Annotated in this window: 167 protein-coding genes and 4 tRNA genes; 85 read left to right on the top strand and 86 right to left on the bottom strand. The window is 64.8% G+C overall.

Going from position 1 to position 180,771, the window contains the following annotated elements; translation table 11 throughout:
* Nucleotides 1–136: 136 nt before the first annotated feature.
* The 5 genes from lnt to miaB all read right to left on the bottom strand — a co-directional run bounded on the left by lnt (nt 137) and on the right by miaB (nt 5,479).
* Entirely contained in the window at nt 137–1,660 is a 1,524-nt protein-coding gene (lnt, locus tag CAG31_RS19040; protein WP_085583997.1) for an apolipoprotein N-acyltransferase, read from the bottom strand.
* A 15-nt stretch (nt 1,661–1,675) separates the two neighbouring features.
* Nucleotides 1,676–2,515 (bottom strand): HlyC/CorC family transporter, encoded by an 840-nt coding sequence (locus tag CAG31_RS19045; protein WP_085583999.1) that lies wholly within the window; start codon nt 2,513–2,515, stop codon nt 1,676–1,678.
* Between the two features lie 5 nt (nt 2,516–2,520).
* A complete protein-coding gene (gene ybeY / locus CAG31_RS19050; protein ID WP_085584001.1) occupies nt 2,521–3,015 on the bottom strand; it encodes an rRNA maturation RNase YbeY in 495 nt (164 codons plus the stop codon).
* Complete coding sequence (locus CAG31_RS19055) at nt 3,008–4,006, bottom strand: PhoH family protein (protein ID WP_085584003.1); 999 nt, start codon at nt 4,004–4,006, stop codon at nt 3,008–3,010. The genes ybeY and CAG31_RS19055 overlap by 8 nt, the downstream gene beginning before the upstream one ends.
* 144 nt (nt 4,007–4,150) lie before the next feature.
* Entirely contained in the window at nt 4,151–5,479 is a 1,329-nt protein-coding gene (gene miaB / locus CAG31_RS19060; RefSeq protein WP_085584005.1) for a tRNA (N6-isopentenyl adenosine(37)-C2)-methylthiotransferase MiaB, read from the bottom strand.
* Between the two features lie 134 nt (nt 5,480–5,613).
* On the opposite strand from miaB, the gene CAG31_RS19065 reads away from it, so the two are divergent.
* A complete protein-coding gene (locus tag CAG31_RS19065) occupies nt 5,614–5,943 on the top strand; it encodes a DUF1820 family protein (protein ID WP_085584007.1) in 330 nt (109 codons plus the stop codon).
* Nucleotides 5,944–5,984: 41 nt separating this feature from the next.
* Here the strand turns inward: CAG31_RS19065 and CAG31_RS19070 are convergent, their stop codons facing one another.
* The 4 genes from CAG31_RS19070 to CAG31_RS19085 all read right to left on the bottom strand — a co-directional run bounded on the left by CAG31_RS19070 (nt 5,985) and on the right by CAG31_RS19085 (nt 9,548).
* Nucleotides 5,985–6,539 carry a tetratricopeptide repeat protein gene (locus tag CAG31_RS19070; RefSeq protein ID WP_085584009.1) on the bottom strand — a complete coding sequence of 185 codons (555 nt, stop codon included), beginning with the start codon at nt 6,537–6,539 and terminating at the stop codon, nt 5,985–5,987.
* Nucleotides 6,540–6,765: 226 nt separating this feature from the next.
* Complete coding sequence (hemL, locus tag CAG31_RS19075) at nt 6,766–8,049, bottom strand: glutamate-1-semialdehyde 2,1-aminomutase (protein ID WP_085584011.1); 1,284 nt, start codon at nt 8,047–8,049, stop codon at nt 6,766–6,768.
* 17 nt (nt 8,050–8,066) lie between these two features.
* The gene (gene thiE / locus CAG31_RS19080) at nt 8,067–8,690 is read right to left on the bottom strand and encodes a thiamine phosphate synthase (protein WP_085584013.1); all 624 of its coding nucleotides are present in this window, start codon (nt 8,688–8,690) and stop codon (nt 8,067–8,069) included.
* A gap of 60 nt (nt 8,691–8,750) precedes the next feature.
* The gene (locus CAG31_RS19085) at nt 8,751–9,548 is read right to left on the bottom strand and encodes a hydroxymethylpyrimidine/phosphomethylpyrimidine kinase (RefSeq protein WP_085584015.1); all 798 of its coding nucleotides are present in this window, start codon (nt 9,546–9,548) and stop codon (nt 8,751–8,753) included.
* 383 nt (nt 9,549–9,931) lie between these two features.
* Here CAG31_RS19085 and CAG31_RS19090 point away from each other — a divergent pair, with 383 nt between their 5' ends.
* The 4 genes from CAG31_RS19090 to CAG31_RS19105 all read left to right on the top strand — a co-directional run bounded on the left by CAG31_RS19090 (nt 9,932) and on the right by CAG31_RS19105 (nt 16,428).
* Nucleotides 9,932–12,286 (top strand): hybrid sensor histidine kinase/response regulator, encoded by a 2,355-nt coding sequence (locus tag CAG31_RS19090; RefSeq protein ID WP_085584017.1) that lies wholly within the window; start codon nt 9,932–9,934, stop codon nt 12,284–12,286.
* Nucleotides 12,287–12,382: 96 nt separating this feature from the next.
* Entirely contained in the window at nt 12,383–14,032 is a 1,650-nt protein-coding gene (locus CAG31_RS19095) for an acyl-CoA dehydrogenase family protein (RefSeq protein ID WP_085584019.1), read from the top strand.
* Between the two features lie 188 nt (nt 14,033–14,220).
* Nucleotides 14,221–15,720 (top strand): AMP nucleosidase, encoded by a 1,500-nt coding sequence (gene amn, locus CAG31_RS19100; protein WP_170930001.1) that lies wholly within the window; start codon nt 14,221–14,223, stop codon nt 15,718–15,720.
* A 72-nt stretch (nt 15,721–15,792) separates the two neighbouring features.
* Nucleotides 15,793–16,428 carry a pseudouridine synthase gene (locus CAG31_RS19105; protein ID WP_085584021.1) on the top strand — a complete coding sequence of 212 codons (636 nt, stop codon included), beginning with the start codon at nt 15,793–15,795 and terminating at the stop codon, nt 16,426–16,428.
* Here CAG31_RS19105 and CAG31_RS19110 read toward each other — a convergent pair.
* Both CAG31_RS19110 and CAG31_RS19115 read right to left on the bottom strand, forming a co-directional pair.
* Nucleotides 16,423–16,632 carry a DUF2788 domain-containing protein gene (locus tag CAG31_RS19110; protein WP_016773053.1) on the bottom strand — a complete coding sequence of 70 codons (210 nt, stop codon included), beginning with the start codon at nt 16,630–16,632 and terminating at the stop codon, nt 16,423–16,425. The genes CAG31_RS19105 and CAG31_RS19110 overlap by 6 nt on opposite strands.
* A 269-nt stretch (nt 16,633–16,901) precedes the next feature.
* Nucleotides 16,902–17,381 carry an Lrp/AsnC family transcriptional regulator gene (locus CAG31_RS19115; RefSeq protein ID WP_007909658.1) on the bottom strand — a complete coding sequence of 160 codons (480 nt, stop codon included), beginning with the start codon at nt 17,379–17,381 and terminating at the stop codon, nt 16,902–16,904.
* A gap of 452 nt (nt 17,382–17,833) precedes the next feature.
* Between CAG31_RS19115 and CAG31_RS19120 the strand changes: the two genes are divergently transcribed.
* Nucleotides 17,834–18,928 (top strand): DUF6515 family protein, encoded by a 1,095-nt coding sequence (locus CAG31_RS19120; RefSeq protein WP_085584024.1) that lies wholly within the window; start codon nt 17,834–17,836, stop codon nt 18,926–18,928.
* On the opposite strand, the gene CAG31_RS19125 is transcribed toward CAG31_RS19120, so the two are convergent.
* Together CAG31_RS19125 and CAG31_RS19130 are read right to left on the bottom strand one after the other, a co-directional pair.
* Nucleotides 18,918–19,829 carry a cation diffusion facilitator family transporter gene (locus CAG31_RS19125; protein ID WP_085584026.1) on the bottom strand — a complete coding sequence of 304 codons (912 nt, stop codon included), beginning with the start codon at nt 19,827–19,829 and terminating at the stop codon, nt 18,918–18,920. The genes CAG31_RS19120 and CAG31_RS19125 overlap by 11 nt on opposite strands.
* 19 nt (nt 19,830–19,848) lie before the next feature.
* On the bottom strand, nt 19,849–20,268 hold the full coding sequence (locus CAG31_RS19130) for a polyribonucleotide nucleotidyltransferase (RefSeq protein WP_085584028.1): 420 nt from the start codon (nt 20,266–20,268) through the stop codon (nt 19,849–19,851).
* Nucleotides 20,269–20,378: 110 nt separating this feature from the next.
* Between CAG31_RS19130 and hrpB the strand changes: the two genes are divergently transcribed.
* Nucleotides 20,379–22,898 (top strand): ATP-dependent helicase HrpB, encoded by a 2,520-nt coding sequence (hrpB, locus tag CAG31_RS19135; RefSeq protein WP_085584030.1) that lies wholly within the window; start codon nt 20,379–20,381, stop codon nt 22,896–22,898.
* Nucleotides 22,899–22,957: 59 nt separating this feature from the next.
* On the opposite strand, the gene CAG31_RS19140 is transcribed toward hrpB, so the two are convergent.
* Nucleotides 22,958–23,872 (bottom strand): LysR family transcriptional regulator, encoded by a 915-nt coding sequence (locus tag CAG31_RS19140; RefSeq protein WP_085584032.1) that lies wholly within the window; start codon nt 23,870–23,872, stop codon nt 22,958–22,960.
* Nucleotides 23,873–24,112: 240 nt separating this feature from the next.
* Between CAG31_RS19140 and CAG31_RS19145 the strand changes: the two genes are divergently transcribed.
* The 5 genes from CAG31_RS19145 to CAG31_RS19165 all read left to right on the top strand — a co-directional run bounded on the left by CAG31_RS19145 (nt 24,113) and on the right by CAG31_RS19165 (nt 30,005).
* Nucleotides 24,113–25,606, top strand: coding sequence for an aldehyde dehydrogenase (locus tag CAG31_RS19145; protein WP_085584034.1), 1,494 nt, complete (start codon nt 24,113–24,115; stop codon nt 25,604–25,606).
* A 31-nt stretch (nt 25,607–25,637) separates the two neighbouring features.
* Nucleotides 25,638–27,008: an aspartate aminotransferase family protein gene (locus CAG31_RS19150; RefSeq protein WP_085584036.1), complete on the top strand. Its 1,371-nt coding sequence runs from the start codon at nt 25,638–25,640 to the stop codon at nt 27,006–27,008.
* A gap of 372 nt (nt 27,009–27,380) precedes the next feature.
* The gene (locus tag CAG31_RS19155) at nt 27,381–28,367 is read left to right on the top strand and encodes an ABC transporter substrate-binding protein (protein WP_085584038.1); all 987 of its coding nucleotides are present in this window, start codon (nt 27,381–27,383) and stop codon (nt 28,365–28,367) included.
* A gap of 10 nt (nt 28,368–28,377) precedes the next feature.
* Nucleotides 28,378–29,181: an ABC transporter permease gene (locus CAG31_RS19160; protein ID WP_085584040.1), complete on the top strand. Its 804-nt coding sequence runs from the start codon at nt 28,378–28,380 to the stop codon at nt 29,179–29,181.
* Entirely contained in the window at nt 29,169–30,005 is an 837-nt protein-coding gene (locus CAG31_RS19165; RefSeq protein ID WP_085584042.1) for an ABC transporter ATP-binding protein, read from the top strand. Before CAG31_RS19160 ends, CAG31_RS19165 begins: the two co-directional genes overlap by 13 nt.
* A gap of 55 nt (nt 30,006–30,060) precedes the next feature.
* Here the strand turns inward: CAG31_RS19165 and CAG31_RS19170 are convergent, their stop codons facing one another.
* Nucleotides 30,061–31,152, bottom strand: coding sequence for an endonuclease/exonuclease/phosphatase family protein (locus CAG31_RS19170; RefSeq protein ID WP_085584044.1), 1,092 nt, complete (start codon nt 31,150–31,152; stop codon nt 30,061–30,063).
* A 75-nt stretch (nt 31,153–31,227) separates the two neighbouring features.
* Nucleotides 31,228–31,902, bottom strand: coding sequence for a YciC family protein (locus tag CAG31_RS19175; protein ID WP_085584046.1), 675 nt, complete (start codon nt 31,900–31,902; stop codon nt 31,228–31,230).
* 178 nt (nt 31,903–32,080) lie between these two features.
* Here CAG31_RS19175 and CAG31_RS19180 point away from each other — a divergent pair, with 178 nt between their 5' ends.
* The 3 genes from CAG31_RS19180 to CAG31_RS19190 all read left to right on the top strand — a co-directional run bounded on the left by CAG31_RS19180 (nt 32,081) and on the right by CAG31_RS19190 (nt 34,136).
* On the top strand, nt 32,081–32,824 hold the full coding sequence (locus tag CAG31_RS19180; protein ID WP_085584048.1) for a DUF2076 domain-containing protein: 744 nt from the start codon (nt 32,081–32,083) through the stop codon (nt 32,822–32,824).
* 205 nt (nt 32,825–33,029) lie between these two features.
* Nucleotides 33,030–33,509 carry an NYN domain-containing protein gene (locus tag CAG31_RS19185; RefSeq protein ID WP_085584050.1) on the top strand — a complete coding sequence of 160 codons (480 nt, stop codon included), beginning with the start codon at nt 33,030–33,032 and terminating at the stop codon, nt 33,507–33,509.
* Nucleotides 33,510–33,530: 21 nt separating this feature from the next.
* Nucleotides 33,531–34,136 (top strand): PolC-type DNA polymerase III, encoded by a 606-nt coding sequence (locus tag CAG31_RS19190; protein ID WP_085584052.1) that lies wholly within the window; start codon nt 33,531–33,533, stop codon nt 34,134–34,136.
* 83 nt (nt 34,137–34,219) lie between these two features.
* On the opposite strand, the gene CAG31_RS19195 is transcribed toward CAG31_RS19190, so the two are convergent.
* Both CAG31_RS19195 and CAG31_RS19200 read right to left on the bottom strand, forming a co-directional pair.
* Entirely contained in the window at nt 34,220–35,437 is a 1,218-nt protein-coding gene (locus CAG31_RS19195) for an HNH endonuclease (RefSeq protein ID WP_139831366.1), read from the bottom strand.
* 59 nt (nt 35,438–35,496) lie between these two features.
* Entirely contained in the window at nt 35,497–35,952 is a 456-nt protein-coding gene (locus CAG31_RS19200) for an Lrp/AsnC family transcriptional regulator (protein ID WP_085584056.1), read from the bottom strand.
* 164 nt (nt 35,953–36,116) lie between these two features.
* Between CAG31_RS19200 and yedA the strand changes: the two genes are divergently transcribed.
* A complete protein-coding gene (gene yedA / locus CAG31_RS19205; RefSeq protein WP_085584059.1) occupies nt 36,117–37,046 on the top strand; it encodes a drug/metabolite exporter YedA in 930 nt (309 codons plus the stop codon).
* 63 nt (nt 37,047–37,109) lie between these two features.
* Nucleotides 37,110–38,441, top strand: a complete 1,332-nt coding sequence (locus tag CAG31_RS19210) for a DEAD/DEAH box helicase (protein WP_085584061.1) — start codon at nt 37,110–37,112, stop codon at nt 38,439–38,441.
* Nucleotides 38,442–38,606: 165 nt separating this feature from the next.
* Here CAG31_RS19210 and CAG31_RS19215 read toward each other — a convergent pair whose 3' ends face one another.
* Both CAG31_RS19215 and CAG31_RS19220 read right to left on the bottom strand, forming a co-directional pair.
* A complete protein-coding gene (locus CAG31_RS19215) occupies nt 38,607–39,884 on the bottom strand; it encodes a TIGR03862 family flavoprotein (protein WP_371856115.1) in 1,278 nt (425 codons plus the stop codon).
* Nucleotides 39,885–40,154: 270 nt separating this feature from the next.
* Complete coding sequence (locus CAG31_RS19220) at nt 40,155–41,075, bottom strand: histone deacetylase (RefSeq protein WP_085584065.1); 921 nt, start codon at nt 41,073–41,075, stop codon at nt 40,155–40,157.
* Nucleotides 41,076–41,157: 82 nt separating this feature from the next.
* Here CAG31_RS19220 and CAG31_RS19225 point away from each other — a divergent pair, with 82 nt between their 5' ends.
* From CAG31_RS19225 to CAG31_RS19235, 3 genes are all read left to right on the top strand, one after another.
* Entirely contained in the window at nt 41,158–41,727 is a 570-nt protein-coding gene (locus tag CAG31_RS19225; RefSeq protein ID WP_085584067.1) for a GNAT family N-acetyltransferase, read from the top strand.
* A 109-nt stretch (nt 41,728–41,836) separates the two neighbouring features.
* Nucleotides 41,837–42,706, top strand: a complete 870-nt coding sequence (gene tesB / locus CAG31_RS19230) for an acyl-CoA thioesterase II (RefSeq protein WP_085584069.1) — start codon at nt 41,837–41,839, stop codon at nt 42,704–42,706.
* The gene (locus tag CAG31_RS19235) at nt 42,703–43,296 is read left to right on the top strand and encodes an HAD family hydrolase (protein ID WP_085584071.1); all 594 of its coding nucleotides are present in this window, start codon (nt 42,703–42,705) and stop codon (nt 43,294–43,296) included. The genes tesB and CAG31_RS19235 overlap by 4 nt, the downstream gene beginning before the upstream one ends.
* Before the next feature lie 10 nt (nt 43,297–43,306).
* Here CAG31_RS19235 and CAG31_RS19240 read toward each other — a convergent pair whose 3' ends face one another.
* Together CAG31_RS19240 and CAG31_RS19245 are read right to left on the bottom strand one after the other, a co-directional pair.
* Nucleotides 43,307–44,260, bottom strand: a complete 954-nt coding sequence (locus CAG31_RS19240; RefSeq protein ID WP_085584073.1) for a hypothetical protein — start codon at nt 44,258–44,260, stop codon at nt 43,307–43,309.
* A complete protein-coding gene (locus tag CAG31_RS19245) occupies nt 44,261–45,151 on the bottom strand; it encodes a neutral zinc metallopeptidase (protein ID WP_085584075.1) in 891 nt (296 codons plus the stop codon).
* A gap of 289 nt (nt 45,152–45,440) precedes the next feature.
* On the opposite strand from CAG31_RS19245, the gene CAG31_RS19250 reads away from it, so the two are divergent.
* Together CAG31_RS19250 and CAG31_RS19255 are read left to right on the top strand one after the other, a co-directional pair.
* Complete coding sequence (locus CAG31_RS19250) at nt 45,441–46,217, top strand: IclR family transcriptional regulator (RefSeq protein ID WP_085584077.1); 777 nt, start codon at nt 45,441–45,443, stop codon at nt 46,215–46,217.
* 186 nt (nt 46,218–46,403) lie between these two features.
* Nucleotides 46,404–47,282 carry a DMT family transporter gene (locus CAG31_RS19255; protein WP_085584079.1) on the top strand — a complete coding sequence of 293 codons (879 nt, stop codon included), beginning with the start codon at nt 46,404–46,406 and terminating at the stop codon, nt 47,280–47,282.
* A 55-nt stretch (nt 47,283–47,337) separates the two neighbouring features.
* On the opposite strand, the gene CAG31_RS19260 is transcribed toward CAG31_RS19255, so the two are convergent.
* Nucleotides 47,338–48,678 carry an MFS transporter gene (locus CAG31_RS19260; RefSeq protein WP_085584081.1) on the bottom strand — a complete coding sequence of 447 codons (1,341 nt, stop codon included), beginning with the start codon at nt 48,676–48,678 and terminating at the stop codon, nt 47,338–47,340.
* Nucleotides 48,679–48,949: 271 nt separating this feature from the next.
* On the opposite strand from CAG31_RS19260, the gene quiC reads away from it, so the two are divergent.
* Nucleotides 48,950–50,851, top strand: coding sequence for a 3-dehydroshikimate dehydratase QuiC (gene quiC, locus CAG31_RS19265; RefSeq protein ID WP_085584083.1), 1,902 nt, complete (start codon nt 48,950–48,952; stop codon nt 50,849–50,851).
* Between the two features lie 102 nt (nt 50,852–50,953).
* Nucleotides 50,954–51,628: a TetR/AcrR family transcriptional regulator gene (locus tag CAG31_RS19270; RefSeq protein WP_085584085.1), complete on the top strand. Its 675-nt coding sequence runs from the start codon at nt 50,954–50,956 to the stop codon at nt 51,626–51,628.
* Between the two features lie 30 nt (nt 51,629–51,658).
* On the opposite strand, the gene CAG31_RS19275 is transcribed toward CAG31_RS19270, so the two are convergent.
* The 5 genes from CAG31_RS19275 to CAG31_RS19295 form a co-directional block, all read right to left on the bottom strand.
* Nucleotides 51,659–52,513, bottom strand: a complete 855-nt coding sequence (locus CAG31_RS19275; protein WP_085584086.1) for a shikimate dehydrogenase — start codon at nt 52,511–52,513, stop codon at nt 51,659–51,661.
* The gene (gene aroQ, locus CAG31_RS19280; RefSeq protein ID WP_085584088.1) at nt 52,510–52,959 is read right to left on the bottom strand and encodes a type II 3-dehydroquinate dehydratase; all 450 of its coding nucleotides are present in this window, start codon (nt 52,957–52,959) and stop codon (nt 52,510–52,512) included. The genes CAG31_RS19275 and aroQ overlap by 4 nt, the downstream gene beginning before the upstream one ends.
* 138 nt (nt 52,960–53,097) lie before the next feature.
* Nucleotides 53,098–54,009 carry a LysR family transcriptional regulator gene (locus tag CAG31_RS19285; protein ID WP_085584090.1) on the bottom strand — a complete coding sequence of 304 codons (912 nt, stop codon included), beginning with the start codon at nt 54,007–54,009 and terminating at the stop codon, nt 53,098–53,100.
* A gap of 182 nt (nt 54,010–54,191) precedes the next feature.
* Nucleotides 54,192–55,271, bottom strand: coding sequence for a tRNA (uridine(54)-C5)-methyltransferase TrmA (gene trmA, locus CAG31_RS19290; RefSeq protein WP_085584092.1), 1,080 nt, complete (start codon nt 55,269–55,271; stop codon nt 54,192–54,194).
* Nucleotides 55,268–56,563, bottom strand: a complete 1,296-nt coding sequence (locus CAG31_RS19295; RefSeq protein WP_085584094.1) for an NCS2 family permease — start codon at nt 56,561–56,563, stop codon at nt 55,268–55,270. The genes trmA and CAG31_RS19295 overlap by 4 nt, the downstream gene beginning before the upstream one ends.
* 220 nt (nt 56,564–56,783) lie before the next feature.
* On the opposite strand from CAG31_RS19295, the gene CAG31_RS19300 reads away from it, so the two are divergent.
* Nucleotides 56,784–57,233, top strand: a complete 450-nt coding sequence (locus CAG31_RS19300) for a DUF4879 domain-containing protein (protein WP_085584096.1) — start codon at nt 56,784–56,786, stop codon at nt 57,231–57,233.
* A gap of 29 nt (nt 57,234–57,262) precedes the next feature.
* Here CAG31_RS19300 and CAG31_RS19305 read toward each other — a convergent pair whose 3' ends face one another.
* Nucleotides 57,263–58,501 (bottom strand): MFS transporter, encoded by a 1,239-nt coding sequence (locus tag CAG31_RS19305; protein ID WP_085584098.1) that lies wholly within the window; start codon nt 58,499–58,501, stop codon nt 57,263–57,265.
* Nucleotides 58,502–58,908: 407 nt separating this feature from the next.
* Between CAG31_RS19305 and CAG31_RS19310 the strand changes: the two genes are divergently transcribed.
* The 3 genes from CAG31_RS19310 to CAG31_RS19320 all read left to right on the top strand — a co-directional run bounded on the left by CAG31_RS19310 (nt 58,909) and on the right by CAG31_RS19320 (nt 61,596).
* Nucleotides 58,909–60,345, top strand: coding sequence for a cytochrome ubiquinol oxidase subunit I (locus CAG31_RS19310; RefSeq protein ID WP_085584100.1), 1,437 nt, complete (start codon nt 58,909–58,911; stop codon nt 60,343–60,345).
* Between the two features lie 3 nt (nt 60,346–60,348).
* Nucleotides 60,349–61,356 (top strand): cytochrome d ubiquinol oxidase subunit II, encoded by a 1,008-nt coding sequence (gene cydB, locus CAG31_RS19315; protein WP_085584102.1) that lies wholly within the window; start codon nt 60,349–60,351, stop codon nt 61,354–61,356.
* A gap of 72 nt (nt 61,357–61,428) precedes the next feature.
* On the top strand, nt 61,429–61,596 hold the full coding sequence (locus CAG31_RS19320) for a DUF2474 domain-containing protein (RefSeq protein WP_085584104.1): 168 nt from the start codon (nt 61,429–61,431) through the stop codon (nt 61,594–61,596).
* Nucleotides 61,597–61,665: 69 nt separating this feature from the next.
* Here CAG31_RS19320 and CAG31_RS19325 read toward each other — a convergent pair whose 3' ends face one another.
* On the bottom strand, nt 61,666–62,790 hold the full coding sequence (locus tag CAG31_RS19325; protein ID WP_085584107.1) for a class I SAM-dependent methyltransferase: 1,125 nt from the start codon (nt 62,788–62,790) through the stop codon (nt 61,666–61,668).
* A gap of 176 nt (nt 62,791–62,966) precedes the next feature.
* On the bottom strand, nt 62,967–63,680 hold the full coding sequence (locus CAG31_RS19330; protein WP_085584109.1) for an autoinducer binding domain-containing protein: 714 nt from the start codon (nt 63,678–63,680) through the stop codon (nt 62,967–62,969).
* 310 nt (nt 63,681–63,990) lie between these two features.
* Between CAG31_RS19330 and CAG31_RS19335 the strand changes: the two genes are divergently transcribed.
* Nucleotides 63,991–64,767: a ferredoxin--NADP reductase gene (locus CAG31_RS19335; RefSeq protein WP_085584111.1), complete on the top strand. Its 777-nt coding sequence runs from the start codon at nt 63,991–63,993 to the stop codon at nt 64,765–64,767.
* Nucleotides 64,768–64,815: 48 nt separating this feature from the next.
* Here CAG31_RS19335 and mscL read toward each other — a convergent pair whose 3' ends face one another.
* On the bottom strand, nt 64,816–65,229 hold the full coding sequence (gene mscL, locus CAG31_RS19340; RefSeq protein ID WP_085584113.1) for a large-conductance mechanosensitive channel protein MscL: 414 nt from the start codon (nt 65,227–65,229) through the stop codon (nt 64,816–64,818).
* Nucleotides 65,230–65,516: 287 nt separating this feature from the next.
* Between mscL and katB the strand changes: the two genes are divergently transcribed.
* Complete coding sequence (katB, locus tag CAG31_RS19345) at nt 65,517–67,058, top strand: catalase KatB (protein WP_085584115.1); 1,542 nt, start codon at nt 65,517–65,519, stop codon at nt 67,056–67,058.
* An 85-nt stretch (nt 67,059–67,143) separates the two neighbouring features.
* Nucleotides 67,144–68,511, top strand: coding sequence for a DNA repair protein RadA (gene radA, locus CAG31_RS19350; RefSeq protein ID WP_085584117.1), 1,368 nt, complete (start codon nt 67,144–67,146; stop codon nt 68,509–68,511).
* A gap of 116 nt (nt 68,512–68,627) precedes the next feature.
* Here radA and CAG31_RS19355 read toward each other — a convergent pair whose 3' ends face one another.
* Nucleotides 68,628–68,984 (bottom strand): PilZ domain-containing protein, encoded by a 357-nt coding sequence (locus CAG31_RS19355; RefSeq protein ID WP_085584119.1) that lies wholly within the window; start codon nt 68,982–68,984, stop codon nt 68,628–68,630.
* Nucleotides 68,985–69,142: 158 nt separating this feature from the next.
* On the opposite strand from CAG31_RS19355, the gene CAG31_RS19360 reads away from it, so the two are divergent.
* The 3 genes from CAG31_RS19360 (at nt 69,143) to yjiA (ending at nt 72,547) form a co-directional block, all read left to right on the top strand.
* Complete coding sequence (locus tag CAG31_RS19360; protein WP_085584121.1) at nt 69,143–71,209, top strand: carbon starvation CstA family protein; 2,067 nt, start codon at nt 69,143–69,145, stop codon at nt 71,207–71,209.
* A 15-nt stretch (nt 71,210–71,224) separates the two neighbouring features.
* Nucleotides 71,225–71,422 (top strand): YbdD/YjiX family protein, encoded by a 198-nt coding sequence (locus tag CAG31_RS19365; RefSeq protein ID WP_085584123.1) that lies wholly within the window; start codon nt 71,225–71,227, stop codon nt 71,420–71,422.
* A 156-nt stretch (nt 71,423–71,578) separates the two neighbouring features.
* Nucleotides 71,579–72,547: a GTPase gene (gene yjiA, locus CAG31_RS19370; protein WP_085584125.1), complete on the top strand. Its 969-nt coding sequence runs from the start codon at nt 71,579–71,581 to the stop codon at nt 72,545–72,547.
* Between the two features lie 82 nt (nt 72,548–72,629).
* On the opposite strand, the gene CAG31_RS19375 is transcribed toward yjiA, so the two are convergent.
* The 7 genes from CAG31_RS19375 to CAG31_RS19405 form a co-directional block, all read right to left on the bottom strand.
* Nucleotides 72,630–73,340, bottom strand: coding sequence for a GntR family transcriptional regulator (locus CAG31_RS19375; RefSeq protein WP_085584127.1), 711 nt, complete (start codon nt 73,338–73,340; stop codon nt 72,630–72,632).
* Nucleotides 73,341–73,364: 24 nt separating this feature from the next.
* Nucleotides 73,365–74,069 carry a FadR/GntR family transcriptional regulator gene (locus CAG31_RS19380; RefSeq protein WP_085584129.1) on the bottom strand — a complete coding sequence of 235 codons (705 nt, stop codon included), beginning with the start codon at nt 74,067–74,069 and terminating at the stop codon, nt 73,365–73,367.
* 49 nt (nt 74,070–74,118) lie between these two features.
* Nucleotides 74,119–75,432 carry a C4-dicarboxylate transporter DctA gene (locus CAG31_RS19385; protein WP_085584132.1) on the bottom strand — a complete coding sequence of 438 codons (1,314 nt, stop codon included), beginning with the start codon at nt 75,430–75,432 and terminating at the stop codon, nt 74,119–74,121.
* Nucleotides 75,433–75,706: 274 nt separating this feature from the next.
* Nucleotides 75,707–76,261, bottom strand: a complete 555-nt coding sequence (locus tag CAG31_RS19390; protein WP_139831367.1) for a hypothetical protein — start codon at nt 76,259–76,261, stop codon at nt 75,707–75,709.
* Between the two features lie 76 nt (nt 76,262–76,337).
* Nucleotides 76,338–76,910, bottom strand: a complete 573-nt coding sequence (locus tag CAG31_RS28250; protein ID WP_139831368.1) for a hypothetical protein — start codon at nt 76,908–76,910, stop codon at nt 76,338–76,340.
* A 289-nt stretch (nt 76,911–77,199) separates the two neighbouring features.
* Entirely contained in the window at nt 77,200–78,453 is a 1,254-nt protein-coding gene (gene glyA / locus CAG31_RS19400; RefSeq protein ID WP_007924771.1) for a serine hydroxymethyltransferase, read from the bottom strand.
* Between the two features lie 239 nt (nt 78,454–78,692).
* The gene (locus tag CAG31_RS19405; protein WP_085584138.1) at nt 78,693–82,541 is read right to left on the bottom strand and encodes a bifunctional diguanylate cyclase/phosphodiesterase; all 3,849 of its coding nucleotides are present in this window, start codon (nt 82,539–82,541) and stop codon (nt 78,693–78,695) included.
* 286 nt (nt 82,542–82,827) lie between these two features.
* On the opposite strand from CAG31_RS19405, the gene ettA reads away from it, so the two are divergent.
* Nucleotides 82,828–84,492: an energy-dependent translational throttle protein EttA gene (ettA, locus tag CAG31_RS19410; protein ID WP_085584140.1), complete on the top strand. Its 1,665-nt coding sequence runs from the start codon at nt 82,828–82,830 to the stop codon at nt 84,490–84,492.
* A 377-nt stretch (nt 84,493–84,869) separates the two neighbouring features.
* On the opposite strand, the gene CAG31_RS19415 is transcribed toward ettA, so the two are convergent.
* The 4 genes from CAG31_RS19415 to CAG31_RS19430 form a co-directional block, all read right to left on the bottom strand.
* The gene (locus CAG31_RS19415) at nt 84,870–85,364 is read right to left on the bottom strand and encodes a GreA/GreB family elongation factor (protein ID WP_085584142.1); all 495 of its coding nucleotides are present in this window, start codon (nt 85,362–85,364) and stop codon (nt 84,870–84,872) included.
* An 81-nt stretch (nt 85,365–85,445) separates the two neighbouring features.
* On the bottom strand, nt 85,446–85,802 hold the full coding sequence (locus tag CAG31_RS19420) for a hypothetical protein (RefSeq protein WP_085584144.1): 357 nt from the start codon (nt 85,800–85,802) through the stop codon (nt 85,446–85,448).
* Between the two features lie 212 nt (nt 85,803–86,014).
* The gene (locus CAG31_RS19425) at nt 86,015–87,868 is read right to left on the bottom strand and encodes a DUF4105 domain-containing protein (protein WP_085584146.1); all 1,854 of its coding nucleotides are present in this window, start codon (nt 87,866–87,868) and stop codon (nt 86,015–86,017) included.
* Between the two features lie 175 nt (nt 87,869–88,043).
* Complete coding sequence (locus CAG31_RS19430; protein WP_085584148.1) at nt 88,044–88,532, bottom strand: DUF3015 domain-containing protein; 489 nt, start codon at nt 88,530–88,532, stop codon at nt 88,044–88,046.
* Nucleotides 88,533–88,816: 284 nt separating this feature from the next.
* Here CAG31_RS19430 and CAG31_RS19435 point away from each other — a divergent pair, with 284 nt between their 5' ends.
* Both CAG31_RS19435 and CAG31_RS19440 read left to right on the top strand, forming a co-directional pair.
* Complete coding sequence (locus tag CAG31_RS19435) at nt 88,817–91,255, top strand: Lon protease family protein (protein ID WP_085584150.1); 2,439 nt, start codon at nt 88,817–88,819, stop codon at nt 91,253–91,255.
* A gap of 311 nt (nt 91,256–91,566) precedes the next feature.
* The gene (locus tag CAG31_RS19440) at nt 91,567–91,884 is read left to right on the top strand and encodes a hypothetical protein (RefSeq protein ID WP_085584152.1); all 318 of its coding nucleotides are present in this window, start codon (nt 91,567–91,569) and stop codon (nt 91,882–91,884) included.
* 18 nt (nt 91,885–91,902) lie between these two features.
* Here the strand turns inward: CAG31_RS19440 and CAG31_RS19445 are convergent, their stop codons facing one another.
* Nucleotides 91,903–93,723, bottom strand: coding sequence for a hypothetical protein (locus CAG31_RS19445; RefSeq protein WP_085584154.1), 1,821 nt, complete (start codon nt 93,721–93,723; stop codon nt 91,903–91,905).
* A 160-nt stretch (nt 93,724–93,883) separates the two neighbouring features.
* Between CAG31_RS19445 and CAG31_RS19450 the strand changes: the two genes are divergently transcribed.
* From CAG31_RS19450 to CAG31_RS19460, 3 genes are all read left to right on the top strand, one after another.
* A complete protein-coding gene (locus CAG31_RS19450) occupies nt 93,884–94,372 on the top strand; it encodes a TIGR00645 family protein (protein ID WP_085584156.1) in 489 nt (162 codons plus the stop codon).
* Between the two features lie 162 nt (nt 94,373–94,534).
* Nucleotides 94,535–94,840, top strand: a complete 306-nt coding sequence (locus tag CAG31_RS19455) for a DUF6482 family protein (RefSeq protein WP_085584158.1) — start codon at nt 94,535–94,537, stop codon at nt 94,838–94,840.
* Nucleotides 94,841–94,965: 125 nt separating this feature from the next.
* The gene (locus tag CAG31_RS19460; RefSeq protein WP_085584160.1) at nt 94,966–95,583 is read left to right on the top strand and encodes an FKBP-type peptidyl-prolyl cis-trans isomerase; all 618 of its coding nucleotides are present in this window, start codon (nt 94,966–94,968) and stop codon (nt 95,581–95,583) included.
* Nucleotides 95,584–95,711: 128 nt separating this feature from the next.
* On the opposite strand, the gene CAG31_RS19465 is transcribed toward CAG31_RS19460, so the two are convergent.
* The 3 genes from CAG31_RS19465 to CAG31_RS19475 all read right to left on the bottom strand — a co-directional run bounded on the left by CAG31_RS19465 (nt 95,712) and on the right by CAG31_RS19475 (nt 97,642).
* Nucleotides 95,712–95,969 (bottom strand): hypothetical protein, encoded by a 258-nt coding sequence (locus CAG31_RS19465; protein ID WP_085584162.1) that lies wholly within the window; start codon nt 95,967–95,969, stop codon nt 95,712–95,714.
* 202 nt (nt 95,970–96,171) lie between these two features.
* On the bottom strand, nt 96,172–96,513 hold the full coding sequence (locus CAG31_RS19470; protein WP_085584164.1) for a zinc ribbon domain-containing protein YjdM: 342 nt from the start codon (nt 96,511–96,513) through the stop codon (nt 96,172–96,174).
* 160 nt (nt 96,514–96,673) lie between these two features.
* Nucleotides 96,674–97,642 (bottom strand): polyprenyl synthetase family protein, encoded by a 969-nt coding sequence (locus tag CAG31_RS19475; RefSeq protein WP_085584166.1) that lies wholly within the window; start codon nt 97,640–97,642, stop codon nt 96,674–96,676.
* A 241-nt stretch (nt 97,643–97,883) separates the two neighbouring features.
* On the opposite strand from CAG31_RS19475, the gene rplU reads away from it, so the two are divergent.
* From rplU to CAG31_RS19500, 5 genes are all read left to right on the top strand, one after another.
* Nucleotides 97,884–98,195, top strand: a complete 312-nt coding sequence (gene rplU / locus CAG31_RS19480; protein WP_003228361.1) for a 50S ribosomal protein L21 — start codon at nt 97,884–97,886, stop codon at nt 98,193–98,195.
* Nucleotides 98,196–98,230: 35 nt separating this feature from the next.
* Nucleotides 98,231–98,488, top strand: coding sequence for a 50S ribosomal protein L27 (rpmA, locus tag CAG31_RS19485; RefSeq protein ID WP_085584170.1), 258 nt, complete (start codon nt 98,231–98,233; stop codon nt 98,486–98,488).
* Nucleotides 98,489–98,681: 193 nt separating this feature from the next.
* The gene (cgtA, locus tag CAG31_RS19490) at nt 98,682–99,905 is read left to right on the top strand and encodes an Obg family GTPase CgtA (RefSeq protein ID WP_085584172.1); all 1,224 of its coding nucleotides are present in this window, start codon (nt 98,682–98,684) and stop codon (nt 99,903–99,905) included.
* Between the two features lie 123 nt (nt 99,906–100,028).
* A complete protein-coding gene (proB, locus tag CAG31_RS19495) occupies nt 100,029–101,147 on the top strand; it encodes a glutamate 5-kinase (protein WP_085584174.1) in 1,119 nt (372 codons plus the stop codon).
* A gap of 11 nt (nt 101,148–101,158) precedes the next feature.
* Nucleotides 101,159–101,623, top strand: coding sequence for a CreA family protein (locus CAG31_RS19500; RefSeq protein WP_085584176.1), 465 nt, complete (start codon nt 101,159–101,161; stop codon nt 101,621–101,623).
* Nucleotides 101,624–101,788: 165 nt separating this feature from the next.
* Here CAG31_RS19500 and rpsT read toward each other — a convergent pair whose 3' ends face one another.
* Nucleotides 101,789–102,061 carry a 30S ribosomal protein S20 gene (gene rpsT / locus CAG31_RS19505; protein ID WP_085584179.1) on the bottom strand — a complete coding sequence of 91 codons (273 nt, stop codon included), beginning with the start codon at nt 102,059–102,061 and terminating at the stop codon, nt 101,789–101,791.
* 252 nt (nt 102,062–102,313) lie between these two features.
* Between rpsT and murJ the strand changes: the two genes are divergently transcribed.
* The 6 genes from murJ to ispH all read left to right on the top strand — a co-directional run bounded on the left by murJ (nt 102,314) and on the right by ispH (nt 109,794).
* Nucleotides 102,314–103,852 carry a murein biosynthesis integral membrane protein MurJ gene (gene murJ / locus CAG31_RS19510; protein ID WP_085584181.1) on the top strand — a complete coding sequence of 513 codons (1,539 nt, stop codon included), beginning with the start codon at nt 102,314–102,316 and terminating at the stop codon, nt 103,850–103,852.
* 129 nt (nt 103,853–103,981) lie between these two features.
* Nucleotides 103,982–104,920: a bifunctional riboflavin kinase/FAD synthetase gene (gene ribF / locus CAG31_RS19515; RefSeq protein ID WP_085584183.1), complete on the top strand. Its 939-nt coding sequence runs from the start codon at nt 103,982–103,984 to the stop codon at nt 104,918–104,920.
* A gap of 13 nt (nt 104,921–104,933) precedes the next feature.
* A complete protein-coding gene (gene ileS / locus CAG31_RS19520; RefSeq protein WP_085584185.1) occupies nt 104,934–107,765 on the top strand; it encodes an isoleucine--tRNA ligase in 2,832 nt (943 codons plus the stop codon).
* Entirely contained in the window at nt 107,758–108,270 is a 513-nt protein-coding gene (gene lspA / locus CAG31_RS19525; RefSeq protein WP_085584187.1) for a signal peptidase II, read from the top strand. Before ileS ends, lspA begins: the two co-directional genes overlap by 8 nt.
* Entirely contained in the window at nt 108,263–108,715 is a 453-nt protein-coding gene (fkpB, locus tag CAG31_RS19530; RefSeq protein WP_085584189.1) for an FKBP-type peptidyl-prolyl cis-trans isomerase, read from the top strand. The genes lspA and fkpB overlap by 8 nt, the downstream gene beginning before the upstream one ends.
* A gap of 134 nt (nt 108,716–108,849) precedes the next feature.
* Nucleotides 108,850–109,794, top strand: a complete 945-nt coding sequence (ispH, locus tag CAG31_RS19535; protein WP_085584191.1) for a 4-hydroxy-3-methylbut-2-enyl diphosphate reductase — start codon at nt 108,850–108,852, stop codon at nt 109,792–109,794.
* Here the strand turns inward: ispH and CAG31_RS19540 are convergent.
* The gene (locus CAG31_RS19540; protein ID WP_085584313.1) at nt 109,751–110,320 is read right to left on the bottom strand and encodes a GspH/FimT family pseudopilin; all 570 of its coding nucleotides are present in this window, start codon (nt 110,318–110,320) and stop codon (nt 109,751–109,753) included. The two genes, ispH and CAG31_RS19540, sit on opposite strands and share 44 nt — an antisense overlap.
* A gap of 140 nt (nt 110,321–110,460) precedes the next feature.
* Between CAG31_RS19540 and CAG31_RS19545 the strand changes: the two genes are divergently transcribed.
* From CAG31_RS19545 to thiO, 7 genes are read left to right on the top strand one after another with little or no spacing between them, the layout of a single operon-like run.
* The gene (locus tag CAG31_RS19545) at nt 110,461–110,934 is read left to right on the top strand and encodes a GspH/FimT family protein (protein WP_085584193.1); all 474 of its coding nucleotides are present in this window, start codon (nt 110,461–110,463) and stop codon (nt 110,932–110,934) included.
* The gene (pilV, locus tag CAG31_RS19550) at nt 110,931–111,380 is read left to right on the top strand and encodes a type IV pilus modification protein PilV (RefSeq protein WP_085584195.1); all 450 of its coding nucleotides are present in this window, start codon (nt 110,931–110,933) and stop codon (nt 111,378–111,380) included. The genes CAG31_RS19545 and pilV overlap by 4 nt, the downstream gene beginning before the upstream one ends.
* Complete coding sequence (locus tag CAG31_RS19555) at nt 111,377–112,090, top strand: PilW family protein (protein WP_085584197.1); 714 nt, start codon at nt 111,377–111,379, stop codon at nt 112,088–112,090. Before pilV ends, CAG31_RS19555 begins: the two co-directional genes overlap by 4 nt.
* Nucleotides 112,091–112,100: 10 nt before the next feature.
* A complete protein-coding gene (locus tag CAG31_RS19560) occupies nt 112,101–112,580 on the top strand; it encodes a PilX N-terminal domain-containing pilus assembly protein (protein ID WP_085584199.1) in 480 nt (159 codons plus the stop codon).
* Nucleotides 112,567–115,656 (top strand): pilus assembly protein, encoded by a 3,090-nt coding sequence (locus CAG31_RS19565; RefSeq protein WP_085584201.1) that lies wholly within the window; start codon nt 112,567–112,569, stop codon nt 115,654–115,656. The genes CAG31_RS19560 and CAG31_RS19565 overlap by 14 nt, the downstream gene beginning before the upstream one ends.
* Before the next feature lie 14 nt (nt 115,657–115,670).
* Nucleotides 115,671–116,072: a type IV pilin protein gene (locus tag CAG31_RS19570; RefSeq protein ID WP_085584202.1), complete on the top strand. Its 402-nt coding sequence runs from the start codon at nt 115,671–115,673 to the stop codon at nt 116,070–116,072.
* Nucleotides 116,073–116,128: 56 nt separating this feature from the next.
* A complete protein-coding gene (thiO, locus tag CAG31_RS19575) occupies nt 116,129–117,229 on the top strand; it encodes a glycine oxidase ThiO (protein ID WP_085584204.1) in 1,101 nt (366 codons plus the stop codon).
* A gap of 81 nt (nt 117,230–117,310) precedes the next feature.
* Here thiO and CAG31_RS19580 read toward each other — a convergent pair whose 3' ends face one another.
* From CAG31_RS19580 to CAG31_RS19595, 4 genes are all read right to left on the bottom strand, one after another.
* Nucleotides 117,311–118,654 (bottom strand): sigma-54 dependent transcriptional regulator, encoded by a 1,344-nt coding sequence (locus tag CAG31_RS19580; RefSeq protein ID WP_085584206.1) that lies wholly within the window; start codon nt 118,652–118,654, stop codon nt 117,311–117,313.
* The gene (locus CAG31_RS19585) at nt 118,651–120,240 is read right to left on the bottom strand and encodes a PAS domain-containing sensor histidine kinase (protein WP_085584208.1); all 1,590 of its coding nucleotides are present in this window, start codon (nt 120,238–120,240) and stop codon (nt 118,651–118,653) included. Before CAG31_RS19585 ends, CAG31_RS19580 begins: the two co-directional genes overlap by 4 nt.
* Nucleotides 120,230–120,463, bottom strand: coding sequence for a PP0621 family protein (locus CAG31_RS19590; RefSeq protein WP_085584210.1), 234 nt, complete (start codon nt 120,461–120,463; stop codon nt 120,230–120,232). The genes CAG31_RS19585 and CAG31_RS19590 overlap by 11 nt, the downstream gene beginning before the upstream one ends.
* A 128-nt stretch (nt 120,464–120,591) precedes the next feature.
* Nucleotides 120,592–121,608 carry an outer membrane protein assembly factor BamD gene (locus CAG31_RS19595; RefSeq protein ID WP_085584212.1) on the bottom strand — a complete coding sequence of 339 codons (1,017 nt, stop codon included), beginning with the start codon at nt 121,606–121,608 and terminating at the stop codon, nt 120,592–120,594.
* A 150-nt stretch (nt 121,609–121,758) separates the two neighbouring features.
* Here CAG31_RS19595 and rluD point away from each other — a divergent pair, with 150 nt between their 5' ends.
* The 8 genes from rluD to CAG31_RS19635 all read left to right on the top strand — a co-directional run bounded on the left by rluD (nt 121,759) and on the right by CAG31_RS19635 (nt 128,744).
* Entirely contained in the window at nt 121,759–122,721 is a 963-nt protein-coding gene (gene rluD, locus CAG31_RS19600; protein WP_085584315.1) for a 23S rRNA pseudouridine(1911/1915/1917) synthase RluD, read from the top strand.
* Nucleotides 122,718–123,455 carry a peptidoglycan editing factor PgeF gene (gene pgeF, locus CAG31_RS19605; RefSeq protein ID WP_085584214.1) on the top strand — a complete coding sequence of 246 codons (738 nt, stop codon included), beginning with the start codon at nt 122,718–122,720 and terminating at the stop codon, nt 123,453–123,455. The genes rluD and pgeF overlap by 4 nt, the downstream gene beginning before the upstream one ends.
* A gap of 220 nt (nt 123,456–123,675) precedes the next feature.
* Nucleotides 123,676–126,240, top strand: a complete 2,565-nt coding sequence (gene clpB, locus CAG31_RS19610) for an ATP-dependent chaperone ClpB (protein WP_085584216.1) — start codon at nt 123,676–123,678, stop codon at nt 126,238–126,240.
* A 296-nt stretch (nt 126,241–126,536) separates the two neighbouring features.
* Nucleotides 126,537–126,612: transfer RNA gene (locus CAG31_RS19615), tRNA-Asn, on the top strand.
* Between the two features lie 9 nt (nt 126,613–126,621).
* A tRNA-Pro gene (locus CAG31_RS19620) sits at nt 126,622–126,698 on the top strand.
* 5 nt (nt 126,699–126,703) lie between these two features.
* Nucleotides 126,704–126,779 (top strand) — tRNA-Lys (locus CAG31_RS19625).
* A gap of 93 nt (nt 126,780–126,872) precedes the next feature.
* Nucleotides 126,873–126,949, top strand: a tRNA-Pro gene (locus CAG31_RS19630).
* 169 nt (nt 126,950–127,118) lie between these two features.
* Nucleotides 127,119–128,744, top strand: a complete 1,626-nt coding sequence (locus tag CAG31_RS19635) for a methyl-accepting chemotaxis protein (protein WP_085584218.1) — start codon at nt 127,119–127,121, stop codon at nt 128,742–128,744.
* 72 nt (nt 128,745–128,816) lie between these two features.
* Here CAG31_RS19635 and CAG31_RS19640 read toward each other — a convergent pair whose 3' ends face one another.
* From CAG31_RS19640 to CAG31_RS19655, 4 genes are all read right to left on the bottom strand, one after another.
* Nucleotides 128,817–129,224 carry a hypothetical protein gene (locus CAG31_RS19640; RefSeq protein WP_085584220.1) on the bottom strand — a complete coding sequence of 136 codons (408 nt, stop codon included), beginning with the start codon at nt 129,222–129,224 and terminating at the stop codon, nt 128,817–128,819.
* A 389-nt stretch (nt 129,225–129,613) separates the two neighbouring features.
* The gene (locus CAG31_RS19645; RefSeq protein ID WP_085584222.1) at nt 129,614–130,912 is read right to left on the bottom strand and encodes an NAD(P)/FAD-dependent oxidoreductase; all 1,299 of its coding nucleotides are present in this window, start codon (nt 130,910–130,912) and stop codon (nt 129,614–129,616) included.
* 63 nt (nt 130,913–130,975) lie between these two features.
* A complete protein-coding gene (locus CAG31_RS19650) occupies nt 130,976–131,149 on the bottom strand; it encodes a DUF3094 family protein (protein WP_085584224.1) in 174 nt (57 codons plus the stop codon).
* Nucleotides 131,150–131,292: 143 nt separating this feature from the next.
* A complete protein-coding gene (locus CAG31_RS19655; RefSeq protein ID WP_007959580.1) occupies nt 131,293–131,919 on the bottom strand; it encodes a DUF1780 domain-containing protein in 627 nt (208 codons plus the stop codon).
* 224 nt (nt 131,920–132,143) lie between these two features.
* Here CAG31_RS19655 and CAG31_RS19660 point away from each other — a divergent pair, with 224 nt between their 5' ends.
* The gene (locus CAG31_RS19660; protein ID WP_085584226.1) at nt 132,144–132,833 is read left to right on the top strand and encodes an energy-coupling factor ABC transporter permease; all 690 of its coding nucleotides are present in this window, start codon (nt 132,144–132,146) and stop codon (nt 132,831–132,833) included.
* Nucleotides 132,834–132,898: 65 nt separating this feature from the next.
* Nucleotides 132,899–133,114, top strand: coding sequence for a hypothetical protein (locus CAG31_RS19665; protein WP_085584228.1), 216 nt, complete (start codon nt 132,899–132,901; stop codon nt 133,112–133,114).
* 7 nt (nt 133,115–133,121) lie between these two features.
* On the opposite strand, the gene yacG is transcribed toward CAG31_RS19665, so the two are convergent.
* Genes yacG through pilB form a run of 5 tightly spaced genes read right to left on the bottom strand, consistent with a single transcriptional unit; the run spans nt 133,122 to nt 137,733 of the window.
* Nucleotides 133,122–133,322 (bottom strand): DNA gyrase inhibitor YacG, encoded by a 201-nt coding sequence (gene yacG / locus CAG31_RS19670; RefSeq protein WP_085584230.1) that lies wholly within the window; start codon nt 133,320–133,322, stop codon nt 133,122–133,124.
* Nucleotides 133,319–133,942 (bottom strand): dephospho-CoA kinase, encoded by a 624-nt coding sequence (gene coaE / locus CAG31_RS19675; protein WP_085584232.1) that lies wholly within the window; start codon nt 133,940–133,942, stop codon nt 133,319–133,321. Before coaE ends, yacG begins: the two co-directional genes overlap by 4 nt.
* Complete coding sequence (locus tag CAG31_RS19680; RefSeq protein WP_085584234.1) at nt 133,939–134,811, bottom strand: A24 family peptidase; 873 nt, start codon at nt 134,809–134,811, stop codon at nt 133,939–133,941. The genes coaE and CAG31_RS19680 overlap by 4 nt, the downstream gene beginning before the upstream one ends.
* 1 nt (nt 134,812) lies before the next feature.
* Complete coding sequence (locus CAG31_RS19685; RefSeq protein ID WP_085584236.1) at nt 134,813–136,030, bottom strand: type II secretion system F family protein; 1,218 nt, start codon at nt 136,028–136,030, stop codon at nt 134,813–134,815.
* Nucleotides 136,031–136,032: 2 nt separating this feature from the next.
* Nucleotides 136,033–137,733, bottom strand: a complete 1,701-nt coding sequence (pilB, locus tag CAG31_RS19690) for a type IV-A pilus assembly ATPase PilB (protein WP_085584239.1) — start codon at nt 137,731–137,733, stop codon at nt 136,033–136,035.
* A gap of 226 nt (nt 137,734–137,959) precedes the next feature.
* Between pilB and CAG31_RS19695 the strand changes: the two genes are divergently transcribed.
* Both CAG31_RS19695 and CAG31_RS19700 read left to right on the top strand, forming a co-directional pair.
* The gene (locus CAG31_RS19695; RefSeq protein ID WP_085584241.1) at nt 137,960–138,379 is read left to right on the top strand and encodes a pilin; all 420 of its coding nucleotides are present in this window, start codon (nt 137,960–137,962) and stop codon (nt 138,377–138,379) included.
* 293 nt (nt 138,380–138,672) lie between these two features.
* Nucleotides 138,673–139,029 (top strand): BON domain-containing protein, encoded by a 357-nt coding sequence (locus CAG31_RS19700; RefSeq protein WP_085584243.1) that lies wholly within the window; start codon nt 138,673–138,675, stop codon nt 139,027–139,029.
* Between the two features lie 433 nt (nt 139,030–139,462).
* On the opposite strand, the gene CAG31_RS19705 is transcribed toward CAG31_RS19700, so the two are convergent.
* The 16 genes from CAG31_RS19705 to dksA all read right to left on the bottom strand — a co-directional run bounded on the left by CAG31_RS19705 (nt 139,463) and on the right by dksA (nt 160,359).
* Nucleotides 139,463–139,759: a DUF2845 domain-containing protein gene (locus CAG31_RS19705; RefSeq protein ID WP_085584245.1), complete on the bottom strand. Its 297-nt coding sequence runs from the start codon at nt 139,757–139,759 to the stop codon at nt 139,463–139,465.
* Nucleotides 139,759–142,710 carry a DUF748 domain-containing protein gene (locus CAG31_RS19710; RefSeq protein ID WP_085584247.1) on the bottom strand — a complete coding sequence of 984 codons (2,952 nt, stop codon included), beginning with the start codon at nt 142,708–142,710 and terminating at the stop codon, nt 139,759–139,761. Before CAG31_RS19710 ends, CAG31_RS19705 begins: the two co-directional genes overlap by 1 nt.
* Nucleotides 142,711–142,819: 109 nt before the next feature.
* Nucleotides 142,820–143,836, bottom strand: coding sequence for a class I SAM-dependent rRNA methyltransferase (locus tag CAG31_RS19715; protein ID WP_085584249.1), 1,017 nt, complete (start codon nt 143,834–143,836; stop codon nt 142,820–142,822).
* Nucleotides 143,837–143,902: 66 nt separating this feature from the next.
* On the bottom strand, nt 143,903–144,775 hold the full coding sequence (locus tag CAG31_RS19720; protein ID WP_085584251.1) for an oxygenase MpaB family protein: 873 nt from the start codon (nt 144,773–144,775) through the stop codon (nt 143,903–143,905).
* A 61-nt stretch (nt 144,776–144,836) separates the two neighbouring features.
* Entirely contained in the window at nt 144,837–146,774 is a 1,938-nt protein-coding gene (acs, locus tag CAG31_RS19725; protein ID WP_085584253.1) for an acetate--CoA ligase, read from the bottom strand.
* A 229-nt stretch (nt 146,775–147,003) separates the two neighbouring features.
* Nucleotides 147,004–148,668 carry a glucose-6-phosphate isomerase gene (gene pgi / locus CAG31_RS19730; RefSeq protein ID WP_085584255.1) on the bottom strand — a complete coding sequence of 555 codons (1,665 nt, stop codon included), beginning with the start codon at nt 148,666–148,668 and terminating at the stop codon, nt 147,004–147,006.
* 224 nt (nt 148,669–148,892) lie between these two features.
* On the bottom strand, nt 148,893–149,273 hold the full coding sequence (gene panD / locus CAG31_RS19735; RefSeq protein ID WP_047229851.1) for an aspartate 1-decarboxylase: 381 nt from the start codon (nt 149,271–149,273) through the stop codon (nt 148,893–148,895).
* 273 nt (nt 149,274–149,546) lie between these two features.
* Complete coding sequence (gene panC / locus CAG31_RS19740) at nt 149,547–150,407, bottom strand: pantoate--beta-alanine ligase (protein ID WP_085584257.1); 861 nt, start codon at nt 150,405–150,407, stop codon at nt 149,547–149,549.
* On the bottom strand, nt 150,404–151,204 hold the full coding sequence (gene panB, locus CAG31_RS19745; RefSeq protein WP_085584259.1) for a 3-methyl-2-oxobutanoate hydroxymethyltransferase: 801 nt from the start codon (nt 151,202–151,204) through the stop codon (nt 150,404–150,406). Before panB ends, panC begins: the two co-directional genes overlap by 4 nt.
* 383 nt (nt 151,205–151,587) lie before the next feature.
* A complete protein-coding gene (gene folK / locus CAG31_RS19750; RefSeq protein ID WP_085584261.1) occupies nt 151,588–152,064 on the bottom strand; it encodes a 2-amino-4-hydroxy-6-hydroxymethyldihydropteridine diphosphokinase in 477 nt (158 codons plus the stop codon).
* A gap of 3 nt (nt 152,065–152,067) precedes the next feature.
* The gene (locus tag CAG31_RS19755; protein ID WP_085584263.1) at nt 152,068–153,453 is read right to left on the bottom strand and encodes a polynucleotide adenylyltransferase PcnB; all 1,386 of its coding nucleotides are present in this window, start codon (nt 153,451–153,453) and stop codon (nt 152,068–152,070) included.
* A gap of 748 nt (nt 153,454–154,201) precedes the next feature.
* Entirely contained in the window at nt 154,202–155,638 is a 1,437-nt protein-coding gene (locus tag CAG31_RS19765; RefSeq protein WP_085584267.1) for a sigma-54 dependent transcriptional regulator, read from the bottom strand.
* A gap of 22 nt (nt 155,639–155,660) precedes the next feature.
* Nucleotides 155,661–158,615 carry a sensor histidine kinase gene (locus CAG31_RS19770; RefSeq protein ID WP_170930000.1) on the bottom strand — a complete coding sequence of 985 codons (2,955 nt, stop codon included), beginning with the start codon at nt 158,613–158,615 and terminating at the stop codon, nt 155,661–155,663.
* On the bottom strand, nt 158,599–158,775 hold the full coding sequence (locus CAG31_RS28260; RefSeq protein ID WP_003176118.1) for a hypothetical protein: 177 nt from the start codon (nt 158,773–158,775) through the stop codon (nt 158,599–158,601). Before CAG31_RS28260 ends, CAG31_RS19770 begins: the two co-directional genes overlap by 17 nt.
* A 77-nt stretch (nt 158,776–158,852) precedes the next feature.
* Nucleotides 158,853–159,740, bottom strand: coding sequence for a tRNA glutamyl-Q(34) synthetase GluQRS (gluQRS, locus tag CAG31_RS19775; RefSeq protein ID WP_170930284.1), 888 nt, complete (start codon nt 159,738–159,740; stop codon nt 158,853–158,855).
* 181 nt (nt 159,741–159,921) lie between these two features.
* Complete coding sequence (gene dksA, locus CAG31_RS19780; protein WP_085584273.1) at nt 159,922–160,359, bottom strand: RNA polymerase-binding protein DksA; 438 nt, start codon at nt 160,357–160,359, stop codon at nt 159,922–159,924.
* A 331-nt stretch (nt 160,360–160,690) separates the two neighbouring features.
* Between dksA and CAG31_RS19785 the strand changes: the two genes are divergently transcribed.
* Together CAG31_RS19785 and sfsA are read left to right on the top strand one after the other, a co-directional pair.
* Nucleotides 160,691–161,863 (top strand): pyridoxal phosphate-dependent aminotransferase, encoded by a 1,173-nt coding sequence (locus CAG31_RS19785; RefSeq protein ID WP_085584275.1) that lies wholly within the window; start codon nt 160,691–160,693, stop codon nt 161,861–161,863.
* Entirely contained in the window at nt 161,863–162,576 is a 714-nt protein-coding gene (gene sfsA, locus CAG31_RS19790; RefSeq protein ID WP_085584277.1) for a DNA/RNA nuclease SfsA, read from the top strand. The genes CAG31_RS19785 and sfsA overlap by 1 nt, the downstream gene beginning before the upstream one ends.
* Here the strand turns inward: sfsA and CAG31_RS19795 are convergent.
* On the bottom strand, nt 162,573–162,890 hold the full coding sequence (locus tag CAG31_RS19795) for a Rieske (2Fe-2S) protein (RefSeq protein WP_085584279.1): 318 nt from the start codon (nt 162,888–162,890) through the stop codon (nt 162,573–162,575). The two genes, sfsA and CAG31_RS19795, sit on opposite strands and share 4 nt — an antisense overlap.
* Nucleotides 162,891–163,054: 164 nt before the next feature.
* Between CAG31_RS19795 and CAG31_RS19800 the strand changes: the two genes are divergently transcribed.
* The 4 genes from CAG31_RS19800 to CAG31_RS19815 are packed head-to-tail and all read left to right on the top strand — an operon-like array spanning nt 163,055 to nt 166,598.
* Nucleotides 163,055–163,927, top strand: coding sequence for a hemin ABC transporter substrate-binding protein (locus CAG31_RS19800; RefSeq protein ID WP_085584281.1), 873 nt, complete (start codon nt 163,055–163,057; stop codon nt 163,925–163,927).
* 50 nt (nt 163,928–163,977) lie between these two features.
* Nucleotides 163,978–164,961 carry an iron ABC transporter permease gene (locus CAG31_RS19805; RefSeq protein WP_170930375.1) on the top strand — a complete coding sequence of 328 codons (984 nt, stop codon included), beginning with the start codon at nt 163,978–163,980 and terminating at the stop codon, nt 164,959–164,961.
* Entirely contained in the window at nt 164,961–165,728 is a 768-nt protein-coding gene (locus tag CAG31_RS19810; protein ID WP_085584285.1) for a heme ABC transporter ATP-binding protein, read from the top strand. The genes CAG31_RS19805 and CAG31_RS19810 overlap by 1 nt, the downstream gene beginning before the upstream one ends.
* Before the next feature lie 21 nt (nt 165,729–165,749).
* Nucleotides 165,750–166,598, top strand: a complete 849-nt coding sequence (locus tag CAG31_RS19815) for a ChaN family lipoprotein (protein ID WP_085584287.1) — start codon at nt 165,750–165,752, stop codon at nt 166,596–166,598.
* A gap of 226 nt (nt 166,599–166,824) precedes the next feature.
* Here the strand turns inward: CAG31_RS19815 and CAG31_RS19820 are convergent, their stop codons facing one another.
* The 4 genes from CAG31_RS19820 to CAG31_RS19835 form a co-directional block, all read right to left on the bottom strand.
* Entirely contained in the window at nt 166,825–167,616 is a 792-nt protein-coding gene (locus CAG31_RS19820; protein ID WP_085584289.1) for a Crp/Fnr family transcriptional regulator, read from the bottom strand.
* Nucleotides 167,617–167,632: 16 nt separating this feature from the next.
* Nucleotides 167,633–167,905, bottom strand: a complete 273-nt coding sequence (locus CAG31_RS19825; RefSeq protein ID WP_003228231.1) for a TfoX/Sxy family protein — start codon at nt 167,903–167,905, stop codon at nt 167,633–167,635.
* Nucleotides 167,906–168,106: 201 nt separating this feature from the next.
* Nucleotides 168,107–168,451 (bottom strand): pentapeptide repeat-containing protein, encoded by a 345-nt coding sequence (locus CAG31_RS19830; protein WP_085584291.1) that lies wholly within the window; start codon nt 168,449–168,451, stop codon nt 168,107–168,109.
* 91 nt (nt 168,452–168,542) lie between these two features.
* Entirely contained in the window at nt 168,543–170,099 is a 1,557-nt protein-coding gene (locus tag CAG31_RS19835) for a bifunctional aminoglycoside phosphotransferase/ATP-binding protein (protein ID WP_085584293.1), read from the bottom strand.
* Nucleotides 170,100–170,215: 116 nt separating this feature from the next.
* On the opposite strand from CAG31_RS19835, the gene mrcB reads away from it, so the two are divergent.
* Genes mrcB through CAG31_RS19850 form a run of 3 tightly spaced genes read left to right on the top strand, consistent with a single transcriptional unit; the run spans nt 170,216 to nt 173,641 of the window.
* The gene (gene mrcB / locus CAG31_RS19840) at nt 170,216–172,540 is read left to right on the top strand and encodes a penicillin-binding protein 1B (protein WP_085584295.1); all 2,325 of its coding nucleotides are present in this window, start codon (nt 170,216–170,218) and stop codon (nt 172,538–172,540) included.
* 16 nt (nt 172,541–172,556) lie between these two features.
* Entirely contained in the window at nt 172,557–173,306 is a 750-nt protein-coding gene (locus CAG31_RS19845) for a tetratricopeptide repeat protein (protein ID WP_085584297.1), read from the top strand.
* Complete coding sequence (locus tag CAG31_RS19850) at nt 173,306–173,641, top strand: YqcC family protein (RefSeq protein ID WP_085584299.1); 336 nt, start codon at nt 173,306–173,308, stop codon at nt 173,639–173,641. Before CAG31_RS19845 ends, CAG31_RS19850 begins: the two co-directional genes overlap by 1 nt.
* A gap of 18 nt (nt 173,642–173,659) precedes the next feature.
* On the opposite strand, the gene CAG31_RS19855 is transcribed toward CAG31_RS19850, so the two are convergent.
* Nucleotides 173,660–174,085, bottom strand: a complete 426-nt coding sequence (locus tag CAG31_RS19855; protein ID WP_085584301.1) for a DUF4124 domain-containing protein — start codon at nt 174,083–174,085, stop codon at nt 173,660–173,662.
* 401 nt (nt 174,086–174,486) lie between these two features.
* Here CAG31_RS19855 and CAG31_RS19860 point away from each other — a divergent pair, with 401 nt between their 5' ends.
* The 6 genes from CAG31_RS19860 to msrQ all read left to right on the top strand — a co-directional run bounded on the left by CAG31_RS19860 (nt 174,487) and on the right by msrQ (nt 180,469).
* Nucleotides 174,487–176,211 (top strand): acetolactate synthase 3 large subunit, encoded by a 1,725-nt coding sequence (locus CAG31_RS19860; protein ID WP_085584316.1) that lies wholly within the window; start codon nt 174,487–174,489, stop codon nt 176,209–176,211.
* A gap of 2 nt (nt 176,212–176,213) precedes the next feature.
* A complete protein-coding gene (gene ilvN / locus CAG31_RS19865; protein WP_040064172.1) occupies nt 176,214–176,705 on the top strand; it encodes an acetolactate synthase small subunit in 492 nt (163 codons plus the stop codon).
* A gap of 48 nt (nt 176,706–176,753) precedes the next feature.
* Complete coding sequence (ilvC, locus tag CAG31_RS19870) at nt 176,754–177,770, top strand: ketol-acid reductoisomerase (RefSeq protein WP_085584303.1); 1,017 nt, start codon at nt 176,754–176,756, stop codon at nt 177,768–177,770.
* 147 nt (nt 177,771–177,917) lie between these two features.
* Nucleotides 177,918–178,775 carry a CDP-diacylglycerol--serine O-phosphatidyltransferase gene (gene pssA, locus CAG31_RS19875; protein ID WP_085584305.1) on the top strand — a complete coding sequence of 286 codons (858 nt, stop codon included), beginning with the start codon at nt 177,918–177,920 and terminating at the stop codon, nt 178,773–178,775.
* Nucleotides 178,776–178,838: 63 nt separating this feature from the next.
* Complete coding sequence (msrP, locus tag CAG31_RS19880) at nt 178,839–179,852, top strand: protein-methionine-sulfoxide reductase catalytic subunit MsrP (RefSeq protein WP_085584307.1); 1,014 nt, start codon at nt 178,839–178,841, stop codon at nt 179,850–179,852.
* On the top strand, nt 179,852–180,469 hold the full coding sequence (gene msrQ, locus CAG31_RS19885; RefSeq protein ID WP_085584309.1) for a protein-methionine-sulfoxide reductase heme-binding subunit MsrQ: 618 nt from the start codon (nt 179,852–179,854) through the stop codon (nt 180,467–180,469). The genes msrP and msrQ overlap by 1 nt, the downstream gene beginning before the upstream one ends.
* Nucleotides 180,470–180,585: 116 nt before the next feature.
* On the opposite strand, the gene CAG31_RS28595 is transcribed toward msrQ, so the two are convergent.
* On the bottom strand, nt 180,586–180,771 hold a 186-nt coding region (locus CAG31_RS28595; RefSeq protein WP_218189827.1), incomplete at its 5' end, for a hypothetical protein.

Below are 180,771 nucleotides of genomic sequence, written 5' to 3' on the forward strand. Positions count from 1 at the left end.
GAGGAAGGGGCGAAATCTCCCACGGTCTGTACTGCGTCAACAGTCAGAATCCAGCCTAGTCCCTCCTCCTCCCTTCAAGTACCAGCATACAAGCCAGCCTGCTGGCGATGGCGCCGGTGAAGGCGCCGCGAAGCCTTCAGAGGGTCTTGGAGATCCGCCCGGCCATCAGCGCCCAGCCGAACAACAGCACGCACAGGATGATCAACGGCCACGAGCGCCATTGCAGGTACGGCGTCAGATCGTGCATCGGCACCACTTCGCCGTACAGCACGCCTTGCTCGAACTGCGGGATGCTTTCGGTGATGCGGCCGAACGGATCGATCAGGCCGGTGACGCCGTTGTTGGTGGCGCGGATCATCCAGCGTCCGGCCTCCAGGGCGCGCATCTGCGCCATCTGCAAATGCTGAAGCGGGCCGATGGAGGTGCCGAACCAGGTGTCGTTGCTGATGGTCAGCAGCAGGTCGCTGCGGGCGGACAGGCCGGCGGCGAACTCCGGGTATACCACTTCGTAGCAGATGAACGGGGCGATCTGGTAGCCCTTGGCCTGCAGCAACGCCTGGTCGGCCGGGCCGCGGGCGAAGTCGGACATTGGCAGGTCGAAGAACGCGATCAGCCCGCGCAGCAGATCCTGCAGCGGCACGTATTCGCCGAACGGCACCAGTTTCTGCTTCAGGTAGGTGCCGTCGCCTTCGCCGACCACGGTGATGCCGTTGAAGAAGCGCTTCTCGTGGCGCACGGTCTGGCGGATCGGCACCCCGGTGATCAGCGCCGATTTACGCTCGGCGGCGAAGGTGCCCATCATGTTCAGGTAGCCTTCGGCGGACTCCTTGAGCACCGGCACGGCGGTCTCCGGCCAGATCAGCAGATCCACCGGCTTGGACCGGAAGCTCAGGTCGCGGTACAGCGCCAACTGCGCGTTGAGCTGCGCCGGATCCCACTTCATGCTCTGCTCGACGTTGCCCTGGATCGCGGCGACGCTCAGCGGCGCGCCCGCCGGGCTGGTCCAGGCGTGGCCCTTGAGCGCGACGCCCGCCACCCACGGCCCGATCAGCAACAGCAGGCCGGCGGCCAAGAAACCCTTGCGGCCGCCGCTGAGCAGGCGCGGCATGTTGTGGAACAGTGCGGCGGTCAGCGCCAGGACGAACGACACCAACCACATGCCGCCCACTGGCGCCAGCCCGGCCAGCGGGCCGTCGAGCTGGCTGTAGCCGGAGTACAGCCAGGGGAAACCGGTGAGGAACCAACCCCGGAACGCCTCCTGGCCGACCCACAACGCCGCGAACGCCAGCGCATCGGCCAGCGGCGCTTCGTTGCGTCGCAGCCAGCGCGCCCAGAGCCAGGCGGGCAGGGCGAAGAACCAGGCGATCGCGGCGGTGAACAGCAGCATCAGGAAACCGGCCAGCAGCACCGAAGCGCCGCCGAAGTGGTGGATGCTGTAGTAGATCCAGCTGGTGCCGGCACCGAACAGGCCGAAGCCGAAGCACCAGCCCCGGCCGAGCGCCTGGCGCGGGCTCAGCTCGCGCAGGCCGGCATAGAACAGGCCCGCCGCCAGCAAGGCCAGCGGCCAGATGTCGAACGGCGCCAGAGAGAGGGTGGTGATTGCGCCGGCCGCCACGGCCAGCAGGTTACCGGGCCAGCCGGGGCGGGTTATCCAGCGCATTTCTATCCTTGGAGGTCAGCGGGCGATTGGGGTCAGTCGCAGCAAGTGGATCCGACGGCTGTCGGCGTTCAGGATGCGGAAGCGGTAAGCGCCGATCTCGGTGATCTCGTTGCGCTTGGGCAGGTGCCCGAACGCGCTCATCACCAGGCCGCCGACGGTGTCGAACTCGTCGTCGGAGAACTCGCTGTCGAAGAACTCGTTGAAGTTCTCGATCGGGGTCAGGGCCTTGATCAGGAAATCGCCGCTGGGCAGCGGCTTGATGTAGCTGTCCTCTTCGACGTCGTGCTCGTCCTCGATGTCGCCGACGATCTGTTCCAGCACGTCTTCGATGGTCACCAGGCCCGCCACGCCGCCGTATTCGTCGATGACGATGGCCATGTGGTTATGGTTGGCGCGGAATTCGCGCAGCAGCACGTTCAGGCGCTTGGACTCCGGCACGAAGGTGGCCGGGCGCAGCAGGTCCTTGATGTTGAAGCTCTCGCCGTTCTCCTTGAGGATCAGCGGCAGCAGATCCTTGGCCAGCAGCACGCCCATCACGTCGTCGTGGCTTTCGCCGATGACCGGATAGCGCGAGTGGGCCGAGTCGACCACGGCGGGGAGAAATTCGCGGGGCGTCTGGGTCGCCTTGATGCTGACCATCTGCGAACGCGGCACCATGATGTCGCGCACCTGCAGGTCGGCGACCTGGATGGCGCCTTCGACGATGGCCAGCGCTTCGCTGTCCAGCAGCTTGTTCTGATGGGCGTCGCGCAGCAGCTCCATCAGCTCCTGGCGGTTCTTCGGCTCGTGGGCAAAAGCCTGGGTGATCTTGCCCAGCCATGACTTCTGCCCGTTGCTCGATCGATCTTCGCTCATAGCGATTACTCTGAATCCTTTGTCGTAACGGTAGGGGATGTTTCGGTTTCGTCGTCCGCGTACGGATCGGGGTAGCCCAGTTCGGCAAGCAACTCGCGTTCCAGGGCTTCCATCTCTTCGGCTTCATCGTCATCGATGTGATCGTAGCCCAGCAGATGCAGGCAGCCGTGAATGACCAGATGGGCCCAGTGGGCGTCGAGCGCCTTGCCTTGCTCGGCAGCCTCGCGCTCGACCACGGCCACGCAGATCACCAGGTCGCCCAGCAGCGGGATGTCGAGAAACTCGTCGGGCACTTCGGCGGGGAACGAAAGGACGTTGGTCGCGTAGTCCTTCTGGCGCCAGGTGCGGTTCAGCTCGCGGCCTTCGGCCTCGTCCACCAGACGGATGGTCATTTCCGAGTCGGCGGTGCGCTGGCGCAGGGCCAGTTCGCACCAGCGGCGGAATTCGGCTTCGCTCGGCGCGGGCGCCTCGGTGGCGGTTTGCAGGTCTAGCTCAAGCATCGCGCGGGGGTTCCTTGGCCGCTTCGGCACGGGTCTCGAAGCGCTCGTAGGCTTCGACGATGCGCTGCACCAGCGGATGGCGCACCACGTCCTTGGGCTGGAAATGGGTGAAGCTGATGCCCGGCACGTCCTTCAGCACCTCGATCACATGGTGCAGCCCGGACTTGGTGCCGCGCGGCAGGTCGACCTGGGTGATGTCGCCGGTGATGACGGCGGTCGAGCCGAAGCCGATCCGGGTCAGGAACATTTTCATCTGTTCGACGGTGGTGTTCTGGCTTTCGTCGAGGATGATGAAGCTGTTGTTCAGCGTGCGGCCGCGCATGTAGGCCAGCGGCGCGACTTCGATCACCTGGCGTTCGATCAGCTTGGCCACGTATTCGAAGCCGAGCATTTCGTAGAGCGCGTCGTAGAGGGGGCGCAGGTACGGGTCGATCTTCTGGGCCAGGTCGCCGGGCAGGAAGCCGAGCTTTTCGCCCGCCTCGACCGCCGGGCGCACCAGCAGGATGCGCCGCACCTGTTCACGCTCCAGCGCGTCCACGGCACAGGCCACGGCCAGGTAGGTCTTGCCGGTGCCGGCCGGGCCGATGCCGAAGTTGATGTCGTTGCCGAGGATTTCCTTCACGTAGCGCAGCTGATTCAGGCCGCGCGGGCGAATCATGCCTTTCTTGGTGCGCAAGGCGACGGACGGTTCGGCGGGGGAGTGCTTGTCCAGTTCTTCGACGGCCGATTCCTGCAGGTACAGGTGCACCATGTCCGGCGACAGCTCCGTACCCTTGGTTTCCCGGTACAGGCGGCGCAGCAGGTTTTCCGCGGAAGTGGTGTGCTTGGGTTCGCCGATCAGTTCGAACTGGTTGCCGCGGTTGCGGATCTCGATGGCCAGGCGCTGTTCGATCAGGCGCAGGTGCTCGTCGAACTGCCCGCACAGATTGGCGAAGCGACGAGCCTCGAAGGGCTCAAGGATGAAGCGATGGGGTTCTATGGGTGCGTTCAAGGTCGTATTTAGCCGCCCTGGGGCAATAATGATGAAATCAAGGATAACGCCAGTGGCGTGGGTGCGAAAGCTCTTAAATCTTGCAAGGTGAATGGCCGACGTTGCGGGGGCGGGCAAGCCCGTTCCCGCCGTTGCTCTGTACCGTCAGCCGATCAGCGAGCCGCGAAGCGAGTGCGGCTGCGCCGAATCGATGTGCACGTCGGCGAACTGCCCGATCAGGGTCGGATTGTCGCAGCGGAAGTTGACGATACGGTTATTCTCGGTGCGCCCCTGCAGTTCGCCCGGATCCTTCTTCGAGTAGTCGGTGACCAGGATGCGCTGGGTGGTGCCGACCATTTGTCGGCTGATCTCGAAGCCCTGTTGGTTCAGGCGGTGCTGCAGCGCGTTCAGGCGTTCCTTTTTCAGCTCTTCCGGGGTGTCGTCTGCCAGGTCGGCCGCCGGGGTGCCCGGGCGCTGGCTGTAGACGAACGAGTAGGAGAAGTCGAAGCCGACGTCGGCGATCAGCTTCATGGTCTGTTCGAAGTCTTTCTCGGTCTCGCCGGGGAAGCCGACGATGAAGTCGGAGCTGATGCAGATGCCCGGCACGGCGGCGCGCAGTTTGCGCAGCTTGGACTTGTACTCCAGCGCCGTGTGGTTGCGCTTCATGGCCGCCAGGATCCGGTCGGAGCCCGACTGCACCGGCAGGTGCAGGTGCTTGACCAGCTCCGGCACGTCGGCGTGGGCCTGGATCAGGCTGTCGGAGAACTCCAGCGGGTGCGAGGTGGTGTAGCGGATGCGGTCGATGCCGTCGACGGCTGCGACCACCCGGATCAGCTCGGCCAGGTCCGCCAGGCGGCCGTCGTGGGTCAGGCCGCGGTAGCCATTGACGTTCTGCCCCAGCAGGGTGACTTCGCGCACGCCGTTTTCGGCCAGGTGGATGATCTCGGCGATCACGTCGTCGAACGGCCGGCTGACTTCCTCGCCGCGGGTGTAGGGCACCACGCAGAACGTGCAGTACTTGCTGCAGCCTTCCATCACCGACACGTAGGCGCTCGGGCCGTCGATGCGCGGCTCGGGCAGGTGGTCGAACTTCTCGATCTCCGGGAACGAGACGTCCACCTGCGGCAGCTTGCTGATGCGTGCGGCGTCGATCATTTCCGGCAGGCGGTGCAGGGTCTGCGGGCCGAACACCACATCGACGTAGGGCGCGCGGTCGCGGATCGCCGCGCCTTCCTGGCTGGCCACGCAGCCGCCGACGGCGATGACCATCTCCGGGTTGGCCAGTTTCAGTTCGCGCCAACGGCCGAGCTGGGAGTACACCCGGTCCTGGGCGCGTTCGCGGATCGAGCAGGTGTTGAGCAGAATCACGTCGGCGTCTTCGGCGCGGGCGGTGACTTCCAGGGCCTGGTGTTCACCCAGCAGATCGACCATGCGCGAGCTGTCGTACTCGTTCATCTGGCAGCCGTGGGTTTCGATGTAGAGCTTTTTGGCCATGGATTCAGGTCGTCACGTGATTCGAAGAACCGCGCATTATAGGGAACATGTCCAAAGGTTCCTACCGCTGCGCGACCGGTGCCTGTGCTATAGTTTGCGCCCTCATTTTTGCCCCGATGTGTTGTCCGCCCGCCATGACCAAACGCGAAGCTCCGATCTACAAGGTGATTTTCCTCAACCAGGGCCAGGTGTTCGAAATGTACGCCAAGCAGATCTACCAAAGCGATCTGTGGGGTTTTCTGGAAGTGGAAGAGTTCGTCTTCGGCGAGCGCACCCAGGTGGTCGTGGATCCGAGCGAAGAGAAGCTCAAGGCCCAGTTCGAAGGCGTGGTGCGCAGCTTCGTGCCGATGCATTCGATCGTGCGCATCGACGAGGTCGAGCGCCTCGGCACGCCGAAGATCAGCGAGGCCCGGGCCGGCACCGGCAACGTGATGCCGTTTCCGATGCCGATGCCTGAGAAGTAAGCCACGGCTCACTTGCCGCACTCACGGCAGACCAGCGGGTTTCAGGGCAGCGGCGAGAAAGGCGTGCGCCCGTCCGCGCTCTGCAGTTCCATCAGGTATTTACGGAAAATTTGCCCCAGCACCTGGGTGGCGGTCTCGAGGTCTTCTCGGGGCATCTTCTCGGCGACTTCGTCGGCGGTGTCCAACGCATCCTCGGCGCCGTTGACCGCCGCCATCTTCAGCACGATATAGGCCTGGATGTTGTTGGCCTGCACGCCTTCGCCGTGGAAGAACATGGTGCCGAGCTTGAACTGCGCCTGGGCGTGGCCCTGCAGCGAGGCCTTTTCGAAGTAGTTGAGGGCTTGGTTGAGGTCGCGCGGTGCGTTCTTGCCGTCGTAGTAGAATTCGCCCAACTCGTATTGCGCTTGCGCATCCCCTTCGTCCGCAGCCTTCTGGCAGGCGGCGAGGGCCTGCGTGACGTCTTGCGGCTGGGTGTTGAGGGTGCAACGCCCCATCGCCGGGATCAACAACGAGTTGCCGCCTGCCTGTGCATGTGCAAGCAGCGGCTGAAGGAGCAACAGGCAGCCCAAGGCAAGGGTGCGGCCGGTGCGGTTCATGGGAATCGACTTACCTCTGAAGGGCACGCGGACCCGTCGAGGGATCCAATAAGCGCGCATTATGAAATAAGCAGGCCCAACCTTACAAAGTCTTTACTCGATTTTCTGCTGCGCGGAGCGCTGGTCGCCCGGTTTGCAGGCGATTGTCGGCGGCGATGCAGGAAAAAACGCTCAGGTGTAGGCAAACGCTGACGCCGGCATTGGCCAACGTCAGCGTCAGGGCGGATTACTTCAGGGCGGCGAAGGCGCGTTCGGCGGCGTCCAGGGTCAGTTTCAGTTCCGCTTCGCCGTGGGCGATGGAGGTGAAACCGGCTTCGAAGGCGCTCGGCGCCAGGTACACGCCGCCTTCGAGCATCAGGTGGAAGAAGCGTCCGAACAGGGCGGCGTCGCTGGCCATCACATCGTCGAAGGTGACGATGTCGTCGGCGCCGCTGAAGTACAGGCCGAACATACCGCCGGCCTGGGTGGTCACGAACGGGATGCCGGCGGCGTCGGCGCGTTGCTGCAGACCGTCGAGCAGGCGGGTGGTGTAGTCGGTCAGCTCGGCGTGGAAGCCCGGACGGCTGATCAGGCGCAGGGTGGTGAGGCCGGCGGCCATGGCCAGCGGGTTGCCCGACAGCGTGCCGGCCTGGTAGACCGGGCCCAGCGGCGCGATGCGCTGCATGATCTCGCGCTTGCCGCCGAAGCAGCCGACCGGCATGCCGCCGCCGATGATCTTGCCGAAGGTGGTCAGATCCGGCGTCACGCCGTAGTGGGCCTGGGCACCGCCGAGGGCGACGCGGAAACCGGTCATCACTTCGTCGAAGATCAGTACGACGCCGTGGCGGTCGCACAGGCTGCGCAGGCCTTCGAGGAAGCCCGGCGCCGGCGGCACGCAGTTCATGTTGCCGGCCACCGGCTCGACGATGATGCAGGCGACGTCCTGGCCGACTTCGGCGAGCATCTTCTCGACGGCGCCGATGTCGTTGAACGGCAGGGTCAGGGTGTGCTTGGCGAATGCCGCCGGCACGCCGGCCGAGCTCGGCACGCCCTGGGTCAATGCGCCGGAGCCGGCCTTGACCAGCAGGCTGTCGGAGTGGCCGTGGTAGCAGCCTTCGAACTTGATGATGCTGTCGCGGCCGGTGAAGCCACGGGCCAGGCGGATGGCGCTCATGGTCGCTTCGGTGCCGGAGCTGACCATGCGCACCATGTCCATCGACGGCACCAGCGAGCAGACCAGGTCGGCCATCTCGGTTTCCATGGCGGTCGGGGCGCCGTAGGACAGGCCGTGCTCCAGTTGCTTGCGCACGGCGTCCAGCACGTCCGGATGGCTGTGGCCGAGGATCATCGGGCCCCACGAACCTACGTAATCCACATAGCGCTTGTCGTCTTCGTCGGTGACGTAGGCGCCTTCGGCATGCTTGAAGAACAGCGGGGTGCCGCCGACGCTCTTGAACGCGCGGACCGGCGAGTTGACGCCGCCGGGGATGTGTTTCTGGGCATTGGCAAACAGGGTTTCGGAACGGGACATGATCGGGCTCTCGAAGGTCAGGATTTGAACAATTCATTGAATGCGCGGGCGCGGCGCGTCACCTCGGCGGTGCTGTCGGCACCGAACAGGCCGTGGACGACCGCCAACAGGTCGGCGCCGTGGGCCACCAGCGGGGCGGCGTTGTCCAAGGTGATGCCGCCGATCGCGCAGATCGGCAGATGCAGCGTGCGGCGGGCCTCGTCGAGCAGGCCGAGGCTGCAGCTCGGGGCGCCGGGCTTGGTGCTGGAGTTGAAGAAGCGGCCGAAGGCGACGTAGCTGGCGCCTTCCTTCACCGCCTGTTCGGCCAGGTCGAGCTGCGCGTGGCAGGTCGAGCCGATGATCGCCTTCGGCCCCAGCAGGGCGCGGGTCGGCGACAGCGGGCCGTCGGTCTGGCCCAGGTGCACGCCGACGCCCAGGCGGGCGGCCAGCTCGGCGTCATCGTTGATGATCAGGCGGGTGCCGTGGCGCTCGCACAGCTCGCGCAAGGCTTCGGCCTCGCGCAGGCGGCGGGCGTCGTCGCCGCTCTTGTCGCGGTATTGCAGGAGTGTGACGCCGCCTTCCAGCGCCGCCTCCACGTAAGGCAGAAACTTGCCCGCCAGCAGCGTGCTGTCGGTGATGGCGTACAGGCCACGTAATTTCATCGCACAGGCCTCCCGGCGTCAGGCGCGGAACATCAGGTGCGCCGCGTCAGCGGCGCTGCATCAGGCGCAGAAGTCCAGCGGCAGGCGGCGCGGCACGAACTGGCCTTTGCCCAGCCGCTCGGCGTCGCGCAGGGTGCGCCAGGTGTAGTCCAGGGCGCTGCGCACGGCGCTGGCCAGGTCTTCGCCCAAGGCCAGCCGACCGGCCAGGGTGCTGGCCAGGGTGCAGCCGGAACCGTGGTAGCTGCCCGGCAGGCGCTGGCAGAGGAAGGTCTCGCGCAGGCCGTCGCGGCTGTACAGGCGGTTGTGGATTTGCGTCTCGTCGCCGTGGCCGCCGGTGATCAGCAGGTGTTTGACGAACGGCAGGAGCTTTTCTGCGCACTCGTCCGCGGTGCCTTCGGGCAGTTCGGCGAGGATCCGCGCCTCGGGCAGGTTCGGGGTGGCGATGGCGGACAGCGGCAGCAGGCGTTCGCGCATGGCGTAGCCGACCTCGTCCTTGCCCAGGCGTCCGCCGCCGCCGGCGCGCAGCACCGGGTCGCAGACCACCGGCAGGTGCGGGTGCGCCTGGAGCAGTTCGACGACTGTGTCGACCATTTCCAGGGAACCGAGCATGCCCAGCTTCACCGCTGCGACGTCGGAGTCGTTGAGCACGGCATTGGCCTGGGCCAACACCCACTCGCGGTCGAGGACGCGGAAATCGGTGACGTTGACCGTGTCCTGCACGGTCAGGGCGGTGACGGCCGGAGCCGCATGGCAACCCTGGGCGAGCAGGGCTTCGATATCTGCCTGCAGGCCGGCGCCGCCACTGGGGTCGTGGCCGGAGAGACAGAGGACAACGGGGCGGGAGCTATAGGTATTCATGGTGCGCGAGCTTACCACCAATCCCGGTGTGCGGGTTCAGCTGTGGTGAGGGAGCTTGCTGCCGCCGGGCCGCAAAGCGGCCTCGATGCGCCGTTCTGCCGACACATCCGGATCAATGGCATGGCGACGGATCGGGAGCACGCGCCGTCCCCGCAACGGACTGCACTGTCACAATCTGACCAAGCCAACAGCTCTAGCCCGGTGCTTTGCTCTGAAACGCCCGTTCTAGAGCCTCTGTGGGAAAAATTTCCATGGTGCTCAATGGCCATCAACGGCTATGCTAGAGTGGATCCAAACCAATAACAGGTAATACCGGTTTTACGTCTTCTCAAAGGGAATGGGGGGCTTCCTGACGCAACCGGACAAGCCACGCTGGGGCTTCAATGCGCTATTTGCTGATGTTGCTGTTCTGCTTGCCCCTCCTGGCGAGCGCCGTCGAGTTCGACGAATTCACCCAGAGCCTCCCCCTGGGCCGATCCCTGCAAGTGTTCGAAGACCCGAGCGGTCAGGCGACCTTCGCCGATGTCCGCGCGCAAGACGCTGCCGGCCGCTTCAAGCCGCATGACAAGGCCACGCTCAACGCCGGCTATTCGCGCTCGGCGTTCTGGCTGAAGATCGATCTGCTTTACCGCCCGAACAATCCGGCGGCGCAGCGCACCTGGCTGCTGGAGCTGGCCTACCCGCCGCTCGACCACCTGGACCTCTACCTGCCCGATGCGACGGGCGCCTACCGCCTGACGCGCCAGACCGGCGATGCCCTGCCGTTCGCCAGCCGCGAGATCCGCCAGAACAATTACCTGTTCGACCTGGCCTTCGAACCGGGCCAGGCGCAGACCGTTTACCTCAGGCTGGCCAGCGAAGGCTCGATCCAGGCCCCGGTGACGCTGTGGTCGAGCACCGCCTACCTGGAAGGCCAGCCGGTGCGCCTGTACGTGCTGGGCATCATTTATGGCGTGCTGCTGGGGATGCTGGTGTACAACCTGTTCATCTACCTCAGCGTGCGCGACACCAGTTACCTCTATTACATCTTCTACATCGCCTCGTTCGGCCTGTACCAACTGTCGGTCAACGGTGCGGCGGTGGAGTACTTCTGGCCTGACAACCCGTGGTGGGCCAACGCCGCCACGCCGTTCTTCATCGGCTGTGCGGGGCTGTTCGGCAGCCAGTTCGCCCGCAGCTTCCTGCAGACCAAAGACCACAGCCGCTGGCTCGACCGGCTGCTGATCGCCCTGATCGTGTTCGGCGCGCTGGTGGTGGGCCTGTCGCTGATGACCAGTTACGGGCTGGCGCTGCGCCTGGCGACGACCCTGGCGCTGACCTTCACCGTGGTGATCTTCGCCGCCGGGATCCTGGCCTGGTGGCGCGGCCTGCGGGTGGCGCGCTATTTCATCATTGCGTGGTCGGCGTTCCTGCTCGGCGGGGTGGTCAACACCCTGATGGTGCTGGGCGTGCTGCCGAACGTGTTCCTGACCATGTACGCCAGCCAGATCGGCTCGGCCATCGAAGTGGCGCTGCTGTCGCTGGCCCTGGCCGACCGCATCAACGCCATGCGCGAGCAGCAGGCCCAGACCCTGCTTGAGGCCGGGCAGAAACTGGAAGTGCTCAACCAGCAACTGGCCCACAGCAACAAGCTCAAGGACGAGTTCCTGGCGACCCTGACCCACGAGTTGCGCACGCCGATGAACGGCGTGATCGGCTCGCTGGAACTGATGCAGACCGTCGAACTGGATCCGGAACTGGAGCAATACCAGCAGACCGCCGCCGGCTCCGCCCGGGACATGATGCGCATGGTCAACGGCATTCTCACCCTCACCGAACTGCAGGCCGGCAAGCTCAAGGCGACGTCGGGCAGCTTCAGCCTGCGGGGGGTGATCGAGGCGTTGCGGGTGCAGTTCGACGGCAATGCGTCGAGCAAGGCCCTGGATTTCAAGGTCGATGTGCTGCCGACCTTGCCCGACCGCCTGCACGGCGACAGCGGCAAACTGGCGCAATGCCTGGAATGCCTGTTGGACAACGCGATCAAGTTCACCCGGGTCGGCGGGCTGGCCCTGCGGGTCACCGGCAAGCCGTCCCAAGGCAACCGGTTGGCGCTGTCGTTCGCGGTGATCGACACTGGCATCGGCTTCACCGACCTGGGCGAGGCGACGCTGTACCAGCGGTTCTTCCAGCTCGACGGCTCGATGACCCGGGAGTACGGCGGCCTGGGCGTCGGCCTGGCGATCTGCCGGCAACTGGTCGAATTGTTGGGCGGCAAGCTCACCCACCGTTCCGAGCCCGGGCGCGGCAGCCGGTTCCAGCTGGATGTCGAATTCGAACTGCCGGCGCTCGAACCTGCTCCCGTCTCGCTGCACAGCGCTGACGGCACGCGGGTGCCGCAGGATTGCACCGTTCTGTTGGTGGACGACAACAGCGTCAATCAACTGGTCATGCGCGGCATGCTGCTCAAGCTCGGCTTCCGGGTGCGCACGGCCGACCACGGCGAGGCGGCGCTCGAATGCCTGCAGCGCGAAACGTTCGACGCGGTGCTGATCGATTGCCAGTTGCCGCCGCTGGACGGCGCGTCGCTGTGCTGCCGGATCCACGATCTGCCCGGTTGCGCCCACCTGCCGGTGTTCGTCCTGGCGCTGGGGGCCGAGCGGGAGCGCTGTGCGGCGGACGCCGTGATCGACTACCTGGGCAAACCGGTGAAATTCGAAGAGTTGCAGGCGGCTCTGGAGCGCCGGGTGTTGTGTCGCTGATAGGGTGAAACCGCCGAGAGTTCGGCGCAAATGACACTTTGTCCGGCCACGGCGCGGTGCTTAACTGAACGCCTGGCAGACAGGAGGAGCCCCGTCATGAACCTGCATCAGTTCGCCGAAACCCACGAAGTCACCAACCAGCCGCCGTCGCTGGACGGCGCCAACCTGTACCGCATCGACCTGCCGCTGCAGGAGTGGTCGCGGCGCTTCGGCGCCGGTTGGGCCGAGTCGCGGATCGACGCCTACGGCGCCCTGGCCGGCGGGCCATTGATGGAGGCCGGGTTCCTCGCCAACCAGAACAAGCCGGTGTTCGCCAGCCATGACCGCTACGGCCACCGCATCGACCTGGTGGAGTTCCACCCCGCGTACCACGAGCTGATGCGCACGGCCATCGAGCACGGCCTGACCTCGCTGCCCTGGGCTCATCCGCAGGACGGCGCCCATGTGGCGCGGGCGTCCATGACCTACCTGCATAGCCAGGCCGAGGCCGGCAGCGGCTGCCCGCTGACCATGACTTTCGCCAGCGTGCCGGCGATGCGCCTGCAGCCGGACCTGGCCGAGCGCTGGCTGCCGAAGATCCTCGCCACCGAATACGACCCGCGCAACGTCGGCATGGTCCACAAGGCGGGCGTGACCATCGGCATGGCCATGACCGAGAAGCAGGGCGGCACCGACGTGCGCGCCAACACCACCAAGGCGTTCCCCGTGGGCGCCGGCGGCCCGGGCCAGGCCTATGAGCTGGTGGGGCACAAGTGGTTCTGTTCGGCGCCGATGTGCGATGCGTTCCTGACCCTGGCGCAGACCGACAAGGGCCTGAGCTGTTTCCTGCTGCCGCGCCACCGCCCGGACGACACGCGCAACCAGTTCTATATCCAGCGCCTGAAGAACAAGCTCGGCAACTGCTCCAACGCCTCCAGCGAAGTGGAGTTCCGCGGGGCGCTGGCGTGGATGGTCGGCGAGGAGGGGCGCGGGGTGCCGACGATCATCGAGATGGTCGCCATGACCCGGTTCGACTGCATGGTCGGCTCCAGTTCGCTGATGCGCCAGGCGCTGACCCAGGCCAGCCACCACTGTGCGCACCGCAAGGTGGGCGGCAAGCTGCTCAGCGAGCAGCCGCTGATGCAGAACGTGCTGGCCGACCTGGCGCTGGAAAGCGAAGCGGCGCTGGCCCTGAGCCTGCGCATGGGCCGGGCGCTGGACCGTCTGGACGACCGCCACGAAGCGCAGTTCGCGCGGTTGGTGACGGCGGTGGGCAAGTATTGGATCTGCAAGCGCGCCCCGGCCATGATCAACGAAGCCGCCGAGTGCATGGGCGGTGCCGGCTACGTCGAAGACAGCATCCTGCCGCGGCTGTACCGCGAGGCGCCGGTCAACTCGACCTGGGAAGGTTCCGGCAACGTGCAGTGCCTGGATGTGCTGCGCGCCCTGTCGAAAGAGCCGGGCGTGCTCGACGGGCTGTTCCATGAACTGGGCGACGGCCACGGCGACCCGCGCCTGGCCGCGCACATCCAGCGGTTGCAGGCGGCGTTCAAGGACACCGGCGACATCCAGTACCGCGCGCGGCAACTGACCGAAGACATCGCCCTCGGCCTGCAGGCGAAGCTGTTGCTGGAGGCCGGGAATGCGGCGGTCAGCGACGCCTTCATCGCCAGCCGCCTCGACGGCGCGGGCCGGGTCTATGGCGCATTGCCCCGTGGCGTGGACGTGGCGGCCATTGTCGCCCGCTCGACGCCGCAGGGTTTCTGATCCCGCCCCGATCCCACAAGGGGGGCGCCAGGCACAAAACACTGTGGGAGCCAGCCTGCTGGCGATGGCGTCAGCTCATGCGCCGCAGGGCAAAGCCGAGACGGTTGCTCCCACAGGTTTGCGCTTTGCCTCAAGGATTGCGGCAAAGCCAATCGCCACTGTTCCCGTGACGCCGCGTTGCAGGCAAGATGAAGGCCTGCAAGACAGAACACAGGAAGCTGACCGTGACCGAAGCGTTTATTGTCGTTCAAACCGCCGAACAGGCCGTGGACCTCTTGGCCGAGCTGCACGAGCGGGCCACCACGGCGCTGAGCACGGCGCTCAAGCGTTACCTCAAGGACCGCGCCGAACCGGACGCCGCACAGCGCGCCCTGTTCCGTTACCCCGAACTGCGCCTGACCTACCACTGCCAGGGCGAAGTCCCGCAGACCACCCGCGCCTACGCCAAGGTGCAGCTGCCGGGCACCTACAGCGTCACCGTCACCCATCCCAAGGCGTTTCGCAAATACCTGCTGGAGCAGCTGACGCCGCTGATGCACGACTTCACCGTCACCGTTGAAGTGGGCGTCAGCGAGCAGAACATCCCGTACCCGTACGTGGTCGAGCAGGGCGATGAGCTGGCCGGTTCAGGCGTCACCGCCGCGGTGTTGGCGCGGGTGTTCCCGAGCACCGACCTGTCCGCCGCCACCGACGGCATCGCCGACGGCCTCTACGACTGGGAAAACACCGACCCTCTGCCGCTGGCGCTGTTCGACGCCGCGCGGGTGGACTTCTCCCTGCGCCGGCTGGTGCACTACACCGGCAGCGACTGGCGCCACGTGCAGCCGTGGATCCTGCTGACCAACTACCACCGCTATGTTGACCAGTTCATCGTCCACGGCCTTGAGCAACTGCGCCGCGACCCGCGTTTCGTGCGCATGGTGCTGCCGGGCAACGTGATCATCGAGAAGGGCATGGATCACGGCGAGGCCTCGGCCATCGCCGCCGGCGTGGTGTGGCACCGTTACCAGATGCCGGCCTACCACCTGATCGCCAGCGACGGCCACGGCGTGACCCTGGTGAACATCGGCGTCGGCCCGTCCAACGCCAAGAACATCACCGACCACCTGGCGGTGCTGCGTCCGCACTGCTGGCTGATGATCGGCCACTGCGGCGGCCTGCGTCAGTCGCAGACCATCGGCGACTACGTGCTGGCCCACGCCTACATGCGTCGCGACGGGATCCTCGACCGGGTGGTGCCGCCGAACATTCCGATTCCGGCCCTGGCCGAGGTGCAACTGGCGTTGCAGCAAGCGGCGGCCAACGTCACCGGCGACAAGGGCGACGACCTGAAGAAGCGCCTGCGCACCGGCACCGTGCTGACCTACGACGACCGCAACTGGGAACTGCGCTGGGCCCAGGAGCGTCCGCTGATCAACCTGTCCCGCGCCGTGGCGGTGGACATGGAAAGCGGCACCATCGCCGCGCAAGGCTATCGCCTGCGGGTGCCGTACGGCACGCTGCTGTGCGTCTCCGACAAACCGCTGCACAGCGAGATCAAGCTGCCCGGTTCGGCCAACGCCTTCTATGAGCGTGCGGTCAGCCAGCACCTGAAGATCGGCATCGAGGCGGTGGACCTGCTGCGCACCGAACTCAACTCGCTGCACTCGCGCAAGCTGCGCAGCTTCGACGAACCGCCGTTCCGCTGACGGTTTGCCGTGGCCATTTGGCGGTCGGGGCACTAGCATGGTCGGCCCTGACCGTCAGATGTTGTTTTGCCCATGTCCCGTGCCCAACGCCCGCCTTCCCGCCGCCCCGGCGCGAAGCCATCCCCGACAGCCCCTCGCCGTGTCGCCAAGGCGCCGCCGGCCGAGCCGAAGCTGATCCTGTTCAACAAACCGTTCGATGTGCTGACGCAGTTCAGCGACGGCGAAGGGCGGGCGACGCTCAAGGACTACATCGACGTGCCCGGCATCTACCCGGCCGGCCGCCTGGACCGCGACAGCGAAGGCCTGTTGCTGCTGACCAACGACGGCCAGTTGCAGGCGCGCATCGCCGACCCCAAGCACAAGTTGGCCAAGACCTACTGGGTACAGGTGGAGGGCGAGCCGAGCGCGGAGCAGTTGCAGCGCCTGCGTGACGGCGTCGAGCTCAACGACGGCATGACTTTGCCCGCCGAAGCGCGGCAGTTGGACGAGCCTGAGCTGTGGCCGCGCAACCCGCCGGTGCGCTTTCGCAAGAGCGTGCCCACGAGCTGGCTGGAACTGGTGATCCGGGAGGGCCGCAACCGTCAGGTGCGGCGGATGACGGCGGCGGTGGGGCTGCCGACCTTGCGGCTGGTGCGGGTCAGGATCGGCGGGTGGACGCTCGACGGCCTCGATCAGGGCCAGTGGAAGGAAGTGCCGGCGCGCTTATAGGGCGCCGGACTCGATCAGGCCGATCACCACGCTTTTGATGATGAAGGCGGCCACGCCCAGACCCAGCACGAAGAACAGGATGAACGAGCCGAAGCGCCCGGCCTTGGATTTCTTCGCCAGGTCCCAGACGATGAAGCCCATGAAAATGATCAGGATGCTGACCAGGCCAGTCATCATCCACTCTTCGAACAGTGCTGGATCCATCGGACATCTCCGGCGCGTGCGGCTTGAAAGGGCGGCGGGGAGTATACGCCAAGGGCGGCGGCGCGGGGATCGGCCTGCGGCGGTGTGCCGCAGTCATCCGTCGCCGGCATCGGCGGTGTCCGGTGCACCGCCATCGCCAGCCGGCTGGCTCCCACAGGGGATCGCGTATGTCCGCAAAGCTGCTGTCACCCCAAACCCTGCAGGAGCTTGCCTGCAAGCGATGAGGCCGGCATTGCCGACATCCTGGTGACCGGCCTGTGAAGGGGCCTTCAGCTGCGCAGGTGGGTCAACGGAAGTTCGGTGCTGTTCAGGACCTGATTGAGCACGAAGCTGGAGCGCACGCTGGTCACCCCTTCGATCCGGGTCAGGTGGCCCAGCAGCAGTTTCTGGTAATGGTCCATGTCCGGCACCACCACCTTCAACTGATAGTCGGCATCCACCCCGGTCACCAGGCTGCATTCGAGCACCTGCGGCAGGGTGCGGATCGCCGCCTCGAAGTTTTCGAAACGCTCCGGCGTGTGCCGGTCCATGCCGATCAGCACATAGGCGGTCAGGCTCAGGCCGAGCATCTTGCGGTCGAGCAGGGCGACCTGGCGCGAGATGTAGCCGTCGTCCTCCAGTTGCTTGACCCGGCGCGAGCATGGCGAGGGCGACAGACCGATGCGTTCGGCCAGCTCCTGGTTGGAGATGCGGGCGTCGCGCTGCAGCTCCGCCAAAATGCTCAGGTCGTAACGGTCGAGTTTGCTCATCAATCTGTCCTTTGTGCTGTCTATTGCGGCGGATTATCTATCCAGGGTTAAAAATTGCGCAAGCGGTGTTTATTTGAGCAATCTTCGCAATCATCTGTCGCGGCGTCCGGCCTATCCTTATCACCAGAATCACTGCTCGGTAACACAGTCCACTGCGGCCGCCCAATCAGGCCTGCCGCGGCCGCCGCCCCCACCGGGGACGCGCCGGCCCCCGAGCTGCACACTGTCCAGAAGACGGGGTGAGGTGAGCCGGCGCCACAAGCGTCGAGCCAGGACGAAGTTCTCTGAAGGGGAGGCCGACGGGTCTCCCCTTTTTCTTGCCTGCGATTTGCCTGCCTTCGCGTGTGCGCGGCTCAATAAATAAATGCCGTGACTGATAACCTGTAGCAGAACCCGGTGTGTCGATTCCCGGTCTTAGCTACAAGCCCTAACCCCCCGCAGTGAGGAATTTCATGAAGTCGCGCATCTGGCGTCTGGCCGGTGTTGGTTTGCTGTGTGTGAGTGTCGGTGCGCAGGCGCTGGCCGATGAGCCGCAGAATCGCGGCCCGGACGGCGGCGGACGCGGGCCGGGGCATCAGGGCAACAATCAGGGGCGGGACGGCGAGCATCAGTCCCATGGGCAGAACGGCCCGCAGCAGAATCAGCCGCGCCCGCAGAACAACGAGATCATCCGCGGCGACAACAGCCGCCAGTTCGAGCACAACGGCCAGCAGCCTGGCAATGGCCAGTGGCAGAACAACGGCCAGCAGCACGGCAACGGCCAGTGGCAGGGCCACGACCAGAACCGCGAGCGCCCGGCCTACAACCCCAACCCGGTGCGCCAGCCGCCGCCACCGCCGCAACTGCCGGCCAACAGCCTGCCGATCCAGCCGCGGCCCGACACCGTGCGCCAGACTCAGGAGCCGCGCCCCGGCTACTACCGCGACGAGCGTCCGCAGAACGGCGGCTACCACCAGACCTGGCAGACCGGCAACCGGCCCGACGACCACCGCTGGCCCGGCCGCCCGGACGGTCGCGGCAACGGCTGGGGCCCCGGCCCGCAGTACCGGCCGGGCCATGTGATCGACCGCTTCCCGGACCGGGACTTCCGCGTGCCCTACCGCGGCCAGGACTATTTCTATTCCGGCGGCTACTGGTATCGCCCGCAGGGCCCACGCTACATCGTGGTTCAGCCGCCCCGCGGGATCCGCATCCAGTACCTGCCCGACTACGCCCGCGAAGTGTGGATCGGCGGCGCACTGTTGTTCCTCGCCGCCGGTTCCTATTACGCCTACCAGGAGGCGACGCAGGACTACATGGTGGTGGAGCCGCCGGTGCAGCCGTCGCAGCCGTCCGGAAACGGCTATGACGTGGAGGCCTATCCGGCCAACGGGCAGTCGCCGGAGCAGGTCCAGCGCGACGGTTACGAGTGCTATCAGTACGCGGTGCAGCAAAGCGGTTTCGACCCGCGCACCGCGACCTACCAGCCGGCGCCCGAAGTGGTGCAGGCCTACCGCCAGGCCCAGGGCAATTGCCTGAGCAGCCGCGGGTATCAGGTCAACTACTGATCCCGGTGCCGGCACGCGCGGCGTTCACCACTTCCTGCGGGTCGGCGTGCACCAGCACTTCGGCCCGCGGGTAGGCGGCGTGGATGGCATCCGCCGCCCGGTCGCTGATGCCGTGGGCCACGGTCAGGGTCAGGTCGCCCGGCAGTTCCAGGTGCAGTTGCACGAACCAGTGGTTGCCCGACACCCGCGTGCGCAGGTCATGGGCGCCCAGCACGCCGGGCACGGCGCAGGCCAGTTCGAGCATGTGCTGGCTGACGTCCGCCGGCAGTTCCTCGTCCATCAGCACCGCGAAGCTTTCCCGGGCGATCTGGATCGCGCTCCACAGAATGTAGGCGGCGATCCCCAGGCCGAACCAGGCATCCAATTGATTGAAACCCAGCCCCGCCAGCACCAGCGCAATGAGGATGCTGCCGTTGAGCAGCATGTCCGAACGGTAGTGCAGCGAGTCGGCGCGCACCGCGTTGGAGCCAGTCTGCTTGATCACCCGGTGCTGCAGCATCAGCAGCGCCGCCGTCAGCACCAGGGAAAACACGATCACGCCGATGCTCAGCCATGGCGCGCCGAGGGGCTCGGGGTGCTTGAGCCGTTCGAACGCCTGAAAGGCGATCAGCACCGCACTGCCGCCGATGAACAGCGCCTGGGCCATGCCGGCCAGGGACTCGGCCTTGCCGTGCCCGTAGCGGTGATCGTCGTCCGCCGGCCGCAGCGCGTAGTGCACCGCCAGCAGATTAAGCAGCGAGGTGACGCCGTCGAGGGCCGAGTCGGTGAGGCCGGCGAGCATGCTCACCGAACCGCTCAGCCACCAGGCGATCGCTTTGGCGATGACCAGCGTACAGGCCACCGCCACCGAGGCGCGGGTCGCCAGCCGCAGCAGGCGGGCGTGTTCGGGGCTGGAGGTCATGTCGGGAGCGGTTCCTTGTTCAAGCGGCCGGTTGCAGGCCGAACATCGCCAGTTGCTGGGCGCTGCCCTTGTGCCGGATCAGGCGCGGGTCGTCCAGCGGCAGGTGGCGGCCCAGTTCGCTTTCGAGGATAGCCTGCAATTTGAGGTTATCGACCTGACCGTCCGGGCCCACCGCTTGCTTGAGCTTGGCCGGATCGACCTGGGCCGTCTTGCCCGGCTCGAAGTAGATCGCGCCGGTGGTGAAGTCCACGGCGAACGCGATCAGGCCGGGGATGATGTAGAACAGCAGGCCCACGGCGTCGAGCACCGCGATGGCCGGGTCGATCTTGCCGTCGATCTGGCCGCGCCGGTCCGGGTAGAAGATCGACCCGCACGCGGTCACTTGGGTGAGCAGGGTGGCAACCAGTGCACCGCCGATCAGGCGAAAAGGTAAACGCATGGAAAAATCTCCTGAATCCTCTGATGACGAAGCGTCGTCGTGTGAAGTTAAGACCCTGACGAACACCTGGCAGTTCGCCGTTATACTCGCGACTCTGTTTGGGAGCCAGCATGATTTCTTTGCCGATCGACGATGTTCTACCCGCCCTGCGTGACGCGCTGGCGACACGCCACGAAGCCGTGCTCGAAGCCCCGCCCGGCGCCGGCAAGACCACCCGCGTGCCGCTGGCCTTGCTCGATGAGGCGTGGCTGGCCGGGCAGACCATCCTCATGCTCGAACCGCGCCGGCTGGCGGCGCGCGCGGCGGCCGAGCGGCTGGCCAGCGAGCTGGGCGAGAAGGTCGGCGAGACCGTCGGCTACCGCATCCGCCTCGACAGCAAGGTCGGCCCCGGCACCCGCATCGAGGTGGTCACCGAAGGTATCCTCACCCGGCGCCTGCAGGACGACCCGGCGCTGGAAGGCGTGGGTCTTTTGATCTTCGACGAATTCCACGAACGCAGCCTCGACGCCGACCTGGCGCTGGCGCTCAGTCTGAACGGTCGCGAGCTGTTCCGGGCTGAACAGCCGCTGAAGATTTTGCTGATGTCCGCGACCCTGGAGGGCGAACGCCTGGCCGGGCTGCTGGACGATGCGCCGATCCTGCGCAGCGAAGGGCGGATGTTCCCGGTGACCACACGCTGGGGCCGGCCGTACCAGCCCGGCGAATACATCGATCAGCGCGTCACCCAGACCGTGCTCGAAGCCCTGCATGACGAGCCCGGCAGCCTGCTGGTGTTCCTGCCGGGGCAAGCGGAGATCCGCCGAGTCCACCAGCAATTGGCCGACGCCCTCGGCGAGCGCAACGACGTGTTGTTGTGCCCGCTGCACGGCGAACTGGACCTGGCCGCCCAACGCGCGGCCATCGACCCGGCCCCGGCGGGCCAGCGCAAAGTGGTGCTGGCCACCAACATCGCCGAGACCAGCCTGACCATCAACGGCGTGCGCGTGGTGATCGACGCCGGGCTGGCGCGGGTGCCGCGCTTCGATCCCGGCAGCGGCATGACCCGCCTCGACACCCAGCGCATCTCCCGGGCCAGCGCCACCCAGCGCGCGGGCCGGGCGGGGCGTCTGGAGCCGGGCGTGTGCTACCGGCTCTGGTCGCAGGATCAACATGAACAACTGGCGGCCTACGGCAGCGCGGAAATCCTTTCGGCAGACCTGGCCGGGCTGGCGCTGCAGCTTGGCCGCTGGGGCGTGGCGCCCAAGGATCTGGTGTGGTTGGACGTGCCGCCCGCCGCCGCGTATGCGCAGGCGCAGGACTTGCTGCAGCGTCTCGGCGCGCTGGACGGCGACACCCTGACCCGCCACGGCCAGGCCATGGCCGAACTGCCGGCCCATCCGCGCATCGCCCATCTGCTGTTGCGCGGGCAGGCGCTGGGGCTGGCGGCGATGGCGTGCGATGTCGCAGCGCTGCTGGGCGAGCGTGACATCCTGCGCGGCGCCGGCGCCGATCTGCACAGTCGCCGGGTGTTGCTGTCCGGCGAAGCGCGGGCGGCCCGCGGTGCCCAGGGCGGTGTGCAGCGGGCCCGGCAACTGGCCAAGCAATATCGCGGCTACTTGCGCGGCAAAGCGAGCGAGCCGGTGGCCGACCCCGATCATCCGCGCTGGCTCGGCGCCTTGCTGGCGCTGGCCTATCCGGATCGTGTGGCCCAGCAGCGCAAGGCCGGCGGTGCCGAATACCGGTTGGCCAACGGGCGCGCGGCGCTGTTCGCCGAAGCCGACAGCCTGATGAAGGAGCCGTGGATCGTGATCGCCGACCTCGGCAGCCGCCAGGGCCAGCGCGAGGAGCGGATCTACCTGGCGGCGGATTTCGATCCGGCGCTGTTCGACTCGGTGCTGGCCGAACAGGTGCACAGCGTCGATCAACTGGACTGGGACGAACGCGAAGGCGTGCTGCGCGCCGAGCGCCAGCGCAAGGTCGGCGAGCTGATCTTGAGCCGCGAGCCGCTGACCGGTCTCGATGAAAACGCCCGCAGTCAGGCGCTGGTCAATCTGGTGCGGCGCAAGGGGCTGGAATTGCTGCCGTGGACACCGGAACTGCGCCAGTGGCAGGCGCGGGTCGGGCTGCTGCGCCAGCTCGACCTGGACACCCAGAGCGACAGCCAATGGCCGGACGTCAGCGACGCCACGTTGCTGAAAACCCTCGAAGACTGGCTGATGCCGTACCTGGGCAAGGTCTCGCGACTCAGCCACTTCGCCAACCTCGACCTGTCGAGCATCGTGCGCAATCTGCTGCCGTGGCCGTTGCCGCAGCGGCTCGACGAACTGGCGCCGCATCACCTGAGCGTGCCGTCGGGCTCGTCGATCCGCCTCGACTACAGCGAACATCCGCCGATCCTCGCGGTGCGTTTGCAGGAGCTGTTCGGCCTCGCCGACACACCGCGGATCGCCGGCGGCCGACAGGTGGTGAAACTGCACCTGCTGTCGCCCGCACGGCGGCCGGTGCAGGTCACGCAGGACTTGGCCAACTTCTGGCGCAGCACCTATGCCGAGGTGAAGAAGGATCTGAAGGGGCGCTACCCCAAGCATTACTGGCCGGACGATCCGTTGGTGGCGGAGGCGACGGCGCGGGCCAAGCCGCGGGGGACTTGAGCATCGGTGAGGGCGGGCGCTGTGCGCCCGAGCGGGAGCAAGCTCCCTCGCTACAGCTTTCAGGCACCCGCTTTGGCGGTCAGCTGTTCGCGGCAGTAATCGGCGAACAGCTGCGCCGGCTTGGTCAGTTGCCCGCGCTTGAGCCAGGCTGCCACCAAGCCTGAGCCGGTGACGTCTTCGACGATGTCCACGCACACCACTTTCTTGCCGTCGTAGGTGCATTCCGAGTGCGGGCGGGTGACCAGGATCGAGAAGCCGAAACCCTGGCCGACCATGCCGCGCACCATTTCGATGGACGGCGAGCTGAACTCGATCCGCGGGCTCAAGCCCAGCTCCTCGAACAGGCTGACGAAGTAGGTGCGGCTCGGCTGCACGTCCAGCAGGATCATCGGTTCCAGGCACAGGTCGCGCAGCGACACCTGCTTGAGCTGGGCGAAGCGGTGGTCCGCCGGCAGCAGCGCATACGGCCGCTGGGCCGGCATCAGGGGTTCGGTCTCGATGGTGGCGTCCAGGTCGTGCTTGTACAGGATCGCCAGGTCGAAGGTGCCGGAGGTCAGGCCCTGCACCAGCTCTTGCTGTTCGCCGTCGCGGATGCGGATCTTCACCCCCGGGTACAGCGCCGAGAACCCGGCCATCAGTTGCGGCAGGTACAGCGGCGCGACGGTCTCGAAACAGCCGATGTCGATCTGCCCGGCCACCACGTCGTTGTCGGCCAGGGCGTTCTGCTCGAACTCCTTGGCCATGCGCAGCAGTTCCTGGGCCTTGCGGAAGAACCGCGCGCCGCTGGGGGTCAGGGACACGCCCTGGGCGTGATGGCGGATCAGCAGCTGCACGCCGAAGCTGTCCTCCAGCCCCTTGATCGCCGTGGAGATCGCCGGCTGGGCGATGTACAGCTTGCGCGACGCTTCGGCGACGCTGCCGCACTCGACGGTGGTGATGAAGTACTTCAACTGACGCAGGTTGTAAGCGGCCACGGCAAACCTCAGGTCGAACGGATCTCGACATCCACGCAATTCATGTGCCGCCATCCTCCGTTCCGGCGACGGTGTTTTTTGTCCCTGAACAATAGCCTCATACGCGCGCGAGGGGGTTGTCCGCTGGTTAGCTTTTTCATTGCCTGCGAAGACATTTTTACTGGTTTTGCCGCTCGCGGGGGTGAGCGACTATCGACCGCACAAGAACAGGCATCACACCTCAACAGGGAGCATCCGACCGTGTTCGAACGTGCAGACTGGCAGCGCAAGGCCGCTGCGTTGAGCTTTCCCGACCTGGCCGTGATCGGCGGCAAACGGTGCGCCGCGCAGTCGGGGCAGACCTTTGCTGCGGTCAATCCGGCGACCGGCGCGCACCTGGCGGATGTCGCCGCGTGCGGCGAGGCCGACGTCGAGGCGGCGGTGCGCGATGCGCGTCAGGCGTTCGACAGCGGCGTCTGGTCCGGGCGCTCGCCCGTGGAGCGCAAGCAAGTGCTGCTGCGGCTGGCCGAGCTGATCCTGGCCCACCGCGAAGAGCTGGCGCTGCTCGACTCGCTGAACATGGGCAAACCGGTGATGGACGCCTTCAACATCGACGTGCCGGGCGCCGCCGGGGTGTTCCGTTGGTACGCCGAAAGCCTCGACAAGCTCTACGACCAAGTGGCGCCGAGCGCCGCGAACGTGCTCGCCACCATCACCCGCGAAGCGCTGGGCGTGGTCGCCGCCGTGGTGCCGTGGAACTTCCCGCTGGACATGGCCGCGTGGAAGCTCGCCCCGGCGCTGGCGGCCGGCAACTCGGTGATCCTCAAGCCCGCCGAGCAGTCGCCGTTCTCCGCGTTGCGCCTGGCCGAACTGGCGCAGGAGGCCGGGTTGCCGGCGGGCGTGCTGAACGTGCTGCCGGGGCTCGGCGAACAGGCCGGCAAAGCGTTAGGACTGCACCCCGACGTCGATTGCCTGGTGTTCACCGGCTCGACGCAAGTGGGCAAATACTTCATGCAGTACTCGGCGCAGTCGAACCTCAAGCAGGTGTGGCTGGAGTGCGGCGGCAAGAGCGCCAACCTGGTGTTCGCCGATTGCCGGGACCTGGAGCTGGCGGCGCAGAAAGCCGCGTTCGGCATCTTCTTCAACCAGGGCGAAGTCTGTTCGGCCAACTCGCGGCTGCTGGTGGAGCGTTCGATCCACGACGAGTTCGTCGAGCGCCTCAAGGCGCAGGCCGAGCGCTGGCAGCCGGGGGATCCGCTGGATCCGGCGAGCGCCGCCGGGGCCATGGTCGACGGCCGTCAGACCGCGACGGTGCTGCGCTTCATCCGCGAGGCCGAGCGCGAAGGCGCGACGCTGGTCTGCGGGGGCCGGCAGCTGAGCTTCAACGGCTCGGAGAACTTCATCCAGCCGACGATCCTCACCGGCGTGCAGCCGTCCATGGCACTGTTTCGCGAGGAGGTGTTCGGCCCGGTGCTGGCGGTGATCCCGTTCGACGACGAGGCCCACGCCTTGCGGTTGGCCAACGACAGCGTCTACGGTCTGGCGGCATCGCTGTGGACCGATGACCTGCACCGCGCCCACCGGGTGGCCCGGCAATTGCGGGCGGGGACGGTGTCGGTCAACAGCGTCGATGCGCTGGACGTCACCGTACCGTTCGGCGGCGGCAAGCAGTCCGGCTTCGGCCGCGACCTGTCGCTGCATTCGTTCGACAAATACACCCAGCTGAAAACCACCTGGTTTCAGCTGCGCTCATGACAGCCGCTCACAACAAGAAGGAGATCCGGCGATGACCACCTCACGTGAAACCCGCGACTACCAGGCCGCCGATGCAGCGCACCACATTCATGCGTTCGTCGACCAGAAGGCCCTCAACGACGAAGGTCCGCGGGTGATGGTGCGCGGCGAGCGCCTGCACCTGTGGGACAACGACGGGCGGCGCTACCTGGACGGCATGTCCGGCCTGTGGTGCACCAACCTGGGCTACGGGCGCCAGGACCTGAACGCCGCCGCCAGCCGGCAGCTGGAGCAGCTGCCGTACTACAACATGTTTTTCCACACCACTCACCCGCAGGTGATCGAGCTGTCCGAGCTGCTGTTCAGCCTGCTGCCGGGGCACTACAGCCACGCGATCTACACCAACTCCGGCTCCGAGGCCAACGAGGTGCTGATCCGCACGGTGCGCCGCTACTGGCAGGTGCTGGGCAAGCCCGAGAAGAAGATCATGATCGGCCGCTGGAACGGCTATCACGGTTCGACCCTGGCGGCGACGGCGCTGGGCGGGATGAAGTTCATGCACGAGATGGGCGGCATGCTGCCCGACATCGAGCACATCGACGAGCCGTACTTCTTCGCCCACGGCGGCGACCTGACCCCGGCGGAATTCGGCGTGCGGGCGGCGCGGCAACTGGAGGCGAAGATCCTCGAACTGGGCGCGGACAAGGTGGCGGGCTTCATCGCCGAACCGTTCCAGGGTGCGGGCGGCATGATCTTCCCGCCGGAAAGCTACTGGCCGGAGATCCAACGCATCTGCCGTCAGTACGACGTGCTGCTGTGCGCCGATGAAGTGATCGGCGGCTTCGGCCGCACCGGCGAATGGTTCGCCCACGAGCATTTCGGCTTCGAGCCGGACACCCTGTCCATCGCCAAGGGCCTGACCTCCGGCTACATCCCCATGGGCGGCCTGATCCTGTCGAAGAAGATGGCCGAAGTGCTGGTGGAGCAGGGCGGGGTGTTCGCCCACGGCCTGACCTATTCCGGGCACCCGGTGGCGGCGGCGGTGGCCATCGCCAACCTCAAGGCGTTGCGCGACGAGGGCGTGGTGACGCGGGTCAAGGACGACATCGGGCCGTACCTGCAGCAGTGCCTGCGCGAGGTGTTCGGCAACCATCCGCTGGTGGGCGACATCCAGGGCGCGGGCATGGTGGCGGCGCTGCAATTGGCCGAGGACAAGGCCACTCGCAAACGCTTCGCCAACGAGAACGACATCGCCTGGCGCTGCCGCACGATCGGCTTCGAGGAAGGCGTGATCATCCGCTCGACCCTGGGCCGGATGATCATGGCGCCGGCGCTGATCGCCAGCCGCGGGGAGATCGATGAGCTGGTGGGCAAGACCCTCAAGGCGCTGGACCGTACGGCGCAGGAGTATGGCCGGCTCTGAGGCAATCGTTCGGCTCAAGGGCCTCATCGCGGGCAAGCCCGCTCCCACACTGGATCTGTGCCCGGCACGAATCCCCTGTGGGAGCGGGCTTGCCCGCGATGGCGGCCGCCCATTCAACGCATTCCCAACGTTCTGCACCCCTCCCGGGCACCCCCGCCCGCTGTGCCCTTTCGCGGTGCCGCCTACCCAGTTTTTTCATCGTTCGCGTCTAACTATTTCCTCGTTTTCCTGACGCTGGGCCTGGGTCAACATCGATCTCGCCAGCGCAACGCGTTGCCCGCCAGAGTCCGCAGAGACCGCAGCGGACAACCGCCCGACCGCCGCCGGCCGTACTGCCCATGACAACTAAATCAACAGCGTTGGGAGTGCTCCATGATCCAGTCCTTGTTCACCCGTCTTGCTTGTCCCCTGGCGGTTACCGCCATCGCCGCCTCGGTCGCCACCGGCGCCCAGGCCGGCACCTTGTCGATCGGCCACACCACGTGGGTCGGCTACGGCACCCTGTACCTGGCCCAGGACCTGGGCTACTTCAAGGAAAACGGCCTGACCGTCGAACTGCCGGTGGTCGAGGAGGCCTCGATGTACATGGCCGCCCAGGCATCGGGCCAACTGTCCGGTTCGGCCTCGACCATCGATGAAGTGCTCAAGTACCGCCCGCAGTTCTGCTTCAAGGCCGTGGCCGCGCTGGACGACAGCCATGGCGGCGACGGTGTGCTGGTGGGCAAGCACGTCAAGAGCCTGCAAGAGCTCAAGGGCCAGGCCGTGGCCGTCAACGAAGGTTCGACCTCGCAGTTCTGGCTGTCGTACCTGCTGAAGAAAAACGGCATGAGCATGAGCGACATCACCGTGCAGAACATGACCGCCGACGATGCCGCCACCGCGTTCATCGCCGGGCGCGTGCCGGCCGCCGTGACTTGGGAGCCGCACCTGTCGATGGTGCGCGACAAGCAGCAGGGCAAGGTGCTGATCGACAGCAGCAGCACGCCGGGCGTGATCGTCGATGTGGTGGCGCTCAACTGCTCGGTGATCGAGAAGCAGCCGGAGGATGTGAAGGCGCTGGTCGCCGGCCTGTACAAGGCCGTGCAGTACACCAAGGACCATCCGCAGAAAGCCTACGAAATCATGGCCAAGGGCGTGGGCGGTTACCTGTCCGATCCCAAGGAACTGGCCGCCGCCGCCCAGGGCGTGCGCTTCTACGACCAAGCCATGAGCGAGAAGCTGCTGGGCAAGCCGGGCGCACCGGGCGACAGCGAGCCGCTGATCAAGCTGGCCAACGAGACCGCCAGCGAACTGCAGGGCAAACCGTTCAACGTCAGCAACGACGATCTGGTGGACAACCGTTTCGTCAGCCCGCTCTAGGAGGCCGGTCATGTTCAAGCGCAATTCGTGGCTGAGCCGCTGCATCACGCCCAAGACCGGTTTGCCGGTGCCGGTGGTGTGGAGCGCCAGCGGGCTGGCCTGGGTGTTGTTGGTGGGCCTGTGGGCCGGGCTGTCGTACGGCGGCGTCGTGCCGGGCATGTTCCTGCCGACTCCCGGGGCGGTGGTCGAGGCGGCCCTGCGCCTGAGCCGCGACGGCACCCTCGGCCAGCACGTCTGGGCCAGTGTCGAAGTGGTGATGGTGGGGTTCATCGTGTCGTCGCTGGTGGCGGTGCCGCTGGGGCTGCTGATGGGCAGTTTCCGCATCGTCCAGGCGTTCCTCGAGCCGATGGTCAACTTCATCCGCTACTTGCCGGTGACCTCGTTCGTGCCGCTGTTCATCCTGTGGATCGGCATCGGCCTGGAGCAACGGGTGTCGGTGATCATCTTCGGCGTGTTCTTCCAGCAACTGGTGATGGTGGCGGACGTGTCCAAGGGCATCTCCAAGGACCTGATCAACGCCTCCTACACCCTGGGCTCCAACCGCCGCGACGCGGTGCTCCACGTGATCGCCCCGGCTTCGCTGCCCGGCGTGCTCGACACCTTGCGGGTGACCATGGGCTGGGCCTGGACCTACCTGGTGGTGGCCGAGCTGGTCGCCGCCTCCAGCGGCCTGGGCTACCTGAGCCTCAAGGCCATGCGCGGCTTTCAGGTGGATGTGATCTTTCTCGCCATCGCGATCATCGGCCTCTTGGGCCTGGTCACCGATCAACTGTTCCGCTTTCTGCGTTTGAGGATTGCCGCATGGGCTCAGTAACCGCCGCCAACCATCGTTTCGTCGAACCGGTCGCCGCGCCGGCCCACGCCGCCCCGCGGCTGCAGGTGGACAAGGTCAGCCTGCGCTACAGCAAGCCCGGTGGCGGTACGTTCACCGCGCTGGAAGAGGTGTCGTTCGAGGTGCCGGACCAGCAGTTCGCGGTGCTGGTGGGGCCGTCGGGCTGCGGCAAGTCGAGCCTTTTGTACCTCACCGCCGGGCTGGCCGAGCCCACCGGCGGCCAGATCTACGTCGGCGGTCAGCAGGTGCAGGGCCCCGGCGCGGACCGCGGCATGGTGTTCCAGAGCTACACGCTGTTCCCGTGGCTGACGGTGCGCCAGAACGTCGAGTTCGGCCTCAAGCGTCGGGGCCTGCCGGCGGCGCGGCGCAAGGAGATCGTCGACCACTACGTGCATGAGGTGGGCCTGTCCGGGTTCGCCGACAACTACGCCAAGCAGCTGTCCGGCGGCATGATGCAGCGGGTGGCGATTGCCCGGGCGCTGGCCAACGATCCGCAGATCCTGCTGATGGACGAGCCCTTCGGTGCCCTCGACAGCCAGACCCGCCTGCAGATGCAGCAACTGCTGCTGCGGGTGTGGGGCAACAGCAAGAAGACCGTGCTGTTCGTGACCCACGACATCGACGAGGCCATCCTGCTCGGCGACCGGGTCTATGTGATGGGCGCGCGGCCCGGGCGGATCAAGCAGATCCTCGACGTGCCCATCGAACGCCCGCGTTCGCTGGACATGGTCATGGAGCGCTCGTTCATCGACATGAAGCGGCAGATCTTCGGGCTGCTGCACGACGATCTGGACGAGGCCCACTGACAGGCCCGCACACCATAAAACTCTGTGGGAGCGAACCTGCTCGCGATGACGGCGGTCAGGGAGTAGGAGGCAACAGGAACCGCGCGACCACCGGCAAATGGTCGGAGATGCGCAAGGTGTCGTCCTGGCGCACACGGGCCTCGACCCGCTTGACCTTCGGGCTGTGGAACAGGAAATCCACCGTGCGGTCCGGGCCGTTCAGGGCCGGGTCGTTGGGGTAGTGGGTCAGCCATCGGGCGCGGTCGATGCCGCCGGCCTCGTTGTTGGTCGGGATCATCGGATATTTGTCCCACAGCAGGTGCAGCGCACTGTCGGCGGCGTAGGGCGTGCGCTGCTCCGCCGGCAGGCGCCGGTACTGGCCCAGGGGCAACAGGTTGAAGTCGCCGCCGATCAGCCACGCGATGCCGTGGCTTTCGTGCTTGTCGAGCACCTTGGCCACCGCCGCCACCTGCGCCCGGGCGGTGTCGGCGGAAGCCTCTGTGGAGGGCCGGGCGCGTTCCAGCAGGGTGTTGAGCACCACCAGTTGGCCGCCGTCGCTCAGGGGCAGCGCCGTGCTGAGCAAGGCGTTTTTCGGCTGGAACTGGCGGCTGATGACGTTGGCCGGCGCCACCGGCAGTTGCAGGCGTTCGGCGTGTTCGATGCGGTAGCGGGAGAGGGTGGCGAGCTGCCGGCCGACGCTGCCGAAAATGTGCGGGTCGGGAACGAAATCGGCCTTCCAGTCGAAAGCATGGGCGCTGCACGGGTAGAGGTCGGTGAGGCGTTCCTGCAACAGCTTCAGCTGGTTCTGGTAGCCGCTGGCCTTGGCGCCGTCGTCCAGTTCCTGCAACAGCACGATGTCGGGCTGTTCGTCGCGGATCACCCGCGCCACCTCGTCGAGGCTGAAGGCCATGTCGTCGGCGGTCGGGGCTTCATCCTCGCCGTGGGCCAGGTCGTTCCAGAACACGTAACGCTTGCCGGCCAGGTACTGGACATTCCAGGTCATCACCTTGAGCGCCTGGCCGGGCACCAGCATCGGCGGTTGCCCGGTGCAGCTGACCGGCAGGGTTTCCCGGGCGTCGGGGCGCCAGGTCAGGCTGTAGAGCGCCGTGCCGGCGAGGGCGACGACGAACAGCACGGGCAACAGGATGTAGCGCAGCAGTCGGGTCATGGCTCAACGCATCGCGTTCTGCAAAGTGGCCCCGAGCATACCCGAGACCCGTCGCCGAGCCCAAGGCCAGAGCGGTCAGACCGTTCCGCTTCGCTTGTCGGGCAGTTCGCTGATGAGCATGAACAGGCGGAACAGCACCACGCTGGTGAACAGTTGCAGGAAGCTCTGGGCGCTGTCGATCAGCACCGCGACCAGCGGGTTTTGCGGCTCGGGGTAGACCTGCAGGGTCATGCCCTTGAGCAGCCACAACGGCCCCATCACGCACAGGATGCAGCCCAGGATCCGCAGGAAGTGCCCCCGGGTCAGGCGCAGGCTTTCCTTCATCGCCTGCAGCGGGCCGAAGCCGCGCAGCACCAGCAGGTATTCGCCGAACGCGAGGGTGACCATCAGCCACAGCCCCGGCAGGAAATACAGCGACAGGCCGAGCAGGATCAGCAGGGTGTTGAGGGCGGTCAGCACCGCGAAGCGCGGCCACAGGCGCGCGGACATGGCCAACAGGTCGCGGATCAGCGGGGTCTCGCCGCGGGTGCGGGCATCGAGGAACAGGATCAGGGCGGCGGTGTACAGCGGGTACACCAACAGGCCGACGATCACGCTGATGGCCGAGACATTGTCCGGGTCGCCGGCGCGGTCGACCATCTGCTGCAGGAACGCCTCGAAGATCACCAGCGGCAGGCACAGCTGGACGATCCGCCCCAGATGGCGTTTGAAGAAGTACAGGGAGTCGCGCAGCACATCGAAGGCATTCATCAGTCGGTATCGCAGGTCAAAAACAGTGGCTCACTTTAACCGATGACGCCTTCGGCTGCGCAAACGTAAACGTTCGGTAAAGACCATTGAAACATTCTGCCGCTGCCTCCATTACGGAGGGGCGCCCCGACCGATGTGGACGGGGGCGACGTTATCCCCGGCAATCTGTGAGGTCGCCATGAACACCGAAGAACAAACCCTGATCGATGGACTGTTTTCCCGCCTGCAGCAGGCCGAGACGGAGGCAGCCCCGCGCGACGCCCAGGCCGAGGCGCGGATCAAGGAACACCTGACGCGCCAGCCGGCCGCAGGTTATTTCATGACCCAGGCGATTCTGGTGCAGGAGGCCGCCCTCAAGAGCCTCGACGAACAGAACAAGCAACTGACCCAGCAGGTCCAGCGCCTGCAGGCCGAACTGCAATCGGCCAAGGCCCAGACCGCGGCGCCGGCCCCGAGTGGCGGCGGGTTCCTGTCCAGCATTTTCGGCGGCAGCCCGCGCCCGGCGGCCGCACCGGCCCAGAGCGCCGCGCCGGCCACCGGCGGCTGGCGCGAACCGGCCCCGTCGAACTACGGCGCACCGCCGCCGCAGCAGAACTTCGGCGCCCCGCCATCCAGCTACGCCCCGCAGCAGGCCGCCCCTTCGGCGGGCAGCAGCTTCCTCGGCGGCGCCCTGAAGACCGCCGCCGGCGTGGCGGGCGGGGTAATGCTGGCGCAAGGCATCAGCAGCCTGTTCAGCCACAACCAGCAGCCGCAGGAAATCGTCGAAGTGATCAAGGAAGTGCCGGAGCCGGCCAGCGACCAGGGCAACAACGGCTGGGGCGACGAGCAGCGCTATGCGGGCAATGACCAGGGCGGCTTCACCGACACCGACTACAGCGACGACAACTCGTCGTTCTTCGATGACGACGATTCCTACGTCTGACCAACGGTAAAGCCTGCACCTTGTGGCGAGGGCGCTGGCTCCCGCCGGACTGCGCAGCAGGCCTGTCTCTTGAAAGACGCGGCTGCTTCGAAGCCCGGCGGGAGCCAGCGCCCTCGCCACATTGCCGTTTACTGGCATACTGAGCGCCTTTTTCGGGCCTGGCGCCTGATCCGGCTCATGCGCGTTGGCGCCCAGAGGTATTCCGGTGAAAAAAATCGCAGTGTTCGCCGACGTGCAGAACCTCTACTACACCGTGCGTCAGGCCTACGGTTGCCACTTCAACTACGCGGCGCTGTGGGCGGACGTCAGCCGCCAAGGCCAGATCGTCGAGGCCTACGCCTACGCCATCGACCGCGGCGACAGCAAGCAGCAGCAGTTCCAGCAGATCCTGCGCAACCTGGGCTTCACCGTGAAGCTCAAGCCCTACATCCAGCGCAGCGACGGTTCGGCCAAGGGCGACTGGGACGTGGGCATCACCCTCGACATCATGGACGCCGCCGACCACGTCGACGAAATCGTCCTGGCCTCCGGCGACGGCGATTTCGACATGCTGCTGGAGCGCGTCGCCCACAAGCACGGCGTGCAGACGGTGGCCTACGGCGTGCCGGGCCTGACCGCCAACTCACTGATCCGCGCCGCCGGCCGCTACGTGCCGATCGACGGCGCGCTGTTGCTCAAGCATTGATTTGAACGGAGCCCACCCGGTTTGGAACGCATTGCAGTCATCGACTTCGAAACCACCGGCATCTCGCCCAGCAGCAGTTGCCGCGCCACGGAAATCGCCGTGGTCATGCTGGAGAACGGTCGCATCGTCGAGCGTTACCAAAGCCTGATGAACGCCGGCGTGCGCGTCCCGGCTTTCATCGAACAACTGACCGGCATCAGCAACGCCATGCTGCGCACCGCGCCCTCGGCCGAGCAGGTGATGAACGAAGTCAACGAATTCGTCGGCACCACGCCGCTGCTGGCGCACAACGCCGCGTTCGACCAGAAGTTCTGGGACTTCGAACTGGGTCGGATCAAACGCACCCGCCTGCAGAACTTCGCCTGCTCGCTGCTGCTGGCCCGACGCCTGATGCCGGCGGCGCCGAACCACAAACTCGGCACGCTCACCGCTTTCGCCAACCTGCCGCACACCGGCCAGGCCCACCGGGCGATGGCCGACGCCGAAATGGCGGCCAACCTGCTGGCCCACATGGCGGACGACCTGCGCAACCGGCACGGGGTGCGGGAGATCTCCCATGATTGGCTGTGCCGGTTGCAGAAGGTGCCGGCGGCGAAGGTGGGGGAGCATTTGCGGCGCTATTGCTAGGTCACGGGAAATAGCGCGTCGGAGAGTGAAGCGATGCCTTGGCCCTGTTTCCTAAAAGAGCAGGATCGTTTCCATCGGTTTTCTCAAGTGTCTCTCCGATGTCCATCGGGTTGGGAATCCTCCGAAAAAGAGTGCGCATTTTTTGCATTCTCTTCTCTTTGTGCGTACCGGTCGGCGATGGAGTCAAACATTTTTTGCAGGTCATCAACAATTCCATCTAGCAGGATTTCCGCATTTTCACGCGTGTTTTCAAGAGAGTTTGCGGCAGCAAGGCGTTTGTCGACGAGTCTCTTCATCTCCCGCTCCTGACTTCTTTGCTCGGTCATGGCTATCAAGCATTCAAGGCGTTCTGTATGTCGCTGTACGATGGAGGGGTGATCAGGGTGAGTCTCTGCGCTCCAGTCACTCTCGATTACGGCCTCCCAGTTGACGTCGGGCTCGGTTTCAGTTCCCGTGACAATGTTTATGCCGTAGGCCTGCTTGATCGCGGTGTCTCCAGAGTAGGGCACACAGACGGTTCCGCAATAGATTCCGAATAGCTCAACGTTTATCAACGCCTTCTGTTTTTGGGGACTTGCCACCAAAAAAATCGTATGGGTATCTGGCGAATGGTCAACGACTTCAAAGTCAGGTAGCCAGTAGAACGTATCAGGCGGGAGCGGAATATCGTTGGTGGCTTCTTTTGTGTCGTAGTCCGGAAGTTTGGATACATATTCGCGAAGAAGCGGATGTGCGCCGACATTGTGATGTTCTGAAAAGAGAGAGGCCATGACAAAAATGGCAGGGAAAATGTTGTGATGGCTGAGGTTAAGCTCATATCCCATCGGATGGGTTGGGTATGATTCGGTAAACGTGGCGTTCGATATGGCGGTTGAGATGTCCATATCATGGTCAGGGTGTAGTTTTTGTATGCGCTGTAGATGGTTTTTGTAGTCGTTTAGGTCTCTGGAGTGAAATGTATAAAGGACTCCATCAGACTTTTCTGTTCTTTTGAATGTTGGCTTTGTCGCTCTGAAGGGCGTTCCAAAGTTTGTGTAGTATTTGTCACCCCGGGTGTCTGTCATCACTGTATTTGGCGGTGCGGATCCGTCCTCTCTTACACCGCCCAAAGAGGACATTACCGGGTTGAACAGTTTGATGATTCTCAGATCGACCCGTTTATTGAGTATGTCATTGGCGGTTCTGCTGATGAGGCCTTTGGGCTTCAGTGTTCCTCCAAGTGCGAGAGGAATGATGTGTGCGAACGAGTCGGCTTCCACTGTAAGGGGTTGCTGAGTGATGAGGCATTCTTTGGCATCCATTGCGCTATTCCATTGATTTCAACATGAGGGGTATGCGAGCGGGCAAGTATTTATGAGCGCTAAACTTTTGTCACTGCCTCTAATTGCCCCAGCGGCACCCGCTTCTCTATCGCGCTCGACAGCACGATGGACGTCTTGCTGAACCCGAATTTCGCCACCCGGTCGATCAGTTGCTCCAGCTCCGGCATCGAGCCCACCGCCGCCTGCATGATCACGCACGGGTCGCCGGTGACGCGGTGGCATTCGGTGAGCTGCGGAATTTTGATCAGGTCGTCGTAGGCCTTCTGGTTGCCGTGCTGGTTCAGGCGCAGTTCGATGACGCAGCGGATCGGCAGGCCGAGCTTGGCCATGTCGACTTTCGCCTGGTAGCCGGTGATCACGCCGCTGGCCTCCAGCTTGGCCACGCGCTCGGCCACGGCGGGGGCGGAGAGGTTCACTTTGCGGGCGAGGTCGGCGTAGGACGCGCGACCGTTTTCCAGCAGGGCGCCGAGCAGCATGCGGTCGTACTTGTCCATGGGCGGACTCCTGAAAAGGCCAGACTTTCGAAAGGATGGCTGATCGACGCGATCTCCGTGATTTCAAAAGTGTACCGGTGCGATAAACAGGTTTTGTAACTTATTTTCGCCGCCCGGCCTTTCTAGAATAGTCGGTCTCCCTGCCTTGATGTCGAGCTGCTCCCATGTCTGCCGTGCGCCGTTTTTCCCTGCCGTTGATTGCCGCGTTCTTTGCGCTGTACGTGATTTGGGGATCGACCTACCTGGTGATCCGTCTCGGCGTCGAACACTGGCCGCCGCTGATGCTCGGCGGCGTGCGCTTCGTGATCGCCGGCAGCCTGATGTACGGATTCCTGCGCTGGCGCGGGGTGCCGGCGCCGACCTGGGCGCAGTGGAAGGCGGCGGGGCTGATCGGGATTCTGCTGCTGAGCTTCGGCAACGGCGCGGTGACGGTGGCCGAACACACGGGCGTGGCCTCCGGCGTGGCGGCGCTGGCTGTGGCGACAGTGCCGCTGTTCACCTTGCTCTTCGGCTACTTCTGGGGCGCGCGCAACACCCGTCTGGAATGGGCCGGGGTGGCGATGGGGATCCTCGGCATCGCGATGCTCAACATGGGCTCCAACCTGCAATCCAGTCCGCTGGGGGCGGCGCTGCTGATCTTCGCGGCGGCGGCCTGGGCCTTCGGTTCGGTGTGGAGCAAGCACTTGCCGCTGCCCCAGGGCGCCATGGCCAGCGCGGCGGAAATGCTTGTCGGCGGCGTGGTGCTGCTGATCGGCAGCGCGGTCAGCGGCGAGCGCCTGGAGGCCATGCCGCCGCTGGACGGCTGGCTGGCGCTGGCGTACCTGATCTTCTTCGGCTCGATCATCGCGTTCAACGCCTACATGTACCTGCTCAAGCACGTGCGCCCGGCGGCGGCCACCAGTTATGCCTACGTCAACCCGGCGGTGGCGGTGCTGCTGGGGATCGTGTTCGTGGGCGAGACCATCGGCCTTGAGGAAGCGTTGGCGATGCTGGTGATCATCAGCGCGGTGGTGCTGATCGGCCTGCCGCAATGGCGGCGGGGGGCGGAGCGTCCGGCGGTCGTGGCGGCGCCGACAGAAACCCGGGCGAATTAGGGTAAACTGCGCGCCATTGCACACTCGTTGCACCTTTGCGCTGAATTTTCCTACGGTACTCCCATGACTTTCGCCACCCTTGGCCTGATTGAACCTCTGCTGCGCGCCCTTGAAGCGCTCGGCTACCAGACCCCGACGCCGGTGCAGGCCCAGGCCGTTCCGGCAGTGCTGGCCGGCCGCGACCTGATGGCGGCGGCCCAGACCGGCACCGGCAAGACCGCCGGTTTCGCCTTGCCGCTGCTGCAACTGTTGACGATGGAAGGGCCGAAGGTCGCCGCCAACTCGGTGCGCGCGCTGATCCTGGTGCCGACTCGCGAGCTGGCCGAGCAGGTCCACGAGGCCGTGCGCCAGTACGCCGAGCACCTGCCGCTGCGCACCTACGCGGTGTACGGCGGCGTCAGCATCAACCCGCAGATGATGAAGCTGCGCGGCGGCGTCGACCTGCTGGTGGCGACCCCGGGCCGTCTGCTCGACCTGTTCCGCCAGAACGCGCTGAAGTTCAACCAGTTGCAGACCCTGGTGCTGGACGAAGCCGACCGCATGCTCGACCTGGGCTTTTCCGAAGAGCTGGCGAACATTTACCGCGCCCTGCCGAAGAAACGTCAGACGCTGCTGTTCTCCGCGACCTTCTCCGACGACATCCGCCTGCTGGCCGGGCAGATGCTCAACGATCCGCTGAGCATCGAGGTCAGCCCGCGCAACGTCGCCGCCAACACCGTCAAGCAATGGGTGGTGACGGTGGACAAGAAGCGCAAGTCCGAACTGTTCGTGCACCTGATGCGCAAGAACAAGTGGAAGCAGGTGCTGGTGTTCGCCAAGACCCGCAACGGCGTGGATGCGCTGGTGGAGAAACTTCAGGGCCTGGGCGTGAACGCCGACGGTATCCACGGCGACAAGCCCCAGGCGACCCGGCAGCGTGCGCTGGACCGCTTCAAGCTCGGCGAGGTGCAGATCCTGGTGGCCACCGACGTGGCGGCCCGGGGCCTGGACATCGAGGACCTGCCGCTGGTGGTCAACTTCGATCTGCCGATCGTGGCCGAAGATTACATCCACCGCATCGGCCGCACCGGCCGGGCGGGCTCCACCGGACAGGCGATTTCGTTGGTGTGCGCCGATGAGGTGAACCTGCTGTCGGCCATCGAGATGCTGACGCGCCAGACGCTCAAGCGCGAGAACGAGCCGGACTTCGAGCCCGACCACCGGGTGCCGGACACCGACGCCAGCGGCCAGGTGATCAAGAAGCCGAAGAAACCGAAAAAGCCGAAAGTGACCGGCGGCAAGCGCAACCTGGGCAAGTGGGTGGACAGCGGCGACACGGCGGTGTCGGAACCTGCGATCAAGCCTGTGCGAAAAGTGCCGGCATTCAACACCGGGCCGCGTAAGCGCAAGCCTTGATCCCATCGCGCTGATCAGACTGTAATCGCCAGCCTGCTGGCGATTGCGGTGGGTCAGCCAGCACTGTTGTCGGCTGTGCCGGCCTCATCGCTGGCAAGCCAGCTCCCACAGGATTTTTGGTGTGCAGGGGCTCAGTGTGGGAGCCAGCCTGCTGGCGATTGGATTTCAGCCTTTGCGCTGCAGCCACTCGATCATCCCCAAACCCGCCGTCCGCCCGCTGGCGAAACACGCCGTCAGCAGATAGCCCCCGGTCGGGGCTTCCCAGTCGAGCATCTCGCCGGCGCAGAACACCCCTGGCAACGCCTTGAGCATCAGCCGTTCATCCATGGCCTCGAACGTCACGCCGCCGGCGCTGCTGATCGCTTCGTCCAGCGGGCGCGCCTTCACCAGCGTCAGGGGCAAGGCCTTGATCGCCCCGGCCAGTCGCGCCGGGTCGGCGAAGGTCTGGGCGTCGGTCAGTTCCCGCAGCAGCGCCGCCTTCACCCCGTCGATCCCGAGCTGGCCGTGCAGGTGCTTGGCCATCGTGCGCGAGCCGCGGGGTTTGCTCAAGGCGGCCTGGATCTTATCCACAGGCCGGCCGGGCAGCAGGTCGATGTGCACAACGGCCGAACCGTTGCGGTTGATCGCCTCGCGGATCGGCGCCGACAGCGCGTAGACCAGGCTGCCTTCGATGCCGGTGGCGGTGATGACGCATTCGCCCAGGCGCGGCTTGTCGTCGTTCAGGCCGATGCCGATGTTCTTCAGCGGTGCGCCGGCGAATTTGCTGACCATCAGATCGCTCCACGCCGACACCTCGAAGCCGCAATTGCTCGGCTGCAACGGCGCCAGTCCTACGCCGCGTTGCTCCAACGCCAGCATCCAGGCACCGTCCGAACCCAGGCGCGACCAGCTGCCGCCGCCGAGGGCGAGCAGGGTGGCGTCGGGGGTGAGGGTCTTTTCGCCGTCGGGGCTGTCGACGCGCAAAGCGCCGTTGGCGTCCCAGCCGATCCAGCGGTGGCGGGTGTGGATAACGACGCCGCCGTCGCGCAGGCGCTTGAGCCAGGCGCGCAGCAGCGGTGCGGCTTTCATGTCGGTGGGGAACACCCGGCCGGAACTGCCGATGAAGGTGTCGATGCCCAATCCGTGGATCCAGCGGCACAGCGCGTCGGCGTCGAAGTCCCGCAGCAGCGGGGCGATCTGCGGTGCGCGCTCGGCGTAGCGGGAGAGGAACGCCGGGTACGCTTCGGAATGGGTGATGTTCATGCCGCCGACCCCGGCCAGCAGGAACTTGCGGCCCACCGAGGGCATGCCGTCGTACAGGTCGACGCGCACGCCGGCCTGGCTCAGCACCTCGGCGGCCATCAGGCCGGCGGGGCCTCCGCCGATGATGGCGACGTGGTGGGGGGCGGTGGAGGCGGGCTGGGTCATGGCGTGCGCTGCGGTCTGGCGGGAAGAGGCGCGCATTCTACCAGCCGCGAACCCTGTGGGAGCGAGCTTGCTCGCGATGGCGACGGCACATCCGGCATCGATGGGTCGGACAGACCGTTATCGCCAGCAGGCTGGCGCCCTCCGTGTTTGCTTTTTGCGATTCAACATGGGCTCCGCCGGGCGGAGTCAGGCACTGGTCAAAAAACGACCATCGCGCTGCAGGCCAGGGTCAGCGTGGGCTGTAGTCCCTTTCGCGCAGGTTATCCACAGGCCGTTCCACAGCGATTGTGGGTAACGCAGCACAACTCAATGACAACCGGATGACTGCCAGACCCGCTGCGCGCTGTGGTGCAGGATGCCGTGGCGGCGGGCGAGGGCCTGGCGGTCCTTGCTGTAACCGCCGCCGATGACGCCGACCACCGGGATGTCGCGGCCCAGGCAATGGCGCATGACGCTTTCGTCCCGGGCGGCCACGCCGGCGTCGGTCAATTGCAGATAACCGAGGGCGTCGTCCTTGTGCACGTCGACGCCGGCGTCGTACAGCACCAGGTCCGGCTGGTACAGCGGCAGCAGGTAGTTGAGGGCATCGTCGACGACGCGCAGGTAATCGGCGTCGCCCATGCCCTTGGGCAGTGGGATGTCCCAGTCGCTTTCGGCCTTGCGTGCGGGAAAGTTCTTTTCGCAATGCAGGGAAACGGTGATCGCCTCCGGGGTGTCGTGCAGGATCCGGGCGGTGCCGTCGCCTTGGTGCACGTCGCAGTCGAAGATCAGCACGCGGTTCACCCGGCCGCTCTGCAGCAGGTAGTGGCTGATGATCGCCAGGTCGTTGAAGATGCAGAACCCGGCAGGGTAGTCGTAGTGGGCGTGGTGGGTGCCGCCGGCCAGGTGGCAGGCCAGGCCGTGCTCCAGGGCCTTTTCCGCCGCCAGGATCGAACCGCCGACCGCCCGCACCGTGCGCCGGGCCAGCGCCTCGTTCCACGGCAGGCCGAGGCGGCGCTGGTCTTCGCGCGACAGCTCGCCGCTCATGTAGCGCTCGATGTAGTCGCGGTCATGGGCCAGGGCGAGGATATCCGGCGGGCACAACTGCGGTCGCAGCAGGTCTTCGTCACGGGTCAGTCCGCTGTCCACCAGGTGGTCGCGCAGCAGGCGGAACTTGTCCATCGGGAACCGGTGATCCGCCGGGAACTCAGGGCTGTAGTCGTCGTGGTAGATCAACGGTAATGGCATGGAGAAATCATGTAGGCACGCAGGAAAGAATCACGGATCCTACCAGCGATGTAGACTGGCGGCACGGAAACGGAGGGGCACCATGGAGCCGATACTTGAGCTTGAAAGCGCAAGGCTGCGGATGCGCCAGTGGCAGGACGAGGATTTGCCGGCATTTGCCGCGATGTGCGCCGATCCGCAGGTGATGCGCTATTTCCCTGCACCGTTGACCCGACTGGAAAGCGCCTCGATGATCGGTCGCGTGCGCGGGCATTTTGCCGAACACGGTTATGGCCTGTGGGCGCTGGAGCGCAAGGACTCCGGCCAGTTCATCGGCTTCACGGGCCTAGGCGTGGTCGGCTTCGACGCGCCGTTCACCCCGGCGGTGGAAATCGGCTGGCGCCTGGCCAAGGAGCACTGGGGCCTGGGGTATGCCAGCGAAGCGGCGTGGACGGCGCTGCGTTGCGGCTTCGACCGGGTGGCGCTGAACGAGGTGGTGTCGTTCACCAGTGAGTCCAACCTGCCGTCGCAGAAAGTGATGCAGGCCATCGGCATGCACCACGCCGAGGCGGATGATTTCGATCACCCGCGCCTGGCCGACGGCCATCCGCTGCGCCGGCATGTGCTGTACCGCATCAGCCGCGAGCAGTGGCTGCAAACCTTGCATGGATAAGCAAACACGGACGTTTAAAATGGCCGCCGCCCCGAAGGGCCCGGCCAGAACCTGAATCCCCCGCCGCAGCCGAGACTGCGCGGTTTTGCTTTGTGTGAGGAGAGTCTGAATGAGCCAAGTGTTGGAAGATCTGGTGGATCTGCTGACCCTCGAACCGATCGAGGAAAACCTGTTCCGCGGCCGCAGCCAGGATCTGGGGTTCCGCCAGCTGTTCGGCGGCCAGGTGCTCGGCCAGTCGTTGTCGGCGGCCAGTCAGACCGTCGAAGAGGCGCGGCATGTGCACTCGATGCACGGTTATTTCCTGCGTCCGGGGGACGCCAAGCTGCCGGTGGTGTACTCGGTGGACCGCGTGCGCGACGGCGGCAGCTTCAGCACCCGGCGCGTCACGGCGATCCAGAAGGGCCATCCGATCTTCACGTGCAGCGCTTCGTTCCAGTACGACGAGGAAGGCTTCGAGCACCAGAGCCGGATGCCTGAGGTCGTCGGCCCGGAGAACCTGCCGTCGGAACTGGAGATCACCCAGCAGCGCGCCCATCTGATCCCCGAGCACATGCGCGAGAAGCTGCTGTGCCCGAAACCGATCGAGGTGCGCCCGGTCACCGAAAAGGATCCGTACAACCCGCAGCCGGCCGACCCGGTCAAGTACGTGTGGTTCCGCGCCGACGGCGCCCTGGCCGACATCCCGGCCCTGCACAAGTACTTGTTGGCCTACGCCTCGGACTTCGGCCTGCTGACCACGTCGATGCTGCCCCACGGCAAGTCGGTCTGGCAGAAGGACATGCAGGTCGCCAGCCTCGACCACGCGCTGTGGTTCCACAATGACCTGCGCGCCGACGACTGGCTGCTCTACGCGATGGACAGCCCGTGGGCCGGCAACTCCCGCGGGTTCTCCCGGGGCAGCGTGTTCAACCGCGCCGGGCAACTGGTGGCGTCGGTGACCCAGGAAGGCCTCATCCGCCACCGCAAGGACTGGGCATGAGTCTGGCGGACGTGCGGCACTGGGTGTTCGACATGGACGGCACCCTGACCGTCGCGGTGCATGACTTCGCGGCGATCCGGGTGGCGTTGTCGATTCCGCCCGAGGACGACATCCTCACCCACCTTGCGGCCTTGCCGGCGGACGAAGCGGCGGCCAAGCACGCCTGGCTGCTGGAGCATGAACGGGATCTGGCGCTGGGCTCGACCCCGGCTTCCGGCGCGGTGGAGCTGGTGCGCGACCTGCACGCCCGGGGCTACCGGCTCGGCATCCTGACCCGCAATGCCCGCGAGCTGGCCCATGTCACGCTCGAAGCCATCGGCCTGGCCGACTGCTTTGCCGTGGAGGATGTGCTGGGCCGCGACGAAGCGCCGCCCAAGCCGCATCCCGGCGGGCTGCTGAAACTGGCGCACGCCTGGGCGGTGCCGGCCAGCGAGATGGTGATGGTCGGCGACTACCGCTTCGACCTCGATTGCGGCCGGGCGGCGGGGGCGCGGACGGTGCTGGTGAACCTGCCGGACAACCCATGGCCGGAACTCACGGACTGGCACGCGAAGGATTGCGTCGAGCTGCGGCGGATGGTGTTCGCCTGAGCGGACGCCATCACTGGCCGAACAAGGCCTTCTGCCCCTCCGGCGACGTCAGCATGCCGTCGCCGTTGTGCCCCACGCCGGGCACCTCCATCAGCCGCTGGTTCACCCCTTCCGGGTGACGGCGCAGCAGGTAGCCGAAAAACAGTTTCCCGCGCTCCAGCCGGTTGGCGCCCTGGGCCTTGGCCGCGCAGCTCTTGTCCAGCGCCGGGTGCTGCGGGTCGGTGTCTTGCTGGCCGAGCAGATAGATCACCTCGCGTTTGACGTAACTGCCTTCAAGCTGCGCGGGTGTTTGCCCGCCGGCATAGATCGGCGGATCCGCCAGACCGTACTTCCAACGGTTGAAGCCGGCGCATTGCGCGTGATCGAACGCCACCGGCCGCTGCTCGTTGAAATAGGCGTACGACGAAGGGTTGGCCACCACGTAACGCAAGCGGATGCCTTCGGCCTTCAGCGTCGGCGGTTCCTTGGCGAGCAGCGCATAGCGCTGGACGACCTGGCCGCCGCCGGAGTGGCCGAAGATCACGATCTGCTTCACGTCGGGAAACTGCTTGCGGTCGCTGACCCGCGCGACGATCTCGTCCAGCGCGGCGTAGGAACTCAACGGGTTCGGCCCTGTGGATAACCCGCCGCCCATCCAGTCGTTGCCTTGCCAGCGCAGCACGCTCGGCGGCAGCGAGTACAGCGCCACGTCGCTTTCGTTGAGGAACTGCGGGGCGATCACCAGAGTGCTGGCGCTCTGGCCGGCCAGCTCCGCCGCGCTTTCGGCGCTCTTGCGGTAGGTCTCGGCGTTGCGCAGGCGCCCATGCACGACGATCAGCACCCGCTCGATCTTGGCCGGCGCCGGGCCGATCCCCACTGCCATTTCCCCGGCCTTGAGTTGCAGGCGCCCGGTGCTGATCGCATCGACGCCGGCGGCCTGGGCCCCGCCGGCGATGAACAATAAAGCCAACAGCCATCTATGCATTTACAGGTTTTTCGCCGCAAAGGTATCGCACTGGCCGACCTGGCCTTGGGCGAATCCGGTTTTGAACCAGCGCACCCTTTGCGCCGACGTGCCATGGGTGAACGAGTCCGGCACCACGCGGCCCTGACCCTGCTGTTGCAGGCGGTCGTCGCCGATGGCGTTCGCTGCGTTCAGGGCTTCTTCGATGTCGCCCGGCTCCAGCCAGTTCAGGCGTTTCTGCGCGTTGTACGCCCAGACGCCGGCCAGGCAGTCGGCCTGCAGTTCCTGGCGCACCAGCAGACCGCCGTCGCCTTCCATCTGCCGGCCTTGCTGGCGGGCGGCCTGGATCTTCGCCGAGACGCCGAGCAAGGTCTGCACATGGTGGCCGACTTCGTGGGCGATCACGTAGGCCTGGGCGAAGTCGCCCGCCGCCTTGAAGCGCTGGGCCATTTCCTGGAAGAACGCCATGTCCAGGTACACCTTCTGGTCCGCCGGGCAATAGAACGGGCCGGTGGCCGAGGTGGCCAGGCCGCAGGCGGAATTGACCCGGTTGCTGAACAGCACCAGGGTCGGATCGCGGTACTGGCGGCCGGCCTGCTGGAAGATCGCACCCCAGGTGTCTTCGGTGTCGCCGAGGATCGAACGCACGAACTCGGCCTGTTCATCGTTGGCCGGCGGTGCCTTGCGGGTTTGCGTGCCGACCGGCGCCGATTGTTCGGTCATCTGGCCGGTGAGCTGGCCGAGGATCTGCAGCGGATCCTGCCCCGTGATCCAGCCGATGCCGACGATCAGCAGGATCGCGGTGAGGCTCAGGCCCTTGCCGCCGCCGAAGCGCATCCCGCCGCCACCGCCCATGTCATCGCCACGGGCATCGACGACGTTGTCGCTGCGTCGTCCTTTTCTCCATAGCATGTGGGAATCCTCTGCTTTTGCGTGATGAACAGTGTTGTTGGTGTGTGAGTTTGGCGCCAGTCCGGCCGTCCGTCCATTCGCAGACGAAAGCAGTCCCGATCTCAGTGATCCACGTCGGGCCTATTGCCGATGGGTAGGAACCTGACGCTGCCGGCGAATTCCGTTGCGCAGGAAATTTTTTGTCGCGGGCCGTCAACGGCGTTCGGTTGCTGCCTGCGCCGGCGAGGGGAGGATTTCGCAATCCTCGCCGTGTCTTCTAGAATCGGCCAAATTTCACTGGGATCTCACCATGGCCGGCAGTCAAATCGAACGGGTCTTCAGCGTGCTGGAAAGCCTCGCCAGCGAGGCGGGCGGGCTGCCGATGCAAACCCTGGCCGAGCAGTTGGGCATCCCGAAAAGCGCGACCCACCGCTTGCTCGCCGAACTGGTCCGGCTGGGTTATGTGCGGCAGAATCCGGATACGCTGCGCTATCACATGTCCACCCGGCTGGTGGCGATGGGGTTTCGTTACCTGTCGGGCAGCGGGGCCGATATTGTGCAGCCGGTGCTCGACCGCCTGGCCCAGGAGACCGGCGAACTGGTGCGCCTGGGCGTCATCGACGGCGAGCGCCAGACCTGGATCGCCAAGGCCCAGGGCGCCCGCACCGGCCTGCGCTACGACCCTGACATGGGCCGCGAGGCACCGCTGTTCTACACCGCTTCGGGCCATGCATGGCTGGCGTGCATGAGCGATGCCGAGGCGCTGTCGCGGGTCGAACGCCAGGGCATCGAACTGCCTGCCGGGGCCGGGCCGAATGCGCCGCGTTCCCCCGGCGATCTGCTCGAACGCCTGCGTATCGCCCGGGAACAGGGCTACGCCTGCGTCGAGGAAAGTTCGGCGGTGGGCACCTCGGCGATTGCGGCAGTGGTGCGCCATCCCGGCGATGGCCGGGCGATCGGCGTGCTGAGCATCGCCGGCCCCAGCGCGCGGCTGCCGGGGGCGCGGCTGCATGAACTGGCGCCGCTGCTGCTGACGTTCGCCCAGGAACTGTCCGAGGCGAGCCAGGCGTCTGAGCTGTTCGTTTGACGAATTTTGTGGGGGCGAGCAGCGGCGAAGCGAAAATGTGCGCTGTTCGCACGGTTTTGTGTTTCCGGTCTGTGAAAATATGGAACCGAGTTCTAGATTGTTGATTGTCAGTGCTTTCCGGTCAGTTCCAAGGGCGGGCGCAGGTGCCCCGCTTCATCAGGTTCAGTGTTCATTCAGAGATATCCAATGACCGTCAGCACCCCGCTTTCCGGCGTCAATCAACCCTTCAAGGGGATCTTGCTGATCGTCGTGGCCACGTTCCTGTTCTCCAGCCATGACGCCCTGTCGAAATACCTCTCAGGCTTCTACCCGATCGTGATGGTGGTGTGGGCGCGGTATCTGGTGCACACCTTGCTGATGGCCGGGATTTTCCTGCCGCAGTCGGGGCTGCGGGTGCTGCGCACCAAGCGGCCGCTGCTCCAGTCCGTGCGGGCGTTGTGCCTGCTGGGCACGAGCCTGTTCTTCACCACGGCGCTGCTGTACATCCCGCTGGCGGAGGCCACGGCGGTGAACTTCCTGGCCCCGGTGCTGGTGACGGCGCTGTCGGTGCCGCTGCTCAAGGAGCGGGTGACGCGGGGGCAATGGATCGCGGTGATCTGCGGTTTTTCCGGGGTGCTGGTGATCGTCCATCCCGGCGGCGAGCTGTTCACCCCGGCGGTGTTGCTGCCGTTCTGCTCGGCGCTGTTTTTCTGCTTTTACCAGTTGCTCACGCGCAAGCTCAGCGAAGTCGATAGCCCGACCACCAGCAACTTCTTTGCGGGGCTGTGCAACACGCTGGTGATGAGTGCGCTGGTGCCGTTCTTCTGGCAGGTGCCGAGCCTGGGGCATGGCCTGCTGATGCTGGCGCTGGGCAGTTGCGGGATGACCGCGCACCTGTTCCTGACCCAGGCCTTCCGGCATGCCGCGCCGGCGCTGCTGGCGCCGTTCGGTTATTGCCAGATCGTGTTTGCGGGGCTGTTGGGCTGGCTGCTGTTCAACCACACGCCGACCCTGACCACGGTCGCGGGCATTGCGGTGATCTGCTGCAGCGGACTGGCGGCGGCCTGGCAGCAGCGCCGCGCCTGAACGTTGCGCGGGTGGGGGCTGGCAGGCCAGCCCCCACAAGGAACCGCGCTCAAGGTCACTCGGTGACGGTGGGGATCTTGCGGGGGGCCATGAAGTACATCCAGATCAGCGCGATGAAGTACATCGCCGGGATCAGGGTGAACAGCACGGTGTAGTTGTTGTTCGTGACGGTCAGGATGTGGCCGACGATCTGGGTCATGAACATCCCGCCGATGGCCGCGCACATGCCGCCGAAGCCGAACACGGTGCTCATCATGTGCTTGGGCGTGTAGTCCATCACCAGGCTCCAGATGTTGGCGGTCCAGGCCTGGTGCGCGCCGATGGCCAGAGAGATGGCGGCCACCGCGACCCACAGGTGGCTGGAGCCGGCGGCCACCACCACGCCGATGATGCAGCAGGCGAACAGGAACATCGACAGCAGCCGCGCCTTGATCGGGTCGGCGCCGCGCCCGATCAGGAACGACGAGAGGATGCCGCCGCCCACGCTGCCGAAGTCGGCGGTGAGGTAGATGATGATCAGCGGGATGCCCATCTGGGTCACGTTGATGCCCAGGTTGTATTGCTGGTTGAGGAACGGCGGCAGCCAGTACAGGTAGAACCAGAACACCGGCGCGGTCAGCGAGTAGGCGAGGGCGAAGGCCCAGGTTCCGCGCATGCGCAGGATCCGCGAGAACGGCACGCGGGCCTGTTCCGGCTCGGGCTGCTGCTGGATGTATTCCAGCTCCGAGGCCTTCACGCTCGGATGGTCTTCCGGGTTGAAGTATTTGAGGGCCCAGCACAGCAGCCAGACACCGCCCAGCGCCGACATGCACAGGAACGCCGCCTGCCAGCCCCAGGCATGCAGGATCAGCGGCAGGAGCATCGGGGTGAACATCGCGCCGACGTTGGTGCCGGCGTTGAAGATGCCGGTGGCCACCGCACGCTCGCCGGCAGGGAACCACAGGCGGGTGGTCTTCACGCAGGCCGGGTAGTTGGCCGCTTCGGTCAGGCCGAGGATGAAGCGGCAGACCATGAAGCCCGCCGCCGAGGTCGCCAGGCCATGGGCGCCGGTGGCCAGGCTCCACAGCAGCACGGCGCAGAAGAACACGCGCTTGACCCCGACCCGGTCGATCAGCCGGCCCTGCAGCACGAAGCCGATGGCGTAGCCGACCTGGAACCAGAAGTTGATGTTGGCGTAGTCCATTGCCGTCCAGCTCATCTCCTTGGCCAGGATCGGCTGCATCACGCCCAGGGCGGCGCGGTCGATGTAGTTCAGGGTGGTGGCGAAAAACACCAGCGCCAGCATGCCCCAACGGGTCTTGCCGACGGCCAGGGCGCCGCGGATCTTGTCGCCGATGCCGCTGGAGGCAGAGGTCATGGCTGCACGCGCCATGTGTGAGCTTTGGGAAGGAGTCATGTAAGCCACCCGTTTCTTGAAATTTTTATGGTGTTCTGGGTCGTTTCGCAGCGAGACCGACGGTTCGCATCCGGGCTCGGTGTGGCGTCGATGTTGGGCAGCGGCCGAAAGATCGTCAATTCGCCAAACCGGCATTGTGTTCGATAATCGCACGAAAAACTAACCGGGTAGTACACTTTAAATTGCCTGGCGACCGATCGGAACCAATAATCCGCTCACCCGCAAAAGCGGCGCCATCCCCGCCGCCGACGCCTCCACCGGGAGTTGAGAGATGCAGCGATCCATTGCCACCGTTTCCTTGAGCGGCACCCTGCCGGAAAAGCTCGAAGCCATTGCCGCCGCCGGGTTCGACGGGGTCGAGATCTTCGAGAACGATCTGCTGTACTACGACGGCAGCCCCCGGGAGATCCGGCAGATGTGCGCCGACCTCGGCATCGCCATCACCCTGTTCCAGCCGTTCCGCGATTTCGAGGGCTGCCGCCGCGACCGGCTCGCGCGCAACCTGGAGCGTGCCGAGCGCAAGTTCGACCTGATGCAGGAGCTGGGCACCGACCTGGTGCTGGTGTGCAGCAACGCCTCGGCCGACAGTCTCGGCGACCGGCAGATCCTGGTCGACGACCTGCGCCTGTTGGCCGAACGCGCCGGCGCCCGTGGCCTGCGCATCGGCTACGAGGCCCTGGCCTGGGGGCGTCATGTGAACACGTATCAACAGGTCTGGGACATCGTGCGCCAGGCCGACCACCCGAGCCTGGGCGTGCTGCTCGACAGCTTCCACACCCTGTCGCTCAAGGGCGACCCGAGCGCCATCGCCGACATCCCCGGCGAAAAGATCTTCTTCGTGCAGATGGCCGACGCGCCGATCCTGGCCATGGACGTGCTGGAGTGGAGCCGGCATTTCCGTTGTTTCCCGGGGCAGGGCGAGTTCGACCTGCCGGGGTTTCTCGCCCCGATCATCCAGAGCGGCTACACCGGTCCCCTGTCGCTGGAGATCTTCAACGACGGGTTCCGCGCCGCACCGACCCGCGCCAACGCGGCGGATGGATTGCGTTCGCTGCTGTACCTGGAGGAGAAGACCCGTCAGCGCCTGGCGCAGCAGCCGCTGCCGCTGGCCAGCCGCGAGATCCTGTTCGAGACGCCCAAGGCCAGCGGGTACGACGGCGTCGAGTTCCTGGAGTTCGCCGTGGACGAAGCCCTGGGCGCCAAGCTGTCGAACTGGCTGGAGCGGCTGGGGTTCGTCAAGGCCGGGCAGCACCGCTCCAAGAGCGTGAGCCTGCTGCGTCAGGGCGACATCAACCTGATCCTCAACGCCGAGCCTTATTCGTTCGGCCACAGTTATTTCGAGGCCCACGGCCCGTCGCTGTGCGCCACGGCGCTGCGGGTCAAGGACAGCGCCAGCGCCTTGGCGCGGGCGGTGGCCTACAAGGGCCAGCCGTACCGGGGGCTGGTCGGGCCCAACGAACTGGAGCTGGCGGCGATCCGCGCGCCGGACGGCAGCCTGATCTATCTGGTGGATGAAGACGCGGACGTGTACGGCACCGACTTCAATCTGGTGCCGGGCGCCCAGGCCCGAGGCGGCCTCAAGCGCATCGACCACATGGCCATGGCGCTGCCGGCGGACAGCCTCGACACCTGGGTGCTGTTCTACAAGAGCGTGCTGGATTTCGAGGCCGACGACGAGGTGGTGCTGCCGGACCCTTACGGCCTGGTGAAGAGCCGGGCGCTGCGCAGCCGCGACAGTTCGGTGCGCCTGCCGCTGAACATTTCCGAGAACCGCAACACCGCGATCTCCCATGCGTTGTCGAGCTACAGGGGTTCGGGCGTGCATCACATCGCGTTCGACTGCGAGGACATCTTCGCGCAAGTGCGGCGCGCCAAGGAGGCCGGGGTGCCGTTGCTGGACATCCCGCTCAACTACTACGACGACCTCGCTGCGCGCTTCGACTTCGACGACGAGTTCCTCAGCGAGCTGGCCTACTACAACGTGCTGTATGACCGCGACGCCCAGGGCGGCGAGCTGTTCCACGTCTACACCGAACCGTTCGAAGGACGCTTCTTCTTCGAGGTCATCCAACGCCGCAACGGTTACGCCGGTTACGGCGCCGCCAACGTCGCGGTGCGGCTGGCGGCGATGGCCAAAGCACGCAGCGGCGGTGCCCGCCAGGCGAAGTTGTAGGTATTTCGTAAACGCGGGATTAAACACGGGCTGCTCGGCTTCCTTCACTGTGCCGCGCGGCCCATAATCGCCAGCTTGTGCAGTGATGGCCGTGAGCCCGCAATGACAATGACTTCAGAACTTACCGTCGCCGTTTCGCCTGTCGCCGAGCCGCGCAAGAGTCGCAAGAACAACCCGGAAAAGACCCGTGAGAACATCCTGCAGGAGGCGATCGTCGAGTTCGTACAGCAGGGCCTGTCCGGCGCCCGCGTCGATGCGATCGCCGAGCGCATCCACACCTCCAAGCGCATGATCTACTACTACTTCGGCAGCAAGGAGCAGCTGTACGTCGAGGTGCTGGAGAAACTCTACGGCGACATCCGCAACACCGAAAGCCGCCTGCACCTGGCCGAATTGCCGCCGGTGGAAGCGATCCGTCGGCTGGTGGAGTTCACCTTCGACCACCATGACCGCAACGTCGATTTCGTGCGGATCGTCAGCGTCGAGAACATCCACAACGCCGAGTACGTGAAGCGCTCCGACGCGATCAAGGCGATGAACAACACCATCCTCGATTCGCTGAGCGAGATCCTGCAGCGCGGGGTGCAGAAAGGGGTGTTCCGCGCCGGGCTCGATGCGCTGGACGTGCACCTGCTGATCAGTTCGTTCTGCTTCTACCGCGTCTCGAACCGCCACACCTTCGGCGAGATCTTCCAGATCGACCTGCCGGACGAAAGCATCAAGCAGCGCCACCGCCAGATGATCTGCGAATCGGTGCTGCGCTACCTGCAAGCCTGACGGTCAGCGAGGGGCGGCCCCTCGCACCGCTCATCCGTTCATGCGCTGGAAATGCGCCAGCATCCGTTGCGCGTCCGCCGCCACGCCGCTGAACAGCTCGAACGCCTTCACCGCCTGAAACACCGCCATGTTGCCGCCGTCCAGCGTGCGGCAACCGAGGGCGCGGGCGTTGCGCAGCAGTTCGGTCTCCAGCGGGAAGTACACGATCTCCGCCACCCACAATTGCGCCCGCAGCAGTTCCGCCGGCACCGGCATGCCCGGCAGCTTGGCCATGCCCATCGGCGTGGTGTTGACCAGGCCGTCGGCCTGTTTAAGCGCCGTCGGCAAGTCCTGCCCGAGCACGGCGCGGCGCTCGCCGAAATGCTGATTGAGGTTGAGGGCCAGGCTTTCGGCACGCCCGGCGTCCACGTCAAAAATGCTCAGGTGCCGAACGCCTTCGCTCAGCAGTGCGTGGGCCACCGCCGCACCGGCGCCGCCGGCGCCCATCTGGACGACACGTTCACGGTCGACGTCCGGCAGGCCTCGGCGAAAACCCTCGGCGAAGCCCAGGCAATCGGTGTTGTGCCCCACGCGCTTGCCGTCCTTGAGCACGACCGTGTTCACCGCACCGATGCCCCGGGCTTCCGGCGACAGTTCGTCGAGCAGCGGGATGATCGCCTGCTTGCACGGGAAGGTGATGTTCAGGCCGGTGAAGTTCATTCGCTCGGCGGCCAACAGCAGGTCGGGCAGGGCGTCGCTGTCCAGTTGCAGTTGATCGAGGTCGATCAGCCGGTACAGGTAGCGCAGGCCTTGGGCATCGCCTTCCTGTTCGTGCATCGCCGGCGTGCGGGACGCCTGGATGCCTGCGCCGATCAGACCGGCCAGAACCGCATTCTGCCGAGTCATGCGCGCGCTCCTTTGAACCGGTGGCCGAAATGCTCCAGGGCCAGACGATAGCCGTGGCTGCCGAAGCCGCACATTACGGCAGTGGCGATGGCGGAGACGAAGGAGTGGTGGCGGAACGGCTCGCGGGCATGGACGTTGGACAAGTGCACCTCGATCACCGGCAGTTCGCTGGCCACCAGCGCGTCGCGGATCGCCACCGAGGTGTGTGTCCACGCCGCGGGATTGATGACGATGCCGGCGCAACGGTTGCGGGCGCCGTGGATCCAGTCGAGCAATTCGCCTTCGTGGTTGGTCTGGCGGAACTCCACGGCCAGGCCGAGCTCGTCGGCGGCACGTGCGCACAGGGTGGAAATATCGGCCAGGGTTTCGTGGCCGTAGGTCGCCGGCTCGCGGGTGCCGAGCAGGTTCAGGTTCGGGCCGTTGAGCACCAGAACGATCGGGGGCATGGGGACAACTCCACTTATTCTTGTTGGCTTCGGTCGAAGGGTTCGATCGGTGGAGATAAATTGTACTGCCTGGTTACTTTGGTCAATCGGTCCCCGGTTTTCCCGGCGTATTGTGTGCGGTGATCGCACGCTGCCGGTTCACTGCGGCAGTTGCCCCACCAGAAAATCGATGAACGCCCGCACCCGCAGCGGCATGTGGCGGTTCTGCGGATACAGCAGGGTGAACGGCCGCGAGCGCCCGGCGTAGGGCTTGAGCACTTCCACCAGGGTGCCGTCGGCCAAGTCCTTTTCGACGATGAAGCGGTAGGTCTGGAACAGGCCGGCGCCGTGCCGGGCGAGGGTGACGCCGCCGAGCACATCGTCGGAGCAGCAGAAATTGCCGTCCGCCAGAACCTCCCGTGGGGTGTCCCCGTCGTAGAACAGCCAGGTGATCCGTCGGCCGTTGCTGGGCAGTTCGTACTGGATGCATTCGTGGCCGGCGAGGTCGTCGAGGGTCTGCGGGGTTCCGGCGCGCTTGAGGTAGTCGGGGCTGGCGACCATCACCAGCGCCGCGTCTTCCAGGTGGCGGGCGATCAGGCCCGAATCGGGGATCGCCCGAACGCGGATCGCCATGTCGTAGCCCTCGCCGACGAAATCGATGTTGCGGTTGCTGATGTGGATGTCGACTTTCACCTGCGGGAACCGTGCCCGGAACGCCGGCAGCAGCGGCAGGATCCGGTGATGGGCGTAGGTCGTGGGGATGCTGATGCGCAGGGTGCCGGAAGGCTCCTGCTGCTGGCCCATGACTTCCCGCTGGGCCTCGACCAGTTGCGCCAGCGCCTGCCGGCATTCTTCGTAGTAGCGCCGGCCACTGTCGGTCAGCTTGACGCTGCGGGTGGTGCGGGCGAACAGGCGCACGCCCAGCCGTTCCTCCATGCGCGACACCGACCGGCTCACCGCAGCCGGCGTTACCGCCGCCGCCAGTGCCGCGCCGGTGAAGCTGCCGGCCTCGGCGGCCAGGCAGAACAGTTCGATGCTGCCCAACTGAAGATCGTCGAAGTGTCGCTGCATGATGGCTCGCACCGGGGAATGAGCCCCTGTATTTAGCAAATGCCGAGGCACCGTGAAAGGCATGCGAGCCATTTTGCCAAGGGCTTTCGGCGACGGCGCCGGGAGGGCGCCTTCGGAGGGGAGCAGGGCAGGCACAAAAAAGCCGTCGGTCACGACGGCTTTTTGGTATGCGTTCCTGACGCTCAGCGTCGGGTCAGCAAGACCCCGGACTCCATGTGGTGCGTCCACGGGAACTGGTCGAACAGCGCGCAACGGGTGATGCGGTGGGTGTCGTGCAGCTGGGCGATGTTCGCCGCGAGGGTTTCGGGGTTGCAGGAGATGTACAGGATGTTGTCGAAACGCCGGGTCAGCTCGCAGGTGTCCGGATCCATGCCGGCGCGGGGCGGGTCGACGAAGACGCTGCCGAATTCGTAGCTCTTCAGGTCGATGCCTTGCAGGCGGCGGAACGGGCGCACCTCGTTCAGGGCTTCGGTCAGCTCTTCGGCGGACAGGCGCACCAGGGTGACGTTATCCACAGCGTTTTCGCTGAGGTTGCTCAGCGCGGCGTTGACCGACGTCTTGCTGATCTCGGTGGCCAGCACCTTGCGCACGCGGGTGGCCAGCGGCAGGGTGAAGTTGCCGTTGCCGCAGTACAGCTCCAGCAGGTCGTCCTCACGGTCGCCCAGCGCCTCGAAGGCCCAGTCGAGCATCTTCTGGTTCACGGTGCCGTTGGGCTGGGTGAACGCGCCTTCCGGTTGGCGGTAGCTGAAGGTGCGGCCGCCGACGTCGAGCTTCTCCACCACATAGTCGCGGCCGATGACTTCGCGCTTGCCCTTGGAGCGGCCGATGACGCTGACGTTCAGATCCGCCGCCAGCTTCGATGCCGCCACGTGCCAGTGCTCGTCCAGCGGACGGTGATAGCACAGGGTGATCATCGCATCGCCGGCCAGGGTGGTCAGGAACTCCACCTGGAACAGCTTGTGGCTGAGCGCCGAGCTGGCCTGCCAGGCCGCCTTGAGCTGCGGCATCAGCTGGTTGATGCGCAGGCTGGCGATCGGGAATTGCTCGATCAGGATCGGCGTGCGCTTGTCCTCCTGGGAGAACATCGCGTAATGGCGCTCGCCGGCCTCGCGCCACAGGCGGAATTCGGCGCGCAGACGAAAGTGCTGCAACGGCGAGTCGAACACCGAAGGCTCCGGTGCATCGAACGGGGCCAGCAGGTCACGCAGGCGCGTGACCTTGTCGGCAAGCTGTGCGGCGTAGGCCTGGGAATCGAAAGTCATGCGTTGAACCAACCCAACTTGATCACGAACAGGATCGACAGGATCACCAGCGCCGGGTTCAGCTCACGGGCGCGGCCCGACAGGATCTTGATGGCGGTCCAGGCGATGAAGCCGAACGCGATGCCGTTGGCGATGGAGTAGGTGAACGGCATCGCCAGGGCGGTGACCACGACCGGCGCGGCGACGGTGATGTCTTCCCAGTCTATTTCCGCCAGGCCCGAAGTCATCAGCACGGCGACGAACAGCAGCGCCGGGGCGGTGGCGAAGGCCGGCACGCTGGCCGCCAGCGGCGAGAAGAACAGCGCCAGCAGGAACAGGATCGCGACGACGATGGCGGTCAGGCCGGTGCGGCCCCCGGCGCTCACGCCGGCGGCGGACTCGATGTAGCTGGTGGTGGTGGAGGTGCCCAGCAGGGAACCGGCCATCGCGGCGGTGCTGTCGGCGATCAGGGCGCGGCCCATCTTCGGCATGTGGCCGTCCTTGCCCATCAGGCCGGCGCGCTTGGCGACGCCGATCAGGGTGCCGGAGTTGTCGAACAGGTCGACGAACAGGAAGGCGAAGATCACGCTGACCAGACCGATGTCCAGCGCGCCCTTGATGTCCAGCTGCAGGAAGGTCGGGGCCAGCGACGGTGGCATCGAGGTCACGCCGCCGAACGGGGTGAAGCCCATGACGATCGACACGATGGTCACCGCCAGGATGCCGATCAGCACGGCGCCGCGCACTTTCAGCGCTTCGAGGGCGACGATCAGGGCGAAGCCCAGGGTCGCGAGGATCGGGGCCGGTTGCTTGAGGTCGCCGAGGCCGACCATGGTCGCCGGGTTGCCGACCACGATGCCGGCGTTGTGCAGGGCGATCAGGGCCAGGAACAGGCCGATGCCGGCGGCGATCGCCGAGCGCAGCGGCAGGGGGATGCTGTTGATGATCCATTCACGGATGCGGAAGATCGACAGCAGGAAGAAGCACACGGCCGAAATGAACACCGCACCCAGCGCCACTTGCCAGGTGTGGCCCATGTGCAGCACGACGGTGTAGGTAAAGAAGGCGTTCAGGCCCATGCCCGGCGCGAGGGCGATCGGGTAGTTGGCGATCAGGCCCATCACCGTGGAACCGATGGCGGCGGCAAGGCAGGTGGCGACGAACACCGCGCCTTTGTCCATGCCGGTCTCGCCGAGGATGCTCGGGTTGACGAACAGGATGTAGGCCATGGCCAGGAACGTCGTGACGCCCGCCAGGATCTCGGTCCGCACGTTGGTGTTGTGTGCCTTGAGTTGAAACAGCCTTTCCAGCATGTCTGCTCCCCGTGGCGCGCGTGGCGCCGTGAATGTATCGACCTCAACAGCAAAGCACAGGTCGCCGGATGCGCCTGGGATTTTGCTGTGGGCCGGAAAAAGCCGCGCATCATACCAGCAGCGCGGGGAATATGGCGGATGTCGGTGTCGATCGTCGGCGAAGTTTTGTGTCTGCGCCAAGTACGCCATACTGCGCGCTGTTTTTTGGGGGATGGAACGCATGAGCAAGCGCTGGATGAAAACCGCCGGGTTGACGGCCGCACTGCTGGCCGCGGTGCCGGCGGCGTTGGCGGCGTCGGCGCCGCCGTTGAGCGAAGTGAAAGTGATCAAGGTGCAGTCGGCGGCCTGCGGGCTGGAAGACATCGAAGACGGCCAGTCCCGCACGCAATGCGACCACGGCGGATCGGGCATCAAGGTCTATGTGCTGGAGATCGGCTACGGCCAGAGCCAGCCCCAGGCCTCCCTGGACGGCTTCGAGGTGGACGGCGTCCGCAGCCCGGTCTGCGCCTTCCAGACCGGCAACCTGACCGAATGCACCCCCGGCAGCAAAACCGTCGGCTCTCTCTATGAGTTCGACCTGGGCACCCGGCAGGAAGGCACCTTCACCTTCACCAACACCTCGATCAACGCGCCGCGCAACACGTTGTCGACCCAGCTCTACATCAAGTGACAGAGGGGCCGGGGCAGGCCTGAGTCGCCTCAGGCCTTGGCTTCCTCCGCCGGCACATGCATCCGGTCGCGGCTGGCCAGGGTCGGGAACAGCTTGATCCAGGTGCCGGTCACCACCAGCGTGCCGATGCCGCCCATGACCACCGCCGGCACTGTGCCGAACCAGTGGGCGGTGAGGCCGGACTCGAATTCGCCGAGCTGGTTCGAGGCGCCGATGAACAGGCCGTTCACCGCGCTGACCCGGCCGCGCATCTCGTCCGGGGTTTCCAGCTGCACGAACGAGGCGCGGATCACCATGCTGATCATGTCCGCCGCGCCCAGCACCACCAGCACCGCCAGCGAGAACCAGAACGAGGTCGACAGGCCGAAGGCGATGGTCGCCACGCCGAACACGCCGACCGCCGTGAACATCACCCGGCCGACATGACGTTCCACGGCGAACCGCGCCAGGAACAGCGACATCAGCAATGCGCCCACCGCCGGCGCCGAGCGCAGCAGGCCCAGGCCCCAGGCGCCGGTCAGCAGGATGTCCTTGGCGAACACCGGCAGCAGCGCCGTGGCGCCGCCGAGCAGCACCGCGAACAGATCCAGCGAGATCGCCCCGAGGATGTCCGGGCGGCTGCGGATGAAGCGGATCCCCGCCAGCAACGAATCCAGCGTGGCCTTGCCTTTGTTCAGCGGAGTCTGGCGCGCGGGCAGGTTGAGCATCAGGGTGCAGGCGATCACGTACAGCAGCACGGTCGGGCCGTAGACCCACACGCTGCCGAACGCATAGAGCAGGCCGCCCAGCGCCGGGGCGACGATCGTCGCCGACTGCTGGGCCGATTGTGCGGCGGCGACCGCCCGGGGGAACAGGGCGGTGGGCACGATGCTCGGCAGCAGGGCCTGGGTGGTGGGCATCTCGAAGGAGCGCGCGGCGCCCAGCAGGAAGGCGAGGATGAAGATCAGTTCGCGGGTGACGTGGTCGGTGGCGCTGCCGATGGCCAGCGTCAGGGCGATCAGCGCCTGCAGCGACTGGCAGATCGCCGCGACCTTGCGCCGGTCGTAGCGGTCGGCGACATGCCCGGTGTGCAGCATGAACAGCACCCGGGGCGCGAACTCCACCAGGCCCACCAGGCCCAGGTCGAGCACATTGCCGGTCAGTTGGTAGAGGTTCCAGCCGATGGCCACGGTGAGCATCTGAAAGCCGCTGGCGGTGAAGATCCGGGCCAGCCAGAACGCAATGAAAGGACGGTGGTGGCGGAGCAGCAAAGGCGCTTGGCTGGGCATCGGAGGGCCGGACGTGTGCGAGAGGGGAGTCGCGAGGTTATCACCAGTCTGTAACCAAAAGTTGCCATGTAGAAAAATTTAGTTAGCTAGACACCGATTTTTCGGGGGGCTGTGCTCCAAGGCGCTCGCCAATGTATTTCAGCGCGTTGCCGAAGCTATGAGGCAACTTGTCACGCGGCAAAAGACCACGCAGTTCGCCGTCGGAAATCGGACTACTCTTTCAACGTTGATTGATCCAGATCAAGACCCTTGCGGGAAGTGGTCTGGCGGCCGTCCGGCCAGGCTCCCCGCGTTGGGTGCGCGTAAAAAGAAGAACGAATCCGAATTCGCCGCACTCCATATCCGTGGGGGCAGTGGGTACCGGGCCACAAGCCCGGCAGCCTGTACCACCTGACAGAGGAAGACTTATGTTCGGTTTAGAGGCACTCGATCTCGCCCGAATTCAGTTCGCGTTCACCATCTCGTTCCACATTCTGTTTCCCGCCATCACCATCGGACTGGCGAGCTACCTGGCGGTGCTCGAAGGCCTGTGGCTGAAGACCGGCAACGACACCTACCGTGACCTCTACCATTTCTGGTCGAAGATCTTCGCCGTCAACTTCGGCATGGGGGTGGTCTCGGGGCTGGTCATGGCGTACCAGTTCGGCACCAACTGGAGCCGGTTCTCCGACTTCGCCGGTTCCGTCACCGGCCCGTTGCTCACCTATGAGGTGCTCACGGCGTTCTTCCTCGAAGCCGGTTTCCTCGGCGTGATGCTGTTCGGCTGGAACAAGGTCGGACGCGGCCTGCACTTCTTCTCCACGGTCATGGTGGCCATCGGCACCTTGATCTCGACTTTCTGGATCCTCGCGTCCAACAGCTGGATGCAGACCCCGCAAGGCTTCGAGATCGTCAACGGCCAGGTGATCCCCACCGATTGGCTGGCGATCATCTTCAACCCTTCGTTCCCGTACCGGCTGATGCACATGGCCACTGCCGCGTTCGTCGCCACGGCGTTCTTCGTCGGCGCCTCGGCGGCCTGGCACCTGCTGCGCGGCAAAGACAACCCGGCGATCCGCAAGATGCTGTCGATGGCCATGTGGATGGCCCTGATCGTCGCGCCGATCCAGGCCGTGATCGGCGACTTCCACGGCCTCAACACCCTCAAGCACCAGCCGGCGAAGATCGCCGCCATCGAAGGCCACTGGGAAAACGTCGGTAACGAGGCGACGCCGCTGATCCTGTTCGGCTGGCCGGACATGAAGGAAGAGAAGACCAAATTCGCCGTGGAGATCCCGTACCTCGGCAGCCTGATCCTGACCCACTCGCTGGACAAGCAGGTGCCGGCGCTCAAGGAGTTCCCGCCGGAGGACCGGCCCAACTCGACCATCGTGTTCTGGTCGTTCCGGATCATGGTGGGCCTCGGCTTCCTGATGATCTTCACTGGCCTCTGGAGCCTGTGGCTGCGCAAGCGTGACTCGCTCTACACCTCGCGGCCGTTCCTGTACCTGGCCCTGTGGATGGGGCCGTCGGGCCTGATCGCGATCCTCGCCGGCTGGTTCACCACCGAGATCGGCCGTCAGCCGTGGGTAGTCTACGGCTTGATGCGCACGGCGGACGCGTCCTCCAACCACAGCTTCATGCAGATGAGCATCACCTTGATCATGTTCGTGGTGGTGTACTTCGCGCTGTTCGGCGCCGGCCTGGGCTACATGATGCGCCTGGTGCGCAAGGGGCCGAAGACCGACGAGGGCAAGGAAACCAACGACGGCGGCCCCGGCCGCAAACGCACGCCGGCCCGTCCGCTGTCCGCCGCGGACGACGATGGCGCCGACGCCGACCGCAGCCTGACCAAGGAGATTTGAGTCATGGGTATCGATCTTCCGCTGATCTGGGCCGTGATCATCATCTTCGGCATCATGATGTACGTGGTCATGGACGGCTTCGACCTGGGGATCGGGATCCTTTTCCCGTTCACTCCCGGCAAGACCGACCGCGACGTGATGATGAACACCGTCGCCCCGGTCTGGGACGGCAACGAAACCTGGTTGGTGCTGGGGGGCGCCGCATTGTTCGGCGCCTTCCCGCTGGCCTATTCGGTGGTGCTGTCGGCGCTGTACCTGCCGCTGATCTTCATGCTGATCGGGCTGATCTTCCGCGGTGTGGCCTTCGAGTTCCGCTTCAAGGCCAAGGACGACAAGCGGCACCTGTGGGACAAGGCCTTCATCGGCGGTTCGATCGCCGCGACCTTCTTCCAGGGCGTGGCGCTGGGCGCCTTCATCGACGGCTTGCCGGTGGTCGACCGGCAATACGCCGGCGGACCGCTGGACTGGCTGACGCCGTTCACGATGTTCTGCGGCGCCGCGCTGGTGGTGGCCTACGCCTTGCTCGGCTGCACCTGGCTGATCATGAAGACCGAAGGCAAGCTCCAGCAGCAGATGCATGACCTGGCGCGGCCGCTGGCGTTCGTGCTGCTGGCGGTGATCGGCATCGTCAGCCTCTGGACGCCTTTGGCCCACCCGGAGATCGCGACCCGCTGGTTCAGCGTGCCGAACCTGTTCTGGTTCATGCCGGTGCCGATCCTCGTGCTGGTGACGATGTACGGCCTGCTCAAGGCCGTGGCGCGCAACGCCAACTACATGCCGTTCCTGCTGACCCTGGTGCTGATCTTCCTCGGCTACAGCGGCCTGGGCATCAGCCTGTGGCCGAACATCGTGCCGCCGTCGATCTCGATCTGGGACGCCGCCGCACCACCGCAGAGCCAGGGCTTCATGCTGGTCGGCACGCTGTTCATCATCCCGTTCATCCTGGGTTACACGTTCTGGAGCTACTACGTGTTCCGCGGCAAGGTCACCCATGAGGACGGCTATCACTAGTTCCCGATAAAGAAGAGCCTGCCCGTGATGGCCTGAGGGCAGGCGCCACCGAACCGACTGAGGAACCCTGCAATGTCCGGCAAACCTTCACTGCACGACATTCAAGAAGCCGAAAAAAAGCCGCTGTGGCAGCGGCTCGGCTGGTTGGCCCTGATCTGGGTCGGCAGCGTCGGCGCGTTGTTCATCGCCGCCAGCCTGATGCGCCTGTTCATGAATGCGGCCGGCCTGACCACCCACTGAATCATCCCGTCCCGTTGCCGCGAGGCACGGTTTTGCAGCCCTCCTCTTGGAGGGCTTTTTTTGCTTGGCTTACTTGCGCGCCTTGAGGATCACGAACTTGGGCGTGGCCGCCACTTGCTCGACGCCCCGGAACAGCCGCGCCAGCTTGGCGTGATAGCCCAGGTGGCGGTTGCCGACGATGTACAGCGCACCGCCCGTCACCAGCGCTTCGCGGGCCTGCTGGAACATGCGCCAGGCGAGGAAGTCGCCGACCACCTGCTGCTGATGGAACGGCGGATTGCACAGCACCACGTCCAGCGATTGCGCCGGCTGCCCGGCCAGACCGTCGGCGGCGCGCACGGTCACGTCACGTTCGCCCAAGGCCGCACGCCAGTTTTCGCGGGCCGACTGCACCGCCATGAACGACTCGTCCACCAGCGTGTAATGGGCATCGGGATTCTGCAGGGCGCTGGCGATGGCCAGTACGCCGTTGCCGCAACCCAGGTCCGCCACCCGTGCGCCGCCGAGGTTTTTCGGCAGGTGCGGCAGGAAGGCGCGGGTGCCGATGTCCAGCCCGTCGCGGCAGAACACATTGGCGTGGTTGAGGAGCTCGATGGCCGGCTCTTCGAGACGGTAGCGGGTCGGGTAAGGGGACGTCGCCGCTGTCCGGGCTTCGGGCGTGGCGATCAGCAGGCGTGCCTTTTTCACCGCCAGCGAAGCCTGCACCGGGCCGATGTAGCGCTCCAGCAGATCGCCGGCCGCACGGGGCAAGTGCTTGATCATCGCCGCCGCCACCACTTGCGCGCCTGGGGCGAGCTGGCCTTGCAGGCGGATCAGCTGTTCCTCCAGCAGCGCCAGGGTCTTCGGCACGCGGATCAGCACCCGGTCGAACGGCCCGGTCAGCGGTTCGCTGGCCGCAATGCCCCGCACGGCGTCGAACGGCAGGCCGTTGCGGGTCAGGTTTTTCTCCAGGCCCTGAAAGGCCAGAAACGAATCGCCGCTGCTGCTGACATTCACCTTGCCTGCCAGGCTGATGGCCAGAGCGCCGAAACTGTCGTTGAGCACCAGTACCCGCGTGTCGGCCGCCGGCTGCTGTTCGGCCAGGTGATTGAGCAGGTACTCGTCGGCCGCATCGAACGCCTGCAGCGGTTCATTCTGCTGTTCGGGCTGGCGGATCAGGTCGAGGCTGGCGAAGGGCGTGTCGAGCAAAGGCATGGGGCGGGGACTCTGGCGGTTCATCGGGTGTCCCGCGGCCCGCAGTGTGGTGCGGCGGAACCCTCCGAGCGGACTGCGGCGTGGCATTCACGTCATCACTCGGGAAGGTTGCGAATGGTACGTTTTTTTCGGGGTGATTACCTGCAAGTTTTCGGGGGACGGCGACAGGCGACCGTTCAGATGATCCCGGCCCGCGCGGCGGCGATGACGGCGGAGATCTTGTTGCACACGTTGAGCTTCTCGATGACGTTCTGCACGTGGTAGTTCACGGTGCGTTCGCTCAGACTGAGGATGCGGGCGATCTCATACGCGGTCTTGCCGGCGGCCGAGAGTCTCAGGACCTCCAGTTCGCGCGCCGACAAGTGCGGTTGGCGGGCGCCGGGCGGTTTCCTGGGCAGGGTCCGGGCGAGCATTTCGCTCAGATGGCTGGTGACGTAGAACATGTAGCCGAAGTGTTCGTACAGCTCCAGCGGGCTGATCGGGCAGTGCTTTCGGCCCAGGCTCAGGATGCTGCAGAGTCCGGATTCCTCGTGATGGAACGATTGTGACCAGCCGTGCTGCAGTTCATGCTCCAGCATGGCGCTCCATAACTTCGGAGTCTTTGAGAACAGTTCTTCGCTCCAGACAATGGGCAGCATGGAACGATTGCAGTGTGCTACTACTGGATCCGACTCTACATAGTTTTCTTCTTCATAGTGGTTGTTCCAGGCGCTTGGGTAGTTATTGATTTTCAAGGTGGTGAACGGCGTTTCCCGGCGCAATGATGTCACTGAGACAGCACAAAAGTTGAAGCCAATGTTTTCGGCGAATCTCAACAGGATCGGGTACGCGGTATCTATTTCCTTGGCGAAAGTCAGCTGCTTTAACTGCGACTCCTTCCACATTTCCATTACAGGCTCTCCGTAAGGTGTTTCGCGGGGGTGCAACTTGGATCCAACAAGAGGCACGCACCGGAGTGTAGGACGATTCCTACATCGAGTGCGGATTTTTTTGCTCTTTAAGCATTTGATATCGGCATAAAGTGTTATTAGGTCGCTCTACGGTCAAGCATTTAACTCGTCATGTAAAAACTAACGGATGATGAACCGTTTGTTCTCAAATGAGGGGAATTGCTATTTGTGCAAATAACACTATTAATTGTCGGTGTATTAGTGTGCGAGTTTGCGCGACACTGGGCCGCATCGTCGATTGGAGTGGCCCATGACCGCCAGCGCAGACAAGTTCACCCGCCAGACCTTGCTTGACGTGCAGCCCTTGACCCCCAGCCTGTTCACGTTGCGCACCACCCGTGATCCGGGCTTTCGCTTCCGGGCCGGGCAATTCGCCCGCCTGGGGGTGACCAAGGCCGACGGCAGCACGGTGTGGCGGGCCTACTCCATGGTGTCGTCGCCGTTTGACGAGTTTCTGGAGTTTTTCTCGATCGTGGTGCCGGGCGGGGAGTTCACCAGCGAACTGAGCCGCCTGCGCGAAGGCGATTCGCTGCTGGTGGAGCGCCAGGCCTTCGGTTACCTGACCCTGGACCGTTTCGTCGACGGCCGGGATCTGTGGCTGCTGTCCACCGGCACGGGGGTGGCGCCGTTCCTGTCGATCCTGCAGGACTTCGAGGTCTGGGAGCGGTTCGAACGCATCGTCCTGGTCTACAGCGTGCGGGAGGCCCGGGAGCTGGCCTATCAAGCGTTGATCGGCGATCTGATGCAGCGTGACTACCTGGCGCCGTATGCGCACAAGTTCCGGTTCATCCCGGTGGTGACGCGCGAGCCGTACGCCGGGGCCCTCAACGGCCGCATCACTGCCCTGATCGAGAGCGGCGAACTGGAGCGCGCGGCGGGGCTGGAACTGTCGGCCGAGCATTCGCGGGTCATGCTGTGCGGCAACCCGCAGATGATCGACGACACCCGGGCCCTGCTCAAGCGGCGGCACATGAGCCTGAGCCTTACCCGGCGTCCGGGGCAGGTGGCGGTGGAGAACTACTGGTAAAAAGAACGGCGCCCGAGGGCGCCGTTCTTCCGTTCATGCCGCAACGCGTCAGGGCCGGTTGTTCTGGGCCTTGAGCAGGTCGCGGATCTCGCCCAGCAGCTCCTCTTCCTTCGTCGGCACGGGTGGTAGGCTCGGGGCCACGGCCTCTTCGCGCTTCAGGCGGTTGATGGCCTTGACGCCCATGAAAATGGCGAAGGCGACGATGATGAAGTCCAGGATGCTTTGGATGAACTTGCCATAGGCCATCACCACGGCGGGCGCACTGCCCTCGGCGGCCTTGAGCGTGATGGCCAGGTCACTGAAATCCACGCCGCCGATCAGCAGGCCGATCGGGGGCATGATCACGTCGCCGACAAAGGACGACACAATTTTGCCGAAGGCGGCACCGATGATGATACCGACGGCCATGTCGACCACATTGCCTTTGACCGCAAAGGCCTTGAACTCACTTAGCACGCCCATAGGTTATTTCCTTGTTACAGATGAGGTTGGTGTTGGCAGTGTAAATCAGCGAAACGCGGCCTGCGCGAAACACCTCCTTACAATGCTCGCTTTTATCGACACATCTTTCGACGATTAGTTTGCAAAGTGCCACTAATCGCGCGGGAAATAGACCGTAAGCCGCTGATCCGGAAGAAAAATCTGTCAATCATGGCGTTACGAATTTTCTATTTATGTTTGCGGGAACGGTTCTCTAGCCTCTGACTGGCGCACCTGGATGCGCCTTCGAAAAGACAGAGGAACCGCACATGACTTCCGCACTTGGCCTTGGGGCATTGCCCTGCCGCCGCACTTTCGCTGCACTCACCGCCAGCCTGCTGACCCTTTCCGTCAGCGCCGCCCCGTTGACCCGCGACAACGGCGCGGCGGTCGGCGACAACCAGAACTCGCAGACCGCCGGCGCCAATGGCCCGGTGCTGCTGCAGGACGTGCAACTGATCCAGAAGCTCCAGCGCTTCGACCGCGAGCGCATCCCGGAACGTGTGGTGCATGCCCGCGGCACCGGTGCCCACGGTACCTTCACCGCCAGCGCCGACCTCAGCGACTTGAGCAAGGCCAAAGTCTTCGCCGCAGGTCAGGTCACGCCGGTCTTCGTGCGCTTCTCATCGGTGGTGCACGGCAACCACTCCCCGGAGACCCTGCGCGATCCGCGCGGCTTCGCCACCAAGTTCTACACGGCCGACGGCAACTGGGACTTGGTCGGCAACAATTTCCCGACCTTCTTCATCCGCGATGCGATCAAGTTCCCGGACATGGTGCACGCGTTCAAGCCGGATCCGCGCACCAACCTGGACGACGACTCGCGGCGCTTCGACTTCTTCTCCCATGTTCCGGAAGCCACACGCACCCTGACGGAGCTGTATTCCAACTCTGGCACGCCGGCCAGTTACCGGGAGATGGACGGTAACAGTGTGCATGCCTATAAGTTGGTCAACGCGAAGGGCGAAGTTCACTATGTGAAGTTTCACTGGAAAAGTTTGCAGGGCATCAAGAATTTGACGCCAGAACAAGTCGTGAAAGTTCAAGGGCAGGACTACAGTCATATGACCCATGACTTGGTGGCCAATATCGGGAAGGGCAACTTTCCAAAGTGGGACTTGTACATCCAAGTGCTAAAACCAGAAGATCTGTCCAAGTTTGATTTCGATCCATTGGACGCAACCAAGATCTGGCCCGGTGTTCCTGAGCGAAAAGTTGGACAAATGGTGTTGAACCGCAATCCGTCGAACGTCTTCCAGGAAACCGAACAAGTTGCCATGGCGCCGAGTAATCTGGTTCCCGGCATCGAACCTTCCGAAGACCGTTTGTTGCAGGGCCGGATATTCGCTTATGCGGATACGCAACTTCACCGTATCGGCACCAACGCCATGCAGTTGCCGATCAACGCACCTAAGGTCGCCGTGAACAACGGCAATCAGGACGGCGCGATGAATGCCGGCGCCAGCCGTTCCGGTGTGAACTTTCAGCCGAGCCGTCTGCAGCCGCGGGAAGAGACGCCGCAGGCGCGCTACAGCCAGACGGCCCTGGAAGGCCGCACCCAGCAGGCGAAGATCCAGCGTGAGCAGAACTTCCGGCAGGCTGGGGATCTGTACCGCTCGTACAGCCGCCAGGAGCGCAAGGATCTGATCGCCAGCTTCGGCGCTTCGCTGGCGGGGGCGGATGATGAGAGCAAGCACATCATCCTGTCTTTCCTGTACAAGGCCGACCCTGAGTACGGCGCCGGGGTGGCGAAAGTGGCCAAGGGCGACCTGGCGCGGGTCAAGGCGCTGGCCGCCAACCTGGCGGACTGAGGTGCGAATGCCGTCGGCCGATGAGCGCCGCTGCGCCCATCGGCCGACGGCTGCGTTATCATCGCGGTTTTTGCCGGGGGTTCAGATGGCCAAGGCCAAGCGCATGTACGGCTGCACCGAGTGCGGCGCCACCTTTCCCAAATGGGCGGGGCAGTGCGGCGAGTGCGGCGCCTGGAACACCCTGACCGAAACCCTGGTCGAGAGCGGCGGGGCGGCGGCGCCGAGCGGCCGCACCGGCTGGGCGGGGCAGCAGGCGCAGATCAAGACGCTGGCCGAAGTCAGCGTCGAGGAAGTCCCGCGCTTCTCCACCGCCTCCGGCGAGCTGGACCGGGTGCTGGGCGGAGGCCTGGTGGACGGTTCGGTGGTGCTGATCGGCGGCGATCCCGGCATCGGCAAATCGACGATCCTGCTGCAGACCCTGTGCAACCTGGCCCGCAGCATGCCGGCCTTGTACGTCACCGGCGAGGAGTCCCAGCAGCAGGTGGCGATGCGCGCCCGGCGTCTGGGTTTGCCGCAGGACCAATTGCGGGTGATGACCGAAACCTGCATCGAAAGCATCATCGCCACCGCCCGACAGGAAAAGCCCCGGGTGATGGTGATCGACTCGATCCAGACGATTTTCACCGAACAGCTGCAGTCGGCGCCGGGCGGTGTGTCCCAGGTGCGCGAGAGCGCGGCGCTGCTGGTGCGTTACGCCAAGCAGAGCGGCACGGCGATTTTCCTGGTGGGCCACGTCACCAAGGAAGGCGCGCTGGCCGGCCCGCGCGTGCTGGAGCACATGGTCGATACCGTGCTGTATTTCGAAGGCGAGTCCGATGGCCGGCTGCGCCTGCTGCGGGCGGTGAAGAACCGTTTCGGCGCGGTCAACGAACTGGGCGTGTTCGGCATGACTGACAGAGGGCTGAAGGAAGTCTCCAACCCGTCGGCGATTTTCCTGACCCGTGCCCAGGAAGAAGTGCCGGGCAGCGTGGTGATGGCGACCTGGGAAGGCACTCGGCCGATGCTGGTGGAAGTTCAGGCGTTGGTGGACGACAGCCATCTGGCCAACCCGCGCCGGGTGACGCTGGGTCTGGACCAGAACCGCCTGGCGATGCTGCTGGCGGTGCTGCACCGTCACGGCGGCATCCCGACCCACGATCAGGACGTGTTCCTCAACGTGGTCGGCGGCGTGAAGGTGCTGGAGACCGCCTCGGACCTGGCGCTGATGGCGGCGGTCATGTCGAGCCTGCGCAACCGGCCGTTGCCCCACGACCTGCTGGTGTTCGGTGAGGTCGGCCTGTCCGGTGAGGTGCGCCCGGTGCCCAGCGGCCAGGAGCGCCTGAAGGAAGCGGCCAAGCACGGCTTCAAGCGCGCGATCGTGCCCAAGGGCAATGCGCCGAAGGAAGCGCCGCCAGGCTTGCAGATCATTGCCGTGACGCGGCTGGAGCAGGCGTTGGATTCGCTGTTCGAATAACCGCCGATTCACTGTAGGAGCCAGCCTGCTGGCGATAGCAGACTCCCCGTGACGATCGATTCGACGGGAAAACCGCCATCGCCGGCAGGCTGGCTCCCACAGGGGATCGTCGCTGTTCAGAGCTCGATCAGCGCAGCCAGTTCGCGCTCAAGCTCGGACTCGTCCGCCAGGTTGAGCTCGATCAGCCGCCGCAGGCGCTGGATCGACTCCAGGCTGATGTGCCGGCAGACGAACCCCAGCTGGCCGCGGTCCTCGTGCGCCAGCTGGGCGTCCATCGTGATCTCGACCTCGTCGCTCAAGTGGATGCTGACGAAAAAATCCTGCTTCGGATCGCCGAGCCACGGCTGCGGCTTCTCGATCAAAAATCCCTTGAGTGACAGGTCGACCAGCTTCACCGGCCAGCTGTACTCGCCCTGGCTCAATTCGGTCTTGGCATCGAACGCAATACGTTTGAAGCGGCGACGCTCGCTCATGGCGCACTCCTCTTGAAGGTACGCTGACTATAGACCCGGCCCGCCGGACGCGGCCAGCCCGCAGCGGCCTCAGACCAATGTCGGGTATGGCCTTTACGGCCAACAGCGCTAAACTCGGGGTGGCTGTCTTTCTTGTCCACCCTGGCTGGAATAATAAAATGAAAAATAATAATAGCCCGCTACGCCACTTACCCTGGCTGGTGCTGGCAATCGTAGGGGCGTGCGCCCTGGGCGTCGTGGCCTTGCGTCGAGGCGAGGCGATCAACGCCTTGTGGATCGTGGTCGCCGCTGTGGCCATCTATCTGGTCGCGTACCGCTACTACAGCCTGTTCATCGCAAACAATGTGATGCAGCTCGATCCGCGCCGGGCCACCCCCGCCGTGATCAACAACGACGGTCTGGACTACGTGCCGACCAACAAACACATTCTCTTCGGACACCACTTCGCGGCCATCGCCGGCGCGGGCCCCTTGGTCGGGCCGGTGCTGGCGGCGCAGATGGGCTACCTGCCCGGCACCCTGTGGCTGATCGCCGGCGTGGTGCTGGCGGGCGCGGTGCAGGACTTCATGGTCCTGTTCATGTCCACCCGCCGCAACGGCCGTTCCCTGGGCGACATGGTGCGCGAGGAAATGGGCCGCATCCCCGGCACCATCGCCCTGTTCGGCTGCTTCCTGATCATGATCATCATCCTCGCGGTGCTGGCGCTGATCGTGGTCAAGGCCCTGGCCGAAAGCCCGTGGGGCATTTTCACCGTGATGGCGACCATCCCGATCGCGATGTTCATGGGCGTCTACATGCGCTACATCCGTCCGGGCCGCATCGGCGAGATCTCGGTGATCGGCGTGTTGCTGCTGCTGGGCTCGATCTGGCTGGGCGGGCAGGTCGCCGCCGATCCGGTGTGGGCCAAGGCCTTCACCTTCACCGGCGTGCAGATCACCTGGATGCTGATCGGCTACGGCTTCGTCGCGGCGGTGCTGCCGGTGTGGCTGATCCTCGCCCCGCGCGACTACCTGTCCACCTTCCTCAAGATCGGCACCATCATCGCCCTGGCGATCGGCATCCTGGTCACCATGCCCGAGCTGAAAATGCCAGCGCTGACCCAGTTCGTCGACGGCACCGGCCCTGTGTGGAAGGGCGGCCTGTTCCCGTTCCTGTTCATCACCATCGCCTGCGGTGCGGTATCCGGGTTCCACGCGCTGATCTCCTCCGGCACCACGCCGAAGCTGCTGGACAACGAAACCAACGCCCGCTACATCGGTTACGGCGGCATGTTGATGGAGTCCTTCGTGGCCATCATGGCAATGGTCGCCGCTTCGGTGATCGAGCCGGGCGTGTACTTCGCCATGAACAGCCCGGCCGCCGTGGTCGGCGGTGATGTGGTGGCGGTGGCGACGGCGGTCAGCAACTGGGGCTTCGCCATCACCCCGGATGCGCTGCAGGCCGTGGCCCACGACATCGGCGAAACCACCATCCTGGCCCGCGCCGGCGGTGCGCCGACCCTGGCGGTGGGTATCGCGCAGATCCTGCACAGTGTCCTGCCGGGCGAGAACACCATGGCGTTCTGGTACCACTTCGCGATCCTGTTCGAGGCGCTGTTCATCCTGACCGCCGTGGACGCCGGCACCCGCGCCGGGCGCTTCATGCTGCAGGACCTGCTCGGCTCCTTCGTGCCGGCGTTGCAGCGCACCGAGTCCTGGACCGCCAACCTGATCGCCACCGCCGGCTGCGTGGCGATGTGGGGCTGGCTGCTGTACCAGGGCGTGATCGATCCGCTGGGCGGCATCAATACCCTGTGGCCGCTGTTCGGCATCTCCAACCAGATGCTGGCGGGCATCGCCCTGATGCTCGGCACCGTCGTGCTGATCAAGATGAAGCGTCAGCGCTACATCTGGGTCACGCTGCTGCCGGCCGCCTGGCTGCTGATCTGCACCACCACCGCAGGCTTCATCAAGCTGTTCGACGCCAACCCGGCGATCGGCTTCCTGTCGCTGGCCAAGAAGTACAGCGATGCGCTGGCCGCAGGCCAGGTGCTCGCGCCGGCCAAGAGCGTGGAGCAGATGCAGCATGTGATCTTCAACGCCTACACCAACGCGACGCTGACGGCGCTGTTCCTGTTCGTGGTGTTCAGCATCCTGTTCTATGCGCTCAAGGTCGGCATCGCCGCCTGGGGCAAAAAAGAACGCACGGACAAAGAATCGCCGTTCCAGGCCCTGCCGGACGCGTAACCTGAGGATTGCACCATGTTCAATGACCTGAGTCGCCTCGGTAAATACCTCGGTCAGGCCGCACGCCTGATGGTCGGCATGCCCGACTACGACACTTACGTCGAGCATATGCAGACCAAGCACCCGGACAAGCCGGTGATGGACTACGAGACGTTCTTCCGGGAACGTCAGGAGGCCCGTTACGGCGGCAAGGGCGGGCCGAAGTGCTGTTGAGCTGACAGCCTGCGGCCGACGCGGTAAACCTGTGGGAGCCAGCCCGCCGGCGATAGCGGAGCGTCATTCGGCAACGATGCCGACTGACCCGCCCTCATCGCCGGCAGGCTGGCTCCCACAATTGTTTTGTGATTCTTTCAGATCAGGAGAAAACGCTTGTCCTCTCCCATTCCCGTCACGGTGCTCAGCGGTTTCCTCGGCGCCGGCAAGACCACCTTGCTGCGCCACCTGCTCAAGGCCGAGCACGGCCTGAAGATCGCCGTGATCGAAAACGAATTCAGCGACGCCGGCATCGACACCCAACTGCTCGGCGATGAGCCCGTGCAGGTCATGACCCTGGCCAACGGCTGCGTCTGCTGCACCATCCACACTGATTTGACCAAGGCCCTGTACCTGCTGCTCGAGCGGCTGGACAGCGGCGAAATCGCCTTCGACCGGCTGGTGATCGAATGCACCGGCCTGGCCGACCCGGCACCGGTGGCGCAGACCTTCTTCATCGACGAAGAACTGCGCGAGCGCTACCTGCTCGACGGCATCATCACCCTGGTGGACGCCGCGCACGCCGACCTGCACCTGACCCAGACCATCGCCCAGGCGCAGGTCGGGTTCGCCGACCGCTTGCTGGTGAGCAAGACGGACCTGGTGGACGAAGCCGCCTTCACCGCCCTGAGCGAGCGGCTGGCGCGCATCAACCGGCGGGCGCCCATCCGTGTGGTCGAGCACGGCCGGATCGACCTGGCCGAACTGCTCGACGTGCGGGGCTTCAACCTCAATGCCGACCTGGGCGGCGGGGCGAGCCTGAGGCCGGTGCGCCAGGCGCCGTCCATCGACCGCATCTCCAGCCTGGTGCTGCGCACCGACCGGCCGCTGGACATCGACCGCCTCAGCGGGTTCATGAACGAGCTGCTGGAGGAGCATGGACGGCAACTGCTGCGCTACAAGGGCGTGCTGAGCATTGCCGGAGAGGATCGGCGCCTGGTCTTCCAGGGCGTGCTCAAGCTGTACGGTTTCGACTGGGACACCGAATGGGCCGACGGCGAGGCGCGAGAGAGTGTGATCGTGTTCATCGCCGATGACCTGCCTGAAGAGAAGATCCGGGCAGGGTTTGCCGAAATGGCAGGCTGAGGGCGCGGCGCCGGCAGGAGGGCTTCCACAGGTTTTGGGCGGCGCCGGCCACTGTGGGAGCAGGCTTGCCCGCGAAGTCGATCTAGCCTGCGGCTCTGTGCTCGCGGGACGGGTGGAGCAGTCTGTCCTCCAGGCGCTCCAGGTAACGGCTCATCAGCACCGCTGCCTTGTCCGCGTCCCCATCTGCCACCGCCTCGACGATCGCCGAATGCGCCTGCCAGGAGTCGCCCTCGGGGGCCTGCCCGGCATTGCGCGCAATGGCCAGCGACGTCAACGGCACCAGGCTGCCGAGAAAGTGCGCCAACGGCGCATTCCCCGCCAACTGCGCCAGTTGCAGATGAAACTCCCCGGACAGCCGGATCGCCGCACCGTTTTCGGCTTGCGCCAGGGCCAGGCGCTCGCGCTCCACGCATGCCCGCAGGCGCTTGAGCCCGTCAGGCGATGCATTGCGGCAAGCCATGCGCACCAGCGTGGCTTCGGCCAGGCGCCGAGCGTGCAGTGCTTGCCGGGTCTGCTCGGCATCGGGCTCGGCGACCCGTGGCCGATGATGGGTGCGCAACACAATGACGTGCTCATGGGACAACCGCGTCAGCACCCGGCGCACCTGCGCGCGGCTGACGCCGAACATCGCCTTGAGGCTGTCTTCCGTGAAGCGGTCCGCAGGCCCGATCCGCTGCTCCAGGATCGCCTCGAACAATTGCCGATAAAGATCCTCCGCCGGCTCCCGCAGGCCGGGGAAGGGCAGGGCCGCCGACATCCGGCGGGTGTGAGGCGACGTGGCAAGGCTGTTCATGACAGGTCTCCCGTGTGAGGCGATTCAGTTGCCGAGGTGGTCATCCGGAATGTTCAGCTCGATCCCCATCCGTCGTCCTTCGCGCAGGATGTGCCGACGCATTTCGGCGCTGGCCTGGGCGCTGTTCCGGTTGCGGATGGCGCGCACCACGGCTTCGTTCTCTTCCAGGCGTTCGGCCAGGTGCTGCGGCGAATTGCGCAGCACCTCGGCGCTCTGCTTGAGGGCGTTGCCGGTCTGCTGCACCACGCTCTGGAAGATCGGGTTGGCGGTCAGGGCGAACAGTTCTTCGTGGAAGGCGATGTAGGCGTTGGCCCCGGCTTCGCTGTCGCCGGCGTCGAGGGCTTCGCGCATGTCCATCAGGGTCAGGCGCAGTTGCCCGACTTCCTTGCTGCCGACCGACTGCGCCACCAGGCCGACGATGAACGGCTCCAAGGTGTAGCGCAGTTGCAGGACGTCCTCGAGGCTGGCGCGGGCGACGGCGCTGTCGGGGCTGTGCGTGTCCTCGGCCTGCGCCTCGAGCACCACCACGCCTTTGCCGGGCATCGAGCGCACCAGGCCCAGGGTTTCCAGCACGGTCACCGCCTCGCGCAGGCTCGGGCGGCTGATGCCCAGTTGTTCGGCCAGCTCGCGCTGGCCCGGCAGCATGTCGCCGGAACGCCACTGGCCTCGGGCCAGTGCGGCGCGGAGTTTTTCCACCACTGAGTTGACGACGGTTGAAGTAGTAATCACGTGTTCGCTCCATGGGCCGTGCCTGCGCTCCGGCAGGCACGGCGGTCATTCAGAATTCTTTGGCCGCCGCCCGGGCGGCCGGTTTTCTTGGCTGAAAGGTATAGCCTTGCTCGCCGCTGAGCACCTTGTTGGCCCGTTGCACATCGATGTCCCTTTCCCAGCGGGCGATGGCCACGGTGGCGACGCAGTTGCCGGTCAGGTTGGTCAACGCCCGGCCGATGCCCATGAACCAGTCCACCGCCAGCACCAGCACCAGGCCCACCACCGGAATCGCCGGGATCGCGGTCAGCGTCGCGGCCAGGATCACCAGCGCGGAGCCCGGAATGCCGTGGGCGCCCTTGGAGGTGATCAGCGACACCAGCAGGATCGTCAGCAGATCGGTCATGGCCAGCGGCGTGCCGGTGGCATTGGCGATGAAGACGATGGCCAGGGTCAGGTAGATCGAAAAGCCGTCGAGGTTGAACGAGTAGCCGGTGGGGATCACCAGCCCGACGGTGGAGCTGCCGATGCCCAGGTGTTCGAGCTTGCGCATCACTTGCGGCAGCACGGCGTCGGAGGACGCGGTGCCGAGCACGATCAGCAGTTCCTCGCGCAGGTACTTGAGCAACGGCCACAGGCGCAGGCCCGAAAGACGCATCACCAGGCCCAGGACCAGGGACACGAAGGCGGCGCAGGTCAGGTAGAACAGGCCGATCAGGCTGCCCAGGTGCTGCAGCGAATCCAGGCCGTACTTGCTGGTGGTGAAGGCGATGGCGCCGAACACGCCGATGGGCGCCAGGCGCACGATCATGCCCATGATCCGGAAGATCACATGGCTCAGTTCGTTGATCAGCCGCGAGATGCCGGAGGCCGCCTCGCCCACCAGGTTCAGCGCGCTGCCGAACAGGACGGAGAACAGCAGCACCTGCAGGATGTTGTTGTCGGCGAAGGCGCCGAGGGCCGATGCCGGAATCAGATCCATCAGGAACTGGGTGGTGGTGTGCATGTGCTGGCCGCGTTCGGCGATGTCGCCCATGTCGGCGGCGGCCAGCTGTTCCAGGTGGATGTTGGCGCCGCTGCCGATCCCGGTGGTGAAGGCGAAGACCAGGCCGATCACCAGGGCGAGGGTGGTCAGCACTTCGAAGTAGATCACCGATTTGAGGCCGATGCGCCCGACCTTCTTCAGGTCGCCGGCGCCGCTGATGCCGCTGACCACCACGCAGAACACGATCAGGCCGATGAGCATCTTGATCAGTTTGATGAAACCGTCGCCCAGCGGTTTGAGCTGGGCCGAGTATTCGGGGAGGGTCAGTCCGCAGACGATGCCGAGCATCAGGCCGAGAACCACTTGGAGGAAGATCGAACGCGAGCACCATCTGAGCATGGGAGGAATCCTGGTCGGTGTCCTGGCTGCCGGGCGCGTGGCGCTTCGGATTGAGGACTTAATTATTGTGGTCTTACCGGTATGTCCAGTGCGGGGGCAGAATAGGCGCTGTTTCGGGAGGGGTGCAAGTGAAAAATGACAAATTGGCTTGACCGGTCTGACCAGTGGTTCGGTGCTGCCGGTTATCTTGCCTTGCTTGTGAAGAGGCCAAAGCGCGGACGGTCATGTCCGCGCTTTGGCGTCGGGTAGGCGGTGCGATCCTTGCGATGCCGGATCAGTAGGGCGCGTTGCGTTGCAGGATGTTCAGCTTGAAGTCCAGTGCGGTCGAACTCTGGTTGGGGTCGGTTCGGATGAACGTGCCGACCTTGGGGTCATATCGGTTCCGGCTCAATCCGGCCCGGAGCAGTTTGCCGGCCCGCGTCTGTATCCGGACGGTGGGTGTGTCGCTGCCGAGTCGATCCAGCGTGACGATCTTGCCGCGGGCGTTCAGCAAGTTGAAAGTGGTCTGGTCGCCGTCTTCGGTGGCATAGGCGTTCAGGAAGTCTTCCTGCTCTTTGCTGACAGTCCTGTAGTAATAGTCTCCGGGAGTCAGAATATAGATCGTGTAATAGTCGTCGAGGCATCTGAAATAAAACGTCAGTGCGTCGGGTGCGACGTTTTGGTTCAGGAACAAATAATCGGAAACATCAATGTGGGAAGAAAGAGTGAAGGGCACGTAGTCGGGGCGCATTGTCGAGACTTTCTTGCCGTAGGTCAGTCTTGGAAAGTGAGGGTTTCCAAGAGGGGTGCTGAAAGTTGCAATGAAGGATTTTTTCTGGTCGGTGCTCATAGGATGCTCAGCGTTCTGAATGTTCGTTGAAAAGTGCAGTGTCGCGGGAAGTTGAAGTGCGTCGGGCAGGCGTGGGTCAGACTTCGTCCGGGTCACTCAGGAACGATGCGTTGCGCTCGATGATCCGCAGCTTGAACACGATGCCTTCCTTGTCGGTTTCGCCCAGGTAGCGGTAGGGCGCGCCTCTTCGGCGGAGGCTGCCGACATGCCGGGCGCTGCGTGCCTGGAGCCGGATGAGGTGGGTGTCGCGGGTCAGGTCCGGCAGCGTGATGACGCGGTTGTCCAGGTTCAGCAGATTGAAGGAGGTGGTGTCGCGACCGGCCGGGAGAAACGCCCCGAGGAAGCCGGAAGGGTCTTTGCTCAGGCAGTATCCTGCATAGACGGGGTGGGACCTTACATAGAGGTGGTAATAGTCGTCCGTGCAGCGGAAGTAGATCGTCATTGGCGCGGGATTGGGGATGTCCTGTCGGGAGCGATGGCCCAGCAGGTGGCGGTCGTTTTTCTGTTTCGGTGCGCCAGTGAAAAAGCCACCGGAAAACTGTGTGTCCAGGCGTGTGGCAGGAGTTTCGTGCAACAGGCCAAGAAAGTTAACGTGCTGAGTGTCCATTGCTAATGTTGCGATGAAAGAGTCTTGCCTGTTTGTTCTCATGGGTTCTTCCTTGAATTCCAGTGGTGAGTGGCATTTGGATTGTTTCTTAGTTGTATGTTTTGGTGTTGTCGTGTGGATGGATTTATTGGCGCTGGCGAATTTGGTGAACGATAACAGTTAGTTCTTTGGTGTGGCCGATAGTGATGGGGTGTTGTTGTTTCAAGTCTTGAATGGCAGGAGGGAAAGTTGCTTGGGGAAAGGGGCGCGAGTCAGGGGAACGGCATTTTGCGGGCGAAAAAAAACCGGCCAATCGCTTGGCCGGTTTTCCGTGCTGGGGTTCAGGCTGCCGTTAGGCGCCGTACACCGGCAGCTTCTTGCAGATGGCCTTGACCTTCTCGCGAACGGCGTCGATCACCGCTTCGTTGTTCAGGTCGGCCAGGATGTCGCAGATCCAGCCGGCCAGTTCCTTGCACTCGGCTTCCTTGAAGCCGCGGGTGGTCACGGCCGGGGTGCCGAAACGCAGGCCGGAGGTGACGAACGGCGAGCGCGGGTCGTTAGGCACGGAGTTCTTGTTCACGGTGATGAACGCTTTGCCCAGTGCGGCGTCGGCGTCTTTGCCGGAGATTTCCTGCTTGATCAGCGACAGCAGGAACAGGTGGTTCTGGGTACCGCCGGACACCACGTCGAAACCGCGCTCGATGAACACGCCGGCCATGGCCTGGGCGTTCTTCACCACTTGTTGCTGGTAGGCCTTGAACTCAGGCTGCAGAGCTTCCTTGAAGCAGATCGCCTTGGCCGCGATCACGTGCTCCAGCGGGCCGCCCTGGGCGCCCGGGAACACGGCGGAGTTCAGTTTCTTCTCGATGTCGGCGTTGGCGCGCGCCAGGATCAGGCCGCCACGCGGACCGCGCAGGGTCTTGTGGGTGGTGGTGGTCACGACGTCGGCGAACGGCACCGGGTTCGGGTAGACGCCGGCGGCGACCAGACCGGCCACGTGGGCCATGTCGACGAACAGGTAGGCGCCGACCTTGTCAGCGATGGCGCGGAAGCGCGGGAAGTCCAGCACCTGCGAGTAGGCGGAGAAACCGGCCACGATCATTTTCGGCTTGTGCTCGACCGCCAGGCGCTCGACTTCGTCGTAGTCGATCAGGCCGTTGGCGTCGATGCCGTACTGGATGGCGTTGTACAGCTTGCCGGAGGAGGACACGCTGGCGCCGTGGGTCAGGTGACCGCCGTGGGCCAGGCTCATGCCCAGGATGGTGTCGCCGGCCGACAGCAGGGCCAGGTAGACCGCGGCGTTGGCTTGGGAGCCTGCGTGCGGCTGGACGTTGGCGTAGTCGGCGCCGAACAGTTCCTTGGCGCGGTCGATGGCCAGTTGCTCAACCACGTCGACGTATTCGCAGCCGCCGTAGTAGCGCTTGCCCGGGTAGCCTTCGGCGTACTTGTTGGTCAGCACCGAGCCTTGAGCTTCCATTACCGCAGGGCTGGTGTAGTTCTCCGAAGCGATCAGCTCGATGTGTTCTTCCTGGCGCTGAGCTTCTTGCTCCATGGCGGCAAAAAGGTCGGCGTCGTACTTGGCAATAGTCAAATCACGGCTGAACATGGCGGTCCTCAAGGATCGGGGCAGAAAAGGGGGGCATTCTAACCCAACGGGTTTTGGATGGCATATGAAACGACATCATGTCGCAGACAAGTGGCGTTCATGGCCGAATGCGTGGCGTCCGTGCCGGCCTTTTCGCTGGCCAGCCAGTTCGCACAGTAACCGCTGATAACCACGAACTTCATGATTGACATCAAACTTTGTGGGAGCTGGCTTGCCAGCGATGGCAGCGCCGCAGATCCTCAGTCGAACATGAACAGCGCATCGTTGCTGAACTGCGCCTCGAACCGCCCCGCCGGCATCGGTCGGCCGAACAGGTAGCCCTGCACCTCGTCGCAGCCGTGCTCGCGCAGGAAGTCCAGTTGCTCGTGGGTCTCCACGCCCTCGGCGATCACCGCCAGGTTGAGGCTGTGGGCCATGGCGATGATCGCCCGGGCGATCTGCGCGTCCTGCTCGCCGGACGGCAGGCCGTCGACGAAGGTGCGGTCGATCTTCAGCACGTCGATCGGGAACTGCTTGAGGTAGTTCAGCGATGAGTAACCGGTGCCGAAGTCGTCCACCGCGATGCTCAGGCCGAGGTTCTTCAGGCCGTCGAGGATCTGCATCGCCTCGCTGACTTCGCGCATCAGGATGCTTTCGGTCAGTTCCAGCTCCAGGCAGGCCGGCGGCAGGCCGGTTTCGCGCAGGGTGGTGGCGATCCGCGTGCCGAGCTGGCCGTCGGAGAACTGCCGGGCGGAGATGTTCACCGACACCTTCGGCACGCGTACGCGGCTCTGGTGCCAGGTCTTGAGTTGGCGGCAGGCTTCGGCGATCACCCAGTCGCCGACGTCCACCACCAGGCCGAGCTCTTCCAGCACCGGGATGAAGTCCCCCGGCGGCACCAGCCCGCGACGCGGATGACGCCAGCGCAGCAGGGCTTCGGCGCCGGTCAGGCGCTTGCCGTCGCCGCTGAACTGCGGCTGGTAATACAGCACGAATTCGTTCTGCTCCAACGCGTGGCGCAGGTCGCTTTCCAGCTCCAGGCGCTCCAGCGCACTGGCGTTCATGTCGGCCTGGTAGAACTGGAAGTTGTTCTTGCCGCGTTCCTTGGCGTGGTACATCGCGGTGTCGGCGTTCTTCATCAGTTGGCTGAGCTCGTTGCCGTCCTGGGGGCTCAGGGCGATGCCGATGCTGGCGGTGACGAAGAACTCGCGGCCTTCGAGCACGAACGGTTTCACCAGGCTGGCGAGGATCTGCTCGGCTACGTGGATCGCCCGGTTGAGCGCCATCTCGCGGCTGGAGCGGTGCTGCAGCAACAGGGTGAATTCGTCGCCGCCCATCCGCGCCACGGTGTCGTCATCGTCGACGCAGGCCAGCAGGCGCGTGGCCATGTCCTTGAGCATGCGGTCGCCGGCGGCGTGGCCGAGGGAGTCGTTGATCGGCTTGAAGCGGTCGAGGTCGAGGAACATCAGCACCACCCACGACTTCTGCCGGTCGGCGGACTGCAGCGCGGTGTGCAGGCGGTCCTGGAACAGCGTGCGGTTGGGCAGGTGGGTCAGGGCGTCGTAGTAGGCGAGGCGGTGGATGCGTTGCTCGCTGGCCTTGCGCTCGCTGATGTCGCTGAAGAAGCACACGTAGCTGGCCAGGTCGCCTTCGTCGTCGAGCACGGCGGTGATGCCGACCCAGGCCGGGTAATGCTCGCCGTTGCGCCGCTTGAGCCAGACTTCGCCTTCCCAGGTGCTGTGCTGGTGCAGTTGCTTGAGCACATAGCGCAGGTGCGCGTCCTGCTGCTCGTCGACGGTGAGCATGTTCGGCAACTGGTCGAGGACTTCGGCCACCGCGTAGCCGCTGACCCGGCTGAACGCCTCGTTGGCCTGGACGATGTAGCCGGCGGGGTCGGTGATCAGGATCGCCGACGTCGAGTGCTCGAATACGGTGGCGGCCATGCGCAGGTCTTTTTCGGCGCGGCGCTGCTGGCTGATGTCGCGGCCCACGCCGAGCACACCCTCGAAGGCGCCGTGCTCGTCCCACACCAGCACCAGGCGCAGCTCGATCGGGATCTTGCGGCCGTCGGCCCGCAGGCAGTCGAACAGGAACATCTGGGTCTGCACTTGGCTGCGCAGCAGCGCCAGTTGTTCGGGCTTGTCCAAGGCCTTGCTGACGCGGTCCATCAGGTGATAGATGCCGGTCAGCTGCTGCGGGTTGGCGATGGTCGACTGCCAGCCGTTCTGGAAGATCCACTCGGCGTCATAGCCCAGCACCGCCTGCACCGAAGGGCTGACGTAGTTGAGCGACATCTTGCTGTCGGTGGAGAAGATCACGTCGCTGATGCTTTCGGCGAGCATCCGGTAGCGCTGCTCGCTGTCGCGCAGGGATTCGCTGGCCTCGATCTGCTCGGTGATGTCCTTGGCCACGCCGATGATCCGTGTGACCTGATCGTGCTTGTCCCGGGCCAGCGCCTGTTCGCGGATGTCGAAGCGCCGCCATTTGCCGTCGCGGTGGCGAAAGCGCAACTGGCACTGCAGCAGTTGGCTGTAGCCGGCGTGGCGCTGCAGTTGGCGCGAGCGGTGGTAGTAGTCGGCGTCTTCGGGGTGCAGGAGGATTTCCCAGAAGTACTCGCCCATCTGATGCAGTTCGGTGCGGTTGTAGCCGAGGGTCTGGCCCAGGTGATGGTTGCTGAAGATCATCCGCTGGCTGATCACGTCCTGCACGTACAGGTGGTCCGGCACGGTGCGCACCACGTCCGACCAGAAGCCCTCGCGCTCCAGCAGCGACAGTTCGATCAGCTTGCGGCTGGTGATGTCGTTGATGCTCAGGATCACCGCTTTGTAGTCGTGCTGTTCCTGCGGCAGGCGCAGCACCAGCCACAGGTGCTGGTCGCGGCCGTTGATGTCCGGCAGCTTGATTTCGAGCTCCAGCTGCTTCTGTTGCTGGAGCACGGCGTCGAGCACCTGGTTGCCGATGGCGCAGTGGGTGTGCGGACGGCCGTCGATCAGCAGCTGCCAGGCGTGCTCGCAGGAATTGACGTTGAGCAGTTGCAGCGCCACCTGGTTGACCTCGGTGATGCGCAGTTCCTGCAACAGCTGCTGGCGCTGCTGCGGGTGGTCGAGCCAGGCCTTGAGCTGGTCGCTGGTCTGCAGGCGGGCCTTGTCGAACACCTGCTTGAGCCCGGACAGGTCCAGCACGCACAGGGCCACGCCGGTGCCTTCGAAGATGTCCTGGTAGCGGCGCCGGCCTTCATGCAGTTGGCGCTGGCGGCGGCGCATGTTGAGCAGCGCGATGAACGGCAGCAGCGAGAACGCCAGGCCCAGCAGGCATTTGCCGATGAAGGCCGGCAACAGTTGCTCGAGCACGCGCTGACGGTCGAACAGGCCGCGCAGTTGCCAGTCGCTGCTGCTCAGCGGCACGGTCAGCACGCTGTTGGCCAGGTCGTCCGGGGTCAGGGTGCTGGTGCGGGCGGAAGGCAGGACTTCGTCGCGGCTGATGATCTGATGGTTGATGCGGTTTTCCACCAGCCACAGCGGGCGGATGCCGGTGTCGCCCTGTTTGGTCAGCGAGGCGAAGAAGGTCGGGGTCAGGCGCAGCGCCCAGTAGCCGCGGGTGCTGCCGCTGGCCTGGTGCAGCAGCAGGTGCACCACCGAACCGTCGTCGGCGTTGCTGAAATAGTGGGCCTGGGCGCGGCTGCGGCGCACCAGTTCGCCGAGGTAGTCGGCGTCTTCGCTGGCGGCGTCGCTGTCGCTGAGCACCTTGCCGGACGGGCTGAGCAGCGCCAGGCTGCGCAGGTCGGGCAGCGACTGCTGCAGCTTGCGCAACAGCGCCTGCTGTTCGTCGGCCGATTGCGGCTGTTCGACGATCGGTAGCAGGTTGAGGGCGATCTGCGCGTTCAGCGCCATGTTCAGGCTGACCTGGGAGGCGAGATCGGCGGTGTAGTCGATGGTGTACTGGCGCTGGTTCTTCTGGGTTTCGCGCAGTTGGTCGAGCAGTTGCCAGAACAGCAGCGCCAGCAGCAGAAGCACCAGGGTCGCCAGCGCGCCTTTCAATGTTCCGCGCAGGGGCGAGCCGGGCGCCGGATGGGTGCTGCTCACAGAGGCTGGCGGAGTGACATTGGACAAGCTGGAATCCTGCGGTTTGGCTGGACTGGCGCGACGTGCACTATAAGCCGGACGCCCGAAGGGCGGCTAGCATGCCTTGAGTTGTGGCGAAGTGCCAGCCCCGCTCGGCTGGACTGCCTTCCGTCATTCAGGTAGCTTTGCCGGTTACGCGGGAGCGTTCCAGCTCCTAGACTCAGACTTTTTCCGCGCGCACGCATTGGGCACTCTCAACTGAACGACGCGCACCGGTCTGGCCAGGCATCGCCTGCGCTCCACTCATTCATCCGTCACTGACCCTAGGTTCTCCATGGCTCAATACGTCTTCACCATGCATCGGCTGGGCAAAGTTGTTCCGCCGAAGCGGGAAATCCTGAAAAACATTTCGCTGTCCTTCTTCCCTGGCGCCAAGATCGGCGTGCTCGGCCTCAACGGCTCGGGCAAATCCACGCTGCTGAAAATCATGGCCGGCGTCGACACCGAGTTCGAGGGCGAAGCCCGCCCGATGCCGGAGCTGAACATCGGCTACCTGCCGCAGGAACCGCAACTGGATCCGGCCAAGACCGTGCGCGAAGTGGTCGAGGAAGCGGTCAGCGTGATCAAGGACGCCCAGGCCCGCCTGGACGAGGTCTACGCCGCCTACGCCGAGCCGGACGCCGACTTCGACAAGCTGGCCGCCGAACAGGCCAAGCTCGAAGCGATCCTGCAGGCCAGCGACGGCCACAACCTGGAGCGTCAGCTGGAAGTCGCCGCCGACGCGCTGCGCCTGCCGGCGTGGGACGCGAAGGTCGAACACCTGTCCGGCGGTGAGAAACGCCGCGTGGCCCTGTGCCGCCTGCTGCTGTCCGCCCCGGACATGCTGCTGCTCGACGAACCGACCAACCACCTGGACGCCGATTCCGTCGCCTGGCTCGAACACTTCCTGCACGACTTCCCGGGCACCGTGGTGGCGATCACCCACGACCGTTACTTCCTGGACAACGTCGCCGGCTGGATCCTGGAACTCGACCGCGGCGCGGGCATTCCTTACGAGGGCAACTACTCGGGTTGGCTGGAAGCCAAGTCCGATCGTCTGGCCCAGGAATCCAAGCAGCAGTCGGCCCACGAAAAGGCCATGAAGGAAGAGCTGGAGTGGGTGCGCAAAGGTGCCAAGGCCCGCCAGTCCAAGTCCAAGGCACGTCTGGCGCGCTTCGAGGAAATGCAGTCGCAGGAATTCCAGAAGCGCAGCGAGACCAACGAGATCTACATCCCGGCCGGTCCGCGCCTGGGCGACAAGGTCATCGAATTCAAGAACGTCACCAAGGGCTACGGCGACCGCGTGCTGATCGACAACCTGTCGTTCTCCATGCCCAAAGGCGCCATCGTCGGCGTGATCGGCGGCAACGGCGCCGGTAAGTCGACCCTGTTCCGCATGCTGATGGGCAAGGAAACCCCGGACTCCGGCAGCATCGAGATCGGCGAGACCGTGCAGCTGGCCTGCGTGGACCAGAGCCGCGAAGACCTGGACGGCAGCAAGACCGTGTTCCAGCAGATCTCCGACGGTTCCGACCAGATCCGCATCGGCAGCTACGAGATTCCGTCGCGCACCTACGTCGGCCGCTTCAACTTCAAGGGCGGCGACCAGCAGAAGTTCGTCAAGGATCTGTCCGGCGGTGAGCGCGGCCGTCTGCACCTGGCGCTGACCCTGAAGGAGGGCGGCAACGTCCTGCTGCTCGACGAACCGTCCAACGACCTCGACGTCGAAACCCTGCGTTCCCTGGAAGAGGCCCTGCTGGACTTCCCGGGCGCCGCCATTGTGATCTCCCACGACCGGTGGTTCCTTGACCGCGTCGCGACCCACATCCTGGCGTACGAAGACGACTCGCAAGCGGTGTTCTTCGAAGGCAACTACACCGAGTACGAGGCCGACCGCAAGAAACGCCTCGGCGACGCCGCGGCCCAGCCGCACCGTGTTCGCCACAAGAAGCTGGCCTGATCCGGCTGGTGGCATGAAAGAGAACGGAGCCTTAGGGCTCCGTTTTTTTTGCCCTGCGCACTTTCACTGGAACCGCATCATGGCCATCGCCAGCAGGCTGGCTCCCACAGGTTCCGTGTCCGCCACCCACATTGTGGAAGCCAGCCTGCCGATGATCTGCGGCCAGCGCAAACCTGTGGAAGCCAGCCTGCCGATGATCTGCGGCCAGCGCGAAACCTGTGGAAGCCAGCCTGCCGATGATCTGCGGCCAGCGCGAACCCTGTGGGAGCTGGCTTGCCAGCGATTGGGCCGGTGCATCCGACATCACCGGGGACTGATCCGACGCCCTCGACTGTGGGAGCCAGCCTGCTGGCGATGGCGTCAGTGAAGATTGCCGCCTAGGCCGGTTCGATGCGGATCACCTCGATCACCCGATCGCCGGCCGGGCGCTGCCACAGCACTTCGTCGTTGAGCCGGGCGCCCAGCAGCGCCCGGCCCAGGGGCGAGCTCCAGTTGATCAGGCCGCGGGCGACGTCGGCCTGGTCTTCGCCCACCAGTTGTACCCGGCGTTCGGTGTTGTGCTCGTCGGCGTAGGTCACCCAGCTGCCGATCTGCACCTTGTCGGTCGAGGTGGCGGCGGGCACCACCTGGGCGCTGCCGACGCGCTGCATGAAATAGCGCAAGTCCCGGTCGAGATCGGCCAGGCGCTGCTTGTCGGCCTGATCACCCTTTTCCGATTGCTCGGCCAGCAGGGCCTGCAGTTCCGCCACTTTGGCTTGCAGCAGCGCAAAGCCCTGGGGCGTGACGTAGTTGGGTTGCGTGCTGACCTGCCGCTCGACCGGTTGGTCGGCCTGCGCGGCGGCGTTGTCCTCATTGACGAAAGCGCGGCTCATGGTCGCCTCCTTTGACGGGCCTTCTTAGGGAGTCGACCCATGGTCGCAGGCATCGTTCGGACGCGGTTGTCTGGAAACGACCTAAGGCGAGCGATACGCCCGCGCCGCGTCCCGATCCTTCTGCTGCTGCCAGGCGCGTTCGCGCTCGTCCCAGTGCTCGTTGCGGTAGTCGTCGCGATCCTTGTTTTCCAGCATGGCCTGGCACTGGCGGAAACCGTCGCTCCAGCCTTCGGCGTACTGCGCGTCCTTGAGGTAGCGCGGCACGTCCTTGCGGAACTCTCCGCTGATCGAGCCGGCCGCCTGTCGGCCGCTGACGCAGCCGTCATCGAAACCGTCGGCGAAGGCCGGTGGATAACCTCTGGCGATCAACTCTTCATGGGTGCTCTGGCAACCGCCGACCAGCAACAACACGCCCAGCAATCCCGCACACCGCCACATCTCGTTCTCCCGGGCCGTTTCACGGCTGATACGGGAAAGTCTAGAAGCGGATTCGTCCGGTGTGCGTGAAAGGCATGTGAGCAATTTGTTGAGCGTGCGCAAATCCCCTGCAGGAGCGAGCCTGCTCGCGATAGCGGTGTGCCAGCCCACGCATTCGTCGGCTGAAGAACCGAATCGCGAGCAGGCTCGCTCCTACAGGGGATATGGGGGGATCAGTAGTGATACCACTTCACCTCAAGCATCACTTCGGTCTGCGGGGTGGCCAGATGGCTGAATTCGCGTTCGGCGCTCAGCCGCAGGCCGAGGTTGCGCGACAGTTCCCACTGCTGGTTGAGGCTCAGGCTGCGGCGCACTTCGCCGTTGGTGAAGTAATCGCCCTTGGCCTCCAGGCTGAGGTTGCCCAGCGGGTTTTTCCACAGCACGCCGCTGTTGAAGCCGGCGGCGGGGGCGATGAACCCGGCGAAGTCGTTGTTGTGTTCAATCCGCACCGTGCCGAGGGCGAAGCCGAGCATGTCCTCGCCCAATTGCCAGGTGCCGCCGCCTCCGCCGTTGACGTGGCTGACCAGGGTTTCGTCGTCGTGCTTGCCCGGCACCCGCTCAAGCCCCCCGGTGACCTGCCACGACAACGGCTGCAGCAGCGCGTTGCGCGGGGTCAGGGAACGGATGGTGGCCAGGTCCAGCCGCTGGAACTGCCAATCGTTGCCCTCGTATTGGCGCAGCTTCATCTGCAGGATTTCGATCTGCGCGCCTAGCGGGAAGCTTTCGCCGTTGTCGTTGAGGTCGTGGTAGGCCATGCGCAGACCGTACTCGCCGAACGCCCGGTCGCCGCGGGTGCCCAGGCCGGCCTGCCAGGTGCGCGATTCGTGTCCGTCCTCGGGCAGGCCGGGGCGAGGGATCTCCAGCTCCGGCGCCGGGTTCTTGTTGATCGCCCGCAGCAGTTCGAAGCTGCGCTGGGCCCGTTGCGGATCGCGCTCCTGGCCGTTGGCGCGGTAGCGCTCCAGGCGGTACGCGGCATCGATGACCAGCGCCTGACGGTCGCGGGGCAGGGCCTTGAAGGCGGGCGTCTGCAACTGTTGCTGGTCGGCGCTGACCTTCAGCACCCAGTCCTGTTCCTCGTCGCTCAACGGCTCGGCGCGGCTGAGCAGTTCGCGCTCACGGGACGGACGGTATTCGATGTGCTCCACCAGGCCCGCGTCCTTCACCGCTTTGACGGTGTCGGTGGGGATGGCCGTGAGCGGGAACTGTTCGGTCAGGCGCAGGCCCGGGCGGGCCACCTGCAGCAGTTCGAGCAGGCGGTAGGAGCAGTTCTCGTCGAAGAAGAAGTAGTCGAACTTGATCTGCTTGAGCTCCCACACGTGCTCGACCATGCGCGCGGTTTCCTGCGGCGTCAGGTTCAGCCGGTATTCCCACAGGTCACGGTTTTCCAGGCTGCGGTACTCGGAGAGCTTTTCCTGGTAGGGCACCAGGGCGAACAGCCCCGGATAGCCGCCCATCAGGCCTTTCCAGGCGTAGAGGATGCTGTTGTCCGAGCCTTCGATGTAGGCGCCGAAGTTGATCGCGTAGCTGAGCAGCGATGTCTTGTCGCTTTGCACGTCGGCCTGGTCGATGCGCAGCAGCGTGTGGCCGAACATCGACGACGGGCTGTTGAGGTAGGCCGCCGGGAAGATCATCACCGCGCTGTGGGGCGAGACGTCCTTGAACCATTGCCGGAATTCGGCGCAGTCCGGGGCCGGCAGGTCCTTGAGGTTCAGTTGCGCCTTCAGCCAGCGCGTACGGGCCGGGTACACGCATTGGGCGTGCCGCTCGCCGAGGCTGGCCGGTGCGTACAGCGCCTGCACGGTGGCGGCCAGTTCACGGTCGGGGTGTTCGTTGCCGTCGGCGGCGAGGAAGAACCGGCTGTCGCTGACATAGCTGCGCCAGCCGCCGAGCTTGGCGGTCTCGTAGTGGCCCAGGGAAATCCAGAAGCGGTCGTTGGCCAGTTGCTGCAAACGTTGGGGATCGAGGTGGGGCGCGGCGGACAGCGGGGCGCAGGCACACAGCGCCAGCCAGGCAAGGCGTTTGAGCATAGGTGGCAACTTGAAATCGTCAAAAAGGGTTCGACGGGTAACGGCCGGTCAACCCATGCGGGAGCGAGCAGGCTCGATTCCACCGTCATTGCTGATGACTGGCCGGCATTTCCCGACAGAGGGCCGCTGCGAAAGAACAAAACCCGCTCCCCGAAGGAAGCGGGCGGGGCCTGGCTTAGGCCTGGGTCGCGTACTTGGCCAGGCGAGGGTCGGCCTTGAGGACGGCCAGGGTGTTGGTGTGCACGTCCTCGGCGGTCACGTCAGCCTTGCTGAAGATCTGCTGGAAGTGTTCGTGGGTCACGGCGGCGAAGTGCGCGCGGTCTTCCGGCGCCACGCCCAGCACCACGGCGTAGGTGGTCAGCGCTTCGCCCTGGCCCTTGGCCATGTCTTCGGACAGCTCGTTCATCATGCCGTTCATGGCGAACCAGGACTTGCCGCCGTAGGTCAGCGCCGCGTTGGTGGAGCAGCCGTTGGTGCCGGAGGTCATGCCGAACGTCGCGTTGCCGGAGGTGCCGTTGGTGGTGGAGGCGAGGAAGTGGGCCGGCGTGCCGCGCTGGCCTTCGAACAGCATGTTGCCCCAGCCGCAATCAGGGCCGCCCGGCGCCTGGGCCATGGCATTGATGGATACAGCGGTGAAGAGAGTACCGAGAAGAATCCGTTTCATAGCTTTGTTCTCTTTATGTGCGTACCAATGGACAGGGTTCTGGCCCCCCCAAGCTCTGTGCGTACAGACCCGAACGGCGCCAGTGGGCCGGTATTCGTTCCAGCCGCGCAGCTTGGAGTTTAGGCACGTTCGCCGGGTTCCGTCACATTTTCCTTCAGATTTGCGCACGGGCCGGCTTTTCGTGAGGGCGCAGGCCGGCGCATCGCCGCAAGGCGCCTTGCCAGTGGGTACGGGCAGCGCCAGAATGCCTCTTATCTGCCCCGCCTGATTGTTAAGGAAGCCCGATGCCTGATCCTGTTGCCGCCAGTTTGCGTCTGGCGCCCGAAGCGCTGACCCGTCCGTTTTCCGCTGAACAGTTCAGCTTCACCACCACCAACGATCTGGAGCCCTTTCGCGGTGTGCTCGGCCAGGAACGCGCGGTCGAAGCCCTGCAGTTCGGCGTGGCCATGCCGCGCCCCGGTTATAACGTCTTTGTCATGGGCGAGCCCGGCACCGGCCGCTTCTCGTTCGTCAAACGCTACCTGAAGGCCGAAGGCAAGCGCCTGCAGACCCCGGCGGACTGGGTCTACGTCAACCATTTCGACGAGCCGCGCGAGCCCCGCGCCCTGGAGCTGCCGTCGGGCACCGCCGGCGCCTTCATCAATGACATCAACGGCCTGATCGACAACCTGCTGGCGACCTTTCCGGCCGTCTTCGAGCATCCGTCCTACCAGCAGAAGAAGAGCGGCATCGACCGCGCCTTCAACCAGCGCTACGACCGTGCGCTGGATGTGATCGAGCGCCTGGCCCTGGAAAAGGACGTCGCCCTGTACCGCGACAGCAGCAACATCGCCTTCACCCCGATGTTCGAGGGCAAGGCGCTGGACGAGGCGGAGTTCGCCCAGTTGCCGGAAGCCGACCGCGAGCGCTTCCACGACGATATTTCCGCGCTGGAGGAACGCCTCAACGAGGAGTTGGCGAGCCTGCCGCAGTGGAAACGCGAGTCGAGCAACCAGCTGCGTCAGCTCAACGAAGAGACCATCACCCTGGCCCTGCAGCCGTTGCTGGCGCCGCTGTCGGAAAAGTACGCCGAGAACGCCGGCGTCTGCGGCTACCTGCAAGCGATGCAGGTGTACCTGCTCAAGACCGTGGTCGAGCAACTGGTGGACGACAGCAAGACCGACGCCGTCGCCCGCAAGCTGCTGGAGGAGCAATACGCCCCGAGCCTGGTGGTCGGCCACCCGGTCAGCGGCGGCGCGCCGGTGGTGTTCGAGCCGCACCCGACCTACGAAAACCTGTTCGGCCGCATCGAGTACACCACCGATCAGGGTGCGCTCTACACCACGTACCGGCAGCTGCGCCCGGGTGCGCTGCACCGGGCCAACGGCGGTTTCCTGATCCTTGAGGCGGAAAAGATGCTCGGCGAGCCGTTCGTGTGGGATGCGCTCAAGCGCGCCCTGCAGTCGCGCAAGCTGAAGATGGAGTCGCCGCTCGGCGAAATGGGCCGCTTCGCCACCGTGACCCTGACCCCGCAGCACATCCCGCTGCAGGTCAAGGTGATCATCATCGGCGCCCGGCAGCTGTACTACGCGCTGCAGGACCACGATCCGGACTTCCAGGAGATGTTCCGCGTCCTGGTGGACTTCGACGAAGACATCCCGATGGTCGACGAAAGCCTGGAGCAGTTCGCCCAACTGCTCAAGACCCGCACCTCGGAGGAGGGCATGGCGCCGTTGACCGCTGACGCGGTGGCGCGCCTGGCCACCTACAGCGCTCGCCTGGCCGAACACCAGGGGCGGTTGTCGGCGCGGATCGGCGACCTGTTCCAGCTGGTCAGCGAAGCGGACTTCATCCGTCACCTGGCCGGCGACGAAATGACCGACGCCGGCCACATCGAACGGGCGCTGAAGGCCAAGGCCACCCGCACCGGGCGCGTGTCGGCGCGGATCCTCGACGACATGCTCGCCGGGATCATCCTGATCGACACCGACGGCGCGGCGGTGGGCAAGTGCAACGGGCTGACGGTGCTGGAGGTCGGCGACTCGGCGTTCGGCGTGCCGGCGCGGATCTCCGCCACGGTGTACCCGGGCGGCAGCGGCATCGTCGACATCGAGCGCGAGGTCAACCTCGGCCAGCCGATCCACTCCAAGGGCGTGATGATCCTCACCGGCTACCTGGGCAGCCGCTATGCGCAGGAATTCCCGCTGGCGATCTCCGCGAGCATCGCGCTGGAGCAGTCCTACGGCTACGTCGACGGTGACAGCGCTTCGCTGGGCGAGGCGTGCACGCTGATCTCGGCGCTGTCCAAGACCCCGCTCAAGCAGTGCTTCGCCATCACCGGCTCCATCAACCAGTTCGGCGAGGTGCAGGCGGTCGGCGGGGTCAACGAGAAGATCGAAGGCTTCTTCCGCCTCTGCGAAGCCCGCGGGTTGACCGGCGAGCAGGGCGCGATCATTCCCAAGGCCAACGTCGCCACGCTGATGCTCGATGAGAAGGTGCTGGCGGCGGTGCGCGCCGGGCAGTTCCACGTTTATGCGGTGAGCCAGGCCGACGAGGCGCTGAGCCTGCTGGTGGGCGAGCCGGCCGGTGAGCCGGACGCCGACGGCCAGTTCCCGGAAGGCAGCGTCAACGCTCGCGTCGTGGAGCGTCTGCGGGTGATCGCCGAGATGATCAGCGAAGAGGACCTGAAGGAGGCCGAGAAGGAAGCGGCCCAAGAGGCATTGGCCGAAGCCAAGCCGGCCTGAAGGCCGATGCGGTAAACCGGTGGGAGCCCGCCTGCGGGCGATTGCGGCGTGTCATTCGACATCTGTCTGTCTGACGTTCCGCCATCGCCGGCAGGCGGGCTCCCACCGTCGCATTTAGGCGGGAACGTGCGGGAAAGTGCCATCACTCTGGCGCCAAAATTCACACAATGACCATTCGGCGCCTTCTGGTCGTATCCGGTTGGCGCAGACGACTTTTCTTCTATTCTCAGCTCAAGGACATCGAGAGCATCACTGGATCGAAACAGCCTTCCCTTGAGGGTTGAACACCGGCTTCACCGAGGGTCGCCGCCATGTCGCGCAACCTCTGCCTCACCCGTCAGTGCCTGGGTCTCGTGACCCGTATCGAATGCGCCATCAAGCCCCTGGCCGGCGACACCGGCATGTGGACGCTGCTCTTCGCCGCCGGCATGGCCGGCGAACAACCTTCCGCCATCAAGGCCCAGGGCCCTTTCCACGGGCCGGTCGCCGCCGAGTCGATCCTCGACACCATCGTCGAAAGCCTCACGATGCACGGTTATGAGCTGGCCGACGATCCGCAGATCTGGAGCCTGCACCTGCAAGCCCAACTGCGGCAGATCAACGGCGGCCGCAGCCGCAGCCTCAACTGAGCCTTCCGGGTCCGGGGCTCAGGGGGCCGTGCCCGGTGCCTGAGCCTTGTCGAGTTTGACCTCAAAGCCGTACTGCACGGTGGCGAGGTCGGTTCGCCGGTAGGTTTCCACCTGCGTGGGACGACCGTAGAAGTAGTGCACGCCGAAGATCGCCGGGCCCTCTGCGCCCGCGTCGTGGCTGACCGAAAGAATCTGCTTGAGGTACTGGCCGCTGCCGTCCTTGACGAAGAAGCGCCACTGGTCGGCCGCGAACCGCTTCAGATCCACCACCAGCATGTTGTTGCGGATGTCCAGGCCCTTGGGCAAGGACTTGGCGTCGAACGTCTGCTTTTCCACCGTGGCCAGGAACAGCGGCATGGAGCCGACCGCAAACGCCGGGGTTTCCGGGAACAGGTTCAGATCGTAGGTGATCGTGCCCGACAGCGGATCGACCTGGTACGCCTCCGGCGGCAGTTCGATCGGCTCGTCCCGTTCGCCGTTGCGCTTTTGCGTGAAGAAAGTCACCGGGCTGTCGCCGGGGCTGAAGTCCTCGCCGAGCAGCTCATCGTTGAAGGTCTTGCGGTGATCGAACTCGATCCGGGCGGCACTGGGCTCCTCCACCGACTGGCGGATGCGGATGCTGTCCTTCAGCTGCTGCTCGGTCAGGGCCGCGCCCTTGAGCCAGTCCGCGGCCTGGTCGTCATACACCGTCACCGGCAGGTCCAGTGGCTGCACCGCCTTCGCAGTGGTGTGCGGATCCAGGTGGCGCACCGGCAGATCCAGCGGCTTGCGGGTCACGCTCACGTTCGAGAAGTCCAGCACGCTCACTTCGAGGGTCTCGACCGGGCCATGGAAGTACACCTTGTTGTAACGGCGCGGGTGCTGGCGCTCGAAGGCGCTCTGGCCGTCGTTGAGCTGTTTCTCCAGAGCGTCGCTCCAGGCCTTTTGCTGCTGCAGGTGCGCCAGCTGTTCCTGGTAGAACGCGACCTGCTCCGGGCTCTCGTTGATCGACCCGGCGCGCTTGAGGTACTGGCCGGTGGCGTCGCGGGCCTGGATGATCATCGGGTTGAGCGGTGTGCCGCCGACCTCAGGGGCCAGGGGCAGGCTGTTGCTGAATTCGACTTCGGCGTAGTTCTTCTCAAGCTTGAGCAGCGTGACGCTGAGGTTGCCGTCGGTGCGGGTCTGGCCGATGTCCTGTTTGCCGAGGTCAAAGCCGTGCAGGCGCCCGGGGGCGATGACCTCGATCTCGCCCAGCAGGCTGACCGGCTGCGGCTGGCTCTTGCGGTCGATGTCCAGGCCTTCGATGAAGGGGTAGGACAGCGTCAGGTCGTCGGGGGTGGAGCTGGACGGGCTGAGCTGGATGCCCGGGTCGGTCTCCGACCATTCCGTTTGCCAGGCGATCACCCGTTTGTCGCTCAAGGTCACTGACTGCCATTGCACGCCGTGGGGGAACAGGAAGCCGCCGGGGATGTTGAGGTTGAAGGGGAACACCGGCTGCAGATCGGTGAGGTAGTCGGAGCCGACGTCCTTGCGCAGCACGAACAGGCCATCGATGAACGTATCGACCAGCGCCTGGGGCGTGGGGTAGTGCCTGAGCGCGCCGAGGGCGTCTTCGCCGTACTCGGTCTTGGCCGGTTGGCCGTCGAGCCGCCGCCGGGCGCGTTCGAGCAGCAGCAGCGAACCGCCGAGTTCGGTCACGGCGTCCTTGAGCTTGGGGTCGGTGATGGCGTCCAGCGACTGTTCGAACTGCGCGGTCTTTTCCTCAAGGCTCGGGCCGAGCTTTTCGTCGTCCGGCGAGCAGCCGCCCAGCAACAGGGCGAGGCACATTCCGGCAGTCGTCATCGGCAAGCGCACATCCATTTCCAGTCGTCCTGTCCACTGTCGCGGGGCTGTCAATGATCTGGACACTAGCAGAAAAACTTTGACACACACACGCAGGTGGCGGATTTCCGGGCGGTTTCTGGCGCTCACGGGGGGCTGGTATACTCGCCGCCGATTACAACCCCTTGTGTGAGATTCAATGGAACGCTTTGTCGAAAACGCAATGTACGCCTCGCGCTGGCTGCTGGCGCCGATCTACTTCGGTCTGTCCCTCGGGCTGCTGGCGCTGGCGCTGAAATTCTTCCAGGAAGTCTTCCACGTCATCCCCAACGTGTTCGAGATGGCCGAGTCGGAACTGATCCTGGTGCTGCTGTCGCTGATCGACATGGCGCTGGTGGGCGGCCTGCTGGTGATGGTGATGATTTCCGGCTACGAGAACTTCGTCTCTCAGCTGGACATCGACGACAGCAAGGAAAAGCTCAACTGGCTGGGCACCATGGACTCCTCGTCGCTGAAGATGAAAGTGGCGGCCTCGATCGTGGCGATCTCCTCGATCCACCTGCTGCGCATCTTCATGGACGCCAAGAACGTCGATCCCGAACACCTGATGTGGTACGTGATCATCCACATGACCTTCGTGGTCTCGGCGTTCGCCATGGGTTATCTGGACAAAGTGACCAAGCACTGAGTCGCGATGGGGAAGCTCGCCCGACGGCTTCCCTCTTCAAGCAGGAAAAACACCGCCCGTCCGTTGCAAAACAGACGGGCGGTCTCGTTCATGGCTTGTGCTTTGTCGTGCCGAAGCCTATCCCTGTAGGCGTCCAGACCCGCCGTCGCGTGAGGTGCGCCCATGAACCTGCAAGAGCTGAATGCGTTTGCCGTCGCCAGGAAGGTCGATGAACTGAACCTGATCTCCATGGAGGGCGGAATCTATCTGCTCGAGGCGCGGATGCACGGCGCGGCATACCCGCTCAGCGGCACCGATGGGCAGATGCTGACGCTGCGTTCGGTGGAGCACGCCCGGGATCTGCTGCACAACTTCCCGGTGCTGCCGTTCAACCTGGTGCACACCTCGGTGCACGACGAGATGTGCGGTCTCGGCGCCAGCGGCGAGGAAAGCCTGAAAGTGCCGTTGGCGTGGCGCTCGGCGCTGTAGCGCCAGCGATCCGATCAAAGCCTGGGCATCTGTGCTAGTCTGCTCGCCCTTTTGGTTCCGGGCGCGCCGGGACGCGCTGTGCATGCACGGCCAGTCCCGGGCCGTCCGCACAGCGGAGCAGTGTCATGTCCGAAGTAAATCTGTCCACCGACGAAACCCGCGTCAGCTACGGCATCGGCCGTCAGCTGGGCGACCAGCTGCGCGACAACCCGCCACCGGGCGTCAGCCTGGACGCGATCCTGGCCGGCCTGACCGACGCGTTCGCCGGCCAGCCAAGCCGTGTGGGCCAGGAAGAGATGTCCGCCAGCTTCAAGGTGATCCGCGAGATCATGCAAGCCGAAGCCGCTGCCAAGGCTGAAGCCGCCGCCGGCGAAGGCCGTGCGTTCCTGGCCGACAACGCCAAGCGCGAAGGCATCACCACCCTGGCTTCCGGCCTGCAGTTCGAAGTGCTGACCCAGGGCGAAGGCGCCAAGCCGACCCGTGAAGACAACGTGCGCACCCACTACCACGGTACGCTGATCGACGGCACTGTGTTCGACAGCTCCTACGAGCGCGGCCAGCCTGCCGAATTCCCGGTGGGCGGCGTGATCGCCGGCTGGACCGAAGCCCTGCAACTGATGAATGCCGGCAGCAAATGGCGTCTGTACGTGCCGAGCGAGCTGGCTTACGGCGCGCAAGGCGTGGGCAGCATCCCGCCGCACAGCGTTCTGGTGTTCGACGTCGAGCTGCTCGACGTTCTGTAAGGACTGGCCTGCCTTGATGGCAGGCTAATGTGGGAGCCAGCCTGCTGGCGATAGGATCGACCGGTTCTTTGGGGGCCGCGCGGATGCCATCGTCAGTTGGCTGGATCCCACCGTTCCTGCGGTGGTTTTCATACTTCGATCTTGTTGTGCAATTCACCGGTCGGGCGCAAGGCCCGGGCGTAGCAGAACAGGAACAGATTGCGCACCAGCTCCTTGAGCACCAGCGGTTCGCTGGAACTCAGGCCGCTGACGTCCAGGTCGCCCTGATCCTGCAGTTCATGCAGGGCTTCTTCTTCCAGCACCGCGCAGACTTCCCCGGTTTCCCGATGCAGGATCCGCAGGTAAGGGTGCGGACGGTCCAGCCAGGCGTCGATCAGATAAGTCATGGTTCTCATCTCCATTGAAAGGGTTCAATGAGAATAATTCTTATTCGTCAAATAGCAAGCGCCTATTGGCGGTTTGCGTTTTTTTGCGGGTAAAGATTGCGTAAGGTCAAAACGGCTGGCGTTTGGCCATTGCGTTGCGGCGAGGGGAAAGCGAGGGAGGGGTCGCCATCCCGCGTCGGGCGCGGGATGGCAGGCAGCGGGCTCAGACCTTTCTGACGAACTCGGACTTGAGCTTCATCGGGCCGATGCCGTCGATCTTGCAGTCGATGTCGTGGTCGCCGTCGCACAGACGGATGTTCTTGACCTTGGTGCCGACCTTGACCACCAGCGAGGTGCCCTTGACCTTCAGATCCTTGATCACGGTGATGGTGTCGCCGTCCTGCAGGACATTGCCCACCGCGTCTTTCTTCACGGTGTCTTCGGATGCCGCGTCGGCTTCACCGTTGGCGGACCATTCGTGGGCGCACTCCGGGCACACCAGTTGGGCACCGTCTTCGTAGGTGTATTCGGAATTGCATTTCGGGCAGGGTGGCAACGTGCTCACTAAGGCTCCTTGGTATGAGGATCGTTAAAGGGCGCACATTGTATAGGGTTTTAAGCGAAGCAGGGCATTGCATGCAAAGCACTGCGGGAGCGGACCTGCTCGCGATGGCGTCTGACATGACGCTATCGCAAGCAAGCCCGCTCCCGCAGGGGCAGCAAGATCAGTGCGTGCGGGCGACCGCGAACTCGCTCAGTTCGACCAGCGCATCGCGGTATTCGCTGGCAGGCAGCGCTTCGAGGCACTTGATGGCACGGGCCACGTAGTCGCGGGCCAACTGCGCGGTGTAGTCCAGCGAGCCGGAGGCTTCGACCGCCGCACGGATGCTTTCGAGGTCTTCGATGCCGCCTTTCTGGATCGCCTGGCGCACCAGGGCCGCCTGTTCCGGCGTGCCTTCGCGCATGGTGTAGATCAGCGGCAGAGTCGGCTTGCCTTCGGCCAGGTCGTCGCCGACGTTCTTGCCCAGCGTGTCGGCGTCGCCCTTGTAGTCGAGCAGGTCGTCGACCAGCTGGAACGCCACGCCCAGGTGGTCGCCGAAGGTGCGCAGGGCCTCGGCCTGTTCGGCGGTGGCGCCGGCCAGCGCGGCGGCGCTGTGGGTCGAGGCTTCGAACAGCATCGCGGTCTTGCCGCGGATGACTTCCATGTAGGTCTCTTCGGTGGTGCTGGCGTCGCGCACCTTGGACAGTTGCAGCACTTCGCCTTCGGCGATGATGCGCGTGGCCTGGGACAGGATCTTCATCACCGGCATCGAGCCCAGTTCGACCATCATTTCGAACGAGCGCGAGTACAGGAAGTCGCCGACCAGCACGCTCGGGGCGTTGCCCCACATGGCGTTGGCGGTGGAGCGGCCGCGGCGCATGCCGGACATGTCGACCACGTCGTCATGCAGCAGGGTCGCCGTATGCAGGAATTCGATGGTGGCGGCCAGCAGGCGCAGGTCGTCGCCCTCGCGGCCCAGGGCCTTGCCGCACAGCAGCACCAGCAGCGGGCGCAGGCGTTTGCCGCCGGCTGACGTGATGTAATCGCCGATTTTCGACACCAGCGGCACGCGGGAAGTCAGCTGTTTCTTGATGATGCCGTCGACGGCGCTAAAATCGTCCGCCACCGCGCGGTAGAAAGCTTGGGGTTGCATCAGAGACAGGTGCTCCAGAAGGGTTGCGCGGCATGCTAGGACCCACGTCCGCAGGTGTCAAGGCGCGATGGACGGCCCCTTGCGCGGCGTCGGCGGCTTGCGTACAATCGCGCACCCTGAACTTCCTGGGCAGCACCTGCCTTACGCAATTGCACTTGGGCCGTTCCAGCCCCATGCAGCCATGCCAGCCAATACCTCTTCCTATAAAGAGCTGGGTGAGCAGGATTATCGGAGAAATACCATGTACGCAGTAATCGTTACCGGCGGTAAGCAATACAAAGTCGCTGAAGGTGAATACCTGAAGATCGAAAAACTGGAAGTCGCCACCGGCGAATCCGTGACCTTTGACCGCGTTCTGCTGGTCGCCAACGGCGACGACGTGAACATCGGCGCACCTGTTGTTGCTGGCGCAACCGTCAAGGCTGAAGTGATCTCCCAAGGTCGTCACGATAAAGTCCGCATCATCAAGTTCCGTCGCCGTAAGCACCACATGAAGCGTATGGGCCACCGCCAGTGGTTCACCGAGATCAAAATCACCGGTATTCAGGCTTAATTTCAGCCTAATTCCTCACTAGGAGAATTGAACTCATGGCACACAAAAAAGCTGGTGGTAGTACCCGCAACGGTCGCGACTCAGAAGCCAAACGACTTGGCGTGAAGATGTACGGCGGCCAGGCCATCAAGGCCGGCAACATCATCGTGCGTCAGCGCGGCACCCAATTCCACGCTGGCTACGGCGTTGGCATGGGCAAGGATCACACCCTGTTCGCGAAAATCGAAGGCGTGATCAAGTTCGAAGTAAAGGGCGCTTTCAACCGCCGTTACGTGAGCGTTGTCGCAGCCTGATTGCGAGAATGCTGGAGAAGCCCTGTCTTGCGACGGGGCTTTTTCGTTTGTGGGATGAGTCTCTTGCAAAGCTGTTTGTATGGGCTGTCGGCGTGCGATGCGGGTCGTGTATTGGGGTCGCTGCGCTCATCTTTGCAAGAGTCTTATGTCTTGATTGTTTTTCGGCTCGTCCGTACGGCGAGAGGCGTTGGTTATGAAGTTTGTTGATGAAGTATCGATCCGCGTGAAGGCGGGTGACGGCGGCAACGGGTGCATGAGCTTCCGTCGCGAGAAGTTCATTGAGAACGGCGGTCCGAACGGCGGTGACGGCGGTGACGGCGGTTCCATCTACATGATGGCCGACGAAAACCTCAACACCCTGGTGGACTACCGTTACACCCGGCATTTCGATGCCGAGCGCGGCTCCAACGGCGGCAGCACCGACTGCACCGGCAAGAAGGGCGAAGACCTGATCCTGCGCGTGCCGGTCGGCACCACGGTGATCGACTCGTCCACCCAGGAAGTGATCGGCGACCTGACCAAGTCCGGTCAGAAGCTGCTGGTGGCCCATGGCGGCTGGCACGGGCTGGGCAACACCCGCTTCAAGTCCAGCACCAACCGCGCGCCGCGCCAGACCACGCCGGGCAAGCCGGGCGAGCAACGCGACCTGAAGCTGGAAATGAAAGTGCTGGCCGACGTCGGCCTGCTGGGCTTGCCGAACGCCGGCAAGAGCACCTTCATCCGTTCGGTGTCGGCCGCCAAGCCGAAAGTCGCCGACTACCCGTTCACCACGCTGGTGCCGAACCTGGGCGTGGTCAGCGTCGACCGCTGGAAGAGCTTCGTCATCGCCGACATTCCGGGGCTGATCGAAGGTGCATCCGACGGCGCCGGCCTGGGCATCCGTTTCCTCAAGCACCTGGCGCGCACCCGTCTGCTGCTGCACCTTGTGGATATGGCGCCGCTGGACGAAAGCAGCGCGGCGGATGCGGCGGAAGTGATCGTCAACGAGCTGACCAAGTTCAGCCCTTCGCTGGCTGAGCGCGACCGTTGGCTGATCCTGAACAAGTGCGACCAGATCCTCGAGGAAGAGCATGAGGCTCGGGTCAAGGAAGTGGTCGAGCGCCTGCAGTGGGAAGGTCCGGTCTACGTGATCTCGGCCATCGCCAAAGAGGGCACCGAGCGCCTTACCCGCGACATCATGCGTTACCTGGAAGACCGCGCCGACCGTCTGGCCAATGATCCGGCCTACCAGGAGGAGCTGGCCGACCTCGATCAGCGCATCGAAGACGAAGCTCGTGCCCAGTTGCAGGCCCTGGATGACCAGCGCGCTCTGCGCCGCAGCGGCGTGAAGTCGGTCCATGACATCGGCGACGATGATTGGGACGAGGAAGACGTGGATGACGACGACGGTCCGGAAATCATTTACGTGCGCGACTGATCCGTTGCAGTAAACTTAAGCGCCGCTCAATCGAGCGGCGTTTTGGTATCTGGAAAACGGTAGCCACAAATAACGTCACGGGCGGCGCTGGGTCGCGCTGCCCTCAAGCTAAGGTTGAAGATGATGCGGAGCAAGGTGACAGGTGCGCAGCGTTGGGTCGTGAAGATCGGCAGCGCTTTGCTGACGGCTGACGGCAAGGGGCTGGATCGTGCGGCAATGGGTGTCTGGGTCGAGCAGATGGTGGCCCTGCACGAAGCGGGCGTGGAGCTGGTGCTGGTGTCCTCCGGGGCGGTGGCGGCCGGCATGAGCCGTCTGGGCTGGAGCGCACGACCCAGTGCGATGCACGAGCTCCAGGCGGCCGCCGCCATCGGCCAGATGGGGCTGGTGCAGGCCTGGGAGTCGAGCTTTGCCGAGCATGGCCGGCATACCGCGCAGATCCTCCTGACCCACGACGACCTGTCCGACCGCAAGCGCTACCTGAACGCCCGCAGCACCTTGCGCGCGCTGGTCGAGCTGAAGGTGATCCCGGTGATCAACGAGAACGACACCGTGGTCACCGACGAGATCCGCTTCGGCGACAACGACACCCTGGCGGCGCTGGTGGCCAACCTGGTGGAGGCGGACCTGCTGGTGATCCTGACGGACCGCGACGGCATGTTCGATGCCGACCCGCGCAGCAATCCGGATGCGCAGCTGATCTACGAAGCCCGTGCCGACGATCCGGCGCTGGATGCGGTGGCGGGCGGCACCGGCGGTGCGCTGGGGCGTGGCGGCATGCAGACCAAGCTGCGGGCGGCGCGTCTGGCGGCGCGTTCCGGTGCGCACACCATCATCGTCGGCGGGCGCCTGGAGCGGGTGCTGGATCGCCTCAAGGCGGGCGAGCGTATCGGCACGCTGCTGTCGCCGGAGCGCGGCATGCTGGCGGCGCGCAAGCAGTGGCTGGCCGGGCATCTGCAGACCCGCGGCACGCTGGTGCTGGACGACGGGGCGGTGTCGGCTTTGTCTCAGGGCAACAAGAGCCTGCTGCCGGTCGGCGTCAAGTTGGTGCAGGGCAGTTTCCGCCGCGGCGAGATGGTGGTCTGCGTGGCGCCGGACGGTCGTGAGATCGCCCGTGGCCTGGCCAACTACAGCGCCCTGGAGGCACAGAAGATCATCGGTCAGTCGTCGGATGCCATTGTCGGCCTGCTGGGCTACATGGCCGAGCCCGAGCTGGTTCACCGTGACAACCTGATTCTGGTGTGAGGATGCGTGCGATGCGGATTGCAAAAGGACTGTTGGGGCTGCTGATGGCGTTGCCGTTGGCGGTCTCGGCCGAGGAGATCGGCCAGGTGTCGACCGTGTTCAAGTTCGTCGGCCCCAACGACCGGATCGTGGTCGAGGCGTTCGACGATCCCAAGGTCGACGGTGTGACCTGCTACCTGTCCCGTGCCAAGACCGGTGGGGTGAAGGGCGGCCTGGGGTTGGCGGAGGATCGCGCCGAGGCGTCCATCGCTTGTCGTCAGGTCGGGCCGATCCGGTTCAAGGGTGAGCTGAAGGATGGCGAGGAGGTGTTCAAGGAGCGCACCTCGCTGGTGTTCAAGACCATGCAGGTGGTGCGGTTCCTCGACAAGAAGCGCAATACCCTGGTGTATCTGGTCTACAGCGACCGCCTGATCGAAGGCAGTCCGCAGAATGCGGTGACGGCGATCCCGATCCTGCCGTGGGCGCCTGCCCAGTAGTCATCCGGAGGCTCCCGCAGGGGCTGTGCGCGGCACGGAACCTGTGGGGGCTGGACTGTTGGCGATGGCGGCAGGGTAGGATCGAGCATTTTCTGCATCCGCATGCGCCAAATCGCAGGCAATAAAAAACCGACCCTTGGGTCGGTTTTTCAGTGACTACGTCGCTTAGGCAGCTGCTTTCAGTGCCTTGACGTGGCCATTCAGGCGGCTCTTGTGGCGAGCGGCCTTGTTCTTGTGGATGATGCCTTTGTCGGCCATACGGTCGATGACAGGCACAGCCAGGGTGTAGGCAGCTTGAGCTTTTTCAGCGTCTTTTGCGTCGATGGCTTTAACTACATTCTTGATGTAGGTACGAACCATGGAACGCAGGCTGGCGTTGTGGCTGCGACGCTTCTCAGCCTGTTTTGCACGTTTTTTGGCGGAAGGTGAGTTGGCCACCGTCGAGCTCCTCGAAAGACTTTTTAGGGAATAGCAAACAAAATAGGCCGCGAATCATGCCGATGAGTTGATGTCTTGTCAAGGGCGCTTGAGACGTTCCGCTAAGTGGTAGGCATAACGCGACGGGATATTTCATTCCGGCGCATGACCTGTAAACTCGCGAGCTTTGGCTCTGTGCTGTTGCGGCGCGGAGTATCGCACAAGTGGGCGCACAGTTCGCCTGCTGTTTATCGACAGGCACACATTCCTTCAATGAATCTGCTCAAATCGTTGGCCGCCGTCAGCTCTATCACGATGCTTTCCCGGGTTCTCGGGTTTGTCCGCGACACGCTCATCGCGCGCACGTTCGGCGCCGGAATGGCGACCGACGCCTTCTTCATCGCCTTCAAGCTGCCCAACCTGCTGCGGCGGATCTTCGCCGAAGGCGCGTTCTCCCAGGCGTTCGTGCCGATCCTGGCCGAATACAAGAGCCAGAAGGGCGAGGAGGCCACCCGCACGTTCATCGCCTATGTCTCGGGCCTGCTGACCCTGGTGCTGGCCCTCGTCACGGCGCTGGGCATGCTCGCCGCGCCGTGGGTGATCTGGGCCACCGCGCCGGGCTTTGCCGATACGCCGGAGAAGTTCCGCCTCACCTCCGACCTGCTGCGGGTGACTTTTCCTTATATATTGCTGATCTCGCTGTCTTCGCTGGCCGGAGCGATCCTCAACACCTGGAACCGCTTTTCGGTGCCGGCCTTCGTGCCGACGCTGCTGAACGTCAGCATGATCGTGTTTTCGCTGTTCCTGACCCCGTACTTCGATCCGCCGGTCATGGCCCTGGGCTGGGCGGTGTTGGTCGGAGGCCTGGCGCAGCTGCTCTACCAGCTGCCGCACCTGAAGAAGATCGGCATGCTGGTGCTGCCGCGCCTGAACCTGCGCGACACCGGTGTCTGGCGGGTGATGAAGCAGATGCTGCCGGCGATCGTCGGGGTGTCGGTCAGCCAGATCTCCCTGATCATCAACACCATTTTCGCCTCGTTCCTGGTGGCCGGCTCGGTGTCCTGGATGTACTACGCCGATCGCTTGATGGAATTGCCGTCCGGCGTGCTGGGCGTGGCGCTGGGCACGATCCTGCTGCCGACCCTGGCCAAGACCTACGCCAACAAAGACCGCCACGAATATTCGCGCATCCTCGACTGGGGCCTGCGCCTGTGCTTCGTACTGGTGCTGCCGTGCGCGCTGGCGCTGGGCATCCTCGCCGAGCCTTTGACAGTGTCGCTGTTCCAGTACGGTCAGTTCACCGGTTTCGATGCGGCGATGACCCAGCGGGCGCTGATCGCCTATTCCGTCGGCCTGCTCGGGATCATTCTGATCAAGGTGCTGGCGCCGGGTTTCTATGCGCAGCAGAACATCCGCACGCCGGTGAAGATCGCGATCTTCACCCTGATCGTCACCCAGTTGTTCAACCTGCTGCTGATCGGCCCGCTGGCCCATGCCGGCCTGGCGCTGGCGATCAGCGCCGGCGCGTGCCTGAACGCCGGGCTTTTGTTCTATCAGCTGCGCAAGCAGCAGATGTACCAGCCGCAGCCGGGCTGGGCCGCGTTCGGCTTCAAGCTGCTGGTGGCGGTCGCGGTGATGTCGCTGGTGCTGCTGGTCGGCATGCGTTTCATGCCGGCCTGGGATCAGGGGCACATGCTGGAGCGTTTCCTGCGCCTGGGCGTGCTGGTGGTGGCGGGCGTGGTGGCGTATTTCGGCATGCTGCTGCTGTTGGGCTTCCGCCTGCGCGACTTCAACCGCAAGGCGTTGGGCTGAGGTTTCGGCCCCTGCGCTGCGGTTCGGGCCGGCGGTTTTGTCGGCTCGATCACTTTGGGTGACGGTGTTGCCTGTCGTCGGCCGTCGGGTGTGGTTATAATCGGCCACTTTATGAGCAAGAAGCGCGTTATGCAGCTGGTTCGAGGCCTTCACAACTTGCGCCCCCAGCATCGGGGCTGCGTCGCCACTATTGGCAACTTTGACGGTGTGCACCGGGGTCACCAGGCTATCCTGGGCCGGCTGCGCGAGCGTGCGCTCGAGTTGGGCGTGCCCAGCTGCGTGGTGATTTTCGAGCCGCAGCCCCGGGAATTCTTCGCCCCGGACACGGCGCCGGCACGCCTGGCCCGGCTGCGGGACAAACTGCAGCTGCTGGCCGCCGAAGGCGTCGACCGAGTGCTGTGCCTGGCGTTCAACCAGCGCCTGAGCAAGCTCAGCGCCAGCGAGTTCGTCGACACCATCCTCGTGGACGGCCTCGGCGTGCAGCACCTGGAGGTCGGCGACGATTTCCGTTTCGGCTGCGACCGTCTCGGCGATTTCGATTTCCTGCTGCAGGCCGGCCAGGTGCACGGTTTCACCGTGGAGGCCGCGCAGACCGTCGAGCTGGATGGCCTGCGGGTCAGCAGCACCCAGGTGCGCAACGCGCTGGCCGCCGCCGATTTCGCTCTGGCCGAACGTTTGCTCGGCCGTCCGTACCGGATCGCCGGCCGCGTGCTGCACGGCCAGAAACTGGCCCGGCAACTGGGTACGCCCACAGCCAACATTCAGCTCAAGCGCCGTCGCGTGCCGTTCACCGGGGTCTACCTGGTCGACGTCGCCATCGACGGCAAGACCTGGCCCGGCGTCGCCAACATCGGCGTGCGGCCCACGGTGCAAGGTGACGGCAAGGCCCACCTTGAAGTCCATCTACTCGATTTCGCCGGCGATCTGTACGACCGGCGCCTGACGGTGGTTTTCCACCAAAAGCTGCGCGAAGAGCAGCGTTTCGCCTCCCTGGAGGCACTGAAAACGGCGATCAACGCGGATGTCGCCGCCGCCCGTGCACTCGCCGCACCTAGCGCCCATCGCTAATGAAGAGCCTTAAATGACCGACTATAAAGCCACGCTAAACCTTCCGGACACCGCCTTCCCAATGAAGGCCGGCCTGCCACAGCGCGAACCGCAGATCCTGCAGCGCTGGGACAGTATTGGCCTGTACGGAAAGTTGCGCGAGATTGGCAAGGACCGTCCGAAGTTCGTCCTGCACGACGGCCCTCCGTACGCCAACGGCACGATCCACATCGGTCACGCACTGAACAAGATTCTCAAGGACATGATCATCCGCTCGAAGACCCTGTCGGGCTTCGACGCGCCGTACGTGCCGGGCTGGGACTGCCACGGCCTGCCGATCGAGCACAAGGTCGAAGTGACCCACGGCAAGAACCTGGGCGCGGAAAAGACCCGCGAACTGTGCCGCGCCTACGCGTCCGAGCAGATCGAAGGCCAGAAGAGCGAGTTCATCCGCCTCGGCGTGCTGGGCGACTTCGCCAACCCGTACAAGACCATGGATTTCAAGAACGAGGCCGGTGAGATCCGCGCCCTCGCCGAAATCGTCAAGGGCGGTTTCGTGTTCAAGGGCCTCAAGCCCGTGAACTGGTGCTTCGACTGCGGTTCGGCCCTGGCCGAGGCGGAAGTCGAGTACGAGAACAAGAAATCCTCGACCATCGACGTGGCGTTCCCGATCGCCGACGAGGCCAAGCTGGCCGCCGCGTTCGGCCTGGCGTCGCTGGCCAAACCGGCCGCCATCGTGATCTGGACCACCACCCCGTGGACCATCCCGGCCAACCAGGCGCTGAACGTCCACCCGGAATTCAACTACGCCTTGGTCGATGTCGGCGACAAGCTGCTGGTGCTGGCCGAAGAGCTGGTGGAGTCGTGCCTGTCCCGTTACGGTGTAGAAGGCACCGTGCTGGCCACCGCGCCGGGTTCGGCGCTGGAGCTGATCAACTTCCGCCACCCGTTCTATGACCGCCTGTCGCCGGTGTACCTGGCCGACTACGTGGAGCTGGGCGCCGGCACCGGCGTGGTTCACTCCGCTCCGGCCTACGGCGTGGACGACTTCGTGACCTGCAAGAAATACGGCATGGTCAACGACGACATCCTCAACCCGGTGCAGAGCAACGGCGTCTACGCACCGTCGCTGGAATTCTTCGGCGGCCAGTTCATCTGGAAGGCCAACCCGGCCATCGTCGACAAGCTGAGCGAAGTCGGTGCGCTGCTGCACACCACCGTCATCGACCACAGCTACATGCACTGCTGGCGCCACAAGACCCCGCTGATCTACCGCGCCACCGCGCAGTGGTTCATCGGCATGGACAAGCAGCCGACCGCCGGCGACACCCTGCGCCAGCGCTCGCTCAAGGCTATCGAAGAGACCAAGTTCGTGCCGGCCTGGGGCCAGGCGCGTCTGCACTCGATGATCGCCAACCGTCCGGACTGGTGCATCTCCCGTCAGCGCAACTGGGGCGTGCCGATCCCGTTCTTCCTGAACAAGGAAAGCGGCGAACTGCACCCGCGCACCGTCGAGCTGATGGAAGAGGTCGCCAAGCGCGTCGAAGCCGAAGGCATCGACGCCTGGTTCAAGCTGGACGCGGCCGAACTGCTGGGCGATGAAGCGCCGCAGTACGACAAGATCAGCGACACCCTCGACGTCTGGTTCGACTCGGGCACCACCCACTGGCACGTGCTGCGCGGCTCGCACCCGATGGGCCACGAGACCGGCCCGCGCGCCGACCTGTACCTGGAAGGTTCCGACCAGCACCGCGGCTGGTTCCACTCCTCGCTGCTGACCGGCTGCGCCATCGACAACCATGCGCCGTACCGCGAGCTGCTGACCCACGGCTTCACCGTGGACGAGGCGGGCCGCAAGATGTCCAAGTCCCTGGGCAACGTGATCGCGCCGCAGAAGGTCAACGACACCCTGGGCGCCGACATCATGCGCCTGTGGGTCGCTTCCACCGACTACTCCGGCGAAATGGCGGTGTCCGAGCAGATCCTGCAGCGCAGCGCGGACGCCTACCGGCGCATCCGCAACACCGCGCGCTTCCTGCTCTCCAACCTGACCGGCTTCGATCCGGCCACCGACCTGCTGCCGGCCGAAGACATGCTGGCGCTGGACCGCTGGGCGGTGGACCGCACGCTGATGCTGCAGAACGAGCTGAAGGAAAGCTACGGCGAATACCGTTTCTGGAACGTCTACTCCAAGATCCACAACTTCTGCGTGCAGGAGCTGGGCGGCTTCTACCTCGACATCATCAAGGACCGCCAGTACACCACCGGCGCCGACAGCAAGGCCCGCCGTTCGTGCCAGACCGCGCTGTTCCACATCTGTGAGGCGCTGGTGCGCTGGATCGCGCCGATCCTGGCGTTCACCGCCGACGAGCTGTGGCAGTACCTGCCGGGCGAGCGTAACGAATCGGTGATGCTCAACACCTGGTACGAAGGGCTGACCGAACTGCCGGAAGACTTCGAGCTGGGCCGTGCCTACTGGGACCGCGTCATGGAAGTGAAGGTCGCGGTCAACAAGGAAATGGAGATCCAGCGCGCGGCCAAGGCCGTCGGCGGCAACCTGCAGGCCGAAGTGACCCTGTTCGCCGAGGATGCCCTGAGCGACGACCTGGCCAAACTGAGCAACGAACTGCGCTTCGTGCTGATCACCTCCACCGCCGCCGTCGCGCCGTTCGCCCAGGCGCCGGCCGATGCGGTGGCCACCGAAGTCAGCGGCCTGAAGCTGAAGATCGTCAAGTCGAACCACACCAAGTGCGCCCGTTGCTGGCACTGCCGTGAAGACGTCGGCGTGAACCCGGAGCATCCGGAAATCTGCGGCCGTTGCGTGGACAACATCAGCGGCGCCGGCGAGGTCCGTCACTATGCCTAATGCCGTGGGCCGTTTCGGACGGCTGGGCTGGCTCTGGTTGAGCGTGCTGGTGCTGGTCATCGACCAGGCCAGCAAGTTCTACTTCGAAGGCAAGCTCGAAATGTTCCAGCAGATCGTGGTCATTCCCGACTACTTCAGCTGGACCTTGGCCTACAACACGGGCGCCGCGTTCAGCTTCCTGGCGGACAGCTCCGGCTGGCAGCGCTGGCTGTTCGCGCTGATCGCCATCGTGGTCAGTGCGGTGCTGGTGGTCTGGCTCAAGCGCCTGGGCCGCAACGAAACCTGGCTGGCCGTCGCCCTGGCGCTGGTGCTGGGCGGTGCGCTGGGCAACCTGTATGACCGCATCGCCCTGGGCCATGTGATCGACTTCATCCTGGTGCACTGGCAGAACCGCTGGTACTTCCCGGCGTTCAACTTCGCCGACAGCGCCATCACCGTGGGTGCGGTGATGCTGGCACTGGACATGTTCAAATCCAAGAAAACCGAAGAGGCCGTTCATGACTGAACAGGTATCGGCCGTGCAACGCATCGGCCAGAACACCGAAGTCACCTTGCACTTCGCATTGCGCCTGGAGAACGGCGACACTGTCGACAGCACCTTCGACAAGGCCCCGGCGACCTTCAAGGTCGGCGACGGCAACCTGCTGCCGGGCTTCGAGGCGGCGCTGTTCGGCTTCAAGGGCGGCGACAAGCGCACCCTGACCATCGAGCCGGAGAACGCCTTCGGCCAGCCGAACCCGCAGAACGTGCAGGTCATCCCCCGTTCGCAGTTCACGGGCATGGAGCTGTCGCCCGGTCTGCTGGTGATCTTCAACGATGCGGCCAATACTGAATTGCCGGGCGTGGTGAAGGAATTCGACGACGCGCAAGTGACCGTCGATTTCAACCACCCGCTGGCCGGCAAGACGCTGACCTTTGACGTGGAAATCATTTCCGTCAAGGCGCTCTGAGTCATCGGGCAGTGACCGTGCGGGAGCGGGCAGGCTCGCTCCCGTCGTGTTCTTCCCCATTCGAAGGGGACTTTCCCCTTTGAATGGTTTTTACTGTATTCGCAATTTCTTGCGCGCAAGGCACGAGGCACAGCATGCAAATCAAACTCGCCAACCCCCGTGGCTTCTGCGCTGGCGTGGACCGGGCGATCGAAATCGTCAACCGCGCCCTGGAAGTGTTCGGGCCGCCGATCTACGTGCGCCATGAAGTGGTGCACAACAAGTTCGTGGTCGAAGACCTGCGCAGCCGCGGCGCGGTCTTCGTCGAAGAGCTGGATCAGGTGCCGGACGACGTCATCGTGATCTTCAGCGCCCACGGCGTCTCCCAGGCCGTGCGCAGCGAAGCCGCCGGCCGCGGCCTCAAGGTGTTCGACGCCACGTGCCCGCTGGTGACCAAGGTGCACATCGAAGTGGCGAAGTACAGCCGCGACGGGCGCGAATGCATCCTGATCGGCCATGCCGGCCACCCGGAAGTCGAAGGCACCATGGGCCAGTATGACGCCAGCAACGGCGGCGCGATCTACCTCGTCGAGGACGAGCAGGACGTCGCCGAACTGCAGGTGCGCAACCCAGACCGGCTGGCCTTCGTCACCCAGACCACGCTGTCCATGGATGACACCAGCCGCGTCATCGACGCCTTGCGCACCCGGTTCCCGGCCATCGGCGGCCCGCGCAAGGACGACATCTGCTACGCCACGCAAAACCGTCAGGACGCGGTCAAGCAACTGGCCGACGAGTGCGATGTGGTGCTGGTGGTCGGCAGCCCGAACAGCTCCAACTCCAACCGCCTGCGCGAACTGGCCGAACGGATGGCCACCCCGGCCTACCTGATCGACGGCGCCGAAGACCTGCAAGAGGCCTGGTTCGAAGGCGTCGAGCGCATCGGCATCACCGCCGGCGCCTCCGCCCCGGAAGTGCTGGTGCGCGGCGTGATCCAGCAGCTGCAGGCCTGGGGTGCTACCGGCGCCGACGAGTTGGCCGGGCGTGAGGAGAACATCACGTTCTCGATGCCGAAAGAGCTGCGCGTCCGTTCGATCTGACGCCCTGCGCCTTGCCGCACAGCGCCTGCTCGGCCTTTTCGCCGGCCAGGCGCACGCGGCCGCTCGCCGCCAGCACGATCTGCCATCGGCTGACCGGCTCCCGGGCCGAGCAAATGTGCAGCTTCCCCGCCTGAAATGACCTTCCGGGCATCAGCGGCTGGCCCAGGCCGCTGAACCGCACATAGCGGCTGACCCACCAATTGCCGACGACCGGCACCTTCCCGTCGCTCGCATGCTCGACCAGCAGCGGATTGCCGCTGTCCTCCGGCCCCTTGCCGCTGTTGTCCAGAATGATCCGCCAGCCCCGGCCCCAGTCGCCGTCGATGCCGTGCATCACCACGGTCCGGTTGTGCGTGATGGCCAGCGTGCGGGCGTTGCGGATGCCTTCGAGCAGCGAGCGCGCCGCCTGTTCCTGGCGGCTGGACTCCGTGAGCGCGGCGAACGCCGGGCCGACCAGCGACAGAACAATTGCGCCGATCGCCAGTCCCATGAGCAGTTCGACCAGGCTCAGGCCCCGTTGCGGCATGACAGGTTGCGGCATGAAGGCTCCCTCCGTGGAGCAGGTGCGCGGCGCCTCCCGGCGTCGGGCAGGGCAAATCGGCCGACGCCGGCCGGCCGGATGTTCTAGCGTGTATCAGGTATAGCCGACGGCTACGGAGGGCATCGATGGATCGTTGTACAAAAGGTTTCACGCTGGTCGAGCTGCTGGTGGCGGTCGCCGTGTTCGTGGTCCTGGTCACGATGGCGGTGCCCGCGTTTACACGGTCGGTGCAGGGCAGCAAGGCCGACACCGAAGTCGGCGACCTGCAGCGGGCCCTCAACTATGCGCGACTCGAAGCGATTGACCGCGGCGTGACCACACGGATCCGGCCGACCGCCGGCGGCAGCGTTTGGACTGGCGAGTTGTCGGTCTACGACAGCACGGGGACACCGGCCAATGTATTGCGGGTTGTTCCAGCGATGAGCAGCGGGGCGACTCTGACGCTAACCTCAGGAGTGAGCGCGCTGGATTTCAACAATCTGGGCGGGCTGGCGGCGCCGTCGACGGCGGTGGTCATCAGCTACACGCTGGGAACGCAAAGCAGGACGCTGAACGTGTGTCTGAACGGACGAATCCAATTGGGTGGAAGCTGCGGATGAGGGCAGGGAGCAAGGGTGCACAGGAGGGCATGACGCTGATCGAGGTGCTGGTCGCGTTGCTGATTCTGACGGTCGGGTTGCTGGGGGCGGCGGCGGTTCAGCTCAATGCGCTGAAATACACCGACAGCTCGCGGATGGCCAGCCAGGCCAGTTTCATCGCCTACGACATGATGGACCGGATCCGCGCCAATTCCGCGGCCGACTACACCGTCACGCCGCCGGCCTCGGGCAACCTGAGCGTGGCCCGGGACCAGGACCTCTACGACTTCGCCACCAATATCACTGGTTTCGGCGGGCCCACCGCCACCGGCACCATCACGCTGAACCAGCGGGTGTACACCATCACCATCACCTGGAGCGATGCCCGGGCCGCCAACGCCGCGACCGCCCAGCGCAGCTTCGTGCTCACCAGCCGCGCCGCCGTCGATCCGGTGGCCACGCCATGAAGCGCCGCAATCTCGGGTTCGGCCTGATCGAACTGCTGGTCGCCCTGGCGTTGGGGCTGATCGTGGTGCTGGGCGTGGTGCAGATCTTCATCGCCGCGAAAAACACCTACGCCAGCCAGAACAGCGCCGCCGCCATGCAGGAGGACGCGCGCTTCGTGCTGAGCAAGATGATCCAGGAGATCCGCATGGTCGGGATGTTCGGCTGCCTGGGCACGATCACCGACTCCAGCTCCGCCGGCGATTTCAACGCCAGCCAGATCGCGCCGATCAGCTGGGACAACGCCAACCTCAAGCTGACCCTGGTCACCGCCGATGTCGGCGGCAGCGGCGGGACGCCGACCTGGACGGTGCTCTCCGATTGCCGCAACAGCGCCACGGCCTACACCGGCGTGCGGGCCGCAGCGTCCGGACAGATCGCGTTCCCGATCCGACGCCTGGTCTACAGCTTCAGCAACAACCAGATACTCATGGGCACCGGCAGCGGCTCGCCGACCCAGTCGGCGCTGGTCAACAACGTCAGCGCCTTCAGCGTCATGTTCGGCCTGGCGGCGTCCGCCACGGATGTCGCGGCCTCCACCTACAGCAGCAACCCCAGCGACCCGGCCCGCATCCGCAGCGTGCGCCTGAGCCTGACCCTCACCGACCCGAACAACCGGGTGCGCAGCCAAACCTTCAACGTGGTTGCCGCCTTGCGCAACCGCCTGCAATGAGGGCCGGCCGATGACGATCCCTTTCCGTCCCCCGCAGGCGCAGCGCGGCATGGTGCTGTTGGTCAGCCTGGTGTTCCTGCTGCTGTTGACCCTGATCGGACTGTCGTCGATGCAGAGCGCCAACCTCCAGGAAAAGATGGCCGGCAGCGTCAGCCTGCGCAACCAGTCGTTCCAGGTGGCCGAAGCGGCGCTGCGCATCGGCGAAAGCGCGGTGCAGCTCGACAGCTATTCGCTGGCGGTGTGCGCCACCACGGCCCAGTGTGCGCCGCCGGCGGAGTCCTCGACGGTCAGCGCGGCGGGGCTCAACGCCTCGTCCGGGGTCACCTGGATCGCCGCCGGCAGCGGGTTCTACGGCGTGCAGAACATCGGCACCACCCTGACCGCCGTCAATGTGCCGAGCAACACCTCGGCGACGCTGTACCGGGTCACGGCCGTCGGCATCGCCGGCACTTCGCGCAGCGTGGTGGAGAGTGTCTATGCCAAGTACTGAACCGCGCCGGCCATGGCGGGCCCTGTTGGCCGGGCTGTTGCTCGGCGGGTATCTGGTGGCGCCGGCCTACGCCTTCACGCCGTCCGACTCGCCGCTGCTGAGCGCTGCGGCGGTGCCGCCGAACGTGATGTTGCTGATCGACGATTCGGGGAGCATGAACAGCATCATCTACGCGGCGGGGTTCGATCCGACGGTGGATCGCACGCCGGCCAAGCAGTGCAATGCCTTCGCAGGCCTGTGCCTGAGCTCGACGGCGATCACAGGCGACTCGGTGTTCCTGTCGAGCCTGCCCACCTCGGGTTGCTCCGGCGGGGCCTACGCGTTCTACAACAACTCGCTGACGCCCCTGTGCCTGAAGCTGCCGGATCCGGTGGGCAGCGGCAACACGCGCTATTCGGGCGACTACATCTCTTACGTGGTCGGGTTGGCCAACGGCAGCAACCGCGACTTCACCACGGGCGCGATCCCCAACGACTACCGGATCAACGTCGCGCGCAACGTGTCCACCGCGCTGGTCACCAGCAACCGCTCCCTGCGCATCGGCCTGGCGACGTTCAACCCGGCCACCAACAACAACCCCGGCAACGGCGGCTACATCGCCCGTTCGGTCAGCGACCTGTCGCCGGTGTCCGGCAGCGTCACCCAGGCCCAGGCCGACAGCAACTACAACGCCCTGATTTCTTCGATCAACGGCTTGAGCGCCGTGGCCAACACGCCGCTGGCGGAGACCTACTACGAAATCACCCGTTACATGCGCGGCCTGGCGCCTTACTACAACAGCACGCCGAACACCTACACCAGCCCGATCCAGTACCGCTGCCAGAAAAACTACGGGGTGGTGATCACCGACGGCTTGCCGACCTACGACCGCACCTTCCCGAACAACGATCCTCTGGGCGGCAACCGCTTGCCCAACTGGGACGGGGTCAACAACGACGGCGACAACCTCAACGGCGACGGCGAGGGCGATACGCTGTACCTGGACGACATCGCCAAGTTCGCCTTCGACATCGACATGCGCTCCACCGGCACCGACGCGGCGGGCAAGAGCTGGAACGCGGCGGACTTCCCCAAGCAGAACATGAACACCTACACCGTGGGCTTCACCGCCGCCAACGACATGCTGTCGGACGCCGCCGGCTACGGCCAGGGCAAGTACTACCAGGCCACCGACAGCGCCGGCCTCAACACTGCGCTGTCCGCCGCGCTGAGCGACATCACCTCCAAGGCCGGCTCCGGCGGCAGCGGGGTCACCAGCGGCAACACCCTGGCCAGCGGCACCAGCTACTTCCAGACCAGCTACGACCCCAAGGACTGGCGCGGCACCATCAAGTCCTTCGGGTTCACGTCGACCGGCGCGGTGAACACGTCGACGGTGCTGTGGAGCACCGACACGGCCATCGTGCCCAGCGCCACGGCACCGACCTACCAGTCCTGGAACACCACGACCAACGCCGCCGTCACCCTGGCCTTCGGCAATTTCTCGGCCGCCCAGCAGACCGTCCTGGGCCAGGGCCTGCCCACCGGCATCAGTGGCAGCGATCTGGTGGAATGGAGCAAGGGCACCAACAAAGCCGGCCTGAAGGTGCGCAGCGTACTGCTGGGCGACATCATCAACTCGCCGCTGGTGCTGGCGTCGCCCTCGGAGAAAACCGCGTCCGACCTGTCGGGCGACACCTCCTACAGCACGTACCTGACCGCCAAGGCGGCGAACATGAACGCCAGCCTGGTGGTGAACGGCAACGACGGTTTCGTCAGCGTCATCAACTCGGCCAACGGCACCCGGCGCTATGCCTACATGCCGTCCAGCGTGCTGCCGTCGCTGCGTCTGATCGCCGATCCGACCTACATCAACGGCGTCGGCCACAAGTTCCTGGTGGACGGCCAGGTCGGCGTGTACGACGCGCAGTTCGGCACCGCCTGGAAAACCCTGGCCATCGGCGGCACCGGCGCCGGCGGCAAGACCTTTTACGGGCTGCAGCTGTACGACGCCTCGGCGGGCAACGTGATCAAGGGGCTGTGGGAAGTCAGCGCGCCGTCTACCGCCAGCGCATCGAACGTGTTCAACGATCTGGGCTACGCCTATGCCCGGGCGGAAGTGGCGCGTCTGGCCGACGGGCGCTGGGCGGCGTTCATCGCCAACGGTTACGGCAGCAACTCCGGGGTGGCGGCGCTGTATGTGCTGGATGTGCGCGACGGTTCGTTGATCCGCAAGATCGTGGTCGACGCCACCGAGACCACCAACGGCCTGTCGTCGGTCAAGCTCAAGGTCAACTCGCAGAACGTGGTGCAGGCCGCGTACGGCGGCGACCTGAAGGGGCGCCTGTGGAAGTTCGACCTGAGCGCCGCCTCCAGCGACAGCTGGGGCGTGGCGTTTTCCGGCAAGCCGCTGTTCACCACGGCGGGCGGGGCGACCCAGCCGATCACCGCGCAACCGTTGCTGGCGGACAATTCCCTGGGCGGCAAGCAGGTCTTCGTCGGCACCGGCAAGTTCAACGAAACCACCGACAAGACCAACAAGGACCTGCAGGCGTTCTATTCGGTGTGGGACGCCGACGGCGGTTCGGGACAGTTGACGGTGAGCAGCCTGCAGGCCCAATCCATCACGGGCACCTTCTCGGGCAGCTCAGGTCAGTTCGTCACCACCTCCCAGAACGACACGACGTATCCGGCGGAGAAAGGCTGGTACTTGCCGCTGGTGTACAACAACGTGCTGACCGGCGAACGGGTGATCAACCAGGCCAGCCTGGTGCTGGGCCGGATCGTGTTCACCACCGCCAGCGTCGACACCACCGACCCGTGTTCCAGCTTCGGCACCGGCAAACTCATCGAACTCGAGGCGTTCAGCGGTAAGATGCTCAACTACGCGGTGCTCGACACCAACGCCGACGGCGTGGTCGACACCAACGACACGATCTCCAGCGGCGTGGTGTTCAGCGGCGGCATTCCGACCCTGAACGCCATCGTCAACGGCGCGAGCCGCAAGGTCGTGAACGATTCCAGTGGCACCATCACCACGCTGGTGGAAAAATCCGGCGGCGGCAGCCGCCGCATCATGTGGCGGCAACTACAGTGAGCGAGAACCGAGGCATGCGCAGAACCCACCGAGGCTTCACCCTGATCGAAATCATGATCGTGATCGCGATCATCGGTATCGTCATCACCATCGGCTATCCGAGCCTCACCGAGTACGTGAAGAAGGGACGCCGTGGCGAAGTGGTGTCGCTGCTGTCGGAGCAGGCGCAGATCCTCGAGCGCTTCTACTCGAAGAACAACGTCTACACCAATGTCACCGGCCTGAGCGCCGGCAACGATTTCTACACCCTCACGCCGACGATCACCGACCAGACCTTCCTGCTGACGGCGACGCGCAAGGCCGGCACGGCGATGGCCACCGACAAGTGCGGGGACTTCACCCTCACCAACACCGGCGTGAGAAGCATGAACAACGCGACCACCGGGCTGACCACCAAGGATTGCTGGGGCCGCTGAGCCGCTTTATCGGGGCGCCCTTTGCGCCCGCTGTCTATTTAACGGTTGGAACAGAGATGACCAGGCAACAGCAAGTGGTGATTGTCGGTGGCGGGGTGATTGGCCTGCTCACCGCGTACAACCTCGCCAGCGAGGTGAGCAGCGTGGTGCTGCTGGATCGTTCGGACCTGGGGCGGGAATCGTCCTGGGCCGGCGGGGGCATCGTTTCTCCGCTCTATCCGTGGCGCTACAGCCCGGCGGTGACCGCCCTGGCGCATTGGTCGCAGGATTTTTATCCACAGCTGGGCGAGCGCCTGTTCGCCGCCACCGGCGTCGACCCTGAAGTGCACACCACCGGCCTGTACTGGCTGGATCTGGACGACGAGGCGCAAGCGCTGGCCTGGGCCGAGCGGGAAGGGCGCCCGCTGCGGCCTGTGGATATCTCGGCGGCCCATGACGCGGTGCCAGCCCTGGGCGGCGGGTTCTCCCGGGCCGTCTACATGGACGATGTGGCCAACGTGCGCAACCCGCGTCTGGTCAAATCGCTGAAGGCGGCGTTGCAGGCACTGCCGAACGTCAGCATCCGCGAGCAGTGCGAGGTCGGCGGCTTTGTGCGCGAAGGGGGGCGGGTGGTCGGCGTAGAGACCCCTGCGGGCGTGATCCGGGGCGATCAGGTGGTTTTGACCGCCGGCGCCTGGAGCGGCGAGCTGCTCAAGACCCTGGATCTGACGCTGCCGGTGGAGCCGGTCAAGGGGCAGATGATCCTCTACAAGTGTGCGGCGGATTTCCTGCCGAGCATGGTGCTGGCCAAGGGGCGCTATGCGATCCCGCGCCGCGACGGGCACATCCTGATCGGCAGCACGCTGGAGCACGAAGGGTTCGACAAGACGCCGACCGACGTGGCCTTGGCCAGCCTGAAGGCTTCGGCGGTGGAGTTGCTGCCGGCGCTGGCCGACGCCGAGGTGGTGGGGCATTGGGCCGGCCTGCGGCCGGGCTCGCCGGAAGGCGTTCCCTATATCGGCGCCGTGCCGGGCTTCGAGGGGCTGTGGCTCAACTGCGGGCATTACCGCAACGGGTTGGTGCTGGCGCCGGCGTCGTGTCAGCTGTTCGCCGATGTGATGCTGGGGCGGGCGCCGATCATCGATCCGGCGCCGTATGCGCCTGCGGGGCGGATCTAGCCGGCATTCGCGGCGTCGGCGATCCGACGAAGGCGTCACTCAAGGCACCGCAGGACACGACAGTTGCTCCCATAAGGGGCCTCAGTCCAGCCCCAGTTTCTTGAGGCGGTAGCGCATCGAGCGGAACGACAGGTTCAGGCGTTGCGCCGCCGCCGTGCGGTTCCAGCGGGTCTCCTCGAGCGCTTGCAGGATCAGCTTGCGCTCGACGTTTTCCAGGTAGTCCTCCAGGTTGTCGATCTGCGTCAGGTCGGCGATGCCGCTCTCGGCCGCGCAGTTGCCCTCGCTCAGGCGCAGGTCGTCGGCTTCGATCATGCGGTTCTCGCACAGGGTATGCGCCCGTTCGAGGACGTTCTCCAGCTCCCGCACGTTGCCCGGGAAGCGGTAGTTCTTCAGGGCCTCGAGCGCTTGCGGGTGCAGGCGCGCCACGGGCTGGCCGGTGCTGGTGGCCAGGCGCTTGAGCATCTGGCCGGCCAGCGCTTCGATGTCGTCGCGCCGCTCGCGCAGGGACGGCACCCGCAGTTCGATCACGTTCAGGCGGTAATACAGGTCCTGGCGGAAGCGTCCGGCGGCGACCTCGGCGTCCAGATCCTTGTGCGTGGCGCAGAGGATGCGCACATCGACCACGGTTTCCTGCTGGCCGCCGACGCTGCGCACGGCCTTTTCCTGGATCGCCCGCAGCAGCTTGACCTGCATCGACAGCGGCAGGTCCGCCACCTCGTCGAGAAACAGCGTGCCGCCGTGGGCCGCCTGGAACAGGCCGGGCTTGTCCTCCACCGCGCCGCTGAAGCTGCCTTTGCGGTGGCCGAAGAATTCGCTCTCCATCAGTTCAGACGGAATCGCCCCGCAATTGACCGGCACGAACGGTTGGCCGGCCCGCGGCCCTTGTTCGTGGATCAGGCGCGCCACCAGCTCCTTGCCGCTGCCGGACTCGCCGCTGATGTATACCGGCGCCTGGCTGCGGGCGAGCTTGTCGATCTGCTTGCGCAGGTTGCGCATGGGCGGGGAGTCGCCCAGCAGCCGCCGTTCGATCGACGTGACGCCGCCCGCCGCCGGCACGCGCAAGGCGCTGGCGACCAGTTCGCGCAGGCGCGCAAGGTCCACCGGTTTGGTGAGGAAGTCGAAGGCCCCGGCCTTGAGGGCGTTGATCGCGGTTTCCAGGCTGCCGTAGGCGGTGATCATCGCCACCGGCAGCTGTGGATAACGTTGCTGGAGGTGCTGCACCAGCTCAAGCCCGGTGCCGTCGGGCAGGCGCATGTCCGTCAGGCACAGGTTGAAGGCCTCGCGGTGCAGCAGCGCCCGGGCCTCGGCCAGGTTGCGTGCGCTGAAGGTGTCGAGTTTCATCCGTCCCAGGGTGATTTCCAGGAGTTCGCGGATATCCGGCTCGTCGTCGACGATCAGGACTTTTTGCCGTGGGCTCGTAGTCAACTTTGTTTCCGTCCGTGAGCAAAGGTGATGCGAAAGCAGCCGCCGCCTTGGCGTGGTTTGAAGTCTAGGCGCGCTTGATTGCTTTCGCACAGCTCACGGGACAGATAGAGCCCAAGGCCGGTGCCCTGGCTGCTGGTGGTGAAGAACGGTTCGAACAGGTGCGCCTGCTGGTCGGGCGCCACGCCCGGGCCGTTGTCCTGCACGTGCAGCACGGCCTGGCGGGATTCGGGGTCGAGGGACAGTTCCAGCCAGACTTCGGCCTGCTCGTGCAGCGCGCCGCTGTGGCGCCAGCCGTTGCGCACCAGGTTGTCGAGGACCTGGGTCAGCTGGTCGGGATCCATCAGGGTGCGCAAATCGCCGGCGCCGATGTGCACGTGCAGTGACTGACGGGCGGTCGCCTGCTCGCGGGTCTCGGCGACGAAGCGCTCCAACCAGGGCTTGAGATCCAGCCGCTGCGGTTCGCTTTGCTGGCGGCGGGACAGTTGCAGGACGTTCTCGATGACTCGGTTCATGCGCTGGGAGTGGTCTTGGATGATCTGCGTCAGACGCCGGTCTGCGCCGTCGAGTTCCTCGGACTCGCCCAGCAGCTGCGCCGCATGGCTGATGGCGCCCAGCGGGTTGCGGATCTCGTGGGCGATGCCGGCGGTCAGGCGCCCGAGCGCGGCCAGCTTCAACTGCTGGGCCTGTTGGGCGATCTGCGCGAGGTCTTCGAGGAACACCAGGGTCTGGCGTCCCGGGCTCTGCTCCAGGGCGATGAAGCTCGGTTGCAGCACAGGGCCTTCCCCGGGCATCTTCAGGCTTTGGGGGCGCAGGCTGGGGTTGCTCAGCCACAGTTGCAGGCGTTCGAGCAGCCCCGGCGCGCAGTCGTCGATCAACAGCCCTTCGAGGTGCTGTCGGCCCAGCAGGGCCTGGGCGCTGTGGTTGGCCAACTGGATGCGGCGCTGTTCGTCGAACACCAGGATGCCGGTGCGCATGCGTTGCAGGATCAGGGCGTTGAGGGCCTCGAGGCCTTCCACCTCGCTGGCGCGGCGCTCGGCCAGGTGCTCGCTGAACTCCAGGCGCTGCATCAGGCCCTGCACCAGCAGGGACGCCGCGAAGCACAAGGCGCCGAGGGTGCCGGCCTGGAGGTAGTCGTTGGGGCTCAGGGGATGGTCGAAACTGAGCAGGAAGCTCAGGGCGACGATGCCGAGGGCGCCGACGGCGGCGATCAGCAGGCCTATCCGTCGGCGCAGCAGGGTATTGCTGATGGCCACCGAGACGATCAACAGGTTGCCCAGGGAGCTCGCCACGCCGCCGGCCGCGTAGAACAGGCCGCAGAGCAGCAGGATGTCGGTCAGCGCCAGGCCGAACAGCTGCGCCGGGCGGCGGATGTTCTCCAGGAACACCACCAGGAGGATGTTCAGCACCAGGTACAGCCAACTGCCGCTGCGCAGCAGCTCGTCGTCGGCCGAGGTGAGCAGGCGGTTGTCCATGTTGCTGGAAATCAGCAGCACCAGGGTGATGCCGACGCTCAAGCGATACAGATGATAGAGGCGCAGCAGGCGCTGGGCCTGCTTGCCGGAAGCGTCGGCGGTCTCAGCGACCACTGGAGCCGGGGCCTTGCTCCAGGTGCGCCTGGCTGCAGTACCACTGCTGCTCAAGGCTCAGGGCACGGTCGCGGGGCAGGTGCACGCCGCAATGGGCGCAGCGCACCATGGGCGCGGCGTCCTGTTCGCGGGGAGACTGGGCGGGGGAGGCGGGGGCCTTGATCTTGCGCCAGAGCCAGACGGCGGCGGCGATCAGGGCGATCCAGAACAGTAAACGAAGCATGATGGGCGGCTTTTCGGCTAATGATCCGGCAGTTTAGCCAAGGAGTCCGTCGGCCGCACAGCCCCGTCAAACGCGGCAACGAAAAAGGGAGATCCGAAGATCTCCCTTTCTTGTACAACTGCTGTGGATCAGTCGAACAGACCGAAGGTCATGTAGCTGAAGATCGAGCGGTCGGAGCTGCCGGACTCGGATTCCGGCTCTTCGATCACGTTGCCGTTTTCGTCTTTTGGCTTGAGTTCGTTCGGGATCGCGTCCTTCGCGTCCTGGAACTGCTTCTGCACGTCCTGGTTGGCGCGGGTCTCTCCCGGCGGCAGCGGCGGACGGGACTCGATCAGGCCGAGGGTGGCCTTGCTCAGCCACGAACGGTTGTCGGCTTCGGCCACCGACGGCACGAACTGACCGTCCACCAGGCTCGGGTGGTTCGGGTAGTTGAGCTTCAGGGTCTCGAGGCTGGAGGCCGCCAGTTCGTCCAGGTGCAGGCGCTGGTAGGCTTCGGTCATCACCGCCAGGCCGTCGCCCACCGATGGGGTCTCCTGGAAGTTCTCCACCACGTAGCGGCCACGGTTGGCGGCGGCGACGTAGGCCTGACGGGTCAGGTAGTAGTCGGCCACGTGGATTTCGTAGGCCGCCAGCAGGTTGCGCAGGTAGATCATGCGCTGCTTGGCGTCCGGCGCGTAGCGGCTGTTCGGGTAGCGGCTGGTCAGCTGGGCGAACTCGTTGTAGGAGTCGCGGGCGGCGCCCGGGTCACGCTTGGTCATGTCCAGCGGCAGGAAGCGCGCCAGCAGGCCGACGTCCTGGTCGAACGAGGTCAGGCCCTTGAGGTAGTAGGCGTAATCGACGTTCGGGTGCTGCGGATGCAGGCGGATGAAGCGCTCGGCGGCGGACTTGGCGGCCTCAGGCTCGGCGTTCTTGTAGTTGGCGTAGATCAGTTCGAGCTGGGCCTGGTCGGCGTAGCGGCCGAACGGATAGCGCGACTCCAGGGCCTTCAGCTTGGCGGTGGCGCTGGTGTAGCTGCTGTTGTCCAGGTCCTTCTGAGCCTGCTGGTACAGCTCGGCTTCGCTCAGGTTTTCGTCTACGACTTCCTTCGATGAGCAAGCGGCGGTCAATGCGAGGATGGCGATCAGCAGCAGGTGTTTCACTTGCATGGCGGCTTGCGTCCCTATGACGGCCGCTGTCTTGGGCGGGACCGTCCTGTTATGATGAGCGCCCCGTTGAAAAGCCTCGGGGCAAAAGAAGCCGTATTTAACCACAAGCGCGCAGCCGAAACCAAAGGCTGTGCCGACGCCAGTCCGAGCATGTCCGATAAAATTGAACTTCGCGCAGAGGTGCCGTCCGAACTGGGCGGCCAACGCCTCGATCAAGTCGCCGCCCAACTCTTCGCCGAGCACTCGCGCTCGCGCCTTTCCGCCTGGATCAAAGACGGTCGCCTGACCGTGGACGGCGCGGTCATCCGTCCGCGCGACATCGTTCACGGCGGCTCGGTGCTGGAGCTGACCGCCGAACAGGAAGCCCAGGGCGAGTGGGTGGCCCAGGACATCGAGCTGGACATCGTCTATGAAGACGACGACATCCTGGTGATCAACAAGCCGGCGGGCCTGGTGGTGCACCCGGCCGCCGGCCACGCCGACGGCACGCTGCTCAACGCCTTGCTGCACCACGTGCCGGACATCGTCAACGTCCCGCGTGCCGGCATCGTGCACCGTCTGGACAAGGACACCACCGGCCTGATGGTGGTGGCCAAGACCATCCAGGCGCAGACCAAGCTGGTCGCGCAGTTGCAGAGCCGCACCGTCAGCCGCATCTATGAGTGCATCGTGATCGGCGTGGTGACCGCCGGCGGCAAGATCAACGCGCCGATCGGCCGCCACGGCCAGCAGCGTCAGCGCATGGCGGTGATGGAGGGCGGCAAGCCGGCCGTCAGCCACTACCGCGTGCTGGAGCGCTTCCGTTCCCACACCCACGTGCGGGTGAAGCTGGAGACCGGGCGCACCCACCAGATCCGCGTGCACATGGCGCACATCAATTTCCCGCTGGTCGGCGACCCGGCCTACGGCGGCCGTTTCCGCATTCCGCCGGCCGCGAGCCAGACCATGGTCGAGTCCCTCAAGCATTTCCCGCGGCAGGCCCTGCATGCGCGGTTCCTTGAGCTGGAGCACCCGACCACCGGCGAGCGCATGAGCTGGGAATCGCCGCTGCCGGAAGACTTCGTCTGGCTGCTGACCCTGCTCAAGCAGGATCGCGAGGCGTTCGTCGGATGAACTGGCTGACGCCGGACTGGCCCGCGCCGGCCAGCGTCAAGGCCTGTGTCACCACCCGCGAGGGCGGTGTCAGCGAGGCGCCGTTCGACACGCTCAACCTGGGCGATCACGTCGATGACCGCCCCCAGGACGTCGCCGAGAACCGTCGCCGCCTCACCGATCACTTTTCGATCAAGCCCGCCTGGCTGCAGCAGGTCCACGGCACCACCGTGGCCCACGCCGACCCGTCCGTGGTGGCCACCGCCGACGCCAGTTGGACCGCCACGCCGGGCATCGCCTGCGCCGCGATGACCGCCGACTGCCTGCCGGCCCTGTTCTGTGACCGCGCGGGCACCCGCGTCGCCGCCGCCCATGCCGGCTGGCGCGGCCTGGCTGCCGGGGTGCTGGAGGCCACCCTCGACGCCCTGGGCACCGCGCCTGAAGACGTGCTGGTATGGCTCGGCCCGGCCATCGGCCCGCAGGCCTTCGAAGTGGGCCCGGAAGTGCGGGAAACCTTCGTCGATCAGTTGCCCGCCGCGGCGGCCGCGTTTGTCCCGAGCCAAAACGCCGGCAAGTTCATGGCCGACATCTACCTGCTGGCGCGCCTGCGTCTGGCCGAGCGGGGTGTCACGGCGGTGTACGGCGGCGGTTTCTGCACCGTCAGCGACCCGCGCTTCTTTTCCTATCGCCGCGCATCGCGCACCGGTCGCTTCGCCTCGCTGGTGTGGCTTGAGGGCCCAGGCGGCGCCATCTGACGGCGCCGGTTTGCGCCATGCCGCGCCTTTCAATGCCGGCAACTTACCGTCAAACGGAAACGCATCGGCCAGGCCGGGCGCACGCTAAGCTTGTCTGACCTGCATCAAACCCCTGACGCTTGAATCTTCCAGAATCGGCCACATCTATAGCGGTATCTGGCAGGTTTCTTCATTCAGGATGGTTTCCTAGATCCGACCTGCTCAAAAGGAAGGTGACCCCATGCGTATAGACCGTTTAACCAGCAAACTTCAGTTGGCGCTGTCCGATGCCCAATCCCTGGCCGTCGGCCTCGACCATCCGGGCATCGAGCCTGCGCACCTGATGCAGGCCATGCTCGAACAGCAGGGCGGCTCGATCAAGCCCCTGCTGATGCAGGTGGGCTTCGACGTCAACAGCCTGCGCAAAGAGCTGACCAAAGAGCTCGACCAACTGCCGAAAATCCAGAATCCGACCGGCGACGTCAACATGTCGCAGGATCTGGCGCGCCTGCTCAACCAGGCCGACCGCCTGGCCCAGCAGAAGGGCGACCAGTTCATTTCCAGCGAACTGGTGCTGCTCGCCGCCATGGACGAGAACAGCAAGCTGGGCAAACTGCTGCTGGGCCAGGGCGTGAGCAAAAAGGCCCTGGAGAACGCCATCAACAACCTGCGCGGCGGCGAGGCGGTCAACGACGCCAACCACGAGGAATCGCGCCAGGCCCTGGACAAGTACACCATCGACCTGACCAAGCGCGCCGAAGACGGCAAGCTCGATCCGGTGATCGGCCGTGACGACGAGATCCGCCGCACCATCCAGGTCCTGCAGCGCCGCACCAAGAACAACCCGGTGCTGATCGGCGAGCCTGGCGTGGGCAAGACCGCCATCGCCGAAGGCCTGGCCCAGCGGATCATCAACGGCGAAGTGCCGGACGGCCTGCGCGGCAAACGCCTGCTGTCGCTGGACATGGGCGCGCTGATCGCCGGCGCCAAGTACCGCGGCGAGTTCGAGGAGCGGCTCAAGGCGCTGCTCAACGAACTGTCCAAGCAGGAAGGGCAGATCATTCTGTTCATCGACGAACTGCACACCATGGTCGGCGCCGGCAAGGGCGAAGGCTCGATGGACGCCGGCAACATGCTCAAGCCGGCCCTGGCCCGCGGCGAGCTGCACTGTGTGGGCGCCACCACGCTCAACGAGTACCGCCAGTACATCGAGAAGGACGCGGCCCTTGAGCGGCGTTTCCAGAAGGTGCTGGTGGACGAGCCGAGCGAGGAGGACACCATCGCGATCCTGCGCGGCCTCAAGGAGCGCTACGAGGTGCACCACAAGGTGGCGATCACCGACGGCGCGATCATCGCGGCGGCGAAGCTCAGCCATCGCTACATCACCGACCGGCAATTGCCGGACAAGGCCATCGACCTGATCGACGAGGCCGCCAGCCGCATCCGCATGGAGATCGACTCCAAGCCGGAAGTGCTGGACCGTCTGGAACGCCGCCTGATTCAGCTGAAGGTCGAGTCCCAGGCGCTGAAGAAGGAAAGCGACGACGCGGCGAAGAAGCGCCTGGAGAAGCTCCAGGAAGAAATCGACCGCCACGAGCGCGAGTATTCGGACCTGGAAGAGATCTGGAACTCGGAAAAGGCCGAGGTTCAGGGCTCTGCGCAGATCCAGCAGAAGATCGAACAGTCCCGCCAGGAGCTGGAAGCGGCGCGGCGCAAGGGTGACCTCAACCGCATGGCCGAGCTGCAGTACGGGGTGATCCCGGACCTGGAGCGCAGCCTGCAGATGGTCGACCAGCACGGCAAGAGCGAGAACCAGCTGCTGCGCAGCAAGGTGACCGAAGAGGAAATCGCCGAAGTCGTGTCGAAATGGACCGGTATTCCGGTGTCGAAAATGCTCGAAGGCGAGCGCGACAAACTGATGAAGATGGAAAGCCTGCTGCATCAGCGTGTGATCGGCCAGGACGAGGCGGTGGTGGCGGTGGCCAACGCCGTGCGGCGTTCCCGCGCCGGGTTGGCGGATCCGAACCGGCCGAGCGGCTCGTTCATGTTCCTCGGCCCGACCGGGGTCGGCAAGACCGAGCTGTGCAAGGCACTGGCTGAATTCCTTTTCGACACCGAAGAGGCGATGGTGCGGATCGACATGTCCGAGTTCATGGAGAAACACTCCGTGGCCCGGCTGATCGGTGCGCCGCCAGGCTACGTGGGCTACGAAGAGGGCGGTTACCTGACCGAAGCGGTGCGGCGCAAGCCGTACTCGGTGATCCTTCTGGACGAAGTCGAGAAGGCCCACCCGGACGTGTTCAACATCCTGCTGCAAGTGCTGGAGGACGGACGCCTGACCGACAGCCACGGGCGCACGGTGGATTTTCGCAACACGGTGATCGTGATGACCTCCAACCTGGGGTCGATGCAGATCCAGGAACTGGTGGGCGACCGCGAGGCCCAGCGTGCGGCAGTGATGGATGCGATATCCACCCACTTCCGGCCGGAGTTCATCAACCGGGTCGACGAAGTGGTGATCTTCGAACCGTTGGCGCGGGATCAGATCGCCGGCATCACCGAGATCCAGCTGGGCCGCCTGCGCAGCCGTCTGGCCGAGCGCGAGCTGAAGCTGGAGCTGAGCCCGGAGGCGATGGACAAGCTGATTGCCGTCGGCTACGACCCGGTCTATGGCGCACGGCCGCTGAAGCGGGCGATCCAGCGCTGGATCGAGAACCCGTTGGCGCAGTTGATCCTGTCCGGACGCTTCATGCCGGGGGAAACGGCGACCGGCGTGGTGGAGAACGACGAGATCACGTTCAACTGACGCTCGGCGCCAAAAGAGAAGGCCTCGCCCATCGCGAGGCCTTTTTTTTTCGCCAGGCTGTTGAACTCAAAGGAAAAGGCTTGTAAAGTGCGCCCCGCAGTCAGTCACCCGCAGGGCTTCAGCTCACTGAGCTGAAAACCGAAATAAGTTGCAAATCATTAACTTGAAAGCAATTTAGGGGGTTGACAGAGGTGTTCTAGGTTGTAGAATAGCGCGCCTCAGACACACGAACGCAGCGATGCGAACGGGTGGCAGAGGTGAGGCAAACCTCACTGTTGTAACTTGAAATATGTAGTTCCGTGATAGCTCAGTCGGTAGAGCAAATGACTGTTAATCATTGGGTCCCAGGTTCGAGTCCTGGTCACGGAGCCAATTTCAAACCGGGGTATAGCGCAGTCCGGTAGCGCGCCTGCTTTGGGAGCAGGATGTCAGGAGTTCGAATCCCCTTACCCCGACCATATTTGGGTCGTTAGCTCAGTTGGTAGAGCAGTTGGCTTTTAACCAATTGGTCGTAGGTTCGAATCCTACACGACCCACCATTTTTGAAACCAGTTCGCTGGGATCGAATCTTAAGATCAGACGCCAAAAGCTCTGTTCGCAGAAGGCGCCTTTCGAAGGTGCCTTTTTTTTACCGGGGTATAGCGCAGTCCGGTAGCGCGCCTGCTTTGGGAGCAGGATGTCAGGAGTTCGAATCCCCTTACCCCGACCATACAAAGAAATCCCCGCATCGAAAGATGCGGGGATTTCTTTTGCCCGTCAGAAATGCAATTTCATTCAAGTCATCGTACAACTTGCCGATAGCCCGCTAGCAAAAGAGGGGCAGGCCGCCGTGCCGTTCGCCCCCTAACCTGGCCAATACAAGAAAAAGGGCGTTCGTCATGTTGCTTCGTCAGTTGAACATTGCTCCCCGTGCCGCACTGGGATTCGCTGTGATCGCGGTATTGGTGGCGCTGCTCGGGGTGTTTTCGCTGGGGCAGATGTCGAGCATCCGCGACAGCGAGGTCGCGGTGGAAACCCAATGGCTGCCGAGCATCCGTGGCGGTGACGAGATCCGCGAGATCATGCTGCGCATCCGCACCATCTCCTTGCGCATGGCACTGGATCCGGATCCGAAGAACGTCGCCGCCTACCGCAGCCAGATGGACACCCGCGACAAGGAACTGAGCGAGAAGATCGCCGCCTACGACAGGCTGGTGGTCACCCCTGAGGGGCAGCAGTTGTACGATCAGTTCAAGAAAACCTTCGCTGCCTACCGCACCGGCATCGCCCAATCCTTCGTCCTCGCCGAACAAGGCAAGCGCGATGAGTTGACCAAGCTGCTGCTGGTCGACATGAAGACCGTGGTCGACGGCTCCGGCAAGCAGCTCAGCGACCTGGCGGATCTGTTCACCCGGCAGGTCGCCGCCGAGAGCCAGAACTCCGCCGCACACTACGAGACCTCGCGCACCATCGTCAGCCTGTTCATCGTGCTGGCGGCGCTGGCCACCGTGGCGCTGGCGATGCTGCTGACCCGCAGCATCGTGCGTCCGCTGGCGAGCGCGGTGGACGCCGCCGAAAGCGTGGCCGGCGGCGATCTCACCCGCCCGATCGAAGCCCACGGCAACGACGAGGTCAGCCGCCTGCTCAAGGCGTTGGCGACCATGCAGCAGAACCTGCGCGAGACCCTGCAGGGCATCAGCGGCTCGGCCACGCAACTGGCCACCGCGGCCGATGAACTGAACGCCGTCACCCTCGACAGCACCCAGGGGCTGCAGCAGCAAAACAATGAAATCGAACAGGCGGCGACGGCGGTCAACGAGATGACCACGGCGGTGGAGGAAGTTGCGCGCAATGCCGTGTCCACCTCCGACGCCACGCGCCAGTCCAGCGAATCGGCGCACTTGGGGCAGGAGCGTGTCGGCGAGACCGCCGAGGCCATCAATGCGCTGGTCAGCGAAGTGCAGCACACCGGCGAGCTGGTGCAGTCCCTGGCCGACCAGTCCCAGGACATCGGCAAAGTGCTCGACGTTATCCGGGCGATCGCTGAGCAGACCAACCTGCTGGCCCTCAACGCCGCCATCGAGGCGGCCCGGGCGGGCGAGAGCGGACGGGGCTTTGCGGTGGTGGCCGATGAGGTGCGGGCGCTGGCCTATCGCACCCAGCAATCGACCCAGGAGATCGAACAGATGGTGCAGGGCATGCGCAGCGGATCGGGCCTGGCGCTGGAATCGATGCAGGCCAGCGCCTCCCGGGCCGCCACGACGCTGGTGCTGGCCGAGCGGGCGGGCGAGGCGCTGCAGACCATCACGGCGTCGGTGCACGAAATCCACGAGCGCAACCTGGTGATCGCCAGCGCCGCCGAAGAGCAGGCGCAAGTGGCGCGGGAGGTGGACCGAAACCTGGTGAACATCCGCGACCTGTCGGTGCGCTCGGCGGCCGGGGCCGACCAGACCAGCGCCTCCAGCCATGAACTGTCGCAACTGGCCAATGCCTTGCAGGGCATGGTGCAACGCTTCCGCCTCTGACTTCTGCGGGCACGAGAAAGCCGCGCTTCTCGTCGGAGAAGGCGCGGCTGTTGTGAGACGTCAGGCGGGCAATCAGGCGCCGTCTTGATCCTTCAGGTGCTCGAACAGGCCTTTGGGCATTTTCTTGCCGTTGGCTTCGAAGTTGGCTTTGACGTTGTTGTACGCCTCCTGCTCGTCGATGAAGCCGTCATGGTTGGTGTCGATCTTGTCGAAGTCGGACTTCGGCGCGACCTTCAGGAACTCGGCGCGGGACACCTTGCCGTCGCCATCGGTGTCGGTTTTGGCCATCGAGGCATCACCGCATTTACCTTCGCCGCATTTGCCTTCCGGCGTCTTCACCGAAGTCTCGGCGGAGGCGACCATGTAGCCCTGGGCCAGCGGCTGGGCGGCGAACACCGAGCCGGACAGCATCAGGCCGCCGGCCAGCACGGCGCCGACCAGGCCAATGGAGTTCTTGCCGATTTTCGAGGTACGGGACATTGCATTCTCCTACGGTTGCTCAGTGCAACCACGCGTTAAGGGCATTTGCCGGCGCGGGTGCGCTCGGGTGTGGCCATTAGGCGGCGCCGATGTATCGCGACTGTGTCGCGGGGCGGGGCGTTTGTAAGCGAAGGCGGGAAATGCGGGGGCGGGATACAGTGAGAAACAGAGGTTCGGGCGCGGGTCGGACAATGAGGGTTTGATCCAGACCAACGTCGGCTTCACCGGCGTCATCGCCAGCAGGCTGGCTCCCACAGGGTTGGGTGGGTGAATTCAGGGGCTGCGGTCACAGCGTGGGAGCGAGCTTGCTCGCGATGGCGTCGATCCAGGCGAGATCAACTCGTCTGGATCACCGCATCGCGAGCCGGCTCGCGCCTACAGGTGTTGCATCAATGCAGCTTCAGGCGCGGCTCGGTGCCCCGGCCGATCTTGCTGCCCAGCATCAGCATCGCCGTGCGGAACGGCCCGTACAGTGCCATCTGGTGCATGCGGTACAGCGAAACGTAGAACATCCGCGCCAGCCAGCCCTCCAGCATCACGGTGCCGGTCAGGTTGCCCATCAGGTTGCCCACCGCCGAGAAGCGCGACAGGGAAATCAGCGAGCCGTAGTCGGTGTACTTGTACTCCGGCAGGGCCTTGCCTTCGATCCGCAGCTTCAGCGACTTGGCCAGCAACGACGCCTGCTGGTGCGCAGCCTGGGCGCGGGGCGGCACGTTGCGGTCCGTGCCCGGTTGCGGGCAGGCGGCGCAGTCGCCGAAGGCGAAGATGTTCTCGTCGCGGGTGGTCTGCAGCGTCGGCAGCACCTGCAGTTGGTTGATGCGGTTGGTCTCCAGGCCGTCGATGTCCTTGAGGAAGCCCGGTGCGCGGATCCCGGCGGCCCAGACCTTGAGGCTGGCCTTGATCTGGCTGCCGTCGGCGGTGATCAGGCTGTCGGCGGTGACTTCGCTGACCGACGCATTGGTCATCACGTTGACCCCGAGCTTTTCCAGGGTCTTGTGCACCGGGCCGCTGATCCGTTCCGGCAAGGCCGGCAACACCCGCGGGCCGGCTTCGATCAGGGTGATGTGCATGTTTTCCGGTTTGATCCGGTCGAGGCCGTAGGCCGCCAGCTCATGGGCGGCGTTGTGCAGCTCGGCCGCCAGTTCGACGCCGGTGGCGCCGGCGCCGACGATGGCCACGCTGATCTGCTCGTCGCTTTCGTTCTGGCCGGCATGGGCGCGCAGGTAGTGGTTGAGCAACTGCTGGTGGAAGCGCTCGGCCTGTTTGCGGGTGTCGAGGAACAGGCAATGCTGCGCCGCGCCCTGGGTGCCGAAATCGTTGGTGGTGCTGCCGACGGCGATCACTAGGGAGTCGTAGGGCACTTCCCGGGCGGGCACCAGTTCGATGCCGTTTTCGTCGTAGGTGGCGGCCAGCTGGATTTTCTTCGCGGCACGGTCGAGCCCGCTCATGCGCCCCAGCTGGAACTCGAAGTGGTTCCATTTCGCCTGGGCGACATAGTTGAGTTCGTCTTCGGAGGAATTCAGCGACCCGGCGGCCACTTCGTGCAGCAGCGGTTTCCAGATGTGGGTCAGGTTGGCGTCGACCAGCATGACGCTGGCGGTGCCGCGCTTGCCCAGGGTCTTACCCAGACGGGTAGCCAACTCCAGGCCGCCGGCGCCGCCGCCGACAATGACAATACGATGGGACATGGGAACAACTCGCAAGGCTAAAGGAAATCGTTGTCGTGGTTACCCGAGCGAGCGCAAGGCAGCTCATAGCGTCAGGTAACTGATGAGTCGGCTCAACAGGCCGAGGCCGACGGTCACCGCCACCACCAGCACCAGGAGCATCCACGGCCTGAAGGGCCGGCGCTCGACGCGGTGCTGGGACAGTTGCAGGTACTCTTCGACATGCTTCTGGTCATCGGGGTTCAGGCGGCTGGTCATGTGAGGCCTCGTCAGGGATAGACGTTGCTGGATGCGCAGACGTTACAGCGGTTTGCCTGCGCGCGTTGAACGGCGCAGGGCATCCGGGCGAATGATTGCGCTTTTTTAACATCCGACTGGTGTTTGCGCCATCCTGCCAAGGGCTAAAGGCTGATGCCGACGTCGAACACGATGCTGCGCCCCAGGTTGCCGCGCAGGAAGTCCGGCGCGTCCGGGTGGGCGAACAGCACCCGGGCGAAGGTCGGCCCGACCAGCGACAGCGAGCGCCAGCCCTGGCGCAGGTACTCGGTCGGCGGCGGAAAGTGGCTGTTCAGGTCCAGCACTTCGCGCTTGAGGCTGGCGAAGGCGATGATGTCCAGCTCCCCCAGATCCATGCCGCGTTCCTTGTAGTTGTGGGCCTTCTTGCGCAGGGTCGGGGCCAGGCGCAGGAGGAACTCGTTGGCCGGGATCCGCCGCGGCTTGGCTTCGCGGCGCACCAGTTGGCTCAGGGAAAACGCGCTGCGCCGGCGTTGCAGTTCATCGCGCCATTCGTCGTTGAGCCGGCGGCCTTCGTCGAGGACGAAGAACACCTCGAAGTTGGCGTCGCGGAACAAGACGTCCGGTGGCTCCCCGGCCGGGGCGAACTCATCGGCCCGATAGGGGATGTTCAGGCCTTGCAGCAGGCGCTGGCAGACCCAACGCTCACGCTCCCATTTGCGGGCATTGGACAGGAAGGCGTTGGCTTGCTCGGCCGCGATGGTCAGCAGGCGCAGGTAGTCTGAGTCATCCATAGGCCCAAGCTTAGCGTTCAAATGCGACAGGCAGATAGATTTGCGTCGGTTCGCCCTCGGCAGACGCGAGCCTGCTCGGCAAATGCATCGGCGGGGGGCTCATCGCCAGCAGGCTGGCTCCCGCAGGGTTTGCGGCGGGCGCAGGCCCTGCATTGAGCAGCGTTGTGGGGGTGTAGACTGCCACAGCTGCCACCAGGGAATTTGTCGCAAGGGATGAGGGAATCATGATCGGTGCCGAACTGCTGTCTTCCACGAGCCTGACCCTGGGCTGGCTGATCTATCTGCCGGTCTTGCTGTGGGCGGTCTGGAGCGCCTCGTGGGTCGAGCTGTTCAGCGACAGCCGGCGTCAGCACTTGCTGTTCGGCACTGTGTTCGCGCTGTTCCTGCTGTGGCTGGTGCGCAGAGACTTCGACACCGGCGTGTCGTACCACTTCATCGGCATGACGGCGGTGACGCTGCTGCTGGACTGGCCGTTGGCGATCGTCGGCGGGCTGGTGGCGCAGGCCGGGCTGGTGTTGCTCGGGCGCCAGGATCTGGTGGCGGTGGGGGTCAACGGCACATTGCTGATTCTGCTGCCGGTGCTCGTCACCGAATGCGTGGCGGTGATGGTCGAGCGTGCCCAGCCGCGCAACCCGTTCGTGTACATCTTCTGCTCCGGCTTCTTCGCCGCTGCGCTGGCGGCGCTGCTGTGTCTGGTGTCGAGCCTGGCGCTGCTGTGGTACGACGGCCTGTTCGCCCTGCCGGAATGGCTGGAGGATTTCATCGGCTACCTGTGGCTGCTGATCTTTCCCGAGGCGTTCATCAACGGCATGGTGATCAGCGCGCTGGTGGTGTTCTGCCCGGAATGGCTGGAGACCTTCAACCGCACCCGCTACCTTTCGGCGCCCTGGAAGGACGACGACCCCAAGTCTTGATCCACATCAAATCCGCCGCCCGTCGTGCCTTCATGCTCCTTCGAATTCCTTCAGGAGCGAGCGGCATGAGCGTTTACGAGTGGGCGAGGCAGGAGTTGCGTCAGAGTCTGGACATGGCGCAGGAGGTGGGGTTCGATCCGGGGCTGAGCCTGCGGGCCTTGCTCAGCGCGGTGGTGCAGCAGAGCAAGACCGTGCGCAACGCCGAAGACCTGGCCGACGAGTTGCGCTTTCTGGCGGAAAACCTCGACGACGATCAGGACTACGGCTTCATGCGGCCCTGACGGCGGGTCAGTGACGCGGATCGAAGTCGCCGGAGAACAGTTCATCCTCGGCGTCCGGGGCGACCGGGATCTTGTGTTCCTCCGAGGCCCAGGCGCCGAGGTCGATCAGTTTGCAGCGGTCCGAGCAGAACGGCCGGTTGACGTTGCCGGCCACCCATTCCACGGGGGCGCCGCAGGTCGGGCAGTTGACGGTTGGGGTCTGGCTCATGGCTGGCCTCCGGATAAAGTCAGGTAAAAGTGATGCAGGCGCTCGACCTCGCTGTGCAGCCAGGCGAGGTCGCGGTCGTTGACCACCACGTCATCGGCACGGCTCACACGGTCCTCGCGGCTGGACTGGGCCTTGAGGATCGCCTGGACCTGCTGTTCGCTGGTCTGGTCGCGTTGCAGGGTGCGTTCGATCTGCAGGTGTTCGGGGGCGTCGATCACCAGGATCCGCCGGGTCATCGCGTATTGCCCCGACTCGATCAGCAGCGGCGAGACCAGGATCGCATAAGGCGATTCTGCCAGCGCCAGGTGATGGGCGATTTCCTCGGCGATCAACGGATGCAGCAGGGCTTCGAGCCAACGGCGCTCATCGGGCACTTCGAAGATCAGCTTGCGCAGGGCGGCGCGGTCCAGCGTACCGTCGGCCTGCAGCACGGCGGGGCCGAAGTGTTCGGCGATCTTCGCCAGCGCCGGGCGCCCCGGCTCGACCACCCACCGTGCCGCGTGGTCGGCGTCCACCACGTGGATGCCGAGGTCGATGAAGTGTTGGGCGGCCGCGCTCTTGCCGCTGCCGATGCCGCCGGTCAGGCCGAGAATCCAGGGTTTTTCCACAGGGGTATTCATTTCAAACCGACAAACTGCCAATAGTAGGCCGTCATTTGACCACCCCAGAGCATGGCAATCCAGCCGGCGATCGCCAGATAGGGGCCGAAGGGGATTGGCGTCGAGGCGTTGCGGTCGCGCAGGCGCAGCAGAATGATGCCGATGACCGCGCCCACCAGCGACGACAGCAGGATGGTCAACGGCAGGATCTGCCAGCCGCCCCAGGCGCCGAGCATCGCCAGCAGCTTGAAGTCGCCGTGGCCGATGCCGTCCTTGCCGGTGAGTAGCTTGAACAGCCAGAACACCGACCACAGGGACAGGTAGCCGGCCACCGCTCCCCACAACGCATCGTGCAGCGTCGTGAACACACCGAAGCTGTTGGCGATCAGGCCCAGCCACAGCAACGGCAGCACCAGCACGTCGGGCAGCAATTGGTGCTCAGTGTCGATCAGGCTCATCGCCAGCAAGCCCCAGGTCAGCACCGTCAGCAGGCACGCGGGCCAGCCGAACCCCAGGTGCCAGGCGATGAAGGCCGAGAGCAGGCCGCAGGCCAGTTCCGTCAGCGGATAGCGTTTGCCGATGGGCGCGGCGCAGGCCGAACAGCGGCCGCGCAGCCACAGGTAACTGAGCAGCGGAATGTTTTCCCACGCCCGGATGCGGTGGGCGCAATGCGGGCACTGCGAAGCCGGCAGCATCAGGTTGTAGGTGGGCAGCGGCGTTTCGCCGGGCATCCCCAGGATGTCGCGGGCCTGCTGGCGCCATTCGCGTTCGAGCATCTTCGGCAGGCGCCAGACCAGCACGTTGAGGAAGCTGCCGACCACCAGCCCCAGCAACAGGGCGGTGCACACGAAGGCCAGCGGATACAGGGCAAACAGTTCGTCGAGGGGCATGTCAGATCGCAGAGCCGAGTTGGAAGATCGGCAGGTACATGGCCACGACCAGCCCGCCGACGATCACCCCCAGCACCACCATGATGAACGGTTCCATCAGGCTGGTGAGGTTGTCGACCATGTTATCCACTTCGTCCTCGTAAAACCCGGCGACCTTGGCGAGCATGTCGTCGAGGGCGCCGGACTCCTCGCCGATGGCGGTCATCTGCACCGCCATGGTGGGGAACACCCCGGTGGTGCGCATCGAGAAATTCAGCTGCATGCCGGTGGCCACGTCCTGGCGGATGCGCAGCACGGCGTTCTTGAACACCACGTTGCCGGTGGCGCCGGCCACCGAGTCCAGCGCCTCGACCAGCGGCACCCCGGCGGCGAACGTGGTCGATAGGGTGCGGGCGAACCGCGCCACGGCGGACTTGTACATCAGCGTGCCCACCAGCGGCAGCTTCAGCAACCAGGCGTCCCGGCGGTCGCGCAGGGCCTTGGAGCGTTTGAGCGCATGGCGGGTGCCGAAGAAGGCGGCGACCAGGGCCGCGAGGATCGCCCACCACCATTGCTGCATGAATTCCGAGAGCGCGATCACCATCAGGGTGAAGGCCGGCAGCTCGGCGCCGAACCCGGAGAACACCGACTGGAACTGCGGCACCACCTTGACCAGCAGGATCCCGGTGACCACCGCCGCCACCAGCACCACGGCGGCGGGGTAGGTCATGGCCTTCTTGATCTTGGCCTTGAGGCTTTCGCTCTTTTCCTTGTAGGTGGCGACCCGCTCCAGAAGGGTGTCGAGGGCCCCGGACTGCTCGCCGGCATCCACCAGGTTGCAGTAGAGCTCGTCGAAATGCTGCGGCTTCTTGCGCAGGGCGGCGGCGAAGCTGTTGCCGGCGGCGACTTCCTGCTTCACCTCGTCCACCAGCTTGCGCATGGCCGGGTTCTCGAAGCCCTCGCCGATGATGTCGAACGACTGCAGCAACGGCACGCCGGCCTTCATCATGGTCGCCATCTGGCGGGTGAACAGCGCGATGTCCTGGGCCTTGATGCGTTGGCCGAAGCGGAGCAGCGAGGCGGACTTCTTGCGCACCTTGCCGGGGTTGATCCCTTGCTTGCGCAACTGCGCCTTGATCAGCGCCGGGTTCTGCCCGCTCAGTTCGCCGGTCACCTTGCCGCCTTTCTTGTCCGTGCCTTCCCAGGCATACACGCTGGTTTTCGCTGCCTTGACCGCCATGTTCAGTCCTTGGTGACCCGGTTGATTTCCTCAAGGCTGGTGATGCCTTGCATGGCCTTGATCAGGCCGGAGGTGCGCAGGTCGTTGAAGCCGTCCCGACGCATCTGGGTGTCGATCTCCAGCGAGTTGCCTTCGGCCATGATCAGCCGTTGCAGTTCGGCGGTGTTCTTCACCACTTCATAAATGCCCACGCGTCCCTTGTAGCCGCCGTTGCAGTGGTCGCATCCGGCAGGCTCATAGAGCGTGAAATGGCCGATGCGTTCCTCGGGGAAGCCTTCCTTGAGCAAGGTCTCCCGGGGGATCTCGGCGGGACGCCGGCAGTGGCTGCACAGCTTGCGGGCCAGGCGCTGGGCGATGATCAGGCTGACCGAGGTGGCGATGTTGAAGCCGGGGATGCCCATGTTGTGCAGGCGGGTCAGCGTCTCGGCGGCGCTGTTGGTGTGCAGGGTGGAGAGCACCAGGTGGCCGGTCTGCGCGGCCTTGATGGCGATCTCCGCCGTTTCGAGGTCGCGGATCTCGCCGACCATGATCACGTCCGGATCTTGGCGCAGGAACGAGCGCAGGGCCTGGGCGAAGTCCATCCCCTGTTTCGGGTTGACGTTGACCTGGTTGATGCCTTCCATGTTGATCTCCACCGGGTCTTCGGCGGTGGAGATGTTGATGTCGACGGTGTTGAGGATGTTCAGCCCCGTGTACAGCGACACGGTCTTGCCCGAGCCGGTGGGGCCGGTGACCAGGATCATGCCCTGGGGTTGCTTGAGGGCGGCCATGTACAGGTCTTTCTGCTCCGGCTCGTAGCCGAGGGCGTCGATGCCGATTTGGGCGCTGGAGGGGTCGAGGATCCGCATCACCACCTTTTCGCCCCACAGGGTGGGCAGGGTGTTGACCCGGAAATCGATCGACTTGCTCTTGGACAGGCGCATCTTGATCCGCCCGTCCTGGGGCTTGCGGCGCTCGGAGATGTCGAGGCTGGCCATCACCTTCAGGCGCGCGGCGATCCGGCCGGCCAGCTGAATCGGCGGCCGGGCCGCTTCGCGCAGGATGCCGTCGGTGCGCATCCGCACCCGGTAGTTCTTCTCGTAGGGCTCGAAATGCAGGTCGGACGAGCCGCTCTTGATCGCGTCCAGCAGCATCTTGTGGACGAAGCGCACCACCGGCGCATCGTCGGCGTCGAACCCGCCGATGGCATCCTGCCGGCTGTCGTCGACGGACTCGACGTCCAGGCCGTCCAGGTCGACGTCGGCCATTTCCTCAAGGCCGGTGGCGTGGGTGTCGAAGAATTTCTCGATGGCGTCGGTGAGCTTGTCGTCCTCCACCAGGATGGCTTCGGTGCTCAGGCCGGTGCTGAACTGGATGTCGTTGATCGCCTGCTGGTTGCTCGGGTCGGAGATCCCCACGAACAGCTTGTTCCCGCGGCGCCACAGGGGCAGCGCGTGATGCTGGCGCACCAGTTTTTCGCTGACCAGGCCTTTGGGCTGGGTTTCCTTGTCCAGGCAGTTGAGATCCAGGTAGGCCACGCCGAAATGCTCCGAGGCGATTTCGGCGACCTGCCAGCTTTTCACCAGTTTGTTCTGCACCAGATAGCTGACCAGCGACAAGCGGTTGCGCTGGGCCTGTTGCCAGGCTTGCTGGGCACTTTTTTCCGTCAGCAGTTCGGCCTGCACCAGTTGCTTGGCCAGACCGCTCAGAGCGATGTCATTCATGGGGATCCCGGACGCAGACAGTTCATGACTTATAGCCTAGACAAGTGACAGCGCCAAACCTGTGGGGTGCAGGTGACAAAAAGTGTCAGATACTGCGATTCAAGGCTGTAGGACGTGCCTTGGGCATGCCGCCGCGCCCAGCCTTCAGGGCCTGCAAGGGATTGGCACGGGCTGTGCTGAGTCGTGTTCAGACCATGAGATTCCGACTCATGCAAGGAGCGTGTCTATGAAGAAACAACAAGGTTTCACCCTGATCGAGCTGCTGATCGTCGTGGCGATCATCGGTATCCTGGCGACCATCGCGCTGCCGCAGTACTCCAAGTACCAGGCCCGTTCGAAAGTGACGGCGGGGCTGGCGGAGATCAGCGCCATGAAGGTGCCGTTCGAGGACACCATCAATCAAGGCACCGACCCGACACTGACGCTGGTGGCCGGCAGCGCCACGGCGACCACGTCCAACTGCGGCACGCTGGCGGCGTCGGGCACAGCCTCCACCGGGGCCGGCACCATCACCTGCACCCTGGCCAATGCGCCAGGTCCGGTGCTGGGCAAAACCATCACCCTGACCCGCACCGCCGCCACCGGCTGGAGCTGCGCGACCACGGCAGCCCAGGACTACGCGCCGAAGGGCTGCACCGGGACCTGAGGGTCGCGCTGCGTCTCCCGAATGCCCCGCCTAGCGGGGCATTCTGTTTTCCGGGCGGCGGAAAAAGCCTGAATTGTTTCAGTGCCTTAGGAACTTTTCAGAAATCCGCAAGTTGCATGCAGAACGGATCGCGGTCATGCAAATTGCATGATTCCGTCAACTGAGTGTTTTCATAAGTTGTTGATTTTTAATGATTTATTTTTGTCGCGGAGTTGGCACAGCGTTCGCAATATCCCCAGTAACCTGCTGACAAGAAGCGCAGCAGACTTTCCAGAAAAACAGGAGTTACTCGTATGAAGAAGTTCGCTATCACTGCCGCTGCTGCTACCGCGCTGACTCTGACCATGGCCACCGGCGCATTCGCCCAGTCCACCCAGACGGCTCAGGCGCCCATGACGCTGGCAGCCGGCGAAGTTACCAAAGCCAAGGAAGCCACTTCCGATACCTGGATCACCACCAAGGTCAAAGCTGACCTGGTCACCGAAAAAGGCATTCCCGGCACCGACATCAAGGTCGAAACCAACAAAGGCGTGGTGTCCCTGTCGTCCACCGTCGCCGTGACCGATTCGCAGAAAGAGATGGCGGTCGCGATCGCCAAGAAAATCAAAGGCGTCAAGGCGGTTTCCGCCGACGGCCTCAAAGCCGAGTAAGGCAAGGCTTCTCGCCTGGACGGGAGGAGGCGCGACAGGCGATCCGTGCAATACGTCTGCCGCACTTGTAGTTCATGCGAACGGCCACAGGGATGTGGCCACTGCGGGCCCCGGTTGATTGCCGGGGCCCGTTTCGTTTCGGGGCAACGCATGCCGCATCGCCTGGGATGGCGTCATCGCCCGCAGGCTGGCTCCCACAAGGGATCTGCGATGCTGGCGGATTCATTGCTCACAACAAACCTGTGGGAGCTGGCTTGCCAGCGATGAGGCCGGCACTGCGGCATCTGTGTTGCCTGACCCGCCGCCATCGCCGGCAAGCCGGCTCCCACAGGGTTCAGCAGCGGCCGCAGTTCTGTGCTCACCACAAAAACCTGTGGGAGCGTGCCTGCAAGCGATGAGGCCGTCACAGCCAACATCGCCCACAGGGGGGATTTCAGTTGCCGCGCTTGCTGTTGATCTGCTTCAGGCGGTTGCCCTCGAAGCGCAGGTACTGGTACATGCCGTTGCTCGGGCCGTAGGTCCATTCCTCGACCTGGAACTCCTCACGGCGATTGGCGCTGCGCTTGTACCCCAGCACGTCACGGCTCAGCGGCTCGCCGCATTTCTGCAGCACTTCGCTGGCGCGGTCGCCGAGGCTGACCAGCTGGCTGCCGCAACGCAGGGTGTCGGACGCAGACGCTTGGCCGGCGGCCAACGCCAAGAGGATTGCGGGCAGCCATTTGCGGTTCATCATTCGGCATCCAGATGCATTTGCGTCACCACCCGGCCATCGCTTTCCGCTTCGCCGAGGTTGGCGTCGATGAAGTACACCCGGTCGTCGGCCAGTTGGCCCTTGTCCACCAGGTAATCCTTGATGCTGCTGGCGCGGTCCTGACCGAGCTGGCGCAGCAGGACGTCGCTGGAGCTCCAGAACTTGATCACGTCCTCACGCATCTTCGCGGTGCGCTCTTCCTTGCCCAGGTCCTTCCATTCGGCTGGTGGCTGGGTCTTCAGGCGGGTGCGGTAGATGCCTTCGAGCAACGGGCCTTTCTCGCCGTCCGGCACCTGCAGCAGGGAAGCCTGGGCCGGCACCTTGTCGCCCCGGCGCTGGAGCATCTTGTAGTAGTTGTACTGGTATTCACGCTCCAGGCGCTGCTCGGCGATGAGCGGGCCGTCGCTGCTCTTGGCGGCGGTGCCTTCGATTTCCAGGCGCAGGGCCGGACGCTCCTTGAGCGCCTGGGACAGCTTGACCAGCGCCGCTTCGGCGTCCTTGCTCAGCTCGCTGGAGCCGGGCGCGAACGACACGCTGCCCAGATCCTCCGAATCTCCGCCGCTGACCAGGCCGCCGATCAGCTTGAACGGCGCGGCGGCGGCCTTGACGATCAGGTTGCGCAAAGTCTGCCAGACGATCGGCATCACGCTGAACTGCGGGTTGTTCAGGTCGCCGCTGACCGGCAGCTCGATGGATATCTTGCCGTCCACGTCCTTGAGCAGGGCGATCGCCAGTTTCAGCGGCAGGCTCACGGCGTCCGGGCTGTCGACCTTTTCGCCCAGCTGCAGTTGTTCCACCACCACCTTGTTCTCGGCCTTGAGCTGGCCCTTGGTGATCAGGTAGTGCAGGTCGAGGTTGAGCCGGCCCTTGCGGATCCGGTAGCCGGCGAACTTGCCGGAGTAGGGGGTCAGGGTGGTCAGCTCGACGCGCTTGAAGCTGGTGGCGATGTCGAGGCTGGCCATCGGGTCGAACGGGTTCACCGAACCTTTGATGGTCACCGGCGCATAGCGGTCGACCTTGCCTTTGACGTCGACGCTGGCCGGCTTAGCCTGGCGGCTGTCGATGGTGCCGATCTGGCCGTTGAGCTGCTGGATCGCGGTGGCGAAGTTGGGGGTCAGGCTGAAGTCGGCGAAGTTGGCCGAACCGTCGTTGATCGCGATGGCGCCGATGTGGATGCCCAGCGGCTTGTCGCCTCCGGACGGCTGCTTGGCGGCGGCCGGCTTCGCCGCCGAATCGGCGGGCTGCGGCACCAGCAGGTCGTCGATGTTGGTGGTGCGGTCATCGTTGATCATGAACCGCGCATAGGGCTGGAACAGGTTGATCCGATCGATGGACAGGCTGTCGCCGTGCTGGTAGTTCAGGCCCTCCACCACCACCTGCTGCCACTTGAGGAAGTCGCGGGTCTTGAGGGTGTCGAGGGTGTGCAGTTGATCGACCTGGGCACGCCCGGTGACGCTGAGCGCCAGGGGTTCGGTGCTCTTGAGGTTGACCTTCAGGTCGCTGCCGAGCATGCCGCTGCGCAGTTCCAGGCGGATGAACGGGGTGATGTAGGACTGGGCGACCCGCAGGTCGATGTCCTGGGTCTTCACGTTGAGCTGGGCGGTGACCGGCGCGAGGTTGACCACGCCGTCGGCGCTGATCTTGCCCTGCTTGCCCAGGCCGGTGTCGAGCTTGAGGTTGAAGGGCGAACCGTTGAGGCTGTCGAAGTTCTGCAGGTCGAGGTTCAGCGGGCCGACCTCCAGGGCCACCGGCGGCTGCGGCTGGCGGTCGGCCAGGTGCACCTGGTAATTGCGCAGCTGCACGTCCTTGAGCAGCACTTGCCAGGGCTTGGCCGGCGCTGCCGGTTCCTTCGGCGAATCGGCGGCGGCCGGCGCGGTCTTGGGTTCGGCGGCGGCCTTGGCCGCCGGTTTGGACGGCTGGCTGGCGAACAGCTTCTGCCAGTCCAGTTGCCCGTCGGCTTCGCGGGCGGCCCAGGTCTCCAGTTTCTGGCTGCGGATCTTGCCCACCACCACCTGCTGCTTGGCCAGGTCCACCGTGGTCTCGCTGACGTCAAGGCGTTCGAGCTTCGCCAGCGGACGGCCGTCCGGGGCCTTGATGGCGAACGGCGCGACGCTGACGGCGACGTTGTTCAGCAGCAGTTCGGTTTGCTTGGACAGATTGAGCTTGTAGTCGGTGCTGAGGCTGACCACGCCGTCTTCCAGCACCAGCGGCACGGCGTCGCGCACGTAGGGCCAGAAGGCCTTCATCTTGCCGTCGGTGATTTTCAGCGTGCCTTCGGAGGTGATCGGGATCAGGCTGAAGTTGCCGCTCCAGTCGATGCGCCCGCCGGCGGGGCCGACGGCGACCAGGGTCATGTCGGCGCTGTCTTCGGGCAGGGTGCTGAGATTCTTCAGTTCGAAGTCGAGGGTGTCGTAGAGGAATTCGATCGGCTCGCTCGGGCGCGCGTCCTCGAAATGCACGGCGCCGCCGGCCAGCTTGATGCGGTCGATGCGCAGCGGAAACGGTTTGGCGTCGGGGTCGGCCGGCGCGGGTTCGCTGGCCGGAAGCTTGAACAGGCCGAGCAGGTTGAGCTGGCCGTCCTTGGCGAACAGGATTTCGGTCTTGGGCTTGTCCAGTTCGATGTCGGCCAGGTGCAGGGCCTTTGTCCACAGGCTGTCGAGCTGCAGGTTGGCGTAGAGGCGTTCGAACCCGACCTGTTCCTTGCCCGGTTCGCCGATGACCAGCCCCCACAGGGTGAGCTCAAGGCTGAACGGATTGAGTTCGATGCGCTGGATATGCGCCGGCACGGTGGCGTAGTTGGCCAGTTGCTGGTTGGCGACCCGTAACGCAATGCCCGGCAGAATCAGAAACCCCAGCAGGCTATAGAGGGCCAGAGCGGTCAACAGGGCGCCAATCGCGCGAATCAATCCTTTGGGCATGTGCGGCTTCATCTGTCTGAATCGGAGTGCCTTGGAGTATGGCACGCGATTGCGGTTCCGAAGTAATTGCCCATGGCCAGGATTGTTCAGATTTTTCTGTGGGAAATTTCCCAAGCAGACTTCACAGCTGGAGGATCAGGGTCTTCAGCGGCGGTTGTCCGTCCATGGAAGGGAAGTCCCGGCCCGGTGTCATCACCGTCCATTCGCGCAACGGCCGCCCGGCCTTTTCCGCGCAGCGCAGCACCTGTTCGCGCCAGTCGTCCATGCTGATTTTCGCCAGGTTGTTGCAGCAGATCAGCACGCCGTCTTCGGCGGTGGCCAGCAGGGCCGGCTTGAGCAGGCTCTGATAGTCGCGCAGCAGGTCGACGGTGCCGAACGCGCTCTTGGCCCAGGCCGGCGGATCGAGCAGCACCAGATCGTACTGGCGCTGTTCCAGGCGCGGATAGCTCGGCAGCTTTTGCCCGCGCCGCTGGGTGATCGGCAGCCCGGCCAGTTGGCGGATCGCCGGGAAGTAGTCGGACTGGATGAATTGCATGGCCGGCAGTTGCGGATTGAGCTGGCCGTTCTCGCGGCCGACCGCCAGGTTGCCCTCGGCGAAGTCCAGGTTGCACACCTCGCGCGCACCGCCGGCGGCGGCACTGAGGCCGACCCCGCAGGTGTAGGCGAACAGGTTGAGCACGCTTTTGCCCTTGGCGTGATCCTTGACCCAGCCCCGGGTGTTGCGCAGGTCGAGGAACAGCAGCGGATCCTGCCCGGCGTGGCGCCCGCGCACGCGGTAGTTCAGGCCCCACTCGTGGCCGACCAGATCCGCCAGCGCCGCCTCGTCGGCCCGGTAGACGGGGTCGGTGCGGTCGATCCGCGAGTTGCCCCGGGAGCGGTCGTTGTAGACCAGCAGGGTTTCCAGGCCCAGGGTCTGGTTGACGGTCTCGTGCAGGTGCAGCAAGGCATCGCGTTCCAGGGTCTGGTGGAAGCTTTGCACCATCAGTTGCGGGCCGTAGCGGTCGACGGTCAGGCCGCCCGCGCCTTCCTGGCTGCCGTGGAACAGGCGGTAGCAGTCGGTGCCCTGGCCGTGCAGTTCGGCGAGCAGATCCTGGCGTTTGTCGAGGGCGGCGCGCAGCGCCTGGTTCAAGGAAGACATGCGGGCGCCTTGCTGGAGGGAATGGGGGCGCGGGAGTTTAGCATTGTCGGCGTCTGTGGCGAGGGATCAGGGCAGCAGCCCCATCCGCCGCTGGGCGCGCTGCACCGAGCCGTTGCGCATGGCCCAGCGCAGCATCGGCGCGCTGCGGTTGACGCTGGCGCGGATCAGCTGGCGGCGCAGCGGGTTCTGGCGCACGCCGAACATGTCGCTGGCCCAGTCCGGCAGCAGGTCGATGCCGGCCTTCATCATCAGGTCGCCGAAGGGTCGGGCCAGCAGGCTGGGGGCCGGTGCGTCGAGCAACAGTCGCAGGACTTCCCGGCTGCGCCCGTCGCACAGCAGCTGCGGGCGCATGCGCTGCAGGTAATCGGCCACCGCCGCGCGCGAACGGGGCACGTCCCGGGCGCCGAGCCGTTCGGCGATCACGGCGATCTCAGCGTAGTAGCGATCCTGGTCCGCCAGGGACAAATGCGGATTGCGGTAGCGCAGGTGGGCGGCGAGGAAATTGCTGACCTCCGCCACATGCACCCAGGTCAGCAGATCCGGGTCGCTGGCCGCATAGGGGCGGCCGTCCGGAGCGGTGCCGACCACTTGCAGGTGAATGGTGCGCACCTTTTCGATCAGCCAGTCGGCGTCCTTGCGCGAGCCGAACGTGGTGCCCGAGACGAACTGGCTGGTGCGGCGCAGCCGTCCGAGCATGTCCTGGCGAAAGTTCGAGTGGTCCCACACCCCGGCCAGCGCCAGCGGGTGCAAGGCCTGCAGCAGCAGCGCGGCGATGCCGCCGATCAGCATGCTGCTGAAGTCGCCGTGCACTTGCCAGCTGATCGAGTCGGGGCCGAACAGGCCGGGATCGCCCTTGGGGTTTTCCAGGTCGAGCTGGCCGAGGGACAGCCCGGTCAGGCTCATGAGCTGGCTTTCGATGCGGTGGCGGATGAATTCCATGGGGGCTCGACGGATGGCTTCAGGGCAGGGACGGCGCGGCCGGACGACCGCGCCGGCGCCGCTACCGGTTGAGGCGCTTGTCGATCAGGCCCTGCACCACGCTCGGGTCGGCCAGGGTGGAGGTGTCCCCGAGGCTGTCGAGCTCGTTGCAGGCGATCTTGCGCAGGATCCTGCGCATGATCTTGCCTGAGCGGGTTTTCGGCAAGGCCGGCGCCCACTGGATCAGGTCCGGCTTGGCGAAGCTGCCGATTTCCTTGCTGACGTGGGCCAGCAGTTCTTTCTTCAGTTCGTCGCCGGCCTCGGTGCCGTTCATGGGCGTGACGAAGGCGTAGATGCCTTGGCCTTTGACGTCGTGGGGATAACCGACCACCGCCGCCTCGGCGATGCTGTCGTGCAGCACCAGGGCGCTCTCCACTTCGGCGGTGCCGATGCGGTGGCCGGATACGTTGATCACGTCGTCGATGCGGCCGGTGATCCAGTAGTCGCCGTCCTCGTCGCGGCGGGCGCCGTCGCCGGTGAAGTAGTAGCCGGGGTAGGGTTTGAAATAGGTGTCGACCATCCGCTGCGGGTCGCCGTAGACGCTGCGGATCTGCGCCGGCCAGCTCGACTTGATCGCCAGCACGCCGCTGCCGGCGCCCTTGATTTCCTTGCCGTGCTCATCGAGCAGCACGGGCTGCACGCCGAACATCGGCCGGGTGGCGCAGCCTGGCTTGATCAGCTGGGCGCTGACCAAGGGGCTGAGCATGATGCCGCCGGTCTCGGTCTGCCACCAGGTGTCGACGATGGGGCAGCGCTGCTCGCCGACCACGTTGAAATACCATTCCCACGCTTCCGGGTTGATCGGCTCACCGACGCTGCCGAGCAGTCTGAGGCTTTGCCGCGAAGTTTCCTGCAGCGGGCCGGCCCCTTCGCGCATCAGGGCGCGCAGGGCGGTCGGCGCGGTGTAGAAGATGTTGACGTGGTGCTTGTCGATCACCTGCCAGAACCGCGAGGTGGTCGGGTAGCTCGGCACGCCTTCGAAGATCAGGGTGGTGGCGCCGTTGGCCAGCGGGCCGTAGACGATGTAGCTGTGGCCGGTCACCCAGCCGACGTCGGCGGTGCACCAGAACACTTCGCCGTCGCGGTAGTCGAGCACGTACTTGAAGGTCATCGCCGCCTGCAGCAGATAGCCGCCGGTGGTGTGCAGCACACCTTTGGGTTTGCCGGTGCTGCCGGAGGTATAGAGGATGAACAGCGGGTCTTCGGCGTCCATCGGTTCCGGCGGGCAGTCGTCGCTGACCTCGCGCACCGCCTGGTGATACCACAGGTCGCGGCCTAAGGTCCAGTCCACCTTGCCCTGGGTGCGCTCGACCACCACCACGGTGCTGACGTCCGGGCAGCTTTGCAGGGCCTTGTCGACGTTGTGCTTGAGCGGCACGAACTTGCCGCCGCGCACGCCTTCGTCGGCGGTGATCACCGTGCGGCAGTCGGCGTCGAGGATGCGGTCACGCAGGGAGTCCGGGGAGAAGCCGCCGAACACCACCGAATGGATCGCGCCGATCCGCGCGCAGGCCAACATGGCGTAGGTCGCTTCGGGGATCATCGGCATGTAGATGCACACCCGGTCGCCTTTCTTCACGCCGCGGCTTTTCAGCACGTTGGCCAGCCGGCAGACGTGGTGATGGAGCTTGCGGTAGGTGATCTGCGCCGATTCGGCGGGGTCGTCGCCTTCCCAGAGCAGGGCGGTCTGCTCGCCGCGCCGTTCCAGGTGGCGGTCGATGCAGTTGTGGCTGACGTTCAGCTTCGCCCCGGCGAACCAGGTGGCTTCGCCGGTCTTCAGGTCATAGCGCTGGACGGTCTGCCACGGGGTGCTCCAGTCCAGGAAGCGCTTGGCCTGTTCGGCCCAGAAGGTGCTGGGGTGTTCAATGGATTCGTGGTACAGGCGCTGGTAGTCGTCCTGACTCAACTGTGCGGCCCGGCGGACGGCATCGGCTTTGGGGAACGTGCTGATATCGAACATGACGGTTCCTTATTCTTGTTGTGCGACAAGAATAAAGATGCGCCGAGTGCCCGAGAGGTTCAAGCCATGACCAAAACGACTGTGGGAGCGAGCCTGCTCGCGATGGGATCGGATCAGCCAACATCAAAGTTGAATGTTCCGTTGTCATCGCGAGCAGGCTCGCTCCCACAGGGGATTGTCGTTGCCCGCAGAGTCCGTGATGGACAGGCTCTGCGGGCGATGCGCCGGATCAGCCGCGGTGACGGCCGCGGAAGTAGCTGATCAGGCCTTGGGTGGACGGATCCTCGGCGGCGCTCTCTTCGCTGCCGACCAGGCGGTTGTAGACGCCCTTGCCCAGTTCCTTGCCCAGTTCCACGCCCCACTGGTCGAAGGCGTTGATGCCCCAAACCACGCTCTGCACGAACACCTTGTGTTCGTACATCGCCACCAGGGCGCCGAGGCGGCGCGGGCTGATGCGTTCGACCACCAGGGTGTTGCTCGGGCGGTTGCCCGGGATCACCTTGTGGGCGGCGAGCTTGTGCACCTGCTCTTCGCTCATGCCTTTGTCGCGCAGTTCGGCCTCGGCTTCGGCCAGGGTCTTGCCGAGCATCAGGGCCTGGCTCTGGGACAGGCAGTTGGCGTACAGCCACTGGTGATGGTCGGACACCGGGTTGAAGCTGACGACCGGCACGATGAAGTCGGCCGGGATCAGTTGGGTGCCCTGGTGCAGCAGCTGGTGATAGGCATGCTGGCCGTTGCAGCCGACGCCGCCCCAGATCACGGGGCCGGTGTCGGTGGACACCGCTGTGCCGTCCTGGCGCACGCGCTTGCCGTTGGACTCCATGTCCAGTTGCTGCAGGTGCTTGGTGATGTTGCGCAGGTAGTGGTCGTACGGCAGGATCGCGTGGCTCTGCGCACCCCAGAAGTTGCCGTACCACACGCCGAGCAGGGCCAGCAGCACCGGCATGTTCTGTTCGAACGGCGCGCTCTGGAAATGCTGGTCCATGGTGTAGGCGCCGGACAGCAGTTCCTTGAAGTTGGACATGCCGATGGCCAGGGCGATCGGCAGGCCGATGGCCGACCACAGCGAGTAGCGGCCGCCGACCCAGTCCCACATCGGGAAGATGTTCTCTTCGCGGATGCCGAACGCCACGGCCGCCGCGTTGTTGCTCGAAACGGCGATGAAGTGGCGGTGCAGTTCGGCTTCCGAACCGCCCTGGGCCAGGTACCAGGCGCGGGCGGCCTGGGCGTTCTTCAGGGTTTCGAGGGTGTTGAAGGATTTCGACGACACGATGAACAGCGTGGTTTCGGCCCGCAGCTTCTGGGTCAGGCCGTGGAACTCGCTGCCGTCGATGTTCGCCAGGTAGTGGCAACGCACGCCTTTCTGGGCGTAGGACAGCAGGGCCTCGGACACCAGCTCAGGGCCGAGGAACGAGCCGCCGATGCCGATGTTCACGACGTCGGTGATCGGCTTCTCGGTGTAGCCGCGCCACAGGCCGTCGTGGATGCGGCCCACCAGATCGGTCATCTGGTTCAGCACCTTGTGCACGTCCGGCATCACATTGACGCCGTTGACCGACAGCTTGTCGCCCACCGGGCGGCGCAGGGCGGTGTGCAGGGCAGGGCGGCCTTCGGAAGCATTGACGATTTCGCCGTCGAACAGCGATTTGATCGCGCCCTTGAGGTCGACCTCGTTGGCCAGTCCCACCAGCAGGTCGCGGGTCTGGGCGTTGATCAGGTTCTTCGAATAGTCGAGAAACAGTCCGCAGCTGCTCAGGGTGAATTGGTTGAAGCGCTGCGGGTCGGCGTTGAAGGCTTCGCGCATGCTGAAATCCTGCATGGCTTGGCGGTGGTCTTTCAACGCTTGCCAGGCAGGCAGAGCGGTAACGTCATGAGGAGTGCGGTAGTACGCCATCGCTGCGGTTTTCCTTTTTACTTGAACGGCCTTTGGTACACGGATCGAACCGCCAGGCCCGGTCAGGGCATGGGGTCAGCTGCGTTGACACGGTTTCAGGGCGCAGGGCCAATACAGTAAACCCCGCGCTGCGATCTGTCTTGACTTTGTCTGACCCGTTTCCTGTACTTTTTTAACATCTGTCCAGGAAACGGCCGACGAACGGAAGGGCGGGCGCGGCCTGCTCAGGCGACCTGCACCGGGATGGCGTTGCTGGTGTGGCTCAATTCGTTGCCCGGCGCCATGTAGAGCATGCGCGGCTTGAAATTCGCAAGTTCGGCTTCGCTGTAGTGGGCGTAGGCGCAAATGATCACGCGGTCGCCGACCTTGGCCTTGTGCGCCGCTGCGCCGTTGACCGAGATCATCCGCGAACCTTCTTCGCCGCGGATCGCGTAGGTGGTGAAGCGTTCGCCGTTGTCGACGTTGTAGATCTGGATCTGCTCGTACTCACGGATGCCGGACAGGTCCAGCCATTCGCCGTCGATGGCGCAGGAACCTTCGTAATCGAGTACCGCGTGGGTGACTTCGGCGCGGTGCAGCTTGGCCTTGAGCATGATGGCGTGCATGAGGGGTTCCCCTGGTCGGAATCGAACGGCAGGCAGTGTGCCCGAAGGGGGGGAGGGCGGCAATATGGCTGCGCACAGGGCATGGGCGATGCGCAAGCGGCTGGCTCTCGGTGCGTCTTCGCCGATGCCATCGCCAGCAGGCTGGTTCCCACAGGGGGCGTGGGCGGATGCAGGATTTTCGGTCGCCGCAAAACAATGTGGGAGCGGGCCTGCTCGCGATGGCGGACGGATGGCCATCGCGGGCAAGCCCGCTCCCACAAAGGATGACGGCGCTCAGGCCGGGGTGTCGAGGTTCAGGTGCAGGTTGTCGATCAAGCGGGTGGTGCCGAGGAACGCGGCCACCAGGATCACCAGGTCGCGGTCGTCTGCCGTGGCCGGGCGCAGGGTCAGGGCGTGGCGGATCTCCAGGTAGTCCGGACGCAGGCCCGCCGCTTCCAGTTGCTTGAGCTGTACCTGGATCAGGGCCGGGAAATCGCGCTCGCCTTGCTTGATCGACTCGGCGATGGTGCTCAGGGTGCGGTAGACCACCGGCGCCACGGCGCGCTGCTCTTCGCTGAGGAAGCCGTTGCGCGAGGACAGCGCCAGGCCGTCGGCGGCCCGCACGGTCGGCTCGCCGATGATCTGGATCGGCATGTTCAGGTCATGCACCAGCGCGCGGATCACCGCCAGTTGCTGGAAGTCCTTCTGGCCGAAGATCGCCAGGTCCGGCTGCACCATGTTGAACAGCTTGCTGACCACCGTCGCCACGCCTTCGAAATGCCCCGGACGGCTGGCGCCGCACAGGCCTTCGGACAATTGCGGGACGCTGACCCGGGTCTGTCCGGCCATGCCGTCGGGGTACATTTCCTCGACGGTCGGGGCGAACAGCAGGTCGCAGCCGGCTTCCAGCAGTTTTTCCTGGTCTGCCGCCAGGGTGCGCGGGTACTTGTCGAGGTCTTCGCCGGCGCCGAACTGCAGCGGGTTGACGAAAATGCTCGCGACCACGAAGTCCACGCGCTGGGTGGCCTTGGTGATCAGCGCGATGTGGCCGCTGTGCAGGTTGCCCATGGTCGGCACGAAGCCGATGCGCTTGCCTTCGCTGCGGGCGCGGGCCACGGCGGCGCGCAGTTCACGTACGGTTTTGACGGTGTTCATGCGGAGAATCCGTGTTCGACGCCAGGGAACGTGGCGGCTTTGACTTCAGTGACGTAGGCCTTCAGGGCGTTCTGGATGCTGTCCTGGCCGTGCATGAAGTTCTTCACGAACTTCGGCACGCGGCCGCTGATCGACAGGCCAAGCATGTCGTGCAGCACCAGCACCTGGCCGTCGGTGGCGCTGCCGGCGCCGATGCCGATCACCGGGATCTTCACCGCCTGGCTGATTTCGGCGGCCAGTTCGCTCGGCACGCATTCGAGCAGCAGCATGGCCGCGCCGGCCTGCTCCAGCGAGATGGCGTCGGCGCGCATCTGCCGCGCCTGGTTCTCGTTGCGGCCCTGCACCTTGTAGCCGCCGAGGATGTTCACGGCCTGCGGGGTCAGGCCCATGTGCGCGCACACCGGAACGCCGCGCTCGGCCAGCAGGCGGATCGACTCCGCGAGCCACAGGGCGCCCTCGACCTTGACCATGTGCGCGCCGGCCTGCATCAGCATCGCGCTGTTGGTCATGGTCTGTTCCAGGGTGGCGTTGGCCATGAACGGCAGGTCCGCGAGGATCAGGGCGTCGGTGTTGCCGCGCTTGACGCTGGCGACGTGGTAGGCCATTTCCGCAGTGGTCACCGGCAGGGTGCTGTCGTGGCCCTGCAAGACCATGCCGAGGGAATCGCCCACCAGCAGCACTTCGACACCGGCCTCGTTGCAGGCGTGGGCGAAGGTCGCGTCATAGCAGGTCAGCATGGTGATCTTTTCACCTTTCTGCTTGAGGCTCTGGAGCGTGGTCAGGGTGATGGCTGGCATGTAAGAAATCCTCGTTCAGGCGCATTGGAAACTGCTGCGGGTAACGCGCGTGATTCGTCATCTATTCAGGCGCACGCTCTTTTGTCGTGCTTATAAGGCCTGGATTGCGCCCTTGTGCGCCGGGTTGGCGGCAGCGGGACGCCTATAGTCGTGATGAGAACCCAGGAAGTCAATTACGTGTGTTACCGCATTGTTACGACGGGAGTGTTACCGGCGTTACTGATGCGATTCAGCGCTGCGGCGGGTCTGGGTTGCCGAATTTTTGTCCTACAAAAAAGGCAGTTGCGGGGAGCGGCGGGGGCGTCGGCAGTGATCCCTGTGGGAGCCAACCTGCTGGCGGTGACGTCAGCCCAGGCAGCCCCGGGCTGAGGCAGGGGAATCCGTCAGAGGCGTTCGAGGCCGATGAACGGGCAGGCCGCCAGCAGCGCGGCCAGGGTGCGGCCGTCGGCCAGGCGCAAGTCCTGCGGCGCCAGCTCCGCCAGGGGGTACAGGACGAACGCGCGTTCCTGCATGTGGTAGTGCGGCACCTTGAGGCGGGGCTCGTCGATCAGTCGGTCGCCGAACAGCAGGATGTCCAGGTCCAGCGTGCGCGGGCCCCAACGTTCCAGGCGTTCGCGGCCCTGATCGTTTTCGATGGCTTGCAGGGCGTCGAGCAGTTCCAGCGGGGAGAGCGAGCTGTCCAGCGCCGCGACCGCGTTGGTGTAGCGCGGTTGGCCCGGCAGCAGCGAATCGCTCTGGTAGAACGCCGAAACGCCGGCCAGGTCGGTGGCGGGCAGGTGCGCCAGCGCGTCGACCGCGCTGCGCAATTGCTCGGCCGGGTCAGCCAGGTTGCTGCCCATGCCGATGTAGATGCGTTCCATGCCTTATTCGCCCGCTGCGCTCTTGCGCTTGGCGTTGCTGCGCCGGCGCTTGCGCGGTGCGCCGCCGGTGCCGTCGTCCTTGCCGCTGAGTTCGCGGATCATGTCCCGGCGCCCGCTGTCGTTGGCGTCCTGGTAATCGGTCCACCACTCGCCCAGGCCGTCGGTCTGCTCGCCGGCGCTTTCGCGCAGCAGCAGGAAGTCGTAGCCGGCGCGAAAACGCGGGTTGTCCAGCAGCAGGTCGGCGCGTTTGCCGCTGCGCCGCGGCAGGCGTTCCTGCATGTCCCAGATCTCGCGTATCGGCATCGTGAAACGCTTCGGAATGGCTATGCGCTGGCACTGTTCGGCGATCAGTTCGTGGGCCGCTTCCTGCATCGCCGGAATCGGCGGCATGCCCCGTTCCTGAAGACGCAGCACGCGGGCCGGCAGGGCGGGCCACAACAGGGCGGCGAACAGGAATGCCGGGGTCACCGGTTTGTTCTGCTTGATCCGCAGGTCGGTGTTGGTCAGGGCTTCGCTGATCAGCGTGTGGGTGTATTCCGGGTTGTGCTCCAGCGCGTCGGCGCTGGCCGGGAACAGCGGTTCGAACAATTGCAGGTCGACCAGCATTTCATAGGTGATCGCACCGTGGCCGGAGAGGAACAGCTTGAGCACTTCCTCGAACAGGCGGGCCGACGGGATCTCGCGCAGCATCGGCGCCAGGTCGCGGATCGGCTGGACGGTGTGCTTCTCGATGCCGAAATTGAGCTTGGCGGCGAAGCGCACGGCCCGCAGCATCCGCACCGGGTCTTCCTGGTAGCGCTGCACCGGGTCGCCGATCAGGCGGATCAGGTGGTTGCGGATATCGTGCACGCCGTTGGCGTAGTCGAGGATGCGCTCGCTGACCGGATCGTAGTACAGGGCGTTGATGGTGAAGTCGCGGCGTTGCGCGTCCTCCTCCAGGGTGCCGTAGACGTTGTCGCGCAGGATGCGCCCGCTTTCGTTGCGCGAGGACTGGTTGCTGTCTTCGTCGTCTTCGTTTTGCGGGTGGTTGGCGCGGAAGGTCGCGACCTCGATGATCTCGCGGCCGAAATGGATATGCACCAGCTTGAAGCGGCGGCCGATGATCCGCGCATTGCGGAATTCGGCCCGGACCTGCTCAGGGGTGGCGCTGGTGGCCACGTCGAAGTCCTTGGGCGTGATGCCCAGCAGCATGTCGCGCACGCAGCCGCCGACCAGGTAGGCCTGGTAGCCGGCGCTCTGCAGACGTTCGACGATGTTGACCGCATAACGGCTGAATTGCGCCTTCTGCAGCGAGTGCTGGCCGCTGTTGAGGACTTCAGGCGTGCTGCGGATGTGTTGTTGCGTACGACGCAGGGGCGTTCGAAATGACTGGAACAGCTTCTTCAGCATGGGATGCACTGTTTGAAGGAATGTTCGGCCTTACCGGGGAATGGCCGCATGATGGGCGGGGATTCTAGCATTTAGTCGGCGAATGGTGTAGGACGCAGCGGATTTGAGCTGCAGGCCGCCGTCTAGGGCGTTCGGAGCCGCAATTTCTGGAGGGGGATCGCCAGGGCGGACGTCAAGGTGACAGAAACTACAAGGGGAGCCGAAGCTCCCCAAGAAGTAGTTGCGTGCTCTTTTTATTTTTGATTCGGGCTTCTTGTTTTTGTTGAGCGCCCTCGTCATGAGGTTTTCCCTTCATGACCCTCCCATTCGGGAGCCAAGAGCAAACGGATTGCTTTGGTCGCTGAGTTGCAGTGATCTTGCGATCCAACCAGTACAGGCTCTGTCTCAAGACAGTTTTTGTTGTTCTCGGCCTGGTCGTGGGACGAATCCCAAATACAACGCCTCTCCAAAAGAATCAGTTAGCTGCGCCTCTCGCCGTCTTGTTTTTATTGTGCGTGAGTCGATTCGTCTTATTTTTATTGTCTTATGCATTGCTTGTTATTGTTCTTGTACCAAACATATAGCAGGTGCCGTGCCAACTTTTGCAAACCCCAGTAAAACAAGGGGTTGGGACGGTCTGGCAGGTTTTTGAGGGCGAAAAAAAGCCGGGGTTTCGTTACCGATAACCCCGGCTTCTGTTACGTGAAATGGCTGAGGTAACAGTTTTCTCAGCCTTTCAACGGTTACCCGCACGCTCGACAGGTAACGTTCAGCTCTCGCTGGTGGCCCCGGTCTTGCGCCGCGGAATGCCCAGGCGCTGACGGCGTTCCCACAGGCACTTGCGGCTGACGCCCAGCTTGCGCGCCAGTTCGGTCTCGGTCATGTGGTCCTGATGCTCGAGGACGAAGTGCTGGAAGTAGTCCTCCAGCGACAGGTCTTCGGTCGGCTCGTGGCTGTTGGTGGGTGCGCTGGCGGCCGCTTGCGCCGGCAGGCCGATGAATTCGTCCTCCTCCAGGTCCCCCAGCTCGATGTCGATGCCCAAAAGGTCGGCGGAGATTTCCGGGCTCTCGCTCAGGATCACCGCGCGTTCCACCGCGTTCTCCAGCTCCCGCACGTTGCCCGGCCAGGAGTAGTGACGGATCGCCTGTTCGGCGTCCGCGGCGAATTTCAGGTCGGTGCGGTTGATCCGGGCGCTCTGGCGGGCGAGGAATGCGTTGGCGATTTCGTTGACGTCGGCGCCGCGCTCGCGCAGGGCCGGCAGCTTCAGGGCGATCACGTGCAGGCGGTAGTACAGGTCTTCACGGAACTGGCCGATCTTCGCCAGGTTCTTGAGGTCCCGGTGGGTCGCGGCGATCAGGCGCACATCGACCTTTTGCGACTGCACCGAACCGACCCGGCGGATTTCGCCTTCCTGCAGCACGCGCAGCAGGCGGGCCTGGGCCTCCAGCGGCAGTTCGCCGATCTCGTCGAGGAACAGCGTGCCGCCGTCCGCCGCTTCCACCAGGCCGGCGCGGCCGGCGCTGGCGCCGGTGAACGCGCCTTTCTCGTGGCCGAACAGTTCGGACTCGATCAGGCTTTCCGGGATGGCGGCGCAGTTCACCGAGATCATCGGTGCCTTGGCGCGCCTGGACAGGTTGTGCAGGGCCCGGGCCACCAGTTCCTTGCCGGTGCCGGACTCGCCCTGGATCAGCACATTGGAGTCGGTCGGCGCGACCTTGCGGATCTTGCCGTACAGATCCTGCATCGGCGGACAGGAGCCGATGATGCCGATCTCGCCGTTGCCCGCATCGACGGCGGCCTTGCCGCTGCCGTTGGCGGACTTGCCCGCGACGGCTTCGCCGGCGGCGGGGGCGGCCTGGCGGTCACGCAGGATCCTGGCCACGGCCTGGAGCATCTCGTCGTGGTCGAAGGGCTTGGCGATGTAGTCGACCGCGCCCATCTTCATCGAGTCCACGGCCGAGCGCAGGCTGGCGTAGCTGGTCATGATCAGCACCGGGGTGCCCTGGCCGAGCTTGATCAGCTCGGTGCCCGGTGCGCCCGGAAGTCGCAGGTCGCTGACGATCAGGTCGAAAGTGGGAATGCTGAAGCGTTCTTGTGCTTCCTGCACTGAACCGGCTTCGCTGACCTGGTACTGGTTGCGTTCCAGCAGGCGGCGCAAGGCGGAGCGGATGATGGTTTCGTCTTCGACGATCAAAATGTGCGGCATTGATTCGATACTCTCGACGGTCTCAGTTCACAGCGGACGTCGCTTCGACATGACGCGGCAAAGTCACCCGGATACGGGTGCCGCGCTGGCTCTGTACATCAGCCGGGCTGTCGATGGTGATTTGTCCATAATGCTCTTCAACGATGGAATAGACCAGTGCAAGGCCCAGGCCGGTGCCTTCGCCAGGGTCCTTGGTGGTGAAGAAAGGTTCGAACAATCGGTCCATGATGCTCGACGGGATGCCGCTGCCTTCGTCTTCCACGATCAGGTCGACCGTGTGTTCGTAGGCTTCGCTCCTGACCCGCACCGCACTGCCGGCGGGCGAGGCGTCACGGGCGTTGGACAGCAGGTTGATCAATACCTGGGCGAGCCGCTGCGGGTCGCCTTCGACCCAATGGTCCGGGTCGCACAGGTTGAAGAACTGAACCTCGAAGTTGCGCCGGTTCAAGGCTAGAAGACCGATGGCGTCCTGCGCCACTTCCGCCAGACAGACGGGTTCGTCGCTGTGCTGATGGCTGCCGGCGTGGGCGAAGCTCATCAGGGACTGGACGATGCGCGACACGCGTTTGGTCTGTTCGAGGATCTGGCCGCTGATTTCCGTCAGTTCGCCGTCCTCTTCGCGCTCCTCGCGCAGGTTCTGCGCCAGGCAAGCGATGCCGGTGATCGGGTTGCCGATTTCGTGGGCCACGCCGGCCGCCAGCCGACCGATGCTGGCCAGGCGTTCGGAGTGCACCAGCTTGTCTTCGAGCATCTGGGTTTCGGTCAGGTCCTCGACCAGCAGCACCAGGCCGCTGTTGCCCGGCGCCAGCGGTTCGTCGATCGCCGCCTTGTGCAGGTTCAGCCAGCGGGTCTGGCCGTCGAGGGTCAGGTGCTGCTTGTGCAGGTGCTCGTCCGGCACGTTGATGAAGCCTTGCAGCAGTTCTTTCCACGGGTTGGCGATGGTGCCCAGGCGCGAGCCGACCACCCGTTGCGCCGCGATACCGGTCAGTTCCTCCATCGCCTTGTTCCACATCAGGATCTCCTGATCCTTGGCCAGCGAGCAGACGCCCATCGGCAGCTCCTGCAGGGTCTGGCGGTGGTAGCGGCGCAGGGCGTCGAGTTCGGCGGCCAGCCCCGTGAGGCGGGAGTGGTAGTCCTCGAGGCGGCTTTCGATGAAGTGGATGTCTTCGGTGACGTAGTTTTCGCCGCCGGCCTTGTAGGGCAGGAAGGTTTCCACCATGTCCTGGGCCACGCTCGGCCCCATCAGGCCGGACAGGTTCGCTTCGATGCGGTCGCGCAGGCGGCGCAGGGCGTAGGGGCGGCGCTCGTCGAACGGCAGGTAGAGGTCGCGCAGGGCCTGTTCGACTTCCTTCTGCGCGGCTTTGGCGCCCAGCGGCTTGGCCAGCTGGGTGGCGAATTCCTGCGGCGAGGCGGCGTGCAGTTCCCGGCGCTGCGGACGGCGCACGTTGTCCACCGCGCAGGCTTCGGCGGCGCTGGCCTCTTCGGGGCTGGCGTTGGTGAACAGCGAAATCAGGGTGAACATCAGGACGTTGGCGGCCAGCGAGGCGATGGCCGCCATGTGCCAACTGGTGTCGTCCAGCACGTAGATCATGTTCAGCAGCGGGATGTAGAAGCCTTGCAGGTTGCCGACCAGCGGCAGCAGCATGGTCACCACCCACACCATGATCCCCGCCAGCAGGCCGGCGATGAAGCCGCGCCGGTTGGCGGTCGGCCAGTACAGCACCGACAGCACGCCGGGCAGGAACTGCAGGGTGGCGACGAAGGCCACGATGCCGAGGTTGGCCAGATCCTGGCCCGGGCCGAGCATCAGGTAGAAGCAGAAGCCGGCCATGATGATCGCGACGATCAGCGCCCGCCGCGTCCATTTCAGCCAGCGGTAGATGTTGCCCTCGGCCGGCGGCTGGTAGAGCGGCAGCACCAGGTGGTTGAGCGCCATCCCGGACAGGGCCAGGGTGGTGACGATGATCAGCCCGCTGGCCGCCGACAGGCCGCCGACGTAAGCCAGCAGCGCCAGCGCCTTGCTGTCGGCGGCGATGCCGATGCCGAGGGTGAAGTATTCGGGGTTGGTGGTGGCGCCCAGTTTGAGCCCGGCCCAGAGGATCAGCGGCACCGCCAGGCTCATCAGCAGCAGGAACAGCGGCAGGCCCCAGCTCGCGCTCACCAGCGAGCGCGGGTTGAGGTTCTCGGTGAAGGTCATGTGATACATGTGCGGCATCACGATGGCCGAGGCGAAGAACACCAGCAGCAGGGTGCGCCACGGGCCTTCCTGCAGCGGCGTGTGCAGGGCGGCGAGGGCGGTCTGGTTCTGCAGCAGCCACAGTTCCAGCTGCTGCGGGCCGTCGAACACGCCGTACAGCGCGTAGAGGCCGACGCCGCCCAGGGCCACCAGCTTGATCACCGACTCGAAGGCGATCGCGAACACCAGGCCTTCGTGCTTCTCGCGGGTGGCGATGTGCCGGGAACCGAAGAAGATCGTGAACAGGATGATCAGCGCACAGAACGCCAGGGCCACGCGGTTCTGCACCGGCTCGCCGGTGAGGGTGCCGATGGAGTCGGCCACGGCCTGGATCTGCAGCGCCAGCAGCGGCAGCACGCCGATCAGCATGAAGATCGTGGTCAGCGCGCCGGCCCAGGTGCTGCGGAAACGGAAGGCGAACAGGTCCGCCAGCGACGACAGCTGATAGGTGCGGGTGATCTTGAGGATCGGGTACAGCAGCACCGGCGCCAGCAGGAACGCGCCGGAGACCCCCAGGTAACTGGACAGGAACCCGTAGCCGTACTGATAGGCCAGGCCGACCGTGCCGTAGAACGCCCAGGCGCTGGCATAGACCCCCAGCGACAGGGTGTAGGTCAGCGGATGGCGAATGATCGCCCGCGGGATCATGCCCCGTTCGCTGATCCAGGCCACGCCGAACAGGGCGGCCAGGTAGGCGGCGCTGATCAGCAGCATCTGGGTCAGGCTAAAGCTCATCGGCATCTTTTTGGCTCTGCAGGATGAAGGTCACGACGATCAGGATCAGCCACAGCAGATAAGGGCGATACCAGGCGCCCGTGGCGTCGATCCACCAATCCATGATGGCCGGCGAAAACAGGTAGATCCCCACGACCAGAAGCAGGACCAAGCGATAGATGTACATCCCGGCCTCTCTTTTTTATGCGCGTGCCCGAAAACGTGCGGCGATGGTAACGGATGGGCGCGCCACTGCAAGTGCCGTCACAGCAGTTGTGCTTCGGGCAATGTCAGTGTGCGCGGGATTTTCGCGGCGTCCCAGTGGGCGCAGCCCCAGGCCAGCAGTTCCTGCGGGGTGGCGTCGGCCAGTTCCGGGCCGGGTTCCTGGCCCAGCGCCCGCAGGGCCCTGAGCAGCAGGGGCGTTGCCTGGTCGGCGGTCAGCGGCGGGGAGCGGTAGGACTTGCCGAGCTTGTTGCCGTCCGGCTGGGTGATCAGCGGCAGGTGCAGGTAGCGCGGCTGGCGCAGGCCCAGCAGTTCCTGCAGGTAGAGCTGGCGCGGTGTGGAGTCGAGCAGGTCGGCGCCGCGCACGATGTCGGTGATGCCCTGCCAGGCGTCGTCCAGCACCACGGCCAGTTGGTAGGCGTAGAGACCGTCGCGGCGGCGGATCACGAAGTCGCCGACGTCGCGGCCCAGGTGCTGGCGGAACTCGCCCTGCACGCGGTCGGTGAAGCGGTACTCCAGCTCCGGCACGCGCACGCGGATCGCCGCGTCCTCCTGGCCATGGCCGGCATTGCGGCACAGCCCCGGGTAGATGCCGCCGTAGGGCTCCAGTTGCTTGCGCGAGCAGGTGCAGGCGTAGGCCAGGCCTTGATTGAACAGGCGGTTGAGCACTTCGGCGTAGGCGTCGTGGCGGTCGCTCTGGCGCACCATCTCGCCGTCCCATTCGAAGCCGTAGCGCTCCAAAGCCTCGAGGATCGCGGCCTGGGCGCCGGGTTCTTCCCGGGGCGGATCGAGATCCTCCATGCGCACCAGCCAGCGGCCGCCGACCGAGCGCGCGTCCAGATAGGACGCGAGGGCGGCCACCAGCGAGCCGAAGTGCAGGTGTCCGCTGGGGGTGGGGGCGAAGCGGCCGATGTAGGCAGGGGAGGTCATGGCGGTCATGGGGATGGCGATACGGGTTCCAGGCTTGCGCCGACTCGCTGCGGGAGCGGGCTTGTCCGCGGATGCGATGTTTCGTTCAGCATAGGACGGGGCTGACGCTGCGTTGTCGCAGGTTCAGGAGCGGAAACGAAAACGGAGCGTTCGCACGCTCCGTTCTCTGCTCGGGCCGGGATTACTTGCCGACCTGCTTTTCCTTGATTTCCGCCAGGGTCTTGCAGTCGATGCACAGGTCGGCGGTAGGACGGGCCTCGAGGCGCTTGACGCCGATCTCGATGCCGCAGGACTCGCACCAGCCGTACTCTTCGTCCTGGATCAGTTCGAGGGTCTTGTCGATCTTCTTGATCAACTTGCGCTCGCGGTCGCGGGCGCGCAGCTCGAGGGCGAACTCTTCTTCCTGGCTGGCACGGTCGGCCGGGTCCGGGAAGTTGGCAGCCTCATCCTTCATGTGGTCTACCGTCTTGTCGACCCCTTCCATCAGCTCTTTTTTCCAGCTCATCAAAAGCTTGGTGAAGTGAGCGCGCATGGGGGCGCCCATGTACTGCTCGCCTTCGGCCGGAACGTAAGGTTCGAAACCGCTGATCGTCGGTTGTTGCTTTGCTTGGGTGGGCATGAATGGACCGCCTCTACTCTTGTAATCCATTGCGCAGGATTGCTCCATCACCGACACCTGCCGGCCCTGCGGCTGCAAGCGGGCGAACTTACCAGATCAATTCGGCCCGCGCCACTCCCGGATGTCGAGCCCGCGGCCGGTGGCGCCTGCAAATGTTTGCCAGGCCGTGTCCGGTGGTGCTGGAGACCTGATCAATCACTGATTTTAGTCAATCCTGGAGCATACGTATGGCTCGTTACAGTCCAGAGTCTCAGAGGTTCTGACCGCTGCGGGTTCTCGACCGTTCCGCGACGTGGGTAGAATCGCTTCTTTTCCCTGGGAAGCAAGGCCGATGGCTCAGTCCTACAGTGCGCGCAGTCGTGCGATCGAACCGTTTCATGTCATGGCGCTGCTGGCGCGGGCCAACGAGCTCCAGGCCGCCGGCCACGACGTGATCCACCTTGAGATCGGCGAGCCGGACTTCACCACCGCCGAGCCGATCATCCGCGCCGGGCAGGCGGCGCTGGAGGCAGGGAAAACCCGCTACACCGCCGCCAGGGGCATTCCCGAGCTGCGCGAGGCGATCGCCGGCTTCTACCGCCAGCGCCATGGCCTGGACATCGATCCGCAGCGCATTCTGATCACGCCCGGCGGTTCCGGCGCACTGCTGCTGGCCAGCGCCTTGCTGGTGGATCCGGGCAAGCATTGGCTGCTGGCCGACCCCGGCTACCCGTGCAACCGGCATTTCCTGCGGCTGGTCGAAGGCGCGGCGCAATTGGTGCCGGTCGGCCCCGAGGTGCGCTATCAGCTGACGCCGGACCTGGTCGACCGTCATTGGGACCACGACAGCGTCGGCGCGCTGGTCGCCTCGCCGGCCAACCCCACCGGCACGGTGCTGAGCCGCGACGAGCTGGCGGCGCTGTCCGCGGCGGTCAAGGCGCGCCACGGCCATCTGGTGGTGGACGAGATCTATCATGGCCTGACCTACGGCACCGACGCTGCCAGCGTCCTTGAAGTGGATGACAGTGCTTTTGTCCTGAACAGTTTTTCCAAGTATTTCGGCATGACCGGGTGGCGCCTCGGCTGGCTGGTGGCGCCGCAGGCGGCGGTCGGCGAGCTGGAGAAGCTTGCGCAGAACCTCTACATCAGTGCCCCGAGCATCGCCCAGCAAGCCGCGCTGGCGTGCTTCGAGCCCAATACCATCGCCATCCTCGAGGAACGCCGCGCCGAGTTCGGCCGCCGTCGGGATTTCCTCCTGCCGGCACTGCGCGAATTGGGCTTCAACATCGCCGTGGAGCCGGAAGGGGCGTTCTACCTGTACGCCGACATCAGCCGGTTCGGCGGCGATGCCTTCGCGTTCTGCCGGCATTTCCTTGAGACCGAGCATGTGGCATTCACGCCGGGGCTGGACTTCGGCCGTCATCAGGCCGGCCATCACGTGCGGTTCGCCTACACGCAAAACCTTGCGCGCCTGCAAGAAGCGGTGGATCGGATCGCCCGCGGCCTGAAGAGCTGGCAAGGCTGATGCGCTTTCATCCTCCCCTCGAAGAGGCGCGGCTGATCCGGCGCTACAAGCGGTTTCTCGCCGATGTCGAGACGGTCGGCGGTGAGTCGTTGACGCTCCACTGTCCGAACACCGGCTCGATGCTCAATTGCCTGGTGGAGGGCGGGCAGGTCTGGTTCAGTCGCTCCAACGATCCCAAGCGCAAGCTGCCCGGCACCTGGGAGATCGGCGAAACCCCGCAGGGCCGGCGGTTCTGCGTGAACACCGGGCGGGCCAATGCCTTGGTCGAGGAGGCGTTGCAGGCCGGAGTGATCCGCGAGCTGAACGGGTTTACCGCGCTGAAGCGCGAAGTCGCTTACGGTCAGGAAAAGAGCCGGATCGATTTTCGTCTCGACTACCCGCAAGGGCCGGCCTACGTGGAAGTGAAGAGCGTCACCCTGGGCTTCGACGGCACGGCGGTGGCGGCGTTTCCCGATGCGGTGACCGAGCGCGGCGCCAAGCACCTGCGCGAGCTCGCGCACCTGGCCCGGGACGGCATCCGGGCGGTGCAGCTGTATTGCGTCAATCTCAGCGGCATCGACGCGGTGCGCCCGGCCCGTGAAATCGATCCGGGCTACGCCGATGCCCTGCGCGAGGCGGTGGCCTGCGGGGTCGAGGTGCTGGCCTATGGCGTGCGGCTGGATCATCAGCAGATGGTGATCGACCGCCGGTTGGACGTCTTGCTCGACGGCTAGAGGTCGACCCACAGCCCTTGGGCGTCTTCGCGGCAGGGGATGGCGGTCAGCGCCTGTCCGGCGCAGGGGCCGGAGACGCATTCGCCGTCCTCGATCAGAAACAGCGCGCCGTGGGTGGCGCACTGGATCAGGCTGTTGCTCGGGTCGAGGAAACGGTCCGGGTGCCATTCCAGCCCCACGCCCCGGTGCGGGCAGCGGTTCAGGTAGACATAGGCCCGGCCGCTGCGGCGCACCGCGAACAGCCTTTTCCCTTCGATATCGAAACCGCGGCTGCCGGCCTCGGCCAGCTCGGCGCCCGCGCACAGAAACTTCATGGCTATCCTCAAGTGTCGGCTCGTGTCCGGATGTGTCCGAGCTTGACGTTCAAATGCAAACAATTATCAAATGGCCGCCTTCGTCCGCCGCCTGGCGACCCGATGCCGAGGATACTTGTCCTCGCGTCGCGATGCCCGGAAAAACCTGTTCAAGGAAGCTGTTCATGCGCCTGAGTACCCGCATCGCCGTGCTGTGCACCGGACTGTTCGTCAGCCACCTGGCAGGGGCGGCGGACTTGCCGCAACGCTGGGTCAGCGCCGGCGGGGCCTTGTCGGAATGGGTGAGCGCGTTGGGCGGCGAGGCCAAATTGGTGGGCGTCGACACCACCAGCCAGCATCCGGAATCGCTCAAGGCGCTGCCGAGCATCGGCTATCAGCGCAGCCTTTCGGCCGAGGGGATCCTGAGCCTGCGCCCGCAGATTTTGATCGGCACCGAGGAAATGGGCCCGCCGCCGGTGATTTCCCAGGTGCGCAGCTCTGGCGTACAGGTGGAGCTGTTCTCGGCCCAGCCTGACCTGCCGACCCTGGAAAAGAACGTCAACCGTCTGGGGGCGCTGCTGGGGGCCGATGAGCAGGCCGCGCAGCAGCTGCACAATTATCAACAGCAGCTGGATACGCAAAAGCAGCGCGTGGCTCAAGCGCAGGCGAAGCAGAAGGCGCCGGGCGTGCTGCTGATCCTGGGGCATGCCGGCGGCAAACCGCTGATCGCCGGCACCGACACCGCCGCGGACTGGATGATCCGCCAGGCCGGTGGGCGCAACCTGGCGACGCAATCCGGCTACAAGCCTTTTTCCGTGGAGTCGCTGGCGGGCCTGGATCCTGAAGTGCTGGTCTTCGCCGACCGGGCGCTGACCGGCGAGGCGGCGAAGGCGGCCCTGTTCAAGGAAAACCCGATCCTCAACGCCAGCCGTGCGGCCAAGGCCGGGCGGGTGCTGGAGCTGGATCCGACGCTGCTGGTCGGCGGCCTCGGGCCGCGTCTGCCGGCGGCGCTGAAGGCGCTGTCCGACGGTTTCTACCCGGCCAAGGGCGGGCAATGAATCCAGTGGTCAAACCCCGGGGCCTGTTCATCGGCCTGATCCTGTTGTGCCTGTCGGCGACCTGGCTGTCGTTGGCGCTGGGGCCGGTCAGCCTGCCGTTGCTGGATACGCTGCGCGCGGCCTTGCGCATGCTCGGCGTGCCGCTGGCGGCGGACGGGCTGGAGCAGGCCGAACTGATCCTTTGGCAGATCCGTCTGCCGCGCACGCTGCTCGGGCTGGCGGTCGGCGGGGTGCTGGCGCTGTCCGGCGTGGCGATGCAGGGGTTGTTCCGCAATCCGTTGGCCGACCCGGGGCTGGTCGGTGTGTCCAGCGGCGCGGCGTTGGGGGCGGCGGTGGCGATTGTCGGCGGTTCGCTGTTCGGTGGGCTGCCGGAGTGGTTCGGCCCCTATTTGTTGTCGGCGTGCGCGTTTCTCGGCGGCCTCGGGGTGACGGCGCTGGTGTACCGGTTGGGCCGGCGCAACGGGCAGACCAATGTCGCCACCATGCTGTTGGCGGGGATCGCCCTGACCGCGCTGGCCAGCTCGGCCGTCGGCCTGTTCACTTACCTGGCGGATGACGCGACCCTGCGCACCCTGACGTTCTGGAACCTGGGCAGCCTCAACGGCGCCAGTTACGCACGCTTGTGGCCGCTGCTGATCATCAGCGCCGGGGTGGCCTTGTGGCTGCCGCGCCGGGCACGGGCGCTGAATGCGCTGTTGCTGGGGGAGTCCGAGGCCGGGCATCTTGGCATCGATGTCGAACGGCTCAAGCGCGAACTGGTGTTCTGCACGGCCCTCGGCGTCGGCGCGGCCGTGGCGGCGGCGGGAATGATCGGTTTCGTCGGCCTGGTGGTGCCGCATCTGGTGCGGCTGCTGGCCGGGCCCGATCACCGGGTGCTGTTGCCGGCGTCGGTGCTGGCCGGGGCGAGCCTGCTGTTGCTGGCGGATCTGGTGGCGCGGCTGGCGCTGGCGCCGGCGGAACTGCCGATCGGCATCGTGACGGCGTTCATCGGGGCGCCGTTCTTCCTTTATCTGCTGCTGCGAGGGCGGGCCTGATGTTGCGCGCAGACAATCTGCACATCCGCCGCGGCCGCAAGACGGTGCTGGCCGGGGTCAGCCTGCAGCTTGCGCCGGGCGAGGTGCTGGGGGTGCTGGGCCCGAACGGCGCGGGCAAGAGCACGTTGCTCGGCGCCTTGTGCGGCGAGCTGGCGCCGGACGACGGTGACGTCCTGCTTGAGGGCGTGGCATTGGCGCAGTGGCGCGGCAGCCGACGCGCCCAGCGGCTGGCGGTGCTGCCGCAGGTGTCCACCCTGGAGTTCGCTTTCCGCGTCGAGGAAGTGGTCGGGATGGGGCGCTTGCCGCATCAGGCCGGACGGGTGCGCGACGATGAAATCATCATCGAGGCGTTACAGGCGGCGGATGCGGCGCACTTGAGCGGACGCAGCTATCTGGCGCTGTCCGGCGGCGAACGCCAGCGTGTGCACCTGGCGCGGGTGCTGGCGCAGTTGTGGCCGGGGCAGGCCGGGCAGATCCTGCTGCTGGACGAGCCGACGTCGATGCTCGATCCGCTGCATCAGCACACCACGCTGCAGGCCGTGCGGGCGTTTGCCGACCGCGGCGCGGCGGTGATGGTGATCCTGCATGATCTGAATCTGGCGGCGCGCTATTGTGATCGCATCCTGCTGCTCGAAAGCGGACGGCCCGTGGCGCTGGGCACGCCGCAGCAGGTGTTGCGGCCGGACTCGCTCAAGGCGGTGTTCGGCCTGGAGGTGCTGGTGCAACCGCATCCGGAGCGCGGACACCCGCTGATCATCGCCCGCTGAACGGATCTACGAGGTGCAGGCATGCGCGCAATCCTGTTGTTGGCGATCTTGTTGCTCGGCGGCTGTCAGGCTGTGGCACCGCCTCCGGTCACGGGCGAAATCCGGGACCTGCGTAGCGGTGAGGCGCTGACGCCCCGGCAACTGCTGGCACGCCTGGGCGAGCCGCAGCGGGTGATCGTCGGCGAGCAGCACGACAATGCCGACCACCATGGCCTGCAGCTGTGGCTGCTGCAGAACCTGGAAAAGGAACGCCCCCAAGGCAGCCTGCTGTTGGAAATGCTGGTGCCCGAGCAACAGGCGCGGGTCGATGATGTGCGCAGGTCCGCTGCGCCTCCCGCAGACCTTGCCCAAGCCTTGGCCTGGCAGGATGGATGGGACTGGAGCCTGTACGGGCCGATCGTCCGGTTTGCCCTCGCTCAGCCTTATCCGCTGCTGGCGGCCAATCTCGATGCCGCCGACGTTCGGGCGTTCTACCGCGAGTCTCCGGCGTTGAGCGGAACCCGCAGCAACGCTGCACCGGTCAAGAAGCAATTGCTGGAGCAGATTGCCGATTCTCACTGCGGCTTGCTGCCGGCCTCGCAAATGCCGGCGATGCTGGCGGTTCAGCAACAGCGGGATCGGCGCATGGCCTCGCGCTTGTTGGCGGCGCCTGCGCCCGCGATGCTGTTCGCCGGAGCCTTTCATGCGCGCAAGGATGTCGGCGTGCCGCTGCATGCGCTGGATCTTGGCGCAGAGGAAGCGCCGACGGTGCTGCTGCTGGCGGAACAGGGCAGTGAAGTGTCGGCGAGCATGGCCGACTATGTCTGGTTCACGCCTGCCCGACCGCCGCAGGATTACTGTGCCGAGATGCGAAAGCAGTTCGGCAAATGACTTTTCCCCAGGCAAAAAAAGACCCGGTAAAAACCGGGTCAAATAACCGTGATTAGCCTGATGAGGAGATAATCTGAGAGTCCGAACCAAGGGCCTTTCAGAATATCGACCGGTCTCGCGACCAGTCGTGATAATCATAGCGATTCTCATTACCAAGTCAACAACCCTTTCCGATTTCTTTTCCCTTGTCTGGAAAAAGGCCAAAAAGCCCCGGAAACAAGGGACGTCAATGCTGGGCGTGAAACGCGGCAAGCTGGCGGTTGAGCTGGTCGATGCGCCGCGCCATGCTTTCGATCAGGCTGTGGGCGATTTTAGGGTTGGTGCGCGTCATGCTGAGAAACTGATCGCCGGGAATCAGCATCACGGTGCTCGGCTCGCTGGCGATCACCGTAGCGTTGCGCGGTTCGCCGGTGAACGCCGCCATGGCTCCGAAGATCTCGTCCCTGGGCACATCGCCCACCTTGTGTCCGTCGACAAACGCTTCGGCATGCCCTTCGATGATCACGAACACATGGTCGGAGGTGTCGCCCTGCTGAATCAGCACTTCACCTGTAGGAACCCGTTTGAACCCGTTGGTGCTGCGGAACTCGCGGGGCTTAAGCTCGGCGACGGCATGGGCGAGCAGGGCGGTCTGGCCGAGCAGGTAGCGCAGGAACAGGTCGCCGTTCGCGGGCGTCGAGTACACATGCTGGAACACATCGTTTCGCCGATACGGCAACAGGCTCAGTGGGCCGTCTGCGCACAGCCGCAGATCCGTCCACTCCGGCCCTTGCTGCAGGCCGATCAGGTCGCCCTCGTGCCAATAGAACAAGGTCCGGGCGGCGAGGCTGCCGTTGACCACGCCTTGGCTGAGCACAAACAGCCGGTCGCCGGGCAACTGCGCCATCAGGTCGTCCGCCGACTCCAGCTCCAGCGGCGGCCCGCAAGGCGCAAGCCCCGCCAGGCATTGCATCGGCAGGTCCTGCAGGCGACTGGTCAACGCATCGGCATAGGCCGACTGATCCCCGAGCAAGTACATGGCGGCGAGTGCCCGTTCAATTCTTGTGGCGGGAGGAAATGGCTTCGAGCTGCTTGTTCAGAGCGTCCTTGCGCTCGGCGGGGATGTCGTTCCAGTGCACGTCCATCAACGCCCCTTCAATCGCGTACAGCAACACCTTCGACGCCCGGAACCCTCGGGTCCGCACGGCACGGTAAGCGTCCACCGCGCCCAGGCGGCGCAGATCCGAAGCGCTGTGGATGCCCACGGCATGCAGCCATTGCGCCGACGTCTTGCCGAGATTCTTCAGGTGTTGCAGTTCATCATTCATCAAGCCTCCTTGCGACGGCCGAATGGTGCGTGGGCGATCTTCTCAGGAGTGTAGCCATCAGCAGGAAAAGCGTGGTTCGTTGGTCGGATTGGACGCAAACGCTTCTAAGGGGCGGCCGATTGCTCAGCAGCAGTGGTGGGGCGTGGGAAGGAACAGGCGGCATGCCGTCCAGCGCAGGGGCGCTGGACGGCTCGGGCGGCTTCAGCGGGTGCGGTAGCGCAGCCGGGTGCCGAAATTCATCGACATCAGAATCTCGTCGGCGCTCAGCTCAGGCGGAAAGTACGCGCCGGAGATCTGCGCGTGGGCCAGGCTGGCGCCTTCCAGCGAGGCTTGGCGAAAGTCGATGCCGCGAAGGTCGGCGGAGCGGAAATAGGCGTCGGTGAAATCAACGCCGTCAGCGTTCAGTTCACGCAGGTCGAGGCCGCGGAAATCGCCGCCCACCATATCGATCGGCCCGTCCTTGGGTCGCTCCTTGTTGAAGCCTGCGATGTCATCCTTGTGCAGCAAGGCGTACAGCGGGGTGTCGAGTAGTTTCGGCTGGCTCATGTCAATTCACCTGTTGGTTTTATGACGCCAGTATAATGCCACTATTTGACGGCCGTGAAGCAAGCGGGGGCTTCACGGCCGAAATAGTCCCTTACAGGCCTGGCAGACGCTGACGGATCTGTGCCACGACGGTGTCCAGCGTGCCGGATTCATTGGTCTGCACGCGCTTGCTGCGCAGGATCTCTTCCGGGGTCAGGGCTTCGCGGTTGGCCTGTTGCGCCTCGATGACGGCCAGGGTCGCGTCGGACGGATCTTTTTTGTCCGCCTGACGAATCGCCAACCAGCTTTCGATCACGGCTTGCGGCGCGTTGCAGTCCAAGATCAGGAACGGCGTGCCGGTGGCCTCGGCGACGGCCGCCGCGCTGTCGCGCTGGCCGCGCTTGAGGTAGGTCGCATCGATCACCACCGGGAAGCCTGCACGCAGGATCACCGCCGCCACTTCATGCAGACGGTCGTAGGTGGCGACGCTGGCTTCAGGGCTGTAGATGCCGGCCTGGACGTCATTGGCGACGGTCTGCTCGCCGAACAGGCGCTTGCGCTCCACGTCGGAACGCAGGCGGACGGCGCCCAACGCTTCCACGAGGCGCATGGCCACGTGGCTCTTGCCCACCGCCGATACGCCGTGGGTGATCGCCATGAAGCGCGAAGGGATGGTGCTGTAGCTTTCCGCCAGGTTGGCGTAGTTGCGGTACTGGCGCAGGGTGGTGGCGCGCTGCACCGGCGTGGCGTCGGCCGGCATGCTGAACAGCGACACCTTGGCGCGCACCAGGGCGCGATAGGCCTTGTAGAAGTTCAGGACTTCCAGGCCCTGGTAGTCGCCGGTCAGTTCCAGGTACTGGCTGATGAAGCGGCGGGCCAGGGATTTCAGGCCTCGGTCTTCCAGGTCCATCGCCAGGAAACCGATGTCGGCGTAGACGTCGGTGAAACGGAACGGTTCGTTGAACTCGATGCAGTCGAAGATCACGACCTTGCCGTCGATCACGGTGGCGTTGCCCAGGTGGATGTCACCGTGGCATTCGCGGGTGAAGCCCTCGGCCTTGCGTTGGGCGAACAGCGGCTTGAGGCGATCGAAGCTGGCTTCGGCCCAGGCCTCGAGGGCTTCGAGTTGCAGCAGGTCGTTCTTGTCGCTGAGGAACGGACGGATCTGCTCGAAGTTCTGGCGAACCGGCGCCATCACGCTGTCCGGCGTGCCGGCGTCGTGTTCGGCCGGCACCTTCGGCGCATTGAGGTGGAAACGGGCGATCTGCTCGGCCATCTCGTCGATGTGGGCAGTGGTCAGCTCGCCGTTGGCCTGCAGGGTGCTGAGCAGCCCGGTCTGCGGGAACTGGCGCATCTTCAGCACGTATTCGATGGCCGGGCCGTCGCCGCCCAGTTGCGGGTTCTCGGCGGTGCCGGTGACCGGCAGGACCTCCAGGTAAAGGTCGTCGGTCAGGCGCTGGTTCAGCCGCAGCTCTTCGCCGCAGAAATGCGCGCGGGACTCGAGGCCGGTGAAGTCGAGGAAGCCGAAGTTCACCGGCTTCTTCACTTTATAGGCGAACTGACCGGTGAGCAGCACCCACGAGATGTGGGTTTCGATGACCTGGAACCCTTCGACGGGGTGCGGGTAGAGGGCCGGGTTTTGCAGGGCAGCGATCAGGGACTGGCTCACAGGTGATCCTTCAGTGTCTGGGGGATTCGAGGCGCTCATTATGGCCGCTCGCCCGCCCGACGCAAACCTCGGAGCGCTCCTGTTGAGTATGAATAAAGTGCGTATAATCCGCCGCCATGACACGTACCCGATCCCCCCGCACACCGAAAAAACCACCCTCCCGGGGCCTGCGCCCATGGCTGGGCTGGGCCCTTAAACTCAGCCTGGTCGGCCTTGTGGTGCTGGCCGGCTTCGCCGTGTACCTCGATGCCGTGGTGCAGGAGAAATTCTCCGGCAAGCGCTGGACGATCCCGGCCAAGGTGTACGCGCGGCCGCTTGAGCTGTTCGTCGGACAAAAGCTGAGCAAGGACGATTTCCTCACCGAACTCGATGCCCTCGGCTACCGCCGCGAAAGCGTCAGCAACGGCCCCGGCGCGGCATCGGTCAACGGCAACACCGTCGACCTGAACACCCGTGGCTTCCAGTTCTATGAAGGGCTGGAAAAACCGCAGCCGGTGCGCGTGCGGTTCTCCGGCGACTACGTGGCCGAGCTCTCGGCGACCAACGGCTCGAAACTGTCCGTGGTGCGCCTGGAGCCGCTGCTGATCGGCGGGATCTACCCGAAAAACCTCGAAGACCGGATCCTGATCAAACTCGACCAGGTGCCGCCGTACCTGCTGGAAACCCTGGTGGCCGTGGAAGACCGGGATTTCTACAGCCACTGGGGCGTGTCGCCGAAGTCGATCGCCCGGGCGGTGTGGGTGAACACCTCCGGCGGCAAGATGACCCAGGGCGGCAGTACGCTGACCCAGCAGTTGGTGAAGAACTTCTACCTGACCAACGAACGCAGCCTGACCCGCAAGCTCACCGAAGCCATGATGGCGATGCTGCTGGAGCTGCATTACGACAAGAAGGAAATCCTTGAGGCGTACCTCAACGAAGTGTTCGTGGGCCAGGACGGTCAGCGTGCGGTGCACGGTTTCGGTCTGGCCAGCCAGTTCTTCTTCGGCCAGCCGCTGTCCGAGCTGAAGCTGCATCAGGTCGCGCTGCTGGTGGGCATGGTCAAGGGGCCGTCCTACTACAACCCGCGCCGCAACCCGGAGCGGGCGCTGGAGCGACGCAACCTGGTGCTCGACGTGCTTGAGCAGCAGGGCGTCGCGACCGCCGAACAGGTGGAGGCGGCGAAGAAGATGCCGCTGGGCGTGACCACCCGCGGCAAGCTGGCCGACAGCTCGTTCCCGGGCTTCATCGATCTGGTCAAGCGCCAGTTGCGTGAAGACTACCGCGACGAAGACTTGACCGAAGAGGGCCTGCGGATTTTCACCAGCTTCGATCCGATCCTGCAGATGAAGGCCGAAGCGTCGGTCAACGACACCTTCAAGCGCCTGTCCGGCCGCAAAGGCGCCGACGACGTGGAAGCGGCAATGGTCGTGACCAACCCGGAAACGGGCGAGGTCCAGGCCATGATCGGCAGCCGTCAGGCCAGCTTCGCCGGCTTCAACCGGGCACTGGATGCGGTGCGGCCGATCGGCTCGCTGATCAAGCCGGCGGTGTACCTGACCGCGCTGGAGAAGCCGAGCCAGTACACGCTGACCAGTTGGCTGTCGGACGAATCCTTCTCGGTGAAGGGCGCGGACGGGCAGGTCTGGAAACCGCAGAACTATGACCGCCGCTCCCACGGCACCGTGTTCCTTTATCAGGGACTGGCGCATTCCTACAACTTGTCCACAGCCCGTCTGGGGCTCGCCATCGGTGTGCCCAACGTGCTCAAGACCTTGGGACGCCTGGGCGTTACCCGCGACTTCCCGGCCTTCCCATCGATGCTGCTGGGGGCAGGCGGCATGACCCCGATGGAAGTGGCGACCATGTACCAGACCCTGGCCAACGGCGGCTTCAACACGCCGATGCGCGGGATCCGCAGCGTGCTGACCGCCGAGGGCGAACCGCTCAAGCGCTATCCGTTCCAGATCGAACAGCGCTTCGATCCGGCCTCGATCTACCTGATCCAGAACGCCATGCAGCGAGTCATGCGTGAAGGCACCGGCAGTTCGGTTTATAACGTGTTGCCCAAGACCCTGACGCTGGCCGGCAAGACCGGCACCAGCAACGACTCGCGCGACAGCTGGTTCGCCGGGTTCAGCCAGGACCTGCTGGCGGTGGTGTGGCTGGGCCGCGACGACAACGGCAAGACGCCGTTCACCGGCGCCACCGGCGCGCTGCAGGTCTGGACCAGTTTCATGCGCAAGGCCGATCCGCTGCCGCTGGACATGCCGCAACCGGACAACGTGGTGCAGGCCTGGGTCGATGCGCGCACCGGCCAGGGTTCCGACGCCAATTGCCCGGGTGCGGTGCAGATGCCGTATATTCGCGGCAGCGAGCCTCCGCCCGGCGCTGCGTGTGCGGGCGAAAACCCCACACCTGCCGAGTCGGTGATGGATTGGGTCAAGGGCTGGATGAATTAAGCAAAGAGGGATTCAAGTGAACAAGTGGTTGATTCCGGCGGTGACCGCCGTGGCGCTGCTCAGCGGCTGCTCTACCGTGCAGCGTGGTTCGATTCCGGTTGTGGATTCCGGCACCGCCGTGTCCAACAGCGAGCGCATTTCGGCCAATGGCGGGTTCCGGCAGACGACCGTGAAGCGGCCGGCGCAGAGCCAGGCCCAGGCCATTCCCCAAGGCGACACCGGCGTGGTGGTGATGGTGCCGGGCGGCGCGGCGACCTCGACGCCGATCAGCACCTCGCCGATCGTTCCGGGCCCGGCGTCCGGCGGCATCACCCCGGGGCCGTACAACGCTGCGCCGGTGGAATCCGCACCGATCGGCTCCGGCAGCTACAGCATGCCTTCGGCACCGAGCGGCATCCCGTCGGCCAGCGGCAGCGGCGGCGGTCTGTCCGCCGACGAGCAACTGGACGGCCCGGTGCTCGCGCTGTTGACCACCGCCCAACAGCAACAGGCCGGCGGCGACCTCAACGGCGCCTCGTCCAGCCTGGAGCGTGCCCAGCGTGTGGCCCCGCGTGAGCCGCAAGTGCTGTACCGCCTGGCCCAGGTGCGCATGGCCCAAGGCGATGCGCCGCAGGCCGAGCAGTTCGCCCGCCGTGCCCTGACGATGGCCAACGGTCGTCCGGACCTGCAGGCCAGCCTGTGGGAGCTGATCGCCCAGGCCCGCGAGAAGCAGGGCGATGCCTCCGGCGCCGCGCTGGCCCGTCAGAAAGCCCGGGTCTCGCTGTGATGGACGTGCGTTTTCCGAAAGTCGCCGATCAGTTGCTGCTGATCGAGCGTGAACTGCGCGCCCAGGGCTGGTGGGACGACGTGCCGCCGTCCGCCGAGGCCCTGAACAGCGTCGAGCCCTTCGCCGTCGATACCCTCGAGTTCGAGCAGTGGCTGCAATGGATCTTCCTGCCGAAGATGAAGATCATCCTTGAGCAGGATCTGCCGCTGCCCAACGCGTCGGGCATCCAGGAAATGGCCGAGATGGTCTTCGCCCAGCGCAACGTGCAGGGCAAGGACCGTCAACTGCAGGTGCTGCTCAAAGAGTTCGACCTGCTGATCACCGCATCGCGTTGAGCCGGAAACTGCCGGTGGCTACTGGCAGTTTTCGTTTATCTGCTTGTGCGTTTCGGCGATTCGCTCCTGACGCTGCTCTTCGTTGAGCCGTCGCACCTTTCCCTCCACTTCTTCCCTCAGGCGCGGATTGTTCTGCAACTGCGCAAGATTGGTGCGCGCCTGGTCGCAAAACGCCGTCAGCTGCGCTTGCTGTTCGGCGACTTGCCGCTTGACCTTTTCGTCGATGGCTTTCTGGTCGCCGAGTGCGCCGCTGCCCGGCATTGCCGATGGCTTGGACGCAGAGGGGAGGGGCGGGGCAGAGGGCTGCACGGTGATGGCGGGCTGTCCCGGCGGCGGTTGCGCGTCGAAATGCGTGACCCCTTGGGCGTCCACCCAAGTGTAGATCTGACCGGCCATGCACCACGGGCTAAGGCCGATCAGCAGACTGGCGATAAGCGTTCGCATGCTGATTCCTTGGTAAAACTGCGCAATCGGAGCTAACAGAGTAGCTCTTTACAGGTTTTTTCTTGCGTTCTCATGTATTTACCCACAATTAAGCCCATAGACGGCTTGACTTGCAGAGGGCGAAACAGAAGAATCCAAAGTCCGCTGTAGAGGGACTGCCAGAAGCAGACCCGCTCGGCAGATCATGAGGCGCCTATCCGCGTCGACCTGTTACACCCGCAACGCGTTACCTCGCGCTGGGTGGGAAAGGCCCGCAACACTTGGGACGATCCCAATACTTGCTCAGTCAGTGCTGACGTAGTCGGCGACCACCGTCGCTCATGCTCTGCCGAGAAGTAAACCTATTAAGACCCGTTCCGCTATTTCGTGGACGGTATTCTGGCGTTTTAGAGGTGAACAACGTGGAGCTTTTATCTGGCGGTGAGATGCTCGTCCGCTTCTTGCGTGACGAAGGCGTCAAATATATCTACGGGTACCCGGGTGGTGCTCTCCTTCATGTCTACGATGCCCTGTTCAAAGAACCGGAAGTGACTCACATCCTGGTTCGTCACGAACAAGCGGCTACCCATATGGCTGACGGCTATGCCCGTGCCACCGGCAAGGCCGGCGTGGTGCTGGTGACGTCCGGTCCTGGCGCCACAAACGCCATCACCGGTATCGCGACCGCCTATATGGACTCCATTCCGATGGTGATCATTTCCGGTCAGGTGCCGAGCACCATGGTCGGCACCGATGCGTTCCAGGAAACCGACATGATCGGCATCTCCCGGCCGATCGTGAAGCACAGCTTCATGATCAAGCACGCTTCGGAAATCCCGGAAGTCATGAAGAAGGCCTTCTACCTGGCGCAATCCGGTCGTCCGGGCCCGGTCGTTGTCGATGTCCCGAAAGACATGACCAACCCGGCCGAGAAGTTCGAATACGTCTTCCCGAAAAAAGCCAAGCTGCGTTCCTACAGCCCGGCCGTCCGCGGCCACTCCGGGCAAATCCGCAAGGCAGCGGAAATGCTCCTGGCGGCCAAGCGTCCCGTCCTCTATTCGGGCGGCGGCGTGATCCTCGGCAACGGCTCCGCGCCGCTGACCGAACTGGCCAAGATGCTCAACCTGCCGGTGACCAACACCCTGATGGGCCTGGGCGGTTTCCCCGGCACCGACCGTCAGTTCATCGGCATGCTCGGCATGCACGGCAGCTACACCGCCAACCTGGCGATGCACCATGCCGATGTGATCCTGGCCGTCGGCGCTCGCTTCGACGACCGGGTGATCAACGGCGCGCCGAAGTTCTGCCCGAACGCCAAGATCATTCACGTCGACATCGACCCGGCGTCGATCTCCAAGACCATCAAGGCCGACGTACCGATCGTGGGTCCCGTCGAGAGCGTCATGACCGAAATGGTCGCGATCCTCAAGGAAATCGGCGAGACCCCGAACAAGGACGCCGTGACCAGCTGGTGGAAGCAAATCGACGAATGGCGCGGTGACCGCGGCCTGTTCCCTTACGACAAGGGCGACGGCAGCAAGATCAAGCCGCAGACCGTGATCGAGACCCTGTGCGAAGTGACCAAGGGCGATGCCTTTGTGACCTCCGACGTGGGCCAGCACCAGATGTTCGCTGCACAGTACTACAAGTTCAACAAGCCCAACCGTTGGATCAACTCCGGTGGCCTGGGCACCATGGGCTTCGGTTTCCCGGCGGCCATGGGCGTGAAGCTGAGCTTCCCGGATTCGGACGTCGCGTGCGTGACGGGCGAGGGCAGCATCCAGATGAACATCCAGGAACTGTCGACCTGCATGCAGTACGGTCTGCCGGTGAAGATCGTCAACCTGAACAACGGCGTGCTGGGCATGGTTCGCCAGTGGCAGGACATGAGCTACGGCAGCCGCCACTCGCACTCCTACATGGAATCGCTGCCTGACTTCGTCAAGCTGGCCGAGGCCTATGGTCACGTGGGCATCCGCATCACCGACCTGAAGGACCTGAAGCCGAAGATGGAAGAGGCGTTCGCCATGAAGGATCGCCTGGTGTTCCTCGACATCCAGGTCGACACCAGCGAGCACGTCTACCCGATGCAGATCAAAGACGGCTCCATGCGCGATATGTGGCTGAGCAAGACGGAGCGTACCTAATCATGCGGCACATCATTTCCTTGCTTCTGGAAAACGAACCCGGCGCCTTGTCGCGTGTGGTCGGCCTGTTCTCGCAGCGCAACTACAACATCGAAAGCCTGACCGTGGCGCCGACCGAGGACCCGACCCTGTCGCGTCTGACGCTGACCACCGTCGGTCACGATGAAATCATCGAGCAGATCACCAAGAACCTGAACAAGCTGGTCGAGGTGGTCAAGCTGGTGGATCTGTCGGAGAGCGCTCACATCGAGCGCGAACTGATGCTGGTCAAGGTCAAGGCCACCGGCGCCCAGCGCGCCGAGATCAAACGCACCACCGATATCTATCGTGGGCAGATCGTCGATGTCAGCGCCAGCGTCTATACCGTTCAACTGACCGGTACCAGCGACAAGCTCGACAGCTTCATCCAGTCGATCGGCACTGCCTCGATTCTGGAAACCGTACGCAGCGGCGTCACCGGGATTGCCCGCGGCGACAAAGTGCTCAGCATCTAAAACAATTTGGCGAACGGCCTGAACGGCCTGGATATATAGGGGAATTTCATGAAAGTTTTCTACGATAAAGACTGTGACCTGTCGATCATCCAGGGCAAGAAAGTTGCCATCATCGGTTACGGTTCCCAAGGTCACGCCCAGGCGTGCAACCTGAAGGACTCGGGCGTCGACGTCACCGTCGGCCTGCGCAAAGGTTCCTCCACCGTCGCCAAGGCCGAGGCCCATGGCCTGAAAGTCACCGACGTGGCCACCGCTGTCGCCGGCGCCGACCTGGTCATGATCCTGACCCCGGACGAGTTCCAGTCCCAGCTGTACAAGAACGAAATCGAGCCGAACATCAAGAAGGGCGCCACCCTGGCCTTCTCCCACGGCTTCGCGATCCACTACAACCAGGTCGTTCCGCGTGCCGACCTCGACGTGATCATGATCGCGCCGAAAGCGCCGGGCCACACCGTGCGTTCCGAGTTCGTCAAAGGCGGCGGCATCCCTGACCTGATCGCCGTCTACCAGGACGCTTCGGGCAACGCCAAGAACGTTGCGCTGTCCTACGCGGCAGGCGTCGGCGGCGGCCGTACCGGCATCATCGAAACCACCTTCAAGGACGAGACCGAAACCGACCTGTTCGGCGAACAAGCCGTTCTGTGCGGCGGTACCGTCGAGCTGGTGAAAGCCGGTTTCGAAACCCTGGTCGAAGCAGGCTACGCGCCTGAAATGGCCTACTTCGAGTGCCTGCACGAACTGAAGCTGATCGTTGACCTCATGTACGAAGGCGGCATCGCCAACATGAACTACTCGATCTCCAACAACGCCGAGTACGGCGAGTACGTGACCGGCCCGGAAGTGATCAACGCCGAATCCCGTCAGGCCATGCGCAATGCCCTGAAACGCATTCAGGACGGCGAGTACGCCAAAATGTTCATCAACGAAGGCGCGACCGGCTACCCTTCGATGACCGCCAAGCGTCGCAACAACGCCGCTCACGGCATCGAAATCATCGGCGAGCAACTGCGCTCGATGATGCCGTGGATCGGTGCCAACAAGATCGTCGACAAAGCCAAGAACTAAGTCCTCGACCCGTGTGCGAAAAACGCGGCCTCGGCCGCGTTTTTTCGTTTGAGCCCGACGCTTCTGGTATAAAGCTGCATCGTTTGCGGCCGAACCGTCGTCCCAGACACCTGTCGAAACTGTCCAATCCGTTGCAAGGTAATGTCCATGAGCGAACGTCCTGAAGAGCCGAACCAGGCTTCCGACGCCGAAAGCCTGCTGCCCGTCGACGAGCACGTCGAAGAGGGCCATGACGCCGAAGGCCGTAAAGTCCGGCATCGTGGTATCTATCTTCTGCCGAACCTGTTCACCACCGCGAACCTGTTCGCAGGGTTCTATTCCATCATCAACTCCATGAGCGCCCAGGCCGCATTGAGCGCGGGGGATGCGGCCAATGCGAGCAAGTACTTCGCCTTCGCCGCCATCGCGATCTTCGTCGCCATGGTGCTCGACGGCCTCGACGGCCGCGTCGCGCGGATGACCAACACCCAGAGCGCGTTCGGCGCCGAGTACGACTCGCTGTCCGATATGGTTGCCTTCGGCGTGGCCCCGGCGTTGCTGGCGTTCGGTTGGGCGCTGGGCGACATGGGCAAGGTCGGCTGGATGGTCGCCTTCATTTATGTGGCCGGTGCGGCGCTGCGTCTGGCGCGCTTCAACACTCAGGTCGGCACGGCGGACAAGCGTTACTTCATCGGCTTGGCCAGCCCTGCTGCCGCCGGCGTGGTGGCGGGCATCGTCTGGGCGTTCAGCGATTACGGGATCCAGGGTTCGAAGATGTCGTTCCTGGTTGCCCTGATGGTCGCCGCTGCGGGCATGCTGATGGTCAGCAACATCAAGTACAACAGCTTCAAGGAACTAGACCTCAAAGGCCGCGTGCCTTTCGTGGCGATCCTCGCGGTGGTGCTGGTCTTTGCCGTGGTGTTCAGCGATCCGCCGCGCATCCTGCTGCTGGTTTTCCTTGCCTATGCGGCGTCCGGCCCGGTGCAGTACCTGTTGCATCTTCGTCGCCACAAAAACGCCGAGTGATGTAATTTCCCTCATACTCCGCAGTCTACGGGTGCATCTGTCCTCCAAAACTGCGGAGTTGTCATGCTGATCAAAGTCCCCAAGGCGTCCGGTTGCACTGAGTCGGACGTCACGCCCGAATCCATCTACCTGTCCCGTCGGCAACTGCTTGGCGCAACGGCCGCCGGCCTGGCCATGACCGGCCTGCCGCGCTGGGCCGGTGCCGAAGAGACTGCGCGTTACGCCGATGTCGATCCCGGAAAGGCACCTACTTGGTTTGCCGAAAAACTGCCCTCCACCCAATGGGGAGCGGTCAGCGCCAAGGACGAGGCCATCACGCCGTTCAAGGACGCGACCCATTACAACAACTTCTATGAGTTCGGCACCGACAAGGGTGACCCGGCAGCCAACGCCGGCTCCCTGAAGACCGAACCCTGGAGCGTGGTGGTGGACGGCGAGGTGGGTAAGCCGGGGCGTTATGCGCTGGAAGACTTCATGAAGCCCTACCGATTGGAGGAGCGGATCTATCGTTTGCGCTGCGTCGAGGCGTGGTCGATGGTCATTCCCTGGATCGGCTTTCCTCTGTCGGCGCTGCTCAAGCAGGTCGAGCCGACCTCCAACGCCAAATTCATCCGTTTCGAAACCCTGCAGGATCCCAAGATCATGCCGGGGCAGCGATCCGGGTTCGCCCTGATCGATTGGCCCTATGTAGAGGGTTTGCGTCTGGATGAGGCAATGCATCCGTTGGCGATTCTGGCGGTCGGCATGTATGGCCGAGAACTGCCGAATCAGAATGGTGCGCCCCTGCGTCTGGTGGTGCCTTGGAAGTACGGCTTCAAGAGCGTGAAGTCGATCGTGCGGATCAGTCTGGTGAGTGAGCAGCCGAAGACCACCTGGCAAAGCATCGCAGCGAATGAATACGGCTTTTACGCGAACGTGAACCCGACGGTCGACCACCCGAGGTGGACGCAGGCGCGGGAGCGGCGTCTGCCGAACAGCCTGTTCAAGCCCAACGTGCGTGATACGCAGATGTTCAACGGCTACGCGGAAGAGGTTGCTTCTCTTTATGCCGGGCTCGATCTGCGGAAGAACTACTGATGCGGCATACCTTTTGGCGTATGGGTGTTTTTGTCGCCGCGGCGATCTGGCCGCTGCTGTGGTTCTACCAGGCCTTTTCGGATCTGCTCGGGCCGGATCCAGGCAAAGTGCTGGTCGATCGGTTAGGGCTAGGCGCGCTGGTGCTGCTGCTGGTCACCTTGAGCATGACGCCGGCACAGAAGCTGACCGGGTGGGCGGGATGGATTGCCGTCCGCAGGCAGCTGGGCCTTTGGTGCTTCGCCTATGTGGTTGTGCATTTGTTCAGCTATATGGCGTTCATCCTGGGGTTCGACTGGTCGCAGCTGGGGGTTGAGTTGCGCAAGCGTCCGTACGTCATCGTCGGAGCGCTGGCATTCCTGGGATTGCTGGCGCTAGCCGTCACCTCCAACCGTTACAGTCAGCGTCGGCTGGGTGTCCGTTGGAAGAAGCTGCATCGGTTGGTTTATCCGATCCTCGGGCTTGGGTTGCTGCATATGCTTTGGATCGTACGGGCGGACCTCAAGGAGTGGGCAGTCTATGCCTTTATAGGTGCCTCTCTATTGGTGCTGCGGATCCCTCCTGTGACGCGTCGGATCCCGCGGTTGATGGGGAAAAAGCGGATTCTGCAAGAAAAGTGAAATTAACGGTTGACGGTAGATTTCAGTTCTCTATAATTCGCCCCACTTCCGGCGCAGTCGAAACGGAAAACTCCTTGAGATTCAACGAGTTACGAAGTTTTCGGCAGCGGATCGCTTCAGTTCAGCGAAGCCTGGAGGGAGTCGAAGAGGGTGGTGATGTTTGGCCCTTTCGGCGTTTCGATCCTCCCGGTCGAAAGCGGAGAAAAAGAGGTGTTGACAGCAGCGTGCAACGCTGTAGAATTCGCCTCCCGCTGACGAGAGATCGAAAGCGCAAGTGGTTGAAGTTGAAAAAGAAATTTTGA

This window comes from Pseudomonas sp. R25(2017), from assembly GCF_002112565.1.
Classification (GTDB): domain Bacteria; phylum Pseudomonadota; class Gammaproteobacteria; order Pseudomonadales; family Pseudomonadaceae; genus Aquipseudomonas; species Aquipseudomonas ekonensis.

Bases quoted from the DNA above. Each gene is read 5' to 3' on its own strand.
- CAG31_RS19070 (WP_085584009.1), bottom strand. From the start codon at position 6,539: ATGAACCGCACCGGCCGCACCCTTGCCTTGGGCTGCCTGTTGCTCCTT.
- CAG31_RS19165 (WP_085584042.1), top strand. From the start codon at position 29,169: ATGGGCTCAGTAACCGCCGCCAACCATCGTTTCGTCGAACCGGTCGCC.
- CAG31_RS19635 (WP_085584218.1), top strand. From the start codon at position 127,119: ATGTTGCTTCGTCAGTTGAACATTGCTCCCCGTGCCGCACTGGGATTC.
- pgeF (WP_085584214.1), top strand. From the start codon at position 122,718: ATGAACTGGCTGACGCCGGACTGGCCCGCGCCGGCCAGCGTCAAGGCC.
- CAG31_RS19540 (WP_085584313.1), bottom strand. From the start codon at position 110,320: ATGCCGCAACGGGGCCTGAGCCTGGTCGAACTGCTCATGGGACTGGCG.
- aroQ (WP_085584088.1), bottom strand. From the start codon at position 52,959: ATGCCCCCGATCGTTCTGGTGCTCAACGGCCCGAACCTGAACCTGCTC.
- CAG31_RS19560 (WP_085584199.1), top strand. From the start codon at position 112,101: ATGACGATCCCTTTCCGTCCCCCGCAGGCGCAGCGCGGCATGGTGCTG.
- rpmA (WP_085584170.1), top strand. From the start codon at position 98,231: ATGGCACACAAAAAAGCTGGTGGTAGTACCCGCAACGGTCGCGACTCA.
- CAG31_RS19250 (WP_085584077.1), top strand. From the start codon at position 45,441: ATGGCCGGCAGTCAAATCGAACGGGTCTTCAGCGTGCTGGAAAGCCTC.
- CAG31_RS19435 (WP_085584150.1), top strand. From the start codon at position 88,817: ATGCCTGATCCTGTTGCCGCCAGTTTGCGTCTGGCGCCCGAAGCGCTG.
- ribF (WP_085584183.1), top strand. From the start codon at position 103,982: ATGCAGCTGGTTCGAGGCCTTCACAACTTGCGCCCCCAGCATCGGGGC.
- msrQ (WP_085584309.1), top strand. From the start codon at position 179,852: ATGCGGCATACCTTTTGGCGTATGGGTGTTTTTGTCGCCGCGGCGATC.
- CAG31_RS19640 (WP_085584220.1), bottom strand. From the start codon at position 129,224: ATGTCCCGTACCTCGAAAATCGGCAAGAACTCCATTGGCCTGGTCGGC.
- CAG31_RS19815 (WP_085584287.1), top strand. From the start codon at position 165,750: ATGCGCGCAATCCTGTTGTTGGCGATCTTGTTGCTCGGCGGCTGTCAG.
- CAG31_RS19285 (WP_085584090.1), bottom strand. From the start codon at position 54,009: ATGCAGCGACACTTCGACGATCTTCAGTTGGGCAGCATCGAACTGTTC.
- katB (WP_085584115.1), top strand. From the start codon at position 65,517: ATGACTTCCGCACTTGGCCTTGGGGCATTGCCCTGCCGCCGCACTTTC.
- hrpB (WP_085584030.1), top strand. From the start codon at position 20,379: ATGATTTCTTTGCCGATCGACGATGTTCTACCCGCCCTGCGTGACGCG.
- CAG31_RS19240 (WP_085584073.1), bottom strand. From the start codon at position 44,260: ATGCATAGATGGCTGTTGGCTTTATTGTTCATCGCCGGCGGGGCCCAG.
- msrP (WP_085584307.1), top strand. From the start codon at position 178,839: ATGCTGATCAAAGTCCCCAAGGCGTCCGGTTGCACTGAGTCGGACGTC.
- CAG31_RS19105 (WP_085584021.1), top strand. From the start codon at position 15,793: ATGTCCCGTGCCCAACGCCCGCCTTCCCGCCGCCCCGGCGCGAAGCCA.
- cydB (WP_085584102.1), top strand. From the start codon at position 60,349: ATGGGTATCGATCTTCCGCTGATCTGGGCCGTGATCATCATCTTCGGC.
- CAG31_RS19695 (WP_085584241.1), top strand. From the start codon at position 137,960: ATGAAGAAACAACAAGGTTTCACCCTGATCGAGCTGCTGATCGTCGTG.
- fkpB (WP_085584189.1), top strand. From the start codon at position 108,263: ATGACTGAACAGGTATCGGCCGTGCAACGCATCGGCCAGAACACCGAA.
- yedA (WP_085584059.1), top strand. From the start codon at position 36,117: ATGTCTGCCGTGCGCCGTTTTTCCCTGCCGTTGATTGCCGCGTTCTTT.
- CAG31_RS19300 (WP_085584096.1), top strand. From the start codon at position 56,784: ATGAGCAAGCGCTGGATGAAAACCGCCGGGTTGACGGCCGCACTGCTG.
- CAG31_RS19175 (WP_085584046.1), bottom strand. From the start codon at position 31,902: ATGAATGCCTTCGATGTGCTGCGCGACTCCCTGTACTTCTTCAAACGC.
- CAG31_RS19420 (WP_085584144.1), bottom strand. From the start codon at position 85,802: ATGTGGCGGTGTGCGGGATTGCTGGGCGTGTTGTTGCTGGTCGGCGGT.
- CAG31_RS19360 (WP_085584121.1), top strand. From the start codon at position 69,143: ATGAAAAATAATAATAGCCCGCTACGCCACTTACCCTGGCTGGTGCTG.
- CAG31_RS19570 (WP_085584202.1), top strand. From the start codon at position 115,671: ATGCGCAGAACCCACCGAGGCTTCACCCTGATCGAAATCATGATCGTG.
- lspA (WP_085584187.1), top strand. From the start codon at position 107,758: ATGCCTAATGCCGTGGGCCGTTTCGGACGGCTGGGCTGGCTCTGGTTG.
- CAG31_RS19465 (WP_085584162.1), bottom strand. From the start codon at position 95,969: ATGACTTATCTGATCGACGCCTGGCTGGACCGTCCGCACCCTTACCTG.
- pssA (WP_085584305.1), top strand. From the start codon at position 177,918: ATGAGCGAACGTCCTGAAGAGCCGAACCAGGCTTCCGACGCCGAAAGC.
- ybeY (WP_085584001.1), bottom strand. From the start codon at position 3,015: ATGCTTGAGCTAGACCTGCAAACCGCCACCGAGGCGCCCGCGCCGAGC.
- CAG31_RS19800 (WP_085584281.1), top strand. From the start codon at position 163,055: ATGCGCCTGAGTACCCGCATCGCCGTGCTGTGCACCGGACTGTTCGTC.
- ilvC (WP_085584303.1), top strand. From the start codon at position 176,754: ATGAAAGTTTTCTACGATAAAGACTGTGACCTGTCGATCATCCAGGGC.
- proB (WP_085584174.1), top strand. From the start codon at position 100,029: ATGCGGAGCAAGGTGACAGGTGCGCAGCGTTGGGTCGTGAAGATCGGC.
- clpB (WP_085584216.1), top strand. From the start codon at position 123,676: ATGCGTATAGACCGTTTAACCAGCAAACTTCAGTTGGCGCTGTCCGAT.
- CAG31_RS19720 (WP_085584251.1), bottom strand. From the start codon at position 144,775: ATGGAATTCATCCGCCACCGCATCGAAAGCCAGCTCATGAGCCTGACC.
- CAG31_RS19170 (WP_085584044.1), bottom strand. From the start codon at position 31,152: ATGACCCGACTGCTGCGCTACATCCTGTTGCCCGTGCTGTTCGTCGTC.
- CAG31_RS19795 (WP_085584279.1), bottom strand. From the start codon at position 162,890: ATGAAGTTTCTGTGCGCGGGCGCCGAGCTGGCCGAGGCCGGCAGCCGC.
- CAG31_RS19685 (WP_085584236.1), bottom strand. From the start codon at position 136,030: ATGGCGGTCAAGGCAGCGAAAACCAGCGTGTATGCCTGGGAAGGCACG.
- CAG31_RS19700 (WP_085584243.1), top strand. From the start codon at position 138,673: ATGAAGAAGTTCGCTATCACTGCCGCTGCTGCTACCGCGCTGACTCTG.
- CAG31_RS19770 (WP_170930000.1), bottom strand. From the start codon at position 158,615: ATGCCGATGAGCTTTAGCCTGACCCAGATGCTGCTGATCAGCGCCGCC.
- CAG31_RS19160 (WP_085584040.1), top strand. From the start codon at position 28,378: ATGTTCAAGCGCAATTCGTGGCTGAGCCGCTGCATCACGCCCAAGACC.
- CAG31_RS19650 (WP_085584224.1), bottom strand. From the start codon at position 131,149: ATGACCAGCCGCCTGAACCCCGATGACCAGAAGCATGTCGAAGAGTAC.
- CAG31_RS19820 (WP_085584289.1), bottom strand. From the start codon at position 167,616: ATGTACTTGCTCGGGGATCAGTCGGCCTATGCCGATGCGTTGACCAGT.
- CAG31_RS19500 (WP_085584176.1), top strand. From the start codon at position 101,159: ATGCGGATTGCAAAAGGACTGTTGGGGCTGCTGATGGCGTTGCCGTTG.
- CAG31_RS19595 (WP_085584212.1), bottom strand. From the start codon at position 121,608: ATGCAAGTGAAACACCTGCTGCTGATCGCCATCCTCGCATTGACCGCC.
- CAG31_RS19830 (WP_085584291.1), bottom strand. From the start codon at position 168,451: ATGAGCCAGCCGAAACTACTCGACACCCCGCTGTACGCCTTGCTGCAC.
- cgtA (WP_085584172.1), top strand. From the start codon at position 98,682: ATGAAGTTTGTTGATGAAGTATCGATCCGCGTGAAGGCGGGTGACGGC.
- CAG31_RS19260 (WP_085584081.1), bottom strand. From the start codon at position 48,678: ATGACTCCTTCCCAAAGCTCACACATGGCGCGTGCAGCCATGACCTCT.
- CAG31_RS19310 (WP_085584100.1), top strand. From the start codon at position 58,909: ATGTTCGGTTTAGAGGCACTCGATCTCGCCCGAATTCAGTTCGCGTTC.
- CAG31_RS19665 (WP_085584228.1), top strand. From the start codon at position 132,899: ATGAGCGTTTACGAGTGGGCGAGGCAGGAGTTGCGTCAGAGTCTGGAC.
- quiC (WP_085584083.1), top strand. From the start codon at position 48,950: ATGCAGCGATCCATTGCCACCGTTTCCTTGAGCGGCACCCTGCCGGAA.
- CAG31_RS19150 (WP_085584036.1), top strand. From the start codon at position 25,638: ATGACCACCTCACGTGAAACCCGCGACTACCAGGCCGCCGATGCAGCG.
- CAG31_RS19810 (WP_085584285.1), top strand. From the start codon at position 164,961: ATGTTGCGCGCAGACAATCTGCACATCCGCCGCGGCCGCAAGACGGTG.
- CAG31_RS19430 (WP_085584148.1), bottom strand. From the start codon at position 88,532: ATGAAACGGATTCTTCTCGGTACTCTCTTCACCGCTGTATCCATCAAT.
- CAG31_RS19355 (WP_085584119.1), bottom strand. From the start codon at position 68,984: ATGAGCGAGCGTCGCCGCTTCAAACGTATTGCGTTCGATGCCAAGACC.
- CAG31_RS28260 (WP_003176118.1), bottom strand. From the start codon at position 158,775: ATGTACATCTATCGCTTGGTCCTGCTTCTGGTCGTGGGGATCTACCTG.
- CAG31_RS19645 (WP_085584222.1), bottom strand. From the start codon at position 130,912: ATGTCCCATCGTATTGTCATTGTCGGCGGCGGCGCCGGCGGCCTGGAG.
- CAG31_RS19085 (WP_085584015.1), bottom strand. From the start codon at position 9,548: ATGAATACCTATAGCTCCCGCCCCGTTGTCCTCTGTCTCTCCGGCCAC.
- CAG31_RS19425 (WP_085584146.1), bottom strand. From the start codon at position 87,868: ATGCTCAAACGCCTTGCCTGGCTGGCGCTGTGTGCCTGCGCCCCGCTG.
- CAG31_RS19305 (WP_085584098.1), bottom strand. From the start codon at position 58,501: ATGCCCAGCCAAGCGCCTTTGCTGCTCCGCCACCACCGTCCTTTCATT.
- miaB (WP_085584005.1), bottom strand. From the start codon at position 5,479: ATGGCCAAAAAGCTCTACATCGAAACCCACGGCTGCCAGATGAACGAG.
- glyA (WP_007924771.1), bottom strand. From the start codon at position 78,453: ATGTTCAGCCGTGATTTGACTATTGCCAAGTACGACGCCGACCTTTTT.
- CAG31_RS19680 (WP_085584234.1), bottom strand. From the start codon at position 134,811: ATGCCCCTCGACGAACTGTTTGCCCTGTATCCGCTGGCCTTCGTGTGC.
- murJ (WP_085584181.1), top strand. From the start codon at position 102,314: ATGAATCTGCTCAAATCGTTGGCCGCCGTCAGCTCTATCACGATGCTT.
- CAG31_RS19200 (WP_085584056.1), bottom strand. From the start codon at position 35,952: ATGGACAAGTACGACCGCATGCTGCTCGGCGCCCTGCTGGAAAACGGT.
- coaE (WP_085584232.1), bottom strand. From the start codon at position 133,942: ATGAATACCCCTGTGGAAAAACCCTGGATTCTCGGCCTGACCGGCGGC.
- hemL (WP_085584011.1), bottom strand. From the start codon at position 8,049: ATGTCCCGTTCCGAAACCCTGTTTGCCAATGCCCAGAAACACATCCCC.
- CAG31_RS19210 (WP_085584061.1), top strand. From the start codon at position 37,110: ATGACTTTCGCCACCCTTGGCCTGATTGAACCTCTGCTGCGCGCCCTT.
- CAG31_RS19130 (WP_085584028.1), bottom strand. From the start codon at position 20,268: ATGCGTTTACCTTTTCGCCTGATCGGCGGTGCACTGGTTGCCACCCTG.
- dksA (WP_085584273.1), bottom strand. From the start codon at position 160,359: ATGCCCACCCAAGCAAAGCAACAACCGACGATCAGCGGTTTCGAACCT.
- radA (WP_085584117.1), top strand. From the start codon at position 67,144: ATGGCCAAGGCCAAGCGCATGTACGGCTGCACCGAGTGCGGCGCCACC.
- CAG31_RS19220 (WP_085584065.1), bottom strand. From the start codon at position 41,075: ATGCCATTACCGTTGATCTACCACGACGACTACAGCCCTGAGTTCCCG.
- CAG31_RS19045 (WP_085583999.1), bottom strand. From the start codon at position 2,515: ATGAGCGAAGATCGATCGAGCAACGGGCAGAAGTCATGGCTGGGCAAG.
- thiE (WP_085584013.1), bottom strand. From the start codon at position 8,690: ATGAAATTACGTGGCCTGTACGCCATCACCGACAGCACGCTGCTGGCG.
- CAG31_RS19255 (WP_085584079.1), top strand. From the start codon at position 46,404: ATGACCGTCAGCACCCCGCTTTCCGGCGTCAATCAACCCTTCAAGGGG.
- CAG31_RS28250 (WP_139831368.1), bottom strand. From the start codon at position 76,910: ATGAGAACAAACAGGCAAGACTCTTTCATCGCAACATTAGCAATGGAC.
- panB (WP_085584259.1), bottom strand. From the start codon at position 151,204: ATGCCAGCCATCACCCTGACCACGCTCCAGAGCCTCAAGCAGAAAGGT.
- trmA (WP_085584092.1), bottom strand. From the start codon at position 55,271: ATGACTTTCGATTCCCAGGCCTACGCCGCACAGCTTGCCGACAAGGTC.
- CAG31_RS19110 (WP_016773053.1), bottom strand. From the start codon at position 16,632: ATGGATCCAGCACTGTTCGAAGAGTGGATGATGACTGGCCTGGTCAGC.
- CAG31_RS19825 (WP_003228231.1), bottom strand. From the start codon at position 167,905: ATGAATGATGAACTGCAACACCTGAAGAATCTCGGCAAGACGTCGGCG.
- CAG31_RS19755 (WP_085584263.1), bottom strand. From the start codon at position 153,453: ATGCTGAAGAAGCTGTTCCAGTCATTTCGAACGCCCCTGCGTCGTACG.
- CAG31_RS19565 (WP_085584201.1), top strand. From the start codon at position 112,567: ATGCCAAGTACTGAACCGCGCCGGCCATGGCGGGCCCTGTTGGCCGGG.
- lnt (WP_085583997.1), bottom strand. From the start codon at position 1,660: ATGCGCTGGATAACCCGCCCCGGCTGGCCCGGTAACCTGCTGGCCGTG.
- rplU (WP_003228361.1), top strand. From the start codon at position 97,884: ATGTACGCAGTAATCGTTACCGGCGGTAAGCAATACAAAGTCGCTGAA.
- panD (WP_047229851.1), bottom strand. From the start codon at position 149,273: ATGCACGCCATCATGCTCAAGGCCAAGCTGCACCGCGCCGAAGTCACC.
- CAG31_RS19365 (WP_085584123.1), top strand. From the start codon at position 71,225: ATGTTCAATGACCTGAGTCGCCTCGGTAAATACCTCGGTCAGGCCGCA.
- CAG31_RS19765 (WP_085584267.1), bottom strand. From the start codon at position 155,638: ATGCCGCACATTTTGATCGTCGAAGACGAAACCATCATCCGCTCCGCC.
- CAG31_RS19375 (WP_085584127.1), bottom strand. From the start codon at position 73,340: ATGAACAGCCTTGCCACGTCGCCTCACACCCGCCGGATGTCGGCGGCC.
- CAG31_RS19590 (WP_085584210.1), bottom strand. From the start codon at position 120,463: ATGCTTCGTTTACTGTTCTGGATCGCCCTGATCGCCGCCGCCGTCTGG.
- mscL (WP_085584113.1), bottom strand. From the start codon at position 65,229: ATGGGCGTGCTAAGTGAGTTCAAGGCCTTTGCGGTCAAAGGCAATGTG.
- CAG31_RS19385 (WP_085584132.1), bottom strand. From the start codon at position 75,432: ATGCTCAGATGGTGCTCGCGTTCGATCTTCCTCCAAGTGGTTCTCGGC.
- mrcB (WP_085584295.1), top strand. From the start codon at position 170,216: ATGACACGTACCCGATCCCCCCGCACACCGAAAAAACCACCCTCCCGG.
- CAG31_RS19785 (WP_085584275.1), top strand. From the start codon at position 160,691: ATGGCTCAGTCCTACAGTGCGCGCAGTCGTGCGATCGAACCGTTTCAT.
- CAG31_RS19125 (WP_085584026.1), bottom strand. From the start codon at position 19,829: ATGACCTCCAGCCCCGAACACGCCCGCCTGCTGCGGCTGGCGACCCGC.
- amn (WP_170930001.1), top strand. From the start codon at position 14,221: ATGAAGGCCTGCAAGACAGAACACAGGAAGCTGACCGTGACCGAAGCG.
- panC (WP_085584257.1), bottom strand. From the start codon at position 150,407: ATGAACACCGTCAAAACCGTACGTGAACTGCGCGCCGCCGTGGCCCGC.
- pilV (WP_085584195.1), top strand. From the start codon at position 110,931: ATGAGGGCAGGGAGCAAGGGTGCACAGGAGGGCATGACGCTGATCGAG.
- CAG31_RS19855 (WP_085584301.1), bottom strand. From the start codon at position 174,085: ATGCGAACGCTTATCGCCAGTCTGCTGATCGGCCTTAGCCCGTGGTGC.
- CAG31_RS19225 (WP_085584067.1), top strand. From the start codon at position 41,158: ATGGAGCCGATACTTGAGCTTGAAAGCGCAAGGCTGCGGATGCGCCAG.
- folK (WP_085584261.1), bottom strand. From the start codon at position 152,064: ATGGAACGCATCTACATCGGCATGGGCAGCAACCTGGCTGACCCGGCC.
- ileS (WP_085584185.1), top strand. From the start codon at position 104,934: ATGACCGACTATAAAGCCACGCTAAACCTTCCGGACACCGCCTTCCCA.
- CAG31_RS19195 (WP_139831366.1), bottom strand. From the start codon at position 35,437: ATGGATGCCAAAGAATGCCTCATCACTCAGCAACCCCTTACAGTGGAA.
- CAG31_RS19215 (WP_371856115.1), bottom strand. From the start codon at position 39,884: ATGCGCGCCTCTTCCCGCCAGACCGCAGCGCACGCCATGACCCAGCCC.
- CAG31_RS19555 (WP_085584197.1), top strand. From the start codon at position 111,377: ATGAAGCGCCGCAATCTCGGGTTCGGCCTGATCGAACTGCTGGTCGCC.
- yacG (WP_085584230.1), bottom strand. From the start codon at position 133,322: ATGAGCCAGACCCCAACCGTCAACTGCCCGACCTGCGGCGCCCCCGTG.
- acs (WP_085584253.1), bottom strand. From the start codon at position 146,774: ATGTTCGATATCAGCACGTTCCCCAAAGCCGATGCCGTCCGCCGGGCC.
- ettA (WP_085584140.1), top strand. From the start codon at position 82,828: ATGGCTCAATACGTCTTCACCATGCATCGGCTGGGCAAAGTTGTTCCG.
- CAG31_RS19705 (WP_085584245.1), bottom strand. From the start codon at position 139,759: ATGAACCGCAAATGGCTGCCCGCAATCCTCTTGGCGTTGGCCGCCGGC.
- CAG31_RS19320 (WP_085584104.1), top strand. From the start codon at position 61,429: ATGTCCGGCAAACCTTCACTGCACGACATTCAAGAAGCCGAAAAAAAG.
- CAG31_RS19155 (WP_085584038.1), top strand. From the start codon at position 27,381: ATGATCCAGTCCTTGTTCACCCGTCTTGCTTGTCCCCTGGCGGTTACC.
- CAG31_RS19295 (WP_085584094.1), bottom strand. From the start codon at position 56,563: ATGCTGGAAAGGCTGTTTCAACTCAAGGCACACAACACCAACGTGCGG.
- ilvN (WP_040064172.1), top strand. From the start codon at position 176,214: ATGCGGCACATCATTTCCTTGCTTCTGGAAAACGAACCCGGCGCCTTG.
- CAG31_RS19660 (WP_085584226.1), top strand. From the start codon at position 132,144: ATGATCGGTGCCGAACTGCTGTCTTCCACGAGCCTGACCCTGGGCTGG.
- CAG31_RS19655 (WP_007959580.1), bottom strand. From the start codon at position 131,919: ATGGATGACTCAGACTACCTGCGCCTGCTGACCATCGCGGCCGAGCAA.
- CAG31_RS19180 (WP_085584048.1), top strand. From the start codon at position 32,081: ATGAACACCGAAGAACAAACCCTGATCGATGGACTGTTTTCCCGCCTG.
- CAG31_RS19120 (WP_085584024.1), top strand. From the start codon at position 17,834: ATGAAGTCGCGCATCTGGCGTCTGGCCGGTGTTGGTTTGCTGTGTGTG.
- CAG31_RS19455 (WP_085584158.1), top strand. From the start codon at position 94,535: ATGAACCTGCAAGAGCTGAATGCGTTTGCCGTCGCCAGGAAGGTCGAT.
- rluD (WP_085584315.1), top strand. From the start codon at position 121,759: ATGTCCGATAAAATTGAACTTCGCGCAGAGGTGCCGTCCGAACTGGGC.
- CAG31_RS19445 (WP_085584154.1), bottom strand. From the start codon at position 93,723: ATGGATGTGCGCTTGCCGATGACGACTGCCGGAATGTGCCTCGCCCTG.
- CAG31_RS19715 (WP_085584249.1), bottom strand. From the start codon at position 143,836: ATGTCTTCCTTGAACCAGGCGCTGCGCGCCGCCCTCGACAAACGCCAG.
- CAG31_RS19440 (WP_085584152.1), top strand. From the start codon at position 91,567: ATGTCGCGCAACCTCTGCCTCACCCGTCAGTGCCTGGGTCTCGTGACC.
- ispH (WP_085584191.1), top strand. From the start codon at position 108,850: ATGCAAATCAAACTCGCCAACCCCCGTGGCTTCTGCGCTGGCGTGGAC.
- sfsA (WP_085584277.1), top strand. From the start codon at position 161,863: ATGCGCTTTCATCCTCCCCTCGAAGAGGCGCGGCTGATCCGGCGCTAC.
- CAG31_RS19095 (WP_085584019.1), top strand. From the start codon at position 12,383: ATGAACCTGCATCAGTTCGCCGAAACCCACGAAGTCACCAACCAGCCG.
- CAG31_RS19335 (WP_085584111.1), top strand. From the start codon at position 63,991: ATGACCGCCAGCGCAGACAAGTTCACCCGCCAGACCTTGCTTGACGTG.
- CAG31_RS19850 (WP_085584299.1), top strand. From the start codon at position 173,306: ATGGACGTGCGTTTTCCGAAAGTCGCCGATCAGTTGCTGCTGATCGAG.
- CAG31_RS19115 (WP_007909658.1), bottom strand. From the start codon at position 17,381: ATGAGCAAACTCGACCGTTACGACCTGAGCATTTTGGCGGAGCTGCAG.
- CAG31_RS19545 (WP_085584193.1), top strand. From the start codon at position 110,461: ATGGATCGTTGTACAAAAGGTTTCACGCTGGTCGAGCTGCTGGTGGCG.
- CAG31_RS19710 (WP_085584247.1), bottom strand. From the start codon at position 142,710: ATGAAGCCGCACATGCCCAAAGGATTGATTCGCGCGATTGGCGCCCTG.
- CAG31_RS19325 (WP_085584107.1), bottom strand. From the start codon at position 62,790: ATGCCTTTGCTCGACACGCCCTTCGCCAGCCTCGACCTGATCCGCCAG.
- CAG31_RS19450 (WP_085584156.1), top strand. From the start codon at position 93,884: ATGGAACGCTTTGTCGAAAACGCAATGTACGCCTCGCGCTGGCTGCTG.
- CAG31_RS19270 (WP_085584085.1), top strand. From the start codon at position 50,954: ATGACAATGACTTCAGAACTTACCGTCGCCGTTTCGCCTGTCGCCGAG.
- CAG31_RS19415 (WP_085584142.1), bottom strand. From the start codon at position 85,364: ATGAGCCGCGCTTTCGTCAATGAGGACAACGCCGCCGCGCAGGCCGAC.
- tesB (WP_085584069.1), top strand. From the start codon at position 41,837: ATGAGCCAAGTGTTGGAAGATCTGGTGGATCTGCTGACCCTCGAACCG.
- CAG31_RS19275 (WP_085584086.1), bottom strand. From the start codon at position 52,513: ATGACTCGGCAGAATGCGGTTCTGGCCGGTCTGATCGGCGCAGGCATC.
- pgi (WP_085584255.1), bottom strand. From the start codon at position 148,668: ATGGCGTACTACCGCACTCCTCATGACGTTACCGCTCTGCCTGCCTGG.
- CAG31_RS19390 (WP_139831367.1), bottom strand. From the start codon at position 76,261: ATGAGCACCGACCAGAAAAAATCCTTCATTGCAACTTTCAGCACCCCT.
- gluQRS (WP_170930284.1), bottom strand. From the start codon at position 159,740: ATGACCTCCCCTGCCTACATCGGCCGCTTCGCCCCCACCCCCAGCGGA.
- thiO (WP_085584204.1), top strand. From the start codon at position 116,129: ATGACCAGGCAACAGCAAGTGGTGATTGTCGGTGGCGGGGTGATTGGC.
- CAG31_RS19475 (WP_085584166.1), bottom strand. From the start codon at position 97,642: ATGCAACCCCAAGCTTTCTACCGCGCGGTGGCGGACGATTTTAGCGCC.
- CAG31_RS19065 (WP_085584007.1), top strand. From the start codon at position 5,614: ATGACCAAACGCGAAGCTCCGATCTACAAGGTGATTTTCCTCAACCAG.
- CAG31_RS19330 (WP_085584109.1), bottom strand. From the start codon at position 63,680: ATGGAAATGTGGAAGGAGTCGCAGTTAAAGCAGCTGACTTTCGCCAAG.
- CAG31_RS19460 (WP_085584160.1), top strand. From the start codon at position 94,966: ATGTCCGAAGTAAATCTGTCCACCGACGAAACCCGCGTCAGCTACGGC.
- CAG31_RS19235 (WP_085584071.1), top strand. From the start codon at position 42,703: ATGAGTCTGGCGGACGTGCGGCACTGGGTGTTCGACATGGACGGCACC.
- CAG31_RS19245 (WP_085584075.1), bottom strand. From the start codon at position 45,151: ATGCTATGGAGAAAAGGACGACGCAGCGACAACGTCGTCGATGCCCGT.
- pilB (WP_085584239.1), bottom strand. From the start codon at position 137,733: ATGAATGACATCGCTCTGAGCGGTCTGGCCAAGCAACTGGTGCAGGCC.
- CAG31_RS19090 (WP_085584017.1), top strand. From the start codon at position 9,932: ATGCGCTATTTGCTGATGTTGCTGTTCTGCTTGCCCCTCCTGGCGAGC.